General features: G+C 51.5%; 253 protein-coding genes, 4 tRNA genes and 1 pseudogene (1 of these 258 only partly in view). 125 read left to right on the top strand and 133 right to left on the bottom strand.

The features are described 5' to 3' along the window. Window positions 1-703, bottom strand: partial view of an iron ABC transporter permease gene (locus tag E3E29_RS06365; RefSeq protein ID WP_167910141.1) — the 5' portion only. 317 nt of this gene lie to the left of the window's left edge; the window shows 703 of its 1020 coding nt (coding positions 1-703); the start codon lies at window positions 701-703; its stop codon lies beyond the left edge, outside the window. 78 nt (window positions 704-781) lie between these two features. On the opposite strand from E3E29_RS06365, the gene rimI reads away from it, so the two are divergent. Next, window positions 782-1282 carry a ribosomal protein S18-alanine N-acetyltransferase gene (rimI, locus tag E3E29_RS06360; protein ID WP_167910140.1) on the top strand — a complete coding sequence of 167 codons (501 nt, stop codon included), beginning with the start codon at window positions 782-784 and terminating at the stop codon, window positions 1280-1282. An 11-nt stretch (window positions 1283-1293) separates the two neighbouring features. After that, entirely contained in the window at window positions 1294-1803 is a 510-nt protein-coding gene (endA, locus tag E3E29_RS06355; RefSeq protein WP_167910139.1) for a tRNA-intron lyase, read from the top strand. A 15-nt stretch (window positions 1804-1818) separates the two neighbouring features. On the opposite strand, the gene E3E29_RS06350 is transcribed toward endA, so the two are convergent. The 5 genes from E3E29_RS06350 to E3E29_RS06330 all read right to left on the bottom strand — a co-directional run bounded on the left by E3E29_RS06350 (window position 1819) and on the right by E3E29_RS06330 (window position 6119). Then, window positions 1819-2469 (bottom strand): DUF835 domain-containing protein, encoded by a 651-nt coding sequence (locus tag E3E29_RS06350; RefSeq protein WP_342764690.1) that lies wholly within the window; start codon window positions 2467-2469, stop codon window positions 1819-1821. Then, on the bottom strand, window positions 2450-2632 hold the full coding sequence (locus E3E29_RS06345; RefSeq protein WP_167910137.1) for a hypothetical protein: 183 nt from the start codon (window positions 2630-2632) through the stop codon (window positions 2450-2452). The genes E3E29_RS06350 and E3E29_RS06345 overlap by 20 nt, the downstream gene beginning before the upstream one ends. 129 nt (window positions 2633-2761) lie before the next feature. Next, window positions 2762-3949 carry a glycine C-acetyltransferase gene (locus E3E29_RS06340; RefSeq protein WP_167910301.1) on the bottom strand — a complete coding sequence of 396 codons (1188 nt, stop codon included), beginning with the start codon at window positions 3947-3949 and terminating at the stop codon, window positions 2762-2764. A gap of 48 nt (window positions 3950-3997) precedes the next feature. Then, the gene (locus E3E29_RS06335) at window positions 3998-4465 is read right to left on the bottom strand and encodes a metal-dependent hydrolase (protein WP_167910136.1); all 468 of its coding nucleotides are present in this window, start codon (window positions 4463-4465) and stop codon (window positions 3998-4000) included. A gap of 31 nt (window positions 4466-4496) precedes the next feature. After that, entirely contained in the window at window positions 4497-6119 is a 1623-nt protein-coding gene (locus E3E29_RS06330; protein WP_167910135.1) for a hypothetical protein, read from the bottom strand. 121 nt (window positions 6120-6240) lie between these two features. Here E3E29_RS06330 and E3E29_RS06325 point away from each other — a divergent pair, with 121 nt between their 5' ends. Then, window positions 6241-7221: a replication factor C small subunit gene (locus E3E29_RS06325; protein WP_167910134.1), complete on the top strand. Its 981-nt coding sequence runs from the start codon at window positions 6241-6243 to the stop codon at window positions 7219-7221. 5 nt (window positions 7222-7226) lie between these two features. After that, the gene (locus E3E29_RS06320; protein ID WP_167910133.1) at window positions 7227-8738 is read left to right on the top strand and encodes a replication factor C large subunit; all 1512 of its coding nucleotides are present in this window, start codon (window positions 7227-7229) and stop codon (window positions 8736-8738) included. 43 nt (window positions 8739-8781) lie between these two features. Here the strand turns inward: E3E29_RS06320 and E3E29_RS06315 are convergent. The 4 genes and pseudogenes from E3E29_RS06315 to moaA all read right to left on the bottom strand — a co-directional run bounded on the left by E3E29_RS06315 (window position 8782) and on the right by moaA (window position 11452). Beyond that, window positions 8782-9035: pseudogene (locus E3E29_RS06315) on the bottom strand (DUF86 domain-containing protein). A gap of 71 nt (window positions 9036-9106) precedes the next feature. Continuing rightward, window positions 9107-9397 (bottom strand): nucleotidyltransferase family protein, encoded by a 291-nt coding sequence (locus tag E3E29_RS06310; RefSeq protein ID WP_167910132.1) that lies wholly within the window; start codon window positions 9395-9397, stop codon window positions 9107-9109. 78 nt (window positions 9398-9475) lie between these two features. Then, window positions 9476-10489 carry a class I SAM-dependent methyltransferase family protein gene (locus tag E3E29_RS06305; RefSeq protein ID WP_167910131.1) on the bottom strand — a complete coding sequence of 338 codons (1014 nt, stop codon included), beginning with the start codon at window positions 10487-10489 and terminating at the stop codon, window positions 9476-9478. 36 nt (window positions 10490-10525) lie between these two features. Continuing rightward, the gene (gene moaA / locus E3E29_RS06300) at window positions 10526-11452 is read right to left on the bottom strand and encodes a GTP 3',8-cyclase MoaA (RefSeq protein WP_167910300.1); all 927 of its coding nucleotides are present in this window, start codon (window positions 11450-11452) and stop codon (window positions 10526-10528) included. A 151-nt stretch (window positions 11453-11603) separates the two neighbouring features. On the opposite strand from moaA, the gene E3E29_RS06295 reads away from it, so the two are divergent. Both E3E29_RS06295 and E3E29_RS06290 read left to right on the top strand, forming a co-directional pair. Further along, window positions 11604-12362 (top strand): hypothetical protein, encoded by a 759-nt coding sequence (locus tag E3E29_RS06295; protein ID WP_167910130.1) that lies wholly within the window; start codon window positions 11604-11606, stop codon window positions 12360-12362. Continuing rightward, entirely contained in the window at window positions 12328-13743 is a 1416-nt protein-coding gene (locus tag E3E29_RS06290; protein ID WP_167910129.1) for a DUF402 domain-containing protein, read from the top strand. Before E3E29_RS06295 ends, E3E29_RS06290 begins: the two co-directional genes overlap by 35 nt. A 76-nt stretch (window positions 13744-13819) precedes the next feature. On the opposite strand, the gene radB is transcribed toward E3E29_RS06290, so the two are convergent. After that, window positions 13820-14482 carry a DNA repair and recombination protein RadB gene (radB, locus tag E3E29_RS06285; RefSeq protein ID WP_167910128.1) on the bottom strand — a complete coding sequence of 221 codons (663 nt, stop codon included), beginning with the start codon at window positions 14480-14482 and terminating at the stop codon, window positions 13820-13822. A gap of 10 nt (window positions 14483-14492) precedes the next feature. Beyond that, window positions 14493-15128 carry an MBL fold metallo-hydrolase gene (locus E3E29_RS06280; RefSeq protein WP_167910127.1) on the bottom strand — a complete coding sequence of 212 codons (636 nt, stop codon included), beginning with the start codon at window positions 15126-15128 and terminating at the stop codon, window positions 14493-14495. Window positions 15129-15202: 74 nt separating this feature from the next. Here E3E29_RS06280 and E3E29_RS06275 point away from each other — a divergent pair, with 74 nt between their 5' ends. From E3E29_RS06275 to E3E29_RS06260, 4 genes are all read left to right on the top strand, one after another. Beyond that, window positions 15203-16387: a DUF4157 domain-containing protein gene (locus tag E3E29_RS06275; RefSeq protein WP_167910299.1), complete on the top strand. Its 1185-nt coding sequence runs from the start codon at window positions 15203-15205 to the stop codon at window positions 16385-16387. Then, window positions 16338-17498, top strand: coding sequence for a threonine synthase (gene thrC / locus E3E29_RS06270; RefSeq protein WP_167910126.1), 1161 nt, complete (start codon window positions 16338-16340; stop codon window positions 17496-17498). Before E3E29_RS06275 ends, thrC begins: the two co-directional genes overlap by 50 nt. Before the next feature lies 1 nt (window position 17499). Further along, on the top strand, window positions 17500-17724 hold the full coding sequence (locus E3E29_RS06265) for a hypothetical protein (protein ID WP_167910125.1): 225 nt from the start codon (window positions 17500-17502) through the stop codon (window positions 17722-17724). A gap of 147 nt (window positions 17725-17871) precedes the next feature. After that, entirely contained in the window at window positions 17872-18660 is a 789-nt protein-coding gene (locus E3E29_RS06260; RefSeq protein ID WP_167910124.1) for an extradiol dioxygenase, read from the top strand. A gap of 1 nt (window position 18661) precedes the next feature. Here the strand turns inward: E3E29_RS06260 and E3E29_RS06255 are convergent, their stop codons facing one another. Then, window positions 18662-19117 carry an alanyl-tRNA editing protein gene (locus E3E29_RS06255; protein ID WP_342764685.1) on the bottom strand — a complete coding sequence of 152 codons (456 nt, stop codon included), beginning with the start codon at window positions 19115-19117 and terminating at the stop codon, window positions 18662-18664. A gap of 84 nt (window positions 19118-19201) precedes the next feature. Between E3E29_RS06255 and E3E29_RS06250 the strand changes: the two genes are divergently transcribed. The 3 genes from E3E29_RS06250 to E3E29_RS06240 all read left to right on the top strand — a co-directional run bounded on the left by E3E29_RS06250 (window position 19202) and on the right by E3E29_RS06240 (window position 21498). Continuing rightward, window positions 19202-19636, top strand: a complete 435-nt coding sequence (locus E3E29_RS06250) for a YbaK/EbsC family protein (RefSeq protein ID WP_167910298.1) — start codon at window positions 19202-19204, stop codon at window positions 19634-19636. 152 nt (window positions 19637-19788) lie between these two features. Next, window positions 19789-21135: a cyclic 2,3-diphosphoglycerate synthase gene (locus E3E29_RS06245; RefSeq protein ID WP_167910122.1), complete on the top strand. Its 1347-nt coding sequence runs from the start codon at window positions 19789-19791 to the stop codon at window positions 21133-21135. A 93-nt stretch (window positions 21136-21228) separates the two neighbouring features. Beyond that, window positions 21229-21498, top strand: coding sequence for a PLDc N-terminal domain-containing protein (locus tag E3E29_RS06240; protein WP_240922810.1), 270 nt, complete (start codon window positions 21229-21231; stop codon window positions 21496-21498). Window positions 21499-21716: 218 nt separating this feature from the next. Here E3E29_RS06240 and E3E29_RS06235 read toward each other — a convergent pair whose 3' ends face one another. Genes E3E29_RS06235 through E3E29_RS06225 form a run of 3 tightly spaced genes read right to left on the bottom strand, consistent with a single transcriptional unit; the run spans window position 21717 to window position 23308 of the window. Continuing rightward, the gene (locus E3E29_RS06235) at window positions 21717-22130 is read right to left on the bottom strand and encodes a secondary thiamine-phosphate synthase enzyme YjbQ (protein WP_167910121.1); all 414 of its coding nucleotides are present in this window, start codon (window positions 22128-22130) and stop codon (window positions 21717-21719) included. Beyond that, window positions 22081-22422, bottom strand: a complete 342-nt coding sequence (locus E3E29_RS06230) for a VanZ family protein (protein WP_167910120.1) — start codon at window positions 22420-22422, stop codon at window positions 22081-22083. Before E3E29_RS06230 ends, E3E29_RS06235 begins: the two co-directional genes overlap by 50 nt. Beyond that, a complete protein-coding gene (locus E3E29_RS06225) occupies window positions 22400-23308 on the bottom strand; it encodes a thiamine-phosphate synthase family protein (protein WP_167910119.1) in 909 nt (302 codons plus the stop codon). Before E3E29_RS06225 ends, E3E29_RS06230 begins: the two co-directional genes overlap by 23 nt. A gap of 130 nt (window positions 23309-23438) precedes the next feature. On the opposite strand from E3E29_RS06225, the gene pyrB reads away from it, so the two are divergent. The 8 genes from pyrB (at window position 23439) to E3E29_RS11820 (ending at window position 28230) form a co-directional block, all read left to right on the top strand. Further along, complete coding sequence (gene pyrB, locus E3E29_RS06220; protein WP_167910118.1) at window positions 23439-24365, top strand: aspartate carbamoyltransferase; 927 nt, start codon at window positions 23439-23441, stop codon at window positions 24363-24365. After that, window positions 24366-24497, top strand: a complete 132-nt coding sequence (locus tag E3E29_RS11970) for a hypothetical protein (protein WP_277346693.1) — start codon at window positions 24366-24368, stop codon at window positions 24495-24497. It begins immediately after the preceding gene. 3 nt (window positions 24498-24500) lie between these two features. Continuing rightward, a complete protein-coding gene (gene pyrI / locus E3E29_RS06215; protein ID WP_167910117.1) occupies window positions 24501-24959 on the top strand; it encodes an aspartate carbamoyltransferase regulatory subunit in 459 nt (152 codons plus the stop codon). Between the two features lie 35 nt (window positions 24960-24994). After that, window positions 24995-25807 carry a hypothetical protein gene (locus tag E3E29_RS06210; RefSeq protein WP_167910116.1) on the top strand — a complete coding sequence of 271 codons (813 nt, stop codon included), beginning with the start codon at window positions 24995-24997 and terminating at the stop codon, window positions 25805-25807. Further along, window positions 25804-26379, top strand: coding sequence for an AAA family ATPase (locus E3E29_RS06205; RefSeq protein ID WP_167910296.1), 576 nt, complete (start codon window positions 25804-25806; stop codon window positions 26377-26379). The genes E3E29_RS06210 and E3E29_RS06205 overlap by 4 nt, the downstream gene beginning before the upstream one ends. A 147-nt stretch (window positions 26380-26526) precedes the next feature. Then, window positions 26527-27120 carry a hypothetical protein gene (locus tag E3E29_RS06200; protein ID WP_167910115.1) on the top strand — a complete coding sequence of 198 codons (594 nt, stop codon included), beginning with the start codon at window positions 26527-26529 and terminating at the stop codon, window positions 27118-27120. 241 nt (window positions 27121-27361) lie between these two features. Further along, window positions 27362-28060 (top strand): DUF835 domain-containing protein, encoded by a 699-nt coding sequence (locus E3E29_RS06195; protein ID WP_240922795.1) that lies wholly within the window; start codon window positions 27362-27364, stop codon window positions 28058-28060. Beyond that, window positions 28051-28230: a DUF835 domain-containing protein gene (locus E3E29_RS11820; protein ID WP_342764684.1), complete on the top strand. Its 180-nt coding sequence runs from the start codon at window positions 28051-28053 to the stop codon at window positions 28228-28230. Before E3E29_RS06195 ends, E3E29_RS11820 begins: the two co-directional genes overlap by 10 nt. 19 nt (window positions 28231-28249) lie before the next feature. On the opposite strand, the gene E3E29_RS06190 is transcribed toward E3E29_RS11820, so the two are convergent. From E3E29_RS06190 to E3E29_RS06145, 10 genes are all read right to left on the bottom strand, one after another. After that, window positions 28250-28672, bottom strand: a complete 423-nt coding sequence (locus tag E3E29_RS06190; RefSeq protein ID WP_206205818.1) for an EamA family transporter — start codon at window positions 28670-28672, stop codon at window positions 28250-28252. Window positions 28673-28674: 2 nt separating this feature from the next. Next, on the bottom strand, window positions 28675-30024 hold the full coding sequence (gene glmM, locus E3E29_RS06185; protein ID WP_167910114.1) for a phosphoglucosamine mutase: 1350 nt from the start codon (window positions 30022-30024) through the stop codon (window positions 28675-28677). Between the two features lie 132 nt (window positions 30025-30156). Beyond that, window positions 30157-30873, bottom strand: coding sequence for a hypothetical protein (locus E3E29_RS06180; RefSeq protein WP_167910113.1), 717 nt, complete (start codon window positions 30871-30873; stop codon window positions 30157-30159). A 9-nt stretch (window positions 30874-30882) separates the two neighbouring features. Beyond that, window positions 30883-31266 carry a hypothetical protein gene (locus E3E29_RS06175; RefSeq protein ID WP_167910112.1) on the bottom strand — a complete coding sequence of 128 codons (384 nt, stop codon included), beginning with the start codon at window positions 31264-31266 and terminating at the stop codon, window positions 30883-30885. A gap of 20 nt (window positions 31267-31286) precedes the next feature. Continuing rightward, window positions 31287-31736 carry a hypothetical protein gene (locus tag E3E29_RS06170; RefSeq protein ID WP_167910111.1) on the bottom strand — a complete coding sequence of 150 codons (450 nt, stop codon included), beginning with the start codon at window positions 31734-31736 and terminating at the stop codon, window positions 31287-31289. Between the two features lie 38 nt (window positions 31737-31774). Next, window positions 31775-32518: a hypothetical protein gene (locus tag E3E29_RS06165; protein ID WP_167910110.1), complete on the bottom strand. Its 744-nt coding sequence runs from the start codon at window positions 32516-32518 to the stop codon at window positions 31775-31777. Next, window positions 32515-33927 carry a hypothetical protein gene (locus E3E29_RS06160; RefSeq protein ID WP_167910109.1) on the bottom strand — a complete coding sequence of 471 codons (1413 nt, stop codon included), beginning with the start codon at window positions 33925-33927 and terminating at the stop codon, window positions 32515-32517. Before E3E29_RS06160 ends, E3E29_RS06165 begins: the two co-directional genes overlap by 4 nt. A gap of 126 nt (window positions 33928-34053) precedes the next feature. Further along, window positions 34054-35298 carry a calcium-binding protein gene (locus E3E29_RS06155; protein WP_167910108.1) on the bottom strand — a complete coding sequence of 415 codons (1245 nt, stop codon included), beginning with the start codon at window positions 35296-35298 and terminating at the stop codon, window positions 34054-34056. Further along, window positions 35291-37414: a hypothetical protein gene (locus tag E3E29_RS11815; RefSeq protein WP_342764683.1), complete on the bottom strand. Its 2124-nt coding sequence runs from the start codon at window positions 37412-37414 to the stop codon at window positions 35291-35293. The genes E3E29_RS06155 and E3E29_RS11815 overlap by 8 nt, the downstream gene beginning before the upstream one ends. A 260-nt stretch (window positions 37415-37674) precedes the next feature. Beyond that, window positions 37675-38457 carry a BtpA/SgcQ family protein gene (locus tag E3E29_RS06145; protein WP_167910107.1) on the bottom strand — a complete coding sequence of 261 codons (783 nt, stop codon included), beginning with the start codon at window positions 38455-38457 and terminating at the stop codon, window positions 37675-37677. A 92-nt stretch (window positions 38458-38549) separates the two neighbouring features. Between E3E29_RS06145 and E3E29_RS06140 the strand changes: the two genes are divergently transcribed. Beyond that, complete coding sequence (locus E3E29_RS06140; RefSeq protein ID WP_167910106.1) at window positions 38550-39137, top strand: PH domain-containing protein; 588 nt, start codon at window positions 38550-38552, stop codon at window positions 39135-39137. Here E3E29_RS06140 and E3E29_RS06135 read toward each other — a convergent pair. Next, window positions 39134-40972, bottom strand: coding sequence for a S16 family serine protease (locus tag E3E29_RS06135; protein ID WP_240922807.1), 1839 nt, complete (start codon window positions 40970-40972; stop codon window positions 39134-39136). The two genes, E3E29_RS06140 and E3E29_RS06135, sit on opposite strands and share 4 nt — an antisense overlap. 287 nt (window positions 40973-41259) lie before the next feature. On the opposite strand from E3E29_RS06135, the gene E3E29_RS06130 reads away from it, so the two are divergent. Genes E3E29_RS06130 through E3E29_RS06120 form a run of 3 tightly spaced genes read left to right on the top strand, consistent with a single transcriptional unit; the run spans window position 41260 to window position 43560 of the window. Next, window positions 41260-41805 (top strand): universal stress protein, encoded by a 546-nt coding sequence (locus E3E29_RS06130; protein WP_167910104.1) that lies wholly within the window; start codon window positions 41260-41262, stop codon window positions 41803-41805. A gap of 9 nt (window positions 41806-41814) precedes the next feature. Beyond that, complete coding sequence (locus E3E29_RS06125; RefSeq protein ID WP_394352980.1) at window positions 41815-43101, top strand: SLC13 family permease; 1287 nt, start codon at window positions 41815-41817, stop codon at window positions 43099-43101. Between the two features lie 9 nt (window positions 43102-43110). Then, on the top strand, window positions 43111-43560 hold the full coding sequence (locus E3E29_RS06120; RefSeq protein ID WP_167910103.1) for a universal stress protein: 450 nt from the start codon (window positions 43111-43113) through the stop codon (window positions 43558-43560). Window positions 43561-43563: 3 nt separating this feature from the next. Here the strand turns inward: E3E29_RS06120 and E3E29_RS06115 are convergent, their stop codons facing one another. From E3E29_RS06115 to E3E29_RS06105, 3 genes are all read right to left on the bottom strand, one after another. Next, window positions 43564-44856 carry a TldD/PmbA family protein gene (locus E3E29_RS06115; protein WP_167910102.1) on the bottom strand — a complete coding sequence of 431 codons (1293 nt, stop codon included), beginning with the start codon at window positions 44854-44856 and terminating at the stop codon, window positions 43564-43566. Window positions 44857-44887: 31 nt separating this feature from the next. After that, window positions 44888-45397, bottom strand: a complete 510-nt coding sequence (locus tag E3E29_RS06110) for a ferritin family protein (RefSeq protein WP_167910101.1) — start codon at window positions 45395-45397, stop codon at window positions 44888-44890. Window positions 45398-45505: 108 nt separating this feature from the next. Next, a complete protein-coding gene (locus E3E29_RS06105) occupies window positions 45506-46876 on the bottom strand; it encodes a TldD/PmbA family protein (RefSeq protein WP_167910100.1) in 1371 nt (456 codons plus the stop codon). 80 nt (window positions 46877-46956) lie between these two features. Between E3E29_RS06105 and E3E29_RS06100 the strand changes: the two genes are divergently transcribed. Genes E3E29_RS06100 through E3E29_RS06090 form a run of 3 tightly spaced genes read left to right on the top strand, consistent with a single transcriptional unit; the run spans window position 46957 to window position 50580 of the window. Then, window positions 46957-47622, top strand: coding sequence for a DUF257 family protein (locus E3E29_RS06100; RefSeq protein WP_240922794.1), 666 nt, complete (start codon window positions 46957-46959; stop codon window positions 47620-47622). 40 nt (window positions 47623-47662) lie between these two features. Then, window positions 47663-49906 (top strand): alpha-amylase family glycosyl hydrolase, encoded by a 2244-nt coding sequence (locus tag E3E29_RS06095; RefSeq protein WP_167910099.1) that lies wholly within the window; start codon window positions 47663-47665, stop codon window positions 49904-49906. A 38-nt stretch (window positions 49907-49944) separates the two neighbouring features. Continuing rightward, entirely contained in the window at window positions 49945-50580 is a 636-nt protein-coding gene (locus tag E3E29_RS06090; protein ID WP_167910292.1) for a hypothetical protein, read from the top strand. On the opposite strand, the gene E3E29_RS06085 is transcribed toward E3E29_RS06090, so the two are convergent. After that, entirely contained in the window at window positions 50581-50877 is a 297-nt protein-coding gene (locus E3E29_RS06085) for a DUF2103 domain-containing protein (RefSeq protein ID WP_167910098.1), read from the bottom strand. A gap of 80 nt (window positions 50878-50957) precedes the next feature. Between E3E29_RS06085 and E3E29_RS06080 the strand changes: the two genes are divergently transcribed. Next, entirely contained in the window at window positions 50958-51224 is a 267-nt protein-coding gene (locus E3E29_RS06080) for a UPF0175 family protein (protein WP_167910097.1), read from the top strand. Window positions 51225-51275: 51 nt separating this feature from the next. On the opposite strand, the gene arcS is transcribed toward E3E29_RS06080, so the two are convergent. The 4 genes from arcS to E3E29_RS11805 all read right to left on the bottom strand — a co-directional run bounded on the left by arcS (window position 51276) and on the right by E3E29_RS11805 (window position 54643). After that, complete coding sequence (arcS, locus tag E3E29_RS06075; protein ID WP_167910096.1) at window positions 51276-52982, bottom strand: archaeosine synthase subunit alpha; 1707 nt, start codon at window positions 52980-52982, stop codon at window positions 51276-51278. A gap of 9 nt (window positions 52983-52991) precedes the next feature. Further along, on the bottom strand, window positions 52992-53897 hold the full coding sequence (locus tag E3E29_RS06070; protein WP_167910095.1) for a coiled-coil protein: 906 nt from the start codon (window positions 53895-53897) through the stop codon (window positions 52992-52994). Between the two features lie 120 nt (window positions 53898-54017). Beyond that, a complete protein-coding gene (locus tag E3E29_RS11810; RefSeq protein WP_240922793.1) occupies window positions 54018-54311 on the bottom strand; it encodes a hypothetical protein in 294 nt (97 codons plus the stop codon). Window positions 54312-54343: 32 nt separating this feature from the next. After that, window positions 54344-54643: a metallophosphoesterase gene (locus tag E3E29_RS11805; protein WP_342764682.1), complete on the bottom strand. Its 300-nt coding sequence runs from the start codon at window positions 54641-54643 to the stop codon at window positions 54344-54346. A 239-nt stretch (window positions 54644-54882) separates the two neighbouring features. On the opposite strand from E3E29_RS11805, the gene E3E29_RS06060 reads away from it, so the two are divergent. Further along, the gene (locus E3E29_RS06060) at window positions 54883-55239 is read left to right on the top strand and encodes a cupin domain-containing protein (protein WP_167910094.1); all 357 of its coding nucleotides are present in this window, start codon (window positions 54883-54885) and stop codon (window positions 55237-55239) included. A 21-nt stretch (window positions 55240-55260) separates the two neighbouring features. Here E3E29_RS06060 and E3E29_RS06055 read toward each other — a convergent pair whose 3' ends face one another. Both E3E29_RS06055 and E3E29_RS06050 read right to left on the bottom strand, forming a co-directional pair. Beyond that, window positions 55261-56529, bottom strand: coding sequence for a tRNA (N(6)-L-threonylcarbamoyladenosine(37)-C(2))-methylthiotransferase (locus tag E3E29_RS06055; RefSeq protein ID WP_167910093.1), 1269 nt, complete (start codon window positions 56527-56529; stop codon window positions 55261-55263). Window positions 56530-56580: 51 nt separating this feature from the next. Next, complete coding sequence (locus E3E29_RS06050) at window positions 56581-57096, bottom strand: CDP-2,3-bis-(O-geranylgeranyl)-sn-glycerol synthase (RefSeq protein WP_167910291.1); 516 nt, start codon at window positions 57094-57096, stop codon at window positions 56581-56583. A 99-nt stretch (window positions 57097-57195) separates the two neighbouring features. Between E3E29_RS06050 and E3E29_RS06045 the strand changes: the two genes are divergently transcribed. Together E3E29_RS06045 and E3E29_RS06040 are read left to right on the top strand one after the other, a co-directional pair. Next, complete coding sequence (locus tag E3E29_RS06045; RefSeq protein WP_167910290.1) at window positions 57196-58122, top strand: TIGR00269 family protein; 927 nt, start codon at window positions 57196-57198, stop codon at window positions 58120-58122. A gap of 151 nt (window positions 58123-58273) precedes the next feature. Beyond that, the gene (locus tag E3E29_RS06040) at window positions 58274-58933 is read left to right on the top strand and encodes a DUF257 family protein (RefSeq protein WP_167910092.1); all 660 of its coding nucleotides are present in this window, start codon (window positions 58274-58276) and stop codon (window positions 58931-58933) included. 73 nt (window positions 58934-59006) lie between these two features. On the opposite strand, the gene E3E29_RS06035 is transcribed toward E3E29_RS06040, so the two are convergent. The 4 genes from E3E29_RS06035 to E3E29_RS06020 form a co-directional block, all read right to left on the bottom strand. Further along, window positions 59007-61001: an alpha-amylase/4-alpha-glucanotransferase domain-containing protein gene (locus E3E29_RS06035; RefSeq protein ID WP_342764689.1), complete on the bottom strand. Its 1995-nt coding sequence runs from the start codon at window positions 60999-61001 to the stop codon at window positions 59007-59009. A gap of 100 nt (window positions 61002-61101) precedes the next feature. After that, window positions 61102-61920 (bottom strand): dihydropteroate synthase, encoded by an 819-nt coding sequence (folP, locus tag E3E29_RS06030; protein ID WP_167910090.1) that lies wholly within the window; start codon window positions 61918-61920, stop codon window positions 61102-61104. Window positions 61921-61963: 43 nt separating this feature from the next. Continuing rightward, the gene (locus tag E3E29_RS06025; RefSeq protein WP_167910089.1) at window positions 61964-62590 is read right to left on the bottom strand and encodes a diacylglycerol/polyprenol kinase family protein; all 627 of its coding nucleotides are present in this window, start codon (window positions 62588-62590) and stop codon (window positions 61964-61966) included. Beyond that, window positions 62556-63248 carry an HAD family hydrolase gene (locus tag E3E29_RS06020; protein WP_342764688.1) on the bottom strand — a complete coding sequence of 231 codons (693 nt, stop codon included), beginning with the start codon at window positions 63246-63248 and terminating at the stop codon, window positions 62556-62558. Before E3E29_RS06020 ends, E3E29_RS06025 begins: the two co-directional genes overlap by 35 nt. A 121-nt stretch (window positions 63249-63369) precedes the next feature. Between E3E29_RS06020 and E3E29_RS06015 the strand changes: the two genes are divergently transcribed. Genes E3E29_RS06015 through mfnA form a run of 3 tightly spaced genes read left to right on the top strand, consistent with a single transcriptional unit; the run spans window position 63370 to window position 66001 of the window. After that, window positions 63370-63615 carry a DUF131 domain-containing protein gene (locus E3E29_RS06015; protein WP_167910087.1) on the top strand — a complete coding sequence of 82 codons (246 nt, stop codon included), beginning with the start codon at window positions 63370-63372 and terminating at the stop codon, window positions 63613-63615. 1 nt (window position 63616) lies between these two features. Beyond that, a complete protein-coding gene (locus E3E29_RS06010; protein ID WP_167910086.1) occupies window positions 63617-64804 on the top strand; it encodes a cation:proton antiporter in 1188 nt (395 codons plus the stop codon). Window positions 64805-64840: 36 nt separating this feature from the next. Continuing rightward, the gene (mfnA, locus tag E3E29_RS06005) at window positions 64841-66001 is read left to right on the top strand and encodes a tyrosine decarboxylase MfnA (RefSeq protein ID WP_167910085.1); all 1161 of its coding nucleotides are present in this window, start codon (window positions 64841-64843) and stop codon (window positions 65999-66001) included. Between the two features lie 287 nt (window positions 66002-66288). On the opposite strand, the gene E3E29_RS06000 is transcribed toward mfnA, so the two are convergent. Beyond that, complete coding sequence (locus E3E29_RS06000; RefSeq protein ID WP_167910084.1) at window positions 66289-66885, bottom strand: TasA family protein; 597 nt, start codon at window positions 66883-66885, stop codon at window positions 66289-66291. Between the two features lie 159 nt (window positions 66886-67044). Next, entirely contained in the window at window positions 67045-67998 is a 954-nt protein-coding gene (locus E3E29_RS05995) for an NAD-dependent epimerase/dehydratase family protein (protein WP_167910083.1), read from the bottom strand. Between the two features lie 113 nt (window positions 67999-68111). Here E3E29_RS05995 and E3E29_RS05990 point away from each other — a divergent pair, with 113 nt between their 5' ends. Continuing rightward, a complete protein-coding gene (locus E3E29_RS05990) occupies window positions 68112-69107 on the top strand; it encodes a sugar phosphate nucleotidyltransferase (RefSeq protein ID WP_167910289.1) in 996 nt (331 codons plus the stop codon). A 33-nt stretch (window positions 69108-69140) separates the two neighbouring features. Next, a complete protein-coding gene (locus E3E29_RS05985) occupies window positions 69141-70373 on the top strand; it encodes a flippase (protein ID WP_167910082.1) in 1233 nt (410 codons plus the stop codon). Between the two features lie 48 nt (window positions 70374-70421). Here the strand turns inward: E3E29_RS05985 and E3E29_RS05980 are convergent, their stop codons facing one another. Genes E3E29_RS05980 through E3E29_RS05965 form a run of 4 tightly spaced genes read right to left on the bottom strand, consistent with a single transcriptional unit; the run spans window position 70422 to window position 74809 of the window. Then, window positions 70422-71468, bottom strand: coding sequence for a hypothetical protein (locus tag E3E29_RS05980; RefSeq protein ID WP_167910081.1), 1047 nt, complete (start codon window positions 71466-71468; stop codon window positions 70422-70424). A gap of 48 nt (window positions 71469-71516) precedes the next feature. Beyond that, a complete protein-coding gene (locus E3E29_RS05975; protein WP_167910080.1) occupies window positions 71517-72731 on the bottom strand; it encodes a glycosyltransferase family 4 protein in 1215 nt (404 codons plus the stop codon). Continuing rightward, the gene (locus E3E29_RS05970; protein WP_167910079.1) at window positions 72659-73816 is read right to left on the bottom strand and encodes a glycosyltransferase family 4 protein; all 1158 of its coding nucleotides are present in this window, start codon (window positions 73814-73816) and stop codon (window positions 72659-72661) included. Before E3E29_RS05970 ends, E3E29_RS05975 begins: the two co-directional genes overlap by 73 nt. A gap of 6 nt (window positions 73817-73822) precedes the next feature. After that, the gene (locus E3E29_RS05965; RefSeq protein ID WP_206205816.1) at window positions 73823-74809 is read right to left on the bottom strand and encodes a glycosyltransferase family 2 protein; all 987 of its coding nucleotides are present in this window, start codon (window positions 74807-74809) and stop codon (window positions 73823-73825) included. A gap of 58 nt (window positions 74810-74867) precedes the next feature. Between E3E29_RS05965 and E3E29_RS05960 the strand changes: the two genes are divergently transcribed. From E3E29_RS05960 to E3E29_RS05925, 8 genes are read left to right on the top strand one after another with little or no spacing between them, the layout of a single operon-like run. Next, complete coding sequence (locus tag E3E29_RS05960; protein WP_167910288.1) at window positions 74868-75482, top strand: acyltransferase; 615 nt, start codon at window positions 74868-74870, stop codon at window positions 75480-75482. A gap of 46 nt (window positions 75483-75528) precedes the next feature. Continuing rightward, complete coding sequence (locus E3E29_RS05955) at window positions 75529-75810, top strand: hypothetical protein (protein ID WP_167910077.1); 282 nt, start codon at window positions 75529-75531, stop codon at window positions 75808-75810. After that, window positions 75774-76112, top strand: coding sequence for a PIN domain-containing protein (locus E3E29_RS05950; protein WP_167910076.1), 339 nt, complete (start codon window positions 75774-75776; stop codon window positions 76110-76112). Before E3E29_RS05955 ends, E3E29_RS05950 begins: the two co-directional genes overlap by 37 nt. Beyond that, the gene (locus E3E29_RS05945) at window positions 76112-77218 is read left to right on the top strand and encodes a DegT/DnrJ/EryC1/StrS aminotransferase family protein (RefSeq protein WP_167910075.1); all 1107 of its coding nucleotides are present in this window, start codon (window positions 76112-76114) and stop codon (window positions 77216-77218) included. Before E3E29_RS05950 ends, E3E29_RS05945 begins: the two co-directional genes overlap by 1 nt. Further along, complete coding sequence (locus tag E3E29_RS05940) at window positions 77211-77405, top strand: antitoxin family protein (RefSeq protein WP_342764681.1); 195 nt, start codon at window positions 77211-77213, stop codon at window positions 77403-77405. Before E3E29_RS05945 ends, E3E29_RS05940 begins: the two co-directional genes overlap by 8 nt. Next, the gene (locus E3E29_RS05935; RefSeq protein ID WP_167910074.1) at window positions 77402-77839 is read left to right on the top strand and encodes a type II toxin-antitoxin system VapC family toxin; all 438 of its coding nucleotides are present in this window, start codon (window positions 77402-77404) and stop codon (window positions 77837-77839) included. The genes E3E29_RS05940 and E3E29_RS05935 overlap by 4 nt, the downstream gene beginning before the upstream one ends. 4 nt (window positions 77840-77843) lie before the next feature. Then, on the top strand, window positions 77844-78794 hold the full coding sequence (locus tag E3E29_RS05930; RefSeq protein WP_167910073.1) for a UDP-N-acetylglucosamine 3-dehydrogenase: 951 nt from the start codon (window positions 77844-77846) through the stop codon (window positions 78792-78794). Beyond that, on the top strand, window positions 78791-80134 hold the full coding sequence (locus E3E29_RS05925) for a nucleotide sugar dehydrogenase (RefSeq protein WP_167910072.1): 1344 nt from the start codon (window positions 78791-78793) through the stop codon (window positions 80132-80134). Before E3E29_RS05930 ends, E3E29_RS05925 begins: the two co-directional genes overlap by 4 nt. 211 nt (window positions 80135-80345) lie before the next feature. On the opposite strand, the gene E3E29_RS05920 is transcribed toward E3E29_RS05925, so the two are convergent. Further along, a complete protein-coding gene (locus E3E29_RS05920) occupies window positions 80346-80888 on the bottom strand; it encodes a hypothetical protein (protein WP_167910071.1) in 543 nt (180 codons plus the stop codon). 127 nt (window positions 80889-81015) lie between these two features. Between E3E29_RS05920 and E3E29_RS05915 the strand changes: the two genes are divergently transcribed. The 5 genes from E3E29_RS05915 to E3E29_RS11800 all read left to right on the top strand — a co-directional run bounded on the left by E3E29_RS05915 (window position 81016) and on the right by E3E29_RS11800 (window position 83741). Continuing rightward, the gene (locus E3E29_RS05915; protein WP_167910070.1) at window positions 81016-81516 is read left to right on the top strand and encodes a hypothetical protein; all 501 of its coding nucleotides are present in this window, start codon (window positions 81016-81018) and stop codon (window positions 81514-81516) included. A gap of 50 nt (window positions 81517-81566) precedes the next feature. Then, window positions 81567-81944, top strand: coding sequence for a hypothetical protein (locus E3E29_RS05910; protein WP_167910069.1), 378 nt, complete (start codon window positions 81567-81569; stop codon window positions 81942-81944). Beyond that, entirely contained in the window at window positions 81941-82798 is an 858-nt protein-coding gene (locus E3E29_RS05905; protein ID WP_167910068.1) for a hypothetical protein, read from the top strand. Before E3E29_RS05910 ends, E3E29_RS05905 begins: the two co-directional genes overlap by 4 nt. A gap of 154 nt (window positions 82799-82952) precedes the next feature. Next, window positions 82953-83492: a type IV toxin-antitoxin system AbiEi family antitoxin domain-containing protein gene (locus tag E3E29_RS05900; protein WP_240922792.1), complete on the top strand. Its 540-nt coding sequence runs from the start codon at window positions 82953-82955 to the stop codon at window positions 83490-83492. A 54-nt stretch (window positions 83493-83546) separates the two neighbouring features. Continuing rightward, window positions 83547-83741, top strand: coding sequence for a hypothetical protein (locus tag E3E29_RS11800; RefSeq protein ID WP_240922791.1), 195 nt, complete (start codon window positions 83547-83549; stop codon window positions 83739-83741). 208 nt (window positions 83742-83949) lie between these two features. Here the strand turns inward: E3E29_RS11800 and E3E29_RS05895 are convergent, their stop codons facing one another. Next, window positions 83950-84366 carry a type II toxin-antitoxin system VapC family toxin gene (locus tag E3E29_RS05895; RefSeq protein ID WP_167910067.1) on the bottom strand — a complete coding sequence of 139 codons (417 nt, stop codon included), beginning with the start codon at window positions 84364-84366 and terminating at the stop codon, window positions 83950-83952. Further along, window positions 84353-84583, bottom strand: a complete 231-nt coding sequence (locus E3E29_RS05890) for a hypothetical protein (protein ID WP_167910286.1) — start codon at window positions 84581-84583, stop codon at window positions 84353-84355. The genes E3E29_RS05895 and E3E29_RS05890 overlap by 14 nt, the downstream gene beginning before the upstream one ends. A gap of 107 nt (window positions 84584-84690) precedes the next feature. Here E3E29_RS05890 and E3E29_RS05885 point away from each other — a divergent pair, with 107 nt between their 5' ends. After that, window positions 84691-84867 (top strand): hypothetical protein, encoded by a 177-nt coding sequence (locus E3E29_RS05885; protein WP_167910066.1) that lies wholly within the window; start codon window positions 84691-84693, stop codon window positions 84865-84867. Window positions 84868-85111: 244 nt separating this feature from the next. On the opposite strand, the gene E3E29_RS05880 is transcribed toward E3E29_RS05885, so the two are convergent. After that, window positions 85112-86170 carry an ATP-binding protein gene (locus E3E29_RS05880; RefSeq protein ID WP_167910065.1) on the bottom strand — a complete coding sequence of 353 codons (1059 nt, stop codon included), beginning with the start codon at window positions 86168-86170 and terminating at the stop codon, window positions 85112-85114. Window positions 86171-86485: 315 nt separating this feature from the next. Here E3E29_RS05880 and E3E29_RS05875 point away from each other — a divergent pair, with 315 nt between their 5' ends. The 4 genes from E3E29_RS05875 to E3E29_RS05860 all read left to right on the top strand — a co-directional run bounded on the left by E3E29_RS05875 (window position 86486) and on the right by E3E29_RS05860 (window position 89383). Further along, window positions 86486-87430 (top strand): helix-turn-helix domain-containing protein, encoded by a 945-nt coding sequence (locus E3E29_RS05875; protein WP_167910064.1) that lies wholly within the window; start codon window positions 86486-86488, stop codon window positions 87428-87430. Then, complete coding sequence (locus E3E29_RS05870; protein ID WP_167910063.1) at window positions 87418-88104, top strand: hypothetical protein; 687 nt, start codon at window positions 87418-87420, stop codon at window positions 88102-88104. The genes E3E29_RS05875 and E3E29_RS05870 overlap by 13 nt, the downstream gene beginning before the upstream one ends. A gap of 131 nt (window positions 88105-88235) precedes the next feature. Continuing rightward, window positions 88236-88985 (top strand): type IV toxin-antitoxin system AbiEi family antitoxin domain-containing protein, encoded by a 750-nt coding sequence (locus tag E3E29_RS05865; RefSeq protein ID WP_167910062.1) that lies wholly within the window; start codon window positions 88236-88238, stop codon window positions 88983-88985. Next, window positions 88982-89383, top strand: coding sequence for a nucleotidyl transferase AbiEii/AbiGii toxin family protein (locus E3E29_RS05860; protein WP_167910061.1), 402 nt, complete (start codon window positions 88982-88984; stop codon window positions 89381-89383). Before E3E29_RS05865 ends, E3E29_RS05860 begins: the two co-directional genes overlap by 4 nt. A gap of 315 nt (window positions 89384-89698) precedes the next feature. Here E3E29_RS05860 and E3E29_RS05855 read toward each other — a convergent pair whose 3' ends face one another. Together E3E29_RS05855 and E3E29_RS05850 are read right to left on the bottom strand one after the other, a co-directional pair. Beyond that, the gene (locus tag E3E29_RS05855) at window positions 89699-90406 is read right to left on the bottom strand and encodes a hypothetical protein (protein ID WP_167910060.1); all 708 of its coding nucleotides are present in this window, start codon (window positions 90404-90406) and stop codon (window positions 89699-89701) included. Between the two features lie 234 nt (window positions 90407-90640). After that, a complete protein-coding gene (locus E3E29_RS05850; RefSeq protein ID WP_167910059.1) occupies window positions 90641-90934 on the bottom strand; it encodes an AbrB/MazE/SpoVT family DNA-binding domain-containing protein in 294 nt (97 codons plus the stop codon). A 110-nt stretch (window positions 90935-91044) separates the two neighbouring features. Between E3E29_RS05850 and E3E29_RS05845 the strand changes: the two genes are divergently transcribed. The 8 genes from E3E29_RS05845 to E3E29_RS05810 all read left to right on the top strand — a co-directional run bounded on the left by E3E29_RS05845 (window position 91045) and on the right by E3E29_RS05810 (window position 96983). Next, window positions 91045-91362, top strand: a complete 318-nt coding sequence (locus tag E3E29_RS05845) for a hypothetical protein (RefSeq protein WP_167910058.1) — start codon at window positions 91045-91047, stop codon at window positions 91360-91362. A gap of 99 nt (window positions 91363-91461) precedes the next feature. Continuing rightward, entirely contained in the window at window positions 91462-92520 is a 1059-nt protein-coding gene (locus tag E3E29_RS05840) for a glucose-1-phosphate thymidylyltransferase (protein WP_167910057.1), read from the top strand. 9 nt (window positions 92521-92529) lie between these two features. Continuing rightward, window positions 92530-93531: a dTDP-glucose 4,6-dehydratase gene (gene rfbB / locus E3E29_RS05835; protein ID WP_167910056.1), complete on the top strand. Its 1002-nt coding sequence runs from the start codon at window positions 92530-92532 to the stop codon at window positions 93529-93531. 12 nt (window positions 93532-93543) lie between these two features. Beyond that, window positions 93544-94101, top strand: a complete 558-nt coding sequence (rfbC, locus tag E3E29_RS05830) for a dTDP-4-dehydrorhamnose 3,5-epimerase (protein WP_167910055.1) — start codon at window positions 93544-93546, stop codon at window positions 94099-94101. Between the two features lie 52 nt (window positions 94102-94153). Then, window positions 94154-94342 (top strand): hypothetical protein, encoded by a 189-nt coding sequence (locus E3E29_RS05825; RefSeq protein ID WP_167910054.1) that lies wholly within the window; start codon window positions 94154-94156, stop codon window positions 94340-94342. Then, on the top strand, window positions 94330-94800 hold the full coding sequence (locus E3E29_RS05820; protein WP_167910053.1) for a type II toxin-antitoxin system VapC family toxin: 471 nt from the start codon (window positions 94330-94332) through the stop codon (window positions 94798-94800). Before E3E29_RS05825 ends, E3E29_RS05820 begins: the two co-directional genes overlap by 13 nt. After that, window positions 94797-95666: a dTDP-4-dehydrorhamnose reductase gene (gene rfbD / locus E3E29_RS05815; protein ID WP_167910052.1), complete on the top strand. Its 870-nt coding sequence runs from the start codon at window positions 94797-94799 to the stop codon at window positions 95664-95666. The genes E3E29_RS05820 and rfbD overlap by 4 nt, the downstream gene beginning before the upstream one ends. Before the next feature lie 99 nt (window positions 95667-95765). Next, a complete protein-coding gene (locus E3E29_RS05810) occupies window positions 95766-96983 on the top strand; it encodes a lipopolysaccharide biosynthesis protein (RefSeq protein ID WP_167910051.1) in 1218 nt (405 codons plus the stop codon). Here E3E29_RS05810 and E3E29_RS05805 read toward each other — a convergent pair. The 14 genes from E3E29_RS05805 to E3E29_RS05740 all read right to left on the bottom strand — a co-directional run bounded on the left by E3E29_RS05805 (window position 96945) and on the right by E3E29_RS05740 (window position 108799). Continuing rightward, window positions 96945-98066 carry a glycosyltransferase family 4 protein gene (locus tag E3E29_RS05805; RefSeq protein ID WP_167910050.1) on the bottom strand — a complete coding sequence of 374 codons (1122 nt, stop codon included), beginning with the start codon at window positions 98064-98066 and terminating at the stop codon, window positions 96945-96947. The genes E3E29_RS05810 and E3E29_RS05805 overlap by 39 nt on opposite strands. Beyond that, a complete protein-coding gene (locus tag E3E29_RS05800) occupies window positions 98063-99658 on the bottom strand; it encodes a hypothetical protein (RefSeq protein WP_167910049.1) in 1596 nt (531 codons plus the stop codon). The genes E3E29_RS05805 and E3E29_RS05800 overlap by 4 nt, the downstream gene beginning before the upstream one ends. 9 nt (window positions 99659-99667) lie before the next feature. Then, a complete protein-coding gene (locus E3E29_RS05795) occupies window positions 99668-100804 on the bottom strand; it encodes a glycosyltransferase family 1 protein (RefSeq protein ID WP_167910048.1) in 1137 nt (378 codons plus the stop codon). After that, a complete protein-coding gene (locus E3E29_RS05790; RefSeq protein ID WP_167910047.1) occupies window positions 100797-101945 on the bottom strand; it encodes a glycosyltransferase family 4 protein in 1149 nt (382 codons plus the stop codon). Before E3E29_RS05790 ends, E3E29_RS05795 begins: the two co-directional genes overlap by 8 nt. Then, on the bottom strand, window positions 101936-103012 hold the full coding sequence (locus E3E29_RS05785; RefSeq protein ID WP_167910046.1) for a hypothetical protein: 1077 nt from the start codon (window positions 103010-103012) through the stop codon (window positions 101936-101938). Before E3E29_RS05785 ends, E3E29_RS05790 begins: the two co-directional genes overlap by 10 nt. Then, a complete protein-coding gene (locus E3E29_RS05780) occupies window positions 103009-104091 on the bottom strand; it encodes a hypothetical protein (RefSeq protein WP_167910045.1) in 1083 nt (360 codons plus the stop codon). Before E3E29_RS05780 ends, E3E29_RS05785 begins: the two co-directional genes overlap by 4 nt. Then, complete coding sequence (gene pssE, locus E3E29_RS05775) at window positions 104088-104570, bottom strand: PssE/Cps14G family polysaccharide biosynthesis glycosyltransferase (RefSeq protein WP_167910044.1); 483 nt, start codon at window positions 104568-104570, stop codon at window positions 104088-104090. The genes E3E29_RS05780 and pssE overlap by 4 nt, the downstream gene beginning before the upstream one ends. Next, complete coding sequence (pssD, locus tag E3E29_RS05770) at window positions 104567-105010, bottom strand: PssD/Cps14F family polysaccharide biosynthesis glycosyltransferase (RefSeq protein WP_167910043.1); 444 nt, start codon at window positions 105008-105010, stop codon at window positions 104567-104569. Before pssD ends, pssE begins: the two co-directional genes overlap by 4 nt. Then, on the bottom strand, window positions 105007-106002 hold the full coding sequence (locus E3E29_RS05765; RefSeq protein ID WP_167910042.1) for a glycosyltransferase family 2 protein: 996 nt from the start codon (window positions 106000-106002) through the stop codon (window positions 105007-105009). The genes pssD and E3E29_RS05765 overlap by 4 nt, the downstream gene beginning before the upstream one ends. A gap of 3 nt (window positions 106003-106005) precedes the next feature. Continuing rightward, window positions 106006-106881, bottom strand: a complete 876-nt coding sequence (locus tag E3E29_RS05760; protein ID WP_167910041.1) for a glycosyltransferase family 2 protein — start codon at window positions 106879-106881, stop codon at window positions 106006-106008. Window positions 106882-106958: 77 nt separating this feature from the next. Beyond that, window positions 106959-107231, bottom strand: a complete 273-nt coding sequence (locus E3E29_RS05755; protein ID WP_167910040.1) for a type II toxin-antitoxin system RelE/ParE family toxin — start codon at window positions 107229-107231, stop codon at window positions 106959-106961. A 9-nt stretch (window positions 107232-107240) separates the two neighbouring features. After that, window positions 107241-107447 (bottom strand): DUF5646 family protein, encoded by a 207-nt coding sequence (locus tag E3E29_RS05750; RefSeq protein ID WP_167910039.1) that lies wholly within the window; start codon window positions 107445-107447, stop codon window positions 107241-107243. A gap of 420 nt (window positions 107448-107867) precedes the next feature. After that, entirely contained in the window at window positions 107868-108110 is a 243-nt protein-coding gene (locus E3E29_RS05745; RefSeq protein WP_167910038.1) for a hypothetical protein, read from the bottom strand. Then, the gene (locus tag E3E29_RS05740) at window positions 108101-108799 is read right to left on the bottom strand and encodes a hypothetical protein (RefSeq protein ID WP_240922789.1); all 699 of its coding nucleotides are present in this window, start codon (window positions 108797-108799) and stop codon (window positions 108101-108103) included. Before E3E29_RS05740 ends, E3E29_RS05745 begins: the two co-directional genes overlap by 10 nt. Window positions 108800-108865: 66 nt before the next feature. Here E3E29_RS05740 and E3E29_RS05735 point away from each other — a divergent pair, with 66 nt between their 5' ends. Genes E3E29_RS05735 through E3E29_RS05710 form a run of 6 tightly spaced genes read left to right on the top strand, consistent with a single transcriptional unit; the run spans window position 108866 to window position 115415 of the window. Next, on the top strand, window positions 108866-110689 hold the full coding sequence (locus tag E3E29_RS05735; protein WP_167910037.1) for a DUF4129 domain-containing protein: 1824 nt from the start codon (window positions 108866-108868) through the stop codon (window positions 110687-110689). After that, entirely contained in the window at window positions 110686-111681 is a 996-nt protein-coding gene (locus E3E29_RS05730; RefSeq protein ID WP_167910036.1) for a DUF4350 domain-containing protein, read from the top strand. Before E3E29_RS05735 ends, E3E29_RS05730 begins: the two co-directional genes overlap by 4 nt. After that, window positions 111678-112598 (top strand): MoxR family ATPase, encoded by a 921-nt coding sequence (locus tag E3E29_RS05725; protein WP_167910035.1) that lies wholly within the window; start codon window positions 111678-111680, stop codon window positions 112596-112598. The genes E3E29_RS05730 and E3E29_RS05725 overlap by 4 nt, the downstream gene beginning before the upstream one ends. Next, window positions 112595-113875 carry a DUF58 domain-containing protein gene (locus E3E29_RS05720; protein ID WP_167910034.1) on the top strand — a complete coding sequence of 427 codons (1281 nt, stop codon included), beginning with the start codon at window positions 112595-112597 and terminating at the stop codon, window positions 113873-113875. Before E3E29_RS05725 ends, E3E29_RS05720 begins: the two co-directional genes overlap by 4 nt. After that, window positions 113872-114420, top strand: a complete 549-nt coding sequence (locus E3E29_RS05715; RefSeq protein WP_167910033.1) for a hypothetical protein — start codon at window positions 113872-113874, stop codon at window positions 114418-114420. Before E3E29_RS05720 ends, E3E29_RS05715 begins: the two co-directional genes overlap by 4 nt. 5 nt (window positions 114421-114425) lie before the next feature. Then, window positions 114426-115415, top strand: coding sequence for a DUF1616 domain-containing protein (locus E3E29_RS05710; protein ID WP_167910284.1), 990 nt, complete (start codon window positions 114426-114428; stop codon window positions 115413-115415). Here the strand turns inward: E3E29_RS05710 and E3E29_RS05705 are convergent. Further along, entirely contained in the window at window positions 115393-116520 is a 1128-nt protein-coding gene (locus tag E3E29_RS05705; protein ID WP_167910032.1) for a glycosyltransferase family 4 protein, read from the bottom strand. The genes E3E29_RS05710 and E3E29_RS05705 overlap by 23 nt on opposite strands. 168 nt (window positions 116521-116688) lie before the next feature. On the opposite strand from E3E29_RS05705, the gene E3E29_RS05700 reads away from it, so the two are divergent. Then, entirely contained in the window at window positions 116689-117855 is a 1167-nt protein-coding gene (locus E3E29_RS05700) for a site-2 protease family protein (protein WP_167910031.1), read from the top strand. Here the strand turns inward: E3E29_RS05700 and E3E29_RS05695 are convergent, their stop codons facing one another. Then, window positions 117856-118608: a hypothetical protein gene (locus E3E29_RS05695; RefSeq protein ID WP_167910030.1), complete on the bottom strand. Its 753-nt coding sequence runs from the start codon at window positions 118606-118608 to the stop codon at window positions 117856-117858. It lies immediately after the preceding gene. Window positions 118609-118672: 64 nt separating this feature from the next. On the opposite strand from E3E29_RS05695, the gene E3E29_RS05690 reads away from it, so the two are divergent. The 6 genes from E3E29_RS05690 (at window position 118673) to E3E29_RS05665 (ending at window position 121406) form a co-directional block, all read left to right on the top strand. Next, complete coding sequence (locus E3E29_RS05690; protein WP_167910283.1) at window positions 118673-119644, top strand: TIGR00269 family protein; 972 nt, start codon at window positions 118673-118675, stop codon at window positions 119642-119644. Window positions 119645-119722: 78 nt separating this feature from the next. Beyond that, on the top strand, window positions 119723-120058 hold the full coding sequence (locus E3E29_RS05685; RefSeq protein ID WP_240922788.1) for an AAA family ATPase: 336 nt from the start codon (window positions 119723-119725) through the stop codon (window positions 120056-120058). Further along, window positions 120055-120231 carry a hypothetical protein gene (locus E3E29_RS05680; protein ID WP_167910029.1) on the top strand — a complete coding sequence of 59 codons (177 nt, stop codon included), beginning with the start codon at window positions 120055-120057 and terminating at the stop codon, window positions 120229-120231. Before E3E29_RS05685 ends, E3E29_RS05680 begins: the two co-directional genes overlap by 4 nt. Beyond that, on the top strand, window positions 120215-120415 hold the full coding sequence (locus E3E29_RS05675) for a TIGR04140 family protein (RefSeq protein WP_167910028.1): 201 nt from the start codon (window positions 120215-120217) through the stop codon (window positions 120413-120415). The genes E3E29_RS05680 and E3E29_RS05675 overlap by 17 nt, the downstream gene beginning before the upstream one ends. 60 nt (window positions 120416-120475) lie before the next feature. Then, window positions 120476-121087 carry a hypothetical protein gene (locus E3E29_RS05670; RefSeq protein ID WP_342764680.1) on the top strand — a complete coding sequence of 204 codons (612 nt, stop codon included), beginning with the start codon at window positions 120476-120478 and terminating at the stop codon, window positions 121085-121087. Between the two features lie 4 nt (window positions 121088-121091). Continuing rightward, a complete protein-coding gene (locus E3E29_RS05665; RefSeq protein ID WP_167910027.1) occupies window positions 121092-121406 on the top strand; it encodes a transcriptional regulator in 315 nt (104 codons plus the stop codon). Here E3E29_RS05665 and E3E29_RS05660 read toward each other — a convergent pair. Further along, window positions 121403-123364 (bottom strand): DUF460 domain-containing protein, encoded by a 1962-nt coding sequence (locus tag E3E29_RS05660; RefSeq protein WP_342764679.1) that lies wholly within the window; start codon window positions 123362-123364, stop codon window positions 121403-121405. The two genes, E3E29_RS05665 and E3E29_RS05660, sit on opposite strands and share 4 nt — an antisense overlap. Window positions 123365-123535: 171 nt before the next feature. On the opposite strand from E3E29_RS05660, the gene E3E29_RS05655 reads away from it, so the two are divergent. Further along, window positions 123536-123856, top strand: a complete 321-nt coding sequence (locus E3E29_RS05655) for a hypothetical protein (protein WP_206205825.1) — start codon at window positions 123536-123538, stop codon at window positions 123854-123856. Here E3E29_RS05655 and pcp read toward each other — a convergent pair. Continuing rightward, window positions 123853-124473 (bottom strand): pyroglutamyl-peptidase I, encoded by a 621-nt coding sequence (gene pcp, locus E3E29_RS05650; RefSeq protein WP_167910025.1) that lies wholly within the window; start codon window positions 124471-124473, stop codon window positions 123853-123855. The two genes, E3E29_RS05655 and pcp, sit on opposite strands and share 4 nt — an antisense overlap. A gap of 61 nt (window positions 124474-124534) precedes the next feature. On the opposite strand from pcp, the gene E3E29_RS05645 reads away from it, so the two are divergent. From E3E29_RS05645 to E3E29_RS05630, 4 genes are read left to right on the top strand one after another with little or no spacing between them, the layout of a single operon-like run. Further along, on the top strand, window positions 124535-125647 hold the full coding sequence (locus E3E29_RS05645) for an NAD(P)/FAD-dependent oxidoreductase (protein ID WP_167910024.1): 1113 nt from the start codon (window positions 124535-124537) through the stop codon (window positions 125645-125647). An 11-nt stretch (window positions 125648-125658) separates the two neighbouring features. Then, the gene (locus tag E3E29_RS05640) at window positions 125659-126006 is read left to right on the top strand and encodes an ASCH domain-containing protein (protein WP_167910023.1); all 348 of its coding nucleotides are present in this window, start codon (window positions 125659-125661) and stop codon (window positions 126004-126006) included. Window positions 126007-126009: 3 nt separating this feature from the next. After that, window positions 126010-126489, top strand: coding sequence for a ferritin family protein (locus E3E29_RS05635; protein ID WP_167910022.1), 480 nt, complete (start codon window positions 126010-126012; stop codon window positions 126487-126489). Window position 126490: 1 nt separating this feature from the next. After that, a complete protein-coding gene (locus E3E29_RS05630) occupies window positions 126491-126976 on the top strand; it encodes a ferritin family protein (RefSeq protein WP_167910021.1) in 486 nt (161 codons plus the stop codon). 7 nt (window positions 126977-126983) lie between these two features. Here the strand turns inward: E3E29_RS05630 and E3E29_RS05625 are convergent, their stop codons facing one another. From E3E29_RS05625 to E3E29_RS05555, 15 genes are all read right to left on the bottom strand, one after another. Beyond that, window positions 126984-127418, bottom strand: coding sequence for a 4Fe-4S binding protein (locus E3E29_RS05625; RefSeq protein ID WP_167910020.1), 435 nt, complete (start codon window positions 127416-127418; stop codon window positions 126984-126986). After that, on the bottom strand, window positions 127415-128407 hold the full coding sequence (locus E3E29_RS05620; RefSeq protein ID WP_167910019.1) for a respiratory chain complex I subunit 1 family protein: 993 nt from the start codon (window positions 128405-128407) through the stop codon (window positions 127415-127417). Before E3E29_RS05620 ends, E3E29_RS05625 begins: the two co-directional genes overlap by 4 nt. Before the next feature lie 4 nt (window positions 128408-128411). Continuing rightward, a complete protein-coding gene (locus E3E29_RS05615; RefSeq protein ID WP_167910018.1) occupies window positions 128412-129692 on the bottom strand; it encodes a nickel-dependent hydrogenase large subunit in 1281 nt (426 codons plus the stop codon). Between the two features lie 169 nt (window positions 129693-129861). Then, window positions 129862-130422 carry an NADH-quinone oxidoreductase subunit C gene (locus E3E29_RS05610; protein ID WP_167910017.1) on the bottom strand — a complete coding sequence of 187 codons (561 nt, stop codon included), beginning with the start codon at window positions 130420-130422 and terminating at the stop codon, window positions 129862-129864. A 4-nt stretch (window positions 130423-130426) separates the two neighbouring features. After that, window positions 130427-130597 carry a hypothetical protein gene (locus E3E29_RS05605; protein ID WP_167910016.1) on the bottom strand — a complete coding sequence of 57 codons (171 nt, stop codon included), beginning with the start codon at window positions 130595-130597 and terminating at the stop codon, window positions 130427-130429. Next, window positions 130594-131124: an NADH-quinone oxidoreductase subunit B family protein gene (locus tag E3E29_RS05600; protein WP_167910015.1), complete on the bottom strand. Its 531-nt coding sequence runs from the start codon at window positions 131122-131124 to the stop codon at window positions 130594-130596. Before E3E29_RS05600 ends, E3E29_RS05605 begins: the two co-directional genes overlap by 4 nt. 227 nt (window positions 131125-131351) lie before the next feature. After that, on the bottom strand, window positions 131352-131699 hold the full coding sequence (locus E3E29_RS05595) for a hydrogenase (RefSeq protein ID WP_167910014.1): 348 nt from the start codon (window positions 131697-131699) through the stop codon (window positions 131352-131354). Between the two features lies 1 nt (window position 131700). Then, on the bottom strand, window positions 131701-133245 hold the full coding sequence (locus E3E29_RS05590) for a proton-conducting transporter membrane subunit (protein ID WP_167910013.1): 1545 nt from the start codon (window positions 133243-133245) through the stop codon (window positions 131701-131703). Continuing rightward, window positions 133242-133601, bottom strand: a complete 360-nt coding sequence (locus tag E3E29_RS05585) for an NADH-quinone oxidoreductase subunit K (RefSeq protein WP_167910012.1) — start codon at window positions 133599-133601, stop codon at window positions 133242-133244. Before E3E29_RS05585 ends, E3E29_RS05590 begins: the two co-directional genes overlap by 4 nt. Further along, window positions 133598-134062 (bottom strand): Na(+)/H(+) antiporter subunit B, encoded by a 465-nt coding sequence (locus E3E29_RS05580; RefSeq protein ID WP_240922787.1) that lies wholly within the window; start codon window positions 134060-134062, stop codon window positions 133598-133600. Before E3E29_RS05580 ends, E3E29_RS05585 begins: the two co-directional genes overlap by 4 nt. Further along, the gene (gene mbhE, locus E3E29_RS05575) at window positions 134059-134355 is read right to left on the bottom strand and encodes a hydrogen gas-evolving membrane-bound hydrogenase subunit E (protein WP_167910011.1); all 297 of its coding nucleotides are present in this window, start codon (window positions 134353-134355) and stop codon (window positions 134059-134061) included. Before mbhE ends, E3E29_RS05580 begins: the two co-directional genes overlap by 4 nt. Further along, window positions 134352-134615 (bottom strand): DUF4040 domain-containing protein, encoded by a 264-nt coding sequence (locus E3E29_RS05570; protein ID WP_167910010.1) that lies wholly within the window; start codon window positions 134613-134615, stop codon window positions 134352-134354. Before E3E29_RS05570 ends, mbhE begins: the two co-directional genes overlap by 4 nt. Then, window positions 134612-134983: a monovalent cation/H(+) antiporter subunit G gene (gene mnhG / locus E3E29_RS05565; RefSeq protein WP_167910009.1), complete on the bottom strand. Its 372-nt coding sequence runs from the start codon at window positions 134981-134983 to the stop codon at window positions 134612-134614. The genes E3E29_RS05570 and mnhG overlap by 4 nt, the downstream gene beginning before the upstream one ends. Continuing rightward, window positions 134980-135237: a cation:proton antiporter gene (locus E3E29_RS05560; RefSeq protein WP_167910008.1), complete on the bottom strand. Its 258-nt coding sequence runs from the start codon at window positions 135235-135237 to the stop codon at window positions 134980-134982. Before E3E29_RS05560 ends, mnhG begins: the two co-directional genes overlap by 4 nt. Next, window positions 135234-135737 (bottom strand): monovalent cation/H+ antiporter subunit E, encoded by a 504-nt coding sequence (locus E3E29_RS05555; protein WP_167910279.1) that lies wholly within the window; start codon window positions 135735-135737, stop codon window positions 135234-135236. Before E3E29_RS05555 ends, E3E29_RS05560 begins: the two co-directional genes overlap by 4 nt. A 307-nt stretch (window positions 135738-136044) precedes the next feature. On the opposite strand from E3E29_RS05555, the gene hydB reads away from it, so the two are divergent. From hydB to E3E29_RS05520, 7 genes are all read left to right on the top strand, one after another. Continuing rightward, entirely contained in the window at window positions 136045-137148 is a 1104-nt protein-coding gene (hydB, locus tag E3E29_RS05550; protein ID WP_167910278.1) for an NADPH-dependent hydrogenase/sulfhydrogenase 1 subunit beta, read from the top strand. Window positions 137149-137153: 5 nt separating this feature from the next. Next, the gene (locus E3E29_RS05545) at window positions 137154-138032 is read left to right on the top strand and encodes a hydrogenase subunit gamma (protein WP_167910277.1); all 879 of its coding nucleotides are present in this window, start codon (window positions 137154-137156) and stop codon (window positions 138030-138032) included. A 10-nt stretch (window positions 138033-138042) separates the two neighbouring features. Continuing rightward, entirely contained in the window at window positions 138043-138840 is a 798-nt protein-coding gene (gene hydD, locus E3E29_RS05540; protein ID WP_167910007.1) for an NADPH-dependent hydrogenase/sulfhydrogenase 1 subunit delta, read from the top strand. A gap of 2 nt (window positions 138841-138842) precedes the next feature. Beyond that, window positions 138843-140129 carry an NADPH-dependent hydrogenase/sulfhydrogenase 1 subunit alpha gene (gene hydA / locus E3E29_RS05535; protein WP_167910276.1) on the top strand — a complete coding sequence of 429 codons (1287 nt, stop codon included), beginning with the start codon at window positions 138843-138845 and terminating at the stop codon, window positions 140127-140129. A 145-nt stretch (window positions 140130-140274) separates the two neighbouring features. Further along, on the top strand, window positions 140275-140721 hold the full coding sequence (locus E3E29_RS05530; protein ID WP_167910006.1) for a hydrogenase maturation protease: 447 nt from the start codon (window positions 140275-140277) through the stop codon (window positions 140719-140721). Window positions 140722-140816: 95 nt separating this feature from the next. Next, the gene (locus tag E3E29_RS05525; RefSeq protein ID WP_167910005.1) at window positions 140817-141032 is read left to right on the top strand and encodes a TRAM domain-containing protein; all 216 of its coding nucleotides are present in this window, start codon (window positions 140817-140819) and stop codon (window positions 141030-141032) included. Window positions 141033-141131: 99 nt separating this feature from the next. After that, window positions 141132-141398: a ubiquitin-like small modifier protein 1 gene (locus E3E29_RS05520; RefSeq protein WP_167910275.1), complete on the top strand. Its 267-nt coding sequence runs from the start codon at window positions 141132-141134 to the stop codon at window positions 141396-141398. Window positions 141399-141409: 11 nt separating this feature from the next. Here E3E29_RS05520 and E3E29_RS05515 read toward each other — a convergent pair whose 3' ends face one another. Then, window positions 141410-142687, bottom strand: a complete 1278-nt coding sequence (locus tag E3E29_RS05515; RefSeq protein WP_394352979.1) for a CGP-CTERM-anchored Cys-rich protein — start codon at window positions 142685-142687, stop codon at window positions 141410-141412. Window positions 142688-142798: 111 nt separating this feature from the next. Here E3E29_RS05515 and eno point away from each other — a divergent pair, with 111 nt between their 5' ends. Continuing rightward, window positions 142799-144091 carry a phosphopyruvate hydratase gene (gene eno, locus E3E29_RS05510; protein WP_167910003.1) on the top strand — a complete coding sequence of 431 codons (1293 nt, stop codon included), beginning with the start codon at window positions 142799-142801 and terminating at the stop codon, window positions 144089-144091. Here the strand turns inward: eno and E3E29_RS05505 are convergent. After that, window positions 144072-144590: a PadR family transcriptional regulator gene (locus E3E29_RS05505; protein ID WP_167910002.1), complete on the bottom strand. Its 519-nt coding sequence runs from the start codon at window positions 144588-144590 to the stop codon at window positions 144072-144074. The two genes, eno and E3E29_RS05505, sit on opposite strands and share 20 nt — an antisense overlap. Before the next feature lie 112 nt (window positions 144591-144702). Here E3E29_RS05505 and E3E29_RS05500 point away from each other — a divergent pair, with 112 nt between their 5' ends. Then, window positions 144703-148830 (top strand): MMPL family transporter, encoded by a 4128-nt coding sequence (locus E3E29_RS05500; RefSeq protein ID WP_167910274.1) that lies wholly within the window; start codon window positions 144703-144705, stop codon window positions 148828-148830. 70 nt (window positions 148831-148900) lie between these two features. Next, the gene (locus tag E3E29_RS05495) at window positions 148901-149734 is read left to right on the top strand and encodes a radical SAM protein (RefSeq protein WP_167910001.1); all 834 of its coding nucleotides are present in this window, start codon (window positions 148901-148903) and stop codon (window positions 149732-149734) included. Between the two features lie 100 nt (window positions 149735-149834). Here E3E29_RS05495 and E3E29_RS05490 read toward each other — a convergent pair whose 3' ends face one another. From E3E29_RS05490 to E3E29_RS05480, 3 genes are all read right to left on the bottom strand, one after another. After that, window positions 149835-150971 (bottom strand): M20/M25/M40 family metallo-hydrolase, encoded by a 1137-nt coding sequence (locus tag E3E29_RS05490; protein ID WP_167910273.1) that lies wholly within the window; start codon window positions 150969-150971, stop codon window positions 149835-149837. 195 nt (window positions 150972-151166) lie between these two features. Next, on the bottom strand, window positions 151167-152228 hold the full coding sequence (locus E3E29_RS05485; RefSeq protein WP_167910000.1) for a transglutaminase-like domain-containing protein: 1062 nt from the start codon (window positions 152226-152228) through the stop codon (window positions 151167-151169). Window positions 152229-152253: 25 nt separating this feature from the next. After that, a tRNA-Tyr gene (locus E3E29_RS05480) sits at window positions 152254-152331 on the bottom strand. A gap of 72 nt (window positions 152332-152403) precedes the next feature. Here E3E29_RS05480 and E3E29_RS05475 point away from each other — a divergent pair. The 3 genes from E3E29_RS05475 to E3E29_RS05465 are packed head-to-tail and all read left to right on the top strand — an operon-like array spanning window position 152404 to window position 153873. Next, window positions 152404-152994, top strand: a complete 591-nt coding sequence (locus E3E29_RS05475; protein WP_167909999.1) for a hypothetical protein — start codon at window positions 152404-152406, stop codon at window positions 152992-152994. Window positions 152995-153028: 34 nt separating this feature from the next. Further along, the gene (locus E3E29_RS05470) at window positions 153029-153253 is read left to right on the top strand and encodes a type II toxin-antitoxin system HicB family antitoxin (RefSeq protein ID WP_167909998.1); all 225 of its coding nucleotides are present in this window, start codon (window positions 153029-153031) and stop codon (window positions 153251-153253) included. A 47-nt stretch (window positions 153254-153300) separates the two neighbouring features. Beyond that, window positions 153301-153873: an aldolase gene (locus E3E29_RS05465; RefSeq protein WP_167909997.1), complete on the top strand. Its 573-nt coding sequence runs from the start codon at window positions 153301-153303 to the stop codon at window positions 153871-153873. 18 nt (window positions 153874-153891) lie between these two features. On the opposite strand, the gene E3E29_RS05460 is transcribed toward E3E29_RS05465, so the two are convergent. Beyond that, window positions 153892-154143, bottom strand: coding sequence for a UPF0147 family protein (locus E3E29_RS05460; RefSeq protein ID WP_167909996.1), 252 nt, complete (start codon window positions 154141-154143; stop codon window positions 153892-153894). A 309-nt stretch (window positions 154144-154452) separates the two neighbouring features. On the opposite strand from E3E29_RS05460, the gene E3E29_RS05455 reads away from it, so the two are divergent. Then, the gene (locus E3E29_RS05455; RefSeq protein ID WP_167909995.1) at window positions 154453-155163 is read left to right on the top strand and encodes a DUF835 domain-containing protein; all 711 of its coding nucleotides are present in this window, start codon (window positions 154453-154455) and stop codon (window positions 155161-155163) included. A 116-nt stretch (window positions 155164-155279) separates the two neighbouring features. On the opposite strand, the gene E3E29_RS05450 is transcribed toward E3E29_RS05455, so the two are convergent. Beyond that, window positions 155280-155355 (bottom strand) — tRNA-Gln (locus tag E3E29_RS05450). Window positions 155356-155431: 76 nt separating this feature from the next. After that, window positions 155432-155571, bottom strand: a tRNA-Trp gene (locus E3E29_RS05445). A gap of 188 nt (window positions 155572-155759) precedes the next feature. On the opposite strand from E3E29_RS05445, the gene fbp reads away from it, so the two are divergent. Together fbp and gor are read left to right on the top strand one after the other, a co-directional pair. Next, entirely contained in the window at window positions 155760-156887 is a 1128-nt protein-coding gene (fbp, locus tag E3E29_RS05440) for a fructose-1,6-bisphosphate aldolase/phosphatase (RefSeq protein WP_167910272.1), read from the top strand. A gap of 153 nt (window positions 156888-157040) precedes the next feature. Beyond that, the gene (gor, locus tag E3E29_RS05435) at window positions 157041-158999 is read left to right on the top strand and encodes a glyceraldehyde-3-phosphate:ferredoxin oxidoreductase (protein ID WP_167909994.1); all 1959 of its coding nucleotides are present in this window, start codon (window positions 157041-157043) and stop codon (window positions 158997-158999) included. A gap of 99 nt (window positions 159000-159098) precedes the next feature. On the opposite strand, the gene E3E29_RS05430 is transcribed toward gor, so the two are convergent. From E3E29_RS05430 to E3E29_RS05415, 4 genes are all read right to left on the bottom strand, one after another. Then, the gene (locus E3E29_RS05430; protein ID WP_167909993.1) at window positions 159099-159482 is read right to left on the bottom strand and encodes a hypothetical protein; all 384 of its coding nucleotides are present in this window, start codon (window positions 159480-159482) and stop codon (window positions 159099-159101) included. Beyond that, window positions 159458-159775 (bottom strand): hypothetical protein, encoded by a 318-nt coding sequence (locus tag E3E29_RS05425; protein WP_167909992.1) that lies wholly within the window; start codon window positions 159773-159775, stop codon window positions 159458-159460. The genes E3E29_RS05430 and E3E29_RS05425 overlap by 25 nt, the downstream gene beginning before the upstream one ends. Window positions 159776-160298: 523 nt before the next feature. Next, a complete protein-coding gene (locus E3E29_RS05420) occupies window positions 160299-160826 on the bottom strand; it encodes a hypothetical protein (RefSeq protein WP_167909991.1) in 528 nt (175 codons plus the stop codon). A gap of 49 nt (window positions 160827-160875) precedes the next feature. Further along, the gene (locus E3E29_RS05415) at window positions 160876-161820 is read right to left on the bottom strand and encodes a hypothetical protein (RefSeq protein ID WP_167909990.1); all 945 of its coding nucleotides are present in this window, start codon (window positions 161818-161820) and stop codon (window positions 160876-160878) included. 232 nt (window positions 161821-162052) lie between these two features. Between E3E29_RS05415 and E3E29_RS05410 the strand changes: the two genes are divergently transcribed. The 4 genes from E3E29_RS05410 to E3E29_RS05395 all read left to right on the top strand — a co-directional run bounded on the left by E3E29_RS05410 (window position 162053) and on the right by E3E29_RS05395 (window position 166374). Continuing rightward, window positions 162053-163315, top strand: coding sequence for an NAD(P)/FAD-dependent oxidoreductase (locus E3E29_RS05410; protein ID WP_167909989.1), 1263 nt, complete (start codon window positions 162053-162055; stop codon window positions 163313-163315). A gap of 122 nt (window positions 163316-163437) precedes the next feature. Then, on the top strand, window positions 163438-164382 hold the full coding sequence (arcC, locus tag E3E29_RS05405; protein WP_167909988.1) for a carbamate kinase: 945 nt from the start codon (window positions 163438-163440) through the stop codon (window positions 164380-164382). A gap of 101 nt (window positions 164383-164483) precedes the next feature. Beyond that, the gene (locus E3E29_RS05400) at window positions 164484-165695 is read left to right on the top strand and encodes an inorganic phosphate transporter (RefSeq protein WP_167910271.1); all 1212 of its coding nucleotides are present in this window, start codon (window positions 164484-164486) and stop codon (window positions 165693-165695) included. A gap of 4 nt (window positions 165696-165699) precedes the next feature. Beyond that, window positions 165700-166374: a TIGR00153 family protein gene (locus E3E29_RS05395; protein WP_167909987.1), complete on the top strand. Its 675-nt coding sequence runs from the start codon at window positions 165700-165702 to the stop codon at window positions 166372-166374. Window positions 166375-166439: 65 nt separating this feature from the next. On the opposite strand, the gene E3E29_RS05390 is transcribed toward E3E29_RS05395, so the two are convergent. Beyond that, window positions 166440-166667: an Lrp/AsnC family transcriptional regulator gene (locus E3E29_RS05390; protein WP_167910270.1), complete on the bottom strand. Its 228-nt coding sequence runs from the start codon at window positions 166665-166667 to the stop codon at window positions 166440-166442. A 53-nt stretch (window positions 166668-166720) separates the two neighbouring features. Here E3E29_RS05390 and E3E29_RS05385 point away from each other — a divergent pair, with 53 nt between their 5' ends. Beyond that, the gene (locus tag E3E29_RS05385; protein ID WP_167909986.1) at window positions 166721-167368 is read left to right on the top strand and encodes a serine/threonine protein kinase; all 648 of its coding nucleotides are present in this window, start codon (window positions 166721-166723) and stop codon (window positions 167366-167368) included. Here the strand turns inward: E3E29_RS05385 and E3E29_RS05380 are convergent. Beyond that, a complete protein-coding gene (locus E3E29_RS05380; RefSeq protein ID WP_167909985.1) occupies window positions 167336-167662 on the bottom strand; it encodes a hypothetical protein in 327 nt (108 codons plus the stop codon). The genes E3E29_RS05385 and E3E29_RS05380 overlap by 33 nt on opposite strands. Window positions 167663-167728: 66 nt before the next feature. Here E3E29_RS05380 and E3E29_RS05375 point away from each other — a divergent pair, with 66 nt between their 5' ends. Further along, window positions 167729-169600, top strand: coding sequence for a S9 family peptidase (locus tag E3E29_RS05375; RefSeq protein WP_167909984.1), 1872 nt, complete (start codon window positions 167729-167731; stop codon window positions 169598-169600). A 5-nt stretch (window positions 169601-169605) separates the two neighbouring features. On the opposite strand, the gene E3E29_RS05370 is transcribed toward E3E29_RS05375, so the two are convergent. Next, window positions 169606-170040: an OB-fold nucleic acid binding domain-containing protein gene (locus tag E3E29_RS05370; RefSeq protein WP_206205835.1), complete on the bottom strand. Its 435-nt coding sequence runs from the start codon at window positions 170038-170040 to the stop codon at window positions 169606-169608. A gap of 89 nt (window positions 170041-170129) precedes the next feature. On the opposite strand from E3E29_RS05370, the gene E3E29_RS11795 reads away from it, so the two are divergent. Then, window positions 170130-170282: a hypothetical protein gene (locus E3E29_RS11795; protein ID WP_240922786.1), complete on the top strand. Its 153-nt coding sequence runs from the start codon at window positions 170130-170132 to the stop codon at window positions 170280-170282. Window positions 170283-170305: 23 nt separating this feature from the next. On the opposite strand, the gene E3E29_RS05360 is transcribed toward E3E29_RS11795, so the two are convergent. Genes E3E29_RS05360 through E3E29_RS05350 form a run of 3 tightly spaced genes read right to left on the bottom strand, consistent with a single transcriptional unit; the run spans window position 170306 to window position 172477 of the window. Next, window positions 170306-171163, bottom strand: coding sequence for a methyltransferase domain-containing protein (locus E3E29_RS05360; protein WP_167909983.1), 858 nt, complete (start codon window positions 171161-171163; stop codon window positions 170306-170308). 35 nt (window positions 171164-171198) lie between these two features. Further along, window positions 171199-171816: a DUF257 family protein gene (locus E3E29_RS05355; protein ID WP_167909982.1), complete on the bottom strand. Its 618-nt coding sequence runs from the start codon at window positions 171814-171816 to the stop codon at window positions 171199-171201. Continuing rightward, window positions 171803-172477, bottom strand: a complete 675-nt coding sequence (locus tag E3E29_RS05350) for a DUF257 family protein (protein ID WP_167909981.1) — start codon at window positions 172475-172477, stop codon at window positions 171803-171805. The genes E3E29_RS05355 and E3E29_RS05350 overlap by 14 nt, the downstream gene beginning before the upstream one ends. A gap of 77 nt (window positions 172478-172554) precedes the next feature. Here E3E29_RS05350 and E3E29_RS05345 point away from each other — a divergent pair, with 77 nt between their 5' ends. Beyond that, window positions 172555-173277 (top strand): RAD55 family ATPase, encoded by a 723-nt coding sequence (locus tag E3E29_RS05345; RefSeq protein ID WP_167909980.1) that lies wholly within the window; start codon window positions 172555-172557, stop codon window positions 173275-173277. A 104-nt stretch (window positions 173278-173381) separates the two neighbouring features. Here the strand turns inward: E3E29_RS05345 and E3E29_RS05340 are convergent, their stop codons facing one another. Together E3E29_RS05340 and E3E29_RS05335 are read right to left on the bottom strand one after the other, a co-directional pair. Then, the gene (locus tag E3E29_RS05340) at window positions 173382-174323 is read right to left on the bottom strand and encodes a dipeptidase (protein ID WP_167909979.1); all 942 of its coding nucleotides are present in this window, start codon (window positions 174321-174323) and stop codon (window positions 173382-173384) included. Window positions 174324-174333: 10 nt separating this feature from the next. Beyond that, window positions 174334-175422, bottom strand: coding sequence for a tetratricopeptide repeat protein (locus E3E29_RS05335; RefSeq protein WP_167909978.1), 1089 nt, complete (start codon window positions 175420-175422; stop codon window positions 174334-174336). Window positions 175423-175493: 71 nt separating this feature from the next. On the opposite strand from E3E29_RS05335, the gene E3E29_RS05330 reads away from it, so the two are divergent. The 3 genes from E3E29_RS05330 (at window position 175494) to E3E29_RS05320 (ending at window position 177484) form a co-directional block, all read left to right on the top strand. After that, window positions 175494-176057 carry a DUF531 domain-containing protein gene (locus E3E29_RS05330; RefSeq protein WP_167910269.1) on the top strand — a complete coding sequence of 188 codons (564 nt, stop codon included), beginning with the start codon at window positions 175494-175496 and terminating at the stop codon, window positions 176055-176057. Further along, window positions 176018-176488: a signal peptidase I gene (locus E3E29_RS05325; protein ID WP_167909977.1), complete on the top strand. Its 471-nt coding sequence runs from the start codon at window positions 176018-176020 to the stop codon at window positions 176486-176488. Before E3E29_RS05330 ends, E3E29_RS05325 begins: the two co-directional genes overlap by 40 nt. A gap of 246 nt (window positions 176489-176734) precedes the next feature. Further along, complete coding sequence (locus tag E3E29_RS05320; protein WP_167910268.1) at window positions 176735-177484, top strand: biotin/lipoate A/B protein ligase family protein; 750 nt, start codon at window positions 176735-176737, stop codon at window positions 177482-177484. Between the two features lie 69 nt (window positions 177485-177553). Here E3E29_RS05320 and E3E29_RS05315 read toward each other — a convergent pair whose 3' ends face one another. Then, a complete protein-coding gene (locus E3E29_RS05315) occupies window positions 177554-178147 on the bottom strand; it encodes a DUF3800 domain-containing protein (RefSeq protein ID WP_167909976.1) in 594 nt (197 codons plus the stop codon). Between the two features lie 4 nt (window positions 178148-178151). Next, complete coding sequence (locus E3E29_RS05310; protein WP_167909975.1) at window positions 178152-178778, bottom strand: hypothetical protein; 627 nt, start codon at window positions 178776-178778, stop codon at window positions 178152-178154. A gap of 139 nt (window positions 178779-178917) precedes the next feature. Here E3E29_RS05310 and E3E29_RS05305 point away from each other — a divergent pair. Next, window positions 178918-178994, top strand: a tRNA-His gene (locus tag E3E29_RS05305). Window positions 178995-179447: 453 nt separating this feature from the next. On the opposite strand, the gene E3E29_RS05300 is transcribed toward E3E29_RS05305, so the two are convergent. The 6 genes from E3E29_RS05300 to E3E29_RS05275 all read right to left on the bottom strand — a co-directional run bounded on the left by E3E29_RS05300 (window position 179448) and on the right by E3E29_RS05275 (window position 189257). Beyond that, window positions 179448-179702, bottom strand: coding sequence for a hypothetical protein (locus E3E29_RS05300; protein ID WP_167909974.1), 255 nt, complete (start codon window positions 179700-179702; stop codon window positions 179448-179450). Next, window positions 179699-180673: a hypothetical protein gene (locus E3E29_RS05295; protein WP_167909973.1), complete on the bottom strand. Its 975-nt coding sequence runs from the start codon at window positions 180671-180673 to the stop codon at window positions 179699-179701. Before E3E29_RS05295 ends, E3E29_RS05300 begins: the two co-directional genes overlap by 4 nt. A gap of 50 nt (window positions 180674-180723) precedes the next feature. Further along, window positions 180724-181410, bottom strand: a complete 687-nt coding sequence (locus tag E3E29_RS05290) for a hypothetical protein (protein WP_167909972.1) — start codon at window positions 181408-181410, stop codon at window positions 180724-180726. A 75-nt stretch (window positions 181411-181485) separates the two neighbouring features. After that, window positions 181486-185916 carry a DNA-directed DNA polymerase II large subunit gene (locus tag E3E29_RS05285; RefSeq protein ID WP_167909971.1) on the bottom strand — a complete coding sequence of 1477 codons (4431 nt, stop codon included), beginning with the start codon at window positions 185914-185916 and terminating at the stop codon, window positions 181486-181488. Further along, window positions 185917-188013 (bottom strand): DNA-directed DNA polymerase II small subunit, encoded by a 2097-nt coding sequence (locus E3E29_RS05280; RefSeq protein WP_167910267.1) that lies wholly within the window; start codon window positions 188011-188013, stop codon window positions 185917-185919. Beyond that, a complete protein-coding gene (locus E3E29_RS05275; protein ID WP_167910266.1) occupies window positions 188013-189257 on the bottom strand; it encodes an ORC1-type DNA replication protein in 1245 nt (414 codons plus the stop codon). The genes E3E29_RS05280 and E3E29_RS05275 overlap by 1 nt, the downstream gene beginning before the upstream one ends. Before the next feature lie 1096 nt (window positions 189258-190353). Between E3E29_RS05275 and radA the strand changes: the two genes are divergently transcribed. Beyond that, window positions 190354-191415: a DNA repair and recombination protein RadA gene (gene radA / locus E3E29_RS05270; protein ID WP_167909970.1), complete on the top strand. Its 1062-nt coding sequence runs from the start codon at window positions 190354-190356 to the stop codon at window positions 191413-191415. Between the two features lie 35 nt (window positions 191416-191450). Next, window positions 191451-192209 carry an endonuclease NucS gene (nucS, locus tag E3E29_RS05265; RefSeq protein WP_167909969.1) on the top strand — a complete coding sequence of 253 codons (759 nt, stop codon included), beginning with the start codon at window positions 191451-191453 and terminating at the stop codon, window positions 192207-192209. On the opposite strand, the gene E3E29_RS05260 is transcribed toward nucS, so the two are convergent. After that, window positions 192206-192589 carry a DUF473 domain-containing protein gene (locus tag E3E29_RS05260; protein WP_167909968.1) on the bottom strand — a complete coding sequence of 128 codons (384 nt, stop codon included), beginning with the start codon at window positions 192587-192589 and terminating at the stop codon, window positions 192206-192208. The genes nucS and E3E29_RS05260 overlap by 4 nt on opposite strands. A gap of 9 nt (window positions 192590-192598) precedes the next feature. Then, complete coding sequence (locus E3E29_RS05255; protein WP_167909967.1) at window positions 192599-193324, bottom strand: proteasome assembly chaperone family protein; 726 nt, start codon at window positions 193322-193324, stop codon at window positions 192599-192601. Window positions 193325-193440: 116 nt separating this feature from the next. Here E3E29_RS05255 and E3E29_RS05250 point away from each other — a divergent pair, with 116 nt between their 5' ends. After that, the gene (locus E3E29_RS05250; protein WP_167910265.1) at window positions 193441-194214 is read left to right on the top strand and encodes an S-methyl-5'-thioadenosine phosphorylase; all 774 of its coding nucleotides are present in this window, start codon (window positions 193441-193443) and stop codon (window positions 194212-194214) included. Window positions 194215-194614: 400 nt separating this feature from the next. Here E3E29_RS05250 and E3E29_RS12040 read toward each other — a convergent pair whose 3' ends face one another. After that, window positions 194615-196369 (bottom strand): transglutaminase-like domain-containing protein, encoded by a 1755-nt coding sequence (locus E3E29_RS12040; protein ID WP_167909966.1) that lies wholly within the window; start codon window positions 196367-196369, stop codon window positions 194615-194617. Continuing rightward, on the bottom strand, window positions 196369-197016 hold the full coding sequence (locus E3E29_RS05235; protein WP_167909965.1) for a hypothetical protein: 648 nt from the start codon (window positions 197014-197016) through the stop codon (window positions 196369-196371). The genes E3E29_RS12040 and E3E29_RS05235 overlap by 1 nt, the downstream gene beginning before the upstream one ends. Window positions 197017-197255: 239 nt before the next feature. Between E3E29_RS05235 and E3E29_RS05230 the strand changes: the two genes are divergently transcribed. Then, window positions 197256-198530 (top strand): amidohydrolase family protein, encoded by a 1275-nt coding sequence (locus tag E3E29_RS05230; protein ID WP_167909964.1) that lies wholly within the window; start codon window positions 197256-197258, stop codon window positions 198528-198530. On the opposite strand, the gene E3E29_RS05225 is transcribed toward E3E29_RS05230, so the two are convergent. Together E3E29_RS05225 and E3E29_RS05220 are read right to left on the bottom strand one after the other, a co-directional pair. Beyond that, window positions 198531-198818, bottom strand: coding sequence for a hypothetical protein (locus tag E3E29_RS05225; protein ID WP_167910264.1), 288 nt, complete (start codon window positions 198816-198818; stop codon window positions 198531-198533). It abuts the gene before it with no gap. 160 nt (window positions 198819-198978) lie between these two features. Further along, the gene (locus tag E3E29_RS05220; protein ID WP_167909963.1) at window positions 198979-199869 is read right to left on the bottom strand and encodes an ADP-dependent ribose-1-phosphate kinase; all 891 of its coding nucleotides are present in this window, start codon (window positions 199867-199869) and stop codon (window positions 198979-198981) included. Window positions 199870-200042: 173 nt separating this feature from the next. Between E3E29_RS05220 and E3E29_RS05215 the strand changes: the two genes are divergently transcribed. From E3E29_RS05215 to E3E29_RS05170, 10 genes are read left to right on the top strand one after another with little or no spacing between them, the layout of a single operon-like run. Further along, complete coding sequence (locus tag E3E29_RS05215; RefSeq protein WP_167909962.1) at window positions 200043-200354, top strand: V-type ATP synthase subunit H; 312 nt, start codon at window positions 200043-200045, stop codon at window positions 200352-200354. 2 nt (window positions 200355-200356) lie between these two features. Beyond that, a complete protein-coding gene (locus tag E3E29_RS05210; protein WP_167909961.1) occupies window positions 200357-202369 on the top strand; it encodes a V-type ATP synthase subunit I in 2013 nt (670 codons plus the stop codon). Window positions 202370-202397: 28 nt separating this feature from the next. Further along, entirely contained in the window at window positions 202398-202889 is a 492-nt protein-coding gene (locus E3E29_RS05205; RefSeq protein ID WP_167909960.1) for a V-type ATP synthase subunit K, read from the top strand. A gap of 39 nt (window positions 202890-202928) precedes the next feature. Continuing rightward, the gene (locus E3E29_RS05200; RefSeq protein WP_167909959.1) at window positions 202929-203522 is read left to right on the top strand and encodes a V-type ATP synthase subunit E; all 594 of its coding nucleotides are present in this window, start codon (window positions 202929-202931) and stop codon (window positions 203520-203522) included. 5 nt (window positions 203523-203527) lie between these two features. Then, window positions 203528-204634, top strand: coding sequence for a V-type ATP synthase subunit C (locus E3E29_RS05195; protein ID WP_167909958.1), 1107 nt, complete (start codon window positions 203528-203530; stop codon window positions 204632-204634). Continuing rightward, complete coding sequence (locus E3E29_RS05190; RefSeq protein WP_167909957.1) at window positions 204631-204939, top strand: V-type ATP synthase subunit F; 309 nt, start codon at window positions 204631-204633, stop codon at window positions 204937-204939. The genes E3E29_RS05195 and E3E29_RS05190 overlap by 4 nt, the downstream gene beginning before the upstream one ends. Window positions 204940-204945: 6 nt before the next feature. Next, window positions 204946-206703: an ATP synthase subunit A gene (locus E3E29_RS05185; protein WP_167909956.1), complete on the top strand. Its 1758-nt coding sequence runs from the start codon at window positions 204946-204948 to the stop codon at window positions 206701-206703. A gap of 5 nt (window positions 206704-206708) precedes the next feature. Then, a complete protein-coding gene (locus E3E29_RS05180) occupies window positions 206709-208100 on the top strand; it encodes an ATP synthase subunit B (protein ID WP_167910263.1) in 1392 nt (463 codons plus the stop codon). Between the two features lie 29 nt (window positions 208101-208129). Continuing rightward, window positions 208130-208783: a V-type ATP synthase subunit D gene (locus E3E29_RS05175; protein ID WP_167909955.1), complete on the top strand. Its 654-nt coding sequence runs from the start codon at window positions 208130-208132 to the stop codon at window positions 208781-208783. Between the two features lie 51 nt (window positions 208784-208834). After that, complete coding sequence (locus tag E3E29_RS05170; RefSeq protein ID WP_167909954.1) at window positions 208835-210064, top strand: alanine--tRNA ligase-related protein; 1230 nt, start codon at window positions 208835-208837, stop codon at window positions 210062-210064. Here the strand turns inward: E3E29_RS05170 and E3E29_RS05165 are convergent. The 5 genes from E3E29_RS05165 to E3E29_RS05145 all read right to left on the bottom strand — a co-directional run bounded on the left by E3E29_RS05165 (window position 210018) and on the right by E3E29_RS05145 (window position 215130). Next, on the bottom strand, window positions 210018-210908 hold the full coding sequence (locus tag E3E29_RS05165) for a 7-cyano-7-deazaguanine synthase (protein WP_167909953.1): 891 nt from the start codon (window positions 210906-210908) through the stop codon (window positions 210018-210020). The genes E3E29_RS05170 and E3E29_RS05165 overlap by 47 nt on opposite strands. A gap of 4 nt (window positions 210909-210912) precedes the next feature. Next, the gene (locus E3E29_RS05160) at window positions 210913-211581 is read right to left on the bottom strand and encodes a hypothetical protein (protein WP_167909952.1); all 669 of its coding nucleotides are present in this window, start codon (window positions 211579-211581) and stop codon (window positions 210913-210915) included. Between the two features lie 45 nt (window positions 211582-211626). Then, window positions 211627-212919: an ABC transporter permease gene (locus E3E29_RS05155; RefSeq protein ID WP_167909951.1), complete on the bottom strand. Its 1293-nt coding sequence runs from the start codon at window positions 212917-212919 to the stop codon at window positions 211627-211629. Next, entirely contained in the window at window positions 212903-213994 is a 1092-nt protein-coding gene (locus E3E29_RS05150) for an ABC transporter permease (protein ID WP_342764678.1), read from the bottom strand. The genes E3E29_RS05155 and E3E29_RS05150 overlap by 17 nt, the downstream gene beginning before the upstream one ends. A 224-nt stretch (window positions 213995-214218) precedes the next feature. Then, window positions 214219-215130: a radical SAM protein gene (locus E3E29_RS05145; RefSeq protein WP_167909950.1), complete on the bottom strand. Its 912-nt coding sequence runs from the start codon at window positions 215128-215130 to the stop codon at window positions 214219-214221. A gap of 131 nt (window positions 215131-215261) precedes the next feature. On the opposite strand from E3E29_RS05145, the gene E3E29_RS05140 reads away from it, so the two are divergent. Both E3E29_RS05140 and E3E29_RS05135 read left to right on the top strand, forming a co-directional pair. Further along, window positions 215262-215450, top strand: a complete 189-nt coding sequence (locus tag E3E29_RS05140; protein ID WP_167909949.1) for a hypothetical protein — start codon at window positions 215262-215264, stop codon at window positions 215448-215450. Window positions 215451-215523: 73 nt separating this feature from the next. Beyond that, the gene (locus tag E3E29_RS05135) at window positions 215524-216120 is read left to right on the top strand and encodes a hypothetical protein (RefSeq protein ID WP_167909948.1); all 597 of its coding nucleotides are present in this window, start codon (window positions 215524-215526) and stop codon (window positions 216118-216120) included. On the opposite strand, the gene E3E29_RS05130 is transcribed toward E3E29_RS05135, so the two are convergent. The 8 genes from E3E29_RS05130 to E3E29_RS05100 all read right to left on the bottom strand — a co-directional run. Then, window positions 216106-216537, bottom strand: a complete 432-nt coding sequence (locus tag E3E29_RS05130; protein ID WP_167909947.1) for a type II toxin-antitoxin system VapC family toxin — start codon at window positions 216535-216537, stop codon at window positions 216106-216108. The genes E3E29_RS05135 and E3E29_RS05130 overlap by 15 nt on opposite strands. Then, window positions 216534-216737, bottom strand: a complete 204-nt coding sequence (locus tag E3E29_RS05125) for an antitoxin family protein (protein WP_206205813.1) — start codon at window positions 216735-216737, stop codon at window positions 216534-216536. The genes E3E29_RS05130 and E3E29_RS05125 overlap by 4 nt, the downstream gene beginning before the upstream one ends. Window positions 216738-216800: 63 nt before the next feature. Next, on the bottom strand, window positions 216801-217058 hold the full coding sequence (locus tag E3E29_RS11785) for a hypothetical protein (protein ID WP_240922785.1): 258 nt from the start codon (window positions 217056-217058) through the stop codon (window positions 216801-216803). A 21-nt stretch (window positions 217059-217079) separates the two neighbouring features. Further along, window positions 217080-217481, bottom strand: a complete 402-nt coding sequence (locus tag E3E29_RS11780) for a hypothetical protein (RefSeq protein ID WP_240922784.1) — start codon at window positions 217479-217481, stop codon at window positions 217080-217082. Next, window positions 217465-218346 carry an ABC transporter ATP-binding protein gene (locus E3E29_RS05115; protein WP_167909946.1) on the bottom strand — a complete coding sequence of 294 codons (882 nt, stop codon included), beginning with the start codon at window positions 218344-218346 and terminating at the stop codon, window positions 217465-217467. The genes E3E29_RS11780 and E3E29_RS05115 overlap by 17 nt, the downstream gene beginning before the upstream one ends. Window positions 218347-218397: 51 nt before the next feature. Further along, complete coding sequence (locus tag E3E29_RS05110; protein ID WP_167909945.1) at window positions 218398-218973, bottom strand: hypothetical protein; 576 nt, start codon at window positions 218971-218973, stop codon at window positions 218398-218400. 73 nt (window positions 218974-219046) lie between these two features. Beyond that, window positions 219047-219583: a hypothetical protein gene (locus E3E29_RS05105; protein ID WP_167909944.1), complete on the bottom strand. Its 537-nt coding sequence runs from the start codon at window positions 219581-219583 to the stop codon at window positions 219047-219049. 210 nt (window positions 219584-219793) lie between these two features. Further along, window positions 219794-220401, bottom strand: a 608-nt coding sequence (locus tag E3E29_RS05100) for a TCP-1/cpn60 chaperonin family protein (RefSeq protein WP_277346692.1), incomplete at its 5' end; no start/stop codon positions are given.

The raw sequence follows: 220401 nt of genomic DNA, 5'->3' as shown, positions 1-220401 counted from the left end.
CGAGGCCAATGGCAACGCTCTCCTCCTCCCCAAGGAGCATCAGGTTGAGCTCCCGCCACTTCCACAGGAGAAATGCGAGAGAGGGAATGCCAACAAGGAGCATCTCCCCTACCTTCCGCCAGTTGGACCCATTGAAGCTGCCGAAGAGCCACATGAAAGTCAGATCCGCCCGTTGACCCAGCGTCCAGACCATGTAGGTGGTGACCGCGCTCGCTATGAAGCCAAAGGCCACCCCAGCCAAGAGGAGCGTGTCAACTGGGATTCTGCCGTCCACTTTGGCCACACGGTAGACGATGTAAACGGAGGCAAGGGCAGATATGAAAGCCAGCTCAGGGATACGGGATGGGAAGTAAACGAACCCAATGGCTGCTCCCATGGAGGCACCAGCGCTGACGCCTATTATGTACGGGTCCGCCATTGGGTTTTTGAAGAGGGCCTGTGATGCAACGCCGGCCGAGGCCAGTGAGAGACCCACCATATATGCGAGAAGAACCCTCGGCAACCGGAACTCGCAGATTATGAGGAATGGAATCCTTTTGGGAGGGTTCCCTGTCGATAGACCTAAGGATGATTTGATGCCGTAAGTAAGGATACCCGTTATCTCACCCGGCGAATAGCTCACGGAGCCAATGTAGAGCCCCAGAAAGAGGGAGCCCACTGATAATACGGCGAGGGTCACGATTACCAGCCGGTGGTTCTTCATGGAGATGGATTAAATGTCCGGGTGTTTAAACGTTTTCGGTTCCTCAACGCTTAAAAATTGGGGAGAGTATGTTATACCATGAGTACATCCGTCAGGGAAGTTAGGGAAAGAATCCCCCTTGCAATGGTCACCATAAGGCCGGCGAGGATCTTCGACATAAACGAGGTTATGATGATAGAGCGGGCCTCCTTCCAAGAGCAGTACCCCCAGAGCCTGTTCATGATGTTCCTTGAAAACAACCCCAACACTTTTCTCGTGGCGGAATACGGGAGGAAGGTAATCGGCTACGTCATGGGCTACCTCCGCCCGGACATGGAGGGACATATAATGAGCATAGCCGTGGATCCGGCTTATCGGGGCAACGGCATAGGCTCGACCCTGCTCACGGAGGCAATAGAGAGGCTCATCCGAGAAGGGGCGAGGTACATAGGCCTTGAGGTGAGGGTGAGCAACATCGGGGCCATAAAGCTCTACGAGCGCTTCGGCTTCAGACGGGTGAAGAGGATAATAGGCTACTACTCCGACGGCGAGGACGCCTACTACATGCTCCTGCCAGCAGACGAATGGCGCGGAAACTGAGGTGTTGTAAAATGGCGATGAAGTTCCTCCTGAGCGGCGACAGGGTCTTCTCCAGCGACCAGAACGCCATAAATGGGCTGTACAACAAGAGATATTACGGAAAGGTCGTGGAGGGGAAGCTGTACCTTTCCCTCATTGAAGCAGCATACCTGGCGGAACGTGGAAGGATAGAAGTCTTCGACGGAAAGAAGAGGCTCTCCTTCGAGGGACTCCTCGCTATGGGAAGGGAAAGGGACGAACTCTTCGACGCCAAATACCTCGTTTACCGGGACCTGCGTGACAGGGGATACACGGTGAAGTCCGGCCTCAAGTTCGGCTCCCACTTCAGGGTTTACAGGCGCGGAATGGAGGAGCACTCCCAGTGGCTGGTATGGGTCGTTCCAGAGAACTCCCGCCTGAGCCCGAACGACATAACCGCCCGCGTCAGGGTGGCCCACGGCGTGAGGAAGAACATGGTCATGGCCGTCGTTGACGAGGACAACGACGTGGTTTATTACAAGATCGAGTGGGTGAAGTTTTGACGGGAGATTAACTCATCACAAGTCCTTGAGACAACCCAGCTCTCTCCTCAGCAGGTTCCACTCCTTCTCTTCGAAGGAGGACTTCTCGACGGGAACGAGCACCACGGTGTTGTTTAAGGCTGCATGGTCCTTTAGGGTGGAGAGAAACCTGTAGACGGGCACGAAGCCGTTTTCTATCATCAGATACTCAATTCCATCAAGGTAAACTAACTTGGGCGACTCATCCCGCCGCATAAAGGTGACGAGGGTATGGAGCAGATACTCAAGCCTGTGGGGATCCACACAGCCATCGCCGCACTCGGCCGTTGTAAGCCACAAAACAGGGATCTCCTTGAGATTAAGTGCCCTCCTCACGCTTTTTGGGGCCGCGCGGGTTATTATGACGGGGGCACGGCCCTTAATGAGCCTTGACAGGAGGGCGAGGCCAGAACCGGAGGGGGTAATGTAAACCCCTGGGGGCACCTCCTCAACTTCCCCACTTATCTCCACAACGGGAACGAGCTCGTACCGCTTTGTTATGGATGATATCATACTCACCCAGCCAAAGATCAGAAGAAGGAGGCCTGTGAAAAGGAGGATGTTCCCAATAGCACCTAATAGACTCTCCCTGCTCCGCTCTAAGCGAATAAATTCCGCATCATTAAAATCAAGTGGAAGAAAGAGCACCTTTGCCAAAGAAAAGACCGAAGGTTATTAAATTGTACTGGTGAGAGAACTGTGGATAGTGTGAGATGAAGGGGCGTCTGTAGTACACGCTGAGCGCGGTTATGGCGAGCAGCGCAGCGAGGGCAATCCCTGCAATAACAATGTGTATGATGTTCGTTACCACGTCCTCCCCCCAAATACGTAATACGTAACGGAAGTTTATAACTTTATTCCCCATCAGTCCCCCATTAAGATCCCGCCATTGATCATAAAAGCAAAATCAAAATGGGATAAAAGGTTCAAAGTGAGAACTTCACTTCAAAAATCCCGTCTTCTTCCCGAGGTCCTCGAAGGCATCGATAACGTACTGGAGGTCCTCCTTGCTGTGGCCGGCTGAAGGCTCGAGCCTTATCCTTGCGGTTCCGAGCGGGACGGTCGGATAGACTATGGCCTGCGCGAAGATGTTGTACTCCTCGTATAAGCGCCTTGAGAACTCCTGGGCGCGCTTCTCGTCGTAGAGCATGACCGGCGTAATCGGGTGTTTGGTTCCTCCGAGGTCGTAGCCGAGGTTCCTGAGCCCGTTCTGGAGGAAGTGGGTGTTGTCCCAAAGCTTCCTGACGAGCTCGTCGCTCCTCTGGAGTATGTCCACGGCGGCTATTGCGGCGGCGACGTCGGGCGGGTTGGGCGCGCTTGAGAAGAGGAACGGCCTGGCCCTCTGGCGGAGGTAGTCGATGGCCTCTTCCGGACCGGCAACGTAGCCGCCTATGACACCGAAGGCCTTGCTTAGGGTCCCCATCTCGAAGTCGACCCTGTCGTGGAGCTTGAAGTGGTCAACGATGCCTCTTCCGCCTTCTCCAAGGACACCCTCACCGTGGGCGTCGTCGATGTAAACTATCGCATCATACTGCTCGGCCAATTCAGCCATCTCTGGAACCTTGGCGAGGTCACCGTCCATCGAGAAAACACCGTCACTGACGATGATTTTCTTCTTCTTGTCCCTGTTCTCCTTGAGCCTCTTCTCGAGGTCCTCCATGTCAAGGTGCTTGTAGATGACCTTTGGGGCGCCGCTCAGCCTCATACTGTCTATGATGCTCGCATGGTTGAGCTCCTCGCTGATGAACACACCGTCTTCACCCTTTTTGAGGAGCGCGCTGAGGGCTCCAAGGTTGGCATTGTAGCCGCTCTGGAGGAGTATTGCCGCTTCCCTCTTCTTGAACTTGGCCAGCTTCTCCTCAAGCTCCTGGTGGAGCTCCATTGTTCCGGCTATGGTTCTAACCGCTCCTGCACCAACACCGTAGTCGAGAATAGCCCTTATAGCCGCGTACCGTATCTCGGGGTGTGCGGCTAGGCCGAGATAGTTGTTCGAGCACATGTTGAGAACTTTCTTGCCGTCAACGACCACCCACGGGCCCTGGGCGCTTTCGAGCTTTCTAATGGTCACGTAGAGCCCCTTATCCTTAAGCTCCTGGAGCTCTTCCCTAATCCAGTCCAGTTTCGTCATGAGAACCACCGCATCCCTTTGGGCATCAAGGTATAAAAGTTTTTCACTTCACAGGTTGGTGCATCGGGCTATGAGGACGAAAAGGGCAATGAGGAACATTGCAAACCCCCCTCCAACATCCAGCCGATACTCCCTGCGCGGCTCAGGGTAGCGTTCTATGACTTCAACCCCGAAGTGCACGCTGCTCACACCTCCCCAAAGCCTCAAAGACAGCCCCCACCCGCGCCTGCTCAACGGATAAATCGGCGGAATAACCCCAGTAAAGAAGTCCAGGAAGAGGTGGCTGGCCCAGCCAAGGACGAAGAGAAGAGGGTATCCCCCAACAATCCAGCCGAGGAGCATAAACGGGGCGAAAACCAGCAACGAGTGGAGGTAGGAGCGGTGTTCCTTGGCGAGGGCATCTAAATCCGGAAAAACGGCCCCTATCATCAGGATAAGCGCGCTAATCAGGTTAGGGGAATGAGCCAGCGCAAGGTAAGCAAGGGTCGGTATCGAGGCGTGTTCAAAGGGATTCATCAAAAACAAAAATGTAAAAATACTTAAAAACTCACCTCTCGGTGGAATTCCCCCTCACAGGATAGAATCTATGATGCGGGTCAACTGGAAAAGTAGTAGTTCCAGGGCTTTCATGTACTTCAAAGTAAGTAACCGGGACAATGTAGCTTCTGTTATCCCTCATATAAAGGAACATGCCCTTCATTTTGTAAACTGTGATATCAAATCTCCTGTGAACAGGGTAAGAGTGGGTGAAGTGAACCCCAACTTTGAATACATTGGAATCGTTTTCGGACATTCCAATAGCGAATCCTGCAACTGGGAGTGCTCCAAGGTCATCAACTGAAACTCCTACAGAGAATAAAGGGCTATACTGGGAGCTAGTGTGTATTCCCCAGTTTGTCAAGTGGAAATTCCCTGTAAACACATAGTGTTTGTATTCATCGAGATTTGATGTCTCCTCACCAAACTTTTTGAGGAGCTCAGATCCGTTATCCTCATTGAAGATACCACTCCATCCCTTTAGTTCTGCTCCACCATAAGTTTTCTCAAAAGTTGGAACGACTATCGTAAAGAAAGCCCTAGTATCTGTTGGCATTAGCCAGCGATGCCCCTCATCATCTTTACCATCTTTGATAAGCCTAAACCTGATCACCGCGTAATGTCCCACTATCCCCCCCATCACATAGCAACCATCTGAAGATAAATTTCCCGCACCAAAATCTGGATATCGCTCAATCCACTCCCTTTCACCTTTCAATGCAAAGATTGAACCTGCAGATACCTGCGTCACAGAAGTCCCAGTATTCTCAACACCCAATGTGGAGAAGGATATTGAAACTCCTGACTCACTATGAGTCACCATAAAAAGTTCGAGATGGCCAGATTCATATCCGCTCTTTTCTCCCCAGAAGTGCATGACAACAATGGGAATACTAGCGTTTATACCATAGGAACCCGGTAAAATCCCCTCTGGCTTCCAGTACATACATAGCAAACCATTCCCATAGCACTGCTCATTAAAGCGGTTTGGAACCAAGCTCATTATGAACCTCTCATCTTTTTCAGTCTGCTCATTCTCGTACTCATAAAAATCATCATCCCAAATCGAATCTGCACTTACAGTTCCATTACCTTTCTGGGGCTTTGATAGATTTAGATATGAATCCGGAAGCTTCATCATCAAAGGTGAGGCTTCAACCTTGGTGCTGTATCCCTCCAAAATCCTGTCCACGCGGATGGGGACTGAAAAGGCAGTTGAATACAGATGATTGTCCTTTTGGACTGTTCCAAGAAAGAGTATCCCTGGATTAACAGATTCTGGGTCAATACCCATCCTAACCATGTAATCATTCCATATCTTAGAATATTTGAGGAGGGCCTTAAAGTTCATTCTGAACATTCCATTCCCGCCATAAAACCCAAGAAAGACCGGCGTACCATTCGGCAGCATTCCGACAGTGGTGAAAGTACCATAGCCCTTTCCGAAGTGCACGGCGAATCTCTCGGCCTTGTTCACAATAAAGCCCGAGAGGGGAGATTTGCTGTATGTCACAGTGACCTCATTGAAATTGTCGGCTGCAACTTTTGTAAAGAAATAGTTAACTGAAATACCAAATAAAAACAGCACCAACAGAGCGGCTCCAATCTTTTTGAGAGACATCATTCGCATCACCACCATATGAAAAAAAAATAATTTAAAAACTTTTCGTTGTATCGAATAATAGAAGTCCTCAGAGCGAAAGCAATGTAAAAGGTTAAGAAGAAAACAGACCCAAATATCAGAGGGGATAACCATGCCAGAGGAAGTTAAGGAAGTTAAGATTCTTGAAAAGCCCTGGGTTGAGAAGTACCGCCCGGAGCGGCTCGATGATATAGTCGGTCAGGCTCACATAGTCAGAAGGCTCAAATACTACGCCAAAACCGGTTCAATGCCCCATCTGCTCTTCGCAGGGCCGCCTGGCACAGGCAAAACGACTTCTGCGCTGGCTTTAGCCAGAGAGCTCTTCGGAGAGGGCTGGAGGCACAACTTCCTGGAGCTTAACGCGTCGGATGAACGTGGGATAAACGTCATCAGGGAGAAGGTGAAGGAGTTCGCCAGGACGAAGCCGGTGGCAGGAGCTAGCTTCAAGATAATCTTCCTGGATGAGGCAGATGCACTGACACAGGACGCACAGCAGGCCTTAAGAAGGACTATGGAGATGTTCTCGAACAACGTGAGGTTTATCCTGAGCTGTAATTATTCGTCCAAGATCATCGAACCCATACAGAGCCGCTGTGCCATCTTCCGCTTCAGGCCGCTCAACGATGAGGCAATAGCCGAGCGCATCAAGTACATCGCCGAGAACGAGGGGCTTGAGCTCACAGAGGAGGGACTTCAGGCGCTTCTCTACGTCGCAGAGGGCGACATGAGGAGGGCAATCAACGTCCTCCAGGCCGCCGCTGCCCTCGACACGAAGATAACCGACGAGAACGTCTTTCTCGTCGCCAGCAGGGCTAGACCTGAGGACGTGCGCGGCATGATGGAGCTCGCCCTTGAGGGCAACTTCCTGAAGGCCAGGGACAAACTGAGGGATATCATCCTCAAGCAGGGCCTCAGCGGCGAGGATGTGCTCATCCAAATGCACAGAGAGGTCTTCAACCTCCCGATTCCCGAGGACAGGAAAGTGGCCCTGGCGGATAAGATAGGCGAGTACAACTTCCGCCTCGTTGAAGGGGCCAACGAGATGATACAGCTCGAGGCGCTCCTGGCTCAGTTTACCATAATGGGCAAGTGATAGCTATGCCGAGGGAAGTGCCCTGGGTCGAGAAATACCGGCCAAGGAAACTGAGTGAGATAGTGAACCAGAACAAGGCCATAGAGCAGGTCAGGGCCTGGGTTGAGGCCTGGCTCTCTGGCAAGCCGCCCAAGAAGAAGGCCCTCCTCCTGGCTGGTCCCCCCGGAAGTGGAAAGACGACCACTGTCTACGCTTTAGCTCACGAGTACGGCTTCGAGGTCATCGAACTGAACGCGAGCGACGAGAGAACCTACGAGAAGATAGAGCGCTACGTTCAGGCCGCCTATACGATGGACATCCTTGGAAAGCACAGAAAGCTGATATTTTTGGACGAGGCGGACAACATAGAACCGAGCGGCGGAAAGGAGATAGCCAAGCTCATCGAGAGAGCGAGAAACCCGATAATAATGGCCGCCAACCACTACTGGGAGGTTCCGAGGGAGATACGGAGCAAGGCCCAGATCGTTGAATACAAACGCCTAACGCAGAGGGACATAATCAAGGCCCTCGTGAGAATCCTCCACATGGAGAAGAAGACCATCCCCAAGGAGGTTCTCTACGACATCGCCAAGCACGCCAACGGTGACCTCAGGGCAGCCGTTAACGACCTCCAGACGGTAGTTACGGGCGGAGCCGAGGACGCCCATGAAATCCTGGCCTACCGCGACACCGAGAAGAGCGTCTTCCAGGCTTTAGCTCAGGTTTTTGCCACGGACAACGTAAAGAAGGCCAAGATGGCCACTCTCGGCGTCGACATGTTCCCCCACGAGCTCCTCCAGTGGATAGATGAGAACGTCCCCTACGTCTACTACAGACCAGAGGACATAGCGAGGGCCTACGAGGCCATCAGCAGGGCCGACATCTACCTCGGGAGAGCTCAGAGAACCGGAGCTTATTCCCTATGGAAGTACGCGACCGACATGATGACGGCTGGAGTGGCGGTTGCCGGCGTTAAGAAGAAGGGCTTCGTCAAAATCTACCCGCCGAAGACGATAAAGCTCCTCACCGAGAGCAAGACCGAAAGGGGACTCCGTGACTCTATTGCCAAAAAGATAATGAAAGAGATGCACATGGCGAAGCTCGAAGCGCTGGAGACCCTCAACTACTTCAAGGCCATCTTCGAGTACAATCCCGACATGGCCGCCCACTTCGTCGTCTACCTCGACCTTGACCTCAAGGAGGTCGAGTTCATAGCGGGGGACTCAGAGAAGGCGAAGACGATCTGGGCCAAGAGTATGAACATCGAGAAGAAGCTCAAGCGAGAGGGAGAGCTTGAGGCGAGGGCCAGAGCGGCCCAAGCAAGAGTAGAAGAAGTCCATGAAGAACTCGAAGAGATTGGGGAAGAAGAGACCACAGAAGTTGAGGAAGCTGAAGAAGAAAGTGAAGAATTAACAGAAGAAGAGCTCGAAAAGGCCGAGGAGGAGATGGAGTCCGTCGGGGAGGACGAGGAGAAGATAGACAAATCTAAGAAGAAAGGCAAGCAGGCGACGCTGTTCGACTTCTTGGGAAAGAAGTGAGGTATATTGCGAAAATTTTCTTTCTTTTGGCTCCTCGAATGGATCATAGGTCATTGGAGAGCATTTCCTTGAGGAGAGAGACATCCCCTTTTATTGTCTCCCAGACAACGCGGAGGTCAACGCCGAAATACGCGTGGATGAGCTTGTTCCCCATTCGAGCCATTTCCCTCCAGGGTATCTGCGGATGAGACCTCTTGAGTCGTCGGGAATGACTTTAGCGGCCTCGCCAATGACCTCAAGCGCCCGGACTACCGCGAACTGGGTCTTCCTGTCGCTCAGGAACTCTTCAAAGGTCATTCCCTCCGTGAACTCTTCTATTAATGAGATTGCTTCGAGTATGTCGTTGAGGTAGTCCTCGTGGGTTCGCTTCATACGTAGATGACCTCCCTCTTCACGTGCTCGGCTATCTTTGGCTTCAGCGCGGACTTCATGACGAGGTCAACCCTAACGCCGAGGAGGTCTCCAAGGTACTCCTCAAGCCGAATGAATTCGAGAAGGGAGGGGACTCTGTAGAAGTCCACCAGAATACCAACATCGCTCGTCTCTTTAGCCTCGCCCCTGACGTAGGAACCAAAGAGCCAGAGTTCCCTAACCCCAAACCGTTTTATCTCGTCCCGATGCTTTCTGAGAACCTCAACTATCCCCTCTGCGCTCATCATACGCAAGTTATTATTCCGCCCAGCTAATAAAACTTTCACCTCAACTATGTCCACGTGAATAATCCACAGAAGAATAATTCACTCCAGAATCTTAACATCGGCACAAACCTTGAACACGTGCGGCTTGAAGTCGCTGACCTTCTTTATCCTCACATTACACTCCTTTCCCTGCCTCCTGCACTCGTCAAGGATTCTCTCCCTGAACTCCCCTATCTTCTCCTCGTGAACGAAGTCGTAGTAGTGGAGCCACTTCCTAGCTTTGCTCAGCGTTAGAGCCAAAGCATCCACACCGCGGGGGGTGGGGCTTATCACCCTGTCAAAGGTCGGAAGTTCCTGCAGAACCTCGAAAGCGTCCCCGTGGATGGACTCTATCTCTCCCTTGAGCCTCTTCCGGTTCAGTTCAATGTTCTCCAGCCCGATCTTGTACGCCTCTTCGTTCAGCTCAACGGCGGTTATCTTGACGTTCTTATACCTAGCTATCACGAGGACATATGGGATAACTCCAGCAAATGGAATCAGAACTCTTTCGCCGTCTTTTACGAGCTGGGCCAAACGGTAGCGCTCACCCTTCATCCTCGGGTTAAAGAAGGCCCTGCTCAAGTCCACTTTTATCTCGACGCCGTTCTCCTTGTGAACTGTCGTGAGCCTCTTCTCGCCCCAGATTATCGAGTAGTCCCGTATCCTGAAGGCTCCCTCGTGGAAGCCCTTCTTTGCCACAACTTTGATGAACGGGTGGACCTTCCTCAGGCCCCAGACGATGTCATCTACCCTGTGTTCCAGCTCCGGAGGGATTTGGATGACCGCGATGTCCCCTATCACATCGTAGCGCCTCAGATACTTCAGCTCCTCCGGCGTCAGTCTCTCGGCCAGAACGCTCTCAAGGTTCTTGTATATCTGTCTCTCAGGTCTCAGCGGGAGCTCAATTGATAAAACCTCGTAGCCCAACCCATAAACACCGGGATCATCCAAAACTGGGAGCAGAACGAAATCACCCTCTCTCTTAGGTCTTCTCTTTCCGCCGTAGAGGTTCAACTTCTTGAGCTTCCGTTTTACAGGTTCGGCTTCGGTTCTGGGAACTTTCAGGGCAGGCATCGTCCTCAAGAGAAGTACTGAAGAGGGTTTAAAAACTCACTTCCAGTAGGGCTCTCTCATGAGAACCGCCTTTTTCAAAATCTCTACTATTTCTTCATCATCGGCTCCGTCTCTCATAGCTGAAACGAAGTCTATTAGGTCGTCGTTCCGGAGCAGGCAGGTCTTGAACTTTCCATCCGAGGTTACCCTCAGCCTCGTGCAGTTGGCGCAGAAGACCGTGTTGTGCATTGACCTTACCACCTCGACTTCGGCCGTGCCGTAGTCCGTTGGAATGAAGTATTTCTTCCTCCGATGCATTCTCCTCTCGCGCGTCTCAACCGCGAGCTTTTCCAGCTTCTCTTCGACGGGTTTTAATGGATAGAAGTACTTTCTGAAGAAGGCCGTCTCCGTCATCTCCTTCGGGGCCTCAAGCTCTATAAGCTGGAGGATGGTTCCAGTCTTGGCTGCGAAGTCCACCATGTCCCAGATTTCACCCTCGTTAAGTCCCTTCATAACGGTCATGTTGAGCTTCACCGGGGAGAGATATTTAACCGCCTCCTCAATCCCTTCGAGAACAATGTCGAGGCCGTCAACACCGGTTATCTGCCTGTAAACCTCCGGCTTGAGGCTGTGGAGTGAGACGTTCACCCTGTCGAGGCCGGCTTCAGCTAACGGCTTCGCCAGCTCTTTCAGTTTGCTCCCGTTTGTCGTCATGCTGAGGTCAATGACGTATGGCTTTATCCGCCTAACGATTTCGATTATATCCTCCCTGACCGTCGGCTCCCCGCCCGTCAGCTTGACCTTCCTTATTCCAAGCCTCGAAGCGATTCTAACGATCCTCTCTAGCTCCTCGGGGGTTAGCTCGTTCTTTGCCAGGAATCTCTGTCCTTCCCTGTGGCAGAAGAAGCAGTGGTAGTTGCACTCCTGCGTGAGCGAGATCCTGAGGTTCGTCACTGGTCTGCCAAAGCGGTCTATCAAAACCATTCCGCGCACCTGAGGAGGATAACCCCAGAGCTTAAAAAAACGTTTTGGGTAAACAATAATGTTTTCACACCCTTCAAAACTCAATAGGTAACAATGGAAAACTAAAAGTAGGGGAACACCGTAGTCGATGGCAGGAGGGGAGGGATTAGGAATGAAAACGGAGAAGGTTAAAAACGCCCTTGAGAGGCTCGAATCACTCCACAGGGAGTTTGAATCGAAGTTTCCGGAGCTATACACCGAGAAGAGCGTGGAAGGGCTTCATGAGCTGGTCAAGGGGCTTTACAGCATAGCCGGGGAGAAGATGGACATCGCAGGGGAACTCTACAGGGAGCTGGCTCCCGTGAGCAGGGACGCGGAGGGCGTTATTAAGGAGCTCCAGAAGAACGAGCACCAGATGAAGTTCAGACTTGAGGAGCTCATGAACCTCCTGGCCGGGCCGCTGGACTACGATGAGAGGACGAGACTCAAGGCCGCCCTCGACCGACTCGTGCAGTTCCACAGGATATACGACTACACTATGAGGAGGGCCATCCAGGTAGTCGGAAAGGAAGTCGAGAGCATCGAGTTCATGGAGAGAATGGGGTTGGAAAGCGAAAACCAAAAAAAGGTACCGGCCGGTATAATGGAGAGGCTGAAGGGAATCGAAGAGGTTGAGAGGAAACTCGACGCCCTCGTGACGTTCACCGGGAGGCTCTACTCTCACCCTGGGGACGTTTACAAGGTCGAGGAGGCTTTAATTGAGTGGCACAGGATGGGCCTGCTCTGGGTCGAGGCGAGAAACGTGGAGAAGCTGAGCGGCGTGAGGGACGCGGAGGAAATCCTGGAAGGGCTGACTCTCATTGGAGTAACGGAAAGGAAGAAACGGGGGGGTGAAAGTGTCTACAGACACAGGAGTTTCAGTTCGGGTTAGGGGGATATACAGCACTGCCCTGACGAAGCTCTTCCTGGACAGGGGTTTCAGGATAGCGCAACCGAGCCCCAAGGTCGCCGAAAGGCTTGGCATAGAGCGGACGTACGGTGAGTTCGACGTTGACGTGTACGACAAGAGGGACCACCACGGGGTAATCCTGACAGGAAACGCCGTTGAGAAGGTAAAGGCCGTGTTCGAGGATGAGTTTATCGACGTCCTTTTCAGGAGGCTCCCCTACCAGCTCTACGGGATATACAAGGGGCTCGTGGTCAAGAGGGACGAGAGGTACGTTTACGTGGACATAGGGAGCGCCATCGGGACCGTCCCGGTTGAGGAAGGGGAAGACCTCCACGAGGGGGATGAGGTTCTCGTCCAGGTGAAGAAGCACGGGGTTCTGCCCCAGCTGAGTACCACACTGACAATACCGGGGGACTACGCGGTCCTTATACCAAAGCCCGTCGGAGCCCAGAGGCACGTCAAGATATCCAGAAAGATAAGGGAGAACTCCGAGAGGGAGAGGTTGAGGATACTCGGCCTGAGCGTTGACCTCGGCGACTGGGGAATCCTCTGGAGAACTGCAGCGGCATATCAGGACTGGAACGTGCTGAAGGACGAGATAATCCGGCTGTCAAAGCTCGCGGACAGGCTCAGGAAGACAGACCGCTACTCGGCCCCGGAGGAGATAATAGAGGGACGGAACATATACGAGGTCGAGTTCGGAGGCGGGGCCAAGAGAAAGCTCGATGAGATAAGGAACAGGGCGGTTCCCACTATAGACGGCCACCACCAGCTCAAGGCCTACGACGTGGAGTTCAGCTTCGCCGTGGAGGTCGCGGAGGGGATACTCTCCCAGGTACCCGGACAGAGGCCGAAGGTCAACAAGGGGTTCTGGAAGACTCTGATAGAGCATAAAGGGCCGAAGAAAGGCTGGCTATTCTCCCTTGAGCACAACAAACCCGACGGACAGAGGTTCAAGCTTGGACCCGGGGAGATTATGGAGGTCTCGGAAGACCCGCTCAGGATAACATTCAAGAGGCACCTCAAGGCTGGAAAGTTCTATGACGGCCTGGAGATTCCGATCGAGCCAGGGGACTACGCGATAACCGAGATAGAGGTCGGAAAGTGGTGGTTCGTGCACAGGTATTACGACAGGTCTGGAAACCTCAAGGGCGAGTACTACAACATCAACACGCCCGTCGAGATTTACCCGGATAGGGCGCGCTACATCGACCTCGAAGTGGACATCGTCAAGTGGCCCGACGGGAAGAAGGAGATAATCGACAAGGACAAGCTAAAGGAGCACTACGAGGACGGAATCATTGGAGAGAAGCTCTATCGCGCCATCCTCAGGATAACGCAGGAGGTCTTTGAGAGGGTTTAATGCGTCCCAGCTCTTGTTTTTTCCTATGTTTTCCCCTTTGTTCTAGTCCTATAAAATTATCCCAAACCCAGACTTTTCACTCGGCTTCTTCTATCCCCCTCTCCGTTATCCTAAAGTAGGCCATGAGACCCTCAGGCCTGAAGCGGTGCCTTTCAAGAACTGCAACCCTCAGGCCCGGCTTCGGGAGTTTGTCAAGCCTCAGGATGTCCTTGCAGCGGTATCCAAGGGTCTGCTCAGCGACCGGCCGCGTTCTCTCGGCCCTGCTGTCAAAGTGGACCTGGTTGACAACTATTACAGGTATCGAGTTCTTCCGCGCCAGCCAGAGGAGGACCTGAAGCTGCCTACCGAGCTCGACGTTAAGGGACCACCAATCATCCTCTGCACGGTAATGGGCGGTGATGGAGTCAACTACAACCAGACCAAAGTCGCGCGTGACCGCCTTCTTGAGCGAACCTATAACCCGCCTCTGCTCCTTAAAATCGGAGGGGGTGAAGAGGACGAACCTCTGAAGGGCCTCATCCGGATCAAGGCCACGAGATTCGGCAATCTGGGCCAGCCTTTCAGGGGAAAACCCACCCTCAGTGTCAACGTACGCAACCTTTTTTCCGCTGAGGATTCCAGCCTGAGCTGCCAGAGTCGTCTTACCTGTGGCGTAGGCACCGTAAATCTGGGTCAGCACGCCCTCACCGAAGCCGCCGCCGAGGAGGTCGTCTATCGATTTAACCCCCGTGGAGAGCATGCGACACACCCTAGAACTCCACCTCTTCACCGGGTTTCAGAACCCGAACGATGGCAAAGACCCTGTTCCTCATGAGCTCCTCCCTGAGCTTTTCGGGAGAGCCCTCCCCGTAGACCCCGTAGTGCATGGGGATGACGATTCTGGGTCTTATGTCCTCGACTATCTGCGCCGCCTCCCTCTCGTTCGCGGTTGAGCGCCCGCTTATCGGCACGAGGAGTATGTCGACCTTCCCGCGAAGGTTCTGGAGGGCGGGAAAAGCATAGGTGTCCCCGGTGTGGAAGAGCCTCTTGTCCCCCTCTACGAGGTAGCCGAGGGGGTACTGGCTCGACGGATGCTCCATGAAGAAGGCGGTCACCTTAACACCGTTCTCAAGTTCTATGGTCTCCCCGGCCTCTATCTCCCTGACCTTCGTCACCCCATCAGACACAGCCATCAAATAAACGGTCTTCGGCCCGATAACTGTGGCATCGCGAAGTCGGGACAGGAGCTCCACCTTGCCATAATGATCCACGTGCTCATGGGTTATCAGGATGTAGTCCACATCGCCTATCAGGTCGTCTTCAACCTCGGGGTAGGGATCGATCAGTATTCTCACGCCATTCGTCTCGATCCAAAAGCATGAGTGACCGTACCATATAATCTTCATGACGTCTCACCGAAATTAATGGGGGGAGGTGAACTTAAATATTTCCCCGACGAAGTTTTGGGGTGGTGAGGAGGATGAAGCCAAAAACATTTCAGAGGCTCTCGGCCTTGGCACTGGTCATCGTAATGGCCGCCTCGCTCCTCGCCGCGGCACAGATGAATTCAAACGAGGGGAAGCTCCGCTCCGAGATAAACTCCATTCTCCAGTCGGTAGAGAGAATAAGGGGCCTCCAGTTCAAGGAGCCGCCCCAAATAATCATACTAACGAAGGCCCAGGCGAGGGAGGAGTTCAAACCGGGAAAACCGGACATCCAGAGAATGAGACTGGAAGAGGACGTCTACAAGATGAGTCTTCTCCTTCCACCGGATTACCCCTACGTCCACGCGGAAGTTGAGCAGAGCCTCGGCTGGATAGCGATGACGATGGGGGACAAGATATACATCCTGAAGGAAAACTTCGAGGCCGACCCTGACACCGCGAGGCGCGTCATAGCTCACGAGAGTGTCCACGTTCTGCAGAAGCAGTGGTTCAACGCCCCCTACGGCGGGCCAACCCTCGACACAACGAAGGCAATACAAGCTGCAATAGAGGGGGACGCCGACTTAGTGGCCGACCTGTACTGCAACGAGACCGGAATTCCAATCCACAAGATAACCGACCTCTACACCCGCGACCCCGTTACGAGCCTTGGAATATTCCCGTACGTCTTCGGGGACAGGTTCGTGGCATACCTCTACAGGAAAGGTGGCTGGAAGCTCGTAAACGGTATGTACTACAACTTGCCCAACACGACGAAGGTCGTTATGTTCCCGGAGCTCTACCTTCAGAACTGGACGCCGGTTGACGTGAGGGCCAATCTCTCATCATACCTCCCGAAGAGCAACTTCACCGTCAGGTATTCAGGCAGGATGGGAGCCTACTATGTCTTCCTCATATACTGGGGGCACGATGCGGAGAAGGAGAAGGCCATGGAGATGGCAAGGTCGTGGGAAGGGGACTGGCTGGTGATGGGAGACATCAATGAGAGCGGGAAAATCGAGAGGGTTCTGTTCTGGGAGGTTCTGTTCAGCGATGATGAGCATGCGAAGGACTTCGGAGAGTTCCTAAAGGGAATCGCCAAGAACGACAACTACGCAAACTTCTCGGTGGAGGTTAAAGGGAGGGAAGTCCTCTTAACTGCAAGGAAAGAACTGGTGGAGGTACCGGAAAATGCGAACATGGAGATTAATATGCCCAGTCTGTGGGAAAACCTACGATAAACTGGTTCAACGCTGTTCCTGCGGCGAACCAGTTGAGTTTGAACACTTTAAGGGCGAGCCATACATAGCTAAAACCATCTGGGAGCGCTTCTGGGACTTCTGGCCCGTGGAGCCAGAGATGGAGCTTTCTCTCGGTGAAGGTGATACTCCGCTCGTGAAGTCCAAACTTGGGAAGGAGCTCGGCGTGAAGCTCTACCTGAAGAACGAGACCGTAAATCCAACCTGGAGCTTCAAGGACAGAGGAACGTTTTTGTCGGTAAGCTACGCGGTCAAAGCTGGCCATAAAACTGTTGGGACAGTCTCAACCGGTAACATGGCGGCGAGCGTGGCTGCTTACGCCGCGAGGGCAGGTTTAAATGCCAAAATTCTCGTTTCTGAGAGCGCGAGCGATGAGAAGCTCAAAGCGGTGAGCGTTTACGGAGCGGACGTGATAAAGGTCAGAGGGGACTACGGAAGGCTCTACTTCGAGAGCCTGAAGCTTGGGGAGAAGCTCGGGATTTACTTCATCAACTCTGACAATCCCTTCCGCGTCGAGGGTTACAAGGGGATAGCCTTTGAGATAGCGGAGGAGCTAACACCGGAGTACGTCTTAATCCCAACGAGCTCCGGCGGCCTCTTCAGGGGGATAGCCAAGGGTTTCATAGAGCTTAAGGAGAGCGGACTTATCGAGGAGCTCCCAACGCTAATAGCGGTTCAGGCGGAGGGCTGTTCGCCGATATGCAGGGCGTTCAAGGAAGGGAAAGCGAGGATAGAGCGCTTTGAAAACCCAAAGACGGTAGCTAAGGCCATAGCCAACCCCTACCCGCCGAGCGGGAACGCGGTTCTAAAGCTCCTCCACGAGTTCGACTGGAAGTGTACCACTGTGGACGATGATGAGATCATCGAAGACCAGAGAGAGCTTGCGGAGGAGGGCCTCTTCGTTCAGCCGGCAAGTGCAACGGGAATAGCCGCCCTCAAGAAGCTCGCAAAAAGTGGAGAAATTGAGGAGGGGGCGAAGGTCGTGTCTATCCTCACGGGCTCGGGATTAAAAGTGCTCTCACATATGCCCGCAGGCAGAATATCGAATTGCCTGCTGGAAGAACTGGAGAACTGCATCAGAAGCGGTTCGTGAAGTGAAGGAACCGCCTTCCTATCTCCTTATTTTCCTCATTCATATCGAATATCAAATCCGGATTTTCCCCAAACAGGAAGTCATAAGGCGCTTTAATAATGCCATACTCCCGATATACCCGGATATTATAAACGTGGCGCCATTGGTTAACCGGCTCCAGAAGAGGATAACTCCTGTGATGAACCCTGCAGCAAAAACAACCATCAACCTAAGAAGGATTTCATAGCCGTATTTCTCCATGAAAGAGCAAAGTCCACATCACTCACCAAACATTTACAGTGGTGTAAATGTTTGGGATCGAATAGGGCAAACCCTTTTGGAAGTGGAGTAAAAAGTATAAAGGCTATAACACAAAACCCGATACGGTGGTATCATGCTCGTTGGAATAGGCCTCATGCCGCACGGGAACCCAGTTTTAGACCCACCCGACGAGGAAACAAAGCGCCTTGCTGGAGTTTTAAAGGAAATCGGAAGGGAGTTCAGCGGTGTCGATGCACACGTCCTCATAAGCCCCCACAACGTCAGAATGAGTGACCATCTCGGCGTTATCATGGCCCAGCACCTCATTTCCTGGCTCGGTTTTGAGGGCGTTGAACTGCCGGGGGAGTGGGAGACAGATAGGGAACTAGCGGAGGAAGTCTACAACGCCTGGAAGGGAGCCGAAATCCCGGTCGTGGGCCTCCACTTCGCCAGCAGAAGCGGGGAATATTCCCGCTGGCCCCTCACGTGGGGTGAGCTCATCCCCCTCCAGTTCCTTGAGAAGAAGCCGCTCGTTCTGCTCACTCCGGCGAGGGGGCTAAGCAGGGAGACGCTCATCAAGGCAGGAGAAGTCCTCGGCGAAGTCATTGAGAGGAGCGAGAAGAGGATCGCCCTCATTGTCAGTGCAGACCAAGGGCATGCGCACGACGAGAACGGTCCCTATGGATACAGAAAGGAGAGCGAGGAGTACGATAAACTGATTATGGAACTGATAAAAGAGAACCGCCTTGAGGAACTTCCTTCGGTTCCTGACGGGCTGATAGAGAAGGCTCTCCCCGACAGCTACTGGCAGATGCTGATAATGCTTGGGGCGATGAGGAGAGCAGACTTTGATCTCAAAGCAAGCGCCTACGCCTGCCCGACTTACTTCGGTATGGCAGGAGCGCTGTGGGTGAGAAAATAAATCAAAGAACATCAAAGCTGATCTCCAGCAATCCCTTGCTCTTCCTGAACCGGACTTTTCTGATTTTTATTTTCCCTACTTCCCCAGTCGTCCTTGTGTGTTCCTTGTTGCAAGCATTGACGTTCCAGCCTTCTATGACCACGACCTTTAGGGTTCTGACCTCAGGGGGTATCGGAAAGAGGTCGTACATCTCCTCACCAAAGCGACTCTCAGCTTCCTCCCTCGGCAGTTCGTAGACCTCTATCGGAACGTTCTCCTTCACCTTCTCGTTGGCGAGGCGCTCTATTTCTGAGATTTCTTCGGGTGTCGGCTTCCTGTTGAACTTCACGGTCAGTCTGCCGTGGTTCTCATTAACGTAAACACTGGCCGTCCACTTTGCCTCCTCTCCGAGAACCTTAACCACAGCGCCTTTGACAACATGAAGGGCAGTATGAGTCCTAACTTCAATGGAGAACACATTAACCACCATTTCAAGTCATTCAAAGGCCTTATTAACAGTTGCGCCTTAAAATGAGAGGGATTATCATGGAGAAGAGAGGAAATAGCGGAGAAACTGGGTGCAGAAATTCTCGATATAGGACGACCTGTTAAGACTGTAGAGCAGGGAGTTCAGGAGACGGGAGCATCCCCAAGGCAGGTCATAAAGTCTCCCGTGATAATAAGCGAGAAGGGGCCACTCCTAGTCATCGTTGACGGTGAGTCAAAGGTAAGCATGGAAAAGCTTGGGAAGCTCTTTGGAAAATGCCGCTTTGCGAAACCGAAAGAGGTCAAGGAGCTCACTGGATATGAAGCTGGAGGAGTTCCACCCGTTGGGATTCCACTCAGGACAATAGTAGATTCAAAGGTTCTCGAAAATGAGTATGTCGTCGGTGGAGGCGGGGCCATAGACCGGTTACTCAAAATAAGGCCTCAGAAGATCGTTGAGTACCAAAAGGCTGAGGTTCTTGATGTGCGGGACTGTTCTCGCCAAAGATAGCACTGGAGTTGTTCAGCTCTTTTTTGAATGTTTTTCAGTTCTATCTCCCAATCTCCGAATAAACCACGCCAGAGAGTTGCTTTATTAAACGAAAACCGTTATAAACGCCAAAACATATACACGAACGAACAAAGAGTTTGAGGTGAACTAAGATGGCCGAGAAGAGGAGAAAGAGGGTTGTTATCCTTGGGGCCGCCGGAAGAGACTTCCACAACTTCAACACGTTCTTCAGGGACAACCCAGACTACGAGGTCGTTGCCTTCACCGCGACCCAGATTCCAGACATCGAGGGAAGAATCTATCCGCCCGAGCTCGCAGGAGAGCTCTACCCCAACGGGATACCAATTCTGAGCGAGGACGACCTTGAGAAGATCATCAAGGAGAAGGACGTTGACATAGTTGTCTTCGCTTACTCCGACGTTCCGCACGAGCACGTCATGCACCTCGCCAGCAGGGCCCACAGCGCTGGAGCAGACTTCTGGCTCCTCGGCCCGAAGAGCACAATGATAAAGAGCACCAAGCCTGTTGTAGCGGTCACCGCCGTTAGAACCGGCTGTGGAAAGAGCCAGACTTCCAGAAAGGTCGCCCAGCTCCTTCAGGAAATGGGCTACAAGGTCGTTGCCATAAGGCACCCGATGCCCTACGGCGACCTCAGGAAGCAGATGGTTCAGCGCTTCGCCACCTACGAGGACCTAGACAAATACGAGTGCACCATCGAGGAGCGCGAGGAGTACGAGCCCTACATAGACAGGGGCATGGTCGTCTATGCTGGAGTGGACTACGAGAAGATCCTCCGCGAGGCTGAGAAGGAGGCTGACATCATCCTCTGGGACGGCGGGAACAACGACTTCCCGTTCTATGTGCCAGACCTCTGGATAGTGGTTACCGACCCGCACAGGCCTGGCCATGAGCTCAAGTACCACCCAGGTGAGACCAACTTCAGGAGCGCTGACGTCATAATCATAAACAAGATCGACACCGCCAACAGGGACGACATCCAGAAGGTCCGCGAAGACATTGAAAAGATCAACCCGAACGCAATAGTCATCGATGGAGCATCGCCACTCTACGTCGACAAGCCGGAGCTCATCAAGGGCAAGCGCGTTCTCGTCGTTGAGGACGGGCCAACTCTGACGCACGGCGGCATGAAGTACGGTGCAGGCTACATCGCTGCCAAGAAGTACGGAGCGGCTGAAATAATCGACCCGAGGCCCTATGCCGTCGGTTCCATCATCGACACCTACAAGAAGTACAGCCACCTCGACGTCATTCTCCCTGCCATGGGCTACGGCGAGCACCAGATCAAGGAGCTTGAGGAGACCATTAACAGGGCGGATGCTGACGTCGTCGTCATCGGAACCCCCATTGATCTCAGACGCGTCGTAAAGCTCAACAAGCCGGCTGTTCGCGTCCGCTACGAGCTCGAGGAAATAGGCGAGCCCAAGCTCAAGGACGTCCTCAAGGACTGGGTTGAGAAGTGCGAGAAGCTTAAGAAGTGAGCTTTCAAATTCTTGTTTCTTGTTTTCTTCTTCATACTTCTTGTCAATGGTAATCTTTTTATGGAGAATACCCTACAATAATCGGTGAACACTATGATGGGTGAAGGGATAGTCTTCGCCATATGGGGCCTGGGGGTGATCCTCTGGATCATCGGCTTGGCCGCGATAATCTGGGTTATCTACGATGTCGTTACCAAACAGAAGACCATGCCAGACGGTGAAAAGGTCATTTGGATAATAGTGGCCCTCTTCCTCAACATAATCGGCGCAATAATTTACTATATCATCGTCAAAGCCAGCCACAAGTACGAAGGGGAACCCGAAGAGAACAATGAGAATCCGGACGAGCCCATAGTTTTCTAAGCGGAAGCTTTTTAGGGATGAGCCACTACCATCTCTGCCCGGGGAGTGCCGCCGAAGGCGGAGCCGATGAACTTGGGCGGGTTAGTACCCCCTTTATTCTGACATCAAATGAAGAGCGCAAAAGAAATTTCTAGAAATTGTTCACAAAGTGAGGACTCGGACTTCTCAGGATTTATAAATAGGTGAGAACAGAAAGTTCTCAAGATTTAAAAGAGAGCTCACTCCCCAGTAACCTGCACCACAACGCGCCTGTGCCTCGGCCTGACATCGAGCTCAACGAAGAATATCTGCTGCCAAGTTCCCCTCACCAGTCTCCCATCGACAACCGGAAAGCACTCGCTCGCTCCAAGGAGGGTTGCCCTCAGGTGGCTGTGGGCGTTGTCGTCTATCCTGTCGTGAAGGTAGCCCGCACCCTTCGGTATCAGTTCCTTCAAAGCCCTCTTGAAGTCCTCCAGAAGGCCGCTCTCATGTTCTATCGTTACTATAGCCCCAGTAGCGCCGGGCACGAAGACGAGAACCTGACCGTTCCTTATTCCAGACTCCTCAACGACCCTCTCCACTTCGTGGGTTATGTCCACGAGATCAATCTCCCCCTCTGTTGAGAAGCGGAGTTTTTCTGTGTGAACCTTCATGCCACCACCCGAGTAGAACTCCGGATGTGAAGCCTATTAGGTTTGCGGCGAAGTCGAGGAGCGAGAAAGTCCTCTCCGGGACGAGAATCTGGAGGAACTCCACGAACGGCAGCGGAAGGAGGTAGACCCATCTGGCAGAGCCTATCAGTCCGAGCAGAAGGAACATTAAGAAGTGGGCTATTTTATCACCGTTATCCACTGGAGACCGGGGAATCCATGGGGAGAGATTGAGGAGGAGCAAGAGGAGAAGATATGCGACCAGTAGGACATCATTCCGCCTTTTCGTTCTCAAGGGCTTCCACCAGCTTTCTGAGCTTATCAACTACGTCAAAGGGACCCTCTCCGAAGAGGTAGACCATGGGCTCGACCCCGTGGCCGCCCTCATCCACGACGGCATCGTGGGGGGCATCCCTGAAGACCTCCGCTATCCTTCTAATGGCCTCCTCTTCGGGCAATCCCCCAGTCTTAACCCTGACGGCCTTCATCCCGGCCCTCTTAAGGGCCGCCTCGACGTCACCCCCAGCCCGGATATTTAACACGCTCCTGACCTCTGGCCTGATCTTCCCAATCTCAACGAGGAGCCCCGCGGTGAAGTTGCTCACTCCGAACTCCGGGGGCAGTGCGAAGGGCTTTCCTTTGACCACGGTTATTCTCCCCGGAACCGCCGCGACGTCTCCATTGGAAGAAGGCGTGTTAAGGGCATAGGCAAAGTTGCTTCTGACCTCCGGGATCAACTTCCCAAAACCCCCAATCTCCAGGAGTCTGCGAAGGGCAAGCGCCAGCTCCTCAAGCACCTCCCCCCTGTGCCGCTGGACGGAGTAAATCGATCTGCATGCCTCCTCGCTTATCCCAGCGTACTCCGCATAATATTTGCAGAGAAAGCCGCTCTGGAGGAGCTCCACCAGGCGCCTTGATATGAGAACGATCGCATCTTCCTTGCTCCCACCATAGAGGATGAAGCGGGCTCCCTCCTCGGCGATTGCAATCAGCCTCTCCGCCACAGGTCCGGGCGGACTCCTGTACTTCCCGGCAAGGTATTTGCTCACCATGGCCTGAGTCAAACCTAGGTATTCCCCAATCTCTGCTTGGGTCATCCCGCCAGAATAGAGGAACTCCGCCAGTTTGGCCCTCAGGAAAGGCATAAGCTCCTCTGCAATATACAGGGCCGGCGTTTTCATGACATTTCACCTTCAAAACTCAGTTGTTGGATTTTATCTCCCGAGTTTAAAAGTTTAAACGTTTGTCTTCAACATTTTTAAGTTAAAAAAGCTTTAAAAACCCACCGATTTTTACATCAGAAGGGCACTTATGGACTGGAAAGGTCGAGACGTGATAAGTGTTAGGGACTTCTCGAAGGAAGACATCGAGTTTGTTTTGAAGACCGCAGAGAGGCTTGAGGAGGAGCTGAAGGGGAAGGATTCCCTCGACTATGCCCGCGGGAAGATTCTCGCGACGCTCTTCTTCGAGCCTTCGACGAGGACGAGGCTGAGCTTCGAATCAGCCATGCACCGCCTCGGAGGCTCGGTGATAGGGTTCTCCTCGGCCTCGAGCACAAGCGTCAAGAAGGGGGAAAGCTTAGCCGACACGATAAAGACGGTGGAGCAGTACAGTGACGTCATCGTGATAAGGCATTCAATGGAGGGCGCAGCAAGACTCGCCGCAGAGGTGGCCGAAATCCCGGTCATCAACGCCGGAGATGGAAGCAATCAGCACCCTACCCAGACGCTTCTCGATCTCTACACCATCAAGAGGGCCTTTGGAAAGATCGACGGCCTTACGATAGGCCTCCTCGGAGACCTGAAGTACGGGAGGACGGTCCACAGTCTCGCTGAAGCTCTAGCCTTCTACGATGTCGAACTCTACCTGATTTCGCCCGAACTCCTTAGGATGCCCAAGCACATCGTTGAGGAGCTCCGCGAGAAGGGCGTTAAGATCCACGAGACGACTGACCTTGAGGGCGCAATTCCTGAGCTGGACGTCCTCTACGTCACGAGGATACAGCGGGAGCGCTTCCCGGACGAGGAGGAGTACCTGAAGGTGAAGGGAAGCTACCAGGTGAACTGCTCCCTGCTGAAGAACGCCAGGGAAACGCTCAAGGTAATGCACCCGCTCCCGAGGGTAGACGAGATCCACCCCGAGGTGGACAAGAGCGAGCACGCACTCTACTTCCGCCAAGTGTTCTCCGGAGTTCCCGTGAGGATGGCCCTTCTAGGGCTGACGTTGGGGGTGTTATGAATGCACGCAGACTCAAGGGGGCATCCCACCCAGGAGATTTTATGGGATGCAATAAGAGTTAAGGACTTCAATGAGGCCCCAAAACTTCCGCCAGCGCTTTCGCAAGAAAGGGTTGATTATCTGGAGGTGTGAAAAATGTCCGAGAGCCTCAAAATTGAGGTAATCCCAGAGGGAACGGTCATAGACCACATCCCCGCGGGCAAGTGGCTCAAGGTCATTGAGATTCTCGGTCTGACAAGACCAAACGGCGGAACCCTGTTGATAGCATCGAACGTTCCCAGTAAGAAGCTCGGAAGGAAGGACATCGTCAAAATAGAAGGCAGGTATCTAAGCGAGGAGGAGGTAAACAAGATAGCCCTCATAGCACCGATGGCGACGGTGAACATCGTGAAGGACTACAAGATAATCGAGAAGTTCAACGTCGAGATACCTGACGAGATAACGGGGATTCTCAAATGTCCCAACCCCAACTGCGTCAGCAACCACGAGTACGTGAGGTCGAGGTTCCACGTGGAGAGCAGGGAGCCTCTCAAGCTCCGCTGCCACTACTGCGAGAGGACAATTGAAGGGGAAGAGATAGCAGGCAACCTCTGAGGAAGACTTTTAACCTTCCTTTCAACTTTTCTCCGATGGCGGAAATAACCTCGGAACTCATCGAGAACCTCGTGAGGGAGATACGAAGGGACAACGGCTTTCCGGACAGTCCATTCAGGATAGACGAGATCCGCTACGACGAGGGGAACAACAAGCTCTTCATAATAGCCCACGACAGGACGGACAAGAGCGTGCTCATTGGGAACAGCTTCGTCATCGGAAAGCTGAGAGGGCAACTCGGGATCAGGCAGGTGACGGTCTATTCAAACCTCGACCTCGAGATAAAGAGGAGAAAGCTGGAGGAGGCCAAAGAGGCCGTTAAGGGGACGAAGCTCGAATTCCTCCTCCCCATTATCGAGGCCGAGAAAAGATTTCCTCCAAGGGAGTGGCCCGATGTAAAGGGGGACCTAAAAACGCTTATATTCCTGAGCTTCAACGCGAGGGCTTTAGTGGGCTTTGCCGAGAGGCTTAAGCTTCCCTACAAGGCTGTGGGGCTGAGGTACGCCTTCCCCAAGCTCAACTACGAGCCGGTCGAAGGAGAGCCAAAGGAGCTGTTCTTCCCAGATGAGGAGAAGCTTATTAGAATTGCCGAGGAGGAAAGAGCTGAGCTGATCCTCGCCGATTTTCCGTTTGGCCTAAGATGGAAGGGAAATACCGCCCTCCTGAACCTATTCCGCTTTCTCCACATCGGGTTCTTCGAGCTGAAGTACCTCTTCGGCTTCGACTGGCCAACGGTCATCGATAAAAACGCCCTCGTCGAGTTCGTTGTTGATCTGACGTACGAGGGCCTTATGGAGTCAACGGACGGGGCAAACCTGATATGGCGCGCCTGGAGGCGGAGGAGATGATAATAGGCGTCGTTGGGAAGATAGCAGCCGGAAAGACGACGGTGGCAAAGTTCTTCGAGGAGAGGGGCTTCTGCAGGGTCTCCTGCAGCGACCCACTGATAGACCTGCTCACCCACAACGTCTCCGACTACTCCTGGATTCCAGAGCTGCCCGAGAAAAGTGAGCCAACGAGGGATAGGTTGATAGAGTTTGGAAAGTACCTGAAGGATAAGTACGGTGGAGACGTCCTCATTCGCCTGGCGGTGGACAAGAAGAGGTACTGCGAGAACATAGTCATTGACGGCGTCCGCTCGCGGGAGGAGGTCGAGGCCATTAAGGGCCTCGGTGGGGAGGTTATCTACGTTGAAGCGGACCCGGAGACGAGGTTCAGGAGGCTCGTTGAGAGAAAAGCGAGCAAGGACAAGGTAATCCGGAACTTTAGGGACTTTCTCAGGATGGACGAAGAGGAAGAGAGGCTCTACCACACGACGGAGCTAAGGAAGATCGCCGACTATCTTATAGTCAATGAGGGCACGCTCGACGAACTGAGGGAAAAAGTTGAGGGAATAATAGAAGACCTCATCCCCTCCTGACCCAGAGGGCGAGGGAGAGAGAAGCAACAAGCACTCCAAGCATTTTTCTCATTACCACCACCATGAGAATTCAACAGACAGTAACTTAAAAGTATTTCGAAACGCCAGGGCTTTAAGGGGAAGGGCCAACTCCAATCGGGTGAAAGCATGAAGCTCCTCATCATAGCCCCCTGCCTTCTGAGCCCCTTCTACGTATACCACGGACCGAAGGAGAAGGAGTACGAGACGGCGAAAGCGCTCAGGAAACTCATAGGGAAGCTCGGCGATGAGTGGCAGGTCCTGGCATATCCCTGCCCGGAGTACGAGCTGATAGGCTGGCCAAGGGCACCCGCGAGCCGAGAAGTTTATGAAAGGCTGGGGATGCGGGAGAGGGCGAAGATCATAGCGGATTTCATCGGCAGGGTCCTGACGGAGGAAAAGCCAGAGAAGGTAGTTTTCGTCGGCGTTAAGGGCTCTCCTACCTGCGGAGTCTTCCACACAAGCTCCAGCAACCCTGATGAGTATCCATACAGCGCCATGCAGGAGTTCTTCTACCTGAGCAAGGAAGAGAGGATAGAGCGCTCGAAGGAGCTCGGGAGGGAGCAGAACTTCAAGCTGAAGCTCCTGCCGGGAATACTCTTCGAAATACTGATGGCTAGGTTTCCGGAGGCGGTTTACATAGAGTTCGACAAGGAGGGGGTCAAGGAAAGCCTCAACAGGCTGGCAAACATCCTTGGAGCTCATGACCTCCAATTGTCATAACTGCACAAAGCTTATTAGTTCGTGTTTCCCATAACTACAGATGGGAGTCCAGTGAACACAACTACTACTCCACACCGGGCAGGCCCTAAGCCTCGGCGCAAAGCTCTTTGCCGCGGTCTACCTGTGGTATTCTTACAGGCGATCGCTTAGAAAGTCGGCCCTCATCTTCTCCCTCGCGCTCTTCATGGCATCTCTGCAGGTTTTCGGAGACTTCATCGGCAACGAACCCTTCACCGCGGTTATGGAAGCCCTAGCCGCCTCTCTCCTCTTCTACGCAAGCCTCAAACTCCTCGACGAGGAGGGGCTCTCCCTCGCGGTCAGCAAGGGGTGGTACGTCTCCACGACCCCCCTCATCCTCACCGTCTACATGCTCGCCGCGGAGCGTTTAAGCTATCCCAATTGGCTCGCCACGATTGGTGTCGCATACGCAGTTTCTGGTCTCTTCATCCTCCTTTCAGGTATCCTGCTTGTTGGTTTGGGAAACCTCTATGGGAACTACCCGGAGTATCTCGGAATTCTGCTGATTGTATACGGGGCACATGAGATGGACTACCCCCTGCTCCGGCCAGTTGAATGGTTCGCGCCGATAGGCTTTTCCCTGAGCGCCGCGCTGACCCTTCTCATTGCGTACTTCTTCGTGCGGTTCTCCGGCCACGAGAATTTCATAAAACCCCCAGCGGAGCCTCTGAAGCCGCTTGAGGGAGTACCACCGGGAATCACCGTGCTGTCCCCAAAGGAATACCTGAGCCTCCTTCCCAGGCTCCAGGATCGCCCTCTCCTGGCGTTCATTAGAAACTCCAACGGGATATCCGACAAATGGACGGCCTACATGATAAGCCAGATAGAGAGGGAACACATGGTGTCCCCAACGAACATCCCACGCATAACCGAGACCATAGTCCGCTACCTCCAGACGGCTGGGAGGGGGGCGTGGTTCTGATCGACGGCATCGAGTACCTGAACATGTACAACGGGTTCGAAGCCATAGCCAAGTTCCTCAGTACGATAAGGGACGTTGCGTACATCAACGAGGGGAGCATTATAGTGGTGACGGAAGAGAACACGTGGAGCGAAAGGGAGTGGAAGCTCCTCATGAGGCTTGTGAATTAGCTTGAATCCAAAACACTCCTCATAGGGAGACCAGCAGCGCCCCCAAAACTATAAGCACCGCCCCCACTGCAGTCTTGAAGTCCATCTTGTCCCCGAGGATAATCCACGCAAGGACTATCGCAAGGGCAACGCTCATCTTGTCTATCGCTATCACCGCAGTTGTCCTTCCATTCTTTATGGCCATAAAGTAGAATAGCCACGAGAGCGCTCCAGCTAGACCTGAGAGGGCCACCAAGAGCAGGGCGCGGTGGTCGAAGCCCGTCGTGTCAGTTTTACCCATGGCAAGGGCGACGAGCAGGAGGAAAATGAACATTATAAAGGCCCGGATTACGGTAGCCACCGTTGAATCAACGTCCCTCAGGCCGAGCTTTCCAAAGATGGGAACGAGAGCGGCGAAGAACGCCGCGAGGAGGGCGTAGATGATGTAGAGGGGAATTTTCATATTCAGGCCTCCGAGATGGCTTTCTTTACGAGTTTTTCAGCCTTTTCCATCAGCTCCTTCGCCTTCTCCTCCGTGTGGGCCTCCAAAGTTATGCGCATTATAGGCTCCGTCCCGCTCGGTCTGAAGAGTATCCACCAGTCGGAGTTCTCTATCCTGACTCCATCGATGCCAATAAGCTTATCGTAGTCGAAGGTCTTTAGGGCCTCGTGCGCTATTATCTCCATGGCTCTGGCCTTCTTCTCGTTCGGACAGGGTATTTTGGCGCGGAGGGTTACGTAGCGCGGGACTTCCTTTGCCAGCTCGCTGAGCGGGCCGAGTTTGTCAATCATCTCCAGAACCAAAGCCCCGGCAAAGATTCCGTCAGGGGTTAGGTTCCACTGGGGGATTATCCAGGTTCCGCTCGGTTCGCCTCCGAAAACACCGCCGTATCTGGCGAGTTCCTCAGCAACGGCCACATCTCCAACGCGCGTCCTTACCACTTCCCCGCCAAGGGACCTAACGTAGTCGTCGAGGGCAAAGCCGGCATCGACCGTAGTAATTACCCTTCCCTTCCCGAACTTCCTGAGCATGTAGCCCGCTATGAGCGAGAGCATGACCTCGTATTCAACGAATTTTCCTTCGTCGTCAACGACACCAATTCTGTCAGCGTCGCCGTCGTGGGCTATCCCGACGTCCGCTTTCATCACTTTGACGGTCTTCGCTAAGGTGGAAAGGCTCTTCGCGTTCGGCTCAAGCTCCCTGACGAAGAAGCCGCTCGGGTGGGAGTTGAGCGATATGACTTTGTTCCCAAGCTCCCGCTGAAGGTAGGGGGAAACTATCGAGCCGGCGCCGTTTCCGGCATCGAGAACGACGGTGTAGGAGTTTTTGAGCTCGACGAATTTTAAAGCCTCTTTTATATAATCCCCGCGCGGGTCTTCAGCCCTGAGCGTTCCAATCTCGTTCCAGGGAGCTTTTTTGAAGTTTCCCGAGTCCATTATGGACTCAAGTTCACGCTCCATCTCAGGGGTGTAGGCCATGCCGTTGGCCTGCCACACCTTTATGCCATTGTACTGTGGTGGGTTGTGGGAGGCGGTGATTGTAATTCCCGCGTCCACTCCGTAGAGCTTTATGGCAAAGCCGGTGAGTGGAGTAGGGGCCAAGCCAATGTCAATGACATCAACCCCCGTTGAGAGAAGACCGCTTATAACTGCGGATTTGATGACGTCGCCGCTCGTCCTCGTGTCCTTGCCTATGACGACGGTTCCACCGTTGAGGTAAGTCCCAACAGCCTTTCCAACCCTGAGCGCCAGCTCCGGCGTCAGCTTCTCGTTGAAGACCTCCCTGATTCCGCTCGTCCCGAAGTACTTCCCCATGATGACCACCTGTGAGAGTTATGGTTGTGAGTATGAAGTGGGCAATATAACCTTTCCGCCGGAATCATGAAAGGAAAGGTCAAACTTTTCAGGAAAAAACGAAGAAAACGAAAGAAATGAAAGGGTCAGAGCTCACGGGCCAAAGGTCGTCAGCTCGTTGCCGTCCGGGTCAAGCACGTGGAGAACCACGTTCCCGTTCAGCCTCTCCTCAAGGCCCGAGACAAGCTCCATGTACGTGTCCTTCGCGGAGTTCGCCTCGTCAGCCGTCGTGAAGGAGCTCATTGCCTTAACATAGTATGTGGAACCGCTCTTCTCAAGGATTATGTCCCAGGGGCCCTGCCCCGCGAAGCTCACGAGGTAGTCCAGAACCTTTTGGGCCTCCTCCTGGCTCACGCCGGAGTACCACACGTATATCTTACTGTTCTCAAGGTAGCGGTACTTGCTCTCGGCAGAGAGGAGGACGTTCTTGTCCGATGATAGGTACTGGAGCGTAACGGGCTTGCCGTTGAAGACGTCCTGGGAAAGGCGAGAGGCGGCGAGCGTTATTGCAAACCTCGTCTGCCCTCTTATATCACCGGTGCTCTTGTACGGGGTGACCATTTTCACGGTATAACTGCCGCCTCTTCCTTCTACGTAGACGTCGGTCTTTCCCGTTACGTCGAAGAAGTTGTAGATGAAGTTGATAACGGCTTTAGCCTGGCTCATCGAAACGTCACCGGAGTAGTGGACGGTGACGTCGTTTATCGTGAGCGTCTTCTCGGTCTTGACGTTCGTCTTAGGGCTTCCACAGCCGCTCGCGAGCACAACAGCCACGAGCAGCAGGGCCGAAAGCACGTAGAGCTTCCTCATCTTCCCACCTCACTTCTTCACGAGCTTGTATATCCCAACTTTCACGGTGTAGGAATCAACGTTAGCAGGGCTCTTGTAGTCAACCCTAACCTGGAAAGCCTTGCTTGAGCCGTATATCATGCTGCCAGCCTCGGACTCGGTCAGAATGTTTCCGTTCTCGTCGAGGATGGTTATCTTCTCCACGGTTCCGGTGCTGCTCGCGTTTATGTAGTACTTTCCCGCCGGAAGAACGTGCGAGAGGTAGAAGACGTCCCCGCTCACTGTCTGGGTTTTGACCTCAACAGGAACCTTCTCGTAGAAGGTGTTGTAGTAGTACTGCATGCCGAAGATCCCCGCAACGCCGAGGATTAAGAGCACGAGGAAACCAACGAAGAGCTTCTTAAGAAGTCCCATCTTTCTCACCTCCTTTACCTCTAAAACCCGAATAGGCCCCCTCCCTTGACCTTAACGCCGAGGTCGGAGAGCCTCTTCTTTATCTCCCGCTGGTTCATGTCGCCGGAGAACTTGCTCTTCTCCTTCCACTTTATCTCCATCTCATCCTTTTTGCCCTCGTCCACGTTGCCGCTCTTGAGCTTGACTTCATTTATCTCACGGAGAGGAATCGAAAAGTTCTCAGGAGCCTCTTTGAGAACATCCTCCGGGGACATGTCATAATAGCGCTCGTGCATCGTCCAGCCAGATGCGAGCCTCTTGAAGAAGCCGTCACCCCTCGCCTTTGCCTCTTCCCTTGCCTCCTGAATCAGCTCCTTCTTCACGTGGGCGACGATTATCCTCTGGTTGGTCAGGACCAGGTTCACAAGGGCGCTCTTGAGGAAGCCCTTATGGTAGTTCAGGTTGGGTATCACGTAAAGGACGTTTTCCATCTCAAACACCATCCGCCGAGTTTGTTGATTTCATCGCGCTAACTCCCGAGTTCTACAACGCTTACAGCGTTCGCGAACTCCTCCGGCGTCATATTTCCCGCAACTGCCCTCAGAAGGTCGTCGCTCGCTATCGAGACGCTCACGTTCCTCTCGCCGAGGTAGACTATCTCAACCCTCTGAACCCAGGGAGCATCTTGAAGAACGGCCAGACTCATCCTCGCGTAGTCCCGCCAGAACGAGTCCTCCCCGGCCAGGTATTCCAGGGAAACGGAAGCGCTCTCGTTGGTTACCGTAACGTTCTCAACGAGGACGTCGAAGAGGCCGAGGTCTGTCTCTATCCTGAACTCGGGTCTTCTTATGTCCATGAAGCTCGCGTTCTCAAAGTCACCGTTCTCCACAACTACGGCCAGCAGGGGTTCCTCCCCGAAGTACGCCTCCACCTTGATGTGTTTTGAGCCGTTCTCAGCGTAGGTCTTCTTGGCTAGATCGTAGGCGAGGGCAGGGACGTTCTCATCCACCATCGGAACCTCGAACCGAACAATGGTCTCGTTGTCCTTAACGATCACCGTGGCGTTGTCCTCCGGCGAGTAGGAGGAGCCCCCGGAGATGGGAGACGTGGTTGAGGTGGCGGGAGCGGTCGAGGTTTCCGTTCCGTGGTTTATTGCTCCCTTTGTCTTGTTGACGAGGTCGTTCGGGTTCAGGTTATCCGGAACGTGGTAGCCGCTGAGGTAGAGGTAAGCCCCGATGAGCAGAAGAACCAGCAAAATCGCCTTTCCCTTCATATCTTACCCTCCTGGAAGAGCTCGTTGATGTAGAGCCTCACCCTCGCCTCCTGGTCGCGGTAGTCGCCCCCGGAGTAGCGGTTGAGCATATTGACTCTGTTCATTCCCTGCGTTGTGTCCTCCATCTCGTTCACCGTTTCCCTGATTATGTCGCGGTACTTCAGGCCGGCCTTCTTGTAGCGGAGCGCTATCTCGGCCGTTTTCCTGTACTCCCACTCGTAGTTCTCCGCCTGGGTCTTCTTTATCGCGACCCCCATGGACTTGAAGACGACTTCGATGGGCTTGGCGAGGGGCGGAACGTCCACGGCGTTGGAGACTTTGGAAACCTCCAGCTCCCGCTTTTCTATCCCGGACATCCTGTTGTAGAGGAAGGCGCTCTTACCGTCAACGTGAAGGTCCTGAGCGGTCTTCCTCACCGCTTCATCGTCCGAGAAGACGTTAACGTCCTTATCAGCCTTGAACCAGTCCTTGAAGATTCCGATGGGCTTGGGGAGATAGCTTGAGGCCTTGTCTATGAAGGAATCCAGGGCCTTGTTCCCGTAGTACTTGAACTTCCAGCTCAGGGCCGAGCTCTTCCCGGTGTAGCCGTACCCCTCGTTTTTGAACTTGATGAGGGTCCCGCCGGGAGTTTTAACGGTTATTACCCCTCCCCACGAGAGGCCCCGGTTCCTGAGCTTTTCGTTGGTCGTTTCCATTCTCTCCCTAGCTTGAGGGCTCAATGACCCGCCAGAACTTCCAGTGGAGCCCCCCGTTCCTCCCGTCGGGGTTCCCGCCGGAAGGGTCGAGGGGAAGCGAACTGTGTTGTTGGGTATCTTGCTCAGCATTGTGTTTACCAGGGCCAGAAGTGCCGAATCGAGGTTGCAATCCGCGTAGCCCTTCTGAACCTCGGCCTCGAGTGAGACGTAGTAATGGTAATTGACGAGGGCCGCATAGCGGTACTTGAGGTACGTCTCGGTCTCGCGGCCGTCGTAGAAGTCCCTGACCATGACCTCCTTGTAGCCCACGTAGCCGTCTCCGCTGACCAGCTTGTAGTAGTGGTGCTCGACGCCGTAAACCGAGCCATCCCATATGCTGGTCATCTCGGTGTCGTGGTCTGTGAGGTTTAGGTAGGCTTTCTTGACGCCCTCAAACAGCTTTACCGCCTCGTCGTTATCGTAGTGGGTCAGCATGAGGGTTATCTCCTGCGGGTGCTCGTCATCGTAGCCGGGGCACCTAAACCACTGGTAGGTGTTCTCCCAGTTGCCGTTGCCGCCCCCTCCGCCGCCGATAAGCTTCAGACCGAGGCTCTCTGCCTCATCCTTTGTTATATGGGCATCGTAGATTGTCCAGGACTCGTTAGAAGCGGTGGCAAAGCCCGTTGAAATCACCAAAAACGCCGCCAGAACGGCGGTTATCCACCTTCCCTTCATCACGCAAACCTCCTGATTATTCTAACAGTGAATTTCACGAGGAGAAACACAACCAAACCCGCCAACAAGAGCAGGAAAAGGCCGAGGAGGGGGCCGTAGACGTGGAGTCCAGTGAGCGGTTCCGTTTCAGCCCCCTCCGAGGTTTGCATACCTTATCGTTATCTGATGGGAGCAGTCACCGGTCTTCTCGTGGGAGACGAGCTCGAAGGCTGTTAGGCTTCCATCGGAGTTCCTGTTAACGTAAACGTAGCCCGCTTTTATCTCCCCGCTCACCTCGTTTGTTGGGTAGCCAGAGGTCGGTATCTCGCTTGGGTCTAATTCATCGAGGCTCCCCTCGCCGAGGTCTATCCAGTGGCCGAGCAGGGCCGGGTAATCGACGCACCAGGGTTCTGCCATGATATCAACGTCCTCCCATGTCAGGGTTTGGTCGGAGCCCTTCAGCTCGCCCGTGGAGAACTTTATCGCCATTGCTCCTTCGGTGTCGAGGGTGACGGTCTTGATCTCTCCAAACCCTCCACTGGAAGTGGCGGTTGTTGTGTTGGTGGAAAAAGACTCATAGCACTCCCTGGCCGAGTAGTATTCATCGTAGGCCTCATCCAGCTCCTCCTGGCTTGCATTGGCGTTAATCAGCTGGACGAGGTTGTCGTATGCGTTCATGTATAGGCGGTAAGCTTCGTCAGCACTGGAGGGGCAGGTGAAGGTTCCGGAGGTCTCGCTCCCGTTGCCTTGCTGGTGGGAAGTTACGTTGCCCTCAAACTCATCAAAAACGCCATCGAAGTCGTAGTCGTGCAGATCAGGGGTACCATCATAGTCAACGTCGCGCTCGTCTATGACGCCGTCGGAGTTGAGATCCCAGGCATCTATCCTCCCATCCCCGTTGGAGTCGTACACGTCCGGGATACCGTCTCCCGTTATGTCCCATGCGTAGCTCTTCACCCCGTTGAAGGTCGTTCTCCACGTGTCCGTTTTCCCGTTGTAGTCCTCGTCGAGGTAGGCGGTGTCGTAGTTTCCGTCGCCGGTGGTGTCAAGGTAGATGGCATCTATCTTCCCGTCCTTGTTCCTGTCCTTGAGCAGGATGTAGCTTAGATTAGTAGGAACGACCGCGAAGCCCTCCCCAATGTAAACCTCGGGAGAACCGGAGCTTCCGTTGCTGACCCACCCGGAGCCCTTAAAGCCTCCGGAGGTACTGGTCCCGCCACCGCCGGTTCCCGGGCCCGGGGAACTGGAGTGGGTGTTCCCGTAGTTGTTTCCGCTGTTCCCAAAGTTATCGGGCCCCCTCGTAAGGTCGTCGATTATGTGCGGGTTCGTGTGGTAAACGTAAAGCGCACCGAGCAGGATGAGTATGAGAAGCAATGTGGTGAACTTACCCATTCTCCTTCACCTCTATGAAGGTTGGGTTGCTGAACCATCCCCCTGAAACGCGCTTGAACTTCCTGCCCGTCTCGTAGTCCTCGTAGATGCCGGGCTTTGCCGTCTCGTGGAGTACGTAGCCGTTCCACGTGAACCAGCCCTGGTTCCTCTCCTCTATCTTCTTGCGGAGGTCCACGAGGGAGCCTATCGTTGCATCCGCCATGTTCCCAAAGTAGCCTGTCGGATCGAGGAGCTTCCCTATCTTAGTCGCCCCGTCGAGAACTATTATTGAAACCCTCGTGTTCTCAGGCAGGTTCATCTTCTTGAGCTCCTCCGCCTGCTTCATCAAAGCCCTCGCGTCCTGTGCAACGAGGTATACGTTAACGGGCGTCCTGAGTATCTTCACCGTCCCCGTTCCCTTGAGCTTAATCGTGTCACCGACCTTCTCGAAGTTGCTCGCCACGAAGTTTGCCCAGTCCAGCGCGCCTCCGGAACCGTACTGGCCGCCGACGAGCCACTTAGGGGGCTCAAGGATTCCCGTGAGGATAGCGTTCATCGTCGCTTCCCTCTCAGCCTCGCTCTCCGAGTTCTCGTAGATGAAGCGCTTCATCTTTATCCTTCTCATTATCGGGTCGTAGCGGTACTTCTCGGCTATCTGCCTGAGCTGGTAGCGCTTCTCAGGGTCGTCCTTGAAGATTGAGAGGTAGCCGTTGACCTCCCGGTTCCTGTAGACCTTCTCCTCCATGTAGGCGTTCATCTCCTTGACCATCCCCTCCGGGTCGTCCTTGTACTGATCATGTATCTCGTGGAGGTGGTCAATGTAGAGGGTGTAGACGCTCTTCATGCTCGGATCATGCTCTATCATCCTGTTGATGTAGTCAATGTGCCTCTCCATCAGTGACTCCGCCCATTCGAGCTTCTTCTGGAGGACACAGGCGTCACAGGTGGCTATGTCCGGGTCGTCGCAGTCAACGAGGCCGTCGCCGTCGTTGTCTATGTTATCCCCAGGAACCTCCTCCGAGACGAAGCTGACCCCCACAGAATCCGAGGCGAGAAGGGTGGTGGTTCCGTTAACCTTACCGTAGAGGTCAACCCTCACCGTTCCCCCTGTGGATGGGGGATTGCTAATGTCCAGAATGTCCATTACCGTCCCCTTTATTACGCTCTCCCGCTTCTCAGAGCCATCTGGAAGCGTGACAACCGCGTAGAGGTTGCTGGCACCCGCGCCGTCTACGAGGGCCCTGAGGGAGAGCGTGAAGTAACCGTCGAAGAGCTGATCCAAGGCAGCACCATCCCGTGGGGAGATTATCTCAACCTTCGGTGAGTTCTTTGGAGTGCTCCCCGGTGGGGCTGCCGCGTTGAGGAGGAGGGAGATTATCCTACTTGTAATGGCGTTCCCCATCTGAACGGAGAAGGAGCGTGTCATTCCGTACACCCCCTCAACGTTGGAGATATAGGATGAGTAGGCTTTTCCGTCAACGGTTAGGTGCAACGTGACGTTGTCTGAATACGAGGTGGGAGTCTGGTTGAGGTAGACTAAAAGAACAGTGAGACTGACCGATGATGCCGTGACCCAATACGTGCGGTTGCCCAGGTACTGAATCATGGGAGAGGCATTCTTTCTAATGTAATTGCCTTTGTAATAGCCATCGTAGTACAGATAGTGGCCAAAGCCATCGTCGTACTCATTGCCATCGACCCCAATCGAGATGAGGTACTGCCCGTAGACCTCCTGTTTAAGGTACTTGAAGTGCTTGTTAACCCTGTAGCTGGTTAAGTTCTCGGGGCTAGTGAAGGCGAAGAGGTCGGTGTAAAAGGTATAGCAGTAGGTTTTTCCGTCCCCCTCGCGATGCATAACCGACGTATCGGTGATTGGGATGTTAATCCCAGGGCTGCAAGAGAGCCTGATGTTTGAAAGGGCATTCCGGGCACTGCTCTCGTTTCCGTAATCGGTAACGGTTATGTCGATGAGGGCAGTGAGATTTTCGTTGATGCGGTATGTTCCTGAAATGTCCATCTGCATGTTGCCGAACCAGCTCAACCAGAGCTTCGATATGGATGAGCTCTTTACGGTGACTCCAAGCGATGAGAGCTCTGAGATGGTATCGTTAAGAATCTGGGGAAGGACGCTCGTCACGTTTTGAGATTCATTAGATGAGAGGGATATCCCCGCCGTAGTCGCGCTAACCCCCGAGATGTTACCCCCAAATGGGGCGGCATAAGTTAAAATAAGCAGATAACCAAAAAGGAGGCATCCCAACAGTTTCCCCATTTTTCTCACACTCCAAAGCAAAACCGCCGCAGAAAAGCAAAGCGGTAAGAGGTTTTGCTTTATACAAGTTACACACTACTGGGTAATAAACATTTCGCAAAATAAAATTCGATAAAAGGGAAAAATTACGGGGAATTTATAAGGGCCTTCGCAAGCTCAACCAACCTCCTCGCCCTCTCCAAGGAGACTTCATTTTCCACCTTCCCACTCCGTTTAATCCACGTGCCCACAATAAAGCCGTCGGCGTGGGGCCAGAGGAGTGGGAGATTATCGTAGCTCGTCCCGGAGCCAACTATCACCGGCACGGGTGAGATTTTCTTCGCAAGCGCGAGCTTTTCCACATCAACCGGCTTTCCCGTCGCCTTCCCGCTGACCACAACGGCATCCGCTAAACCCCTCTCCACGGTGTCGAGAAGGGCGTCCTCGAAGTCAGAGAAGTGAACGGCGTGCTTGACGTGGACGTCGGCGAAGACCTTTATCTTCGAGGGTAACCTTTTTCTCAGCATCGCCAGCTCGTGGGCAATGCCCTCAATTACCCCCTGGTCTGTGTAGGCAACGCCGCTGAGGACGTTCACCCTGATAAAGTCTGCTTTTACGGCATAGGCCACCGAGTAAGCGGCTATACCGTCGTTGCGGAGAACGTTTATCCCAAGCGGGAGGGAAACTTTGTCCTTGATGCTCTTCGCTACAACTGCAAGAGAAGCGACGGTAGTTTTGTCGGCGTACTTGGGGAAGGGAACGTCTCCAAAGTTCTCCACCATTATAGCGTCGAAGCCTGCTTCCTCCAACGTTCTAGCGTCCCTCAGCGCACGCTCAATGACTGAATCAAAGTCCCCGTCGTAGAGGTATGAACCGGGGAGAGGCTTGAGGTGAACCATCCCGATGAGGGGCTTTCTCTCAAAATCCATATATCTCCACCAAAGGAGGTTCATCTCAAAGTTAATAAGAATATGGAAAAGGTGATATAGATGTTTCGCGTTAAGAGTATAGAGGTGAGATAATGGGAGCCGAAGAAAATCCCCAGTTGCCGAAATCTGTTCTGAGACACATTGAACCGAACGAGAGGGTTCTGTTTTCCATCAAGAAGAAAATAAGCCTCGAAAAGCCAAAGTGGCTCCTCGTGACGGACAGGAGAATAATATACCTGGACGAGAAGGTTTTCGGGAGGTACGACCTGAAGGCTTTGCCTTACCAGAAGCTGGAGCAGGTAACGGTGAAGCTGGGCATAATGAGCTCAGAGTTCATCATTGAAGGGGAAGAGAATATAACACTCAAGCTTGGCTGGATGAACAAGGAGGAGGCAAGAAAAGCCATAAACGCCATAAAAGACGCATTAAATGCCATAGCGGTTGAACCCGTTTCTATAGGGGTCAACAAGGGACTGACGAGCGAGACCTGGGTTCTGAAGAAGCCGAAAGAGTTCATAACGAGGACGATGCCGGCTTACCAGCCCGCTCAGACTCCAGCCAATGAGGAAAAGGAAGACCCAATGGAGAAGCTGAAGAAGCTCAAGGAGCTCTTGGACATGGGGGTCATAAGCCAGGGGGAGTACGAGGAAAAGAGAAAGAAGCTGCTGGAGGAGATTTAACGCCTCCTCCTGAAGAGGAGCGGCAGTACTGCCAGCCCAACTATGAAAGCCGGGCCGCAGATGCTTTTTATTCCCTCCGAAGGGCTGGAAGAAGAGGAGCTCACCGATGAAGAGGTAGTGTTCACCGTCGACGTTGTTGATGTAGTTGAAGTCGGAACCTCAAACGGGTTAGTCCAGCTCTCCGTGGTGCTGACGGTATTGTGGAGCGTTATCAGAAAAACCCCCGCGCTCTCCCTGGCGTACTGGTAGAATATCATAGCGTTGATCAGTGAATCCGTCGTGTTCCCTTTCTCGTAGCTCTCAGCGAACTCGTAGTACGCCATCGAGAGGAGGGGGCGAATACCATTCTCCTGGGCGATGCCAATAGCCGTTCTGGCGGCGTTCTTCATTTCGTCGAGCTTTTGTCGAAGTATGGTCATGTTGTCAATACCGAGAGTATCGAGGAAGACCTCACCGCGAACCCTCGCCTCCATCGCCGTGAATATCGCCGCGGAGTACTTGCCGTCGTCGTAGTACTCCTCAGCCTTCTGTATGGTTGAAGTGAGACCATTTCCGAGGACATTTCCATACATTGACTCGATGTAGGTGATTATAAGGTCGGATTCATCGATGTAGTTTCTGGCGGTGTCCTTCAGGGACGCCCTGTCAATTACCTTCCCACCCGCGAAGCGCTCGCCAAGCTCAGCCCAGAAGCGGGCAGTCAGCGCCCTCTCGTAGGCGTAGGCGGCATCGTCAATGGCGTCCCAGTAGTCGGAGTTGTAGAAGTACTTCCATGCTTCCTGAAGGCTGCTCTTGGCCTCCTCAACCCTCTCTTCCGCGGCCGCCACCGCCTGAAGCATCGTGTAACCCTTTATCGTGAGGTTTGAGACAAAGGCCTCGATTGAGTTTATATCACTCTGGACGTGGTTGAGGAGGGCCGCGATGTCCTGGGAGTCGTTGGCCTCTATGTACCACTGCACGTCCCTTATGACTATCCTCGCCTGGAAGTCCTTGCTGAGGGCGGTATAGTACATTCCGGAGTCGATGTCGCTCTTGGCCTCATCTATTAACCCTTTAGCCTGGTCGAGGGCCTGCATAAGGACGGAGTAGGTAGAGTAGTCCACGTTGCTGTTCTTGAGCTCGTTCAGAACTTTGTTGTAGTACTCTGTAGTGTTCTGATAGTCACTCTGAGCGTCGCCCTTGAGGAATGAGGTGTCGATTGTTATTGTGGGTGGAACCTGGGGCTTCGGGAGCCTGTGACCGGTGAAGTAGTAGACTGCATCGTATATGTCGGCAACCTCCTTGACTTCCAGGCCCCAGCGCTCCTTTGCGTACTGGACAACGTCAACCTTCTTGCTCGTGGTGGTTATCTGGATTATCCCCCCAATGCTCCTCTTCTTGGTCTCCTGGACCACCTGTATCCTCTGGCCCTGGGGGATGAGGAAGAGCTTCATACCAGCGGAAGCTGCCGCCGAGGCCTTCTCAAGGATTCCACCGACGGGACCGATTGTACCGTCGGGGTTTATCATGCCCGTCATCATGACGTCCTTCCTGACGCTCCAGCCCTCAAGGGCCGCGATTATACCGACGGTCATCGTACCACCGGCAGATGGACCGCCGATAATGGGCGTATCAGCCTTAACCTGAATGAAGACGTCATATTTGCTCATGTCCTTGCCGGTTACCTTACCCGCTATTTGGGCGGCGAGCCTTGCGCTGGCCTGCATATCCACCTGGGCAAGAGGCCAAGTCTCAAGGTAGACGTGTCCGCTACCGGGAGCCACAGTTATCACAAAGGTCGTTACAACGCCGACAAGGTTCCCCTCGGGGGTCTTTGAAACTGCAGGGGCCTTCATAACGACGGTGTGTCCCTCACACGGGCACTGTGCCGCCACTGGTGCTGCTGCCTCAAAGACTGCAGTAATGACCAAGAGAGACAGGATAAAGCCGAATAGCAGTCTTTTGGGGTTCACCTTAATCACCTCCGGCGTTAGTGCTCGTTCAATGCTTAAAGTTTTTTCGTTAGCTTTTCTCATTTCACAAAAACAAGCTCAAAACTGAAAGCTTTCCATTCAACTCAATTCCAAATGAACGATAGCTTTTAAAGCCGAATGCACTGACGCGTGCACCGGGGCGATGGGACATGGGATTGTTCAGCGAGCTCATAGACAGAAAGTTTCGAAACATCGCCGAGAGGCGTTATGAGGGCATACTCGAAAAATACAGGGAGTTTTTTCTCACGGAAGAGGAGATGATCATACCCGAGATAAACTCCATCCTCCTGGTGTTCGACCGATACTCAGAAAAGCCCACTAAGGAGGTCTACGATGCGATATCAGCGTACCCGGAGGCAGAGGTCTGCCTGCTTTACACCGTGGATGAGAACGTCGCAATGCTCATAGCCGCCACCCTTGGAGAGGAGGAAGCCAAAAAGTTTAGAGAGGCTGAAACAAGCTACGGGGAAACTTTCCTCGATGAAGTCAATGGAAAGCTGAAGGAACTGGGATTTGAAACAAGGTCGAGGCTCATCTTCGGCAACAAGAGTGAAGAGGCTATACTCCGGGAAGAAAAGTACGACCTATTCGTTATCTCCAGAAAATACGGGACGGAAACCTCCAAGACCTCCCCCGTGAGCCCGTTGGTCATCAAGATAGTCCAACACATAGAGCAGCCGGTGATGGTGTACTGAGGTGGGAGCATGGCCATGAGCGGGCAGGAGATTTTCGCACTCTCAGTCTTCATCGGAGTGTACGCGGCAATGATGTCAGAGAAAATCCACAGAACAGTGGCGGCGATGGTTGGGGCGTCTCTGATTCTAATCGTGAACATAGTCCCCTGGGAGAAGCTCCCGGAGTACCTCGACCTGGGTACTATCCTTCTCCTGGCAGGGATGATGGTAGTCATTAACATAGCCAGGGAAAGCGGTCTCTTCGAGTACGTAGCTATAAAAACGGCAAAGCTCTCGAAGGGAGACCCAATGAAGGTTCTCCTCCTCTTCGCGGTTGTCACGGCGGTAGTCAGCGCCTTCCTAGACAACGTGACGACGGTTCTTCTCCTGACCCCAATGCTGCTCTACATCACCCGGCAGATGGAGGTAAGCCCCGTGCCTTTCCTGCTGGCGGAGGTCTTCGCGTCCAACATAGGAGGGACGGCCACGCTCATCGGAGACCCACCCAACATAATGATAGGCTCCGCCGCTGGTTTGAGCTTCAATGAATTCATACTCAACATGGCCCCAATAGCGTTCATTGATCTCTTCGTTACAGTGGGAATAGTCTACCTCGCATACAGGGGAGCGGTGAATGCCCACAAAGACCGCACGGAGAAGATAAAGCTCAGCATAATGAGCCTCAACGAGGACGAGGCAATACGTGACAGAACGCTCTTCAACAAGTCCCTGGCGATAATAGGCCTCGTAATAGTTGGGTTCTTCTTCCACGACAGGTTGGGCGTTGAACCGGTGGTAATAGCGCTCACCGGAGCCTCGATACTGCTACTGTGGAGCGGAGCATCGCCGGAGGAAGCACTGGAGAAGGTAGAATGGGCAACTCTGTTCTTCTTCGGTGGTCTCTTCATCATAGTAGGCTCCCTCGTAGAGACTGGTGCAATAGCTCAGGTAGCCAACTGGATGATGGGATACATACATGGAGAGGGCGAGGCAATAGCGATAATAACGTGGTTCTCAGCATTCTCAAGCGCGATAGTGGACAACATACCCTTCACTGCGACCATGATACCAATGATAAAAGCCATGGGAGGGACGCTGAACACGTACCCCCTCTGGTGGGCCCTCTCGCTGGGAGCATGCATGGGAGGAAACGGAACGGCCATCGGCGCCAGCGCCAACGTTGTCGTCGTCGGAATGGCCCATAGGGAAGGAATAAAGATAACCTTTGGGGACTTCCTAAAGGTCGGTATGACCATCATGATGGCCACCGTCGGGGTTGGGATGGGGATAATCTGGCTGAGGTACGTTGGACTGTGAGGTGAGAACATGAGAATACTCGTGCTTATAGACGGCTCGAAGTGGAGCCAGAAGGCCGCCCTCCAGGCGTTCTCCATAGCGAAGAGGAAGAACGCAAAGGTCATCCTCTACTCCGTCCTGGACAGGAGAGAAGCGAGGGCCATCGCATTCCAGCTCAGCATGAGGAGGGGAAACATGGAGGAGCTCCAGAAGTTTGAGGAAACCGCATGGAAGGAAATGAAGAAGAGCATCCACGAGATCATGACGGCCCTCCTCAACGTGGCTCAGGACGAGGGCGTAAACTGCTCAATAAAGGTCAGGGAAGGCAGGGCAAAGGACGAGATACTGAATGAGGCCAACAGCGGCAACTACAGCCTGGTCGTCATGGGAGCCTTCGGGAAGAGCGGAAAGACAAGGATTGGTTCCCTGTTGGAGGAGGTCGTGGGGCTCATAAAGCCGCCCACGATAGTGGTACGCTGAGCCTCACACTATCTTCCCCCCCGACACGATCCGCGGGGCGTAGAAGCTGCCCCTGCGCTCCACTTTTTTATCAATGGCCGAGACATTATTCAGGAGGTCGAAAACGTTTCCAGTGAACATAACACCTTTAATAGGGGTTCTCTCGCCGTTTCTTACAATGTAACCCATGTCCACGGTGAGGGAGAAGTCACCCGAAACAGGATTGGCGGTGTGCTCCCCGAAAACCCTGGAGACAACGAAGCCATCAAAGCCCTCAAGGTCGTCCTCACCAGCTTCCACTACAACGTTGCTGGAGCCGATGTGGGGCATCGTTCTGAAGTCCCTCACAGCGTTCCCGGTGCTCTCCATTCCAAGGAACGAGGCGTACGTATGGTCGAGGAGGAAGCTGCGCACAACCCCGCCCTCCACGAGAACCGTTCTTCTCCCCGGTATCCCCTCCCCGTCGAAGGGATAACTCCCCACTCCGCCTGGAATAGTCGAGTCATCGATTATTGTGATGCCCTCCGGCCCAACTTCCTCGCCCGGCTTCCTGAACCTCGAACGCCCGTAGTAGACGGCATCGCCGTACAGGTTCTCAAGGAAAAGAGAGACCAGCGCCTGAACGACGTCAACATCGAGCATAAGCTCCCCCTCATACTTTACGCCACTGATTGCAAGGTAGCTCTCATCCGCGAGGGACAGGGCCCTCTTTATTGTACCTTCAGCCTCCCCCCATCCGTCGAGACTCCGATACGACTGGGCCCAGTACCCATCCCCACTCTTTCCATCCTTTCGAACAGCGTAAGCGGAAAGCGAGAGGGCCGTACCCTCGTCCTCAAGGGAGATGCCGTTTGAGTTCATAAGGCCGTACTTAACGTAGGCCAATCCCATCGAGCCGGAAAGCGTGTATTCGTGGGATGGCTTCAACTCGACCATCATGCCCGCGTACTCCCCGGCCAGGGAATGGGCCTCCTCAAAGGGAATCTCCTCTATCCTCCTGTCGTACAGGCCATCGACTTTTTTCACTCCATCAGGTTCGGGTAGCCCCCTGAACGGGACGTTTCCCACCTTTGCAAGCTTGATGGTTCTCTCCACGAACTTCCTCAGGGTTTCCTCAGAATGGCTTAGGCCGGTTATGTAAGAGAAGCCCGCCCTTCCGTCAACGCCGACCCTCAGTCCCACGCCGGAGAAGAACTTTCTCTGGGAGCGCTCAAGGGTTTCACGCTCTATTCTGAACGAACCGCTCCGTCCGCTCTCCCAGTAGAGCTCCCACTCGACGTTCTTCCCTTCGAGGATCCTCACTAGTTTTTCGAGCATTCACTCACCCAGTGGCCCTTCGGGAGGACCCTTAAAAGGGCTTCGAACCGCCGGTGAGGGAATCATATATCCCCAGCAGGTGCCTGTAGGTTCCCTCTTTTATATCCGCAAGCTCCTCAAAGAGCTTCATGACCTCCTCATCCCCAGCCATCTTGGCCAGCTTGCGGTAGATGTCCCTTCCTATGGCCTCGGAGAGAAGGGCGAGGGCAAGGGCCTCCTCCGCGTCCTCAGACTTCATCATCTCGCTGCACACGGGGAGGGCATCGAGGGGCGGCGCGTTGAACTCAAGGGGCTTCATCTTGGGGTAAAGCCTGGAGAAAAGCTCCCTCATCGCAGAGGCGTGCTTCCTCTTCTCGGCGGCCAGCCTGCGGAACTCCTCTGAGGTGTCCCCCTCAAGGCGCTCGGCTAGCCACTCGTACGTCTCGGCAGCACAGTCCTCGTTGCATATCGCGTAGCTCAAGAGCTCGTACCCGTTGAGGTTCCGAAGCATTGTCTCAACATCATGAATAACATCCACGTCTATACCCATGTTCCCACCCATGTAATGGTATGGATTTTGACATATATACGCTTTACCTTGATGTTTAGCCACAGTTAACTTAGAAAATAGCAAAAAACATAAATGCCAAAAAGAGAGGAGAACGAGAAATCACCTCAAACCTCCCACCACTGCCCGCGTGAGGACGTGGGGACCGCCATCATCGACCGGAACCCACTGTCCCTTTCCGCAGTAGCCGGGGAAGCTGACCTGAAGGTCCCTCCCAATTGCCTTAATGTTCCTCAACACGTCCAAAATCCTGCCCGAGAGGGCGACGTCCCTAACGTGCTCCTTTATCTCGCCGTTCTCGATGACGTAGCCCTCCCTGGCGCCGAAGGTGAAAGTCCCGCTGGCGACGTCGACCTCTCCACCCTTGTCCCCTATCATGTAGAGGCCGCTCTTCACTTCCTCAACCATTTCCTGGGCCTCCCAAGTCCCGGGCTCGACATAAGTATTGCTCATCCTCACGAGTGGCTGGTGGGCGTAGCTCTGGGCCCTTCCGTGCCCGTTTGGTTCGAGGCCCAGGACTGCGGCGGTTTCCCTGTCGGTTAGGTACTCGTTGAGAACGCCTTTCTTTATTATCTCAACTCTCCTTGCACGTATTCCCTCGTCATCGTAGATGTAGGAGCCGAACTTTCCAGGCAGGGTGGGGTCGTCCACGACGGTGAGTTCATCTACTCCTATTTTCTCACCGAGCTTTCCAGTCAGTATGCTCTCCCCGTTCTTAACCGAGTCTGCCTCCGCCGCGTGCCCAAGAGCCTCATGGATGAAAACGCCCGTGAGCTCGGGGTCCATGATAACGTCAAACTCCCCGGATGGAGGAGAAGAGGCCTTCAACAGTTCCCTCGCCTTGCCGGAGACTACCGAACCCCACTCGTTCAGGTCAACCCGCTCCACAAGCTCAAAGCCCCCAGTCCCACCGAAGACCTTCCAGTACTGCTGCATCTCACCGGAAGAGGCAGCAGTCGCTGAAATCATCAGCCTGACCCTTGGAACGACCGTCCGTATCCTGCTCCCGAGGGAGTTCATGTAAAGCTGCTCCTTAACGCCGTCCCCGTAGAAGGCCTTCCTGTTGCGTATCCCCTCGCCATCAAGGGCGGAATCGGCTTCCCTCAGAAGGGCCAGCTTTTCGGAGATGTCAACGTTCTCAAAGGGCTTCTCCCCCCTGATGACGGCATCGTCAACGACGGGGTCTCCCAGATAAACGGACGACGATGCCTTCGAGAGCCGGGCTATCTTCATGGCGGTTTCGATTACCTTCTCCGCTCGCCTTAGATCGTTGGCGGAGGAGAAGCCCCAGCCCCCTTTGAACGCCCTCACACCTATGCCTTCCTCCATGTTGGATGAAAGCTCCTCAAGCTGGCCGTTCTGTATTGACAGCGACGTCGCGTTGACCTTTGAAATCCTGATTTCAAAGTACTTCACGCCGTACTTCTCCGCCAGTCTCTCGGCGGTTTGAAAAATGCCCTCTTCCACCCTCATCACCTGCGGAAATTTGAGGGAGAGTTTATAAAGCCGACTCCACCAGGAAACATTAATAAGCCCTCTCGTGGATTATATAGATGGTGGTACACATGGCTGGTAGCCCCAGTGATTTCTTCTCATCCCTCAAATTCGGCGAGACCGTTATAATAGAGCACCCATCAGCGGCGATGCCTGAAATCATTTTCCACCTGCTGGTAGAGTTCTGCTCCGAGAAGGGGCTTCCAATACTGATAGACGACATACTCGACACGTATCCGCAGTTCGTATCCAGGATGGAGGTACTTGGACTTCCCCATCCGGAAGCAAAGGTAATCAAGATTGGAGGGGGCAAACTGGAAGCTGGAGAGATAGTTGGGCGGATAGAGGTTGACAAGTACTCAGTTCCCCTCGGGCACTACGGCTCGATGCGCGATAAGGTGATTAAAAGAGAGAAACATGTAAACCCCGTCCTCGGCCTCCACAAGCTGGCCCAAATCTTCAACAGGAGAGAAACCCTCTCCCTTCTAACGACCATCTCCTCGTTCGTCGGAGACGAAAGCAGGATAGCGGTTTACCTCATCAACAGGGACTCAGCGGATGCAGCCGAACCGGGCTTCGTTCCTTCCTTTGAGGAAACCGCCACCACAGTGGCCGAGTGGTACATGGACGGAGAGGACTTCGTTCTCGACGTCATAAAGGCGGCCAACCCAAAGCTCATGGGCGTGGAGTACCGCATACCAGTGTCCGAAGTACTGAAGGGTTAATTTTTTAAGACCCCTATTTCACCACCACCGGTGAATAATAGTGAGAAAGCTGCCGGTGGTTCTCTTCTTACTGCTCCTGCTGCTCCCCCACGCGGGAGCGACCACGTTTCAAGTTCCAGAAAAGGGTGTAATCTACCAGGTAATGGTCGATAGGTTCTACGACGGCAACACGAGCAACGACGCACCGTTTTACGACTCAAGCCACACTGACTACCGCATGTACTGGGGAGGCGACCTTCAGGGTCTTATAGATAAGCTCGACTACATCAAGAGCCTCGGTGTGACGGAGATATGGGTATCCCCGCTGAACGACAACATAAACACAATGGCGTATTCCTCCGCGCCCTACCACGGCTACTGGCCCCATGACTTCAAGAGGATAGAGGAGCACTTCGGAACCTGGAAAACGTTCAGAGAACTCGTGAAGGAAGCCCAAAAGATGGGAATTTGCATCATCATCGACTACGTCCCAAACCACTCAAACCCCTCAAACGCTGGTGAATACGGTAAACTCTATGACAACGGGACGCTTGTGGCAGACTACCTCCACGACGCGCAGAAGTCCAGGATAAACCCATACACGGGGAGCAAGGAGTACATCTACCACCACAATGGGGACATAAGCCAGTGGTTCGGCTTCCAGCTCAAGTACGCGAACCTCTACGGCCTGGCCGACTTTAACCAGCACAACCCCTGGGTCGACACCTACCTCAAACAGGGGGCGGAGCTCTTCCTCAAGGCCGGCGCCTGCGGCTTCAGGATAGACGCTGTAAAGCACATGAACCTCGGCTGGCTTGAAACCCTCTACCTCGACCTCTACTCCAAATCAAACCTTCCCCTCTTCATCTACGGAGAATACTACAACACACAGCCAGCAAGAACCGACGACCTCTACTTCTTCTACCAGTACTCCAACGTCACCTCCCTCCTCAGCATTCCAATAAGGGAGGAGCTGGCGGACACCTTCGCATACGGAGGAAGCCTTGAGAAGCTGGCAAATGACCTCCAAGAGTATTACTCAACCTTCGTTTATCCGAACAAGGCGGTGAACTTCCTCGACAGCCACGACCTCGTGAGGTTCCTCAACATGAACCCCAGCAAGAACCGCTTCCACATGGCGCTTGCCCTCACCATGACGCTCCCCGGAATACCAGTCATCTACTACGGCGACGAGAGCTATCTCGTCAGCCACGACGGGAAGGGCGACCCGTACAACAGGCCCATGATGGTATTCAACAATACGACCGAGGCGGCGAGGATAATAAGAACCCTTGCCGAGCTCAGAAAGACGAACGATGCCCTCGCCTACGGCGACTTCAAGACGATTCACGTAGAATACGCCCTCTGGGCTTTCAGAAGGGACTTTGGAAACCACAGCATCCTTGTCATCGTCAACAAGAGATCGGACAAAGAGCTAACCCTTCCCCTCGACTGGCCGGACGGAACCTACACCGACGTCATCAACGGCATGACCATGAACGTGAGCGGGGGGAAAGCCACCGTATTCCCCCCCGGAAACAGCATCCTGGTGTTCCACAGAGAAGGAGAGCAGAAAAAGCCGCTGATAGGGTCGGTGACTCCGTATTCCGCCCAGCCGGGAGATGTGGTGGCGCTGGCAGGGGCTGCCTTCGGTGGCTCCGGGGATGTAATCGTCGGAGGAGAGAAGGCCCGGATCATCAACTGGAGCAGCAACCTCGTCCTCTTCAGGGTTCCGAAGCTGAAGACGAGCTCCGCCTGGGTGGACGTTTACATCCAGGGAGAAAACGGGGAGAGCAACCACGTGAAGCTCCGCTATTATAGGGGAGATGAGATACCCGCGCTGGTAGCGATTAAAGCCGACGGCCTGAACGGTTATCTTTGGATTAAAGGCAACGTTCCAGAGCTTGCAGAACCGAGACCACTCATAAAGTCCTCAACCGGATACTACTTCACGGTTGCTCCACTTCCAAACGGTACCCCCTTCCAGGTGAAGGTTCTCAACGGACTCCCATGGGAAGAACTCGAACCGACCGGGAAGGTCTACCACGGCGTCGCAAACTGGACGGTGGTTCTAGAACCCGGACCGCTTCCGGAGCAGACTGAAACGAGCACTACAACTACCGTCACATCCACGACGACAACCATCACAAGCACTCCTGAGAAGACCACGACTACAAAGACTACCACAACAACCGCAACAAGCCACCCAGGGAGTTCCCCCACCTCCAGCAACAAAAAGAGCATCTGCGGGCCGGCGCTGGTTCTCGTCCTCGCCCTGCTTCCTCTCCTAAGAAAGAGGAGTTAGTCTTTTAATCTCCCCTCCAACTTTTTTCGGTGAGAGAGATGCCGTACCTGATAATCGAGCATCTTGAGGATATAAGCGAGTGGCTCTGGCTGGAGTACTCCCACGTTGCCCAGTGGTGGGGGAATAAACTCATCTTCACAAACGTCCGCAGGGGTGAGACGGAGAGACTGGCGAAGCTTGGGAGCGTCATCACAGAGAGCGTAACCAAATTCCCCTTCGACCGCTCGAAGCTAATAATTCTTGATCTCCAGGCTGAGGAGGAGCTGAAGCCAGAGGAGGTTGAAGAGGACACCATGATAGTCGTCGGTGGAATCCTCGGAGATGCGGTTCCGCGCGGTAGAACAAGGGAGTTCATAACTTCGAAGATGGAGGGGGTAAAGGTCAGGCACATCGGAAAGCCCCAGTATTCAATAGACGGTGCCTCAATAGTGGCCAAACTGATAGCCGATGGAAAAAGGCTCAAGGATATCGAGTACGAGGAGAACCCGACGATAAGGCTCGACGAGTTCAGCGAGATAACGCTCCACTACGCGGTTCCGAAGCTGGACGAAAAGCCCCTCCTGACGCCGGGCCTCATAAACCTCCAGAAGAGGGAGCTTGGATATACCGAAGCCGACGAGGAAATAAGCGACGAGGAACTTATTGAGTTCTTTGAAGGGAAGAGGGAGCTTTGATTACTTCTCCCATTCCTCAGATAGGGCTTCTATCTCCCTTCTAACTCTCTCCCTGTCCGCTTTATCCACAACCAGGAAGACCTCCTGAACGCTTCCATCGCTCTTGGCCACGAGCTTCAATCCGGTCTGGGTTTCCCGCGTGACCTTTATCTCGAACCCGCGGGAGTCACTGGCGTATATCCTGCCCGGGATAACCTTCCTAACGCCCGGAATCTCCGCTATCCCTTCCAGGGGTTTCCCAAGGCCCTTGAGGAAATGATGCTCCCTCTTGACTCCGCGCTTGAAGTGCTTGGGCATGTTGGAAGACACGTAGGTATGGCTTTTAGATATTACGCAACGCTTAGGTTCCTCTACTCCCACATAGACTGGGGAGGCGTATGGAAGAGGTCTGGATGCTGAGGGAGTTCGAGAAGGTGGCCCAACTTATGCCGGAGAGGGCACTATCATTGATAAAAGAAGATAAAGAGCTCTTCATGGAAATCGTCATCTCCGCATATCTTGATGGACTAATAAGCCTTGGCAAAGCTGCGGAAGTCCTTGGGGTTACCAGAGAAGAGGTTATTGAAGAGTTCAAGCACAGGGGAATCCCCATAAGAACGCCGGACAGGGACGACGTTGCTTCCGAGGTGGATATGGTATTTTGAACGAAATGATCAAAAAGGGCGTTTACTCCTCAATAAAAAGGCTTGAAGAGGTCATGCCCTCTTTCTCACCTTAACGGCGACGCCCTTCTTCGCCCTGACCATTTCCTCTCCGCCCAGGACGGCCTTTCCGACGCCAACGACATTTCCATCGCGGACTATTCCAACGATGTCGTCGGGCCTGATTATCGGGTCAGCCTCGTCAACGCCAACGGCGAAGACGTCGCCGCGAAGCTCGAAGTCCACCTTCACCCAGTAGGATTTAAGCGCGTCGTATATGCGCCCCATTCCGAAGGGCGTAACGCTTATCACGCCGTCCTTGAAGGTTCCAGTCTGCTGGCCGCCGACAAATAGGCGGAGCATCTTCGAGCCCTTAACCTGGCCGTTATCGGGCAGAACGGCCTCTCCAGCACCTGCGCCAAAGTAGAAGTCGAAGACCTTCCTTACCTTCTCAAAGTAGCGGTAAGTTCTGTCCTCTTTCGTTCCCTCAAGCTGGAACTCTCTCAGCGTCTCTGTGAGCGAGGATAAACTCTCGTTGCTCGTCGTCCCGTTTTTGACGTCCGTGAAGATTATTTCCCTTCCGGAAAGCTCAGAGGCGAGCTTCGCTATCTCGACGTAGGCCCCATCGAGGTGGGCAACTATTGGCACGTTCTTCGGGTACTTCTCAAGCGTCTTGGCAAGGAGTTCTGCCGCCGGCTTTATCTCCTCCTCGCCCCAGTGGCCGGTGACCACTATGTCGTACTTAGCTAACCACTCCCACTCGCGCGGGACGACGCCGAAGGGCGAGGTTAGAACCAGCTCGTGGACTTTGAATATCCCGGGACCCAGGGCCTCCTTGACGGCCTTCCGATATAGTGCGTGGGAGCGGGAGAAAGAGTAGGGCTTCCTGGCGGAGCACGGGAAGAGAAGAACCAGCTCGGTGTTCTCGGGCGGGGCGAACCTCTCGGCAACGCGCTCGTGCCACCTCTTCACTTCCGGCCTCCTTATGGAGGCGTCACTGATGAAGTAGACGGTCTCCTTCTGAATGGGCGTGTACTTCTCAAGGTAATCCCCATGTTCAAGGTCTGCTATCCTGAGAATCCCAGCGTTGTACTGGGTCGGGAAGAAGTCCTCCACCAGATAGCGGAGCTTGCCCTCTTCGAGGGCTTTTCTGACCTCGGAAATCGTTTTCTTTGCGAAATCGAGGGAGTTCGGCTCGTCGCTCCAGATGAAGGGGCTGAACTGAGTAAAGCCCTTGCCCTCGAAGTCGTAGAGCTTGAGAGAGCGCGTGTCGAAGGCGTCAACGCCGAGGTAAACAGTAAGGGGGTAGAAGAAGGGTTCCAAATCGGTTATGATCATGACGTTTGGGAACCTCTCGCGCAGCTCCCGGAGGATTCTCACGAAGTAGCGGTACTCCTTAACGAGGATTTTGGAGTTGCCGAGGTAGACGGCATCGAAGTTGTAGCGCTCGATGATCTTGAAGAACTCGTCGAGGTACTCAACCCTCCTCAGGGCCGGGAGGTAGAAGGCGTTGAAGCCCTCGTAGTCCACGCTCCAGAGCCTTCCGAGGGCCTTCTGGATGACATCTTCAGGTGTATAGAAGCTGAGGGGGATCGAAGGTGCCAGGTTGAAGTCGTAATCACCCGGATCTGAGGGATGAAAGAAGGAGTTGAAGGGGGACAGAGTAAAGTCTACCCCTGAGAGGGCAGGAGTTCTAAACGAGCGCTCTCCAAGCCTCACGAGGCCCAGCCTTCCGGGCCCCTCGTGCCTGAGGACTTCCATTGTTATTCCTCAGACGAGGTTGTACCTCTGAAGGAGCAGCAGCTCGTCAAGTGAGAGCTTCTCTCCCTTCTTGAACTTCTCAAGGGCCTCGACAGCCTTCTCAAAGCTGGTGTCCTTCTTGGCGTGCATCCTGGCAACTATGCGGTAGGCTATGAGCTCCTTGTGCTTCTCATCGTACTCGCGTATCTTCTTCTCAAGCTCCCTGAGCTGCTTCCTGACTTCCCTGACCTTGTCGCGGAGCTCGACGACCTTGGCATGGTACTCGTCGGCCTCCTTCTTGACCTCGTCTGCCTTGTTGAACGCGGCTATCATCTGCTCGTGGAACTGCTGGCTCTGGTTGGCGAGCTTCTGTATCTCAAGGCTTATTCCCCTCCGGGCCTTCTTGAGCTGGTCGACTTTCTTCCTGGACTCAACGAGCTTCTTGTGGAACCTCTCCGCCTGCTGGATGATCTCAAGCTCGGTCGCGAGAACCTGTATCTGGTCGACGATCTGCTTCTCCCTGTCTGGGGTTATCTTGGGATTGGTCTGGAGCTCCCACTCAAGCTTCTCTATCTTCTCCTGGATCTTATCCGAGGGGAGCTTCATCCTGCGGAGCTGGTTGTACTCGTCCCTCTTGGTTCGGTACTCTAGGATCTCCTGATAGAGGAGGTCAAGCTTCGCGTTTATCTCCTCACGGTTCTTCTTAAGCTCCTGAATCTGGGCGTTGATTTCATCCCTCTTGGCCTTGTACTCTCTGCCCTTCTGGCGAAGTTGCTGGACCTCCTTGTTCTTCTCGTCCCTCTTTTGAATCCAGCTCTGGAGCTCCTTCTCGAGCTCGTCGAGCTTGGCCCGGACTTCGTTTCTCTCCTTCTCCAGGGCCTCAATTTCCTTCTTGATCCTCTTTATTTCCTCTGGATCCACTTTGACCATTGGCATCGCTCTTACCCCTCTCCTCTTTTTAGAACAGCTCTCAATCAGGCTTTTCTGGAGGGGATGGAAAAAGTGAATATAAAAACTTTTTGGCCCGCAAAAAGGTGGAGGGGATGATTATCCCCCTCATCCCACCCTGACGAAATGGACGTCGATACTTCCGTCCTTCCCCATTCCAAGCACGGCGTAGCCGTAGAATCCACCCTCATCCGGGTCAGTGACGTACAGCGGGGCCCCTGCACCGCCGGTTATGATCATTGGTACACCCTCATACTCACCGTACCAGTTCATGTGGATATGGCCAAAGACTCCAAAGGAGTGGTACTGCTTCATCAGGGATAGGAGCTTCTCGGCTGAGTTGCGGTTCATTGTGTGATGTCCGTTCAGCCTCGGGTCGTAGAGTGGAGCGTGGGCCACCACGACAACTCTCCCCCCGGCCTTGTTGGCTTCATTCAGCTTCTCCTCAAGGAAGGCCCACTGCGCGGGGGCAGGGTGTAACCCCTATCAACGTCGTCCAGGAAGACGTAGGTGAAGTTTCCAAGGGAGAACGCGAAGTCCTCGGAGGGGCCGAAGAGGTAGTGGTAGATGTTCTTGCCCTCACCCTGGTACTCGTGGTTGCCGGGGCTCACGAAGAGGGGAACTTTCCAGTGCCAGACCCCCATGAGGTCAACCCACTCGTTTATCCTCCCTGAGTAAACGAGGTCGCCGTTGTCGATAGCGAAGACGGGAGAGGCGTTGTTCACTTCTTTCACTATCTTGACAAAGACCTCCGGAACCGGGTCGTTCCTGTGGGCTGGCCTGTGGTCGCCGAATGCGATGATGGTGTAGTTTGAGACCTCCTTAGGAGTTATAGAGAAGCCGGAGGAGCTAGTAAGGGTTATTGTGGTGTTGAGACTACCGCATTCTCAGGGTAGTTGAGGTAGGAGGGTTAAATCCCTTTGGGTTCGATTGGTTTAAATACCAGGCGAACGGAGTTTGAATGGGTGGTGTTATGTTCGTGAAGCACTACACCGAGGTGCCCGAGAAGGACACCGGTTTTGAGGGTGTAACCATAAGGTGGCTGGTATCCCCCAAACTCGGCGCGAAGAACTACGCCATGCGCTACTTCAAGATGGAGAAGAGCTCCGAGATCCCCATCCACCAGCACGACTGGGAGCACGAGATATTCATCGTGAGGGGCGAGGGGATAATAACCAACGGGAAGGAAGAGCACCACGTTAAGGCCGGCGACTTCCTATACGTCCCGCCCAACGAGCCCCACGGCTACAAGGCGACCGGAGAAACGCTGGAGTTCCTCTGCATAATCCCCGCGAAGAAGGAAGCCATCCCAGAGGATGAATGGGCATGAAGACCGTTTATTCATTCTTTTCTATTTTCCCCTCAGGTACGTTGAGCCAGCCCAATCAACCCTAACAGTAGCTATTTCGCCGGGAGAGCCACCATCCAGTATTATCTCCTTGTAGTTGAAAGTCCTGCCCTCAACCCCACCCTTCTCACCAGGGCCATGGATGAGGACTTCAACGTTCTTTCCGATGTAGGCTTGGTTTATCTCATATGCAACCTGGAGGCGGAGCCTGTGCAGAACCCGGGAGCGCTCCTTGACCTTCCAGCCGGGCAGCTGCTTCCACTTCGCCGCAATCGTCCCCGGCCTCTGGGAGTAGCGGGAGACGTTTATCTTGTCCGGTCTGACTCTTTTTACCAGCTCAACGGTGTTCTGGAAGGCCTCATCGCTCTCACCGGGGAAGCCAACTATTATGTCCGTGTTGAGGTTCAAACCAGGGATTTTCTTCCGGAACTCCCTCACGATCTCCTCGAACTCCTCAACGGTGTAGTTCCTCCCCATCCTCCGAAGAACCTCGTTGTCACCGCTCTGAACAGGCAGATGGAGGAATTTGTAGATCTTCGGGTCTTGGTAAGCCTCTATCAGTTCATCGAGGAACTTTAGGACGTGATTTGGGTTCATCATGCCGACCCTGATGCGAAAGTCGCCCTCGATGGAAGTTACCTCGTCGAGGAGCTTTGCCAAATTCGTGCCGATGTCGAAGCCGTAGCAGCCGGTGTCCTCGCTTGAGAGCTGTATCTCCTTATAACCCCTCGCTATGGCCTCTTTGATCCATTTAACCACGAGTTCAGGCTTGTAGCTCTTGAGAACCCCCCTGGCAAAGCGGGTGGCGCAGTAGGTGCAGGCGTTGAGGCAGCCCTCACTTATCGGGACGACGAAGACGACGCCGGACTTCCAGAGCCTAGGGAGTTCGAGTTTGTCTACCTTCCTCTCTTTCCAGCTCTCAACTGAAACCAGCTTTCCGCCACGTTCTGCAACGTCTATTGCCTCGGCTATCCGGTCTATGCTCCTAACTCCGAGCATCCCGGAGACGCGTTTGTCGATTACATCGGGATTGACGTGGACGAGACATCCGGTTGCGATGACCTTCTTTCCAGAATCAATTAGCTCGCGAATCCTCCTCGCCATCTTGTGCTCGGTGGGGTCTTTAACGGCGCAGGTGTTGACGACGACGTAATCCGCGCTATCCGGACTCTCAGCTAACTCGTAGCCGGCTTTGAGAAGAATTGCTTCCATTATCTCGCCGTCCGCTTTGTTCCTCGTACAACCATAGCTCTCGACGTAAACCCTTACCATCGGCGGGGCCTCGATGAGAAGCTTAAAAATTTAAGGGGGCAGGAGTGGCCATCACCAGGGGACGCTCTTCCAGCCCATTTTGTAGGCGAAGTAGTTCGCAGACCAGTGAACTAGCGGGGTGAAGATGAGGAGGAAGAGCATCTGGCCGGAGGAAATTGTCTTCACGGGATATGCAAAGGCCATCGCGCTTATCAGGAAGCCGAGCTGGTCGAGGCCAACTGCAGGGTATCCCCGCGGAAGGTCGAGGCGGCGCTTTATGAAGCTCCCCACGAGGTCACCGATGAGGGCACCGAAGGAGAGGAGGAAAGCCAGCAGGAGAGTATTTTGAAGGGAGCCGTAGAAACCGGGAGTTATGAAGTACTGAAGAGCACCAACGAGGGTTCCGATGGAGACGCCACCGATGAAGCCCCTCCAAGTTTTTCCGTCGCCAAGGATTCTCTTCCCATCCCGCCAGTTCCTGCCGCCGTCTATTGGTCTCCCGCCTCCGACGAGAACAGGGGAAGCGTTGGCAAAGTAAGCTGGAAGGATGTACCAGAGAGCCCAGAGGAGTGATGAAAGCCATCCCATTGATTCCACCGCCGGGAGTTGGAGGGCACTTTAAAAAGTCTTCCGGTGAAAGGGTTTTTAAAACGGCCCCAGAAATCGGTTGGGGGTGAGGAAATGACGATGAAATGCAAGTTCTGTGAGAGACCGGCGTTCATCAAGCTTCATTACCCTAAAATGTACCTCTGCAAGGAGCATTTTATAGAATACTTCGAGAGGAAGGTGAAGAGGACGATAAAGCGCTATAAAATGTTAAAGCCAGACGAGAGGGTTCTGGTCGTCGTCTCGGGCGGCAAAGACTCGGCCGTTACCGCCTACGTCCTCAAAAAGCTTGGATACAACATTGAGTGCCTCCACATAAACCTCGGCATCGGCGAGTACTCAGAAAAGGGAGAGCGCTACGCGAAGACCCAGTGCGAGAAGATAGGCGCTCCCTTGCATATCGTCAGAATAAAAGAGCTGCTCGGTTACGGAATAGGCGAGGTTAGGACGAGAAGACCGACATGCTCTTACTGTGGCTTAACCAAGCGCTACATCTTCAACAAGTTCGCCTACGACAACGGCTTCGACGCGGTAGCCACCGGCCACAACCTGGACGACGAGGCGAGCTTCATCTTCAACAACATAATGAACTGGAACACGCAGTATTTAGCAAAGCAGGGACCGGTTACGCCGTCCGGATTCAAAGGGAAGCTCGTTAAGAAGGTAAAGCCCCTCTACGAGCTCACGGAGAGGGAGGTAGTTGCCTACGCTCTTGCGAATGGCATAGAGTACGAGATAGACGAGTGCCCGCACGCGAGGGGGGCGACGACCCTCGAATGGAAGGCCATCCTCAACGAGATGGAGGAGAAGAGGCCCGGAACGAAGATAAACTTCGTCAAGGGTTATCTGAGGAAGAAGGGTCTCTTTGAGGCAGAACTGGAGGAAAGGGAGCTCAGGGAGTGCAAGGTATGTGGGATGCCTTCGAGCGGGGAAGTGTGCTCTTTCTGCCGGTTCTGGGGGCTGGAGGAGCCGATTGACTTCAGATTGGAAAAAGAGGATGAGGAATAACCCGTTATCTTCTCATCTTCTATTGAATATTCCTTAACACATTTCAGTTCTAGTTGCAGACCATCCTCCCTAACATGCCCTCCATGGGAACCAGTGGAACAACGCATTTAAACAATGGGAATTACTATAACATCATCGAGAGGTGGATGACATGAGTCTTAGGGATAGCATAATGGTCGAGATATGGGAGGGTGTCAAACCCGGGGAAACGGTGCTCTTTGAGAGGAGCGGAGAGGGCAGCATAGGGATTGGAGTGTACCATACTACACTGTGGGCGCAGGAGAGGGGAATGAAAATCATCGTAGTGGACATCCTGGACGCGTATTCAACCCTGATCTCGAAGATGAAACTGATGGGGATGGAAATCGGCACCCTGGACAACGTGGATGTGATAAAACTCGGCGGGGCCAACAGAGGGGGAAACGTGAGGGTTAAGATAGATGATATCTCCGAGCCAGTGATACTGTCGAAGAAGTTCAACGAGACTTACCGGATGGTTCTTTCTGATACGGAGGGGCCGGTTTTAACCCTCACCTTTGGACTTGAGAAGCTGTTCACAGCCCTGAACCTCTCGGAACATGCGATCCAACTCATAATCAACCAGCTTGCCAAGTACATAGGGGACGAAAGGAGAATCACGATACTCCTCATAAACAACAATGCCCTCCCGGAGGAGCGCAAATTTGTGGTGAAGCTGCTTGAAGACATGGCAACCACAGTCATACGAACCTCTAGGGTGGGCAGAATGACGGAGTTTCACATCGTAAAGTCCCTAAACAGGGACCTAGAGGGGGTCATGCTGAGGATTTAATCAATAGGAAGAGGTAAACCTGACCTCCCCGCCCCGAAGGGTGAAGCTTTCAAAGGAAAGTGTAAAAGAAAAATCAAAGCTCCTTAAAGCGGAGCCTGAACCTCAGCTCGCTCTCAACCGGGAACAGAACGGTGTAGCTGACGCCCTGCTGGATGAAGTCCCAGCCAGCCTCGCTCTGGCTGAGGGTCTTTATCGGGTACTTCCATACCTTCCCCTTTCTGTCAAGCTCTATCTCAACCTTTCCGATGCCATAGGGATCGTTCACCTCGAATTTCTCGGCCTCGAACTCGGCCGGCTCCTCCATGACGCTGTGGACCGCCAGGTTGAGCTCGACGCCGAAGAGGGCCTTGGCATCGCTCTTCACGGTGTAGTCAACGATGAAGCCGTCCTCTGTGAGCCTCACTAACTTCTCGACGCGAGCTGGCTTTTTTGCAACGCTCCCGTCGCGCTCAAGGTTTATTCCGTTCTCAATGAGGCCGAAGTCGTAGGTACCTGTGAGGAAGTCCCCCAGCTCAACGTAGCGGTTCAGCCTGTACTCGTCGAGGCTGGTCTCAGGCTCAAGGAAGTGGTCCTGAAGGATTGCCCTTAAGCTGCTGTCGTAGGCGAGCTCGCGCCTTATCTCGTCGGGTATCCTCTTACCGAGCTCGTGGATGCTGGCAACACCCTCCCCGTCTTCTTCCTCTGGAGTAGCCGCCTCTGGAACCTCGTGGTAGTGCTCCCACCTTCTCGCGATCACGTCGTTGTAGTTCACAGCCTTCTTCTTAGAGCTCAGCTCGAAGAGGGCCCCACCGTAGGTGGGCTTGAAGACTGCGTAGAAGTTCTCGTTCTCGATGAATACCTCTTCCCGGCCGTCGAAGTCGATATCTTTAACGAAGTTTCCAGCCTTGACGTAGCTGTTGGCCTTTATGATGCTCTCCCAAATAGCTCTGCGGAGGTGCGGGAGGTAGACGCCGCCGAAGACGCCGTGCCAGTAGGCATCGTTGCACTGGGCCCTGAGGATGAACTCCCTCGCCTCAGGGTTGTCCCTGACGGCTTTGCTCACCATCAGCATGCGCTTGTGCATGTAGTTGCTCTCAGGGTACTTGAAGAAGAAGTTCTTCCAGATTCCGCCGCGGACGAAGACGCGGTACCTGTCGAACTTGTTCTCTTTCTTAAGCTCCTCGACGAACTCAACGAAGAGCTTTGCCTGCTTCGCCGGAAGGCTCCACTCGCTCATCTCGAAGTAGGAAGCTATCGGAAGGTAGACCAGGCCCTTTGGCCTGAAGCGAGCAAGATACTCGGAGTAGAGGGTGAGGTTTATATTCTCGTCACTGGAAACCTTGTCAAAGAACTCCCTGAGCCAGCCCTTCTCGTAGACCCACTCGTAGGTTCCGGGCCAGACACCAAACTTCTCACCGTCGTCGTGGAAAACTGCCACCTTGCTCTCATCGCCGTCGTCGAGGGAGTGAAGGTATTCAACCGTCTTTTCAACCGGGCGGAACGGGATTAAATACCTGAGCTTCTCGTCTATCGGGAAGACGGATATAACCTCACCGCCGTCCTCGGTGTAGTAGGGCCAGAACAGCTCCTCCTTGGCCAAACCTGCGCTCATAAAGTGGTAGTCGTCAACGATGACGTAGTCTATTCCAGCCGCGCGGAGGCTCTTGACGAGTTCCGGCTGCCAGACACGCTCAGTGAGCCAGACGCCCTTTGCTTCATATCCGAGCTCCCTGGCGAACTCCTTGAGTTTCTCAATCTGGACTATCCTATCTTCCTTCGGAATCGAGGCAAGCACAGGCTCATAGAAGCCGGCAACGACTATCTCAAGCTGACCCTTCTTGACGAGCGAACGGAGGAGGTCGAGGTGTTCCGGCTTGTTGTCGCGTATCCACTCGAGGAGCGGGCCGGAGTAGTGGGCCGCGACCTTCATGCTTGAGTACTCCTCAAGGGTCTCCATAAAGGGTCTGTAAGACCTCTCGTAGGCGCTCTCCATCACCCAGCCGAAGTTTCCGAGGGGCTGATGGCTGTGTATTCCGAATATGAAATTCACCATTGGCAACCACCCTGCATCGTTATCACTACTGGTGATACAGAATTGAAGTATAAATACTTTACCTTTCTATGCTCCAGAGTATGCAGGGAAAAGGGGCAAAGAAAAGGCATGAAAAGAGGATAAACCAAACAGCACGCTACGGAGAGAAGCGAGCAATAAACGACACCATCCTAACTGCATCCACCGTCTCCCTCACATCGTGGGTCCTTATTATGTTCGCACCGTTCCAGACGGCAATGGCCGTTGCGGCGAGACTGCCGGGGAGCCTCTCGGAGGGGTCTTTCCTCCCTGTTATCGCGCCGATGAATGACTTTCTTGAGACGCCAACGAGTATTGGCCTTCCAAAGACCTTGAGCAGGTTTAGATTGGCCAGCACATTTGAATCCCATTCATACCATGGGGGCCAATCCGGGCGGAGAAAGCCTATCGCCGGGTCAATCGCTATATCTTCAACCCCATGCTTCTCCGCTATAACCAGGCTCTCCTGAAGAAGGTCGATGACGGTGTGAACAGGGTCGCTCAGGTTTCCGACTTCACCACTGGCGCAGACAACAACAGGGGCACCGTGTTCAGCCGCGACCTTTGCCATCTCCGGGTCGCCTTTCAGGCCGGTAACGTCGTTTATCACATCAGCTCCTGCATTTATGGCCTCCTCCGCAACTCTGGCACTGGTTGTGTCGATGCTTATTGGAACATCGACGTGGTCTCTGATAGCCTTTACCGCCCAGACGGCCCTTCTTATCTCCTCTTCCAGAGAAATCTGGGTTTCAAGGTAGGGGGCCGTTGACTTGGCCCCGATATCGATGAACGAAGCTCCCTCCTCCACCATACGAACGGCAGTCTCAATCAGCTTCTCCTCGTCGTTCCTGATGCTCCCCTTGTAGAAGCTCTCTGGGGAGACGTTTATGACCCCCATAACCTCCGGTTCGTCCAGTTCAACGCCCGCGAACCTCATGTTCCCACCGTCCGTATCTGCGAAAAACCGGTTAAAAACCTGCTCACAGGAGTGAGGAGAGGTAGAGGGCGAGGGCAACGCACACCTGGTTGGAGAAGTTGTCGTCGGGAGGTAATTCGTAGAACTCCGTTAGTGCCCCAGTCAAAGCGCCAATGAGCGCCATTACAGGCCCAAGGAGGGGATAGATAACAAAGAAAGCAGTTATGAAATAGGCAAGGCTGCCTTCAAGGCTCTTCCCGTTTTTAAAGCGATGCCTTCCAAAGCGAACCCCTATTATTGCTGCCATCGCGTCCCCCAGCGTCGCAACGGTTATCGCCGCAACAGCGATGTTCCTGTCGAAGAAGTAGATAACAATCAAGGACGCAAGGGCGAAGTAGATATGGGCCGCGACGCCCTCCCTCTCGTGGGAGCGCTCTATCGTATGGACCTGTCTCTCAAGCATCTCCACACCCGCCACCATGTCGGGGTTGATGAGGCGGAGCCTGAGCTTGATTTTATCGCGGAACCCTTCGATTATCCTGAAGGGCTCAAGGACTACGAAGAGAGAGAAGGAAATGGCCACGAAGGTGAGAGTGAACTCCCCGCCAAAGGCAATGTAGAACGCGGGGATGGTAAGTCCGGTAAGGTGGAGGGCCTTACGGCGTAGCTCCCGCTTTAAGCTCGTGCTCACGCGTTATCACCTCCAGAGCACCCATAAGATCATCGACAACGTAGTCCGCATTCTTCGCCTTTCTGTTGCGAAAATAACCGCGTCTCACCAGGATTCCAATCCCACCGACTGCCTTCGCCCCGGCCATGTCGGTCTCGTCCCTATCACCGACGACGTAGATTTCACGCTCCCTGAAGCGAGAGGCAGCGAGACGGAAGTTGTATGGGCCGAGCTTGGAGTGTCCGGTTTCCCCGCTTATGATGATATCATCGAGGAACTCCCCAATCCTAAGGTATTCCACCTTTTTCCTCTGCCATCTCGAGGAGGAGTCTGTAACGAGAACCACTTTGGCTCCGAGGTCCTTCAGGCCCCTGAGAAAGGGGAGTGCATCCGGATAGAGCCTGAGGCGGGAGAAGAACTCTTCCTCCACCAGTTTCAGGACGTCGTCAATGTCCTTCTGACTGACCTTTGAGTAGACCCTACCAAAAACGGCCTCGATTAAGTCTCCGAGATCCATCCGGTGGTAGACTTCGGACCGCTCAAGCTCCCGGTAACCCCCGGTGAGAAGGTAGTACACCATACGGAACTTGCCCTTTCCGAAGAGGTGGAGCACCACCCTGAACATTGTACCTTTCCCAGCATCCCAAGTGTTGCATAGGGTATCGTCAAGGTCCACCATCACCAGCAACGTTTCACCCGGAGTTTGTACTCCCGCAGTATTAAAAGCGTGACGGAGAACTAAATTCCATGCCCACCCGGGGGATGTAAAGTTTAAAAGGGCACGGAAGTACTGATGAAAGATGAAGGGCGAAATCCTCATAGGTTCCGGCATCATCCTGATACTCATCGGTTTTCTCCTCGTCTTCGTGGGGAGCCTTATCGCCGCCTCCGGGGGAGAAGGAGAGGTTGAAGGCGGCGGCGTGATAATGATAGGCCCGATACCCATAATATTCGGAACTGGGAGGGGAGCAACCCTCGCCGCGGTTCTAGCTATCATTCTGATGGTTCTATGGATTGTTGGAGCGCTACTCCTCAGGAGGGGATGAGGTGGACTTCTTAGCTGCCCTGGCGGTTCTCCTTGTCGTCGCCAAAAGCCTGGAGTGGCTTCTGGAAAAAGCCGAGATACACCCCATAATAGCCCACGTTAGCACCGGCGTGCTCCTGGGGCCGTTCATTCTCAACGTAATCCATCCTGGCGAGCAGCTTGATGTTCTGGCCCAGTTCGGCCTCATAATGATGATGTTATATATGGGGCTCACGAGCAACTTCTCGGCGATAGCGCAGAACACCAAGAAGGCAACCGTCGTGGCGGCCTTAGGAGTCCTGTTTTCGTTCACCTTCGGGTTCGCCACAATGGAGTTTTTCGGCAAAGGAGCTACTGCTGCAATATTCGTCGGCGTTGTCCTTGGCAACACAGCCATCGAGGTGACCAGCGGGATACTAGTAAAGGAGAGGGTAAAACGAGAGGTCTCCTCTATACTCATGGGGGCGGCCTTCGCAGACGACATAATGGCCGTCTATCTGATCGGCATAGTCACAGAGATGACCAGGGGAAGCCTCAACGGCACGGCTCTCGGTGTACTGACGGTTAAAATCTTCGCATTCATCACAATAATCCTTCTCATATCGGAGCACGTCTTCAAACGAGCCCACTGGTTCAAGAACGTCGTCCGCGACCTCAACGTGTTCTTCACATTCACCCTAATCCTGACCTTCACCCTCGCCATAATAGCCGAGTGGGTGGGGCTCAATCAGATAATAGGGGCATACCTGGCCGGGCTCACAATAAGCAGGCTGCGCGAGAGGAAGGACCCGATGATAGTCACCCGCATAAAGCTCAACGAACTCATAGGAGACCTTCAAGTCGTTCTCACGGAGTTCTTCATACCCCTGTTCTTTATCTACGTCGGCCTCATGTTCAATCCACCCATTCGGGAGGTCAGCTTAGGACTCATCTTTGCTCTATATCTATCGGCCATCCTCGGAAAGTTCCTCGGCTGTGGCCTGGGCTCAAGGCTTTTTGGCCTTAGCTGGGAGGATTCAGCCCTCATAGGAATTGGAATGGGTGGAAGGGGAAGCCTCGAACTCGCAGTCCTCACCTTCGGCCTCAACGCCGGCTTAATAGATCAGGGGATATTCGCGAGCGTCATAACTGTCTCGATGCTGACCGCGCTCACGACCCCGGTGTTCTTTAAGCTCTACCTCAGAATGCTGAAATCGGGGGCAAAAGCTTAAATTCGAGCTTTGATAGTTGGTTCGGACGGTGAGAAAATGTTCCCATTGAAAGGAGCGATCGAAGAGGATGTTCTCAGGGAGCTTGATAAAAAAACGGCGGACGACCTGACGTTTGACTCTGGGAAGATCCTCGGCTCTATGTGCACTTACCCGCACCCCTTTGCGATTAGAGTCATTACGAGGTACATCGACAGGAACCTCGGCGATCCGGGACTTCACGTCGGGAGCCAGAAGATCGAGAGAGAGGCCGTCAACATGCTGGCCAACCTCCTTGGACTGGAGAAGGGCTACGGCCACATCGTCTCCGGCGGAACCGAGGCCAACATCCTGGCCGTTAGAGCTATGAGGAACCTCGCCGAAGTAGAAAAGCCCGAGCTGATTCTCCCTGAGAGCGCCCACTTCTCATTTATCAAGGCCGCTGAAATGCTTGGAGTAAAACTCGTCTGGGCGGAGCTTAATGGTGACTACACCGTTAACGTGAAGGACGTGGAGAATAAGATAACCGACAACACAATTGGCATCGTCGGAATAGCGGGAACCACCGGGCTGGGTGTTGTCGACGACATCCCTGCCCTGAGTGACCTTGCCCTCAATTACGGCCTTCCACTTCACGTCGATGCTGCCTTCGGGGGCTTTGTGATACCCTTCGCCAAGGCCCTCGGCTATGCCCTCCCCGACTTCGACTTCCGGCTTAAGGGGGTGAAGAGCATAACGATAGACCCCCACAAGATGGGGATGGTGCCGATTCCAGCCGGAGGAATAATCTTCCGCGAGAAGAAGTTTTTGGAGAGCATAAGCATCCTTGCCCCTTATCTAGCCGGTGGAAAGATCTGGCAGGCAACGATAACGGGGACAAGACCGGGAGCAAACGCTTTGGCCGTGTGGGCAATGATAAAGCATCTCGGCTTTGAGGGGTACAAAAAAATCGTGAGAGAGAAGATGGAGCTTGCGAGGTGGTTCGCTTCCGAGCTGAAGAAGATTTCCGGGGTTTACCTCATCAGGGAGCCGGTTCTGAACATCGTCTCCTTCGGGTCAGAGAAGCTTGAGGAGCTTGAAGGAGAGCTTAAAGAGAGAGGATGGGGAATAAGCGCCCACCGCGGTTACATTAGAATCGTCGTCATGCCGCACGTCAAAAGGGAGCATCTAGAGGAGTTTTTGGAAGATTTAAAAGAGATCATGGGAACTCTCACTCAGTAACGCCCTTTATATCCACGTGGACAAAGGTCCTCCCCACTTGGGGCGTTTCTTCAATCCTCTTCTTAACCGCCTGTAAGGCTTAATATAAACAGCAAGAGTTACAATGCGGTCAGACCGTCACTCCCTCGTCACAGCTCGGACAAGGCTGAACTCATCATCCCAGAAAAAGTAGAGGATGGGACTTAAAAGAGTTTGCTCAGGGATCACCTTTCCTTCCTCACCGGTCGGTTCGCCCATCACTCATCATCGCAGGGAAAAATTGGAGAGGGGGTTTAAGTGGCTTCCGCTCACTGGGAGGCTGTGATGAGCATGGATACCTTTGATGTATCCGTCTGGCAGTCGTTTCCGGCGTCGGGGGAGAGCTTAGTAGTCATCGTTACCTCGATGGCTTCATTCCTTGGGAGCTTCCCGCTGAAGAGGAGGATTTGAGTGTTGTTGAGTTCCTTAAGGGATTTTCCCCTGTACTCCCCGAGGCTAATGGTAGTGCCGTTGAAGGTAACGTTGATGTCTTTGATAATCAAGTACTTGCTGAGCTCTCCAACGTCCGGTGTGTCGTCAACGAGGGCTTCTGCCTTGGAAAGGGAGCCGTCTTCCAGGTCGCTCACGTTCAGAACCATTGAAACCACCGAGACTGGATAATCACCGCGGTTCTTGACGTAGAAGTGAGCTGTCCTTTCTTCCCCCGGAAGGAGGTCTCCAAACTCAAAGATCTTGTAGTCGTCGTAGTATCTGCCCCCATCCCTGCTTATCCCAATGTCAAACTGACCAGTGGACAGCGAGTTGTTCTCTGACTTCGCCACGTCGCTGAAATAGGAAACCCCAAACCTAACGCCGGCCAAAAAGACCAGCACGGCCATCAATCCAACAACCAATACACGTTTCATCCATACCACCATAGATAGTTTTCACTAGAATGGACAATGAAGTTGTATATAAAGTTTTCGGTTTTTTAGTTGTATAAAATGGGGGGCGTAATACGTTCTACTCCAAAACAGCGATTGTTTCAATAAGGAAGAAAACTGAGGAGAGACAAAAATACAAGGTCATTCTGTTCCCAGCAGCTCCCTGACGGTTCTTCTCACTGCCTCGTAGCCCTTCATTTTCGGCCCCCAGCCCGTAGATTTGGCTTTGGTTATGTCAAGGAGCATAAACTTCACGTCGCCCTTCCAGCCCCTTCCGCCGTCCACTCCCCCGGTGAAGCGGAACTCCGGATTGAGGTTCATCTCCTCGCTCACTATCTCCGCTATCTCCTTCACAGTTACCCAGTCGTCGTTGCCAAGGTTGTAGACGTCGTAGGTCTCGCCGCTTTTCCTGAAGTGATCGAAGATGTGGAGCATTCCCTCAACAGTATCGCTTACGTGGAGGTAGCTCTTTCTTTGGGTACCATCCCCAAGGATTTCAAGCTCGTCAGGGTTCTTCCGCAGTTTGTTTATGAAGTCGTATATGACACCGTGGTTTGAGCGCTTCCCGATGATGTTTGCCAGGCGGAAACTCAGAGCCCTAAAGCCAAATATATGTGCGTAGCCGCTTATTATGGCTTCAGCAGCGAGCTTTGCCCCACCGTAGACGCTTATTGGCTTAAGCGGACCATAGGTCTCGGGAGTGGGGATAGCAGTTGCCTCTCCGTAAACAGTTGAAGAACTCGTGAAGACGAGGTATTCAACGTCGGAATTCCTCATGGCCTCCAGAAGGTTGTAGGTTATCGTGACGTTGCTTTCATAGAGCTTCTCCGGACTCTGAGCACTTATTCTAACCTCCGGGTTGGCCGCAAGGTGAAAGACAACATCAACTCCTTCAAGGGCCTGTTTCACAGTTTCCCTATCACGCATGTCCCCTTTAATGAATTCAAAGTGCTCGTTCCTCATCCAGTGCCTTATGTTGTCAATGCTTCCAGCGCTCAGGTTGTCCAAGACTCTAACTTCGTAGCCGCTCTCCATCAGCATGTCCACCAAGTGGGAGCCAATGAAGCCGGCGCCGCCTGTAACTAGAACTTTCATTTTATGTCACCCCGATAAGGTAAAGGGAAGAACTTAAATAAGTTTTCAGCGCATTTTAGAGAGCATCGTGAGGATTTAAAACAAGACATAATGCTGGCATTTAGGTGAGAACAATGAAGGCTGTCATAATGGCGGGTGGCTACGCCACGAGACTCTGGCCGATCACGAAGGACGTCCCCAAGGCCCTCCTGCCGGTGGGGGACAAAACCATACTAGACCACATAATGGAGAAGGTTATGGAAACCGGCCTTGAGACCTACATATCCACCAACCGGTTCTTTGAGAGCAGGTTCAGGTCGTTCGCCGAAAAGTGGGGTGTCAAACTCATAGTTGAGGATACGCTCCACGAGGAGGAGAAGCTTGGAACCATAGGCGCGCTTAAGAAGATAATCGATGAGATTGGCTTGGATGATTACCTGATAATCGCCGGCGACAACCTCTTCTCGTTCTCGCTCCAAGACTTCCTTCAGAGGTATGAGGGGAAGCCACTGATAGCGGTCTACGATGTCGGCGACCCTGAGCTCGCCAAGAGGTACGGTGTCGTCCTTCTTGAAGGGGATAAGGTTATCGACTTCGAGGAGAAGCCAGCGGTTCCAAAGTCCACTCTGATAAGCACCGGCGTCTACGCCCTTCCGAAAGATGTGATAGCACTCATTGACGAGTATCTCTCAAACGGCCACCGGGACGCGCCAGGGTATTTCCTAGGCTGGCTCCTGAAGAGGGGAGTCGAGATAAGGGCTTACCGCTTTTCAGAGTTCTGGTACGATATTGGCTCGGCCGACAGTTACCTGGAGGCACTTAAAACCCTGCTCAAGGAAAGCTACATTGAGGAGATTCAGATAAGCCCGTACTCCAAGATAATCCCGCCGGTGGTCATAAAGAGGGGAACGAAAATACTCGGCCGCTCAATAATCGGGCCTTACGCGTACATCGGGGAGGACTGCGTCATAGAAAACTCCGATGTGAGCGACTCAATAGTCTTTAAGGGGACTGTGCTCAAGAACGCAACGATATGGCGTTCCATAATCGATGAGAAGTGCGAGATAAGAAACCTCGAGCTGAAGAAGAGCCTGGTTGGGGGGCACGCAAAGATACAGAGGGGGGACTAAGTTTTTTAATTCTTCCTTCCATTGGAAGCTGCCATGGCAGAGAGTCTAAAACTGAAGCTGATAAAAAACGCGGGCTGGCTGTTCGGTGCCGAGGTCATTTCGAAGCTTTTAGCCTATGGAATCATTGTTATTCTAAGCCGTACGCTGGGGCCAACAGGGCTTGGCCAGTACTCGTTCATCTTCTACTATGTTGGGCTTTTGGGCATTTTTTCGGATTTGGGAGTAGGCTATTACTTCATGCGTGAGGTTGCCAGGGATAAACACAGATTAGAAGAGCTCCTCCCAGATGTACTTGGTTTTAAAATCGTTCTTGCCTTCTTGAACTTTGCGATAATCGTGATTCTGACGGTTCCCCTTCCGAAACCCGAGTGGATGAAGCTCTTGATAATCCTTGCCGGAGCAGAGGCAATGCTGGGATGGATGGCATACGTGTTCATAAACATCATGTACGCCCATGAAGTGACAAAATATGAGGCTCTAGCAAGGGTGATAGAGAGAACATGGGCGTTTTTTGTAGGAGGAACCGTTCTTTACGTTTATAAATCTCTCTCACCTTTTATAATCACGCTTCTCATTGGATACAGTATAAGAGAGCTTCTAAGGATAAAGTGGGGTTCTAAGTTTATAAGAAAGATTGAGATGCGTTTTAAACCAAATGTGTGGCTCCCCCTCCTGAGAAAGTCCTACCCCTTCTGGCTCATTGGTCTCTTCACCCTTATCTACTACCGCACCGATATGGTGATGCTGAGTTTAATGAGGGGGGATTACGAAACTGGGATATACAGGGCAGCTTATACCCTGATTGAGGTGGCCCTGTTCGTCCCGAACATCGTCGTTTCAACCACAATGCCCTCAATGGCAAGGCTCTGGAAGGAAGACAGAAAAACACTGGGAATCCTGCTGAAGAAGAGTTTTCAGGTCCTAGTTGGTTTAGGTGTCTCCGGAACTGCAGGCTATTACATCTTTGCAAAGTGGGGGATCATTATCGTGTTCGGGGAAAAGTTCCTTCCGAGTGTTCCGGTGCTCAGGATTCTGGCCTTCGCAGTTCCTTTCATGTTTTTAAACTCCCTCTTCGGGAGCTTTTTGAATGCAACGGGGAGGGAACTGACTTTCACAAAGATAACGGGGTTCACTGCATTGCTAAACGTCCTGCTGAACTACTTCCTAATACCAAACTATGGAGCAAGCGGGGCGGCGGTGGCAACTGTAGTGAGCCAGGGAGTAGCGTGGAGCTTGGGGGGAATTAAAATTCAACGTAGCAGATGATTTTCAAGGAGGAGCCATCTATTAGTTATAGCCTAAAACATCACAGGCTTAGGGAACATCCTTCTCTTCTCCCATAGCAATTCTCAGCGCCCTCTTAAAGAAATATCCATCCCTAATCCTCATTCCAAGGGAGAGAGCATTTTCCCTCAACTTGAGATAGTCCCCATCTGAAACATTCTTCGCCTTGAAAAGTAATTTCTCCAGGTTTTTGTCGGTAATTCCCACTTCATATTTCCTGACAAGCTCGGATACGTAAATCGCATGGCTATCAACTAAAACAGGCAACCCTGCAACTAGATAACTGGAAAATTTGGAGGAGCTGCTTAATTTGAAATACTCCGATAATTCCAGAGTATACCAAACCAACCCGAAATCACCTGTTGAGAGTGCAGAATAAAATTCATAACTGCTTTTAAAAACACCAAGATAACGAACTGAAGGCTCTTTTAAAAAAGTTTGTATCCAGTTCCCATTGGGGCCAACGAACCAAAACTCTAATGTAGGGGGTATCTTTGTTAAGTACCATTCGAGACCCCGTAACCTATCCTGACTAAGATTACCCGTGTAGATGATTCTTTTCGGTTTACGACTTGGATCTTTTACAGCAGGCGGAATGAAATCTGCACCGAGATCAAGTATTTCATAGTACACAAATTTTTCTTTAGGAATATTGTATCTCTTCTGAAGAGACTCTGCCATTGTCCAGTTGAACACGAGAATCTTATCGGCAGCATCAAAGAGGGTTTCCTCCAAGTAGAACATTTCACTGTCTATCAACGAAGCCCAGTTAGAGCTTTTTGTGGATATTACCTGCTCGAATGGAAGATCATAAACGTAAACAATCAAAGATGAACTTTTGGATAGAAGTTTAAGGGTTTTAACATCCAGTGTCCTGAGTTTTGTTGTTTTGACAGGATTACCAACCGCAGGGTACGGAATAAGAATAAACTCAGATTTAAGGGCTGAGAGCATCTTCCAGTAATAAGAAACAGGAGAGAGAACAGTACGCCGAGGTGGCAGGTAAATCGGAGAAAAACCAAGCTCAGAAGAGAATTTAACTATATCCCCCATTGTTTGGGCTGTTGCCAAACTCATATTACCACCGGAAGGGACAAGAACTACGTTTTTACGACTCATAGCTCCTCACACCATCGAGGTATAAACCTTCACAATTTGCTTTACAATATTATTCCACATAAACTGTCTGGCATACTCTCTTATTTTCCCTTTATCCCACTCTTTTTCAAGAGCTATTAAAACTTTCTCCGCAAGACACTCTGGATCTTTCGGTGGACACAGGAATCCGTAATTCTCAGATGTTATTATCTCCTCACTTCCACCATTAATCGTTGCAACAACGGGAGTACCAACAGCAAGGGCCTCAAGAACAACCACCCCAAAACTTTCCCTCAAACTCGGCAAGACAAAGAGGTCGGCGGCATTCATCCACAGCGGTATTTCTTCATGAGGTCTACTCCCAGCGAAGTAAACGTTCTCAGAAATTCCAAGTTTCTTTGCAAGCTCTTCAACCTTCTTCCGGAGCGGCCCATCCCCAACAATAACAAAGAAAGTGTTAGGCTCTCGTTCGAGAACCATCTTAACCGCCTCTAAAAGATACTCGTGTCCCTTCACAGGAACTAGATTGCCAACAGTTAGAACGATCTTTTTTTCCAGGGGGAGACCAAGGGATCTTCTACATTCAATCTTGTCCATCGGTCTGAATTTCCTCCCATTAAAGCCGTTTGGGATTAACGAGATTTTTTCAGCGGGAATTCCAAGCCTCTCGGTCAAAACGAGGAAGTTTGAACGGCTTACGGTAATAATTTGATCGGCACTCTCCAGGGCCTTAAGGACTTTCCTCAGGTAAACTTCCCCCCTGAAGGGGAGGTCATAGACATCAAACCCATGGGCAGTTACTATCAATGGCACACCAAATTTCTCCTTTAAAAGTGCCCCAGCGTACCCACTCGGCCAAGTGAAGTGAGCATGAATGAGATCAAACTCAAGTCCTTTTCTGTTTATAATCCTTAAGGCAGCCCGGTAAAAGTTATCCCCCAACCTCTTCCTAAAAAACCCAATTGGGAGATGGAAGAAACGGGGATAATAAACGTGAACGTTGTCATATGAGTAATCCCTCAAAAATCTGCTTGTTCCCAAGGGGTGAGGGGAGATTACATAGATCTCATTAAAATACCTCCTAAGCTCGTCAACCTGCCCCTTAACGAAGCTCCCACCGTAGCTTTTACCTTCTGGGTCTGGGTAGGAGTTAGTGATTATTAAAAGACTCATCTCCAAGTATTTCCTGTTACCCACACGTAAACCCTCCTCAATTTCTCCGCTTCTCTTTCCCAGTTCCATTTATCCCTGATCATTACCTTAAAAGACTTAAGGGATTTTTTCAATTTTGGAATATCGTTGAGCGTATTTATTATCTTATCTATTTGCAATTCTTTTAACGGGATACCACATCTATACTCCCTAACGAAGTCCTCCATAAGTGTATCGCCGTTTACAATGACAGGAACGCCAAGAGAGCAGGCCTCAAATACTTTAACCGCAATAGCCCGCTTTACATTTTCCCTTGGAGGGTACCAAGCAAATACCACGTCACACAGTTTGTAGTAATTGGGAGTTAATCTATACTCAACATTCCCAACAAATTCAATATCAAGCTCTGCATAACGAGTTTTCACGAGCTCCTGCAGTTTACTCACGTTCTTTCCCCCACCAACAAAAAGAATCCTGTATCTATTTGGTTCCTTAGAAAGAGCCTCAAACAGGGGAATAAAGTTCGATATGGTACGTATTGATCCTATAAATCCGATAGTTAGCTTATTGGACCATTTAAGGCCGAGATCTAGATAATTTGAAAAGGTCACTATTTCGGGAGTGTTCCAAATGGTAGTTATGCTATCTGGAAGGACACTATTAATGATATAATACTCCCTAAGACCCTCGTGTTTTCCTCCAATTGACTGGGTAGCTACTATTACGTGAGTAGAGTTTTTTGCAAAGAGCAAATCCAAAGTCTCAACGATTTTTCCTAAGAACATTTCTTTATCTGTTTCCATAGAGAAGAATGTAAAGTAAAGATCATGGATATCATAGACCCACTTTGTCCTCTTGATGAGCTTCAGGAGAAACCCCAAAACGGCAGTGTCAAAATCATGGGTGTGAATAACGTCCGGTTTCAAGTGTAAAACAGCCCTCAGAGCATTCAAATAAAACAGTGGAAGGCCAAAAATCATCCTATATCCATATCCAGATCTAGGACCAAGACGAAGAACATGTACCCCCTCAATAGTTTCCCTTTTCGGATACTTGCCCTCCCTGTCCCAGGCTATAACGTACACCTCATGACCCGCTTTGACTAGACTTTTGGCTTCCTTGTAAACCCTGGGATCCGGGTTAAATGGGTTGCTCACTGTCATTACAATTCTCATTATCTCTCACCTGAAAGCCCTCTTATGGAACAACAAACCGGCTATAAATCCCAAGCTTATAAGGTTGTGGAACAGGAACATAACCGGAGGGAGAAAGACTCCATCGCTGTTTTTTGTTTTATAAGCTAATCTAAGTCCCTCACCAAAGAGCGCCAGCCAGTAGAGGGCAAATAACCAGAGGAACTGTGGAATTACCGGCAAAAGAACCTCAAACCCAAGGAAACCAAGTGGGAACAGCCAGAGAGGGGAGAAGTACCCCTTACGTATGGCAACACCTTTAACCGCGCCATAATTAAACGTCTGCTTCAAAAATCCCCTCCAGCTGGAGCGGGCGTAATAGTAGCTTTTGATCTCCGGGTTGAAGAACAGCCTATAACCATTTTTATTTATCCTGAGGTTGAACTCGAAGTCATTGCCTGTGAGCATGTCCTCATCAAAACCTCCAATCTCTTGGGTTATAGCCTTATCGTAGAGGGCAAAGGCAACGGTTCTGGCAAAATGAGGCCTCTCCTCATACCAGAAGGTGCTCGCCCCGCTTAGAGGTGAGGAGTACACGAGGGCAACGAACTTTGCCAGGCGGTTCTCAAAGAGCTTGATGATCTTCCCACCTACTCCAGCGAGCTTCGGTTCCTTCTCTTTGATCTCAAGAAACGTCTCCACGCTCTTCCTTAAAAAATCCCTCTCAGGATAGGCATGTGCTCCAAAGATGATGAAGAACTCTCCTCTCGAATCTTTGATGCCCATGTTAAAGGCGTAGACCTGGTTTTTCTTCGGGTTTTTCCTGTAGGACACAAGGCCAGGGTATTTCATCTCAAACTCCTTAACTATCTCCGGTGTTCTATCCGTGCTCATGCCATCGTAAACCAGGATTTCATATCTCTCCTTTGGATAGTCCTGATTGACCCATTCCGTGAGGCATTTTCTGATATAGCGCTCCTCATTGTACGCAGGGATTATAACTGAAACGAATGGCGCCTTTTCGTTTTCAACCATGAGTTCCACCGGGGCAAGGCTTATATTACTCCAGGAGTTTTTAACCCTGGTGTTTCCAATGTCCGAGGAGGCTAAAAAATATTTCGCCCATCCCCTCGCCGTTGTGGAGGAGGGGGCAGAGATAGGAGAAGGAACCAGAATCTGGCACTTTGCCCACATAAGGAAAGGCTCCAAGATAGGCAAGAACTGCAACATAGGGAAGGACGTTTACGTTGATGCCGACGTTGAAATCGGAAACAACGTGAAAATCCAGAACGGAGTGAGCGTCTATCACGGCGTTAAAGTCGAGGACGACGTTTTTCTCGGCCCGCACATGACGTTCACGAACGACATGTACCCAAGGGCATTCAACCAGGACTGGGAGGTTGTTCCGACCCTCGTCAAGAAGGGGGCAAGTATAGGGGCCCACGCCACAATCGTCTGCGGAACCACGATAGGGGAGTACGCAATGGTGGGAGCCGGTTCAGTTGTCACCAAGGACGTTCCACCCTTTGGCTTGGTCTATGGAAACCCTGCCCGCCTGAGGGGCTTCGTCTGCTATTGCGGAAGACCCCTAAAGGAGAAGATCGGAGAGGACGAAGAGGGAATTATCTTCAAGTGCTCCCACTGCGGGAGAGAAGTCAAGATAAAGAAGGAAGACTACGAGCGCTACCTTAGGGAGAAGAATCTCTAAAGGAACACTTAAATATGTGAAATCACATAATACCTCTGGTGGTTCCATGCCGAACATAACGCTCTCAGTGCCTCCGGATGTTTACAAAAAGATGAAGGAGCACAGCGAGATAAGATGGAGCGAGGTGGCTAGAAAGGCCATAGTGGGGTACCTCGAAAGACTGGAGAAGGGCAACCTCGAACTCCCGGCAAAGGACATCCTTAAGATGCTGGGGAAGGACTTCGAAAAGAAGGTAACAGAAACACCGCTGGAAACCTACGAGAGATTCCACAAAAAAGCGAGGGAAGCGGAATGGACGAGGACAAGAAGCTTTACGACACGAACGTGATTATCGAGGCGGTAAAATCCGGGGAAAAGCTTAGGGGATACACCACAATACTCAACGTGATAGAGTTCCCCAAAGTCACAACGCTCGACCTGACAGTGATCACCCCCTCGCTCGATGACTATCTCCTCTCAACAGAGATATCCCAGGCAATGGTGGAGAAAGGAACGCCCGTTCCCGCAGTTGACATGGTTGTAGCTGCGGTGGCGCTAAACAGGGGGCTCACCCTCGTAAGCCAAGATAAGCGTTTTCTTTTCATTCGGGAAGTTTATCAGGATTTAAAGCTACAGCTGGAGGGTTTATAATGAGGAACATGCCCATAGCAAAGCCCCAGATAGGGGATGAAGAAATAGATGCCGTTGTGAACGTTCTCAAGAGTGGAATGCTCGCCCACGGAAAGGAAGTCGAGGCCTTTGAGAGGGAGTTCGCCGATTATCTTGGAGCAAAACACGGGATAGCCGTTGCCAACGGAACCGCCGCACTCGACGTTGCCCTTAAGGCCCTCGGGATAAAGGATGGCGACGAGGTCATTACCACGCCATTCACCTTCATAGCAACCGCCAGCTCCATTCTCTTCCAGAGGGCGAAGCCGGTTTTCGCAGATATAGACGAGAAAACCTTCAACCTTGACCCGGACGACGTTCTGAAGAGGATAACAGACAAGACGAAGGCGATCCTAGTCGTCCACCTCTACGGCCAGCCGGCAGATATGAAGGCATTCAAGGAGATAGCGGAAGACCACAACCTCTACCTCATCGAGGACTGCGCCCAGGCCCACGGGGCAGAATTTGAGGGCCAGAAAGTTGGAACGTTTGGAGACATCGCTGCCTTCAGCTTTTACCCGACGAAGAACATGACGACCGGAGAGGGCGGAATGGTTGTAACCAACAGCGACGAACTGGCCGAGAGGGCGAGGCTCATAAGGAGTCACGGACAGGTGCAGAGGTACTATCACGTGGAGCTCGGCTACAACCTCAGGATGACGAACATAGCCGGTGCATTGGGGAGAGTCCAGCTAAGGAAACTCAAGGAATGGAACGAGAGGAGAAGGGAGAACGCGGAAAAGCTCACCGAGGGAATCTCAAAGATCGATGGCCTAATCCCACCATACGTTGATCCGAGGGTGAAGCACGTCTACCACCAGTACACGATAAGGGTAACCGACGAGTTCCCGCTGAACAGGGACGAGCTCGTTGAGAAGCTCCGCGAGAAGGGAATAGGAACTGGAATATACTACCCGCTGCCGCTCCACCACCAGCCGCTCTTCCAGAAACTCGGATACGAGGAAAACTGCTGCCCGAACTCAGTAGAGGCCAGCGAAGAGGTGGTCAGTCTGCCGGTCCACCCAGCGGTGAGCGATGAGGACATAGATTATATAGTCAGAACACTCAGAGAGATAAACGGTGAGTGAGTTGGAGGAAATCGAGGTAGTCTACGAGGACGGGGTCTTCAAACCCCTGAAGAAGACAAAAGTCAAAGAAGGGACTTTAGGAAAAGTTACCCTCATAAAACCCTCTGGACTGCTTGAGATGGCAAGAAAACACCGCAAAAAAGTAAAGGAAGACCCCCTGCAGGAATTCCTGGAGGAAAGGCGATGATAGTCGTTGACACCTCCGTTTTTATTGATTTATTTTTTGAGTTCGACCCAGAGAGAACTAAGAAAGTTGAAAGGCTTTTTGAGATCATTGAACGGAACGGTATCTCAATAGTGGAACCAGCCCTTTTCAAGGTGGAACTTGCCTCCCAGCTCAGCAGGAGAATGAAGAAATCCGAGGCGTCAATTGTTTTGGATGAAACAATGAGGAGAGTTGAACTGATATCCACGGAAGATCTCATGGAGACTGCATTCATTGTGGCCTTCGAGACCGGGGCAAGGGCCGCAGATTCATTCTACATTGCAACTGCAAAAAAGAATGATGCTGTTTTAATTTCGAACGATAAAAAGCAAGTTGAATCCGCAAAGAGTTTTGATACACGAGCCTTTTACCTGCTCGACGAAATTGAAGAGGCCATTAAAACCGTTGGAGGCTGAGAAGATGCTGCGCGTTGGAGTAGTCGGAGTCGGGATGATGGGACAGCACCACGTTCGCGTTTACTCCGAACTGGCCAAAGAGGGGAAGGTTGAGCTCGTTGGAATAGCGGATGCCAACTTTGAGAGGGCCAAGGAGCTCGCCAAGAAGTACGGGACAACACCTTACGCGGACTACCGCGAGCTGGTTAAGGAGAAACTCGATGCGGTGAGCATAGCCGTGCCCACTTCCCTCCACAGGGAAGTCGCCCTCGAGTTCATAAAAGCGGGAACGAGCGTCCTCGTTGAGAAACCAATAGCGGACACTATTGAGAACGGACAAACTATAATCAAGGCCGCGGAAGAGGCCGGGGTTACACTGGCGGTGGGGCACATTGAGAGGTTCAACCCAGCGGTCCTCAGGCTCAAAGAGCTCATAGACCGGGGAGAGCTCGGAAAGATAGTGACGATAACGGCAAAGCGCGTCGGCCCGATGGCGGCCCGGATCAGGGACGTCGGGATAATAATCGACCTCGGCGTCCACGACATCGACGTCATAAGCTACCTCTTCGGGGAGAGGGTCAAAACGGTCTACTCAAGGGCAGGAAACGTCCTCCACCCGGCCGGCGTCGAAGACCACGCCCTCATAACCATCGGCTTTGAGGATGGGAGCGGCATAGTGGAGACGAACTGGCTGACCCCCCACAAGACCAGAACCCTCAACGTCGTCGGAACCGGGGGAATAGCCTACCTCGACTACATTGAACAGAGCCTCAAGCTCTACAACCACGAGTGGATAAAGGAGGCGAAGATACAGAAGAGAGAGCCGCTGAGGAACGAGCTTGAGCACTTCATTGAGTGCGTTGAGACCGGGAAGAGACCTATTGTAGATGGCGAAGCCGGCCTTCATGCCCTCAAAGTCGCCCTCCTGGCCCAGGAGAGCGCGAGAACCGGAAAAGTTCTGGAGGTGGGAGAATGAAGCTTATCGGGTTGAGCAAGGAGGAAGTTAAAGAGGCCTTCAGAAAGGGAGAGTTTACCATAGCAGTTTATGGAATGGGAAAGATGGGCCTTCCTCTGGCGGCCGTCTTCGCAGACCACGGGGCAAACGTCATAGGCGTTGACATAAACGAGAGAGTCGTCGAGATGATAAACCGCGGTGAGAACCACATAAAGGAAGAGCCGGGCCTGGATGAACTTGTGAGGAAGAACGTTGAAGCCGGGAGACTGAGGGCCACAACCGACGGTGTTGGGGCGGCGAAACAAGCTGATGTGATGGTCATTCTAGTTCCAACACTCACGGACGAGAGGGGCAACATGAAGCTCGGCCCGGTTTATGATGTCGCTGAAAAGATCTCTCAGGGGCTTGAGAAGGGCGACATCGTTATCACAGAGGCGACCATGCCGCCGGGAACTACTGAGAGCTTAGTTTCCATCCTCGAGAAGAGCGGGCTCAAGCTTGGGGAATTCGGCCTTGCCCACGCTCCGGAGAGGACGATGACGGGGACTGCCATAAGGGACATCACCGGCCAGTACCCAAAGATAGTTGGGGCAAACGATGGGAGGACGCTTGAAGCGGTGATGGGCATCTACGAGACGATAAACAGGAAGGGCGTCATTCCAATGAGCTCAATCAAGGCCGCCGAGGCGGTAAAGGTCTTCGAGGGTGTGTATAGGGACGTTAACATAGGTCTCGCGAACGAGCTCGCCCTGTGGTGTGAGGAGCACGGCCTTGATGCCCTCGAAGTATTCCAGGCGGCGAACACACAACCCTACTGCCACCTCCACATGCCCGGAGCCGGGGTAGGGGGCCATTGCATCCCAGTATACCCCTGGTTCGTCATTAACCTCGCCAGAAAGACGAATCCGAGGCTTACCAAGACTGCAAGAGAAATTAACGACTCGATGCCTCATCACGTTGTTGAGCTTACCATTAAAGCGCTCAACGGAGCTGGAAAGCCGCTGAAGGGAAGCAACGTTCTCATACTGGGACTAACATTCAGGGGCGGCGTCAGGGAGTTCATGAAGGCGGCCGCAAAGCCAATCATTGAAGAGCTCAAGAAGTGGGGGGCCAACGTTTACGCCTACGACCCGCTGTGCACCAGGGAGGACGCGGAGCGCTTTGGCACCGAGTGGAAGGAGGACTTCAAGGACGTTGATGCGATAGTCATAACCGCTGACCACAGGGAGTTCAAGGAGCTGGATCTTGGAAAGATAGCTGGAGAAGTTAGGACTAAGATAATAGTGGATGGCAGGAACGTTATTGATCCGGAGAAGGCAGAAAAGGCAGGTTTCATCTACATGAGGGTTGGAAGAGTCTGAGTTTTCTCATCTTACACTTTATTTCTTTTGAAAATTCTTTTGTAATACTCTCACTCAATATTCAAACCTCACACTCTTTAATCCTTCAGGGGCCAATTCTGCAGGAGGATAGAGGGCGTGGCATTCAATAAACCCCCAGACCCTAAATCAAAATAAAAACAAAAGAAATAGAAAAACAGCCGTCAAACGTTCTTAGCCAGAACACATCTTTTCATCGAGCACGCTCAGAACGCTGTATTTCCTGCTCTAAAGGAATCCATTTTACCTTACCGCCATCCTGGACTCTCATAACCCTCTTGGTAAGCTTCAGGTAGGTGAGCACCGCATAGAGAACCTCCCACGGAACCCCCACTGCTTTCTTGAGCTCAAAGGGCCTGTTGAACCCCCGGCGGATATAATGTTCAACGAGGGACGCGAGCTCCCCCAATGTTACGTTGGCTTTGTTCGGATCCCCTGAGGATAGGAACTCAACAAACCTGGCCTTGTCCCTCAGAGTTGAGACCTCGGACTTCAATGCGAGTAGCTCTTCCCCAAAAGTATTAGCCATTTCACTGAGCTCATAGCAGAGCTTGCTGTCGGCTTTGCTGTCAACTTTACTCAGGATAGTTTTTATCTCTTCATCCTGCCTCGCCATCTTATCTTCCAGCCTCTCAAGTCTAGATGACAGCTCGGTGACCCTGTGGTTTAGGGCATCAACGCTGGCCTCGATATCGGGGAACAGCAGGGACGCGAGATAACGCCTGGGGTTAATCAACGTACATCCCCCCAGTTAAATATGAAAAAGTGCTCAATATTAAATGTTGTCCCTCCCCCACATTGGAGCGACTCAACAGCTACATTTATTCTTTGAAATAACCTGATGATTACTGGGGGGTTTGCGCGTGGTTGCCAAGACCGTTCAGATCACACGAAGGGGTCCAGGACGCCCCAAAACGCGGGATACAGAACTCATAACGCTCAACTTAGACAGAAAAGCACTCACAATCCTCAGAGAACTGTCCCAAAAACATGGAATGCCAATGAACCAGACATTGAAAACCCTCCTCTTCTCAGCGGCCAACGACGACTACCCCCTAAAACTGTCCCAGGACAACAATCACCTGAGAGAGCAATTGAGAACATGCGAGAACAGAGTGAGGGAGCTTGAATCCGAACTGGAGAAAATAAGGTCAAGACATGACTTGAAGGATCGTGAGCTGAAGGAGTTGATGGAGTTGAAGGTTAAGATCGGCAGGATCCTTGAGAGGCATGGGGAGCTGAAGCTGTTTGAGCTCGTGGGACTAGTCTCTCTTCTTCTAACGAAATTCCTCCGATTTTTTCTTTTAAACAAACCTCCCTTAGTGATGTTAGCTTTCATTCAACATGATCTAATCCTTAATTAACACATATCAGCTAGATTTAATATTAACCAATTCTCTCCATTGATTAGGGGGTGAAGACAATGATAAATGATTGTTTGGAGTATTTCGACTGCTTCGAGTACCGGCTCCGCAGCAAGGAGCTTAGCGTCTCCACCAAGGAGGGCCACGAACTTGAAAAGACGCTGGCAAGGCGGAAGCTGAAGCCAGTACTGGACCAATGCGCCCGCAGGGAGATCATTCAGTTTATCAATGGGGAGCTCATCCGCAGGGGCAGGACCGGGGAAGCGAGTTTGATCCGCGCCGTTGAAGAAGACGGACACGATGAGAACATCAGGGTATACACAAACTCAGTGTCTCTTTTAGTGGCTGTTAGAACCTTTTCCACGGTCTCCTGTCTTGTTCAAAAACTCACGGAAATGGGGTTGATGCAGGAGGGGGGTTGGCGATGAATGGTGAATTGCAGGCATTTTTCATCAGGAACCAGCTGAGCAGGTTGAGGTGCACCCTAAAAGGACATACTGGAGCCGTGCCCCTGGAGGTACTGAAGGCCTACGGGCGGATTTCAGAGCATGCGAAGGTGGAGTTCATAACCGCAATGGCCGATAAGCACGGGTTCTTCGAAATAGATCCATACATCAACGGCACGCTTCACCTCATAACAACTGTTAGGTCCTATAAATCTATTGCCAACTACCACGGACTGGAACTCAACGTGGAGTTCAACAGAACCACCGGAGGAGGGGAGCTCTTCTACAGGGTAAGGACTTACTCGTCAAGGGATGCAATGATGAACAACGTGAGGTTAGAGCTCCCAGAAGGAAACTACGGCCTGACAAAGCTGCGGGGCGCTTGGTTAATTCGGGCGGGAGTCAAGTTAGATGAACCTAGGGCCAGAAACGAGAGCTTCGTGATAATCCAGCGTGTCCCCGCTAGAGTTAGATCCATCGGAGAAGCCCACGAGTACCTGATACCAAACGCAGTGATCAAAGCCCTCAAGCAGGGCAAGAGAGTCTTTGAGGCGGGCGGTCTGTACTTTATTGAGTCCAACAAGAACGAATTCGGAGTTCTGAGGAGGTTAAGCACTGAGGATACCGGCTACACCGTACATGAAAGATCGGGTTACACTGAGATCTATTACTATGAAAACGGACGCAAAGCACTGCTGGCCAAATTCCCGAGCGATGAGAGGTACAGAATCGTGAGGAGCAAAGCCCTTGAACAGCACATCCACATCTCCAAGAAGAAGCTCAGGCGGGGGAGTTCAGTGAAAGTGCCCCGGGAAGAAATTGTCGTTGCCATGTGAGCCTTTCTTTTTTCCTTTTTGTTTAATCGAAGAAAGACGCTTTTTGATTCTTCAAATTTTCCCACTTTGCTTCTATTAACTAAGCGAGTCAGCTTTATTAGGGTCGCGGAGTTGCCGAAAAATTTATCAAGTTAGTGACCAAAATGGTTACCATATGATGAAAAATTACTACCTCTCACGGACGGAGCAAGAGCTTATCAGTGTCCTTAAGGCTACTGACATAATATCGGCTCAGGAAATAAAAGAGCTATTTCCTGGGTTAAGTGAAAACATGATCAAAAAAGTGCTTTTAAGTCTTGTGAGGAAAGGTTACCTGTACAGACTTAAGAGGGGCCTGTACCTTGTTAACGAGGAACCAGGAAAACCTTTAATAAAAAATCCATATTGGATAGCACTGGCCCTGTTTACAGGATACGTTGCGTTCTCCTCAGCACTGAGGCTCTACGGATTTATTGAGTACGAACCGTTCACGATATTCGTGGCAACGCCAAGAAAGTCAGGTAAAAGAGAAATTGGGGAGTACACTATAAAGGCTATCGCCCTGGGCGAGAAAGCAACGGGGATGACCCTCAAAAATGGAGTTTACACTTCCACCCTGGCCAAAACCTTCTTTGACTGCTTTTACAAACCGACCTACTGTGGAGGCTATTCAGAAGTAACGAAAGCACTGTATGAGGCGAAGGAAATAGACTAGGGCGAGTTCTTGGGTTACTTTAAACGCTTTGCGAGCAATTCCCTCTGTCAGAGAATGGGCTATATCCTGGAGCTCGTAAAGGGGTTAGGTGTCGATGTTCCGGGGGACCTCACTGACTACCTGCGGAGCAGGGTTAAAACATGGACAAAGCTGGTTCCAACGCTTCCCTCTAGGGGTAGGGGCATTAGGGAGTGGAAGCTGATCGACAACCTTGGAAAGGAGAGGATTCTGGGGTGGGCCTATGGATGAGAGGATGCTGAAATACGTTGCTGCAAGGACGGGGTTGGGCCTAAACTACGTGGACAAGGAGGAGAGGGGAGCTCATTGGGAGCCTGAACTTTAGGGTGGAAGAGTTTTTAATGGGGTTTTAGCATCTGAGTGAAGCCAGAAAAACCCCTAAAGGAAGTTCAGAAGGAGGCATAGCCCGTGATAATCACCCACGGCCATCATTCAAAACTCAGTCTATGTACACTGCTTCCAGCCCCATTTTTCTCGCTATTTCTCCTTGTCTTTCATCGCTCGTGATTAATTCGGCCCTCAGACTCTTAGCCTGCGCTAGGAACAGGCCCTCGTAAATCGGAGTGTCATGAATCATAGCAATTTCTAAGGCTTCCCTCAAATATTTCTCACTTGGTTCTAGGATTATTACTTCCTCCCTCACGAGCTTCACCATTCCATCGTAAAGCCCCAAGGCCTGTTCTTTTGTTATTAACTGATACTTTCTCATATACTTCCATATCACGTTCGCCGCCTCAAGGAGTAGCATGTCGACTGCGTAAGGCTCCAAGTCTGGCTCTAAGTAGGGGATTACTTTCTCCCAGCCTTTTTCCTTCATTAAAAACTTTGAGAAGGCCGAAGAGTCAATGACTATCACGGTCCTCCCTCACGAGCTTTTGTGCCGTTCCCTTTGGAGCCTCCGGGAGGGTTTGGATGTAGGAGATAACTTCCTGAAGGGCTTCCCTCTTCTTGTACTCTTTGATCTTCTTTTTTATAAACTCCCTGATTTCCGCGCTCCAGTTAACTTCGCCCTTTAACTCATCCATCTCATGCTTGATCTCCGGTGGGACACGAATACTAACGACGCTCCCCATGCAATTCACCTAGGAACATGTTTGTAATACAAATATATAAGTGTTTTGTATACACAGAAAGCCGATTTAAAGGAGGGAGGGATAAAAGCCGTGCCCCATAAGACGGGATGGAGGGATTGTCAATAAGGATTGTATTATCAAGAATTGTTTTGAGGGTATTAGAGGTCACTGCTACAAGGGATTTAAAAGAACTGGTTAAAAGAGAGATATTTGAAAAAATTGGAGTTACTAGGAAGGGTACATTACGTATTAAAGCCCTCAAACTGGCCTCCTCCCCGCCGTGAACGGCGAGGCTTTCAGAAGAAAAAAGTAAAGGAGAATGAAGGGGTTTAGCTCTCCGATGATATAACCCTCAAGGTTTATGATTTGAGGAGCTACAACAATGAAGTCATTAGAGAGTCAATAAACGCAATGTTCAGAATTGCCGGGGAGTTAAAAGGAAGGTTCTCCTTGTTGGCGGCTGGAGTGTGTATTACATTTTTCTTTTGGCAAGCCTCCCCTTTAGGGAGGGAAGGAGGTCGTAGGAGTTCACCGCGTATGCCTCAGTGCTCGCTCAATGACGGGATCAATGATGTAGTGTCCATCATCACGTTTTTCGATGTAGCCATACCTGATGAGGTTCCGAATGGCAGTGTACAAAGTTTTCTTGTCTATTCTTTTTCCTTCAGACCTCTCAACGTATGCTTTTATTGCGGACCATGAATGATAACCTTCAGAGATCGCCATCATTATGGTGAGGTACCTTGGTGAATAGCCTGATAGCTCGTCTATTATATCGCTCTTCGCTTTCTGGAACACTTCATCAATAGCCTCACTGTGCGTTCTACCACGGTAACGTAGCCACCCGTACTCCCTGAGCCAACCGACGATGCCATCGAGCACTTCAACGGCATTCTCTATTTCTCTATCCCCCACGCTCAAGTCAACTTCTTTAAAACCTTCTTTTAGATACATTGCACTCTCATCTCTGCTGAAGCGATCCAGGTGCACTATTTCGTGCTCCCTCTTGTATAAAGGAGAGTGCTTGTCGTTAAAGCCGAGAAATTCCTCAAGAATCTGTATTTCCGACCCGGTGAGAATCAGAGTAATGTTCTCGTAATTGTCATTCAAAGAGGCAAATAGAGCGGTGTAATCATAGTTTGAGTAGCGGAGGTATTGGGCTTCATCGAAGACTATAACTGTCCTCTCCCCGTTGTTTTCAATGTCGTCGAGGACATCTATGAGGTCAGTTTTTTCATCTTTGAATTCCACGCCTGATCCTGCAATCGCCACGCTCTTCAACGACCGCAGAAGTCTCATGACAGGCGCATAGCTTTTCCTTGCATCGAGGGATTTTACTATCTCCTTCTTTATGACCTTTGGCGAAATGTTTGCATGGATGCTCCAGAGCTTTCTTGCGTCTATGTAAATACCAGGCGTGTCTATTTCATTGAGTAGAACTTTTACGAGAGTCGTTTTGCCCACACGGCGGATGCCTGTAACCACTATTAGCGGCACTCCATCGGTTATGGCTGAGATAATTTTGTTAAACTCATACTCACGGTCGAACATTTCATCCCTTGACTTCTTCACCCTGCTGAACAGCATTGTAGGGCCACCCCCTACTAGTAGGTAGAGACCCTTTAATATTTAAACATTATCGTCCGTGGCCACCCAGCATAAAGGGCGAGGTTTCCAAGAGAAAAATATAACGACTACGAGAGACTTAAGCGAGCCTTTTAAGATGGGGTTTTTGGTGAGGTTGGAAGGCGAAAGGGGAATAAAATATGTGATTCAAATGGTGCAAAAATGAAGCAATAACGATGCAAAAGATACAAAGAAATGTGAACCTCATGGGCAAAGCCAGCAAAATCTATCCAAAAAACCAAAAGTGTTATATATAATACTTTCTAATTTTTGGACATGAATGGCCTGTCAAAAATTGAAGTTAGGGCACTTTTGAAACTCAAAGAGGAGAAAACCATAACTGAGTTAGCTAACAAATTGGGCTTATCCATTTACCGAACCTCTGTTCTCGTTGCATCTCTTGAAAGAAAAGGCCTGGTGAAGACGGAAAAAAGAGGAAAATACAAGATAGCCTCGCTGAGTGAGGCAAAGCCCGCGGAGCTTTTTAGAAAATTGGCCTCCAGGTTTGGCCACATGCCTCTCGATGAGATTCTGAGCGGAAGGAATCTTGCCCTTCTCGCGGTTCTCAAGCACACTCCGTTAAGTGCTCATGAGCTCTGTATAAAGGGCAATCTTTCAAGGAGTACCCTCTATTATGCAATTGATAAGCTTTCGGATTATGGGCTTATCGGGAAAAAAGATGGAGGGTACTTCCTGATGGAGAGATATGAACTGCTCCACGGCTTTGCCGTGGAATTCTACGAGTTACAAAACTCCATCAAAGCGAGAGAGTTCTCTGAGGATTCTGCCCTGATATGGAGTGGAGTTGGGGAATTTATTCTGTCGATGGGGGAGTACAGGGGAAAAGATGTTGGAAACTTCCACCTAACCGGGCTTGAACGGTTCAGCGATTTTGGAGTGGATATTATTGGAACCGGGCGGCATCACTATTATTATTCTGAAAAAGCAAAGAGACTTTCCTTGGAAGATGTTATTGTGCATGCGCTGCTTATTGATTTCGGGCCGAGGACGATACTGTATTCAATCGTCCTGCTACTAGCGTGTAAAGGTAGAATAAATCAAAAGAAGCTTTTTAGACTTGGTAGAAAATATGACGTTAGCGTGAGCGAACTGCTGGGATATCTTGAGGGTAAAGAGGTTAAAAGATACCCCTATCCTCCTATGGAGGAAGTGAGGGAAATCTTCAAAATGTACTTCGGTGAGGGGAAGTGGGTGAGGTAACCAGAGAAAAGATAATATCCGAATTTCATCTGCTGGAGGAGAAGGCAAAGCTGCTTAACCTTGAACCTGTGGGAGTTTACTTAATTGGCGGCGGGAATTTGGCTCTCAGAGGACTCAAGAGTGCGACGAAGGACATTGACATTATAGTGTTAGGAAGGGAACAGTTCTCTCTTATGCAGAACCTTTTAGAAACTCCATTACCAAAACTGCCCGTTTACCTGGGGCAGTACAGGTCACAATGGGATTATGATCTGGGTATGAGTGCTAGGTATGTGCATCCCTTGCATGGGTTTAGTCTCGATGTTTTTGTGAAGAGAGTTCTCAACAAGCTGTACCTGTCTGAGAGTATGGTTTCGAGGGCTGAAGTTCCTGGAGAGTTTTCCTCACACGAGCTTTTCAGGATACACCTAGTTTCAAAAGAGGACATCTTCTTGTTTAAAAGCGTAACTTCAATGGAAAGGGTGAGAGACCTTGAGGATCTGATTGCACTTGTTGAAACCGGGCTGGATTATGAGATAATCATTAATGAGCTTGAAAACCAGCTCTCTAAGGATGAATCACTTAGGAGCTTAGTTCCGAGGATAATACATCGTACTGATCTTTTAACAAAACAGATCGGAACTGTAAGAGGACTTATCCACCTCATGGAATATTTAAAAGAAATAAGCGGGTGAACCCCATGAGCGAGGTTAATGTGCCGAGTGTTCAGGAGACAGAGAAAAGCACCCAACCCAAAGATTTAAGTGGGATGCATCTTAAAAATATACACCAAAGTTATCAAAACTGTTAACTATGGTGGATAATTATGAGAATTGAACTGCTCAGCAAACTCGCAAGAAAGAGGGTCTTCACCATAGGGGAGGCGGCCAAGATAACAGGCCTCGACAGAAACACCCTGAAAGTTCTCCTCAGCAGGCTTGAGAAAAGAGGCTGGGTTGAAAGAATTGAAAAAGGAAAATACATCATCATTCCTCTGGGGGCAGAAAAAGGAGAATACACGCTTCACGAGTTCATAATAGGCTCACTTCTTGTAAAACCCTCAGCCATAGCTTACTGGTCAGCCCTCAACTATCACGGTTTTACCGAGCAGATCCCCAGCACTGTATTTGTCCAGACGACTGCAAGAAAGAAAAAGCAGGATATCAGGGTTTTTGGGGTTAGATATAAAATCGTCAGAATAAAGCCCGAAAAATACTTTGGTGTTGAAAAAACCTGGATTGAGGAGTTTCAAGTTCCCATAACAGACAGGGAGAAGACTGTGGTGGACTGCCTGGACAAGCCGAGATATTGCGGAGGAATAATCGAGGTTGCCAAAGCTTTCATGGAGGAACTCAACGCCGAAACGCTCAGAGGGTATGCATTGAGAATGAACAACTCCGCAGTCATAAGAAGACTCGGCTACCTCTGCGACTATTTTGGAGTAGATATTGACCTACCAAAGCCGAAGCCGAAAACGAGGAATTACGTTCTCCTTGACCCAACGATGCCCAGAGAAGGGCATGTTGACAGTAAATGGAGGGTCATAGCCAACGTTGAACTGGAGGGCTTGGAATGATTCCGGTATTTGAGCTCAAGGCAATTGCCAGAAAGAGGGGAGTTCCTGAGAGTACTGTGGAAAGAGATTACGCCCAGAACTGGCTTTTGTTTGGACTTTCAAAGACATCCCTTAAAATGGCATTAAAGGGAGGGACGGGGATAAGAAAGGTCTACATTGGGAATTACAGGTTTTCCGATGATTTGGATTTTACCCTCATGGAGGGATACGATAGTAAAACAATACGAAGAGAACTTGTGAATGCCCTCAAGATTGCCAGAAAGGAAAGTGGAGTTAATTTTGAGGAGAATATTGCCCTCAAAGATACCGTAAATGGTTATGAGGCTGCGGCCTATTTCAAAATAATAAGATCCACGGGGCCACCTCTGAAAATCAAAAAGCCCTCAAAGCCATCATAAAGTGCTCATAAAGGTATCATAATACAAGTGAAACCCATGATCAAAGTGATCCAGGCTTTGCAGAAGATTTGCAAGGGGGACTAGGATAGTTTTTTTATACCTTTCAGGTCTTGAGCAGAATCACGACGAAAAGCTTATTAACAAGACAAGACCCCCCGAACCGGTTCGGGGAGTCTCTACATGGGGTACAAGCCGAGGAGGAGTGTATCATTTTTTTGACCAGCGACCGAGGAAGGACAAAAACTGACTGTTTGGGAGATCCGAAGAGCTAAACAAACTGGTAAAGCTGCAACTCTGTCCAAAAAGCCGGAGACACTAAGGTTGCAAGTAGTATGGTAAATTTAACGCTCCCAGTCTGTTTTTCTGTTCCCTGCACCGCTTCAGCTCTTCCATTAAGAGGGATATCCTTAAATCTCTCTGTTTAATCTGGTTTTCGAGTTCACTGATAACACTATAATGGTATGCTAGCAAGGTAGTCCATTGTTTAAACAGATGCTCTTGCATCTGGAACCTCCTGAATCCTCGGGAAGAGAAAATTCTGTTGATGTCGTCGGTGATAAGATTGACCAAGACAAACAACTTTCCAATATCATCCCTTTCAAGGAGTTCTATGAGAGTGGCTTTTTTAGCGATAACTGGAACACCAGAGTATATTTCAATGATGTCTTTCAGCGTGAAGAACAGGGGGCGCTCCCTCAGGTGTTTGAGATAACGCCATCCTTGGGCAGTTATCTCGTACATGTACTTGTATCCACAGTTGTACTTCTTCCCCTTCTTGTTCTTGCATCTCCTCGGCACTTTCCTGCGCCTGAGGAACCCCATCTGGTAGAGCCTTCTAAGATCGTTTGAGATCAGTTTAGGTGTCGCCCTTCCAAGGATGCGGGAGTCTTTTTCTTTTAAATAAAGGTACTCTGCAACGGCTTTCGCCGCGGTTTTACTGTCGAACTCACTCATGCCGAACAGCGTGGCCAGGGTTTGCAGCAACTTCTGAAAATCAAGGATAAAGGAGGGCATAGTCATCATCTAATTAGATGATGAAGTTTCCAAGATTTAAGGGTTTCCCACTTCAGGGGGGTTTGCAGGGAGAAGACGCGTGAGAAACTCACGCGGCTCAAAAATGGTTTGAAAAATAAACCGACGGAACATTTTTCACTACAACTCATAATCGCCGAGTCGCAAATCGGGGGACAGATACGTATTTCCTTAACTGCGGGCACTAGACACTCAAAAGTCAAAGTTTGTGACAGAAATAAAGGACTATCCCCTCTGAGCCCCCCCATCTTTGTAATGGGCTAACAAGAGCACTTCTATGATATCACCTGGCTTTATGTTCATGACTTTTCTCAAATGTTTAGGGATGAATATAGAACCATGCTCACCAACTTTAGCTGTGAAAGTACCCTCCTTTGGTTTTTTGCCATCGTTATATTTCTTTATTGTGACTTCAACGACATCTCCTTGGTTTATATTGTAGAACTTTCTCGTGCCTATGGGGATCACAATCCTACCAACCTTGTGAACAATCACATGAAATTTGGCCAATGCATCCATAATATACCCCCCGGTATCCTTACCAAGCTCACGTTCCCATTTCACGAAAACTTTAAATACTCTTGTGATAAATATTATCGCAAAAAGATAATAATTATTGGTGACCAAAAATGCTGAGCCTAGACGAAGTTGAGGAGGTACTGGAAAAGACGAAGCTCAAGCTCCTAATACAAGAGAACGCAAGGTTTGCCGATGCCAAAGTATTCGACCTTACCATCCTCGCCAAGGACGGCCACATAGCGGCTTTCTTTATTGCAGATAAGAAACCAAAGAGAGCTCAACTTCCGAACCTTTCCAAGCTTGGCTTAAGGTCGTACGTTCTCTGGAAAGAGAAGGACAAAATTTATGCTCAGGAAATTGGAGATAACGACGTGATACCCCTTGAGATCTATGAGCTGGATGCATTCATTGACTTGGTTCTGATGTAACTTGTTGTATATTTGTTGTTTTTAAATGTCCTCCCCTAGGTATCACCAAACAACAATAAACTTTTATATCCCGTCAAAGTGATAACTACGGGGGATAATATGAAAGCTCTAATTTTATCAGGAGGTCACGGCACCCGGCTAAGACCGCTCACATATTCCCAGCAGAAACAGCTAATTCCAGTGGCAAACAAGCCAGTGTTGTTCTACGCTATTGAAGACGTCATCGAGGCAGGCGTTCACGAAATAGGAATAATAGTCGGCCCCAACGCAGATCAGGTTAAGAAGACGGTCCAGAGCAGGGAATGGGACGCCAACATTGAGTTCATCTACCAGGGCGAACCTAAAGGATTAGCCCACGCTATTCTCGTTGCGAGAGATTTCTTGAATGATGAAGACTTCGTAATGTACCTTGGGGACAACATTCTCCGCGAGGGGATAGTGGAACACAAGAAGTACTTCGAGGAGAACGATTTTGACGCTAGTATACTCCTCCAAGAGGTTCCGAACCCTCAGCAGTTTGGCGTTGCAGAGCTGAGCGAAGATGGCAAGACTATCAAGCGCCTCATTGAAAAGCCCAAAGTTCCGCCGAGCAACCTTGCACTGGTCGGCATATACTTCTTCAAACCTATCATACATGAGGCCGTAAGGAATATAAAGCCGTCCTGGAGGAACGAGCTTGAGATTACGGATGCAATCCAGTGGCTCATCGACCACGGCTACCCAGTGGGCTGGACAAAAGTAACTGGCTGGTGGAAGGATACTGGAAAGCCAGAAGACATTTTAGACGCAAACAGGCTCATTCTTGATGACATAGAGACCGAGATTAGGGTTAACACAAAGGCTAGAATCCACGGGAGGGTTGTAATCGAGAAAGGAACCGAGATAGATGAGAATACCGTTATCAAGGGGCCGGTGGTTATCGGGAAGAACTGCATCATAAGAAACTCCTACATCGGGCCATACACCAGCATCGGCGACAATGTCGTCATTGAGAACACTGAAATCGAGGATTCAATAGTACTTGAGGGCAGTGAGATAAGGAACGCCGGTAGAATAGTGGAGAGCCTGATGGGGCGGGGCGTAAAAATAATCAACGGGACCAGCCATCCACTCGGCAGAAAACTTGTTATTGGTGACAATTCCAGGCTGATACTGTGAGGTGGAACCATGAGACTACTCGTGACAGGTGGAATGGGGTTCATTGGTAGTAACTTCATTCACTATATCTTAGAAAGACACAGTGATTGGGAAATAATAAACCTCGACAAGCTCGGCTATGGCTCCAACCCTGCGAACCTAAAAGGCCTGGAAGACGATCCAAGGTACACTTTTGTCAAGGGAGACATAACGAACCCTGAACTCGTGAGAAAGCTCGTCACGAAGGTTGATGGAATTGTGCACTTCGCCGCGGAAAGCCACGTGGACAGGAGCATTTCAAGCCCGGAACACTTTTTGAAGAGCAACGTCATTGGAACATATACCATTTTAGAGGCGATAAGAAGAGAAAACCGTGAGGTTCGACTGATTCATGTGAGCACTGACGAGGTTTATGGGGATACCCTTGAGGGTTCTTTCACCGAGAACGACCGCCTTATGCCTTCCTCACCATATTCGGCTACAAAAGCCGCCAGCGATATGCTTGTCCTTGGATGGGCAAGAACTTACAACCTAAACGCTTCCATAACGAGGTGCACCAACAACTACGGCCCATACCAGTTCCCGGAGAAGCTCATTCCAAAGACGATAATCCGCGCCAGCATGGGGCTGAAAATCCCTGTCTACGGCACTGGCCAGAACGTTAGGGACTGGCTCTACGTGGAGGATCACGTGAGGGCCATCGAAGCTGTTTTGCTCAAAGGCGAGCCTAGAGAGATATACAACATCTCAGCCGGTGAGGAGAGGACAAACCTTGATGTTGTCAAAACCATTCTAAACCTCATGAGCAAAGACCAGGATCTAATCGAATTCGTCGAGGATAGACCGGGCCACGACCTTCGCTATTCCCTCGATTCCTGGAAGATAACCCGCGACCTCCGGTGGAGGCCGAAATACAGCTTTGAAGAGGGGATCAAGAAGACAGTCGAATGGTATCTTGAAAACGAGGCATGGTGGAGGCCGCTGGTCGATGAAAAAGTTCTCCATCCAACGCCGTGGAAGTTAGGATGGTGAAAGGTGATAAAAATGCCGTTTGAGTTTAAACGGTTGGAGATTCCAGATGTTATCCTGATAAAGCCCAAGGTATTTGATGATGAGAGGGGCTTCTTCATGGAGACCTACAAGAAGTCTGACTTCGAGAAGGCCGGCATTAAGGGCGAGTTCGTGCAGGACAACCACTCCCTCTCAAAGTACGGTGTTCTTAGGGGCCTGCACTTCCAGAGGAAGCCTTACGCCCAGGCGAAGATCGTGAGGTGCGTAAGGGGAGTTATCTACGATATTGCAGTAGATTTGAGAAAAGACTCCTTGACCTTTGGAAAATACGTTGGTGTCATTTTGTCGGAATTCAACAAGTATCAGCTCTACATTCCAAGGGGCTTCGCCCACGGGTTTGTTGTTTTGAGTGATGTCGCAGAGGTTGTCTACAAGGTTGATAACATCTACGCTCCTGACCATGAAGGCGGCCTAATATGGAACGACCCGGATGTTGGAATTAAATGGCCGGTTGAAGATCCAATAATCTCGCTTAAGGACCAGAAGTGGCCGACGTTGAGGGAGCTGATTGAAAGGGGATGGGTGTTCTAGGGAAGCGAAGTATTTTATATCTCCAAGGCAGAATAGTTGAACGGGTGAGGAAATGGGAAAGATAGCCATAGAGCTCAACGTCCCAGATGAGATTTTGAAAACACTGGATATCAACAGGCTCAAAAGAATAATCGAAAGGGAAATCATCATAGAGCACAGTGTGAAGAAACTTCACGGAAGGTTCAGGGGAGTGGACCTCAAAAGACTCTTGGAAGAGGTCGAAGAGGAATGGACGGTTTAGCAGCTTTCGTGGATACCAACGTAATAATCAAACATCTGGAAGGCAATATAGACCTGCTGGACTTAAAAGAGGGATTCGATATTTTATATTCAAATGGAATAGTGTTCAGTGAAGCCCTTATGGTTTACATCAGAGCGTTAACTGGAGAACGCCCTTACACGTTGAAACACAACCCAGAAATGATCAAGAACTTAAAAGAGGACTTGAGGGATTTTGTTAGGCTCTTCGAGCTCTTTTTTGATCTGGAAATTAACAGGACCATCGAAACTCTTGCGATTGAGTATATGATGAAATATGGTCTGCTACCCAATGATGCACTAATTCTAGCCACATGCAAGTTCTATGATGTTAAATACCTGATATCTTTCGACAATGATTTTGCTGATGCGTGTGAAGGGGAAGGGATAACCCTTCTTGATAACCCTGAAAAATTAAGCAGACTTGGTGGTGCTCTATGAAGGTTGCAATAATTGGAGCAAACGGTCAGCTCGGGACAGACTTGGTAGAGGTTTTCAGTAATGATTCCGAGTTTGAGGTTGTTCCTCTCACTCACAAAGACCTCGATGTAACCGTTCCAGAGACCCTTGAAATCCTCAAGCGATTGAAGCCAGATGTGATCATCAACACGGCCGCATACGTTAGGGTTGATGACGCCGAAGTGTACCCGGAAAAAGCGTTTGCTGTCAACTCAATAGGGGCGCTGAACGTTGCGAGGGTTGCCTCCAAAATCGGTGCTGTCAACGTTTACATCAGCACTGATTATGTTTTTGACGGAGAAAAAGGAGAACCCTATAATGAGGACGACATGCCCAACCCGATAAACGTCTATGGGACAAGTAAGTACGCCGGCGAGATTTTCACTCGGAACTACTCTCCAAAGCACTACATCATTCGTGTTGCCAGCCTATACGGGCTGGCTGGTGCTAGCGGTAAAGGAGGCAATTTCATTGAGTGGATTATTGAAAAGGCAAAACGTGGGGAGCAGCTTAGAATTGTAGATGACCAGTTCATGAGTCCCACTTATACAAAGGACGTCGCCGGGACTTTGAAGGAGTTTTTAAAGTTGAAACCAGAGTTTGGGATCTATCATATGGTAAATGAAGGCGTTTGTTCATGGTACGAGTTTGCCAAAGCAGTATTTGAAATCCTAGAGTTGGATGTTCAGATAAAACCTATAAAGTCAAATGAGCTAAACAGACTAGCGAGGAGGCCGAAGTTTTCGGCGCTTGAAAACAAAAAGCTGAAAGAGCTCGGTCTCAAGATGCCAGACTGGATGGAAGGACTAAGGGAGTATCTGGGGAAGTTACCATATTATAGAGATTGATCTAATTCAACACTAGGTTAACTTTCCTGTATTCACTCTTTTTAGATGAACCCGAAAAATTAATAATTTTCTCGGGCATAGCCTCTGAGAGGGAAGAAGATGATAGAGATTATAAAACAGGAGATCCAGAACCTCAGAAGCCCCCTTTACCTGAACTCAATTTACATTTCGTTATCCTCGATGGTAACGGCAGTTGCTAGTTTTGTATTTTGGAGTATTGCTACTCACCTTTATTCTCCCTCTGATGTTGGTGTTGCTTCTGCTCTCATCTCAGCACTCAACTTAGTGTTTTCAATTTCTCTCCTTGGGCTTAACGTCTCTATAATTAGATTTTATCCTAAATACGGGGAGAGAGTTGTTGGGAGCGCACTCATATTAACCCTTATCGCGTCCTCATTAGCTTCTATAGGTTATGCCCTTATTATAAGTCGATCTGAGTCTTTCAGCGAAGTATCCTCTGTCAAGTTCTTAGTAATGTTTGTGCTCTTCTCAGCGGTCGGAGCTACCTATAACCTACTCTCAACATATATGATAGCCAAGAGGAAAGCAGAGCACAGTTTTGTCCAAAGTATCCTTTTTTCTTTGAGGTTTCTCTTTCTGTTTGTCCTTGTCTCATTTGGAGCCTTGGGAATCGTAAGCTCGTTCGGACTTGGCTTGGCTTTGGGAGTGCTTTATGGTTTCATCGTTATAGATAGCATCAAGCTTAAGCTTGATCGGGAGTTCCTGAGGGATTCGTTCAAATTCTCCCTTGGGAACTATGTTGCAAGTATGTTTAATGTTGCCCCCAACTACCTAATGCCAACCATCGTCTTGAGCACACTCGAAAAGAGCGAAGCAGCTTACTTCTACATAGCTTTCTCCATTGGAAGCCTGATTCTTATTGTTCCAAACGCGATAAATACTTCCTTCTTCGTCGAGGGAAGTCATGGGATCAAAGACTTGAAGCAGAGTCTAAAGAAGGCTTTGGTTTTCAGTTACATCTACTTGACTTTTGCAACTGTGTTTGTTTGGTTCTTTGGAGGATTTCTCTTGAGATCCTTCGGAGAGGAATACGTTAAAGGGCTTGGACTGTTAAAGCTTATGATACTAGGTTCCTTTTTTGGGGTTTTTGTGAACTTCTTGATAATGCTACTCAATATCCAGAAGAGGGTGAGAGAAGTCGTCATTGCCAATGCCTTAAAGGCTGTGCTGTTTTTAGGGTTTAGCTATTTGTTAATTTCAAGGTTCGGAGTTGACGGAGTCGGATGGGCGTGGATTGTGACGTATGCAGGGATGGCATTATTTTTGGGTTTTAACATTGCTAACGATGTTGAATAACTTTTTATATCTGTGAATTGCTGCTTCAACCCGAAATTCTGAAAATACTTTTTTATATCCATTATATCGCATTTTTAATAATGATTTTGGATCTGTAGATATAGCATCAAGTATGGTGTGACATAGTGTTTTCTCATCTAAGTTCATAACTATATACCCATTTACTTGATCTTCAAGTATTTCCACAATACCCCCCACAGCCGTTGCTATTGGGACTACACAACTGGCCATACCTTCTAAAACTATATTTGGGATTCCCTCCCCTCTAGAGGGTAAAATAATAAAACCAAGGGTTTCAAAGACTCGTGGAAGAACACTATGAGGTATCCACTTTTCAGTAGATATCACTATCTTATATTGCTCGGCGTATTTTTTAATTTCCTCTTTATATTCTCCATCACCATAGAATATAAACTTAAATCCCATTTTTTTTAATTTTGGTACTAAACAACCAAATGCATTTATTAATATGTCAACTCCCTTTATATATGTAAAACTACCGATATATGCCAATGTTTTTGACTTTTTAAATATTTTATTAAAGAATACATCCTCAACATATTGTGATAAAACTATTACTTTATCCCTATAGCCCTCTAATTTCTGGAATTCAATCGATGCATTGCTTTCAACGACTATCACATTGGCCAGTTCTAATAAACATTTTTCAACAAATATGTAATATAATCTTTTTTTGAGTCTGCTCTGTAACGCTAAATATGGTGAGCCACCACGATAAAGAATTATAGGCTTTTTCATAATCTTGAACAAGCCTGCAATTAGTATAGCATTCCCTAGAACTATCACAATATCTATTTTTTTAAATTCTTTAAGGTTCTTCAAAATGTAAATTAGTGTTACAATTTGAGATACTACAAAATGGTAAATATCAAATTTTGAAAATCTCTTATAAGGGCAGAGTTGGTGAACATTTGACGTTTGTTGTACATAATCCCCTCCTATGATATATAACTCATGAGCAAATTGGTGCACTAATCCAGAAAATTTCTGTAGGAACACTTGGGAACTGGGGTGAGAGTGCAAATTTCCAATGATTAATATATTATATCTCTGGTCTGTCATCTCGAATCACCTACTGGCATCCAGACTATTGTTCCCTTGTTAGAATATATTTTGTTAACTTTGTAATTGCATGAGATTTGTGACATATATCTATTCAACGGTTGAAGGTAAAGCCAATTTGACACAGTACTCCCTGCAATATGGTAGTTACCGATCTCTACATTGTGAACAAAAATCCCTTTTTTATTTCCTATCCCATCAATTAGGAACGCATAATCATTTGGACCTATTAGAAACATCTCTGAATATAGTTTAAGTTCTTCCCCTCGTTCCATGCCAACGAGTTTGAATCTCCCTAGGGTAAAATGGTCTGAGATTATGTCAACTCTCTTTTCATAATTTAAATTAGATAACACAAATGAAGCAGTATTGTCAGCATAAGCCCATTGAGAGGAACTTTTAATTACTGTAAAACTCGATACAGATGCAAGAAACAGTGCTATTGCTAGCCCTAATATAATTAGGGGGTATATCTTCCGTATAACTCCTAGGTTATGTACATATTTGATCTGACTAATGTAATTAATATAAAATTGTGCAAGTACAGGAGACACGAATAGATAATATCTAAACAATATTGCCATTAAAGTTGCCCCTTTGGACACATAAAATATGATATCTGGAATAGATATTAATAGTAAAGCAATAGCGTATATATGCGTTTCAACATTTTTTACTAAGCGTATGTTTTTTAATGTATACATTAAGCCTACCAAGATACTAACTCCTGTCATTATTAGAATCGGTAACCTAATACATCTTAGTTCCATCAGAGTAGCCTTTTCTTGAGGTGTAGGAACATAAATGTACGGAATAATCTCTGGAGCAGTTTTTCCTGATAGCATCCCAAAAGAATATCTTATTATTTCCCATATCTGCCCCGTTTTTAGGTTATAAGTTACTCCAGGTAAATATTGATCCCATATAATATTATTGAAATATATAAAACCGACAGTTAGTGTAGTAGCCAGACCTAATACTAAGCTCAAATCATGCCTCACTCCGTGATGTAAAATTTTTTGAAATATCTTATTGACAATAACAGCAAAGATTAAAAATGAAATTATCCACATTTCAGAAGTATAGGAAATCGAATTTACAGATACTCCAATTAAACCGAGCAAAATCAATAAAGAAGCGCTTGATATTTTTTGCATTTTACCAATAGATATTGAGACAAATATCAAGAACAGAACAAACCCAAATGCATGTGGCCAGACACTGTAATTATTGGGAGATACATATAACCAGATAACAGTCAGTGCTGGAAGTGTAAAATCTAAACTATCATTACCATTATTTAATATTGCCTTGGAAAATAGTGGCAAAGACATCATGAACAGAATTCCAGCAAGGGGAGACAGAAGGAACTCTCGAACTTTTATTCCAGAGGATAACGAAAGAACCGAAAGGAAAGCAACATAACCAGGCTGGTGCTCTGCAGCTTCTATGTGACCAGTGAAGATAGTTTTCAAGACATCTGCTATTCTAAAGTTTAAAAATGAATCTATAATTCCATACCTTGAGGAGATTAAATAAGGGATCATTGCACCCCATATATAAAACAAAACAATTAGCGTTCTTTTTTTCATGATCCCACCCTAGTAGCTATTTACAGCGAGATTATATCCTTCTAAATAGTTTTTTAATATTTCGCTTACTGAAAACATTTTGGCTCTATTAATGCCCCTTGAGGATAGTTTTTTTGAATATGCTTCCGAGAGTAAAATTCTCACTATTTTATCTGCAACAGTATGTTGATTCGTAGGATCTACTATAACTCCAGCGCGAGATACTATCTCTGGAAGAGAAGTTTTATTTGAGACTACTACTGGCGTCCCACATGCCATGGCCTCAACTACCGGCATGCCAAATCCCTCTGCAAGAGATAATGTAATAAAAACGTTTGAAATGTTGTATAATTTCATCAAATCGCTATCGATAACGTTATTTATCCAAATAATGTTTTTACTTATATTTAGCTCATGTGCATACTTAATGAGATGATCACGTCTTCCCGGTTTACCAACTTTTATTAAATACACATTTTCGAGACTTTCTTTTGATATTGATAATACCTTGAATAACCCTTCTATATTTTTCGAAGGCTTTTCGGTTCCAACATACAACAATAGATAAGAGTCTTTTGGAAGATTATGCTGTCTCAAAAAGTTCTCTCTAAGCGTTGTTTTAAGCTCTGCGGGAAGAGGCTTAAATATTGGGTCGACAGGATTGTATGTAACATGGATTGGAGCATTTATACTAAAGCGCATTTTTAATGTCTCCGCGGTATATTTTGAAGGTACAAAAATTACATCAACGTCTCTAATCTTGTTATATATTGAGTTATCAACGTTCCCAGATCTGTCGAATATATCATGGACAGTAAAAACAATATGTATATCTTTGTTAAGTTTGTTATTTAATATCCTAATCATTTTAATTATTCGATAGTAATAGGAGACTTGGTAGAGGACATGCACAATCAGAGTGTCAGGAAAACTTTCTAATTTCTTAAGATTCTTCAGTAACAGATATTCGAGATAGGAATACCCGAATAAAGGAATTCTATTTGTATATATGTTAAATAAATAGTCATTGTGTTGAAGTAAGTATATTGGATATCCATTATTTTGTAACTCCCGATATACTGAGATAAACCATTTTGCATATCCTGAGTATGCATACCATCTAGGAATACCAAAGTATAGCACCCCAAATTGAGAGATATCATTCATGAGTCTTCACACCTCCCAATCTGGCGTAGACTTTTAATATTTGTTTCGTTATATTCTCCCACGTAAACTGCTCTGCATACTTCCTTATTTTTTCCCGATCCCATTCTTTATCCAATGCAATTAAAATTTTCTCCGCTAGATCTTTGGGATCCGCAGGCTCAACGAGTAAGCCATATTCATTCGAAATTATTACTTCAGGGATACCACCAACTTTAGTCCCAATGAAAGGTACACCAGAGGCTAAAGCCTCAAACATTACTAATGGAACACCTTCTCCAAGGCTAGGCAAAACAAAAATATCAGCAGCACTCATCCATATTGGCAACAAATCATCAGGAACATATCCTATGAGCTTGACATATTTCTCCAAACCTATAGCATTTATCATTTTTTGCAAGTTATTTCTATCAGGCCCGCTACCTCCAATAAAGCAAATAAAATCTCTTCTGTATTTAACTAATTCGTTTAAGGCCTTGATAAGATATCTAAAGCCTTTTCTTTCAATTAAGTTTCCCAAAGAAAATATTATCTTTTTATTAGAGGGTAATTCTAACTTTCTTCTACAATCTTCGTGGTTATGCATCTTAAATTTATCAATGTCCACTCCATTTGGCACAATAACTAATTTATGCTCTGGGATGCCAAGTTCTTTACTAAATAGCTTCTTCCAGTACTTAGAGAGCACAATAACAACGTCACTTTTTTCAAAAATTTTTCTTATTAACTTCTTTTTTACTTGATTAGTACTTGTGAGGTACGCATACCCATATTCTGATGTATGCATGTGTAGCACAACTGGTATTTTAAATGCTTTAAGAATAATAATATAAATAGAATTCTCCCAAAAAGACCAGCCCCCAGCAGTATGAACATGTGCAATAAAGCTCTGCTTAGTAGATGCTAGTTTTATAATGTTACCTATATTGGAAATCAAGACTATCAATTTGATAAAGCTATTTTTAATAAAATCAATACGTAAGATCGCCCGTGCATTCATTTCTGTCGGATAAAAAACATAAGGACTTATCAATATAACCTTAAGGCCTTCTTTTTGTAAGTATTTTTTGAGAGTTTTTACATATGTTGTTACCCCGCCCTCTGGGAATTGAGGTCCGATAATTATAACTCCTTCTAAGGCCATTTCAATCCCCTCACAAACGTTAAAACTTCCCGAAATACAGTTTGAGTATATTTTTCTGGAATTTTGATTTCATAAATTGGTATATCTTTTTTTAATATTGCACCTAACTCTTTTTTCAAGTTATCCCAATATTTACCTACACGACTCTTAGGGAATACATATGAATATGCTTGCATATAGGTATAGTATGGATTTAGGAAGAATCCAGGGATGCTATCTGAGATAGCTTTCATCTCCATCTTGCTACTATTAATTAATTTTGTAATTGCCTCCTGTGTTTCTAACTTGGTGAATTTTACCTCTCGAGTATTTTTCTTGACAACAAAAAATACTGCTCTGAGTTTTGAACTGTCTTCTATAGGGAGAACATTCTTATTAATATAATTAATATATTTGTCATGATTAAATATAAACTTTAATTTATCAAAATAACTTATAAACTCATCATCTCGTTTTTGGTATGTGTATTGAAAACTGTAGAAATGTGCAGGGAAGCTTAAAACTCTATCTTGATATAAGATGACTCTATCATCCCCCAGATATTTAAAATTTGCCCGCTTTATAAAACCCATAGTTAGGGATGTCTTAAAAGCCCCGCCGCGACCGGGAAAGATATACGCTTCTCCCTCTTTACTGACTCCAGCACTGTGAATCATGACATAACCTTTCTCTAGCAATTTATAATACATCAACGGTCTCAATAAGAATGTTTCTACAGAAAGTCTTGAAACAAGAGCCTTAGGTTTTACTATTTTGTAATTAAAATTGACAATTGCAGGTCCTTTTTCAAATCCCCAAATTTCTACTTCCCACTTGATGTTTCCTCCGGAATCTTTACAGTAAAAATAGTTGTCTTTAACGTAATATTTGTGATCTATAACAAAACAATCATTATTAGATGGTGTGAATTTACCTACATTAAGTATTATATCGGGATTACCAATGTCTCTAAAAACTCTAAATGGAGATAGCTCAAGGTCAAATCCCCTCATGAGGTCAAACTTTTTCTCTCTATTTATTTGAATTTTTAAAACATTATGAATATTATAATTTCTAGTTTCTTTCATTCTATCACCCCCAATATCTTTCTAAAAACTTCCTCATTGTATCGCAATGGAACTTCTAGCTTATATATTGAGATTCCATTTTTCAGATTGTGCCGAAGATTTTCTAGGTATTTCTCCCAATGATTTGCTAAGTTACTTTTCGGAAAGGTATATGCATATGCTGTGACGTATTCATCAAAATATGGAAACTCTAGCAGTTGATTATAGAGAATATGTTTAACTAATTCTTCTTTGGATATCTCCTCCATTGCAGGACTTTTTATATTATGATTAGGAATTATCAAAAATATCATATCAACATAAATATCGCTATTTTCTATTTTATTTTTGAATATTTTTAGAGGATTTACTTGTGTGAACATCTTTATGTATCTTCCAGTTGTAAGGTATAATATATGTTTCAATTTTAATTCTATTTTTTGGTAAATATTAAAATGCCTCCACACATCCTCACTTAGATTATAAGTGAATATATTTAATGGTTCAACGAATCCTTTTACTTTGCTATTGGAAAGCAGTATAGTAAAATTATCACTAACAAACCTAAAGCCACTCCTAAGAAGATTCAGCGAGAGAGTTGTCTTTCCCCCACCGCCCCGGGCTATGAACGCAATTCCTCTGTCATCTTTAGCTACACATGAAGCATGTAATAGGTTATATCCTTTTTCAGTTAATACATAATGGATAAATGCATCCACAATAAACCCCTCAAGTAAAGTATAAGACATGTTGAACAATCTAAGAATAGAGGGGGAGATAGTTAGGTTAACTTCTATTGGTTTATCATTCATTTTTTCAAAATTTTTTATTTCAATTGCCCATTTTAGTAGTTTATACTTACTAATAGTGTAAAAATACCCCTCTCTAACATAGTAAACATCATCCAAGATGTAACAATCAGTACATACATTATTTCTGTCAACATTCTTTTTGATGTTAACTATGAAATCTACATCTGCACGCCCATTATGTGTATTCATCTGATAGTTCATATATCTCTTAGAGTTTGCAAATCCTTTTGGGCCTTTTAAAACGAACCGTACAAGATTGTTGATGTTGTAGTATCTTTCATATTTCATTTCTCGAGCCTCCTAAGCGTACTTTTCAAAAATAATATAAGCTTTTTGTTTCTCTGAATTGGTCTATATTTTAACAATAATTTTGCTTTCTTTATTGCATCCTCTAATTTTTCAATATCATAAACTGCTATAGCCTTATTCATATTTTCTAACGCTTCAGCCAATTCTAACTGTTGATCATCGACATGCTCCCCAAACTTTTTCAATCTTGGAACGACGACTATTGGTTTTCCAAAAGACAAAGCTGTTAATAATGTTCCCGCTCCCGCATGAGCTACAATAACATCAGCTTTCTTATATAACTCTAAAATGTCCTCTTCTCTCTCCAAGAACCTGAACCATTTGGCGTTCTTCGGCTCATAGGTGGTGTATCCTATCTGCATTATTACCTCATCATCTATCCTGCCAGCTATCTTATCCATTTTCCTTATCAATCTCTCAAACCCCTGATAGTGAGTACCAACGGTGACAAAGATCATACAACAGCACCCATGTACTTTGCTCTACTACCATAAAGCTTCAGTAACTGGGGCCATTGAACCAAAAATAGGTCTGAGAGGTAGTAAACTATTTTTCCAGTTCCTGACTTTGTCTTTATCCTGCACCAGCTCTCAATAAAGACTGTCTTAATACCCAAAAATTTGGCTATAATAAACGTAGGAATTGCTATTTCAGAGCCAGTACTTATTATGACCTTTGGTTTTTCCTTAGCCAGTATGATCCCAATTTGGAAAAACGCTTTTAACATTTTTATTGGACTTGTTCCAATATTCTCCAGAAGATATTTTTCGTATGATAGCTCCCGGGTTCTAAAGTTATCGTAGGTTATGAAGAAAACATCATGATCCTTAAATGCATCCATCAAGTATAGTATTTCCGTTAGATGCCCTCCATGAGAACAAACTAAAGCTATCTTCATCTCGCAATCACCCTGTAGTTCCACTCATAAATTTTGTTGGCGATTTTTTTGATGCTCCGGTCAAATTGTGTGTACGACAGCTGATCCTCCGGAATTCTGAACTCCAGCTCTTTTAATATTTCCCCGTTAATCCCAACCCCACTGGTCTTGACTTTCAACCCGTCAACAATCCCCCTGAGCTTGAATTTTACGCCCGATGCCCCGTTGAGTACCGCATATCCCCAGGTTAGTATCTCGGTCATGGTCAACGAAGGCATGAGCGCGAGCCTCTGGCGCGCTGTTAAATATTTCCTTAAAATAATGTACCTCCCCTTCTCCAAGTGGTATATCTTCTGCGGGGGTACTTTAAGCTGATAGTCATGGTAGACTATCGATGTGGGCACGTACAGGATTTTGAATCCTCTGGCATGGGCTCTCCAGGAGAACTCTCCATCCTCATTGTATGCAAAGAAGTTCTCGTCGAAGCCGCCCAGCTCTAAGTACTCTCCCTTTCTCATCGCGAAGCATGCCCCGGAGATGCCGCTTAGGTATTCCTGCTTGTCATATCTCTCAGGAGGCTCCAGATAGCCCCGTGTGAATGTGAGTCCGGTAAAATGAACGATATTCCCGATAGTGTTTATAGCCGAGCCATCGTAGAGGAGTATCTTCGGGGTCGTTATTAAGCGCTGACTTTTGGCTAAGGGCTTAACCAACTCCTCAAGCCATCCCTCTTCGACTTTTGTGTCGGGATTGAGGATTACCACGTACTCCCCCCTAGCATGCCTCACACCAAGGTTGTTTCCACCACCGTAACCTAGGTTCCTTGGGCTTCTTATGACCTGAACTTCCGGAAAATTCTCCTCAACAAACTCGGAAGTTCCATCAGTGGAGCCGTTATCAACAACAATGACCTCTAAGGGATCGTTAGCCAGAACGGAATCTAGACAGGCCCCCACGTATTTTCGATGATTGTAAGTGACTATTATAACACTGGCTTTATTCGATAGTACCATGTCTCAATCCCTCACCATCTTTGCCAGCACGTTCAGCGTCAATCCAGCAACGAACAACTGAATCCCAATTATTATGAATATCCCCGCTCCTATCGCCTGGGTTACGTAGACATTCCTCCCGTGATAATACGGCTGAACTGCCCAGTACGCCAGTATTCCAGCTACCAAAAAGGATGCCAAGCTCGAAATTCCAAACATCAGGAGGGGTCTTTTATATCCAATCAATCCTATAATCTTCGCTAGGACGCTGATCCCGTGTGAAAATGGGTTCTTCTTGTGATTGTTTGGGGTGTCATATTTAACGTGTATCGGGACTTCTTTAATCCTCAATCCCTTATCCGCTAGCTGGGTTATCATCTCACTTTCAACGTTGTACCCATCAGAATTCAGCTCCAAACTTTCTAGGGCCCTTCTGTTCAATGCTCTAAACCCACTCTGAGAATCAGTTATCTTAACGTTAGATGCAACGTTTGTCGTCATGGTCAAAACCCACAGTCCAATCCTTCTATAGAGAGGGATAGTCTTGTGAGCCCCGTTCAAATACCTTGAACCGATAACTAAATCAGCCTCTCCTTTAACTATCGGCTTCAATAAGAGGGGAATCTCATCGGGGTTGTGCTGACCGTCGGCATCTATGCAAACAGCAGCATCATAATCATTGGCCAGAGCATAATCAAAGCCCGTCTTTAATGCCTGCCCTTTTCCCCTGTTAACCTCATGCCTTATAACAACCGCCCCGGAACTTTCAGCAATCTCGGAAGTTCTGTCCTCAGAACCGTCATCAACAACGAGAACATCACCGTGCTTTTTGGATAAAGCGACGACTGAGCCGATGGTTAGCTCTTCGTTATACGCGGGGATTATTACAAGGGTTTTCATGCTATTCACCGGCTTTTTCTTTATCTCCTCGAGTTCTTCTCTAATGGGTCAGTTATCCAAACCCACTGAACCTATTTTTACTTGTAGGCTTCCCCCCTGGGTTTGAGTTTTAGGATCTTGATGACTCTTTCATCCCAGTTTACTGAATAAATTACCCTGTAATCACCTAGACGAACACGGTATAGCTCCAGATCTCCGCCTCCCTTCAATTTGATTATGTCAAAGTCCTGTCTTGGGACAGGCTCATACTTCAGAATATCTCTAAACTCCAGGAATCTTTGATAATGAGCCTTGGGCAAACCCAGGAGCGCCTTTTCCACCTGCCGGTGAACCTTGACCCGGTAGATCATTTGAACACCTCACCCCTTGGGCTCGGGAAGTTTCTCTGCATCAATCCACTCATCGGGATTCTCATCCCTGGCCAGCTCAAGTAATTCTTCAAGTTCTTCCTCGGTAATATCCTCATCTCTCAGAACCGGCATGAGCATTGCTTCTAAACGCTGTATCTCGACCTTAAGCCTCTCCAGTTCCTTTAAGACATACTCAACATTTTCTGTTCTTTCCATAATCACACCACCCAACGTTTGATTTCTACTGATATACACTCTATTCTATTTGATATATACTTTCCTTCCGCTGGTGAGCCCTACACAAAGTTTCAACGATTTTCCCTCGTACTCAAGACCCAATGGGGCCTCTCGTTGTACGCCGGAACTACCACGCCAATTTTATTGTCCCGGTACATCGGTTTCACCTTAGCCAGATCATTGCCAACAGCGACCCAATCATCAGCTCTTCAGCATATGCAGGGATTATTACAAGTGTTCTCATGAGTGTTGCCCCACGGACATTGTAAGCGATTATTCCTGCAGTGAGGGTTTAGAGCATAACATCCTTTTAAGTTTTTCTCTGTATTACGGAAACCATTTTACATTGAGATGGCAAGCAGAGTAACATCCCATAACATCACCACAACGAAAAATTTCCTAAGTTGTTATGACCTCGTACACCTTCTTCGCCACAATAAAGGCAAACACGATGAGAAGGAAATACGCCGAATACTTCAGCCCCTCCTTCGTCTCTCCGGAGAGGTAAAACTCCCCGACCTCAAGGACTATCAGGATTCCAATGAGAACCACCGTGAGGAAGACCTCTGTGGAAGATGCCAGGATGGCGGACAGAACAACCCAGACGGCGAGAAAAATGATTAGATAATCACTCACAGCCATTTTTCAACACCACCGGCCTTTCTGAGGACGAGCTTCAGATAGCCCTTAACTGTCCCGGTATCCTCCACAACGAGCACCTCACCGGCTCCCGCCGCGAGGGCAACGAGGAGAGCAGAAACAACCGGGTCGGCGTAGGGAAAGTCCGGGCACTCAGTCTCAACGTAGGCCTCAATATTCTCGCCATCTTCGAAAACCTTCACTTCAGGGAGGCCGAGCCTGCCGAGGACTCCGGAAAAAGCGGAGGCGGCGTAGCCAATCCCGGCACCGGAAACATCCTCCATCTCATCCAGAATACCCTGACCGGGAACCGGTGAGAGGAGAAGTCCAGGTTCAGGCTCAGAAAAGACCACCCTGCCCTCGAAGAGCCTGCCCAGGTTCGGCCTCCCGTTCTTTGAGACCGGAATAAAGATACCTCCCCGGGGAAGGTTCTCGTAGGGGGGAATCGCGAATGCCTTTCCAGAAAGCTCCAGGTCCTCCGCGAGGTTTTTAAAAAGGCCGCAGGTTCCGGAGGTTAGTACATTCCCTGCTTCGGCGGGCATGCACCTCCATCCCGGCAGGGAGAAGGCCACTATGCCGAGGATTATAGCCCCTATCCCGAGGTTTACCATAGTCTGGCTCCCTGAGGAGCCGCCGTAGTACCAGAGGGCTATTCCAAGTGCTGTGAGGATTCCACCTGATAACCTTCCCATTTCAACCGGACTCTAAAGGCGGGGAAAACTTAAAAGGGTTTTCATGGCTCATAATGTGGAGTTAACATGAAGTCAGGAAAATCAATGAAACTTCTAACGGTTGTCATCATGCTGCTCCTTCTTCTCCCCCCTGCGGGAGCACGGGGAGTCGAGAAGCCGGTTCCCCACGACACGTTCCTTTACACATACTTCTCCCACACCCTCGAAAAGTTCGCCTACTCCCTCAAATACGCCTACGAGGGGAACGACTACAGCCTAACCCTGGCAAACAGCACTAGGAACGAGCTCCTCCAAATTCTCAGGGATTCTAAACCCTACCAGGAGAGGGGGATACATGTCAAAGTCCTTGAGGTTCTCCCGCCCTTCTACAACTTCTCCGTTGACTTGGTAACCCTCGACGAGCTCGTTCTGCAGTACTACTCCACGAACGAGAGCCCTGCCATAGCGGTCGGCATCGTCGGAACGGCGGGGAGGATGGGAAAATATCTCGATGAAATAGACTCAATCAAGCTCTACAACGACACGAAGATCCTGAAGTTCGATACGAGCGATGTGGAAGAGTATTTGAACAAAATCTACGATATGGCCCAGGCAAAGCTTAATCAGACTATATGGAAGCCCCAAACCAACACCAACCAGACTAAAAACGTAACCCGCGAAATTCCCCTAACCCTCTACGTCACGAACCCCTCCCCCATCATCAACCAGACGGTAACTTTCTTCGGCACGGCGCCCGAGAACGGAAGCATCACGATACTGATAAACGGAACCAACTGGAGCACAGAAGTGAACGTATCCGTCTCGTCCCACTTCTTCACGCTCCCCTACCGGTTCGAGAAACCAGGAAAATACTTTGCGAAGGCTATACAGGGAAACCTGAGCACGAAGGCCATTGAGATCAACGTCAGAAAGATACCGACATCTTTCGTCGTTGTCTCCGAAACCTCCGCGGTTGTAAACACCACCCTGACCTTCAAGGCAGTCCTCATCGACTACTACTCCCGTCCACTGCCTGGCAGGAACATCACTGTCAACGGCTCACCATTTGTAACTGGCCCCGACGGAAGCGTCTCTTTAAACCTCACAAGCCCTAAAGAGACGAGCTTCCCCCTGACACTCTACTTCAAGGGGGATGAGTTCCACACAGGGGCCTCCCTGGCAGTCACGATACGATTCACCAGAATACCAACGAGCCTGAGCATAACCGCCCCCGGAACCGTCCTGATAAACGAGCCCCTGAGGATAGAGGGCTCGATAACTCCACCGATAAACGGGACAATCCAGATCTACGTGGACAACAACCTCACATCGGTGGTCAACGCCGTAAACGGAACCTTCAACCTGACGCTAACACCTGAAAAAGCCGGTACTCTCCAGGTCTACGCCCTCTTCAACGGTACCGGCCTCTACCTTCCCTCCCGCTCGAACATGGTCTTCGTCTCGGTCATGCCAAAGGAAAGCAACACGTGGAGGTACCTGACGGTCGTCCTCATACTCCTCGGGCTGGCCCTCTACACCCAGAGGGACAGGATTAAGATAGGAAGGGGATGGAGAGGAAAAGAGCGGGGAGTCTTGGGGGAGCCCATCCAGCCTTCCTCAGAAACGGCCCGCCCCGGAGAGCCTCCGGAGGTTGATGTGCCGGAAGACGTTGGTGAGGCCTACGGTATGGTAAGGAAGGTATTATCCGAAAGGATGGGGATTCCCAACCACCTCACGCCAAGGGAAGCCCTGGAGAGGCTTAAGGACTGGGAGGGCTACGAAAACCTGAAAACTGCAACCCTAATCCACGAGAAGGCCGTCTATGGGAAGATAGAGCCCACAGGGGAGGAGCTGAGGGAATTTAGGGAAGCGATAAGGAACATAATAATCATAGCCGGTGGGGAAGAATGAGAAGAACGGTCAAGTACGCACTCCTCGTAACAGGAATCTTCATCCTCTTCACGATGCCGCTCACGGTGCCACACTTCGAGAGCTCAGCTCCATACAGTATGTTCAACGACAGCTGGGACGGTCTCTCAAGGTTCACCAAACTCCTCTACGATGAAGGAAAAACGCCCGTTCCACTCCTGGGCCCGATAGACAGCTACGACCTCTCCGGTGGAACGCTCCTCATAGTCGGCCCCAACGTCGATTACTCCCCCGATGAAATAAAGGCAATAAAGGAGTTCGTGAGGAGGGGAAACACACTGGTTATCGCGGACGACTTCGGTACTGGAAACGAGATTCTCAGGGGGCTCGGCCTCCCGATGAGACTCTCCAACTACCCTCTCCGGGACTTCTTCTACAGGATAGACGACCGCTTTGTGATAGCCATCAAGATAACCGACCCAGTCCTCGGGAGGAACGTCACCGAGGTGGTCACGAGCGACCCATCGGCCATAATCGTGACGAGGAAGGGCGAAGTCTACACGAGCGGTACCGCCATGATAAACTTCCACAGGAGGGCGTACCCACTACTGGCCATCACGAAATATGGAGATGGAAGGGTCATTGTCCTGGCCGACCCGGACATACTGAGGAACAACCTCTTCAAGCAGAACTACAACTTTTTGAGGAACCTGGCTGAGTACATCCCAGGCCCGGTCTACGTGGACGAGGCCCACCACAGGAACTTCAACCTCTACAGCCAGGGGACGATAACGATAAGAAGGGTCCTCCCAAGGGAGAGGGCCGAAGAGATACTGCTGATAACCGGAATCATTGCCGTTCTATACGAGTTCGGCCTCTTCGGCTACATGCTCCGGCCTTTCAGATGGACACTAATGAGGCTCTTCGGGGGAGAAAAGTCCCTGGAAGACCTCGCAGTTGAACTGGCGAGGGAGAGGGGATGGGATGAGAGGGAAGTACTCGAAATGCTGAAGGGTATGGGTGATGGAGAATGATAATCGAGGAAATAAGGGAAGAGGTTGGAAAGGCAATCGTTGGGATGGACGACGTAGTTGAGCTCATGACGGTAGCAGTACTCTCCAATGGGCACGTACTGCTGGAAGGCGTTCCAGGGTTAGCTAAGACGACCCTGAGCAAGAACTTCGCGAGGAGTCTTGGATTAAGGTTTATGAGGATCCAGATGACTCCCGACCTTCTACCAGCAGATATAATCGGCCACAGCTTCTACGACATGAGAACAGGGGAGTTCAGGATAAGGAAGGGACCCATATTCACGAACGTCCTCCTCGTGGACGAGATAAACAGGGCATCGCCCAAGACCCAGTCGGCCCTCCTCGAGGCCATGGAGGAGAGGCAGGTCACGATAGAGGGCCAGACCTTCAAACTGCCGGAGCCTTTCCTCGTGATAGCGACGAGAAACCCGGTTGAGGTAGAGGGCGTTTACGAGCTCCCAACTGCCCAGGCGGACAGGTTCATGATGGAGGTAAGGGTCAGCTACCTGGAGGAGAAGCACGAGAAGGAGATGCTCATGAGGAAGAACCTCGGCCTCTTCGATGAGGCCGAACCCACCCTGAGCCAGGGGGACGTGGAGGCCGCCATGAGGGAAGTCAGAAAAGTGCGCGTAAGCGAGGCTGTAATAGACTACATCTACTCCATCCTGAAGGAGACGAGGAGTGACGAGAGAGTCCTACTCGGTGCGTCGCCCAGGGCGGGGGAACACCTCCTCATTGCCTCGAAGGCAAGAGCGTACCTTGAGAACAGAGAGTACGTCATACCCGACGACGTTAAAGCCCTGGCAATTCCGGTGCTCTCCCACAGGATACTCATCAAGCCCGAGTACGAGATGGAAGGAATATCCGGGGAGGAGGTAGTTAGGGAAGTCCTCGAAAGGGTAGAGGTGCCAACGGAATGAGAACAGCTGACGTCCTGCTCGGTCTCTCGGGAATCCTGATAGCGGGGGGGATTTTCCTTGGAAGCCCCGCCATAACAGGGGTAGGGGCTGTTATCTCCGTATATTACGGCTCGGTAAGGCTCTCCTTCGGTGGGGATGGAAACGTATCTCTAAGCCTCCCGGAGAGGATCACCGAGCTCGAATGGGTCGAGATTCCCTTGAAGGTTGAGGGCCTGTTCAAAGTACCTGGAAAGGTAACTCTCAGAGTAGAAAGTCCGGAAGTGGAATCAGAGACCCCCCTACTCACAATCCTTCCCGGCGAGGAAAAGGCTTCATTCTTGAGGATAAAGCCCCTGAAGAAGGGAACGCTCGAACTCAGGGTCAAAGCTATCTTCACCGACATGGCCGGCCTCTTCGCGAAGGAGCTCGAAGTTTCCGGGTTAATGCCAGTGGCAGTGCTCCCCTCCCCCAGGAAAGTTGCGGAGGCGAGGAGGATAAGAAAGGAACCCAATGCCTTCGCCGAACTCCTCCACGCCCTCGGAATCGGGAGCGAGAGCCTTGAGTTCGAGGAGCTCAGGGAGTTCCTTCCGGGAGACGACGTCAAGAGGATCGACTGGAAGGCCACTTCCAGGGTTCTGAAGCCGATAGTCAGGGTCTTTAAGAGGGAGACCCTTGCCGATATCTACGTCCTCGTCAACGTGGACGAGTCCTTCAGGAGGGAGTTCAGGAACAGGAAGACCGACTACCTCACCCTGATCCTCGCCCAGCTCATAGCCTACTTCGCGCGCCACGGCCACAGGGTTGGCATTGTAGCCTACAACGACCACAGGGTAGTAAAGACCCTGAGAAGAGTCAACGAGCCGAGGAGTGCCCTATCGGAGCTCGACCTGAGGCCACGCCCGGGAAAACCCCAGCTCAGGCCCTCCTCCCTCAGGATAGGAAAAACCGTGAGGAGAATCCTCCGCCTCAAGAGGAGAACACCGCTATCGGGACTTGAGAATGCTGCTGGATCACTACCGGAGGGTTCGTACGTTGTCATCATCGACGACATAGGCCTCCACCCATGGGCAGTCCTCAGCTCGCTGTCTGCCCTTGAACGGAAGGGCTCAAAGGCAGTTATTCTCTACCCAAACCCGATAAGGTTCATGTCAAAAAGGGAGCTCAGACCGGAGGAGATTGAAACGGTTTACACCGCTTACAGGGAGAGGAAAGACCTCCTGAGGAAGATTAGGAGCAGGACGAACGTTGTTGAGCTCTCGCCGAAGGATCTCCTTCCAGTGGTGGTGAGGAAGCTATGATAGGGCTCGTTGGGGCAATAGTAGCATCGGTTATCCTCGGCTCATGGATTCCCCTCCTGGCGGTGATCCCTTACGTATCAGCTTTAAAAGGGAGGAAGGCGGCCCTTTTCGGCTTCTCGCTTTACATCCTAGCCCTCCTCACCTCACCCGGCTTCGACTCGGTGTACACACTGGAAGGGCAGAGGGAGCTCTTTCTCCTCGGAATGCCGGCGCTCCTTGTCCTCGACGACGTTCTGAGGGGCTCACTGGTGCCAAAAGGAAAGACGGACGCGGCATTGATTGGCCTGCTCGCTCTCTCGGCCCTTAACGACTACTCCTTCTTCGCGGCACTGCTAATGATAGCGGCCTACAGGCTGTACCAGGGATTCGGAAAGGCGGGCGCTTACTTCCTTCTTTGGGCAGGGAGCACATGGGTGATACTAATCCTACTTAGAGGAAAGCTACCAGGAGTTGCGGGTGAGGCCTTTGTCATAGGTGCCCTAGGTCTTACAGCGATAGCATTGGGAGGATTGAAGGACGCCGAGCATGCGGGGGTGGAAATGTGAGCTCAATGGAGTGGAAGAAGTACTGGGATTTAATCATTCTCATTTTCCTCTCACTCCTCCTCGACCTTCTCATATTCTACTTCCCAGATACCCTAATGCGGAAAGCGCTCGGCTTGGCATTCGTCCTCTTCTTCCCGGGGTACACCTTCATCACGGCCCTCTTTCCTGAGAAGAAAGAGCTGGACAACTTGGAGAGGTTAGCGCTCAGCTTCGGTCTGAGCATAGCCATCGTCCCCCTCATTGGACTCGGCCTTAACTACACGCCCTGGGGGATAAGGCTAAACCCCATCCTGGCAAGCTTAACGGTATTCAACGTCGCCTTCGCCCTCATAGCAATCTACCGGAGGGATAGGGCGGTAGAGCCCTGGATACCTTGGATAACGATGGATAGGCTCAAGGAGGAGCTTGAGTGGGAAGGTTCAAGCAAACTCGACAAGGCCCTAACGGTTATCCTGATAATAGCGATAATCACCTCGATCGGCGTTCTGACCTACGTCATAAGCCATCCAAAGCCGGGAGAAGCATTCACGGAGTTCTACATCCTTGGGCCAGGAGGCAAAGCGGCCAATTATCCGACCCAGCTTCGCGTCGGCCAGAACGGGACGGTAATAATCGGGATAGCCAACCACGAGCACAGGAACGTGACTTACTACGTCCAGGTCTGGCTGGTGAACCTAACCTGGGACAGCAGTACCAACACGACGGTAATCCACGGGATGTACCCGATGCCGGGCTGGTTCAACGTTACCCTGCCTCCTGTTCCGGTCAACATCGAGGGCAACTGGACGCCCCAGTTCCAGACCAACTACACCTTCAGCATAAACAAACCCGGAAAATGGCAGGTCTGGTTCCTTCTCTTCAAGGATAGCGAGCCAAAACTCCCACCGGCACCCCCAGACGGGAACTACGCGGAAACAGACGCGAAGAACCTCATCCTCCAGGCAGTAAACGGGACGATACAGAGCCTCAAACTCAACGTGGAAGTGAGGAAGTGAACTCCAAGTAAATCCCAGCTAACGTCCCCACTATCTTCCCCCAATCAAACATTTCAGCTTTCTTTCTCGCGTTCCTCCCCAGCTTTTTCCCCAGGTTATTCTCAGAGAGAAGGAGCCTCAACCCATCGGCAAATCTATCCCCACTTAAAACCAAGCCACTCTTCTCATTAACCAAAAACCTCGCGGCATTCATCGGCGAATCCAGAACAACCGGAGGAACTCCCGCCGCCATTGCCTCGAGAACGGCCATCCCAAAGCCCTCCCTACGGGAGGGGAAGGCGAAGACCTTCGAGGCCTTCAGGAGGGAAATTACATCCTCCCAGCTCTCCAGCCTCCCAAGGAAATCTACGTTTTTCCGAATGCCCAACTTCATGGCAAGGTTCTCAAGATTCTTCCTCTCAGGCCCATCACCGATTATGGAGAACCTCACATGGGGAAAGTCATCCACAAGCCCGGCAACGGCTCTGATGGCCAGCTCAAGGTTCTTGTCCTTCACCAGTCTGCCAACGAAGACAAGGTCGCTCTCGCACTCGGAGGGTTTTACCCGGTCGGTTCTTTCCAAGTCAACCCCATTCGGAACTACCCGCGAAGGAACGCCAACCTGGAGGAGGTCGAGCTGGGTCTTGCGAGAAACGGCCAAGTGGAGTCTGTAATCAGATAGGAGCCTCTCAACAGCCCATCCCGGGATTCCTGCCGGGCCGAAGTAACTGAACCAGTAGTTACCCCAGGACTCGTGCCACGTTAAGAGGGCGTTTGGCAGCGCTCTTAAGACGAAGGCGCCCGGATAGAAGAGGTTCTGGACGTCAACAACATCGTATTTTCTCAGTTCTGGAAGGCGCTTTCTCAGGTTAGAGGCCAAGCGAAGCATCGGTAGAGGGTTTCTCTTTCCGGCGAGATATATGCTTCCCGGAGAGACTATACCATGGTAGATGACGCCGTTTCTCTCGATTTCAGGAGCTCCATCCCAGTGTTTATAACCGTAAACGTGAACCTCGTGTTTCCTCGCAAGCCTAACCGCGAGCTCATGAATCCTTCTCTCAACGCCCCCCTTGACCCATGGGTATATGACATCGTAAACGAAGGCTATTCTAAGCGTCTCCCCCATACCACCACCGGACGGGAAAAGTTGTCGCCCAACCTTAAAAGCCTCCCGTAGGAGAAAGGTTCAAAAGACGCTAGAATAAAAGATTATCGGAAGAAGTGATACTGACGGCAGGTTTATAAATTACCTCCCTTAAGCAAAGAGAGGAAAAAGAGAGAAGAGGAGATGTGTATGGTGTCGATGCTCATAACGGCCCTGGTAGTCATAACGGTTCTCTGGCTCGTTGTATCCGCGGTATTCAGGAGGGAGGGGGAACCAATAGACGAAGCGAGCGAGGAAACTGCAGAGAAGGAAGAGGGACTCTCAGTCGACCTGTTCGTGGCGATGTGGAGGACCAAACACCTGCTGGGCTTCATCGACAGGACTGCATCCCGGGCCAAGAGGTTCTGGAGGGCCTACGGCGACGCTGGTATAGTAATCGGCTTTGCGGGCATGGCCTACGTGTTCTATGTGCTCTTTAAAATGGCGATAAAGGCTGTTGAAGCCGGCGGAAAACAGGCCGGGGTTCAGCTCGTGATTCCAGGCATCACTATACCCCTATGGTACGGAATAATCGGGCTTATAGTGGTTATGGTCGTCCACGAGCTCAGCCACGGCGTCGTTGCTAGGGCCGACAACCTTCCCCTCAAGTCGGTCGGTCTTGTCCTCTTCTACATCATCCCAGGAGCTTTCGTGGAGCCAGATGAGGAGGCCCTGAAGAAGGCCCCGCTACGCTCAAGGCTCAGGGTCTACGGGGCCGGCTCCCTAGCGAACATAGTAACCGCTCTGATAGCGGTGCTTCTCATAAACTTCGCGGTAACGCCCCTACTCCAGCCTGCGGGAATTGAAGTCGGGGGAGTCGTCGACAATGGGCCGGCCCATGGACTGCTGATGAAGGGGGATATAATAACCGCGATAAACGGGCATAGCGTAACCACGATGAACGAGTTCATCAAGATAATGAACGCAACACATCCCGGCGAAGTAATAACCCTAACAGTTCTGAGAAACGGTGAGGAGAAAACCGTTAAAGTAACTTTAGGAAAGTATCCCAACGATCCGAAAAAAGGCTTCATAGGCATCTACCCCATACCCCACTATGTCTCCAAGGTCGGATACGATAGCGTACTCTTTCCGACGTTCTTCAGCCTTTACTGGATATACGTCCTCAACCTCGGAATAGGGCTCATGAACCTCTTCCCGCTCATCCCCCTCGACGGCGGGAGGATGCTGGACGACGTCCTCAAGGAGTACCTCCCCAAGGGTATTGTGAACCCCGTAAGGTACACAGCAATAGGCGTTGGATTAACCCTCCTGGCACTCAACCTCTGGCCGGCGATAATGAACCTCGCAGGGTAGTCATCCCGGGAAGATCCCTATCCTCCCTTTTTTAAACCTGAACTCTGCCGTTCTAGGGACGAAATCTGGGAGCAGGGACTTTCTAACAGCCATTCTCTCAACACCGGGGCTCGATGACGCCGTGAATTCAACTATATGTTCCGAATACTCGCCCACCCATGAGATGAATCTCTCGGAGACCCTGTCCTTGTTGAGTAAGAAAATGTTTATAGGGCGCTTTCTGTCCTCCGACATCCTGGCGGCCTCTTTCATTGCCAGATTCCGTTTCAAGACCCGTATCGTGCTTTCCTCCCCAAAGAGGCCCGCCAGGCCGTCCAGGGTAACGCTTATCCCTATGGGTTTTCTACCCCCAAGGTGGTCTTCTATGGCCCCTCTGTAAGCCCCCACCATCTCGGCCAAGTAGTTTTCAGGACCCAGTTTGCCAGTGTAGTAAACAAAGGGAAGATCCGAACGGATATCGTAGGTGGACCCAAAAACGTCTATTATCACCAGATCCCCCTTCTCACCGCTCTCTATGAAGTCGTAACCCATAGCCCCCGCGTACTTCACAAGGAGGCTTATAGGGAAAGAGTAGTTGCTCACAACCCCAAATCCACCAGAATCAACGAGCTTTCTGAAGATCTGAACCCCCAGGGCCCAGCCGAATGAGTACGTATTGTAGACTATCAGAAGGGTGCTGTCGTCGAGGAGACCCCCACCCAACATCTCATCGAGTACTTTGATGCCGGTTCTCACAGTCTTGATTTCCCCCATGCACTCACCGATCCTAAGTCTCGGCCAATCACTTTTTAAATGCATCCACGATTCTGGGTTCATGATGAAGTGTTCGAAGTGCGGAAGGCCGGCAGTCTATCACGCAAGGTACAGCGGACTCTACTACTGCCACAAACACTTCAACGAGATGGTGGAAAAGAAGTTCAAGGAGACAGTGAAGAAGTACCGCCTCATAGAGAGGGGGGAGAGGGTAGCCGTCGGTGTCTCGGGAGGAAAGGACAGCGTCGTCCTCATGCACCTTTTGGCCAAGCTCCGCGAGAAGTTCCCCTTCGAGCTGGTGGCCATTACGATAGACGAGGGGATTTCCGGCTACAGGCCGAAGAGCATTGAGGTTGCCAAAAGAAACGCGGAGAAGCTCGGGATAGAGCACCGCATCTATTCGTTCAAAGAATACATCGGCTTCACGCTGGATGAAACCGTCGAGATAATGGGGAGCTTTGAGAAAGGCGAGCGCGTTGGGGCCTGCTCCTACTGCGGCGTGTGGAGGCGCTGGCTCCTCAACTACGCGGCAAAGGACGTTGGAGCTGACAAATTAGCGGTCGGCCACAACCTTGACGATGAGGTTCAGATGTTCGTGATGAACATCCTGAGGGGAGACATAGCGCGCCTCGGAAGGACGGGACCGTACTATGAAGAGATACACCCTGAGCTCGTCCCTAGGATAAAGCCCCTCCGCGAGATTCCGGAGAAGGAGATAGTCCTCTACGCAGTTCTGAACAACATAGAGGTCGATTTAAGCGAGTGTCCTTATGCTGTCGAGGCCTTTAGGGCAGAGATAAGGGACTGGCTCAACGAGATGGAGGAGAGGCACCCCGGAACGAAGTACCAGATACTGAGGAGTTACGACAAGCTCTTCCCGCTGATAGCGAAGACCTACACTAAAAAGACCAGCGAGCTGAACCGCTGTAAAATATGTGGGCAACCCACCACCGGCGAGATATGTAAGGCCTGCCAGTTCAGGCTCCAGGTTGAGAAGAAGGCCAGAGAAAAGGGTCTAACTTTTAGGGTCGAATGAGTTTGATAAACAGGACTTTATAAATAAATGTAAAGTATACTTAGCAGGATTTATAAACAAAACTACAAAAATAAGACCATGAACGAGAGCCTCGCGAGAGTCATAACAGAATGGCAGGAGACCTGGACACCGAAACTCATTGAAAGAGATTCCGACTTCTCGTTAATCTCTGAGAAGCCAAGAAAAGTTGTCACCTTCGCCGGCTGTCGAAGGACTGGGAAGACGTACCTAATGTTCCAGTTGATCAACGAGCTGTCCATGAAAATCCCCAGGGACAGAATCTTCTATATCAATTTCGAGGACGAGAGGCTCGAAAAGAAGGTCTCGACGCTTACTGATCTAATACCAACCATCGAAGAGCTCTTTGGGTCCTCTGGAGAGCTTTACCTGAAGAGGAGACACTCATTCAGGTGAGCTACGACTTGAGCGACCCGGAAACCCTTAGGAGAGAACTGCGGGCAATAAAGAGCTCAATACAGACGACAGGATGGAAGAAAGCCTACGTTATAAACTGGGACATTGAGAAAGAGGTAGATGGAATAAAGCTGATTCCCCTGTGGAGGTTTCTGCTTGAAGAGGATCATTGAAACCCCTGTTTCACTCGAAGAGCTCGAAGAAATCCGCCGGCAGAGCAGGGCAGAAGTGAGCCTAGAGCTTCTTGAAGTTGTTATGCAGAACAAGATTCCACTCAATAGGATAGTCATGGAAGGCGAAGGAGGGGAGATAAAGAAGTTCATGGAGTTTCTAATGAGGACGAGGGCAGGGGGCTAATTCTGAAATCCAGAGAAACTCCACGCTATAAATAGGGCGAGCATCTACTCTAAACTGGTGATGGGAATGGAAGAAGTTAAGGAACTCAAGAGTGTGCTTGAGAAAGTCGAGGGGAAGCTGATAGCCGCTGGGAAGATGTATGCCGCCATGAACTTCGCGGGTTTTCTGGCAGTGATGACCCTGTTCTACGTTATACTCCGGTTCTTCAATGGCGGATCTGCTTTCAGCATCGCATACTGGACGACTGCAACGGTTATTGTAATTGCCCTCACCTCAAAGGTTTGGAGGAGAATAGCGGCCATCTCTGGAATCAGAAGGGACTCCGGAAAAAAGATTGGCTGGGAGATAGCGGGGGCGTGGATAACCGGTGCGATTCTGGGATGGATTCTACTCCCCTCACTGAACCCAGGGATAAACGAGGAGGCGAGCCTGGCCGTGGGCTTCCTGAGCTTTATCAGCGCCTCGCTCCTCGGCCAGTGGATAATTTTAAAAAGCTGCTGTGGGGCCGAGAACGAGATGGTTCCGGCATTCCTGATTCCAGCGCTGGCCATACCGCTGGCGTGGAGGATGGAGAGTGGAGCGATGGTATGGGCCGGCTTCGTGGTCTCACTCGGCTTTGCTACAACGATACTACTCTACCTCCACTCCGCCTTCAGAGCCATTGAACGGTGATAGGATGAAAGCACTAAAGGAGCTGAGCGGCAACCACATACTCGGAAACCCACTCCGGCTCGGCATCATGCTCTACCTCCTGCCAAGGGAGAGGGCCCTATTCAGAGACCTCCAGAAGGTTCTCGATGTGACGCCGGGAAACCTCGACTCCCATCTCAAGGTCCTTGAAAGAGAAGGCTACGTGAAGGTTTACAAGGTCATAGCGGACAGGCCAAGGACGGCCGTGAAGATAACGGAGAAAGGGGCAAGGGAGACGGGGGACCACCTTCAAAAACTAAGGAGCCTTCTCGCGGATGCCGTTGGAGAGCAGCGAGGCTAAAGGTCCGACCCCTTTCTTCGCTTCTCTTCCTCAATCTCTTCCCTGGCCTTTCTCTCCAGCTCCTTAACCCTCTCAATCCTGTACTCCTCGAGAAGCCTGACGAACTTCTCGGCCTCCCTCTCGCGGTCTTCCTTCTCCCACTTATCCAGCAGTTCCTCAATGGCCCTCTCCAGGGTTTCCCTCTCCACAACCGCGAACTCGTCTACCCTCTTGACATCGAGCTTCTCACTCGTGAAGAAGGGAACGTGAGCCTCGCGGAAGACTCTGGCGACCGCCTCAGGCAGCGGCTTCTCCGTTATTATCGCCCTTACCCCCTTCTCAACGAGCTCTTCCGCTATCGCCTTTCCCGCACCGGCGGGGTTGGCCACGAAGAGTACATCGCCCCGTCTCAGGCCAACTTCGCGCTCTATCCTCTCCAGCTCGCGCCAGCTGAGAACCCTGAGGACTTTGAGGGGAACGGCAGAGCCGCGTATCTCGACCACGTTCATGCGCTTGACCTGAACCAAGTCCCTGCCCAGCCGTTCAATAACCGCTTTGGCCTCCCTCAGCTGTTTCTCAAGGACTTCTATCCTCCTCACCTTGGCCTCCAGCTCGCGCTCGCGGAGAACCTTCCTTCTGACCTCGTCATCGTAGTCCGCTATCTTCCGCTCAAGCTTTCCTATGGTCTTCCGCTGCTCCTTTATGATCCCCCTGAGCTCCTCGTTCTCCCTCTCAAGGAACTCTATCCTCCTCTCAAGCTCGCGTATCCTCTTGAGGTACGGGCCAGCGTCGAAGCTCCTCTCCATTTCTTGCTCCTCTTCTTCCTCCGTTCTCCTCTCACGCAGGGTGACCCTCTGCATGGCCTCCCCGAGGTTGTATCCTTGGATGACGAGGGCCTTTACCTCCTCGGACTTTCTGCTTAAACCCGCCTCCCGCAGACGGGAGTCTATGTGCTCGAGCTTCGGTTTCAGCCGGAGGTAGGCCTTGTACGCGGCGGCCAGAGCGTCCCTCTGGTGGTCGTCGTCAACGGTTATCCCCAGGTCGCGGAGGAACTCGTTCTTTTCATCTATCCGGAGGCTCTCCCGGGGAACGAAGAGGGAAGCTTTAAAGGAGCGGGCTATCTTCTCCACGAAGCCAGGGGCTGGAGAGACATCTGTTGCAACTACAACCGGATGTCCAATATCGCTGATGAAGCGGAACACCTCTCCGACGGGCATGTTCCTCTCGCTGTGAAGAGCTATGATCCTGCCGTCGAGGTCGATCACCGCTATTCCGACGGTTATTCCAGGGTCTATGCCCACGATGAGGCTCTTCCTTTCCTTTATTGCCTCCTCCTTCTTCAGCGGGGCGAAACCGAGTTCAGACCTTTCAACCGGCTGAATCCTAACCTCGACGTCTCCTCCCCTCATCGACCGTATTAAGCCGGCGAGCTCCTCCCTACTGGCGTAGACCCTAAACTCTCCCCTAGCCAGCCCGTAGTCCTTCTCCTCAGTCTCAAGGTCAAAGGGAAGGTCAGCCCTCCTAAGCCTCTCCTCTATCTCCCTCACCTTGTCGCGGACAAGGTTGTGAACCCTCTTTCTGTATCTGTCCTGGCTCCAGCCACCCTTTCCGTGGCTCCTGCCACGGGTTACCTTGACTATCACTTCATCCTCGAAGGCAAGAACCTCGTAGCCGACCCCCTTACTTGCCAAAAGGGCTGCCAGCTTGGCCTCCTCGTAGGGGTCAAAGCGGTCGCCCGTCCTTATGTCGTGCTCTTTGGCAAGGCTCTGCAGGGTCCTCTGCTCTCCGGGCTTTCCGGTGACCTGAACAAGCTTTGTTCCCGGCGGAAGGGAGCGCAAGAACTTCCTAAGGTCATCGCCGAGCTCTGTAACGCTGTCGATGGCCACTATATCCGGCCTCTTCGCCTGGATGAAGCGTATTAGACGGTATAGCGTGAACTCACCCTTCCTCTCCAGTCTCCCGTTGAACCAGCCCACCACCGCGAACCTCTTAGGGTTCTCGCCAACGACGTCAAGACCCAGTACGAGAATAATCCCTCACCCTCAAATGGAGGATTCTACGGGTGCTTTAAAAGATTAGAGGGTTCGAAGTCTGAACCGGTAGGGTATTTAAGGGGAAGACTCCAAGAACGTAAGGGTGATTCCGTGAAGATGAGAATAGTCTTCGACAAGGAGTATGACATCCCAAATGGCCTCTACCAGGTCAAGGTCAGGGAGCTGGAGTTCGACGAGGAGCTCCAGAACGTCCTGAACGGCATAGACCCCGCCGTTAAGATAGAAGAAAATGACGTCCCCCTATCGGAGCTGAAGGAGAGGGTCTTCGAACTCCAGAGCAGGGACGAGGCTGAAAAGTTGATGGGAGAAATAAGAGGGGCCCTCGTCGAGGCCCTGAGCGGAATAATAGCGAGGTTCAAGGAAGCCCAGAGCTTCAACGGTTCGGTTTCATATGAGATAGACTTCAACGAGCTTTAGATGCGCTCCCTGTTCAAATCATCAATAAGGGTTCTAATCGAGATTTCTAAAGCCTTCTCGATGGTTTCAAGCGCCATCGAAGGCCTCGGCTTGTCAAGGGCTTGCTCGTGGCTGAAGGGGACGTGTATGAAGCCCGCTTTTGCATCCATCCCAGAAACGGCTATCGTGTGAAGGGCCGTGAACATAGCCGCGTTGCACACGTAGGTTCCTGCAGTGTTCGAGATCGAGGCGGGTATCTTCGCCTTCCTCAGGGCCCTCACGATGACCTTTATCGGAAGCGTGGCGAAGTAGGCAGTGAGAGCCCCCTCAAAGACAGGCTCATCTTCCGGCTTGTATCCCTCGTTGTCGGGCATCGTTGAGTCCATGACGTTTATCGCGACCCTTTCGACGGTTATGTTCGGCCTACCACCCGCCTGTCCTGTCAGGACAACGGCATCTGGATGCTCTTTGACTATCATCCTAGGGAGTGTCTCCCTGACTCCGTTGAAAGTGACTGGGAGCTGGAATTTAATTACTTCAACACCCTCAACTTCATCCGGAAGCCTTCTAACGGCCGCCCATGAGGGGTTGATCTTCTCGCCGCCAAACGGCTCAAAGCCCGTAACGAGAACCTTCATCCGAATCACCAAAAAGGTTAGGTTTTTAGGCTTTAAAAACCACTTCATCCGAGGGGTGAGGATGAGGTACGATGTTTTGATAATCGGCGGCGGTCCGGTCGGCAACTACCTGGCGTCTCTTCTCGCGGGAAAGCTTGATATAGCCCTAGTTGAGAGAAAGCAATCCTTCGGGGGAAAGGCCTGCACCGGGATAATCGGGGCTGAGAGCTACGAGAGGCTCGACTTCCCGAAGAAGGCGGTGGTGAACTCCCTTAGAGGAGCCGTCTTCCACTCGAGCATCCAGAGCTTTGAGATAGGGAGAAAGAGTCCCCAGGCCTATGTTGTGGACAGAAAAGTTCTCGAGCGGGAGCTCGCCAAGAGGGCGATAAAGAGGGGAGCACACTATTTTGTAGGAACAAGCTTCATGGGATTCAAAAACGGAAAAGCAAGGCTCCAGCATCTGAAGGAGACTTTCGAGGTGGAGGCGAGGTACTACGTGGGAGCGGACGGAATCCCCAGTGCCGTCGCGAGGGAGATAGGGGCCAAGAGCAACGCCGAGTTCCTGAAGGGATACGAGCTCGAAGTTATTGGGGAGTTCAGAAAGGACTTCACGGAGGTCTGGGTGAACAAGGAAGTAAATCCAGACTTCTTCTTCTGGGTGACGCCGGTGGAGGAAGACCTCGCAAGGGTTGGAACCTTCGGGGAGCTCTCAAGCCTGGAGCGCTTCCTCAGGATAAGGAACCTCAAGCCAACATCGATGGTGGAGTTCAAGGCCGGTTCGGTAGGCTTTGGCTGGAGGATGCCTTGGGTGAGGAACAACGTTGCCCTCGTTGGAGATGCGGCCCTTCAGATAAAGCCCACGACTGCCGGAGGGATAGTTTTCGGCTCAATATGTGCACATAACCTCGCGAGAGCAATTCTCAACTACAACCTTGAACTCTACCCCAAATCCTGCGCAGAGGTCATGAAGCAGGTATCCTTCGGGCTGAAAGTCAGGAAAATCTTCAAAGGACTCAATCAGGACGGGATAGAGAAAATCTTCCAGATACTTGGGAGCGATGATGCAATTGAGGTCATCGAGGAGTACGCGGACTTTGACAACCACCTGAGGACGTTTAAGGCCCTCGCAAAGAAGCCGAGGCTCCTGACGAGGCTCCTCATGATAAGTCCCAGCCTGATAAGAGCACTAATTTGAGGTGATCCGCCGTGGCAACGTGGAAGATGGGGCTCCAAGAGGAATACCTCAAGGCAATAACCGAGGGGAGGAAGAGAATCGAGGGGAGGCTTTACGACGAGAAAAGGCAAAAGATAAAGCCCGGGGACACGATAATCTTCGAGAACAGGCTCATGTGCGTCGTGAAGGACATCAGAGTCTACTCCTCCTTCAGGGAGATGCTCGAATCGGAGGGCATCGAGAACGTCCTCCCCGGGGTTGGGGATATTGAGGAAGGGATAAGGGTGTACCGGAAGTTTTATTCGGAGGAGAAGGAGAAGAAATACGGGGTAGCTGCAATTGAAGTAGAACCCGTTGGTCGGATAGGAGAGGAGGAGTGAGTTATGATGGACGTTGATGAGGTCATTGGGATGCTCTCGAAGCTGAGCTATGAGGAGACCTTAGCCTACTGGATAAGCGGAGAGAAGGAGGAAGCAGAGCTCTACAAAGAGCTCGCGGAGAGGACAAAGGCGCTCGGCCTTGAGGAGAGCATCGTTAAAGTTTTTGAGAAGCTTTCAAAAGACTCCCAGAGACACGCCGATGAGCTGGGGAGGGTTTTCAGGGAGAGCTTTTTGATAGAGCCGAAAACAAATATTCCGCCTGTGGAAGTTCTATCTGTTCTGAACAAGTTCGAGAGGGCTGACCAGATAAAGGAAGTCCTCGAGGCGGCGATGGAGAGCGAGCTGACCGCCCACAAGGTCTACAAGCTCCTGACGGAGAAAGCGGAAGACGAGAGGCTGAAGGAGCTCTACCTGAAGCTTGCAGAGGTTGAGAAAACTCATTACGAGGCCCTAAAGACTGAATATGAAAAGCTGGGTGGTTGAAATGGTCGTGGAAATCCTGAACGAGATAAGGAAGCTGAACGAGAGGGAGCTCCTCTCCTACTGGGTAAAGGGGGAATACGAGGAAGCCGAAACCTACTGGAAACTAGCTGAGAGAGCCAGGGAGATTGGTCTCCCAGAGGAAGTTGTGAACACCTTCAAGCGACTTGGGGACGAGTCAAAGGGGCACGGCGACGAGCTCTACAAGATCTACCGTGAGAACTACGGGGAAGAGTTGGTGGAGGTGGATATCCCGAACGTAGAATCGCTAAACGTCCTTGGCAAGTTCTGGAAGGTTGAGGATTTGGAAGACGTCCTCCAGGTAGCGATGGAGAGCGAGAAGCTGGCAGAGACCATCTACTGCAAGCTCGCGGAGGAAACCAAGAACCAGCGACTCAGGGAAGTCTACCTCACACTGGCGGACGTTGAAAGGGGTCACTATGAATCCCTGAAAAAGCTGGCAATTAAGATGGGGGTCAATGAAGGATAAAGAAAAATCAGACATTTTTCCCTTCCTTCTCCTTCTTCGCGGCCTCTTTGACCTTCTTCTGCTCTTCCAGCTTTCTCTTTATTTCCTCGACCTTCTCTGGCTCCAGCGGGATGAAACGGTCGCTTTTGTTGTCGTAGCTGGCCAGGAGGAAGTCCCTGCTGAGCTGAAGCGCTCCGGTCGGGCATACGTCGACACACTGGCCGCAGTAGATACATCTTGCCGTCCAGAGGGCCACCTTCCGTATCTCAGGGAGGTAAACAAAAACCCCTGCCGGGCAGACGTTGACGCACATCCTGCACCCGACGCATTTGTCCACGTTGTAACTTATCATACCCCTGAAGTCCTCAGGAATCGGCACCGGCTCCATCTGAGGGAAGCGGTTAGTTGCTGGTCTCTTGAACAGGTTCCTGAGCACCACTGGGACGAGGATTGGAGCCTTCACATTATCACCTCCATTGCAATAAGGAGCGAACCGACCAGTGAGGCCAGGAAGACGTTCTTCCATAGAAAGTCAACGGCCTGCGTTATCTTCAGTCTTCCCGTTACTGCTCTAAAGACACTCTGGACGACGAAGAGGAGTATGAACACCTTCAAAGTGTGGAAGAGCAGATCCCCTACGTTTGCTGAAATGCCCGTCAGCCCGAAGTAGCCGGAAATTCCCCATGGGAAGAATATTGCAACCACAAGAGAGGCTGAGATGAAAGCTTTCATTGAGTGAGTCAGCTTGAGCAAAGCCAGGTACCTCCCGCTGTACTCGACGAGGAGTCCCTCCGCTATCTCCTCTTCCGCATCCGGAATGTTGAAGAACCCGACCTCTATCTCGCTTGCCAGCCAGACCGCGAAGACGTAGAGGAGTATAACCGCCCCAACAAAGCTCATTGGGGTCCCTATCTCCCAGATGTTGTGCTGATAAAAGGTCCCCATGCTGAAGGGCTTGTCTACGCCAAGTTTTCCAATGCGCCACATTATTGTGAATATCGCCAGCATCATCGCAGGTTCCCTTGAGACCATTATCGTGGCCTCCCTGGCAGCCCCTATCTTGGCGTAGGGATTCCCTGAGCTTATGGCACCGAGAATTTTGAAGAAGCTGATGAGGGTCAGGAGGTAAATGAAGACGATGACGTCCCCCTTGCTCGCCAAAATCGGCGTGAAGCCCATTGGTGTGTAGACTAAAAGAGCTATAACCGTCGCCAAGGCAAGAACCGGCGCTGCTTTAAACATGTAGCTGGCGGTGTTAGGTATGATCGTCTCCTTGCTCGCTAGTTTGAGGAAGTCGTAAACAGGCTGAAGTATCGGCGGACCAATCCTCCTCTGCATTCTGGCCACTAACTTCCTGTCTATTCCCTCCCAGACGAGCGAGGCAAGTGAGACGAAAGCGTAGAGGCCGAGCAGGCCCGCGACCGGGTAAACTACGTTGCTCACCACGTCCATGCTATCACCTCACACAGCCCACACCAAGCGGGCTCGGGTCTCCCTTGATCTCCGGGTTGATCTCGCGCGTCTTCTTTATCGACTCCCTCAGGAGATCCTTCTCAGTCAGGATTTTCTTCTTGCCGTCCTGTATCACGGCGACCCTGTCGGTACAGCTCAGGCACGGGTCTATTGAGGCAACGGCTACTACGAAGTCTGCCACCTGGTCGCCGATGACTCCCCTGGCAACCGCGAAGAGGTTCGGGAACGTCGGCTCCCTCGCCTTCCAGCGGAGCGGCTTATCGGAGCCCTTCTTTCCGCGGACGTAGTGTACTAATTCTCCCCTTGGAGCTTCATATCTGCCTATCCCCTCTCCGTCAACCATCAGTCTAAGCTTGGCATAGAGGACGTTGTCCTTAGGGAAAGCCTTTACCGGCCCGTCGGGCATGGCATCGAGGGCGCCCTCTATGAGTTCAAGGCTCTGGTAAAGCTCGCCTATTCTCACGGCCATTCTGTCGAAGACGTCCCCTCTCGGCCTCTCCCCTGTCACGTCCTGGGGCATTACGGGCTTTATTCCGAGGTCGGGGTAGACTCCAAGTCCTTCGCTCCAGCGAGCGTCGTCCCTGATTCCACTTCCCCTTCCAGTTGGCCCTACTGCACCCTGCTCCAGGGCAATGCGCTTACTTATCACCGCCGCATCCCTGAAACGGGCCTCTATCGTCGGGTCGTGGAGGAAGGCCTCCTCTATCTGCGGAAAGACCTCCCTGTAGTACTTTATCATCTCCTCGATGACCCTTCTCTTCTTCTCGTCGATGTCCCTTCTCACTCCCCCAATGGTGGTCATTGAGTAGTTCACACGGTTTCCAGAGACAGCCTCAAGGGTATCCATGACTTTCTCACGGGCTAGCCATGTGAGATGGAACAGTGTGTCGTAGCCTATGTCGTGGAACAGAACGCCGATGTTCAACAGGTGGGAGTGGATTCTCTCAAGCTCGCCGATGATGACGCGAATGTATTCGGCCCTCTCCGGCACCTCTATGCCCGCCGCTTCCTCAACGGCCCTCGTGTAGGTGTGGTTGTGGGAGAAAGAGCAGATTCCGCATATCCTCTCTACAAGGTACATCATCTGGATGTAGTTCCTCCTAAGGGCTATCCACTGGATTCCGCGCAGGTTGTAGCCGAGTTTTACATCCACATCCACTATCCTCTCGCCGTCGAGTGTGAGTATGAACTTCTCAGGCTCCTCCAAACCTGGGTGAATGGGTCCAAAGGGTATCTTAACCCAGTATTCGACCTTTTCGGTCATTTCTTCCCACCTCCCACAGCCCTTTGCTCCGCAAAGCGCTGGCGGAATTTCTTCACTGCTTTACTTCCTCCTCCCATAGTGGGTGCCTTATTACTGCCTTCTTTGGGTTTGTTCGCTCTATTAATGCGTCCTTCGGGCGCGGAATGATCGTGAACCTCATTAGTTGGCATCATTTCTTCCCACCCCCCAACAGGTACGGGTGACCTGCGTTGTGCGCCATCTCATCAGAAATCCCCTTATCATCGAGGCGGAGTGGGTAAATACCCTCCGGGAAGTCGTCCGGGAGAAAGAGCCGCCTCTTGTCAGGGGCACCCTCGAAGTCCAGCCCAACCATCTCCGCACATTCCCTCTCAAACTGGAGTGCTATTGGAAAGACATCGCTGATATCCGGAAGAACCGGGTTGTCTTTGGGAGCGTGGACGTCCACGATGAGAGAAACCGCCGGAGCGTCCCTATAGTGAACCACAAGGTGACTCACGAAGCCGAGCTCATCGCTCAAATCCTGCTCTACTCCTATCGAGTAGTGGGCCTCCGGATCAAGCTCCTCGATGAACCTCATCAGGGCCTTGTAATCCTCCCTTGGAACCCTAACCCAGACCCTCCTCCTTCCCCACTTGTTGATTTTCACCTCAACGTTCACGTTCGGGAAGCGCTCGGCTATTCTCTTTGCTACGTTCTCATCTTTTGTAGGTTCATTAACTTCGGTGATAACAGGATTAGCTTCACTCATTCTTTCACCTCCTCCTGAGAGTCCTTTGCTCCACAAAGCACTCGCGGAATTGATAGTCTTTCAAAATGGGCTTTCCTTTAGGTGGGGACTCCTTAACAGGTAGTTTTCCACTGTTTACACCTTTTTGGCGCCCTCCGGGCGCGGAATGATCGTGAACCTCATTAACTGGCATCATTCTTCCACCTCCTCAGAGATCTCACCCTTAATCATCTTGGCAAGTTTCTCCAGGGCCAAAACGACTCCCTGGAGTATAGCCTCCGGCCTCGGCGGGCAACCTGGAACGTAGACATCAACTGGAATGACGTTGCTCAGCGGTGCGTTTGTGAAGGGGCTCTCGTAGAAGACGCCTCCTCCCGTCGGACACGCTCCAACGGCCATGACTATCTTTGGGTCTGGGGTCTGTTCGTAGACGAGCTTTACCCTCTCAAGGCTCTGGTTGGTAATCGAACCTGTGACCACCAATATGTCGGCATGCCTGGGACTGCCGACGAGCTTGACTCCAAAGCGCTCCGCGTCGTAGCGCGGCGTTAGGGCCGCTATGATTTCAATATCACAGCCGTTGCACGAGCCACCGTTAACGTGAAAGACCCAGGGTGACCTCCCGATAAACCTGCAGAGATGGGCTACCCTCCTCTCAAGCCTTTTGCGCTCCGAGGGGTCTGATTTTTGGTCATTTTGGTTAGCGGGAACGGTTATCGCCATCTTCTCTCACCCCATAAGAGCCCTTTGCTTCGCATGTTGGGGCAAAGTCCCAACACCCCCAGAAGCTTCGCTTCCGATGTAAGCGCTGGCGGAAAATCTTTCACTCTCAAAACCACATTCTTTCCAGCGGGGGGTATCATGCTGGCATTATTTTCACTGTTCGCACGTTTGGTCCGTCCTTCGGACGGGAAGTGAATGCGAACATCATCAAGTTGCCTCATCTCCATTCACCCCCAGATTAACAAAACACCGAGCACGAAGGCCGCCGTTATCACGAGGTAGCTCACGTAGTCGGTTAGCAGTCCGGTGTGCTCTCTTCTGAGCACGGTGAAGAAGTTCTTGAGGGCGTAGGTCAGGCCCCACATGACGTTCCTTCCGGTGTAGTTGCCCTCTAAGTGTTCGAAGCCGGGAATTGTCCTGTCCGGGTCTTCGCCGCTGATGAATATCTTCGTCCCGTTCCCGACTTCCCTAGTCCCCATTCCGCTCTTCTTGGCCCACTGGTCAAGTAGGTAAGCCAGGATGAGGCCGATGATGAAAACGAAGACGAAGTATAACGCGTCCCAGTAGCCGAACATTTCAGGCACCCCCCATGAGGGTTGCTATGTATCCAAGCTGGTTTTCGAGTGCCTTCGCCGCTGGGATCATGACTTTGTCGCTTATCTGCCACGGGAAGAGTCCCATGACGATTATAGCTAAAACGAGGATTGTCATGGGCCAGAGCATACTCGCCTCTGGGTCTTTTGCCGTCATTACCCTTTCACTCGGCCTTCCGAAGAAGGTGTAGATGACCCTCACGTAGGCCGCTGTACAGAAGGCAGTCCCGATTATCGCTATCGCGCCCAAAACCGGGTTAAAGATAGCCGAGCTCTCGTAGATGAGCCACTTACTCGCGAAGCCGTTAAGCGGGGGCATTCCTATTATTGCCGCCGCGCCGATGAGAAAGGCGAAGGTCGTCTTCGGCATGGTCTTGGCAAGGCCGCTCAGCTCGTTGAGGTTCCTCGTCCCGAGTTCGTGAATGACAGCTCCAGCTATGAGGAAGAGGAGCGCCTTCATGAGGGCATGGTTGAAGGTGTGGTATACCGCTCCAGCGAGGGCAATATCCCCAGTTCTGCTTCCATAGGCAGCTAAACCTATTCCGAGGCCGAGGAGGATGTATCCGATCTGTCCGACGGAGGAGTAAGCTAAAAGTCTCTTCATGTCCGTCTGTATCACCGCCATCGCGTTGCCGACGATGAGGGTTATGCAGGCAAAGAGGATAATTATCCAGCCGACGGTCTTCATGCCCACGCTTGCCCCGTAGATGCTGAAGAGAATCCTGGCGAGGGCGTAGACACCGCCTATCTTGATGACCAGGCCGGAAAGCATGGCTGAAATCGAGCTTGGTGCCGCAGGGTGGGCATCGGCGAGCCACATGTGTACCGGCGATGCACCGCTCTTGAAGAGCAGTCCTGCGATGAAGAACGCAAGGGCGACCTTAGCGACAACCGTCGGATTCTGGGCGAGTTTAACCGCGAGGTAGCCCATCGTGAGGGTTCCGTATTCGCCGTAGAGGAGGGCTATTCCGAGGAGGACGAGCGAGCTCGCTATCGAGCCGGTGAACATGTACTTTATGCCCGCCTCGATGCCCTCCCATGTGTCGTTTCTGAAGGCGACGAGGGCGTAGCTCGCTATACTCATTATCTCGAGGAATACGTAGAAGTTGAAGAGGTCGCCGGTTATCGCTATGCCGAGCATTCCAAGTTCGAGAACCAGGATGAGGGTGTAGTACTTGTCAAGGCCGGTATCGTGCTTCATGTAGCCGAGCGAATAGACCACCGCCAGGAAGGCCACGAGGGTCACCATGAGCACCATTAAGGCCGAGAGCAGGTCAACCTCCCAGACGATTCTTACGGGAAAGCTCACCCCCTGTCCGAGTGGGCTCTTTGCACCGAGGGTGTAAAGTATCGGGCCGTTTTCGTAGACTGCATAGAAGACCGCGGAGCCTATCAGGAGAGTTATTCCGGAGATAATGACTGCCCAGGCCTCCCTGGCTTTCCTTCCGGCCAGGTTGATTATCGGCATTGAGAACGCCCCGAAGAGCGGGACAATGATTAGGTAAGGTAAGATAGCCTCGCAGTTCATCCCCTCAACCTCCTCAGGGCTCTCACATCCAGGGTTCCGTAGTGGCGGTAGGCGTTTATCGTCAGGGCAACCGCCAGCGAGAGGACACAGACGCCGATGACTATGCTCGTGAGGACGAGCGCCTGCGGCAGCGGGCCGACCATCGGGCTTTTGAGGGTCTCGTAGCCGGTGTAGATTGGTGCCGTTGGGAGTTCGTTGAGCTCCATCCTGTAACCCAGGCTGATGAGGAGCAGGTGAATCCCCGAGTCTATGATGTCCAACGCCAGGATCAGCTTGAGCAGGTTTCTCTTTGCCAGAAAGGCATAAATTCCAAGGGCTATGAGCAGGAAGGCCGTGATGAACTGAAACTGGATCACCCCTTCCACCTCCTCCAAAGGGCTATTGCTGTTAAAGCACTCACCAGGCCAGTGAAGACCTTCAGTCCAACTGCGAGGTTCATTATCGGCAGAAATCCGGCGGAGAGCAGTGTCCCAGGTTTGCCGTTGAGAACTGGCCCGTTGTGCCAGAGCGTGTTGTAGAAGAAGGCAACACTCATCCCCAGCATAGCCACACCGAGGAAGGCAAGCCCGCCGAGGCCTTCAAGGGCCGAATAAAGGTTCTTGTTATAGCGCTTTTTCATCTCGCCGAGTCCGAATGCGATGAGGAAGAGTATGCCCGCTCCGGCTATCGTTGCTCCTCCCTGGAAGCCACCACCGGGCGTTAGGTGCCCGTGCATGACGATATAGGAGCCGAATATACCGATGAGAGGTATTGTCACCCTCGCGGTTGTCTTAACGATGAGTCCCATATCCCCATCTTCACCTGGCCTGCAGCTCATTCCCCATCCCCCCTCCAGGGTCTGAGAAGGGCGACTGCACCTGCTATTGCAGTGAAGAGGACGGTGGCCTCTCCGATGGTATCGTAGCCACGGTAGTCGAACACGATGTCGGTGACGATGTTCATTCCACCGACTTCCTCAACGCCGTGCTCGATGTAGTAGTTGTCAGTGTAACGATACTTCAGCCAGTTATTTCCACCCAGTCCGAACTTCAGACCGTAGTTCGGGTTTGCTATGTAGAGGAGCGCGCCGAGTATGAACAGTAGCGACAGATAGGCAATGGTTCTCTTCATGCTCTTCCCTCCCATCTCTCTGTCTTCGCGATGCCGTAAACAACCACGGCAGTAACAATTCCAGCACCAACGGCAGCCTCAGCTATGGCAACGTCCGGCGCGTGGAGGGTGTAGAACTCCAGGCTGAGAAGTAGGCTCATGGCAGCTGAAGCCAAGGCCGCCGATAGAAGGTCGCGGTAGCGTATTGTGAGGTAGGCAGTGATGAGCACTCCGGTGAGGATTATCGCCTGGATCATCATGTCTAAGCTCACGGCGTTCATTCACTATCACCCCTAAGCTTCTCTTCATAGGCATCTACGACGGCCCTAACAGGCTTCACGCCACTGAGGTGTGCCGCTTTGGCTATCGCATGCGCTCCGGTTGGGTTCGTTAGGAGAAGAGCTATGAGAGCGATAAAACTGTGAAGAGCCATTTGGAGGTACTTGGAGTCCCCTGTCTTGTGGAGCTGGTAGAGGGCGTGGGTAACGACGGCGAAGACCGCGAAAATTGTCCCGAAGGTGGTGCACTTAGTGGCACCGTGAAGCCTCGTGTAGACATCTGGGAAACGCATGAGCGCGAAGCTTCCGAGGAGGTTGAAGGTAACGCTTATCCCGAGAAAGACGTAGACTAGTGCCGCAACGTAGTTCATGCCAGTCCCCCCTGGAGGTACTTCGCTATTACAAGCGTGCCTATGTAGCTCAGAAGGGCGTAGACTATCGCGATGTCGATGTATATCGCCCTGTCGTAGGCCGCTCCGAGGAGTATCATGCCCGCGACAACGAGGGTGTTGAGAGTATCAACGCCGACGACCCTGTCCGGAACCGTTGGCCCGAGTATGAGCCTCAGCACTGAGATGAGACCCGCTATTCCAACCAGGACCACGGCATAGAAGAAGGCAATCATCTTCCCAGCCTCCTCGCCCACTTTTCAAAGGGACCCGCAAGGGGCTCGGAGCTTTCCGGCCTCTCAAGGCCCTTTGGCACATTGATCCAGTGGACATAGAGAGCTTTTTCATCGGGACAGGCATCTATCGTGAGGGTTCCGGGGGTAAGGGTTATTGAGTTGCTCATTACGGTGTACTGGGCGTCGTTTTCGAGGTCAACCGGGACGCGGACTATTCCAGGCCGTATCTTGCCAGTTATGACACGGTAAGCGACATCGAAGTTCGCCTTCACCATGCCCCAGAAGAGAACCGGGGCATAGGCTATGAAGCCAAACCACTTCACCGGGTTCAGGAAGCGCGTTGAGTTTTCCCTTATCACATCCTTTGTGGCATAGCCGACTATCGCCGCGAATACAAGCCCTACTATGAGCTCCTCAGTGCTCCACAGGAGGCCCTTGCTCCCCGCCGTTAGGAGGAGCCACACGATGTACGCAAAGAGGAACGCCACTATGAATGGCAAACTATCACCTCCAAACGGAACGTTTTCAGCACCTCTCACTTCTGATTTCTCATCATGCTTAAAACGCTTTTCCTAAGCTTTTGTTTGGCAAGAGAAGGTATTAAACGGCTCGTTTTAAACCAAAGGTTTGCAACCTATTGGGTATAGCAAAAAAGGCAATAAAAGTTTGGTCGGCCTAAAAAGGACTATTACACCTTTGGTTCAGAATTTTCGGGTTAGAAAACGCTTTTTTAGTCCTTAAGCTTAGCTACCCTTGAGAGAACGAAAATGGACACGCGTATGTTCATGTTCATTGGAGGTGGTGATGTTGAGATACGTTAAGCTCCCGAAGGAGAACACGTACACATTCCTTGAGCGCCTGAAGGATTGGGGCAAGCTCTACGCCCCCGTCAAGATTTCGGAGAAGTTCTACGACTTCAGAGAGATAGGTGACGTTAGAAATGTCGAGTTCAACTACAACAGGACGATAATGCCGCCGAAAAAGTTCTTCTTTCTTCCAAGGGAGAAGCTCTTCGAGTTCAACATCAAGAACGCGGAGTACAAGGAGGTCATCGAAGACGTCGAGCCCTTCGTTATCTTTGGCGTCCACTCTTGCGACATCTTCGGCCTTAAAATCCTTGACACGGTATACCTCGACGAGTTTCCGGACAAGTACTACAAGGCGAGAAGGGAGAAGGGAATAATCATCGGAATAAGCTGCATGCCGGATGAATACTGCTTCTGCAACCTGAGGGATACGGACTTCGCAGATGATGGCTTCGATCTCTTCCTCCACGAGCTTCCAGACGGCTGGCTCGTGAGGGTCGGTTCACCAACCGGCCACAGGATAGTGGACAAGAACATCAAACTCTTCAAGGAGGTAACAACCGAGGACATATGCAACTTCAGGGAATTTGAAAACAGGCGCGCCCAGGCCTTCAAGTACCACGAGGACTGGGGCGACCTGCGCTACCTCCTCGAGCTGGAGATGGAGCACCCGATGTGGGAAAAGGAGAGCGAGAAGTGCCTCGCCTGCGGAATCTGCAACACAGTCTGTCCGACGTGCCGTTGCTACGAGGTTCAGGATGTTGTCAACCTCGACGGAGAGAGAGGCTACCGCGAGAGGCGCTGGGACTCATGCCAGTTCAGGAGCCACGGACTGGTGGCTGGCGGCCACAACTTCAGAGCAACGAAGAAGGACCGGTTCAGAAACCGCTACCTCTGTAAGAACTCCTACAACGAGAAGCTTGGCCTGAGCTACTGCGTAGGCTGCGGAAGGTGCACGTATTTCTGTCCGGCGGGAATAAGCTTCATCAGGAACCTGAGAACCATCATGGGTCTTGAGGAGAAGACCTGTCCGCCCGAGATAACCGAGGAGATACCGAAGAGGGGATTTGCGTACGCATCTTCTATAAGGGGTGATGAGCTGTGAGTGAGCTGGTTCTTCCCAAGGAGATAACCATGCCCGATGACAACCCCTACGCCCTTCATAGGGTGAAGGTGCTCAAGGTCTACCCGCTCACGGAGAAGGAGAAGCTGTTCCTGTTCCGCTTTGAGGATGCAGAACTCGCAGAAAAGTGGACGTTCAGGCCGGGGCAGTTCGTTCAGCTTACCATCCCCGGAGTCGGTGAGGTTCCGATAAGCATCTGCTCTTCGGCCATGAGAAAGGGCTTCTTCGAGCTCTGCATCAGGAAGGCGGGAAGGGTTACAACCGTAATTCACCGCCTCAAGCCCGGAGATACAGTCCTCGTTCGCGGCCCCTACGGAAACGGCTTCCCCGTTGACGAGTGGAAAGGAATGGACCTCCTCCTGATTGCGGCGGGACTTGGAACGGCCCCGCTCAGGAGCGTCTTCCTCTACGCCATGGACAACCGCTGGAAGTACGGCAAGGTAACCTTCATCAACACGGCCAGGTATGGAAAGGACCTGCTCTTCTACAGGGAGCTCGAGGCCATGAAAGACCTCGCCGAGGCGGAGAACGTCAAGATAATCCAGAGCGTGACGAGAGACCCGGACTGGCCAGGCCTCCACGGAAGGCCCCAGAATTTCATCCCGGAGGCCAATACGAATCCGAAGAAGGCCGCCGTGGCGGTCTGCGGCCCGCCCAGGATGTACAAGGCAGTCTTCGAGGCCCTCATCAACTACGGTTACAGGCCGGAGAACATCTACGTGACCCTTGAGCGGAAGATGAAGTGCGGAATCGGCAAGTGCGGTCACTGTGTGGTTGGGACGAGCACGAGCCTCAAATACGTCTGCAAAGACGGGCCCGTCTTCGGCTACTTCGACATAGTATCAACGCCGGGACTCTTGGACTGAGGTGGTGGCGATGGGTCAGAACAAAAGGATCAAAGTTGGGTTTTACGCCCTCACCTCGTGCTACGGCTGTCAGCTCCAGTTCGCGATGATGGACGAGCTTTTGAACGCCCTGGGACGCCTCGAGGTGAAGTGCTGGTACATGCTCGATAGGAATAGCGTCGAGGACGAGCCCGTTGATATAGCCCTCATCGAAGGGAGCGTCTCGACCGAGGAAGAGGTCGAGCTCGTTAAGAAAATCCGCGAGAACGCGAAGATAGTGGTTGCCGTCGGTGCCTGTGCCGTCCAGGGCGGTGTTCAGAGCTGGGAGAAGGACAAGTCGTTAGAGGAGCTCTGGAAGAAGGTTTACGGAGACACCAAGGTCAAGTTCCAGCCTAAGATGGCGGAACCGGTCTCCAAATACATCAAGGTTGACTACAATATCTATGGCTGCCCCCCGGAGAAGAAGGACTTCATCTACACCCTCGGGACGCTCCTCATATGTTCGTGGCCCGAGGACATAGACTACCCGGTCTGCCTCGAGTGCAGGCTTAGAGGGAACACCTGCGTTCTCCTTGAGAAAGGTGAGCCATGTCTCGGCCCGCTCACGAGGGCAGGTTGCGACGCCCGCTGCCCCACCCATGGGATACCGTGTATCGGCTGCCGCGGCGCGATAGGCTATGATGTGGCGTGGTTCGACTCATTGGCAAGAGTTTTCAAGGAGAAGGGGCTCACCAGGGAGGAGATCATCGAGCGCATGAAGATCTTCAACGCCCACAACCCGAAGCTCGAAGAAATGGTTGAGAAGGTCTTTCAGGAGGTGAAAGAATGAGCATGAAGAACCTTTACCTCCCAATCACCGTTGACCACATAGCCCGCGTTGAGGGCAAGGGCGGCGTGGAGATCGCGGTCGATGATGGGGGTGTCAAGGAGGTCAGGCTCAACATCATAGAGGGGCCGAGGTTTTTCGAGGCCATAACCCTCGGCAAGAAGCTCGAAGAGGCCCTATCGGTCTATCCAAGGATATGCTCCTTCTGTTCCGCTGCCCACAAGCTGACGGCGGTTGAAGCGGCAGAGAAGGCGGCAGGATTCACTCCGCGCGAGGAAATCCAGGCCCTCAGGGAAGTCCTCTATATCGGCGACATGATAGAGAGCCACGCCCTACACCTCTACCTCCTCGTCCTTCCGGATTACATGGGCTACTCCGGGCCGCTCCACATGGTAGATGAGTACAAAAAGGAGATAGGCATAGCCCTCGACCTAAAGAACCTCGGGAGCTGGATTATGGACGAGCTTGGTTCAAGGGCGATCCACCAGGAGAACGCCGTTCTTGGCGGCTTTGGGAAGCTCCCGGACAAGAGCGTGCTTGAGAAGATGAAGGCGAGGCTCAAAGAGGCTCTACCAAAGGCGGAGTACACCTTCGAGCTCTTCACGAAGCTTGAGCAGTACGAAGAAGTCGAAGGCCCAGTAACCCACGTCGCGGTTAAGCCAATGGGGGATGTCTATGGAATCTACGGCGACTACCTTAAGGCCTCCGATGGTGTAGAGTTCCCGAGTGAAGAGTACAAAGAGCACATAAAGGAGTTCGTCGTCGAGCACAGCTTCGCCAAGCACAGCCACTACCACGGGAAGCCCTTTATGGTCGGGGCGATATCGCGCGTCGTCAACAACGCTGAAACGCTTTATGGAAGGGCAAAGGAGCTCTATGAGGGCCACAAGGACCTCCTGAGAGAGACCAACCCCTTTGCCAACAACCTAGCCCAGGCCCTTGAGCTCGTTTACTTCACCGAGAGGGCTATCGATCTCATAGACGAGACCCTGGCGAAGTGGCCGGTGAAGCCGAGGGACAAGGTGGAGATAAGGGACGGATTCGGAGTCAGCACGACCGAGGCACCTCGTGGAGTGCTCGTTTACGCTCTCAATGTCGAGAACGGAAGGGTCAGCTATGCCAACATAATCACGCCGACGGCCTTCAACCTCGCCATGATGGAGGAGCACGTCAGGATGATGGCGGAGAAACACTACAGCGACGACCCCGAGAGGCTCAAACTCCTCACCGAGATGGTCGTGAGGGCCTACGACCCGTGCATCTCCTGTTCAGTGCACGTGGTGAGGCTTTAGCCTCTCAACTTTTTTAAGGTTTTAGGCTTACTTTCCAGTGGTGGGGGCATGGAGAGAGTTGTGATTGAGGTTGAGGTTCCAGAGGAATACGCGGAGGAGTTCAGCCGGATGAGAAGGAAAAGATTGAAATCATAGGTGTCTAACCATGAGAACCCTCATCCTAGCCCTCGGCAACGAACTGATGAAGGATGACGGAGCCGGGCTGAAAGCGGGAAGAATTCTTGCGGAGAGAGGGTACAACGTCATTGAAGTTGGGACGGACATTTTCCAGCTGGCCAACCATTACGGCGGCGAGGATAGGATAATAATCATTGACGCCATACTGAGCGATAAGCTGAAGCCAGGCGAGGTGGTTCACTTCAAAGGGGAAGAAGTCTTTGAGAAGCTGAAGGCTGAAATCAGAAGCGCCCACTTCATGGGTGCTATTGACGGATTAAAACTCCTCATGAAGCTCGACGAGAGACTGAAAAAGGCAGAGATCCACTTTATTGGGATAGTCGCGAAGGAGATAGACCTGGGCATGGAGATGAGCGAGGAGGTAAAAGCTGGAGTTCAAAAGGCGATTGAGCTGGCCGAAAAACTGGCGAAGTGACCCAAAGCTTTATATACTCTCCCGCCAACTTCCGTTGGGACTCTTCTGGAGTCTTTCCTGGAGAGCCCTGAAAGTTGAAAGAGTTGGTGTTGGATATGTATGGAGACAGATTTGGTGGATATGGACAGGAAGCCCCAGTTAAAGTTGGGGAGAGATACAGGGTTAAGATCGAGAGCCTCGGAAAGGGCGGTGACGGCATCGCCAAGGTAAAGGGGTTCGTTATCTTCGTCCCGAACACCCAGGTTGGAGACGAGGTTGAGATCGTTATCAACTCCGTCAAGAGGAAGTTCGCCTTCGGCGAAGTCATCTGAACGGGTTAGATTTCAACTCACGAATTCACGGCTTTACGCCCTTTTTCTTCTTATCAGAACTTTTTTTAAAGAACTTACAAAATCATGACGGTGGTTTTCATGAGGGTCACGGTAAGGTATTTTGCGCGCTACCGCTCCCTTGTTGGGAAGGGCGAGGAAGAGCTTGAAATTCCCGATGGGGCAACTGTTATAGATCTGATAGAAAAGCTGAAGGAGATACATCCCGTTCTTCAGAAGGAAGTGTTCGCCGAGGACGATGACTTAGCGGACGTCAACGTGTCGAGAAACGGCAGGTACGTGCGCTTCGACGAAATACTAAAAGATGGCGACATCGTTGCCCTCTTTCCCCCCGTCAGTGGGGGATAAAAAGAAAAAGGTCATTTTTTCTTCTTTCTTGCAAGGAGGGGCAGGGCAGTTAGGACGAGCAGCGATGCAGGCCCACATACCGCAGAGCCCTCTTCATTCTTAGTAGTTGAGGCCATCTCGTTCTGAGGAGGATTGACGGCGGGGTTTGGTGTGGTATGGTTTCCGAAACCTCCCGTAACGTTCGGACCGCTTCCGGGGTCGAGGTGGCCCGTTCCTACGGTGCCGTTGCCTTCACTTGACGAGGCATTTCCATAAGTGGGTGGACCCGCCCAGCCGCACCTCACGAGGGTTGCGTTGGGGCTCTCGTCGTAGGGAATCCATGCATAGCTGCCGTTCTCGGTCTCGTACCATCCTATCTTTCCGTTGTAGCCTGCCCCTCCCCACTTCGCAACTTCAACTATCTGCCCAACGTCCTCTTTGGTTAGACCAGTAACGGCCCCGGTTTCCATTAGGTACTCAAGAGCCCTGCTCAGGACTTTTCCAGCGTCGACTTCACCTGGGTTATAGGCGGGCTTCTCCTCAGAGCCCGAGATTAAGTTGAACTTCGTGCAGTTTGCTCCGGTAGCATTGAAGAACTCCTTCAGGGCATCGGTGAGCTCCTCAGGATTCGGTCCCGTTGCTGTAACTTCGGAAACACCGGCCCTTATCACCCTAGACGGGTCAACGCCGTGCTCCCTCAGGCACTTTTTAAAGGCCTCGTTCGGCTTCCAGGAGCAGGTGCCGTTCACGCAGCCGCAGCTCGTGAGCTTGAAACACTCGTACCAAGGGGCATAGATGCAGACGCTGGCAACATGTGATACTATATAATTTGGAAGGCAGAGCTCCCCGGAACAGCCGCCGGTGGCACAGTCAGAGTCGGAGGTGCATTCACCCTGGGGCTTCGTTATCTTTATCGTGACGTTCCCCTTTTGAAGGACGTCGATGCTCGACCCGTTCCGGGTTATGGAGGTGGCGATCCAGCCGCGGCCGAGGAGCTTCTGAATGGTTCCGTTTGTTATCACGACCGGGCCTGTGTAGCCCCAGTAGGCCCCCCTCTGCCTGGTTAGGGGTATCTCGACCCTCACGTGGGGCCCGTCCTTGGCCTCCCAGACTCTGAGGATAAAACTCATGTTATCGACTTTGAGGATGGATGGAACACTAATCGAAGAGTTGTAGCCGACTCCAGGTTTGTTAAGCAGGACTTCAACGGAATACTGATCGTACGGGCTCATGCAGGCCTGGACTAAAGGTACGGCGAGCATGATTATCACGATGGGAATGGCCAGGTAAGCCTTCATTCTCCTCACCATCCAAAAGTACACACTCGAAGTATATAACCCGTTCCAAGGCTTCAAATGGGATTGAAGCTAGACCATCAGGATTATAAGAGGAGATGAAAAATATCACCCGAGGTGATTAGCATGGAGAACCCGTTTGAGATAACAGGGGTTTACGCAAGGGAAATCCTGGACAGCAGGGGGAACCCGACAGTTGAGGTCGAGGTTTACACGCCGGTGAGCATGGGGCGCGCAAAGGTTCCGAGCGGAGCAAGCACCGGAACCCACGAGGCCCTTGAGCTCAGGGACGGGGGCAGCAGGTTCCACGGTAAGGGCGTCAGAAGGGCCGTCGAGAACGTGAACAAGATTATAGCTCCGGAAATCGTTGGGATGGATGTCACCTGGCAGAGGGACATCGACACCATCATGCTCGAGCTCGACGGTACCGAGAACAAGAGCAACCTCGGTGCCAACGCCATACTCGGCGTTTCACTCGCCGTGGCAAGGGCCGCTTCCGAGGCCCTCGGGATGCCCCTCTACCAGTACATAGGTGGAACCAACGCCTATGTCATGCCGGTTCCGATGAGCAACGTCATCAACGGAGGAGTGCATGCTGGCAACGAGCTCGACTTCCAGGAGTTCATGATAATGCCGGTTGGAGCGGACTCCTTCAGAGAGGGAATAAGGTGGGTCAGCGAAACTTACCACATCCTCAAGGGCGTCATTGCCGAGAAGTACGGCAAGGATGCGGTCAACATTGGAGATGAAGGCGGATTCGCTCCCCCGCTGAAAGAGCCGCACGAGCCGTTCGAACTCCTCATAGAGGCCATCGAGGAGGCTGGATACAAGCCAGGCGATGAGATAGCCTTCGCCATGGACCCAGCCTCAAGCGAGTTCTTCCACCCCGACATCGGGAAATACGTCGTCAACGACAAAGAATACGATGGGGGAGAGCTTCTTGAGCTTTATAAGGATCTCATCAGTAAGTACCCAATAGTCTCACTCGAGGACCCGTTCCACGAGGAGGACTGGGAGAACTTCGCCCTCATAACGAAGGAACTCGGGGACAAGATACAGATCGTCGGCGATGACATCTTCGTCACCAACCCAAAGAGAATAAGGAAGGGTATCAACATGAGGGCTGCGAACGCGCTCCTCCTCAAGGTTAACCAGATCGGAACGCTCAGTGAGGCCATAGATGCCGCCTACACCGCTTACAGGGCTGGCTGGGGAATAGTTGTATCACACCGCTCCGGAGAGACCGACGATCCGTTCATAGCTGACCTCGCGGTTGCCCTCAACACAGGCCAGATAAAGACCGGCGCCCCAGCGAGAATGGACAGGAACTCCAAGTACAACCAGCTCATAAGAATAGAGGAGGAGCTTGAGGGGATAGCGGTCTACCCAGGCAGGAAGTTCAGGAACCCGTTCCTGTGACGGGTTCCCCCCTTTCTTTCTCTTTCCCGGCTTTTTCCTTCAGCTCCATCAGGCTTTTCTTCTTCTCCTCAAGGATTGAAATTATCCTGTCGAGGAGTTCGACGTAGCCATCTATTGCTTCCACCGTTATCTCCTTTCCGTAACCCATCTCCTTCAGCTTCTCCCTCAGCATTTCATGGTACTGGACGGCGATGTAGAGCGACTGGAGCGCGAGTTCGTTCGCTTCCTTCATGTAGTTCCAGCCCTTTTCGGTGAGAGTGTACTTCACCAGCTTCCGTTTTCCGTGGTACTCCTCCCTCGGCTCTATTAAGCCCTCTTCAACCATTTTGTTAAGCATAATATACAGGTTGCCGTGGCTCGGCTTCCATGTCCCCCTGCTTACCTTCTCTATCTCCTTCAGGATTTCATAGCCGTGGCTCTCGCCCTTGAGACCGATTATGAGGAGTATCAGGTTTCTCATGGGGACGGTGAACATGTTCCTCACGACTGAGTCCGACATCCTATCACCCCGAAAGATTTATAAGACATGTCTAAACTAGACATATTTGATTCACACATGTTTCCTTTGTGGGTATTATGCTCACCTCCTTAAAAGGTTTGAGGTGGTGGTAATGGCGTGGAACGACTGGATAGCAAAGCACCCCAAGAAGGTGCTCTTAGCGTGGCTGATTGTTATCGTGCTCATGGCACCATTAGCCGGGAAGCTGAGCGAGGTCACCAACTACAGCGAGGAACAGATGGTCTCCCACCACATTGAGTCCATCAAAGTGCAGGATATAATGAACAAAGAGTTCACAAGGGCTCAGAACGAGAACATGACCTATCTCATCCTCACAAACATCAGCGTGAACGACGAGAATGCGAGGAAGGCATACCTAGAGTTTAAGAAGCGCGTTGAGGGGAGGTACGCCGAGAACGTGAGCTCCTACTACGATGCCGTGGATAGACTCTGGGACATGGACTACAACCTCACGCTGAACATAACGAGGATGGCCGCCAACATGACCGGAACCCTCTATTCCACCGCAATCCAGACTCAGGAGGGCTTTGGGCAGGTTCTCAACATGACATACTACCTGAAGAACAGCACCGAGATGACAAAGAACAGCCTCGTCAGCGCAGCCCGGGGATACCTCGCGCTTAAGAAGAACCTCACCAGCCTATGGAACCAGACAGTTCTCCTCAGGGATGGCCTGAACCAGACCGACATGGCTTACGTTGCCCTCCATAGAAACCTAACCTCGACAAGCGAGAGCCTAAGGGCGCTCAATTCAACGCTGGCGGAAATGAACGCGGGGCTCTACGCCCTCAACTCAAGCTATGGAATGACCTACGTTGGAGTTGTTGAGGTCCACAAGACCCTCCTCTCCACGGGGGCATACGATAGGGGCAACTTGACTCCAGAGGAGGCCCAGCTCATAGCCAACCAGACTAGGACGAGGCCGGAGTTCGTCTACGCAGTGTTTAACGCCCTCTACCCTGTTTACGCGCAAGCTGGAAGCGCCGCGATAACCGATACCCTCCTCGCGAACGTCACGAAGGAGATGGTCCTCGCCGGAACCAAGGATAAGAGCCAGAAGCCCCTTATCAAGGCGTATGGGGCGGCGTTCTACGCTGGAGTCAAGACCTTTGACGCCGGTGCTGGAAGCCCCTACGCCCTCCAGAACATGAACGTCACCCAACTCACTGGAGCAGTCTCGGAAATAGCCTCAGGGGCCCTCCAGAGCATTCCTCAAGCCATAGCACAGAGCAACCAGACGGTGGAGGTTCAGGGGTTCGGCCTTCTCGACTCGAAGACATTCTCCTCAATAGTTGGAGCGGCGCTTTCCCTCGGCCCGAACCCGGCACCAGCGGCAGTTGAAAACGCCACGGTGCAGATTGGGCTTCAGCTGATGTCGAGAATGCCTGGCAGCCCGCTGACAGGCATGCAAAACCCGGAGGATATCCTTAGGGCCCTTCTCACAACGGGCCCAACAAAGGAGCTCGAAAAGAGCCTCCTGCTGGCGGGAATGAGCGGAATGGCAAACGGGACAGCGAGTCAGTTCGCCCCGGTTATCGTCGATACGGTTCTCTCATACGACCCGAACGCGGAGGGGGTTCTCTCCACCAACGAGGGGCTCCTCGAAAACGCCACACTATCGGTTATTAAAGGTATGGTAAGCCAGATGGGTCTCCAGATGGACGAGAGCGTTCTTAAAACGATTTACGATAGCAACGGGGACGAGAAGGTCCTTGAAGGACTGGCGAAGAACCTGCTGGCAGAGGGAATGATCAAACAGCTCTCCTCTAGGGGCGTACCCAACGCAGAGAAAATAGCTGAGGCGATCGTTGAGATAGTCTCAAAGGACCCGCAGGGGATAATAAGCGGTGAGATGCTCGAGGGGGCCACCGTTGAGGTAATGGCCGCGATGAGCGAGGGGCAGGCACAGGAAGGCGAGAACTTCAACGTTTCTGAAGTTGTGAAGGCCCTCTACGAGGGAGCTGATCCAAAGGCCCTAGCAGAGAAGCTCTTCCTCAAGGGAGCCAAAGAAAAGATGGCCCAGATGAACAACACGGCCATTCCGGAGGAGTTCAAGGATGTCTTCATGAACCTCACGGAGACAATAGTGAAGAACTATCCGATGAGCGAGACCGAGCTGGGGAAGCTGGTGAAAAACACAGTCCTCTCAATGGTATCGAGCTACGCAAAGAGCAACCCATATGGAATGCAGATAACCTTCAACGGGTCAAAGCTCGTGGATATAGCCTTCCAGTTCAAGAATGATCCCAACACAATAACCAGGGAAGACGTTAAGCCCCTCGCCGAGGAGCTTTGGCCAGTTGTGGTGGAGAAGGCGGGCACATATCTGAGTATGCTCAAGAGCGACGACAACACCACGATGCTGATAACCTTCGTGCCCTACGGGAAGCCCGGTCCAAGCGACGATCTTTATAAGTACAGGGCGGAGAACGCAACCAAGGTCAAGGAGATAGCCCTAGAGGAGTTTGGGAAGTACTTCCCCAACGTTGTGGGTGCCCTCGGTGGAACCCCCGTGGAAAACCACGAAATGGCGGAGTACGGCCGGAGGGACAACCAGACCACAACGCAGGCGAGCGTCATAATGGCACTGATTGTGCTCTTTCTGCTCATGGGAATGGCAGTCTTGGCAACTTTCCTGCCGTTCACAGGTGTTGCAACCTCTGCTCTTACCGCCCTTGGAATAGCCTACCTGCTCGCCAGGGGTGGAATCCTAAATATCGGAAGCTGGGCCCAGATGCTGACCATAACTACTGCCCTCGGTCTCGGTATCGACTACTCGACCTACTACGTTCACCGCTTCAGGGAATACATCGCAGAAGGTTACGAGCACACAAAAGCTGTTGCGGAAGCACTAAGAAGGGCCAAGGACGCAGTCCTTGCGAGTGCCTCAACCGACATCATAGCCTTCGCTAGCTTCATCCTCGCCTGGGAGTTCCCGATATTCCAGCAGATGGGCATCATAGCTCCTCTCGCCGTAATTACGGTTCTCATAGCTAGTTTAACCTTCATCCCCGCAATAACCGCACTGATAGGTGACAAAAGCTGGTTCTGGTGGCCAAGGAACACTAAGCACATCAAAACCATGGACGTGGAGGAAAGGAGCAGGATAGCGGAATGGGTCATCAAGCATTCAAAGGCCGTACTGATTATAGCCCTCCTCATAGCCGCACCCGCCACGTATGCATTTGTAACTTTCAGAGGAACTCAGGATATGAGTCTTTTCCTCCCACAAGGAAGTGACACACTCAAGTTCATGAAGCTGAGCGAGGAGAAGCTCGGTGCAGCGGTGATGTCCCCCAACTACGTGATCCTTGAGTTTAATGGAAACGTTACTGAAGAGGACCTCAGACTGATAGACCAGGTAACTGCCCATATAGCCTCCCTCAACGGTGTAAAGGCAGTCTATTCACCAACCAGACCCTATGGTGAACCAGTCAGCAACCTGACGCTTTCGGCAATTAAAGCGCTCGGAGGAGATAGGTTCATCTCAAGCAAAGGGGATAAAGTGCTTATCCAGGTCGAGACAGTGTACAAACCAACCAGCGAAGGGGCCAAGGAGATCGTCAAAGAACTCAGAGCTTATGTAAGGGGAATCGCCAGGGAGAACCCGCGCGTGAAGGCCGGACTCGTCGGGGGAGGAGCAGCACTCTCAATGGATCTAAACAACAGAATCAACGACATCTTCTGGCACAGGATAATCCCAGTAGCGCTAATCCTGATGTTCCTGTCCCTCATACCGACACTCAAGGGGCTACCTGCAGTGGCTTCGACAATGACCACTATATTCCTTGGAGTTATGACGAGCATCTGGATTTCAACGTGGCTCTTCAAAAGGATTTTCGAACAGCAGGTCATGTGGTTCCTGCCGCTGATGGTCTTCGTCGTGCTCATGGGAGTTGGCATTGATTACAACAGCTTCTACCTCGTGAAGGCGAGGGACGAGTTCGAGCGCAGGAAGCCCGAGGAGGCGCTGATAGTTGCGGCGGGAACGATGGACACCCTGGTCATAGGCCTCGCGGTAGTCCTGGCCAGCACCTACGGAGCTCTGATGCTCAGCTCAACGTGGGGAACGAGGGAGATAGGCTTTGCACTCGCTGCTGGAATCCTCCTGACTGCGACGATGGCGGTCTACTTCATTGGACCAGCGTTCATGAGCCTCTTCGGCGAGAAGGCCTGGTGGCCTCTGTTCAGGAACCAGAAGGATGCCGAAAAGAAGTGATTTCCCTTTTCCCATTTTTGTCCCAAAAGGGTTATATTTCAGGAGTACTGCTCTTCTGTGGAGGAGGAGAATGGAAAGGAAAAAGCTCAAGATTTACATCCCCGGAATTAAATTTCCATCGATCTCGCTCACCGGGAACGCCTGCGCCCTGAACTGTGCCCACTGTGGGAGGCACTACCTCCAGGGTATGAGGAAGCCTCAAAGAGGAGAACTACTGAACTACTGTCTCAAGCTCGCTGAAGAGGGCTACAACGGCTGTCTCTTAAGCGGCGGCATGGACGGACGGCTTAAGGTTCCTCTTGATTTCTACGCCGATGAGATAAGAGAAATTAAAAAGAGAACGAACCTGAAGCTCAACGCCCACGCCGGCTTCATCGACGAAAGCGATCTTGAGTGGATAAAGTATGTCGATGCAGTTTCCCTCGACTTCGTTGGCGATGATGACGTGATAAGACGCGTTTACAAGATAGACAAGACCGTTGAGGACTACTTAAGAATTATCAACCTGCTCACCAAAGCCGACGTCAGGATTGCACCGCACATAACCATCGGCCTCGACTTTGGAAAGATATGGTGGGAGTACAAAGCCATAGACACTCTCGTGGAATACCCAATAGACGTTCTCGTTCTCGACGTTCTCATTCCAACGAAGGGGACCGAGATGGAGAACGTCCCAAAGCCGAGCGTGGAGGAGAGCCTAGAAGTCGTGCGGTATGCACGTGAGAAGTTTGGTGGAGAGCTGAGCATTGGATGTATGAGGCCTCTCGGAAAGTGGAGGTTGGATTTTGATAGAGGAGCTGTTTTAGCCGGCGTTGATAGACTGACGAACCCCCCGAGGAAGGTCATGAAGTGGGCAAAAACGGTGAGGGACGTTGAGATAATCTACGAGTGCTGCGTGATGTGAAGACACTTTTAGAGTACCCTCGTAATAGACTCTTCATCAAATAAGCTGAGACATGGCAACCCAGAAGAGGAACCACAGGTAATTCTAGCTTTTTCCAAAGTTACCGCCTGAGCCTGGAATTTACTTTACTGGTTCCAAGAGCCTTGAAAAATTCGACATAGGTCTGCTTTACTTTCCTGACCGACGAAATGCTAACCCATTCGTCCGCGGAGTGCCAGTTGGCCCCCTTTGGTCCAAAGACTATCGTTGGAACACCAAGGTAGGCCCCGAAGTAGTTGAAGTCACCGACGCTCTGGCCGTAGGTTATCTCAGGTTCCTGTCCCCATAGGGACTCATAAACCCGCTTAAACGCGGAGACAAAACTGTTGTTCTCCCGAACCAGGTACGGGGGCATCTCCGGCGTCGGCCTCTCGAACTTCCCTATCTCAAGCTCCCCCCTAACACCCAGCTTAGAAGCGGCGTTTCTGAGCTCGGAGGCAACCCTTTCCCAGTCCTCCCCGATTACCACATGTCTGTCAAGGATTGCCTCCGCCTCATCCGGGACGCTGAGGCCGTCCGCTTCCCCGTGGAAATAGAGGGTACAGTACGAGCCGGTTCCCAGGCGCCTGTGCTTCCTCTTCCTGATGCGCGGAAGGTAGGATAGTACCTTGGAAAGCCCCTCAATGGCGTTGATGCCGTTCTCAGGACGGGCCGCGTGGGCCTTCTTTCCCCTGAGCTTAAGTTTGACAACAAAGCGACCCCTGGCGCCAAGCATCATGGTCTCGTTTGTGGGTTCCGCCACGAAGACTGCATCGGCCCCTCTCAGCTCTCCGCTCTCGATAAGTTTCCACGCACCCCTAGAGTAACCCTCCTCATCGACGACAGCGGTGAAAATCACGTTCGGCCTCTTCTTCCTCGGAAGCTGAGAGAGCTCAACGAAAGCTGCCATTAAAGCAGCTAATCCGCCCTTCATGTCGGCGCTCCCAAGGCCGTAGAACCTGTCGCCGTCCAGTTCTCCCCAGGGGTTCCTGCTCCAGCCGCTGGAGAGACCAACGGTGTCCATGTGACCGTTCAAAACGATGGTCAACTTCTTTCCTGGAAGGCGGGAAATTATGTTGCTGCCAAACCCCTCAACTTCCTGGTAATGAACGGGGAGACCATGCTCCTCAAGGTACGAACCTATGAACTCCGATACCTGCGACTCGCTCCCAAAATGTGATGGAATTGAAACCAGCTTTTTTAAAAGTTCTACCTCCACGTCTCTCACCAATGAGATATTTAGAACTTAAAGTTTAAATAGTTTTCTAAGAAAGAGGGCGAAATCTTTGGAAAATATCGAACCTAATTGGGGAGAATGCATAAACTCTCCAACATGGATAATCAGATTTTGTAAACTCTACATTGAAACACGGGGCAAATGATAAAAAAACCGAAAAGCTGGAGGATATCCAGCTCATCTCCCTAAGTATAGGGTGATCTTTATGTCGTTTCCATCGATGGAAACGGAGAGCCAGATGCCAGTGGAGTGCTGAAGGGCCTCCTCCAGCTTCCCGTTATCCTGAACGCTGCGAAGGACTTCGTCCACCAACTCCCGTTCGGTTTCTGGAAGGTAGTAATCCGCGTAACCTGGGAGTTTGAGGACGAATATCCCCACCGCACTGTAAGGGAGGCCATCGCGCTCCCCGGCGCCTTCAAGCCTTCCATCAACGGGAATAACGTATTCACTGGAGAAAGCATGGAGTAAATCGCTGGAGAACCTTTGAATGTCGACCTGGGTCATGTTGTAGTCCTCAGAAAGGAAGTCCTCAACGGAGAGGCTTCTGATCTCTTCCACCTTCACGGAGTTGCCCTCCCGGAAAACTTTGTAGAGAACCGCCTTCTGGATATGCTGGGGACTCTCATTGGAGTATTCTACCCTGTAAATCGCCCAGTGGCGGTAGTAGGAAGCTAAGTCCATGAGGGGAGGGTGCTGGTCGACCACGTAGAACTTTCCATCATGCTCGACGACCGCCGTGAGATGGCCGGTATCGGAGTCGTTGAAAGTTATGGCTAGGACATAGAGGGGAGAGTAGTTCATTTCAAGGAGAAGGGCGAGGGTAAGGAGGGTGTAGTCCCCGCAGATGCCCTTACCGTCCTTCAGGATTTGGGGAATTGATTTCATCAGAGGATCAATCCGAGTTCCATCGTAGGTCATGTGCTCATCCTCCCAGGAGACGACGTTCCAGGCAGATTCAAGTATGTTCTCCCCCTTAAGCTGAGCCGCGAGAGGGGCAACGGCGGAGAGCTCCTCCTTGCTGTTTAGGTGCTTCTCCAGCTCGTCCCTTATTGGATCCACTCCAACCAGCTTCCACAGCTTCTCCCCCACTTTCTCTCCAACACCCTCAAAACGCTCCAGAAAGGGGTGGGGAAGGCATTTATGGGAGAATTCGCCGTTGTTAAAGGCAACATCGAGGGTAACCGAGACCAGAAAGGCGGCCAGGATGAGGGATGTCAGCTTTATTAAACGGGAAGCCATTAGAAACCACCAAGAAGAATTATGGTGGTCCCGCGGCCCGGATTTGAACCGGGGACCTGCGGATCTACAGTCCGCCGCCACTCCCAGGCTAGGCTACCGCGGGACCCGGTGCCCGTTCCATACTCACCGGGGCAGGTTTATAAATTTTTCTCTCAAACTCGCATGGGGATAGTTCATGACGAAAAGAGCCGTAAGCTACGAACCCGTTAACGTTGCCCTGCCGCTGGCCAAAAAGCTGGAAGAGTCGATAAAGGGAAACGGGGAGCTTCCAAACGGTGCAGAGCTCAGAAGAATCGTGAAAGAGATAGGTGGGGAGGAACTCTACCTGGGCCGCGGAGTTTCAGCATTCAGGGCCGGCGAAGTGGTTGGAGTGATTCTCCCAGGGAGGGATAGAATAACGATAGAACTCCTCCCATCGGAAGGAGGGATAAGTGAAGCCCTCGAAGTGGTGGCGTATATGGATAGAGACCTGGGGGCATTCGTTGTGGAAATACTGCCCGCCAACGACATCGAATACGAGGGGAACATCGGGCTCGAACCGGTTATAATTGACGCCGGGAGCCTTGAGCTCAAGAGCACACCGGTGCTGGGAGAATTTGAAGAGGAAGAGGAGGGCGTCTTCCTGGTCATAGACCTGGAAACTTACGGTCGGTGGAAGGAGAGCGGGAAGTTGGGCGTTTGCCCGATCTGCGGAGGGAAACTCGTCTGGGAAGGAGAGAAAACCCACTGCGCGGACTGTGGGTACGGGGTTAAAGTAAAGAATTAAGTATTCATGCAAAGATTATTACGCTGGTGAGGGGATGATAGTGAAGTTTGATGTATACTTCGACGGCGAATACTGGTGCGCGAGGGGAATAGACGAGGACATTTTCACACAGGGAAAGACCTTGGATGAACTTATGAAGAACCTCCGCGAGGCCGTTGAGCTTCATTTTGAGGAGGAAATCGAAAGGGGAGAAGAGAGAGTGGTTATGACGCTCTCACAGTTCGAGGTGTCCCGGGTTGAGCAGACTGCCAGTAGTTAGCGGCGAAAAGCCGGATCAAACTTCTTAAAAAGGTGTGAGGTGATTTTATGAGCCGATTAATCAAATCTCAGCTTGTGAAGTACTCAAGGAAGGCCCACGAGAGAGGTCTTACCGCAGCATTCGGCGGAAACCTGAGCATCAGGGAGGGGGATTTGGTCTTCATAAAGGCTACTGGAGCGGTCATGGACGATATGGGCACCGGACAGGTGGCAGTCATTGACATGAACGGGAGGCAGATTTCTGGAGTGAGACCTTCGAGCGAGTACCGCCTTCACCTCGCGATATACCGCGAAAGGCCGGACGTTAGGGCGATAGCACATCTCCACCCGCCGTACTCGATAACAGCCGCCACCGTTCTGAAGGGGGAACTCCCGATAATAACACCAGAGGCGGCCCTCTACCTCGGCAGAATACCAATAGCCCCGTTCAGGGAGGCCGGAACGGAGGAGCTGGCGGAAGTGGTTGCGGAGGCAATCCGTGAGAGCGACGCGGCCTTAATGGAAAGACACGGCATCGTCACCGTCGGAAGAAGCCTGAGGGAAGCCTTCTACAAAGCGGAACTGGTGGAAGAGAGTGCGAAACTGTGGTACATGGCAAAAGCCGAGAAACGCAGGGAATGAGCGGAAAAAGCAAAACGCTCACTTAACCTGCTCAAGGGCCCCAAGGACCTCCCATATGATGGTCCTCGTGTGCATGGGCATGTTGGGGTCCTCACTTATCTCCTCAAGGATGGCTATCGCATCGGCGGCCCTTACGGTCGGCTCCTTACTGCTGTCGAGGAGCACCTCTATTGCCTGCTCGGCCGCCCGCCTTATGTTCCTGGGCACGACTGTGTCCTGAACCACCTGATCCTTAAGAACCTGCACAATCTGCTCTATGAGCTCGCTCATGGCCCCCACCTCCTTTTCCTAAAGAAGGGTTACTAAAACCTTCCCGGAGTATCATAATGGTGCACGGCTAAAAAGCTTTTCGGTCAATCGTCGAAGTGGCCTCTTTCAAACTTCAAGGGAATACCAGGAGCAGGGAATTACAAAAACAAAATGATTTAAAAGACTAAAACGAAGGGGTGTTGATGTTCCGGATACTCTCAATCGGTTACTTCATCAGGGACTTAATCGTTCTTCCGATATCCTAGCCATAATTGGGGTTCTCACCTCCGCAAACAGAAGGATAACAAAGAACTCGGCTTTCCGTACTTCGTGACCGCCTTCTACTCAATGATAGTGGCGTTCATCCTGGTGGCCGTGGCCGAATTCATGGGCGTACTCCTGAGGACGTCACTGGAGTACGGCAATACAATCCTTCTCGACGTGAGGTCCGTCATTCTAACGCTCGGGGCGCTCTTCCTCCTCGCGTCCTCTGTGGCCTTCTACATACCCTTCGTCAGGGACAGGTACATGATAATAAAGGTTGCCGCCGAACCGCGAGGAATGCGCAGGTACGGGGCATATTGGGGAGGCAGGAAGGAAGTCTACGCCAAATTCCAGGAGCCCACAAAGAAGGAAGGCATCCCCAGCCTGGCGGTAACCAGAGACTCACCTGCGATGTTCCGTGAAAAGCTGGGCCTCACCGTGACTCCTGTCATATGGGTTTCAAAGGTCCCCAACGAAGATGCCGTGGAGCCCACGAGACTCCCGTACTTCCTTGAAAAGCTCAAGGCGTTCCTTCAGAGCGCCGACATCGACAAGGTAATCCTCCTAGACTGCGTGGAGTACCTTATGATAGAGAACGGCAACCAAGCTGTTTTCAAGTTCCTGACAAACCTGAAAGACCTGGCCCTTCTAAACAGGGAAATCCTTCTGGTCCCTGTGGACAAGAACGCCCTCGATGAGAAGACGCTGGGTCTCTTAACATCAGCGCTTTCCCCCATATCGCTCCTAGAGCAACGAGAGAGGAAGACAAAAGAGTAAATGGCCCTTTGAAAAGCTATTTTCTGGACATTTCACTAAAGTCATAATTAGAATTTTATTAGAATTTTTGAAATTTAGAGGCCATTAAGCGGAAACAACATCAACAAACGAAAACATGGTAGCCCGGCGGGGATTCGAACCCCGGTCCCCGGATCCAAAGTCCGGGATGATTGTCCGCTACACCACCGGGCTGCCCGTGAGAAGAGTGTTTTGGCACCTTATAAAATTTGAGGATGCCAGGAACAGCTCAAGAAGGAAGTTTGCAGAATGGTGGGGGCACGGGGATTTGAACCCCGGTCCGCGGGTTTCTCCGGGTCAGAGCTCCAAAGGCTCATCCCCAATCAGCAAACCCGCAAGTCCTCATACCTCTGGAGCCCGCGATGATGGACCAGGCTACACCATGCCCCCATCCAGCTAACCATACCAACGGCGGGTTTATAAGTTTTGTGCCCGCGAACCCCAACGGGAAAGGCGTGCAATATGTATCACTCAACGTGATTACTATCCAGAGTTTTTTGACTTACCCCTGTGTATCATCGACGGTGATATTAACGTTTTATAAACATAAAAGTGGTTAAGGGTAACGGTGATTGCCAATGGCAACTGGAGAAAAAATCACGTTGAGCGTTATTAAAGCCGACATCGGCGGATGGCCCGGCCATTCAAGGGTCCACCCGCAGCTCGTAGAGACGGCAGAGGAAATCCTCTCAAAGGCCGTTGAGGATGGAACCATTATAGACTTCTACGTCGCCACCTGCGGCGATGATTTACAGTTCATCATGACCCATAGGAAGGGCGTTGACAGTGAAGAGGTTCATGGTTTAGCATGGAAGGCCTTCGAGGAGGCCACCAAGGTTGCCAAAGAGCTCGGTCTCTACGGGGCCGGCCAAGACCTCCTCAAAGACGCCTTCAGCGGTAACGTCCGCGGAATGGGGCCAGGAGTGGCGGAGATGGAGATAACCCTAAGGAAGAGCGAGCCTGTCGTTACCTTCCACATGGACAAGACGGAACCCGGAGCCTTCAACCTTCCGATATTCAGGATGTTCGCGGACCCATTCAACACCGCGGGCCTTGTCATTGACCCGAACATGCACATGGGCTTCCGCTTCGAGGTCTGGGACATAAAGGAGCACAAGCGCGTTATCCTCAACACACCAGAGGAGCTCTACGATCTCCTAGCCCTCATCGGCGCCAAGAGCCGCTACGTGATCAAGAGGGTCTTCCCAAAGGAAGGCCACAAGATAGACAAGGATGAGCCCGTGGCCGTTATCAGCACGGAGAAACTCTACCAGATAGCGGGAGAGTACGTCGGAAAGGACGACCCCGTTGCCATCGTCAGGGCCCAGAGCGGCCTTCCAGCGCTCGGCGAAGTCCTTGAGCCATTCTCATTCCCGCACCTCGTCAGCGGCTGGATGCGCGGTTCCCACAACGGCCCAATAATGCCCGCCCCGATGCACCAGGCCAACCCGACCAGGTTCGACGGTCCCCCGAGGGTTGTCGCCCTCGGCTGGCAGATAAGTCCAAAAGGAAAGCTCGTCGGCCCAGTTGACCTCTTTGACGACCCGGCGTTCGACGGTGCGAGGCAGAAGGCAATAGAAATAGCGGATTACATGCGCAGGCACGGACCCTTCGAGCCGCACAGGCTCCCGATGGAGGACATGGAGTACACCACCCTGCCAGGTGTCCTCAAGAGGCTTGAGGAGAGGTTCGAGAAAATCGAGTGATTTCCCTCCCCTTTTCTGTTCATTTAAGCGGTGTACTGCCCTAATCACCAACGTTTTTATAATCCAAGGCTTATTCAATCGAAGGCCATCGGAAGGCTTAAATACACTTCATCAAAAAACTAACACTCGGAGTGATACAAAGGTGGTGAGAGCATGAAGTTCACGGTGCTTCATCTGAACCTCAATGAGGGAAAGGTCAAGAGCGAGGAGTTCGAGAAGAAGGACGTTTACGGCATCATAGACTACGGCATCGAGCTCCACGAGAAGCTCGGCACCCACGCCAAGGACCCCTACGACCCAGGCAACGTGGTGGTAATGGGAAGGGGACCGTTCGCGGGCTCTATCCTTCCGGGAGCGCACAGGTTAATGTTCTTCTTCCGCTCGCCGCTCTACGGAACGCTCTTCCCGTCGGCGATGGGCGGTGCCGCCTACGCCTTCAAGAACGTCGGCGTTGACTTCGTCACATTTGAAGGGAAGGCGGAGAAACCGGTTGTGGTCATTCTCTATAACGACGGCTCGAACGTCAACGTCGAGCTCCACGAGATTGAGCTGGACAGGCTTATCGAGATATGGCACGGTTACAAAGGGGAAGAAGGAGTCTACGCCCTTACCCAGTACCTCATAGACACCTTCGGCGAGAAGTTCGACTTCGAGTACCGCATTGCCGTCGTCGGTCCTTCCGCGCTGAACACCAACTACGGCGGAATATTCTCCCAGACCCTCAGGAAGGGCAAACGCGTTGAAGGAAGCGAGGACTGGGCAGCTCGTGGCGGCTCCGGAAGCGTTCTCATGAGGGCGCACAACGTCGTCGGCGTAATCTTCGGCGGAAAACCGAGGAAAAGGAAATTCCCAGGGGAGGACATCTCCTCCTTCAGAACCGCCAAGGGCATCGTTGAGGGCGTTCACAAGAAGCCATACAACGACATCATAAGCGAGAAGACCGTCAAGTACAAGTATAACCCGAAGCTCAAAACCGGCGGAACCTTCGGCGGGAACTACCCTGCCGAGGGCGACTTCGTCCCAATCCTCAACTGGGGGATGCCCTACATTGAGAAGGAAGAGAGGATTAAGATCCACGAGGCCATAATGAAGCACTACTGGGAGCCCTTCAACAAAGAAGCGATAGAGACCAAGAACTGGACGAACTGCGGTGAGCCCTGTCCGGTCGTGTGCAAGAAGTATGCCAACGGCCACCACATCGAGTACGAGCCGAGGGAAGCCAACGGCCCGCTCAGCGGCGTCATAACCCTCCGCGCCAGCGACATAAGTGTCCCGACCGTTGATGCTATGGGCTTCGACGCCATAGAGTTCGGAGGAACCGCGGCGTGGGTTCTCGAGCTCGTCCACCGCGGAATACTCAAGCCGGAGGAAGTCGGTCTCAGCGATGTCCCTGACTTCACTAAGGAGGCGCTCCTTGAGAGGCCCGCCGAGGCCAGCAAGAAGAACGCTAAGCTCGTTGCTGAACTTGCCCACAGAGTGGCTTTCGCCGAGAACGAGATAGCCAAGATCATCGGTCTCGGGAAGAGAAAGGCGAGCGTCATCCTCGACGAGAAGTTCAAGGACAGACTCAAATATGGCGAGAGCTTCAAGGACTACGCCGTCTACACGCCTCTCGGCGAGGACGGTGAGATGACGCCGACAATGTACTGGGCCATTGGAAACTACATCCCGCTCCCGATTCAGGGCCGCTACTGGACGTTCTACCAGTTCGGCGTCTTCCTCGAGCCGGAGGAGCTGGCCCAGAAGATTATCGCGAGCGCCCTCTGGGAGTTCTGGTACGACAACGTCGGCTGGTGCCGCTTCCACCGCGGCTGGATGAAGCCGGTCCTTAAGGCCCTCTTCATGGAGGCCTACGGGGAGAACGTAGACATGGAAGAGCACTCAAAGCGGCAACTCAAGCGCATGATAGACTACGCGAAGAAAACCGGTCACGGTCCGGTGTTCTGGGACAGCATGCGCGTTATCGACCTCGTTGCCAAGGGAAGCGAAGAGTTCGGCAATGAGAAGTGGGCAGGGAAGTTCAGGATCGACAAGGTCGGAACGGCCAGGGAGTACCTTGAAAAGGTGCTCGATACGTACAGCGAGATTCTTGGGGTTGAGTGGAGGCTCTGAGCCTCTTTTATGCCCTGCTTCTATTTTTCTCATAACTGTTGTCAACTTCACAGAAAGTCAAAGGTCCTCAACGATCACAAAAACAAGAAAAAAGACACTTCAATAAATAAGATGAAAAACGTGAGCTTCAACGTGGTCAACATAGAGGGCCGCTATCATCACTAGGAAAAGTAGAACGCTGGTAAGCATGGCATTCCTTGGAGTTATCCTGCCTTCGACTTTTGCCAGATAGGTTCCAGCCTCTTCAAGGATTGTCATCACAACTGCAAAGACCGCTAACAGATGGTGGTCAATAAAATAGGCCTGGTCATAGAGGGAGATCCCCATGAATAGCGCTGTAAGGGCAAACCCAACCCACTGGATAACTGGTACCAACCTCATAGCAATCACCTCTTTTGTGTCACTCCTCTTATCTTCGATAACCTCCTGCCCAACTGCATCATCTCCGCCGCAACTATCTATGTTATACTCACGGCTAACCACACCTCCATTGTTCTCATCGCGGAATGGCGTGGATAAAACGTGTAGTCTACGTAGAGGGCAAAACCCAATGCTATGAATATCATGGCGGCACCCATCAAGACGTCCGTCCGCGATACGTGCATTCTTACAAGAAAAAGCTCCGTGCCCAGAAGGAGGAATATGATAACCCCCATGACGGACAGCAGGTGATGGGTGGTAAAGTAACTGGCATCCAGAGCTAAGACGGCGGCAAAGATTGCCAGCACTGTTATGGCGGCATAGACTATCAACTGCTCTCTCCTCATGCAAATCACGTTCATATTGACATTTCCTCTTTAAAAGTTTTTTCTTTTACCAATAATTCTAGCCTTCCATTTTTTATGAGTATAAATCTGTTAAAGTCACATTTTGCACTTAGAATTAGTCAAAAGAAAGCTTAAGGAAAAGGGGTTAAATTCAGAGTCTTAGCGTGTATAGTGAGCATAGAAGCCTGTGCAAAGAAGAGGAACGAGAGAGTTTGATAGATTTGGCGGGTTTCATCTTTCATCACCTCAAAGTGGGATTGGAATGATCACCCAAAACGCTAATGTTGCCAAAATGAGCATAGTGATGTATGCAATCAATTTTCTGTTCATTACCCAAATTTTTGGAATGATATCCAACTTAAAAAAATAAAAAATTGATAAGTTTTCACTTCTGCCATCTACTGAACACTGTAAATCTGACAGAGGATCATGCATCAGTATCCATTATTGCTAAATGCACTTGAATTTTTAATAATGAAAAACTCGAACACACTCCTTAAAATTCACAACGTGATCCAATTAACATACATCCTCAAACTCCGTCAGAATGGCCATCCGTCGATCTATAGATTCTCCGCCAGAGCACTTTTGAAACCCAGAACACATTCTTGAGGTTGGCGAATGGGAGGTAGGCCTGTGTGAAGATCCTCGCGTGTACGTAACCCCAAAAGGCCGAGTTCAGGACGACGAGCGCAACTGCAAGCGGAACGTTTGGGTAAACCCCAGAGTACAGGACTGCCCCGGCAGCAGTCGCCAGCGGAAGCAGGATCGCCCACTCAAGGGCAAACCTCTTAGCAGCCCGCTCGGCCTTCCTTTTTGCTTGCGAGAAGGACTCTCCACTATCTATCAGCCACTTCAGTGCAGGGTTGTAAATCCTGAAGTATGCGAGGGGAGATGTTATAATCCAGAGGGCGAGGTTGAACTTTGCAGTAGCCCAAAGAGACTTGGAGACCGCGTAGATGATGATTCCGAAGAACGAACCCAGCAGGCCGAAACTTAGAAATCCTCTTACGAATGTGTCAACAAATGTTAGCTTCTCCGGTGGTGTTTCCCTATTCACTTCCCACACCCCATAGTTTGATAGAATAAAAGCAAAAAAGTTTTTCATACTAACCCCTTCCATTGTTCGGGTTGATACTGTTTGATGGGTTAAGGTACATTGCGCATCTTCCGTTGAAACAGGGAGAAGGGGATGGGCCTCCGTGCACTAAGTATTCATCATAGTCGAGTTTGACGTTGAATATCTTTCCAATGGTCCATGACTCCTTAGGTAAATGACCAGCAAGTTCATCTGCCGTAAAAGAAGTCAAGGCACTAAACGCTATTTTTGCTAACATGCCTGCTTCGGGTCCAAAAGCCACTGATACAAAACCCTCCGCTACAACGGCAGTAATTACTGTCACAAAACGGCTCCAGTCCCATGTGTGAGTGTACCCCATGACTATTGGTAGGGTTGTATTTATGAATTCAGGACGGGGTGTCATTCCAATGTAAACCTCTGCGGAGGTAACGTCGTTTTCGGGAGCAGAAACTTGAACACGCTTTAACCTGAACTCGACGTTTCCAATCTTTTTCTCTATGGGGTGAATCCCGTCGTGATCTTCTATTGTTATCTTGATTGTGCTGTTATCCCCAATGTAAACTTTGACGTAGACATCAGGGTCATCCTCCTCAAAGAGTGGAACCCATCCAGAGGGTGTTTTTACCTCCCACGGAATCAGTAGGGAAACTCTATCAGGACTTCCTGCGTTGAGGACATAAATAATGTCCAGACCCCAGTGGAATGCAAGGTATATCCTGCCCCCATACTGAATATACGAGTCATACTTTGAGAATTCCAAATCAACCTGATCCTTGTCCAAGAACACTTTCGGTTTTGGGGGTAGTGGGTGAAATTGATACGGGTTAGTTGTTGAGAGTGAAATAATCTTGGTATGACTATCAACGTTGGAGATTTGGAGATTGGTGGGGGATACTTGAGCACTAACACTTCCAGCCGTCACTCCAACCATCAGCAGTCCCAACAGGACTGCAAATAAGGGCTTCCACTTCACGAAGTTCACCTCCTTATGGGTATTTGCAACACACTCTAATCACTTTGTTCTTATAAATTTTTCCTTTTATTTAACGTAAGGATTCTTCCTTTTTTTTTCGAGTATAAATTTATTTCAAGTTAAGTTTTCCTCTTAGGATAAATCAAAAGAAGCCTGAGTAAAAGAGTCGCGCATCTATGCAACGGCCAAACCCTTATATTTCTCCTTCACCTTTGGCCTTTCAGGTGGTAGAATGAGGGCAGTCGTAATAGGCTCTGGAATCGGCGGGCTTTTAACGGCTGGGTTCTTAACCAAGAACGGCTACGATGTCACGGTTCTTGAGAAGGCACCCTACACCGGCGGTCGCTTTACGAACCTGAACTACAAGGGCTTCGGCCTCTCAACGGGGGCCTTTCACATGCTCCCGCACGGCGAAGACGGCCCACTGGCACATCTCCTTAAGCTCCTCGGTGCGAACGTCACAATAGTGAACTCCAATCCAAAGGGCATGATATTCTACGAGGGCAAAACCTTCCACTACCGCGACGGCTGGAAGTACTTGGGCTGGAAGGAGAGGGCCAAGGCAACCAAACTCCTTCTGGACATAAAGAGGAACAAGCTCCCGAATGGAGAAGAGGCCGAGATGAGCGGAAGGGAGTGGATAAGGGAGAGGATAGGCGACAACGAGTTCACCGACCTCTTCATCAAGAGCTTCCTGGGCTGGGCAGACAGCGTCCTCGACGTTCCAGCTGGAGAGCTGGCGAGGGAGATAAAGGCGGCTTTGAAGTGGGGCGGTCCCGGTCTCGTCAAGGGGGGCTGTAAGGCCCTAACTGACGAGCTTGCGAGAATCGTTGGGGAGAACGGCGGAAAGATTCTGACGCGGAAGAAGGCCGTTGAAGTCAATACCGAGGCCAAGAAGGTCGTGACGGCCGACAACGAGGAGTTCTCCTACGATGTGCTGGTTTCAAACATCGGCATCAAAGAGACTGTGGAGCTCCTTGGAAGGGATAACTTCGACAGAGACTACCTCAAAAAGGTGGATTCCCTGAAGCCGAGCGAGGGCATAAAGTACAATGTCGCCCTTAAAGGAGAACCGAGGATTGGAAACACCGTCGTCTTCACGCTCGATACGGAGAGGATAAACGGCTACAATGAGCCGACCGCTATAAGCGCGGAGCTCGCTCCCGAAGGCTACACCCTCATAATGCTCCACCACGCGCTCCAGAGCAGGGGCATCAAGGCAGAACAGAATAAGGGCATCGAGGACATCTACAGAATTTTCCCGAACCTCGATGAGGAAGGGGAGATTCTGCTCATCCAGACATATCTCGACGGAAATCCCGTGAACAGGGTCGCCAGCGGGCAGGCTGTCGAGGAGTTTCCAACTGAGGACATCTACATCGTCGGGGACGCCTACAAGCTTCCAGGCGGCATAGAAGTTGAGGGGATAGCGCTGGGAGTCATGAGAACGCTTGAGAGGCTCGGCCTGGGAAGGTTCTCGGAGTGGTACCTCTGAGCTAAACTTTACTTTTATCAACTTCCACGAAGTTTTCTCGAACCTTTTTCCAGTGAACTTGAAGATACCCTAACGAACGTTTTTATGCCCGTGCGCGTACTCATCCATCCGGAGGTGAGGGTATGAAGAGGGTCGTGATAGCGCTCGGCGGGAACGCCATTCTCCAGCGGGGGCAGAAGGGAACATACGAGGAGCAGATGGAGAACGTGAGGAGGACCGCAAAGCAGATAGCGGATATAATCCTCAATGGCAAATATGAGGTGGTTATCACTCACGGAAACGGGCCGCAGGTTGGGGCGCTTCTCCTTCACATGGACGCCGGCCAGCAGGTTCACGGCATTCCAGCCCAGCCGATGGACGTTGCTGGGGCAATGACCCAGGGACAGATAGGCTACATGATAGGGCAGGCTCTCATAAACGAGCTGAGGCAGAGGGGGGTTGAGAAGCCCGTTGCTACGATAGTAACCCAGAGCATCGTTGACAAGAACGACCCAGCATTCCAGAACCCCAGTAAACCGGTTGGGCCCTTCTACAACGAGGAAACAGCAAAGAGGCTCGCGAAGGAGAAGGGATGGATGGTTATAGAGGACGCCGGAAGGGGGTGGAGGCGCGTTGTGCCCAGTCCAGACCCCAAGGGCCACGTCGAGGCGCCGGTTATCGTTGAACTCGTGGAGAAGGGATTCATCACCATAGCGAGCGGCGGCGGTGGAGTCCCGGTTATCGAGGAGAACGGCCAGCTCAAGGGGGTTGAGGCAGTCATAGACAAGGATTTGGCTGGCGAGAGACTGGCGGAGGAGGTAAAGGCGGACATCTTCATGATCCTTACAGATGTGAATGGAGCGGCAATAAACTACGGAAAACCCGATGAGAAGTGGCTTGGTGAGGTAACCGTTGAAGAGCTGAGGCGCTATTATGAGGAAGGACACTTCAGGAAGGGCAGCATGGGGCCAAAGGTTCTCGCCGCCATAAGGTTCGTAGAGTGGGGCGGCGAGAGGGCGGTTATAGCCTCCCTGGATAAGGCGGTTGAGGCCCTCGAAGGCAGGACCGGCACACAGGTTATCCCGTGAGGTATGTTGTCTATATAGCTCTATCCTTTCTATTTGCTTCCATATATTCTACTGCGGCAAGATATTTATATTGCCCAATTTAGTCCCCTCCGGTGGGCACGATGGATCCATGGCTAATCGGTACCATAATCCTAGGTTTCTGGATGGCATGGAACATAGGCGCTAACGATGTCGCCAACTCGATGGGGACTGCGGTCGGTGCGAGGGCAGTAACACCCAAGCAAGCGGCGGTAATAGCGGGAGTAATGAACTTTACAGGTGCGTATTTCTTTGGAAAGAGCGTTACGGAGACCATCAGAAAGGGAATCGTCAACCCAAGTGCTATCCATGATCCATGGGTTTTGGTTTACGGTTCTTTGGCCGCCCTTCTCGCGGCGAGTATATGGCTCATATTTGCGACGTACAATGGTCTGCCCGTATCGACAACACATTCCATAGTCGGTGGAGTCATAGGATATGGAATAGTCTACGGTGGGGTCTCAATAGTGGATTGGGGCAAAGTTACACAGGTCGTCCTGAGCTGGATTCTCTCACCTATATTCGGCGCAATAGTCGCGTTCTTTGTTTTTAAAGCCGTGAGAAGGAGCATACTGGCAAGTAAAGACCCAGTGAGAAGCGCCCGTCGGTGGGCACCTTTTTGGGTAGGGATGACGTTTGTCATCATCGGAACCATGTTCTACCTTAAGGTAATCCACGGGGGGAACCTCCTCTATGGGGTTCTCATCTACGGAGTCCCAAGTGGAATAGCTGTCTTCATCCCAAGTTACCTCCTTATAAGGCTCCGCTTTAGGCCGGATGACCCGTACATTGGGGTAGAGAGCATCTTCAAGAAGGTACAAATCGTGACGTCTTCCTACGTTGCCCTCGCCCACGGCTCAAACGACGTTGCCAATGCCGTCGGTCCAATTGCGGCTGCGTACGCCGTTATAACAATGGGAATGAGCGGCGTTAAAGTCCCCGTTCCAAGATGGATACTGGCAATGGGTGGTCTTGGAATAGCCATTGGAATATTCATGTACGGGTACAAGGTTATGGAAACAGTTGGAAAGAAGATAACGGAGCTGACCAACACACGCGGTTTCTCCACGGAGTTCTCTGCAGCGACAGTTATACTGATGGCCAGCTGGCTTGGGATGCCAATCTCAACAACCCACGTCGTAGTCGGTGCTGTGATTGGTGTGGGCCTAGCGAGGGGTATAAACGCAATAAACAAAAACGTGATTTGGGATATAATAATATCGTGGTTCGTTACCGTCCCCGTGGCGGCGGTGATAAGTGCCTTCCTGTTCAAAGTCCTGATGATGGTGGGGTGATAGCATGCAGGTCTGGACGAAACTCTTCGCAAAGAGCCCGTTTAAGCCCCTCATAAAGCACGCCGAGGTGGCCCTCCAAGCGGTCGAGACCCTTGAGAAGGCCCTCCAGGCGTGGCGCGAGGGAAACTACAAGGAGATGGAGAAGCTCGCCCTTGAAGTCGACAACCTTGAGGACGTCGCCGACAGGATAAAGGAGGAGATAAGGGACTCCCTGAGCTCAAAGCTCATGATGGCTGTGGCGAGGGAAGACGTCCTCATATACCTCCACATGCAGGACAAGGTAGCCGATGCAGCCGAGGACACCGCCAAATGGCTGCTCGTCAAAAGGCAGGTCAGTATACCGGAGGACATCAAAGATGTAATCCTCAGGATGGGCACGGAGAGCATAAAATCGGCGAAGCTCGTTTACAAGGCGATAGTGCAGATGGACCGCGTTGTTGAGAGCGGATTCTCCGAATCCGAGATAAAGAGGGAGTACGAGATAATCCACGAGATAGAGAGCGTCGAGAGCAGGATAGACGGCCTGGACACCGAACTGATGCAGCTCGTCTTCAAGAATGCGGACAAGATGAACTGGAGCGAGGGTTTCTACATTCTCAACATTGCCAGAACCCTCAGCAACATCTCGGACAAGGCGAAGGATGCCGCGGAGAGAATAAGGCTCATGATGAACAAGTGAGCCTTTTTGAACTTTTCAAGTTATGTTTTGCCCTCAACAATAATCAAAGGAGAAGAACGAGAGGTTCAGATGGCGATCATCGTCGACGTCATCTGGATCTCCGACATGCGCCTTATCTTCTCTGTTATGAACTGGTCGAGGTCTTTGAGCGTGTCCGTCTCGACCTTCACAACGAGGTCGTATTCGCCGTAGACCACGTAGGCCTCCTTAACCTCCGGCATGGCCAGAAGCTTCTCCATGACTTCCCTCTCTTTTCCAGCGGCCGTAACCATCAAAATAAAAGCCGTCACCATAGCTATCACCAAAAGTATTTTATTTGAGGTGGTATTTAAGGTTATCGAGGGACATGTTTGAGCATCTAATTCCATGGAAAGCCATAGAGGGGTTTAAAGCGGAGCTGGAAAGGTTTGGAATCCAGAAAGTTTCTCCATACTCAAAAGGGACTACAAGCATCGTTTTTAAGGGAGAACTGGAAAATAGGGAAGTTTTAATCAAGCTCCAGCGCCCGGACTCACCGCGCTCAAACCTTCTCAGGGAGGCAGACATAGTGAAGGTTCTGGAGCCCTACGATGTTACCCCTCCCCTCATCACGAGCGGGAGCTTCAAAGGGCTGGAGTATATAGTGAGGGGCTTTGCAGAGGGCGAACCAGTTATGTACGCGGAAGTTAAAAAGGGCCACATCCTGGAAATAATTCAAAAGACCGCCCTCCTTGACAGGCTCGGCCTCGACCACGGCCAGATACAGGGGGGAAAGCACATAATCATAGGGGATAGAGTGTGGCTGATAGACTTTGAAAAAGCCGGCTGGAGGAAACCTAAGAACCTTACCTCCGCGCTGGCCATGCTCTTCATCGGGAACAACGCCACTTCGAGGAGGATAAGGGAGAAGTTCGGGGTAGATGAAAGATTCCTAGGGGAACTCCTCAAAGAAACGGCGGAATACAAGAGAAAAGGAAGGCTCTCAGGCCTTTTGCGCCTCATTTCTGGACTTTAAGCGGTCGGCGTATAGGGCAAGGATAGGGACTATGATGGCAAGGGATATCAGCCCCAGCCTGGGGTCCCAGAGGTAGTCAAAACCCAGTATGACCGCCACCGCGATGATTATCATCACAAAGAGGTCCCTGTCGTAGAGCCTCGACTTTGCTAGTATGTTCTGTTCTCTGGCTACGTAGGTCAGGTAAACGGGGATACCAAGGGCCGAAAACACAATTCCCCAGTAAGTCCTGAATGCAAGTGCAAACACCACGCCCGCGGTGAATATCACTGCCACGGCGGTCGTCTCCTTCATGCTCTCACCCCCGCGGGGTTAGCCTTAAATACTTTTAAGCATCTCTATGAACTGGGTGATATCGTTATGAGCAATATCGAATGGAACGATAAGACCTTTTCTAGGTTCGCCTACCTCGGCGACCCGAGGGTAAGGGGGAGCAAAGTTGCCTACGTCCTCACGAAGGTTAACATGAAGGACAATAAATACGAGAGCACCGTTGTGGTTGAGGACATCGAGACCGGCGCCAGGAGATTCGTTGAAAACGCCTCGATGCCCAGGATTTCCCCGGATGGGAAAAAGCTCGCTTTCATGCGCTCCAACGAGGAGAAGAAGGAGAGCGAGATATGGGTCGCGGACATGGAGACCCTCAGTGCGAAGAAAGTCCTCTCTGCCAAAAACATTAGATCAGTCCAGTGGAACAACGACTCAAGGAGACTCCTCGTTGTGGGCTTCAAGAGGAGGGACGACGAGGAATTCATCTTCGACGACGATGTTCCCGTCTGGTTCGACAACATGGGCTTCCTCGACGGCGAGAAGACGACCTTCTGGATACTCGACACGGAGAGCGAGGAAATCCTTGAGGAGTTCGAGAAGCCGCGCTTTTCCAGCGGCATATGGCACGGAGATGAGATAGTCATCAACGTCCCACACAGGGAAGGGAGCAAACCGGCGCTCTTCAAGTTCTACGACATCTACCTCTGGAAGGACGGCGAGGAGGAAAAGCTCTTCGAGAGGGCCTCATTCGAGGCCGTTGATTCCGACGGAAAGGCCATCCTCCTCCACGGAAAGCGGGAGAAGAAGTTCATGAGCGAGCACGACTGGCTCTACCTCTGGGACGGCGAACTTAAGCCTGTCTACGAGGGCCCGCTCAACACTGGAACTGCGAAGCTCGACAATGGCAAGGTCTACTTCACGGTTCCAGACGCTGGCAGGGTGAACCTCTACCTCTGGGATGGCGAGGTTAAACCCATCATAGTGGGCGACCACTGGGTTTACGGCTTCGACGTGCACGACGAAAAGGTTGCCCTCCTCATCGAGACGGCAACCAGGCTGAGGGAGCTATACCTCTACGATGGCGAGTTGAGGCAGCTAACCGATTACAATGGGCCGATATTCGCGAAGCTGAAAACCTTTGAACCGAGGCACTTCCGCTTCAAGAGCAAAGACCTCGAGATAGACGGCTGGTACATCAAGCCCGAGCTCAAGGAGGATGAGAAGGCTCCGGTGATAGTCTTCGTCCACGGCGGACCTAAGGGGATGTACGGCCACTACTTTAAGTACGAGATGCAGCTGATGGCGAGCAAAGGTTACTACGTCGTCTTCGTGAACCCGCGCGGGAGCGACGGTTACGACGAGGACTTTGCCCTCGGAGTTCTTGAGAGAACAGGCTTGGAGGACTTCGAGGACATAATGGGGGGAATAGAGGAGTTCCTCAAGCTTGAGCCCCAGGCCGACCGCGAGAGGGTTGGAATAACTGGCATAAGCTACGGCGGTTACATGACCAACTGGGCGGTAACACAGTCGGACTTATTCAAGGCCGGTATAAGCGAGAACGGGATAAGCTACTGGCTGACGAGCCACGCGTTCTCGGACATAGGCCTCTGGTACGACGTCGAGGTGATAGGCCCGAACCCGCTCGAAAACGAGAACTACAGGAAGCTCAGCCCTCTGTTCTATGCAGACAGGGTGAAGGTGCCGCTCCTGCTGATCCACAGCCTCGAGGACTACCGCTGCCCGCTCGACCAGAGCCTCATGTTCTATAACGTGCTCAAGGACATGGGCAAGGAAGCGTATATAGCGATATTCAGGCGCGGAGCGCACGGCCACAGCATCCGCGGAAGCCCGAAGCACAGGGCGAAGAGATACAAGCTCTTCATAGAATTCTTTGAGAGGAAGCTGAAGAAGTACGAGGAAGGCTTTGACGTGGAGAAAATACTGAAAGGGGAGAAGGAGTGAGGGCATCAGCCCTCCACTATTATTCCCTCTGCAACGTACGGGAGCACCTCTATCGTACCCTTGTACTCAGTCACGTAACCTCCAATTTTGACCTGGGTGCCGTCGGTCAGGGCAGACTTGACGTCGGATGGAAGATCCGCGGTAACTGAGGACGGGACGAAGACGGTGACGTTGCCGCTGCCGTCCACAACCAGGAACTTGAAGTTGTTGCCTATCGTCTTGAAGCTCTCCACCTGGCCCTCTATGACCACCGCCTTGCCCATGAGCTCCTCGGTGATGTTGGCGGTCTCCATCAGCGGCGAGGGGGCGGGGTTGGTCACGGTCACGTTGATGGCCGTCATGCTGGATGGATCGACGACGAGGTAGAGCTCACTGCCAGTTCCAGCCTCTATATGGGGTTCGGCAGGAGTTCTCTCTGAACGCTTATGGTGGACTAACAAACTTCTCAACGGCCTGGCTCATGATAGCGCTGATGATATGAAACTTCAACCGCTTCACAAACCCAAGGCCCATCCTGATAAGCGACGCAGTGCTGCTCCTCTACCTCATATGGCCCTCAATAATCGGCTTTGGAATAGCGATAGCCAAGAGCTTCAAGATGAGGAGGGAAATCAACGAGCTCATGGACTACTACACGAACTTAGAGGCCTTCGAGGAAATGGAGGAAGTCGGTGAAATTTGAAGCCCGCTAGAGTTTTACCCATTCTACAATTTCTCCCCTTTCGGTTTTCTCGCCACGACCCCAAGCGCTTCTTCGACCCGTTTAACTCCGATAAAGCCCGCCCTTCTGAGACGCTCCATAACGCCCCTCTGAAGGTCTTTACGCCGGTGCTTCTTTCCTGGGTTGCCCACGTAGTGGAAGAGCCTTCCACCGGGCTTGAGAATTCTGAAGAGCTCATGGTAGAACTCCTCCGAGTATAGCTGCCCTGCGAGTGAGAAGCGCGGCGGGTCGTGGATAACAACGTCGAAACTCTCTGGTTTGAACTTCCTAACGACTTCAAAGGAATCCCCCTGGATGACCTGAACCTTCCCGCCCGTGAAGAGCTCCCTGCTCCAAGGGTTTATGCGGGCAAGTTCGAGGACGTTGGGGTCTTTCTCGACGGTTATGACGTAAGATCCCCTCCTAGAGGCCTCTATCGCAGTGTACCCCAACCCCATGCATGTGTCCAGAACCGTCTCACCCTCCCCCGGTTTCACGGTGTTGACCTTGTTCCTCGTGTCCTGGAGGGGGTTTATTTCTTTGGTGCGGTGCATCCTGATGCCGTTTATTTCTATGGTGGGCGGTATCGTCGGGACGAGCTTGTAGAAACCCGATTCGCTTGATATCGCGGCCTTGTAAACCTCTCCATTGGAAACAAAATAGACGGTTCCATTGTCCCTGGCGATTTTTTCAAGGATTTCCCTCTCAAGGAGAGCGCCATCTGGAAAAACTGCCACCTCATCAGTTATTTCCACTTCCCAGGTCCTGTTGGTCTTCCGGAGGTCGAGGTTGAGCTTAACCTTCCCCCTTGAAACGAGAAGCATTCTGGCCTCCCTGAAGGTGATGTAGTAGAGCTCCTCCATATGCGGGGGTTTGAAAGGGGGTTAAAAAGGCTTCGCTACCACGGCTCAAGGAGGGTTCCATCCTCCTCGGGATCAATGGACTTCATGAGGGTTAGCTTGCCGCCTTCCTCTATCCGAAACACCCTCGTTGCGATTTCCTTAAGGAGCGCTAGGTAACCACTGTGGGCGAGCTCAAAGTTGGAGAAGTCAAAGAGAACGCGCGAGGGATTGCCAAGGAGTTCGGAGCGGATCAATGAGACATAGAGCACAAAGGAGGCCCTGTTCTCATGCAAAGGCACAAGTCTCTCGGGATTGACGATTATGGTCGTCACGTTCTTGTGCGTCTTGTAGTAATCCACGAGAACTTTGAGGAACCTGTTCATGAATATTCCCGGGTCTTTGTGAGGATCGACCTCGGCGATTTTGTTGCCCCATTCGGAGGTCCCCCCTGCCTTTATCCTGTCAAGCTTATCAAGGGAGACGTCAAGCCCCGCGAATTTCAACCAGCGGAGGATTGGGAGTGCCGAATCCAGAAGGTCAATGATGAGGAGATTTTCCCAGCCCCTACTGCGCCCTATCTCATAGAAAAGGAGCGGATAGGGAGAGGTGGACGTGTGCTCTACCAGGATGCTCTCACCGGCGTTTATGCCTCCAATATAATCACGGAACTTCAATGATATCGCCCCCTGGGACTTTAACCCGCTTTAGAACGCCGTTCTCAACCCCCAGTACATACTCGCAATCCTGTTCCAGACTTTTTATGAAGTATGGACTCGCCATCGAAACGTTAAGAAACAGGATGTGAATCCCGTTGTTGAACTTTAGATGGCTCCGGGTTATCCTCTCAAAGTACCTCTCAAGCTTCGGAGGGTTGTCCATAAATGTAAAAGAGAACTTCTCAATGCCGAGTACTACCGTATGTTCCCCACTCTCCTCTGGCACTTTTTTAGTTATCAGCGCATATTTTGCCATGTGGTAATCAAAGTCGTTCACTTCGGATATCTCCCCAATCACGTTGCCCACTCTGGCCTTTCCAAGCTCCTTTATTACGGGGACGTCGTCCACATCAAGCTCAATGCCCTTAAACCTGAGATGCTGGATGAAAATGTGAAGTGTATTACCAATATCAACGATCAGCGGATTTATGCCTTTCTCCCTCCAGAGGTTGAGAATATCGGCAAACACGAGTTCAGGATGATCAAGAGAGGAGTACTCTAACAAAACTATGCCCTGTTTGTGTGTTTCCAGACTTTCAAAGATGCGTCCCAACATCATTGACCCCCTATAACTTAGTAGAAACACAAGTTTTAATACTTTTTCCACCTTAGAACCCACCAAGAGATCAAGAAACGGTTCGAAGCAAAAAGTTTATTATTTCCAAAAGAGAGAATAACAACAGGGAGGGTTACACCGTGAACACGCCGAATATTGGCGAGAGGATATCCACCGGGGTTCCCGGCCTCGACGATATGATAGAGGGGGGTCTCATTCCTGGTAAGGTTTACCTGATAACCGGCCCGCCGGGAAGTGGAAAGACGACCCTTGGTATGCACTTCCTCATCGAGGGTGCGAAGAAAGGAGAAAAAGTCGCCTACGCCTCCCTAGTTCAGAACCCCGAAGAGGCCGTTAAGGACATGATGCGCTTTGACCCTTCTGTAAAGGTGTATTCTGCCTCAAAGCAGCTCCTTCTCTTCGACCTCGGCCCCATGCTCTGGAGAGAATCGTCACATGTCCCCACATGGAAGAGCGTCCTCTTCAGGCTCAGGGAGATCGCGGAGGATGAGAAGATAAGCAGACTGGTCATTGACCCCGTCACGGCGATAGAGTTCTCGATGGAGCACCCAGCGGAGAAGAGGGCCGAGCTGGCGCGCTTCATACGCGGCCTTGAAGACCTCAACGTCACGGCGTACCTGATAGCGGAGATGACAGACCTGGACCACTACACCGAGGAGCACTACCTCGTGAGCGGCGTCATGATGCTACACTACTTCCTACACGAGGGTCAGATGGTCAGGGCGATTCAGATACTCAAGATGAGGAGAACAAACCACAAGACCTGCCTCTACCTCATAGAGTTCACGAACAAAGGGCTCGAAGTCAAGGGTGGAAGCCCGTTCAGAAACGTTAGACTTTGATTCCCTTTTTACCAAATATTCACTCAAAACTCAAATGAATGGAAGGATAAGCCTCCCCAGCCAAAGAGTATCGCACCCTTTTTTGACCCTCTGTTCGCGGTGGATCATCCAACAACATGCCCAAAGAGCCGCCTGAGGTTCTCAAAGGTTATAGCCCTGACTTCTTTTTCACCGAAGCGCTCCTCCAGCTTCTCGATTAGAGAGGGAATCCGCGATTCATTCTCAAAGCCCTCAACGCCCTTCCCGCCCCATTCGCGGAGGTAGTAAACGAAGTCGAAGCCGAGACCAACGTGCCTGTATCCAATGAGGTCAACCATGTATGCAATGTGCTCAACGTATTTATCGAGGGTAGGCCTTTCTTTGTCAACAAACGAGGGGATTGCAACTGCACCAACTACGCCGTCCCTCTCGGCTATTGCCTTCAGCTGTTCATCCGTCAGGTTCCGGGGGTGGTCGCAGAGGGCCCTGGCGTTGGAGTGGGATGCCATGACCGGAAAGGACGTTACGTCCAGGGCGTCCCAGAAGCCCGCCTCGTTTATGTGACTCAAATCGATGACTATCCCAAGTTCCTCAGCCTTTCCGACCACTTCCACGCCGAAGTTGGTGAGACCGCCGTTTGTCCTCTCAAAGACCCCGTCACCGATCTGGTTCCTGAGGCTCCAAGTCAGCGTGAGAACCCTCAAACCGAGCTCGTGAAACGTCTCAAGAACATCAAGGCTCTCTATGGGTTCTCCACCCTCAAGACCCAGCCAGAGTGCCACGCGGTTCTCTTTGACTGCCTCGTCCATCTCAGAAACAGCCGTCACGAGCTCAAACCTCCCCCCCTCATGAACATCTGATTTAAACCTCCTGAAAGCCTCAAGGGCATAGCGGAGGGCATACACTCTTTTCTCGGGCGGTGTCCATACAGAGGCAACCCTAGCCCGCACGTAGTCCCCAAAGAACTTCTCAAAGTTCCTCTCAAGTACAGGGCTTTCACCCTTTCCGCGCTCTTCCCATACCAGAGTGGGAAGGTCGGAGTGGGCATCAAAAACGACGTAATCCATCTCCAACACCTCAGAACTCCATCTTGTACTGATCCTCAAGCTTTCCTACCTCCTCGGTGAGCTTGGCCTTGAGCATGGGGTTCGATACGGACTTCACGACTTCCCTGGCATCGGCGAACTCCTTCTTCTCGGCCAGCTTTATGGCGATGGCTGCGAGGGCATCGTCGCGCTTCTCCGGGTCTTTAATCTCAAGGGCGAACTTCAGGGCCTTCTCAAGCTCCCCCATATCCGTGAGAATTGCAGCGGAGCGCTGGACGTTCGCTTCTGTAAGCCCAATCGACCCCAACAGTCTGAACGCCGCTTCGAGGACGTCGAGGTACTCGGCAGCCCCAACGTGCTTCATCCAGTGGGCAACCTCTAGGAGGGCCATGAAGAGGTTCTGGGGATCCTTGAGCCTCTTCTGAAGCAAACTAATCGCAAAATGATATCGCCCCTCAAGCAGGGCCCCTCTGACGTCTGGGTCTCCGTAGTACAGCATGATCCTGGCCGCTTCAAGCTTTTTCTCAACCTCAGCAGCCCTCTGGTTTATGTAGAGCTTATCGAAGATGTCGTAGGCTACCTCATAGAACCTGATGGCATCGCGGGAGTGCAACACGTCACCGGCGTTCTCCATCATGCCCGCGACCTCTGTTATAACGTCGAGCTTCCGCCTGTAGTCCATGGAAGCTGAGATAAGCATGCCAAATGCCTCGTTGAACGAGGAGACGGCCTCGTGCGTGAATCCCGCCAGTGCTAGATAGTATGCTAGCACGGAGAGGGCCAGGGCCTTGTCACCCTCGGACTTTATCCGTGTCACCTCATCCGCAGCCCGGTCGAAGAACTCGGAGGCGTTCTCGTGGTCCCCAATCACCGAGTAAACATAGGCAAGCCTGGAATAAGCGTAAGCCCTGTCGTAGGGATTTTTAATTTTCTTGAGGGCCTTGAGCGCGTCGTTGAACAGAGAAGGAAGGAGATCGTTCCTCTTGCCGTGGGCCTGGAGTATTATGTCCGTCAGTGCGTTCAGCCTCTCAGTTGGATCCTCAAGCTCCAGAGCGGCATCGATGGCCTCCTCAAGAAGACCCTTGGAGGCAAGGAGGGTTATCTCATCCGCCGTACTCATGGTGTCTCGCCATTCCTTTAATAGGCCCAACCGTTTATAAGGGTTCCCGGATAGTCCCGTTGGTGGTATCATTGCTCACGCTGGCCCTTTACAATACCTACGACACCAGGAGGCTCCACGAGGCACACCTGAGGGCAATCGCCAGGGCCGGACCCATAACCTACGCCTACGGCTTTCATTTGGCCCTCATCGGCTTTCCCCTCAGCGGCGGGCCCATCGACGTCGCGGAGGAGATAAGCAGCCACACGACGATAGGGGAGGGCGGGAATTACCTCATAGAGCTCGCGGAGAGGAACAGGTTCCATCTCCTGGACTTCCCGAGGAAAGGGTTTCCAGCCCAGTTCGGGAACGTCGTGGCGACCACGAGAAAACCGGAGGAAGAGAAAGAGATACCATCCCTGGAGCTCGCCGAAAGGGCCCTCAGCGGGGAGAGCTTCATGCTGCTGGTGGGCCTGGGGAGGCACGGACTCCCGGGGGAAAGCTTTAAGATTGCGCGGTACCACCTTGACATAACCGGAAAGAAGGTTAGTCTGGAAACGTGCACCGCGATAGGTGCCATTCCAACAAGGATAGCGACCCTGATGGAGGCCCTAAAATGGGAGAGGAATGGAAAAAAGAGGCGGCCTGGATACTGATATCCCTGCTCGTGGTCGTGGGGATAAACTACGGCCTGAAGTTCGCGATGGCCACAAATTCCCCGCTCGTTATAGTCATAAGCGGATCCATGGAGCCCGTATTCTACAGGGGGGACGTCGTGCTGCTCAAGGGGGTTAATCCCAACGATATCCATACCGGGGACGTGATAGTCTACAACGCTCCGATGTACGCGTACCCAATAATCCACCGCGTCAGGGGAGTGAAGACCGTCGAGCTGGGCGGAAAAACGGAGAAGTGCTTCGTAACATGGGGGGACAACAACCCCATACCCGACTGGGGCGAGTACCGCCTCTACCCAACTCCCTACGGCGGCGTCCCCTGCGTGCCGGCATACGCGGTCGACGCGAAGGCGGTTATGGTGTTTCCAAGGATAGGCCTAATTCCGCTGTGGATACGGGAGCACCTCTAACCTAATCTCCCTAATTCCCTAAATTTTCTCTGATTTTTCTGAAGGATATTTTTCACAACGTCACCCTGCAACAGCAGAATAAAGGATTCTCAGGGCAAAAAAGTGGCCAAGAGAGCCTTTAGAAAAAACAAAAGGAACCAGCGCGCTCAGTGGTGACCGCCTTCATCACCCCCGCAGGAGGGCTTGGGCGTCATCATCGCTGGACTTAAAAGCCCTCCAGAGTTTTTAACGGTGGTGGTCAAGGTGATGCGCTTCATTCCGCTCATAGTCGCGAGGCCAGAGGTCCAGATGGCAATAGACGAGGCTACAATGAGGGCGAGGATTGAGGGAAAAGTCCCCGATACGGTAAGACTGTACGCTTTCTCCCCCAGTTCCGTAACAATCGGCAGGTTCCAGAGCGTCGTTCACGACGTCAACCTCGACGAGGCAAGGAGGCTCGGAATTCCGGTCATCAGGAGAATAACCGGCGGCGGGAGCGTCTTCCACGACGAGTTCGGAGAGATAACCTATTCCGTCGTTGTGGGTGAAGACCTCCACCCCGCCTTGAGGAACGTGGAGGAGAGCTACCGCTACCTTGCCGGCCCCCTTGTGGATGCACTTGAGGAGCTCGGCCTCGACGCGGGGTTCTCCGGTTTAAACGACATCGTTGCCAACGGGAAGAAGATAAGCGGCTCTGCGCAGACGAGGAGGAAGGGGGTAATCCTCCAGCACGGCACCTTTATGTACGCGACGAGGGTTGAGGTTCTCGGAAGGGTTCTCCGCGTCTCGAAGGAGAAGCTGAAGGACAAGGGCGTTTCAAGCATCTGGGAGAGGGTTACAACCCTGGAACGCGAGGGGATAAAGCTAACCCGCGGAGAGGCCTACGAGCTTCTGAAGGGGAGCTTTGAGAACGCCTTTGGGCTGAAAGAGGGCGAGCTGACGGATTATGAGCTCGAACTCGCTGAAAAGCTGGTGGATGAGAAGTACGGAAATAGGGAATGGAACGAGATGCGTTAGGGAAAGGTTAATAAACGCTCAAGTTAAACCAAAGAATAGAGAATTAGGGCGGGGGTCGCCCCTGGGGGACTAGCCACCCGACTTAAGCTTCCTTCTCAGAATCTCTTTTTCGGTTACAAACCTCTCTGCCAGGATTTTGTCCCGGATGACCTCAAACAGCTCCTCGTTTTTGTGCTGATAGTGAAGATAACCGACGTTCGCGATGGCGTCGGCGAGCTGAAGGCCCGGCCGGAGATAAGAGTCCTCAGCGGAAATTTCAACACCAAATCTGGAAAGACACCTTGAGATATCCCCCGAATAGTGGCTCCTGTCCACAATGGCCTCTGAAAAACCCGTTATCCTGAACAGTTCTGAGTACAGGACTCTCGCCGCGATGCTCTTGTTTCCTCCCGACCTGTCAAGCCAAGCCCTGAGTGCATCGCTGTTTTTCGAGAGAACAACGTAGACAACCTCAAAATCAAGGGACGAGAGCCGGCGAAGCACTTTCAGCTCACCGGAGTATGGAAACCTGCTAAATTTTAACTCAGGCACGTTCCTTTCCCGGATAATGGACTGTATGGCAGGGGCTATATCTTTCTCTTCACACAGTACTCCAGCCAGCACAAAATACCTCCCTCTGCTCCGAGAGCCACCGAGATCACCACTCTCATCAACAAACAGCATTGAATCACCTTATTTTAACACCGTAGTCACCTGCAAGCTCGTAGAACAGCTCATCCTCGCCAAGCTCTTCCCTGAGCTTCTCAAAGTTCCTTTCCAGGCGCGGGAGCCTTCCCTTGCTCCTTTTCAGCATGTCGTTGCCCAGCTCAACCGCGAAACGGAGGTATTCATCATCCACAAGGATTTTTCCGTCCTTCCCCAATGGGGCCGTGAGATACTCAGTGCCGTTTATCTCGACGAGGTAGCGCTTTGAGATGACTTTGAATGTCGTGTACTTAAAACCAGAGGAGAGACCAAGTTCGTGGAGCTTTTTGGCCCTTTCGAGGTCTTCAGCGACGATGTGAAAGATCGGCGGCTGGCTCTTGAGGAAGATGAGGCCCTCTTTAGCGTTTTGCAGGGCTTCCCTGGCCTCTTCGAACTCGATGAGCCTGTGAACCTTTATCAGCCACCGGGAGAGGGGCTTTGCGCCGAGGGCTGGCTCCTCGATGATGCCTATCCTCCCAGAGCAGGAGGAGGTAGTGTAGATACCCTTGATTGAGTTGATTAGCAGGAGGAGCTCTATTATGTCCCCGTCAACTTTTCCCTCCCTCATTGCCGTGAAGAGACTTACCAACGCCTCGCGCTTGGCTTTCATCTCGAAACCTCCGGACGGTTTTCAATTGCTTTGAAATTGCCCCCAGAGCCGGGTTGTGGTAAGTAAAAGGCATTTCCTCTCTCTTTTAGCCCGTTGTGTCGAAAACTTTATAAAGCTAACCCAAAAGGTTTTAGCGATGGCCGGGGTGGTGTAGCCTGGTCAGCACAGGGGACTGTGGATCCCCTAGCCCGGGTTCAAATCCCGGCCCCGGCCCCATAAGAAACTTTGCCTGGCAAAGTTTCATCAAAGGTCGTACGTGCTTTTCTAGTGCAGTAATTCTTGAGGCTTTCCTTCGCGAGCAGGCTTTTCAAGATGGGGTTTACTTTTAACAGCGCCCGAAGGGCGCAGGAGAGAGTAAACCCATCTGTTAAAATGCCACTTTTGACTTGAAAAGCCCTAAAAATTGACTTAGTAAACAGCACGTACGAACTCTCTTCGGCTCATTCTCAAGAGTAATTACTTTTTGGTTAAGCTTTGCGCAGGCAAAGGTTGCCGGGGGGCTAACGCCCCCACACCCCCAGAAACTTGCCTATGAAAAGTTTCATCAAAGAGCGTAGCTCCTTTTAGAAGCTCACTCCTAGAGTGTGATTGTCGCTAAATTCAACCTTTGAGGTTTGGGAAGGTACTAGAGAGTGTCTTTTGGTAGGGGACTAAGGTTTGTAACTGCCCTCAGCTTTTGATGCTTTTGATATAGAACAGTTTGCCCTCGTATATTCTATGCTTTACCTCAACGCTGGTGACTTCTCTAAAATGTGTATCCAGTACCCGCTTGTTGTTTTTGATAAAGTCTCTAAATGCTCCCCCCTCATCAATCCCGTCTCCAAAACCCAAAACCTGAAAATTGTCTGTATCAGGGCCTATCTCATCAGCTGAAGAATATGTAAGGCCATCTGAGGTCACAAACATGAATAATCGCTTTTTCATCTCACCACCTCCAGCTTCAGCATATTCAAAAGGTCATCATAACTGTATTCTCCAGAAGGATCTAAGCCCTCAAAATAATATCTAACGGGAATTATCCTATCGTCTTCAAAGGCAAATCTCGAGAACTCTTTGGCTATCAACAGGCCGCCGGTCGCTTCATCCCCATACTCGCTTAGATAATTCCTTAGTTGTTCCACGTCTTTTCTCTGGGCTTTTCCAGTCTTAACTTCTGCAAGAATGTACCTATTGGTGGCGGAGGGATGCTTCAGCTTTATGAAAATGTCCACATAACCCTCTGAGAGGGCTTTTTCACCAAGCGCCTCAAACTCCTCTGGAGAATTATCCATCTCAAATATTTCTAGAACATCACGAAGAACAGTAGCCCCGAGTTTCTTTCTCACAAGTGACTGGAGGATAAGTTCCTTGAAATAGAACTTTTCGGGAATTTCCTGATTCATCTTGTCGAACACAATCTTTGGCTCAAACGTTTCCGCGTTCAGCTCAAGGTACTCTGGCTCTCCGGCAAAGGGACTTCCCATCTCAGAAACCTTGTAAAATGTAATTGTATCAGCCTGGAAGTGAGTTTTCCTATATCCTCCCCTTAAAAGTAGATTCTCGGCGACGTAAGAGAACTCCTGACGAACCATAGGTTCGTTAAATTCCCGTTCTTGCTTCAAAAACAGCCTAAATGGGAAATAATACGTCTTTTGCGACCTAAACGTTATCGGTGACCAGGGGGGAAGATTCTCTGCGTTTTTGTAGGCTACCTTCTTGACGACCCGGTACAAGTTTCTGACTCTTGCCCCGTAGAGAAACGAAACGTAGTCACCCACGTTTATGTCAGAAAACGTCCAGAGACCATTTATACTGTTTGTAAAACCCGCGAGATTGTATCTCATGCAGAGTTCTAGGTTCTCCCGATTTGAAAGGGACACCAAAAAGTAATCTGGCACTTTGATCACCCTTATCATGATCCCTTGAAATTATTTAATCCTTTCTCGACCATCAATAAGGGAAACATTCAAAACGCAAACTCCTCCACAGTAAACTCATCCATGACCCTCTCGAAGTCGCTCTCCGGTGCGTAGGTGAAGCCGCACTTGGGGCACTTCAAAACGCCGTTCTCCCCTTGAAGGGGCGAGAAGCAGACCGGACAGCGGTACTCCTCGCGGCGGAGTTTGTCGTAGATTTCATCGCGCATTACAACCAGATTGAGCTCGCTCTCCCAGTCCTCGTGGAGCATGCCCCAGTAGGGGGTCTCAACTGGATAGAAGTCCTCAAGGACGAGGGCGTTTATTCCGATTCCCCTAACCCCTGGCGGGAGCTTCCCGGTAGGTTCAACCGAGACGACGTACTGGTCGTAGAACTCGATGTGCTCCGCCCTGACCGTTAGCCCCCTAGAGAGCTTCGAGCGGAGAGGAATGAGCTGGAGAAAGAGGTTCTCCCTCTCAACGTCCCAGCTGGCGCTTATCGATGTGCTCCCCCGCGTGAAGAACTGGGTGATGAAGCCCTCGTCCCTCTCCTCTCCTGCCAGGTGAAAACCCAGCTTGCCCATGGCGCGGGAGATGAAGTTGGGCCGGGGGAGCCGCTGGTAGCTTATCATATACTCTCCTATCCAGCCGGCTAAAGGCATGGAATAACCGATGAAGGCCTGCCTCTGGACACGCAGGTAGGCGACGCTGGGGAGGAGCTTAAACTGGTCGGGCATCGATGAGAAAACGACGTCATGGTATATATGCTTAACGGAATTCGAACCAAAAAGAAAGAAGGTTAACCCGGGATTTCACGGACCGAAGAAATCGTCCAGGCTGATGCCCTTGCCCTTCTTCTTTTTGGGCTTTTCTTCTGCTTTCTTATTGGACTCCTTCACAGGACCCTTAACATTGGAGGTCTTCTCCCCTTTCGTTTCTCCAGAGTTTCCAGCGGAAGAGCTCTTTTTCTTTGGACCAGCCTTTTTGGTCGCTGAAGCGTCCGATTTTCCCGTATTCCTGTTCCCGTTTTTGCCGTTGAAGTCATCGAGGTAGCCGTTCTTTCCATTGGAGTGACCGGTTCTCTCCTTCACCATCTTCTCGCAGACGTCGGCGGAGAAGCCCATGAGGGTACGCTGTCTCTCCGGAAAGACGTTCTCAAAGAGCGTCTTGATGTCCTTTTCGGTTAAGCAGATCCTCTGCCTCGTGTAGTCCTTGACCTTGTACTTCGATACCAGCATCTTGGCGGTGGACATGTACTTCTCAACGGCGCCCTTGCTGACGGTCAGGACTATCTTGCCCCCGCACTTGGGGCACTTTCCTGTGAGCGGGGGCGTGCGGTACTTGGTGTTGCACTTCACGCACCGGAACTCCTGCCTCGTGAAGCTCCTCAGGTTGCCACGGAGGTCGGGGATAATGTGAGAGTTGAGGATAGTTTCGGCAACGTGGTGCTCGTCCACGGCCCTTATGCGCTCGGCCAGAGCGAGCTGTCTGGCGACCTTCTCCTCCATGTCGCCGAGCTGTTTGTACAGGCTCATCTTCGGCCCCAAGCCGATGTCGTCGGTATCGTGGGTGAACTTTATCCCCTCATACATCTCAGGCTTCCCGAGCCTGTCCTCGACGCGCTCGATGAACTTTATCGATTTCGGTGATTTGAGCTCGTAGGTCGCTTTGTAGAACTCAACGGGATAATAGCGGACAACGTCCATGTTGTGGACCTCGCTGTCAACCTCCCTTGGATCCAAGCGAGTGGTAACGACCAGCGGAGCGTCCATCTTGCCGCCGCGCTTTTCTGGGAGATAGTACTTGCTGAAGTTGAGGAGGGCGTCGAGGAGGAGCATTACGGCGTCTTCATCTCCGTCGCATTGATGTGTTACAATATTTTTATTAATTATAATATTATGATATCTTTTAGCATTTAAAGAGAACACAAAGTCCTCTCTTAGAGTAATGTATTCAATGCGCCCTACAGGAGAAGCTACGAAAGTGTCACCCTCGATGACTGCCATTTGCTCGCCTTCCCTGACTTCAAAGGCCCTCTTTTCAATGAACTCGCCATTTTCATAGACGAGCACTGGATGATCAGGGGTCGTTTCAAAGCCCCTACCCAGCTCAAGCTCGAACTTTATCAGGTGGTCGGTTGATGGAGCCTTTATGACGTCCTCGATGTCTGTAAGGACCACCTTTCCGCTCTCTGTGTTAAAGGAATAGACCTTAACATCCACCTTTGGCTTCTTTCTCACGTAGACCATGTTTTCATACCGCTCGTCCTCAAAGAGGTCATAGAGCTCCCGAAGGGCTATTCTCTGGGGAACGCCGTTGATCTGGACGAGTATTCTCGTATCGCCTGGGAAGCAGTTCCTTCTCTTCGCTGCATGGAAGTACGGGTGGGCGTAGCCAACGAGAACGTCGGAGAAGCCGATTATCCTCCCCACCGTCCCGGCGGAGGTGTGCGGGGCGAGGCCGATTACGAGGTGGCCAACCAAATCCTCCATCTTCTCGGCGTTGTAGAAGCGAGGCAATCCGTAGAACTTCTCAAGGAGGTCGTCTATGAAGCGCGCCACCTTAAGGAGGTACTCACCTGCGGCCTTGGGCAGGATGACGTCCTGGACGCGGAGTTCGAGTATCTGGTCGTCCCGTTCAAGGGGCTTGCCCTCGAAGTCGTGGGTGTATCCAAGCTCCTTGAGCTTCTCAACGCTCGTACCAATCTCCTTTGGCTTGAAGTGGGTTATCGGGGCGTCGGTTGCATCGAAACGGATGGTTCCATCTTTGAAGACGTAGACGTCGTTTTTAACACGGAGGAGGCCCTTCTCCAGCGGTTCTGCCATCTTGTGGCTGGAGGTCATTCCCATGACTCCCTTGAGCCTGTCGATGCCGTAAACCTTCACGTTGTCCATAGCCTGGTGGAGGAGTTCGGAAGGCTTTATAGTCCTCCTCGCGTAGGGGCTAAGCTCGGCATTACACTTAGGGCACTTAAAGCCGAACTCCTTTGCCCGGCTCTCAGGATAATCGGCGTTGCACTTGGGGCAGTGCCAGAGGAGTTCCTTTCTCGCTCCACAGACTGGACAGAGGTGCTCCGGCCCGACGTGGCCGCAGTTCGGGCACTTGAAGAACGCAATCTCCACGCTGGTTACCTTACCCTCTTCAGCGGCCTTCTTGATGTCCCTGCTTGAACCGCCGGCTAGACCTATTGGGAAGAGAACCTGAACAGGGGGCTTCATTTTCCTCTCCTTGGCCTTCTCAGGCCTTCCCATCCTCGCCCCAATCCAGCTTATACCCCTATCGCGGAGCGTTATCCGGTTGTTCTCGTTGATGATATCGATAACGGTGTAGAACGGCTTTGCCTTAAACTCCCACTCAAGGTTGCCGAGCGGAACGAGGAGTGCGGCGCTCCACGGGTAGTCGACCACTATAACCTTTCTCCGATCCTCAGCTCTCCCAAGCCGGTGGGGTAACCCAAGGAGCTCAAGGTAGCGTTTAATCTTTTTATCGTTCTCAAGGACGACCTTCCTCGCGAAGCGGTTCCTTCTGAACTCTCCCCACTCGATTTGAGCGTTGAGTAAGGCCCTCTGGAGTTCCTCAACCTCCTCCGGCCGAAGGGTGTTCCAGTAGAGGGTGTAATATGGATGGAAGGGAATATCAAGAACCTTAGAGAGGTGAATAGTAATCTCGACATTGGGCTTAACCCTCAGCGGGTCTCGAAGGAGGTTCCACAGGAAATCAGGGTCCACCTCCAGATACTCCGCGGCCTCCTCGACGGCCTCGCGGGGGTTCTCGGAGAAGGGCTCAAGCTCAACCTCGTAGAGGTCCCTAACGGCCCCAACCAGCTCCTGAACCCACCATTCCTCAACGTAGTTGGCCGGAAGAAGCGTCTGGTTGTTCTCAACGAAGTCCCCGAAGTTAACGAGGGCATCACCAACGTAGAGGATCTCGTCTATCTCGTTCCGCACTTTCAGGGCAGTCTCGTAGTCGTCCACCTTTATTACGCTCCCGTTCTTGAGCCTAACGATGGGGCCCTCAACGGTCGTAACGGGGGTTGTTATGCAGCCCTTTCCAGGCCTCTCCGTCTTCATCTGCGTTCCAATCGCTATGAACTCGTCCAGAATGAGCATCGTCGCGGGGTTGACGCTCCAGGTGGCGAAGCCGGAGACGCGGGAGCGGCCGTAACGGAGGCGGAAACCGCCGTTGGTGGAGGGCTCTGCAAAGAGGGGCCTTCCCCCGATAATCTCCTTGGTGTACTTCTTGTTCGGGGCGATGTTAGCCCTGAACTTCTCGTAGAGGGAGTAGTAGAAGCCCATCTCGACCCCTTCTTTCTTCTCGGCAACGTTTTCACTGGCCCCCTCGGCGCTGGAATCGCCCTTCTTCTCCTCGCCAGCCGACTTGCCCTTCTCCTTCGCATCCACGAACTCCTTTATCCAGTCCCAGCCGTCTATTCCCATCTTGTCGATGTACTTTATGAGCTTCTTGGCCTTCTGGAGGACGCCCTCAGCCATAACGAGAACGGCACCGCCGCGAATGTGGTTGGTCTCGATGCCGGGGATGTTCCTGTGGGAGACCTCGACCTTATCAGTTTCTTCGCCGGTTATCTCGATCGGGATGTTCCTCATGGCAAGCTTTACCTCGTCCGCTTCTGGATGATACTGAAGGCGGGAGACGGCGCGATGGTAGAGGTCAACCTCCTCGACCATCCTCTCAATGTGCTCCTCGCTCGGTTTGAACCTGTCGAGGCCGAGCTTCTTCCTCACGTAATCGCCAACGAGAACGCTCAAAGCCTGAGCAGTTCCACCGGAGCTCCTTATCGGCCCGGCATAGTAGAGGGCGAGGTACTCAGAGTTATCGGCCCAGGAGTTGCGCTTTATCTTGACGTCGGCTATTCCCTCAAGCGGGGCCGAGACGATACCCTCCGTGAGTATAGCCAAGGCCGTTCTAACCGACTGCTCCGCGTACTTCTCCTTACTTCCTAGGTCACCGAATTTTCCATCGATTATCTCATCTACGATCTTGAGCGAGGCCAGCTCCTTTCCGTACTCCTTCACGAGGGCCCTGATTCTGGGGGCGACGCCCTTGGGGCCGACGAGGCTCTCAACACGGCCGGCCATGTCAGTTGCCTGGGGAACCTCTATCTCAAGGGTGGGGTCCTTACCCTGGGCGCGGGCCTTTCTCGCTATCTCATAGGCCATGTCTATCTCGCGCTGAAGCGATTCGAAGTAAGCCTTCATCTCCGGTGAGTATATCTCCCCGCTCATTCAAACCCCCTCACAGAACTGGTCAAAGCTCACAACCGCCCTGAGGCGAGCGGTTTCAACGTCGATTATCGGAACCCTCGCGGGAGTCGGAACGATGTTCACCATCTTCTGGAACTCCGTCTGGGCCTGCCACGTGCCGCTGTTAATCAGGAAAACGCCGTTGTACATCTTGTACTCCATCACATGGACATGCCCCATCTGAAAGAGGTCGGGGACGGACTCTATTACGAGCAAATCCTCTGGATCGGGAGCTATTGGAACCTTTCCCCCAAAGGTGGGCGCAAGGTGGCGGAGCTTGAGAAGTTCCAGCATGGCCTCGGCAGGGCGGTGGTGGCTCCTGTTTGGAATCTCGTTGACAACGTCCTCGATTCCCCTCCCGTGGGCAATGAGGAAGTCCCTGCCGTGGAGCCGTATCACAGCGGGGTTGCTTATTACCGTGGCGTTCTTGAGCTTGTACAGCGGGCGCGCGTACTCCTCGTAAAAGCCAGGCTGAGGAAGGGCAGTTCTTGCCGCATCGTGGTTTCCAGGCCCGATGAACATGTGGATGTGCCTTGGAACGTTCTTGAGGAGGTTTGCAAAGGCCTCGTACTGGTCGAAGATGTCGGGGATGGCGAGCTCGTCGTACTGGCCGGGGTAGATACCAACCCCATCCACGACGTCGCCGCCGAATATTATGTACTTGATTCTGCTAACCAGCTCCGCCTGGGCCTCATTTTCAACCTCCCCGTTAAGCCAGTCAAGGAACTTGAAGAAAGCCTCCTCGCAGAACTTCCTGGAACCAACGTGGATGTCGCTCAGGAGAATTGCGTAGACCTTCTCCTTGAGGGGAGGTTTGTTCCTCTTGAAGCGTGGGACATCCGGAATGAATATCCTGTCCGCGAACACCATTCCCCTGCCGGAGTAGCGGCCGCGAACCGCGATCACCGCGTTGTGCATCAGGTTCATCACAAGCTTTGAATCCTCACGCTCGCGGTTTATGAAGACCTTAACGCGCCCCGTGGTGTCCTCAAGCTCCAGGACGTAGCCCTTGGCGGTTTCCCTCTTGTCGTTGACCATACCAACTATGGTCACATCCCCCTCCGAGCGGACGTAGCTGAGCTTTCCAATGTCGATTATTCCCCCGATTTCGGGATTTTCACGGAGAATGGAACGCATCTTGCGCAGGCGGGAGCGGAAGAGGGAGCGATAGGAGGAAACCAGAAACTCACCTTCCTTCCCGGCGGCGTTCTTGGCCTTGGGAGGGTTAAACTTAACGTTCTTCACATCAAAAACGACTTCTGCTTCTTCCGGAATCTCCGCGGCCCGGTATCTGAAGCCCTCTTTTGGGGTAATGGTTATGTCGTCGTAGACGCTGTAGGTCTTTCCGTTCTCTTCAGGTACCTCCTCCTCGACGTACGTTATAGGGATGCCGTAGTCACCGTATACCAAGGGCCGAGTGTCACCGTTACCGTTCTCGTATTCGGAGTACCCATTGTACCCGTTCTCATCCACTGGAACAGCCGAAGCAGTCTCGACTACATCATCAGGAGTATCACTGATATCTTCATCAGGAAGCTCCGTTTCCACTGGAAGCTCTTCGGAGGATGCCAAAGAACCCTCAGAAACCTCCATCTCCGAAGAATTTTCAATGAAAACATCTCCAGTGGAAATAAAACTCCCCCCATCAGAAATATGGCTCTCAGAGGATTCTATTTCAGAAGAACCAGGAGATCCTTCCACTGTTTCGGGGGGAGTTCCAGTGGAAATATAACCCGCTTCATCGGGAAGTTGTTTGGGAGGGGATTCCAATTCATTCCCTTCTAAATCGGGAGTAAGGACTTCAGGCCTTTGTTCTTTGGCAGAATCTATCTCCGTATCACCAGATTCCAATTCAAGGGGCTCAGAGGGTTTAGTCTCCGAAGAGGTTCCAGTGGAAATCAAGCCCTTCTCCCTGAGGAATTCCTCTACAATGGAAGCGTCAACCACGAAAGTACCTTTGGACTTAACGAACTTTATTAGCTCGGCGAGGGTAAAGGACTCCCCATAATGCGGTTCAAGAAGGTAGTAAGCGGGGGGCGTTATGAGGTAGTTGTTCTTCAGGAGGTCTTCGACAAGCATCACACCAGCCTCCTCTGGCCAGAGAGGTTTAGGGTGAGGAGGGGCCTGAGCTGGTCATCGGCCCCGAATATCTTCTTCACCTTGTGAGGGGTAACGTTCAGCCTTATTTCCTTTGTCCTGCCGTAGCGGCCCTTGCTGACCACCTTAGCGTTGATGATTCCGAGCATGTCAAGCTCGTTTATCAGGTCGCTGACGCGCCGCTGGGTCAGGGGCTCGATGTCAAGGTAATCACATATTTTCTTATAAACAGAATACACATCGCCCGTGTTGGCCGGGAGCTCCCCGTTCTCATCAAGTAGAACAACGGAATAGAGGAGGATTTTGGAGTGGAGGGGGAGAGTTTTGATGACCTCTTCCATAGTGTCCTGCTCTATCTTATCCTGCGCGAGCCTCACGTGGTGCTCAGTCACCTTACTGGCGCCTTCGCGCTCGGCTATCTCGCCGGCGACGCGGAGGAGATCCAGAGCGCGCCTCGCATCACCGTGCTCCCTCGCCGCCAGAGCCGCACAGAGCGGAACCACCGCATCATCAAGAACCCCCTCGTTGAACGCATCCCTTGCACGCTGCATGAGGATATCTCTGAGCTGGTTGGCGTCGTAAGGTGGAAAGACAACCTCCTCCTCGCTAAGGCTTGAGAGGACGCGCGCATCGAGGTACTCTTTGAACTTGAGGTCGTTGGATATACCGATTATGCTGACCTTGGCCTTCCCCAGCTCGGTGTTTATTCTTGTAAGAGAATAGAGGATATCGTCGCCGCTCTTCTTGATGAGTTTGTCTATCTCGTCGAGGACTATGATGACGAAGCGCTCCCTCGCGTCGATGACCTCCCTAAGGCGGGCGTAAACCTCATCGGTAGGCCAGCCGACCAGGGGAACCTCGACACCGCTCTCTTCTTTGAAGTAATTAACTATATTGGCGAGAACGCGGTACTGGGTGTCAACAATCTCACAGTTGATGTAGATTACCTCAACTGGAACCTGGTACTTCTCGGAGATCCTCTTCAGTTCCTCAGTAACGAACTTTATGGTGACGGTCTTACCGGTTCCGGTCTTTCCATAGACAAAAACGTTGGACGGGGTCTCACCGCGGAGAACGGGAACGAGTATGTGGGCCAGCTCTTCAATCTGTTCCTTTCGGTGGGGAAGTTCCTTGGGGGTGTAGCTGTGGCGCAGAACCTCCTTGTTTTTGAATATCTTCTTGGCGTGAAGGTACCTCTCGAAGATTGAGCCCAGGTAGTCGTTCATGGTCATCACCGATTTCATCTCCAGTGGAAATGAAACTCCCCCCATCCTTATCAGTAATACTCACCGCAATATCTCAAACATATCGAGCTAAATTCACTAAGTATCCTACACATAGTCACGAGATTTGTTGGTTAGCATACCATTATGACGAGGATTTTCCAGAGGAACCACTTGACACAGTGGAAACCAAAGCTGAGTCGCGTCATGGGTTTATAGCTTTTGTTTGTCATAAAATTGTCCAACCTAAGATCATAGAAATCCAAAGTTACCACTGCACCATACTCCCCACAGGACATAAAATCCAGTTCCACAAGAAAACAGGGGGTAATCCTAGAGTATTCCAATGGAAACGGGACGGATCGAATGCATATTAATGTGCGTCATATTTTACATTAATAAACCAAATTTCTGGGGGCAAGGCATTTCCAGTGAAAGCAGAATGAACATAAATGTTCGCTAAAATAGATACATTTATGAACGCACATGTTCATTTTGGCTAAACAATATATTTTACAGAAACAGAGGAGTTAAACAAAAATGACCCCCCTGGGGCCTTTGTTTCCAGTGGAAGCGGCTTTTGGCTACACCCACTTCCCTTCTTGACTTTTGGTGAAAACACTCCCGTTTTATTATCAATGTACTATTTTAATATCTTTCTATGAACAATGTCTAAATAAAAGAGAGTTAACATCATAAAACAAATTCAATGTCTAAAAATCAGGCGGTTTTACTGAACTCATATCTGGTTTACGGAGGTAAAATCCTCTTAAATACCTCTTTACATTATTCTACGCTGTAAAACCCGCCCATTTCCGAATCTGGGTTCCAGTGGAAATGAAACTCTGGGGGGGTCTTTCGATTTTTATCGAAATGAAATGCTTTGAAGTAATATTCCCGAGATAACCCGAGTCTCCAAACTCATCCCCACGGGACTAAGGTGATAGTTATAAAACGTGTTCCTTCTCCTAAAGATTAATCATGGTTTTAATCTTTCCGATTTGCATTTATGGGGCTGTCTGGAATCTTTTTGTCTTTAACGGAAAAGTATTTAACCTCCGAATTTCTCACATTTTTAGAGCGAAAACGGGTGATACGTATGGCCAGGAAGAAATCTTCCGCAGATGAAATTAAAGAGCTTGAGGAGTTTGAGGAGCTTGATATAACCGAAGAGGAGCCTGCCCCGAAGACACGTTCATCCGAGAAAAAAGCCATGACCCTTGAGGACCTTCCAGGAGTGGGACCTGCAACTGCTGAGAAGCTTAGAGATGCTGGCTATGACACAGTGGAGGCTATAGCTGTTGCATCCCCCCTTGAGCTCAAGGAGATAGCGGGTATAAGCGAGGGCGCCGCGCTTAAGATAATTCAGGCCGCAAGGGAAGCGGCAAACATCGGCACCTTCATGCGTGCGGACGAGTACATGAAGAAGAGAACTTCCATAGGAAAGCTTTCCACTGGAAGCAAAAGTCTTGACAAGCTCCTTGGTGGTGGCATAGAGACCCAGGCCATAACGGAAGTATTTGGGGAATTTGGCTCGGGCAAGACTCAGCTCGCCCACACCCTCTCAGTAATGGTTCAGAAACCTCCTGAAGAGGGAGGATTGGGCGGTTCCGTTGTTTGGATCGACACGGAGAACACATTCAGGCCGGAGAGGATAAAACAGATCGCCGAGAACCGTGAGATGGATCCCGAAGAAGTTCTGAAGAACATCTACGTTGCCAGAGCGTTCAACAGCAACCACCAGATGCTCCTGGTTGAGAAGGCGGAGGAGATAATAAAGGAGCGGGTCGAGAGCGACAGGCCCGTTAAGCTCCTCATCGTCGACTCCCTCATGGCCCACTTCAGGAGCGAGTACGTTGGCAGGGGCACCCTGGCGGAGAGGCAGCAGAAGCTTGCCAAACACCTCTCAGACCTCCACCGCCTGGCGGACCTCTACGATATAGCGGTTTTCGTGACAAACCAGGTCCAGGCCAAGCCCGATGCCTTCTTCGGCGATCCAACCAGGCCCATCGGTGGAAACATCCTCGCCCACAGCGCCACTTTTAGGATATACCTGCGCAAGGGACGGCAGGGCAAGCGCGTGGCCCGTTTGATCGACAGCCCCTACCTGCCAGAGGGTGAGGCAATATTCAGAATCACGGAGAAGGGCGTTGAGGACTGAGCAACGTTTTTAACTTTTCTCCTTTACCCCCTTCCATGAGCCTGGATAAAGTTAAAGTGGCCGTTTCACCGTCCCTGGATGAACTCATAAAACTGGTTGATTCAGCCCTTCTTGAGGGCTCCATGCTGACTATCTTCGCACGCTGTAAGGTTCACTACGATGGCCGGGCCAAGAGCGAGCTCGGTTCTGGGGATAGGGTCATAATCGTCAAGTCTGATGGCGCTTTCTTAATCCACCAGAACAAGAAGAGGGAACCGGTCAACTGGCAGCCTCCGGGAAGCAGGGCTCGTCTTGAGCTGAGGGACAAACCGGTCCTAGTTTCGGTCAGACGGAAGCCCCGAGAAACGCTTGAGGTGGAGCTTGAGGAGGTTTACATGGTATCCACTTTTCGGGCGGAGGACTATGAGGAGCTTGCCCTCACCGGAAGCGAGGCGGAGATGGCCGAGATGATCTTCCAGAACCCTGAGATAATCGAGTCCGGCTTCAAGCCCCTCTTCCGTGAGAAACCGATAAAGCACGGCATAGTGGACATCCTGGGCCAGGATAGGAAAGGAAACATCGTTGTTCTTGAACTCAAAAGGAGAAAAGCCGAGCTCCACGCCGTCAGCCAGCTAAAGCGTTACGTTGAGGCCCTCCGCGAGGAGTACGGCGAGGGAGTTAGAGGAATCCTTGTTGCCCCGTCTTTAACATCCGGGGCTGAAAGACTGCTCCGCGATGAGGGCCTTGAGTTCAAGAAGGTTGAGCCCCCCAAGCGCAGGGGAGGAAAGAAGGGGAGACAGGCAACGCTCTTTTAACCCATTGCCATCTCGTGCGTCATCATCCTCCGGACCTTTGCCATCATCAGCGCGTTCCTCTCAGTGACTTCCACGATGCGGCCGAGGCCGAGGAGGTGAAGCTGAACCCTGCAGACCGTTACTTCCCTCTCGTCACTCTCCTCCCACGGAACGCGGGTCTCCATCACTTCCCTCTTTAGTAGTTCAGCTATCAGCCCCTCCGTTCCGCTCCTCACGTCGCTGAATGGCTCGTAAGCCAGGAACACCCATTTACCCTCCTTCTCTGCCCTCTCTACGGCGTAGATGTTCCTGGCGCTCCTGAGCTCCACGGTTCTGTAAGGGCTCTTGAGCAGGTCGTCGAGGACCCTCCTGGCGATTCCAGCTAGCACCACCGCCTCCATGCTCTCACCTCACAGGTAGATGTTCTCATACTGTTTCTGGGCCCTCTGCCTGGCCTGTTCCATCTGCTCGTGCATCCGCCTTAACTGTTCCTCTATCATCCGAGCCTCCTGCAGGAGGGGTTCCGTTGAGACCTCCAGTGGGATTATCCCCTTTATCGCCTCTATGACCCTGGCGGCGGCCTTAGGGTCAGGTCTGTCCCCGAATGTCTCACCCAAGAAGACGTAGGCGTCTAGTCCGGCTTTTCTGGCCTCCCACAGCAGTTGGCCGCTCATACCCATTATCGAGCCGTACTGAAGTATCTTCACCCCGGCGTTTTCCAACTCGCTGTTGAGCTCTTTTCTCGACCCAACACCCCAGACGTCCGGCTCTTCCTTGAACATGCCTATGCCGATTCCCCCGATTGAAATGACCTTCTTTGCCCCGTTTCTCTTGAGATATGCCGCCAGCTCCCTTGCAATCTCCGCCACCAGCGTTGGCGTGACGTAGATGTCCGCTACGGCCACGATGAGGTCGTCCTTCCCGTAGAACCGCAGTGGCGGTGCTGGCTCCCCTTCGAGCACCAGTGCCATCGGTGGTAAAAACGGGCTTTCCACGTGTCCTATGAGCTCCATGTTAAGTTCTTTCGCCAGAAAGTTGCCCGCTATGTGGCCCACGAGCCCTATGCCGGGGTAGCCCTCTATCAGAACGGGTTCACTAACATCAGGGAGCACGAGTTCCACGGGCTTGTTCTCCATCCGCTCACCTCCACCAAAACTTTAGTTTCCAAAGGTTATTAAACTTTCGGAGTTACATTTCCACTGGAGAAGCAACCCTTATATTGCCCAGGCTTCCAATTAACACGGTGATGACCATGCCTAAGATAGGGATAATAGGCGGTTCTGGAGTTTACGGGGTCTTCGAGCCAAAGGAGACGGTTAAGGTGCACACCCCCTACGGAAGGCCATCCGCTCCGGTGGAAATAGGAGAGATAGAGGGCGTTGAAGTGGCTTTCATCCCGCGCCACGGCAAGCACCACGAGTTTCCTCCCCATGAAGTTCCCTACAGAGCGAACATCTGGGCGCTCAAGGAACTCGGCGTCGAGAGGGTTATCGGCGTTACCGCCGTTGGCTCCCTACGTGAAGAGTACAAGCCGGGTGACATCGTCCTAACCGACCAGTTCATCGACTTCACGAAGAAGAGGGATTATACCTTCTACAACGGGCCGCGCGTTGCCCACGTCTCCATGGCCGACCCATTCTGCCCCGAGATGAGGAGGATATTCTACGAGACTGCCAAAGAGCTCGGCTTCCCGGTTCACGAGAAGGGCACCTACGTCTGCATTGAAGGCCCGCGCTTCTCAACCCGCGCCGAGAGCTTCATGTTCAGGCAGTACGCTCATATCATCGGAATGACCCTAGTCCCGGAGATAAACCTCGCGAGAGAACTTGGGATGTGCTACGCCAACATAGCGACAGTCACGGACTACGACGTCTGGGCAGAGAAGCCGGTGGATGCCCAGGAGGTCATCAAGGTTATGGCTGAGAATAATCAGAAGGTGCAGGAGCTCCTTCGGAAGGGCATTCCAAGGATTCCAGAGGAGAGACACTGCGGTTGTGCCGATGTGCTGAAGACGATGTTTGTCTGATCTTGACATTTTTTGTTCTGTCTATTTTTGGCATCATTATGCCCCTGAGATGGTGCGTACTAAACGTTAATGAATGGCTTGTCGAGAGCGGCTACGCCTTCATCTGGGACCACTATAATGAGTTCAATCCTTACTACTGAAACTTCCGGATGCAGGTCTGAACTTATTTTCTGTTTATGTGCTTCATATCATTTACACATTTTTAGACATTGCTTGAGGGCATAATAACACTGTGGAGCGTAAAGTTTAAATGAATTTGTTTTGCCAAATAGCGGTGATGCCTCTGGAGCCTTGCGGCTGCTAGTGGAATGCATTAGGGTCATATAACATTAGTTGAGCCTTCTACGTATTATACGCCTTTTTTTGTAATTAATTAGCATGGGCAGAAAATTGTCTCCACTCACTTTTTGGCCAAGTTTAATGTTACTTTTAGTGAGTCCCCTTCCTGTTCCAATTTGATCCAGAACCTGTTGAACCCCTTCAGGTCACGTTTGATGTTTTTATCATCCGTAAGTGCTGCGAACAGGTACTCCACAAATTGTTTGTGGAACAATGGGTTGTAAAAGTCCGCGTAGTGTGGGAAAGTCATCTTCCAAGTTGTTCCTCCGGAGTATCCTGAGGGCAAATAACTTCTCTCGTCGAGGTCAGCAATGTTGCTGTCGGAAATTAAATTGGGATACCCCTCTTCAATGGTCTTCTTTAAATCTGTGGATATTCTACTTAAATCTTCAGAGCTGAACGCGTGGTCGTTTCTCTTAAAGTCCTCAGCCGAGAGGATTCCAACTTTCTTGACTGTCGCTCCGTTTTTATCTTTGCTTATCTCGTAGATGGTGGCGTTTGAAATGAACAGTCTCTCTCCGAGGGTTTCTTGCCGATAGACAGACCAGTCTGTGTAGTACGTCCCCAGGTCCATCACTGGGGGGTTCTGATCTAGGATAAAGTACTCTCCGTTGAGCTTTATCGCCACGGCAGTGTGTCCTATCCGGGAGTTCTCAAACTCAATGCTGAACACGTAAATGGGGGAGTAGTTCATTTCAAGCAAGAGAGCGGCGGTTAAAATAGCATAATCCTTGCAGACTCCCGCACCCCGCTGAATGGTTTCGTAGGGGGTCTGGATTTCAACGCCTGGCGTTGCATCGATTCTGGTGATTTTTCCATTGGAAGTCCAGATAATCGGATCCGGTAGGGATGCTTTGGAATAGTTGTACTCTATGTTTTTGTGGAGCCACTCCAGAATATTCCAGGCGCTTTCCTGCAGACTCTTTCCCTTTTGCTGGCTGGCAAGATTGGTGACCTTTGAGAGTTTTTCTTCCGTCAGGGCGCATTTAAGGGCGTCTTCAAAAATATACCGCCAGTAGCCATCTGAACAGTGGGATTCGGAGGTTATTGATGATGCCTGAGTTGAAGTATACGTTGAAGTGCTCGTGGGGAGAGTTTGGGAGAGGACATTAGTTTTGCCCATTGTTTGGGTGTTGGTATAGCCTAGCATGTTGGTATTAGTTCCTCGCGAAGAATCGCTTGAATTTCTGAGGAGAGGTATCCCAATACTGTCGAAACTTCCTTGGGAGTACAAATAACCGATCAGAATTAGTATCAGGACTGCGATTCCGATGAGTGCATACCTTTTGCCGTGTTTTCTTCTCCCATGTTTTCCATCCAGGGTGTACGCCTTTGAGTAAACATTCTCGGGTATGATGACCCACCGTTTTCCATCTCTGATCTCGAATCTAATTGAGGACGACCGTGGAAGCACTTTTCTGATTTTTGTGGTCTCTATGCGGATCTCTCTGGGAGTCACGTAAACACTGCCCCGGTCTTTAAATCTGTTTTTGACGTTTATGATCACATTGTCGTATCGAGTGTAGTCTTTGGGCTTCCATGTTCCATAACTCGCTGAAACTTTAGGTCCCCTCTGAGGGCTACTTCCGAAGGATACGCTAACTGGCTCCACTTCGTAAGTGCTTCTTCTTCCACTCCCTCCTTGGATTTTTCTGGCACCATATGATCTTTTCCTTTTATTCTCATACTCTTCCCAGAATTTCCGCGTATATGGATAACACGGATGGCCATCTTTACGGTGCCATTCTTCTTCCAGAAACGCCCTCAACTCCGGGTGTTTCCTCCAGAGTTCTTGATATCTGTCGAATGTTAACACTAGGGCAGTTTAACGTGCTTTTCACAAAACCACTCACCACAGTATGGGCACTGGTAGAGCTTCTTCTCGCTTCTATCGCCGTCGTAAACAGCACATCTTGGGCAGACGCCAAAGTCTTTAATGGTATTCTTGGGGGAGTCATCGCCGCCATTTATCACAACATCCGCTGTTTTTACTCCCTTGGGATGGTTTCTGTCGTCAGATTCCTTCGGGACCTTTTTGGGCTGTTCTGTTTTTCCATTCTCAAAAGTGAAATCCGAGAACACCTTAACTTTTCCGGTTAGATACTCTTCGATCTTCTGTCCGAGTAGTATCATGTCAGCCTCGACTTTCTTGGCCGTTTCCCTGTCAGTGTGGTGTAGGCGGCGGTATACGTAGTTTATCGTTTCTATATAATCGTACAAGATGTCCTCTGAAACCTCCGTCAGGTTTTTTCCCGAGTACTTGTACCATAGCTCATCTCTCCAGTCCGCCAAGAACTTAGCCATTAGCTCTGGTGTAGAATACCCGGTAACATCGAGTGTTCCATCTCTGTAATATACAACAGAGCCGTTGTGTAATGTAGCGATTATGGAGTTTAGAATTGGGTTGATAGTGCGGGTGATGAGATAATGGAGATCCCCGAAAAATTGAGAGTTATCTTCCATTGATTCCCACCTCGGTTATTTCTGGTTTGTTATGTGATGTATATAAATTTTGGGAAAATTAGAACAATTTTGTTATGAGTTACAACGTAATCAAAAAAAGTGTTAATGTAAACGAGGTATTGACATTGAAGGGACACCTATAGGGGGATGTTAACTTTAACTGAACCCGAAGTATTCCCAACACCTTTTTAACTCTCTTTTCCGTTTCCTTCTCTAAAAATGAAGGGATGGTGATGACTATGAGCATTCTCATAAAGAACGGGCACGTTATCTACGGCGAGAACCTCGACGTTGTTTGCGCGGACGTCCTCATCGAAGGCAACAGGATAGTTAAGGTCGAGAAGAGCATAAATGAGACCGCTGATACCGTCATAGACGCCACTGGGAGGGTAGTTTCTCCGGGTTTCATCAATCTGCACACACACTCCCCGATGGGCCTCCTCCGGGGCCTCGCCGACGACCTGCCGCTGATGGACTGGCTCCAGAACCACATCTGGCCTAGGGAGGCAAAGCTCACCCCGGAGTACGTCAAAGTCGGGGCCTACCTCGGTACCCTTGAGATGATAAAGAGCGGGACGACGGCCTTCCTGGACATGTACTTTCACATGGACAAGGTGGCCGAGGCAGTCCTCGAGGCTGGATTGAGGGGCTACCTCTCCTACGGCATGATAGACCTCGGCGACCCCGACAAGACGGAGAAGGAGGTAAAGGATGCCCTCCGTGAGATGGAGGCGATAGAAAAGCTTAACTCCGACAGGGTTCACTTCGCCTTCGGGCCCCACGCGCCCTACACCTGCTCGATAGCCCTCCTGAAAGAGGTTAGAAAGTTAGCCAGCGAGCACAACAAGCTGATAACTATCCACGTGAGCGAGACGATGGCGGAGATAGGCCAGATAACCGAGCGCTACGGGAAGAGCCCGGTCGTCCTCTTAGATGACATCGGCTTTCTTGGAAACGACGTCATAATAGCCCACGGTGTCTGGCTGGACAGTAGGGACATCCAGATTCTGGCCAGGCACGGCGTTACCGTCGCTCACAACCCGGGGAGCAACATGAAACTCGCGAGCGGAGTCATGCCCATAGGAAAGCTCCTTAATGCAGGCGTTAACATCGGCCTCGGTACCGACGGAAGCGCGAGCAACAACAACCTTGATATGCTGGAGGAGATGAAGCTCGCTGCTCTACTCCACAAAGTTCACAACCTCGACCCTGTTATAGCGGACGCCAGGACCGTCTTCAAGATGGCCACGCAGAATGGTGCCAAAGCGCTCAGACTCAACGCGGGCGTCATTAAGGAGGGCTACCTAGCGGATATCGCGGTGATCAACTTCAACAGGCCGCATCTCAGGCCCATCAACGATGTGATAAGCCATCTGGTATACTCGGCCAACGGGAACGATGTGGAAACGACGATAGTGGACGGAAAAATCTTGATGCTCGACGGGGAAGTGCTGACCCTCAACGAGGAGAAAGTTATGAGGGAAGCTGAGGATGTTGTGGAGAAAATAAGGTGATTAGCCCCCGAAGTACTCCTCAACGAGCTCCTTTGCTGAGGGCTTATAAAGCTCTAGAACCTCTATCTCTTCTATCACGTTTCCTTCCCTGAGCTTGAGCTTGACCTTCCCTCCGTAGACCTGAAGGTCGTCCAGCATGCCGTATATCGCGTCCTCCGCCTCGAGGGGGGTCTTGAACTTCATTACGTACTCTTCCCCGTCCGGCAGAAACAGCTTTATCCAGTACTCGTTCTTCCTTTTAAACGGGCGGGTGATCTTGGGTTTGAAGTTATCGATGATGGTTTCCAACAGCTTCACCTCCGCGCCTAATGACTTTCAGTCCCTCGAATGTTTTTTTGCATTGAATTTTTAAGGATTCCCCTGAAAGTCTTTAATGCCATGTGTTTTCAGGGATACAAAGGGATATGAAGTTAAAGCCCACAAGTATGGGAAAATTGGTCTAAAAAGATTACCTCCTTCTACTGAATGGAAGTTCTAAACCGAGCCTCTTGCTCTCCTCGATGATCTTTTCCAGGGGTACTACTGCGCTCCTTGCACCTACTTTTTGGACCGTCAGATAAGCGAGGAGCATCCCCAGCTTTGCCGAATTTTCAAGGGACCAGCCGTTCAAGACTCCGTAGATTACCCCAGCGGCGAAGGAATCCCCTGCACCCGTTGAGTCCACCACTTCCGCACTCAGCCCCCTTATTTCCTCAGTATTTCCATTTTCGTCCCTTATGAGGGCCCCACCACCGTTCAGGGTTACTACAAGGTTTCTCGCAGTTGAGAGGCTTAAATCGAGCGAGCCGTACTTTCTCCTGTACTCGTCCTCGTTCATCATGAGGTAGTCTATCCGCGCCTCCACGTCCTTTGGGAGCTCGGCCTCTCCGATGTCCACTGAGACTATTACCCCCTTCTCCTTGGCTATCGAAACTGCTTCCCTTATTGTCTCCGTCGGGTTGGAGGAGAGGTGTATAAGCCTGGCCCTGCCCATGTAGTCCCTATCAAGAACCTTGAACCTGTTGGCACCTGGATACTTCACTATCCTCTTGTCCTCGCCGTGAATTATTGCAACGGCCACCCCAGAGGGTTCATCGACGACCCTTATGCCTGATGTGTCGACCCTTATCCTTTCAAAATATTTTACGTGAGCCTCCCCTATCTCGTCTCTCCCCACTGCCCCTATAAAGCCGGTTTTGAGCCCCATGTGGGCGAGCCAGGTGATAGTGTTTCCTGCGGCTCCACCTAGTCCGAAGACTGCCTTTTGAGCGTTTACCTTCTCGTGGAATTCTGGGAAGTGATCAACTAGCATTATTATATCGTAGTTGAGGTTTCCAATCCCTATGACGTCCAGTCTCATGTTCTCTCACCTCTCAGTGTTGGGGACGCTCGTTTATCTATTTTGCGATTTTCAAATGAGTCTTAGTTTTTTCCAAACATACTTCATGTGGTCCTTGGGCACCACAAATTATTTAAGGCTATTAGGTTAGCCAAAGTGGGTGAAGCTATTTTCAATGTCACGGGGGGCCGATCATGGAAGAGGTCATCAAGCGCATTGTCGATGCCGAAAAGGAGGCAGAGGCGCGTATTGAGAAAGCCAAGGAAGAGGCAAAGGTTATAGTTGAAGAGGCCAAATCCTCTGCCAAGGCCATTGAGGAAAGCATTCTTGAGGATGCCCGTAAGAGGGCTGAGGAGATCATTGGGAAGGCCAGAGCAGAGGGCGAGGCCGAGGCAAAGGTCATCCTCGAGAACGGTGAGAAGGAAATCGAGGACATGAAGGTTAAGGCCACTCAGAACTTTGAAAACGCCGTTTCGGTTGCTTTAGAGCTCGTGAGAGGGAGCTGACTATGTTCAAGCCTACTCCGATGCTTAAAGTCGAGGTAGTGAGCCTTGAGCGCTACAGGGACAGACTGCTGACTTATCTTCACGAGGCTGGGGTAGTCGAGGTAAGGGAGACGGACGTCAAGGACGTTCAGAGGGACGCTCCCAACGAGTTCTACCGCAAAACAGCCTCGTATAGCATAACCATCTCCAGAATGGCCGACTTTCTGCGCTCCCACCTGCCACAGAAGAAGGGGGGCATAATGGACTTCATATCCCCTCCGGAGCCCAAGAAGCGCGAGTACCGCTACGAGGGAATCGAGAAGCTTATCAACGACACCGAGGGGTTCCTTTCAGAGGTTGAGCCCCTCATCAGGGACGTTGAGGGTAGGATAAACTCGATAAATACTGAGATGGAGAAAATCAAGGCAGACATAAAAACCCTTGAGACTTTCTCTGACGTTAAGCTTGACGTTTCTTACCTCCGTCACGAGGGCCTCACGCAGGTCGTGGTTGGCACGGTCGAAAAAGCTCGCTTTGCAACTTTAAAGGAAGAGCTTGAGAAAGCGGTCGATGGGAGGATAGTCATCTCCAGCAGGGAGCGCGGAGATGGTGTTCTCCTCATACTGGCGTTCCTTTCAAAGGACTACGACAAGATAAACCCCATCCTCGCCAAGTACTCATTTGAGAAACTCGAAGTTCCGCCTGGGGAGGGTACCCCAGCCGAGGCAGTGAGGGACTACAAGGCAAGGCTTGGGAAGAAGGAGAGGGAGCTTGAGGAAGCCGGGAAAGACGCCGCCAGACTTGCGGAGAGATACTACGATGACGTGCTCTTTTATCTTGAGCTCATGGAGAACGAGAGAAACAAGGCCAACGCCCTCGGACTGCTCGCCAGGACCAACATGACTTTTGGTCTTACAGGGTGGGTTCCGAAGGATAATGCCGAGAAGATCAAAGAGGGCGTACTCCAGGTAACTGAGGGAAAGACTTACATCAACTTCAGGGAGCCATCCGAAGAAGAGCTCGACGAGATACCCATAAAGCTCAACAATCCAAGATGGGCCAGACCCTTTGAAATGCTGACGGAGATGTACGGCGTTCCAAAGTACAACGAGATAGACCCGACGCCGATAATAGCTTTCACGTACTCGTTCTTCTTTGGGTTCATGCTCACGGATTTCTTCTACGGTCTCATAGTGGGAATAATCGCGGCCTTACTCGTCAAGGGACATAAGAAGTTCGACGACGGTACCTACAAGTTCTCCTACACGCTCCTCTGGAGCTCGTTCTTCACAATGGGTATGGGTGCGCTCTTCGGCAGCTACTTCGGCAACGCCCTGGACGTCGTTGGTGCATACCTAACCGGGAACCCGAACTTCGCAATGTGGCGCATAACAGATACCCTCAGGGATCCAATGTTCGTCCTCATACTGGCACTTGCCATAGGCCTAGCCCACCTCTTCGTTGGGTACACTCTTGGCTTCATAGTCAAGTGGAAGAACGGTGATAAGAAGGGGGCACTCTTCGACCAGCTATCGTGGATGCTCGTAATCATAGCAATAACCCTGTTCGCAGTTGGGGGCAACGTTCCGGCTTTCAAGAGCTCGGCGGAGGCGCTGTTCGGCGTTGGTTTGGTGCTCTTCGCCATTGGGGAGGTAGTCAACAATGGCGGTCTTGCCGCACTCCTGATAATCTCGGACTTCTTCGGCTTCGTGGGAACCTGGCTCAGCTACGCAAGGCTTATGGCCCTTGCACTGGCAACCAGTGGAATAGCGATGGTAGTTAACGTCCTGGTTCAGATGATATGGGGAATCAAGTTCCTTTATATAGGTCCTATAGTTGGTGTTATTTTGTTCTTTGGCGGCCAGCTGTTTTCAACGGCCATAAACGCTCTTGGAGCGTTCGTTCACTCTCTCCGTCTTCAGTACGTTGAGTTCTTCGGCACCTTCTACTCCGGTGAGGGCAGGCCCTTCGAGCCCTTCAGGGCTAGGAGGGAAGTGTCGGAGGTTAAGGTTGAAGCTAAGTCTGAAAACGTATGAAAACATGAAAAATGGAGGTGTATGGAGAATGGATCCGATAGTTTACGTATCCCTTGGAGCGGCACTGGCCGCCGGTCTCGCAGGAGCGGCCTCGGCTTTCGGCGTTGGTGTAGCGGGTGCAGCGGCTGCAGGAGCGGTTGCAGAGGATGAGAAGAACTTCAAGAACGCCCTGATACTTGAGGGTCTCCCAATGACCCAGAGTATCTACGGCCTGATTACGCTGTTCCTCATCCTGCTCAGCGCTGGTATCATAGGCGGTGGCTTCAGGTTCACAGCCAATACACCAGACAATCTCGTCAAGAGCGCCATCCTCTTTGGTGCAGGCCTTACCGTTGGCCTTACTGGCTTCTCGGCAATCCCCCAGGGTATAATCGCTGGAGCCAGCATTGGTGCCGTTGCCAAGAACCCGAAGACCTTCACCCAGGGTATCATCTTCGCCGCTATGGCTGAGACAATGGCCATCTTTGGTCTCGTCGGTGCGCTCATCATGATAGCCACTGGAGTTGGCCTCGGCGGCTGAGCTCCCCACTTTTTACTTTACAGCCAAGGAGGATTGATAATGACGGGTGCAGAGGAGATCATCCAGGAGATATACAGGGAGGCCGAGCAGAAGGTTCAGTACATACTCAACGAGGCCAAGGAGGAAGCCGAGAAGATCAAGGACGAGGCTAGGAAGAGGGCCGAGTCCCAGGCCGACTGGATACTCCGAAAGGCCTCAACCCAGGCGGAGATAGAGAAGCAGAGGGTAATAGCCAACGCCCGGCTTGAGGTTAGGAAGAAGAAGCTCGAAGTCCAGGAGAGCCTTATAAAGGAGGTTCTCCAGGAACTGAGGGCCAGACTCTCAAGCCTTCCCGATGAGGACTACTTCGAAATCCTTGTGTCCCTCACCAAGGAGGCAGTGGAAGAGCTTGGCATGGATAAAGTAGTCGTCAGTTCTAACGAGAGGACTCTGAATCTTATCGGTTCACGGCTCGATGAGTTCTCCGATAAGGTGGGGGCGAAGGTTTCCATTGGAGAAACCATAGACACCATCGGTGGCGTTGTTGTGGGAGACCCTGATGGCACGGTTCGCGTTGACAACACGTTCGAGGCAAGGATTGGGAGAATGGAGAACGAGCTCAGGGCAGGGATAGCCAGAGCTCTCTTCGGGTGAGGCCAATGGGGATAACGGCAATAGAGGGAATCTTGGACACAACGCTCGGCCTGGTCTTCACCTGGCTCGGCTGGAAGACCTACAAGATACTATGGAAGTACACCCCCTACGCCTACCCGAACGCCCGACTTAACGCCATGGAGGCAAAGCTCCTCGGTGAACAGCGCTTCAACGAGCTGGCGGAGAGCAGGACCCTTCAGAACTTCATTGTTAACCTTGAGGACACCGACTACAAGACCCACCTCGCGTCCGTCCAGGCGGACGACCCCGTTGAGATAGAGAGGGCCTTTGAGAGGGCCCTGGCTTCGACCTACACTCTGCTCGAAGACATTCTCCCGGACAGGGTGGGAGGTTTCTTCAGGCTCATGCTGAAAGGATGGGACGTCAGGAACGTCGCCAACGTCGTCAAGGCCAAGATGCGCGGTGAGACCGCCGTTGACTACATCATGGACATAGGGACGATGGTTCCAAAGGTAAAGGCCATTGCAGACGCCAAGAGCCCCGAGGAGATACTGGTTATACTTGAGGGGACTCCCTACGAGGAGCCCTACCAACGCCTTCTCCTCGGCGAAATAAGCCTCAGCGAGTTTGAGACCGCCGTTTACAGGAACTATTACTCGGAGCTCCTTGAGTATGCCCAGTCCAGGAAGGACGAGGAGAAGGAGGTTCTCACTGAGTTTGTTAGGCTCCTGATAGACATGAGGAACATAGTGACCGTCCTCAGGGCCAAGAAGGCAGGGCTTCCTGCGGAAGAAGCTAGAAAGAACATCATTCCCGGTGGCAGCATAAAGCTCGACGCCATGCTCAACGTCGACGATATGGGAATGGCCCTAGCTGAGCTTGACTCCACCAAGTACGGGAGGATCATCAGGGACGTCAGGGACAAGATAGAGAGCGACCTGAGCGTTCTTGAGAGTGTCCTCCGGAAGCACGCCATCGACAGGATGAAGGAGCTCACAAGATTCTACCCACTCAGCGTTGCGACACCCTTAGCATACGTCCTGGAGAAGGAGCGCGAGGTTCAGAAGCTCAAGGCCCTAACGAAGATGATAGCGGATGGCGTTGAGCCCGAGAGGATCAAAGTCACACTCGGAGGGGAGGAGTTGGCATGAAGATAGCGGTCGTGGGTGATCCGGACACGGCCCTCGGCTTCAAACTCGCCGGGGCCCATGAGGTTTATTCCTTCAGGGCCACGCCCCTGGAGTATGAGAGGGCGAAGAACAAGCTCAGGGAGCTTATAGAGCGCGAGGATATAGGGATAATCCTGATAACGGAGGGGCTCGCCCAGAAGGTCGAGATTCCGGAGGTAAAGTTTCCGATCATCCTTCAGGTGCCGGACAAGTCCGGTTCGAAGTTTGGAGAGGCCCAGCTTAGGGAGATAGTCAGAAGGGCCATTGGTGTTGAGCTTAAGAGGTGAGGTAAGATGGGAAAGATAATCCGTGTTACGGGACCCCTCGTCGTTGCAGACGAGATGAAAGGTTCCAAGATGTACGAGGTCGTCCGTGTCGGAGAAATGGGACTCATAGGGGAAATCATTCGCCTTGAAGGGGACAGGGCAGTCATCCAGGTCTACGAGGAAACCGCGGGTATAAAGCCCGGAGAACCTGTCGTTGGAACGGGTGCATCGCTCAGCGTTGAGCTCGGTCCGGGGTTGCTAACGGCCATGTACGACGGTATTCAGAGGCCGCTCGAAACCCTCCGGAGCCTCAGCGGTGACTTCATAGCCAGGGGTCTTACGGCCCCGGCCCTTCCAAGGGACAAGAAGTGGCACTTCACTCCAAAGGTCAAGGTTGGCGACAAGGTCGTCGGTGGAGACATCCTGGGTGTCGTCCCAGAGACCAGCATCATTGAGCACAAGATCCTCGTTCCACCCTGGGTTGAGGGGGAGGTCATCGAGATCGCCGAGGAAGGGGATTACCCCATCGAGGAGGCCATAGCCAAGGTCAAGAAGCCGGACGGGAGTGTTGAAGAGCTTAAAATGTACCACCGCTGGCCCGTCCGTCTCAAGAGGCCCTACAAGCAGAAGCTCCCGCCGGAGGTCCCGCTCCTGACCGGTCAGAGAACTATAGACACCTTCTTCAGTCAGGCCAAGGGTGGAACCGCGGCCATTCCTGGGCCGTTCGGTTCGGGTAAGACCGTTACCCAGCACCAGCTCGCAAAGTGGAGCGACGCGCAGGTGGTCGTTTACATCGGTTGCGGTGAGCGCGGTAACGAGATGACCGATGTCCTTGAGGAGTTCCCGAAGCTCAAGGATCCGAAGACCGGAAAGCCGCTCATGGAGAGAACCGTTTTGATAGCCAACACCTCGAACATGCCCGTCGCTGCCCGTGAGGCCTCAATATACACCGGAATCACCATCGCCGAGTACTTCAGGGACATGGGCTACGACGTGGCCCTAATGGCTGACTCCACTTCGAGGTGGGCCGAGGCCCTCCGTGAGATCTCGGGCCGTCTTGAGGAGATGCCCGGTGAGGAAGGCTACCCGGCCTACCTCGCAAGCAAGATAGCCGAGTTCTACGAGCGTGCCGGCCGTGTTATTGCCCTCGGGGGCGAGGAGAGGGTCGGTAGTGTCTCGGTCATCGGTGCTGTTTCACCGCCCGGTGGTGACTTCAGCGAGCCGGTCGTCCAGAACACCCTCCGTGTCGTTAAGGTCTTCTGGGCACTGGATGCGGATCTTGCCAGGAGGAGGCACTTCCCGGCCATTAACTGGTTGAGGAGCTACTCGCTCTACGTTGACTCAATCCAGGACTGGTGGCACAAGAACGTTGACCCAGAGTGGAGGGAGATGCGCGACCAGGCAATGGCCCTCCTCCAGAAGGAGGCCGAGCTCCAGGAGATAGTCAGGATCGTCGGTCCGGACGCCCTCCCGGACAAGGAGAAGGCGGTGCTCATCGTCACCAGGATGCTTCGTGAGGACTACCTCCAGCAGGACGCGTTCGACGAGGTCGATACCTACTGCCCGCCGAAGAAGCAGGTTACCATGATGCGCGTTATACTCAACTTCTACAGCAGAACCATGGACGCGGTAGAGAGGGGAATACCAGTTGAGGAGATAGCGAAGCTCCCCGTGAGGGAGAAGATAGGCCGTATGAAGTTTGAGCCCGAACTTGAGAAGGTTAGGGCCCTCATCGACGAGACGAACCAGCAGTTTGATGAGCTCATCAAGAAGTATGGAGCGTGATTATCATGCCAGGAATGGAGTACTCAACCGTTAGCAAGATTTACGGGCCGCTCATGATCGTCCAGGGCGTTAAGGGAGTTGCCTACGGTGAGGTCGTTGAGATAGAAACCGGAAGCGGAGAGAAGAGGAAGGGGCAGGTTCTTGAGGCTAGGGAGGACATGGCTATCGTCCAGGTCTTTGAGGGCACCCGTGACTTGGACGTCAAGAGCACGAGCGTTCGCTTCACCGGCGAGACCCTCAAGGTCCCGGTTTCAATGGACATGCTCGGGAGGGTCTTCAACGGTATAGGTAAGCCGATCGATGGGGGCCCTGAGATCATCCCCGAGGACAGGAGAGACGTCCACGGTGCGCCGCTCAACCCTGTCGCCCGTGCTTATCCAAGGGACTTCATCCAGACGGGTGTCTCTGCAATAGACGGCATGAACACCCTTGTTAGGGGCCAGAAGCTCCCGATATTCAGCGGTTCTGGATTACCGCACAACATGCTCGCGGCCCAGATTGCAAGGCAGGCGAAGGTCCTCGGTGAGGAGGAGCAGTTCGCTGTCGTCTTCGCCGCTATGGGTATCACCTACGAAGAGGCCAACTTCTTCAAGAATAGCTTCGAGGAGACTGGTGCAATAGAGAGGGCCGTTCTGTTCCTCAATCTTGCCGACGACCCAGCCATCGAGCGTATCATTACCCCGCGTATGGCCCTCACAGTTGCGGAGTACCTCGCCTTCGACTACGACATGCAGGTTCTTGTCATCCTCACGGATATGACAAACTACTGTGAGGCTTTGAGGGAAATTTCAGCAGCAAGAGAAGAGGTTCCAGGAAGGCGCGGTTATCCAGGTTACCTCTACACTGATCTGGCTACAATTTACGAGCGTGCTGGTAGGGTTAGGGGCAGGAATGGTTCCATCACGCAGATGCCCATCCTCACGATGCCGGATGACGATATCACCCACCCGATTCCAGACCTTACCGGTTACATCACCGAGGGGCAGATAGTCCTCAGCAGGGAGCTCCACAGGAAGGGTATCTACCCGCCCATCGACGTTCTCCCGTCCCTTAGCCGTCTGATGAAGGACGGTATCGGTAAGGGCAGGACGAGGGACGACCACCCGCAGGTCAGCCAGCAGCTCTATGCCGCCTACGCAGAAGGAAGGTCGCTCAGGGACCTCGTCGCCGTTGTCGGTGAGGAGGCTTTGAGTGAGACTGACAGGAAGTACCTCAAGTTCGCCGACAGGTTCGAGAGGGAGTTCGTCGCCCAGAGGTATGACGAGGACAGGAGCATCGAAGAGACCCTCGACCTTGGCTGGGAGCTTCTCGCTGAGCTTCCGGAGAGCGAGCTCAAGCGTGTCAGGAAGGAGTACATCCTCAAGTACCACCCGAAGTATAGGAAGAGGGGCGGGTGAAGCTCCCCTCAAAATTTTAGGTGGTTGAGATGGCAGAGCTGCTCAACGTGAAGCCCACTAGGATGGAGCTCCTTAACCTTAAGAGACGCATCACGTTGGCCAAGAAGGGCCACAAGCTCCTTAAGGACAAGCAGGACGCCCTCGTCATGGAGTTCTTCACAATCTACGACGAGGCTCTCCAGCTTAGGGGGGAACTCAACAAAAAGATGGAGGCCGCCTTTGACGTCCTCCTCAAGGCCCAGCTTAAGACGGGAACCCTTCCCCTCAGGGAAGCCTCCATCGGTGTCAACCCCAATAATGAGGTCGAGATAAAGCAGAGGAACGTTATGGGCGTTCCGGTTCCGCTCATCGAGGCTGAGTCCTTCAAGAGGAGTGCCGGGGAGAGGGGCTACGCTCTGGTGTCCACCGGGCCTGAGGTCGACCTCGTGGCCGAGAAGTTCGAGGAAGTCCTTGATCTGGCCGTCCGCCTGGCGGAGGTGGAGGAGACCCTCAAGAGGCTCGCCAAAGAGATAGAGGTCACGAAGAGGCGCGTTAACGCACTGGAATACATCATCATCCCGCGTATGGAGGCAACTGTGAAGTTCATCAAGCAGAGACTCGATGAGATGGAGCGCGAGAACTTCTTCAGGCTCAAGAGGGTCAAGGCCCTCATTGAAGCAAGGGCACAGGCCGAGGAGGCATGACTCCATAGCAACCCTTTTATCTCTCCGGTCTTATTTTTACTCGGTGATTTTATGACTGGGAAGCTGTTCTATCAGGATCCTTACTTACAAGAGGCAACCGCAAAAATAGTCAGAGTAGTATCCCCGGACAAAGGAAAGTTGGCCCTTCTCCTCGACCGGACGATATTTTATCCAGAAGGGGGTGGCCAGCCTTCGGACAGGGGAATCATTGAGGGTGATGGCTTCAGGTTTCTCGTCGAAAAGGTCAATGGAAAAGACGAAATCTGGCACGAGGGGAAACTTGAAGGAAGAACTCCAGAGGTTGGAGAAGAAGTCAGGCTAATCCTCGACTGGGAGTGGAGATATGAGAACATGCGTCAGCACACCGGCCAGCACATCCTCTCCGCGATAATTAAAGGCCTTTATGGGGCTGAGACAACTGGCTTTCAGATTTTTGAGGATTACAACAAGATTGAGATAGATTATCCCGGCGAGCTGAGCTGGGAGATGATAAACGAGATAGAGCGGAAAACCAACGAGGTCATCTGGGGAGACCTGCCCGTGGAGATTGAGGTATATCATGAACTTTCGGATGAGCTGAAGGAAATCCTTAGGAAGAACGTCTCTGAAAAGGTAAAGCCCCCCATTAGGATCGTACGGATTGGAACTGTCGATGTAACCCCTTGCGGCGGAACTCACGTGAAGAGCACTCGCGAGATCGGCTTCCTCAAGATACTCAGGTTCTATCGGAAGAGCAGGAAGCTCTGGAGGATAGAGTTCGTCGCTGGAAACCGGGCGTTGAAAGCACTTAACGACCTCCTCTCCGACTACTGGGCTTCACTCGATGAGATGCCGAACAAGAACCCTCCGCTCGTTGAAAGGGTTAAAAAACTGCAAGACGTCATCAACCGGCTAGAAATGGAGAAAGACGAACTCAGAGAGACCCTCTGGGAATGGAAAGGCAGGTACCTCTGGGAGAAGGCGGAAGTAATAAACGGGCTCAGGGTTGTTACCCACGTCGAAGACTCCCCAATGAAGGACGCCTCTGCCTTCGCCATATACCTCGCCGACAAAAACCCTGATACGGTCGTCCTCCTAGCAGGAGAGAACTACGCCGTCTTCGCGAGGAACGAGGGGGTTAGGATATCGATGCGGGAGCTCATGAGGGGGGTTCTCGAAAAAACGGGTGGAGGTGGGGGAGGAAGCGACAACCTCGCCAAGGGGGGAGGGTTTAAGAAAAAACCGGAAGAAGTTCTTAGGGTTGCCCTTGTCGAGCTGAAGAAGGCGTTATCTGCGGACTGATACGGACTCTCCCCTTTTCAATTCTCACCCCTTCGAGTTTGAGTTTTCTCAGTACGAACTCCCACTGTTCCCCTGGAACCTCCGGTCTTTGGACTTCCCTCTCGGCCTTCTCTCTTTCCATCAGTCCGTACCTCACCAGTGCCGCTATCCGCCTGTGCTCGAAGCTGTGCCCGTGGACTTCCCAGTACCTCTGCAGGGCCGGCCCGAGGATGAGGCAGTTCGTGGTGTAGCCCGGAAGCTCCGGGAACTCGAAGGGGAGTTTTTTCAGGATTTCAAACCGCTCCTTCTCGGGCATCAGCGAGAGGAGCCTTATCTGCGTTATTCCACCTTTCATGAGCCTGTACGGATGGTGGCCGAATGGAAGCTCGTGTCCCGTGATTATGTACCTATAGCCGTTTCTTAGTGCGTACTTCCTCAGCTTCTCTATGGTTCTTCTGGAGCATGCCCTGCATGGGCTTTGGGCCTTTAGGAGGGCTTCTCTGAAGATGTCGGAGTAATCGTAACGGAGAACTTTGAACGGTACTCCCAGGTATTCTGCTATCCTCTCCGCGTTCTCTATGGCCTCTTCTGCCATGAGACCGTGGTCTATCATAACGGCCTCCAGTTCCGGAACCTTGTAGACCTCTTTTGCCAAATAAAGTGCCACCACGCTGTCTTTTCCTCCGGAGTATGCTAGAACTGCCCTGTCTACGTTTTCCATGAGTTCATCGAGTTCCCTTCTTATTTTCCCCCTATCGAAGGGGTGCTTCAGGTAGAGCTGGCACTCCCTGCATACTGGTTTTCCGTCTATGATGTCTATCTTAGCCGTTCTCTCGTCGTGAATACACAGTGAACACTTGAGCATGGAGTCACTTGGGAAGGCGCTTTAAAACGTTGTCTTTGAGCTTTTCAGATGCCGATGAGGTTTTTACCGAGACTTTCCTCATCGTGAAGAACGCCAGCGTGGAGAGGCTGTCCTTCAGGAGTATTCCGCGGTTGTTCCTTGCGATAAACAGGCCGAAGAGGGTCCCAAAGATAAATCCGCCAAGCCAAAGGAGTAAAAGGAACCGGCCGGCCGTTCCGCCGCCCTTCAAAGTCACAGATAGTGCCTTGTAGGAGAAGGCCAGCGCGGCCAGAAACAGGCTCTCAAGGAGGAGCGACAGTTTCGTGACGGTGGAGATCATTTCCAAAACCCTTCCGCTTCCTAGTCTTTCAACGAGTTTGGCATCGTGACGGGAGTAGATAACGAGTTTCCCCACGTTGGCCCCGCCCCGAAAGGCAAAGAACCCGAAGAACGCCCCTAGGATGGTCTTGTCTTTTAGTTCCCAGAGGGCCCAAAGTCCGATGACCAGCCACACGATGGTGTAAATGATTTCCCAGCTTTTCTTCTCGTTTTCGGGGATGTCTGCGGGGATGACCCTTCCCAGTACTGTCGTCATGCCTTTTCTGAAGAACCTAACCATCATAAGTCCAGTCTGTATCGAGATGAACGCTAACAGGAGGATGATTCCGATTATTTTGCTTAACATGGCTTTCATCAGAAAATTCTCGGACAATGGACTTAATTAGTTTTCGACTTTGTGCTATTTTCTCAGGAACTCGTATTCAATTTCCTTCGTGAGCCAGACGAAACCCAGGGCGATGAGGCCTATGGCAGTCCCAACGGGAACGACCTGCCACCATGCCATGGTGAACTTTCCGTAGGTTCTGAGGGTCTGGCTCATCAGGGCCCCCCAGTTGAGTCCAGGAACCACATTGAAGAATCCCATGAGCGTCATGAACGCTATCATCCCTGGCACCGCGAGTGAGAACTGATAAGCAGTGTAGGGCAGGAGAACCCTGGAGACGTGCTTTCTCAGAATCCAGAGGGAGTTCCCGCCCAGGGCTCTGGCAGACTCCACGTACTCTTTCCTGAGCTCTTCTTCGACTATTGAGCGTATGTTCCGCGATGTGTTCCCCATGAGGAGAATCCCCAGGATGAGCGCCATGTTCAGTGAGCTTATCCTCATGGTGTAGTTGGGGGTTATCCTTGAGGCTATTATGACCAAAGCAACGGCCGCCGGGAGGGTTGGCGTGACGGTTACCAGTTTTGAGATGAAATCGGCCAGATTCCCCATCCAGCCAGACATGGCGCTGCCAGCCCCTAGAAAGAGGCCCAGCATGGTCAATATCGCCGCCCCAAGGATTGCAGTGGCTATGGTGTCCCTCGCTCCCCACGCAAAGCCCGCCCAAACGTCCCTTCCCAGGGTGTCCGTCCCGAGGTTCCCGTACGTTCTCCCGATTACCCTTATTCTCACTCCATCCCGTTTGGTTAGGGGTGGGTTTCCGCTCACTGTTATCCTGTAGGTTCCCTTAAGGAAATCAGGGTGGTCGTAGCAATCCCCGTTTGGCTTTGAGAATATTATGTTGTAGGCGTTTCTGAAGAGGATGTCCCCTTCACTGACGGTTATTCCGCACTTTTCCTTTGCTATCCTTGAGAAAGTTTGAGGGAGCCTTGAGGGCCTGGCGATTCCATAAACCGGGCCGTTCCATACCGTGTATCTCCTTCCATCCGGGCCGATGATGTCAACCCTCAAACTCGACGTCGAGTTACTTAGAATGAGTATCTCCTGCGGTGACGCTGAATAGTGGAAGTCGTAGGTAAAAACGTAGCTGCCGTTTTCAAAGTCCCCCTTGAGCCATTCCGTGGGTGGGAGGTTCATAATCCAGCCGTACCAGTCGGGGGGAACGCCCCTTGGGTTTATCGACCAGTAAGTCTCGTTGTCCCAGTTCTTTATCTTCTCCTGATTCACTGTGTACGGCCCCACTATTGAGAACACCACGAATGCTAGGACTATGAGGATCGCCGCGGTTCTCCCTTTACCCCTCCCCAACATCGTGTCTCACCCTCGGATCGAGCCTCAGGTACAGAACCTCCATCAGGGCCGAGTTGAGGAAGTAGAACAACCCCATAACCAAGGCAACGAAGAAAAGCCCCTTTCCATTGAAGAATATATACCTGTGCATGGCCCCAGTTGGGGTGAAGAAGTACACCGTTTTCACTGATCTGGCGAAGACATAGCCTATACCCGGCACGCTGAAGAGGTACTCCACGGCCATGGCGTTTATCATGAGGCCGAGGAAGTTGTAGCTTGTGAACGTCAGGAACGAGGGGAGGACGGTTCTAAGCAGCTTTTTCATTATCCTCCTTTCGGGAAGACCCTTCAGGATGTCGACCAGGACGTGCTCCGAGCCGCTCTCCCTGACTATCAGGTTCCTGACGTTGAACGCGTAGACGACGATGTTTGAGAGCGTTAATGTTGCAACCGGGAGAAGGAGGGCGTTCAGATACGTTGTTATGCCCAGCCTCTTCATGCCCTGAGCGTGTTTTATGTAGTCGATGTAGTTTATGGTCGAAAGGTCGAGCCTCCACCAGAGCAGCCACATCAGAAGGATTGCCCAGAACCATCCGGGGATTCCAGAGAAGACGGGGGCCAGCGCTGACAGTATCCTGTCGCTCCACCCCCTCTTGTATCCTGCATGGACACCCCAGTAAAGTCCCGCCAGGAAAATCAGAACCATGCTGAGTGAGAGGACAGTGAATGTAAGCAGAATGGCGTGCTGGGGGGTCGTGCCGTACATGTGCATGAACTTCTCCCTGGGGGATGGTATGTAAAATCTGTATACTCCGTTCTCGGTTTTCTTCTCTATCTGTTTTCCTTTTTCGTTTTTGAAGACGGCAATTGAGTAGTTGAGGTAGTCCTCTAATGAGTGTAGGCTCTCCTTTAGCCCCAGGAAACTCGTCCGGCTTGAAGTTTCATTTCCCCGCTGGACGTTGTATTGCCCGTATAAACCCTCGGCACCATAAATTCGATGCTCTGCCTGGGCTATCAGCACTCCGGTTATCACCAGGGCGATGGTTACAACCGCCAACTCTTTCAGTATTCTCGTGGCGGCCCCCACAGGGAACACCAGAATGTATACTATCTGACTGCTTTTAAGTATTTCTATTTCATGTTTTAATTAGTGATATTGTGGTTGATTTTATCGTCAGTTAATCGTGAGTTTTATTAGCGATGCTTTTTCTGGAGGGGAGATACGAACATCAGAGAAATCAAAGACCATGGAAGTCTACAACTAACAGGGTTATCACGATTGGCGGGGAGGAGAGAAAAAACTGAATCAAAACGAGGTTTTTAGAGGTCCGTGGCTTCCCTTTTAACGACAGGTGCGACTTCCCTTGCAACCCTCTTCGCGCTGAAGAGAGTTATCGGATCCATCGTCCTGTAAACAGCCAGCTGGCAGCCGCTTATTCTCACGTCTATGTACCTTTTGGCCTCCATAGCTGCTTTTAGGAACTCCCTGATGCTCTCGGCTCTCTCAAAGTCGAGACCGGCTTTCTTCAGCCGCTCAACGTTCAGTTCGTGGATAGTCAGAGGCTGGAGCATCATCTCGTCTATCCCAATGGAGGCGGCAAGTTCTGCTATTTTTGGTATGTCTTCGTCGTTTATACCTGGCATGAAGATAGTCCTTACAACTGAGCGGACTGACTTGTCTCTCCCAACTATCCTGAGAGCGTTGATGACGTTTTCAAATGTGTCCGCTTTGGTGATTTTGAGGTGCTTCTCCCTGCTCGCGGCGTCGAGGCTTATCATCACGAGGTCAAAGTCGAGCTTCTCCCAGAGCTCCTTGGTCAGGAGGGAGCCGTTGGTCTGGAGGTCTAACCTCGCATTCGGAAACCTCTCGCGGAGCATTCTGTTAACCTCGACTATGCGCGGGCTTATCAGCGGCTCCCCGTACTGGGAGACGGTTATCGCGTAGGGGTTTTCCCAGCCGTAGTAGCCGGGCTTTGGCGCCTTCCCAAGCTTCACCGCTACATTGGAGTAGCAGAAGATGCAGTCGTGGTTGCAGGCTGGAGTTAGCTCGTAGCTCGGGTGGTGAACCGGATTTGGATTGCTCGGATCAAGTCCCTGGCAGCCCTGACAGTGAGTTGGAAACTTCAGCTCCATAACAAACTCCTTAAGGACTCTCGCCTCTTTGTTTTCCAGTATCTGGGGCTCAACCCCCATGCTCCTCGCGAAGTCTTCCCATCTCATCTTTATACCCATTTTCTCACCGTCCTCTCCTCCGAAAACCCTTTTAAAAGGTTGGCTGGACTCATTTGCCCATTGACTTTTCTGAGAATAGTGACGAAAAATGTTAAAATGAACTGAAAGCTATAATGTCACAGGGGATTATTATGGGGAAAGTGATCACAGTCTCTGTGCCCGATTGGGTCGATGAGAAGAAATTCCGGGAGGCTTTCCTGTGGGCACTCTTGGAAAGCTCACCTGAGAAGGTAAGTGTAGATGAGCTGAGGGAGCTCATTGGAATCTCTGAAACAGAGGAGAGCGTTGAAATACCTGCGGAAATCGAGAAGATCCTATAGCGATAGCGGAGGTCTCAAATCTGAAGCTCATTCTCTTAGAAAAGTAATGCTAAAAGCAGATGAGGTGAATTGGATGTTCCTCTACACTAAGAACTTCGACGAGGGGAAGGAGAAGGCTATGGGGGGCCTGAGGAAGGCGCTCGAAGAGGACAAGGTCGATCACGACATAATCCCGCTCCTGGAGAAGATAAACGCCCTCCCAAACTACTTCACGACCTCCTCCTGCTCGGGGAGGATTTCAGTCATGGAGATGCCCTATTTTGGCGACAAGGTGAATTCCCTCTGGCTCGGCAAGTGGCACAGGGAGGTTGACGTTGAGGAAATCCTTGAGGCGGTTGGAAAGCACCGCTCAGGCCAGCTCTGGTTCCTTGTCAGGAGTCCTATCCTCCACGTTGCCGCGAGGACGCTTGAAGATGCTATAAAGTTGCTAAACCTCACGATAGGTCTTGGATTTAAGTACTCCAACATAAAGAGCGTGAGCCACAAGAAGCTTCTCGTGGAGATACGCTCGACCGAGAGGATGGACGTTCCGCTCGGCGAGAGCGGGGAACTCTGGGTTGATGAAGCATACATTGAGAGGATCGTAAACTTGGCGAACGCACAGGTCAGAAGGTTCAAGGGGAAGCTGAAGAGGCTGGAAGAAGAGATTGAAAAGCTATCTATGGTTTAGAAATTGTTTCAGTTCTTCAACCTCCATAAGTAGATAGAAGGCATTGATGCCAGCTCTCCTACTGTTTTGAACCATGATCCTATCGTTTGACATAAGAATGCTACCTGTAAGTATGGCGGTCGCTATATAGTAGGCATCAACAGCCTTGGGATGTATGTTCTCCGCAACATAAACTGCCAGATTAAACAGTTCACCCTCGCTCTTGACGTTAAACTCCTCTATGAGCGGGAGCAGTGTTTGGTGATCAAGTTCGATGCCGAGTCGTCTTGCTATAGATAGAACCTCCACTATGAAAATCCTTGGAACATAGACGGGTTTTCCTTCAATAATGTTGAAAAATTCAATCGCCAAATTTCGGCGTTCTGGATTTCTCTCGAGTAGTGCATCTATTAGGACGTTTGCATCGATCACTATCATCGCCTGTCCTCCTCAAGGAGCTTTGAGGGATTTTGGACTTTTGGAAGAGTTTTGCTGAGTTTTTCGAGCCTCTTAATGAAGTCTTTTGTGATAACTTTCTCTTTAACTATTATGATGACTTTCTCTTTGTCCTTGAGTTGGGGCTTTTTGAGGGGCTTGAAAACCCCGTTCTCGTAAACTACCTCTATCTCCTCCACCATCCCACCCTTCCGAAGTTAGTTTTGGAACTTAAAAAGGTCGTGGAATGCCAGGGCTAAAGAGCTCTAATCTTCAAACCCCCTGAACTTCCAGAGGAGGAGAGCTCCAAAGACCAACCAGAAAAGCGAGATCAGGAACGCCTCTCCCCCTCCCTCAGTCATCAGCCTGGCCGCGCTCACCGTTGGGAGAAAGCCCATCACTGCAGCGAGCTTTTCCGGAAGAATGCTCCCAGGATAGTAAACCGGCGGGAAGACGGTTAGGGCCGTGACGGTTAGGTTGGAGAGCCCCATAACGGTTAGCGGTTCCTTTATCTTGACGCCCATGAGAAAGCCTACTCCGGCGCTCTAGAGCCAGAGCGAAACTATTCCAAACAGCATCCCAGGCACCGCTTTCAACCCGAGGCGCCATGAGAGGAGGAAGAAAAGGAGGAGGACGTAAGGAAAGGCCGGAATGCTCATGCCAATGGATATCCCAAGGGCCTTCCTCCAGTTTCCTCCTGGAAGGGCCATTGCTATGTCGTAGAACTTCGAGCGGGTCTTCATGCCCACAAGCTCGATGGAGAGGTCGGCTATCCCGACGCCGGCTATGAAGCTCACGATAGCCCCAGCGAGCGCCCTGTCGAGGAACCTCCCGCCGCTCACAACGTAGACGATGAAGATGAAGGAAACTGGCTGAACCGCGAAGCTCACCAGCGCGAACTTCCCCTTCGTGAGGGCCCTAGCGTAGTACTCAATCAGCGCTATCACCGATACCACCCACCAGGAAGACGTCCTCTATCGTTACCCCCTCTCTCCTGAAGGGAATACCGAGCTCCTCAAGCCTCTCAATTATTTCCCTCTCCTCCACTTTGGAGCGCGCGTAGATGTAGACATTCCTCCCGGCCCTTCTCAGGGCAAAGTCCCCAAGGGAGACCTCCCCGAAGGCGACGACCTTTGAGGTAAACCCACTGAGATATTCCCTCGCTATCTCCTCCGGTTTGCCGTCGGCGACTATTTTTCCCGCTTTGAGGAGGAGCACTCTATCACAGACGCTCGATATCTCGTTTATGTAGTGGCTCGTGAGGATTATGGTAGCTTTCTCAGCCCTCTCGCGAAGGGTTTCCCACAGCCTGAGCCTGTTCTGGACGTCGAGGCCAACCGTAGGCTCGTCGAGGAAGTACAGGGGAACCTTGGCGGAGAGAACCATAGCCAGAAGGGCCCTCCTAACCATCCCTCCGGAAAGGGTAGAAAAGAGCTCATCCGCGTAGTTTATCCCGAAGGTTTCCGTTGCTTCATCGGCCTTCTCCCTTGCCTCTTCCTTTGAGAGACCGCGCATCCTGAGGTAGTGGTAGACGTAATCCCTCGGCGTGAGCGTGTAGAAGTGGGCCCTAACATCTTGGGGCAGGAGAGCGAAGAACTCCCTGGCTTTCCCAGGTTCTCTCCCAAAGAGCTCAACCTTCCCATAGTCCGGCTTCAAAAGCCCCGTGAGGATTCTAATCAGGGTTGTCTTTCCAGCGCCGTTTGGGCCGATTATTCCCACTATCCCCGGCCCTTCTATGGAAAAGGAAACGTCATCGAGGGCGCGCTTTGGGCCGAAGGATTTTGAGAGGTTCTCCGCTTTGATCGGGAGCATACATGAGGTTTAGAGAATCAGGATAAAAAAGTTTTTGGAAAAGTGTGAAACTCAGTTGTGACTACATTCCCCAAAAGTCACGTTGGCTTCTGCCTCAAGCCGGCCCCTCCATACCGGCTTACTTGTCTCGGCCTTTACGTCTCTTGTGTCGTAGAGAACGAGGAGCGTGTACGTTCCGTTCTCCGTCGTCCAGAACTGGGTGTTCAGGGTGAATGTTTTCTCTAGGGAATCCCCTGCCTTTAGAACTGCCACATCTTGATCCTTCAGGGGGAGATAGGTCGGCGCTGGCCCCCGGTACTCCAGCTCACTTCCGTTTTCGTCGTAGAGCTTGAAATGGAGCGTAATCATGCTTATGGGCTTGAGGAGGAGGACGGTGTTGTTTCCGACGTTGGTCATTACAACGGTGACTTTGAACCACCCGAAAGCGCAGTCCGGGGCTTTGAGATCCAGTGAGAGGTTCCCGAAGGGTGAAGCGTCTTCCGGGAAAGTGATTCCTCCGCTTGAAGAGGTTGTCATGCTGCCGGTGCTTGTAGTACTCGACGTTGAGGGGGTAGTCTCTTTTTCTTCAATGCAACCCGAGGAAAGAACGACGAAAATGATGATAAAAGCCGCAAGGGTCTTCTTCAAAAAGATCCCTCCTACTCCAAATCTTCTGTTTTCAGGATTCGTGGGGTGTCTTTAGTTTCAGCAAAACTTTCCATCAATAAGTATAACTGAAGTTTTTGAATGTCTTATCCTTGGATGAATACCCAACCACGACCGGCTTTCCGTCGAGTTTCGTCTTCGTGGACCTCAGGTAGTACCACTCATTGGGCACCCATACTGTGACGAACACGGCTCTGTCGCTTATGGTAAGCGCGACCATGCTTTCGGGGATGCCTTTGACGCTCCCTCTGAATGAATGGATGGGTCTGTCCGTGGCTCCCGGGGCCAGGGTTCTGGTGTCTGGGCTTAAGACCAGGTCGAACTTTCTTCCCCTTATGTCAAGGGTTACAGATCCAGTCTTAGCTCTTGCGAGAAGATCATCTAAATCGACGACGTAGAGAGAATACCCCTTAAGTCCCTTTGTAGTTGCTTGAAAGCTCAGGTCAGATGCCAACCCGGGTATCTCTGAGGGGTTCACTGTAAGCGGATATATGCCGTTGTGCTGTTGAGGATTATCGGAGTTAATACCGAGAACTGCGGGGGCTATTAAAAGGGCTGTAAAGACCAAAACTATGGCCATCTTTTTTCGCATCTGTACATACCTCCTTGAGGAATAGCCACATGATTATTGTCATTATGATATATTAACTTGTCGATTCCTCATTGCTGAACTTAATCGTTACTTTATGTTATACCAAATGAGGGCATTGGTAGAAATCTAACGGAAATTGACTATCTAAACCTAAACTTGAGGCAAACTGTAGAAGAAAAGATTAAAAGGCTAAAAGATTAGGAAATGGCTTCAATCAAGGTCGCTTCCGAAGTCCTCACTGCCGCCCTTGCCGCCTTCCTTGTCCTTCTCGAGCTTGCTCGCTGCTATGACGTCGTCGATGCGGAGTATCATTATAGCCGCCTCGCTGGCGCTCTTGACGGCCTGCTTGGTGACCCTGACCGGGGCGATGACGCCGCGCTCCATCATGTCTGCCGGCTCGCCCTCGAAAACGTCGACACCGACAGTCGGTCCCTTCTCCTTGTGAGCGGCGATGACCTTCACGAGGGTCTCGATCGGGTCGAGGCCGGCGTTCTCTGCCAGTGTCCTCGGGATTATCTTGAGGGCTTCAGCGAAGTTCTCTATTGCCAGGGCCTCCTTGCCGCCGACCTCCTTGGCGTACTCATCTAGCTTGATGGCCAGCTCAATCTCCGGAGCACCACCTGCAGCGACAATCTTGCCGTCCTCGACGATGTCCTTGACGACCTTGACGGCATCCTCAAGGGCCCTCTCGACCTCGTCAACGACATGCTCGGTGCCGCCCCTGATGAGTATGGTCACGGCCTTCGGGTTCTTGCAGCCCTCAACGAAAATCATGTTCTCGCCGGCGACCTTCCTCTCCTCGACGAGCTCGGCCTCAC

Origin of the sequence: Thermococcus sp. Bubb.Bath, from assembly GCF_012027595.1 — an archaeon.
Classification (GTDB): Archaea; Methanobacteriota_B; Thermococci; order Thermococcales; family Thermococcaceae; genus Thermococcus.
The sequence above is the reverse complement of the archived record's forward strand: the minus strand, read 5'-3'. Positions and strand labels throughout refer to the sequence as shown.

What these genes read in the sequence shown, in the direction of transcription:
- E3E29_RS05750 (WP_167910039.1), bottom strand. Translation starts at nt 107,447, where the DNA reads ATGGAAAGAACAGAAAATGTTGAGTATGTCTTAAAGGAACTGGAGAGG.
- E3E29_RS05620 (WP_167910019.1), bottom strand. Translation starts at nt 128,407, where the DNA reads ATGGACGTGGTGAGCAACGTAGTTTACCCGGTCGCGGGCCTGCTCGGC.
- E3E29_RS05185 (WP_167909956.1), top strand. Translation starts at nt 204,946, where the DNA reads ATGGGAAAGATAATCCGTGTTACGGGACCCCTCGTCGTTGCAGACGAG.
- E3E29_RS06155 (WP_167910108.1), bottom strand. Translation starts at nt 35,298, where the DNA reads ATGGGTAAGTTCACCACATTGCTTCTCATACTCATCCTGCTCGGTGCG.
- E3E29_RS05385 (WP_167909986.1), top strand. Translation starts at nt 166,721, where the DNA reads ATGTTTGAGCATCTAATTCCATGGAAAGCCATAGAGGGGTTTAAAGCG.
- E3E29_RS05900 (WP_240922792.1), top strand. Translation starts at nt 82,953, where the DNA reads ATGATGAAAAATTACTACCTCTCACGGACGGAGCAAGAGCTTATCAGT.
- E3E29_RS05645 (WP_167910024.1), top strand. Translation starts at nt 124,535, where the DNA reads ATGAGGTACGATGTTTTGATAATCGGCGGCGGTCCGGTCGGCAACTAC.
- E3E29_RS06115 (WP_167910102.1), bottom strand. Translation starts at nt 44,856, where the DNA reads ATGCTCGAAAAACTAGTGAGGATCCTCGAAGGGAAGAACGTCGAGTGG.
- folP (WP_167910090.1), bottom strand. Translation starts at nt 61,920, where the DNA reads ATGAGGTTCGCGGGCGTTGAACTGGACGAACCGGAGGTTATGGGGGTC.
- E3E29_RS05275 (WP_167910266.1), bottom strand. Translation starts at nt 189,257, where the DNA reads ATGAACGACTACCTGGGCTCAATCTTCGAGAGGTACCTTCACGCCAAG.
- E3E29_RS05125 (WP_206205813.1), bottom strand. Translation starts at nt 216,737, where the DNA reads ATGGTGGAGGAGATAGAGGTAGTTTACGAGAACGGGGTTTTCAAGCCC.
- E3E29_RS06305 (WP_167910131.1), bottom strand. Translation starts at nt 10,489, where the DNA reads ATGCCTGCCCTGAAAGTTCCCAGAACCGAAGCCGAACCTGTAAAACGG.
- E3E29_RS06080 (WP_167910097.1), top strand. Translation starts at nt 50,958, where the DNA reads ATGGAAGAGGTCTGGATGCTGAGGGAGTTCGAGAAGGTGGCCCAACTT.
- E3E29_RS06000 (WP_167910084.1), bottom strand. Translation starts at nt 66,885, where the DNA reads ATGAAACGTGTATTGGTTGTTGGATTGATGGCCGTGCTGGTCTTTTTG.
- E3E29_RS05325 (WP_167909977.1), top strand. Translation starts at nt 176,018, where the DNA reads ATGGGAGAGGAATGGAAAAAAGAGGCGGCCTGGATACTGATATCCCTG.
- E3E29_RS05400 (WP_167910271.1), top strand. Translation starts at nt 164,484, where the DNA reads ATGGATCCATGGCTAATCGGTACCATAATCCTAGGTTTCTGGATGGCA.
- radA (WP_167909970.1), top strand. Translation starts at nt 190,354, where the DNA reads ATGGCCAGGAAGAAATCTTCCGCAGATGAAATTAAAGAGCTTGAGGAG.
- pyrI (WP_167910117.1), top strand. Translation starts at nt 24,501, where the DNA reads ATGTCCGAGAGCCTCAAAATTGAGGTAATCCCAGAGGGAACGGTCATA.
- E3E29_RS05470 (WP_167909998.1), top strand. Translation starts at nt 153,029, where the DNA reads ATGATAGTGAAGTTTGATGTATACTTCGACGGCGAATACTGGTGCGCG.
- E3E29_RS06130 (WP_167910104.1), top strand. Translation starts at nt 41,260, where the DNA reads ATGGGATTGTTCAGCGAGCTCATAGACAGAAAGTTTCGAAACATCGCC.
- E3E29_RS05840 (WP_167910057.1), top strand. Translation starts at nt 91,462, where the DNA reads ATGAAAGCTCTAATTTTATCAGGAGGTCACGGCACCCGGCTAAGACCG.
- E3E29_RS05360 (WP_167909983.1), bottom strand. Translation starts at nt 171,163, where the DNA reads ATGGAGGAGCTCTACTACATCACCTTCAGGGAGGCCAGAATGCTTCTC.
- arcS (WP_167910096.1), bottom strand. Translation starts at nt 52,982, where the DNA reads ATGGAAGTCCTCAGGCACGAGGGGCCCGGAAGGCTGGGCCTCGTGAGG.
- E3E29_RS06175 (WP_167910112.1), bottom strand. Translation starts at nt 31,266, where the DNA reads ATGGGACTTCTTAAGAAGCTCTTCGTTGGTTTCCTCGTGCTCTTAATC.
- E3E29_RS06125 (WP_394352980.1), top strand. Translation starts at nt 41,815, where the DNA reads ATGGCCATGAGCGGGCAGGAGATTTTCGCACTCTCAGTCTTCATCGGA.
- E3E29_RS06180 (WP_167910113.1), bottom strand. Translation starts at nt 30,873, where the DNA reads ATGAGGAAGCTCTACGTGCTTTCGGCCCTGCTGCTCGTGGCTGTTGTG.
- E3E29_RS05395 (WP_167909987.1), top strand. Translation starts at nt 165,700, where the DNA reads ATGCAGGTCTGGACGAAACTCTTCGCAAAGAGCCCGTTTAAGCCCCTC.
- E3E29_RS05500 (WP_167910274.1), top strand. Translation starts at nt 144,703, where the DNA reads ATGGCGTGGAACGACTGGATAGCAAAGCACCCCAAGAAGGTGCTCTTA.
- E3E29_RS06140 (WP_167910106.1), top strand. Translation starts at nt 38,550, where the DNA reads ATGGGAGCCGAAGAAAATCCCCAGTTGCCGAAATCTGTTCTGAGACAC.
- E3E29_RS05985 (WP_167910082.1), top strand. Translation starts at nt 69,141, where the DNA reads ATGGCAGAGAGTCTAAAACTGAAGCTGATAAAAAACGCGGGCTGGCTG.
- E3E29_RS05735 (WP_167910037.1), top strand. Translation starts at nt 108,866, where the DNA reads ATGAAGTCAGGAAAATCAATGAAACTTCTAACGGTTGTCATCATGCTG.
- E3E29_RS05520 (WP_167910275.1), top strand. Translation starts at nt 141,132, where the DNA reads ATGAGGGTCACGGTAAGGTATTTTGCGCGCTACCGCTCCCTTGTTGGG.
- E3E29_RS05700 (WP_167910031.1), top strand. Translation starts at nt 116,689, where the DNA reads ATGGTGTCGATGCTCATAACGGCCCTGGTAGTCATAACGGTTCTCTGG.
- E3E29_RS06190 (WP_206205818.1), bottom strand. Translation starts at nt 28,672, where the DNA reads ATGAAAATTCCCCTCTACATCATCTACGCCCTCCTCGCGGCGTTCTTC.
- rimI (WP_167910140.1), top strand. Translation starts at nt 782, where the DNA reads ATGAGTACATCCGTCAGGGAAGTTAGGGAAAGAATCCCCCTTGCAATG.
- E3E29_RS06020 (WP_342764688.1), bottom strand. Translation starts at nt 63,248, where the DNA reads ATGGTGGACCTTGACGATACCCTATGCAACACTTGGGATGCTGGGAAA.
- mfnA (WP_167910085.1), top strand. Translation starts at nt 64,841, where the DNA reads ATGTTCCCATTGAAAGGAGCGATCGAAGAGGATGTTCTCAGGGAGCTT.
- pssE (WP_167910044.1), bottom strand. Translation starts at nt 104,570, where the DNA reads ATGATCTTTGTCACCGTTGGTACTCACTATCAGGGGTTTGAGAGATTG.
- E3E29_RS05525 (WP_167910005.1), top strand. Translation starts at nt 140,817, where the DNA reads ATGTATGGAGACAGATTTGGTGGATATGGACAGGAAGCCCCAGTTAAA.
- E3E29_RS05145 (WP_167909950.1), bottom strand. Translation starts at nt 215,130, where the DNA reads ATGGGTATAAAGATGAGATGGGAAGACTTCGCGAGGAGCATGGGGGTT.
- E3E29_RS06160 (WP_167910109.1), bottom strand. Translation starts at nt 33,927, where the DNA reads ATGAAGGGAAGGTGGATAACCGCCGTTCTGGCGGCGTTTTTGGTGATT.
- E3E29_RS06105 (WP_167910100.1), bottom strand. Translation starts at nt 46,876, where the DNA reads ATGAGGGTGGAAGAGGGCATTTTTCAAACCGCCGAGAGACTGGCGGAG.
- E3E29_RS06100 (WP_240922794.1), top strand. Translation starts at nt 46,957, where the DNA reads ATGGTGGTACACATGGCTGGTAGCCCCAGTGATTTCTTCTCATCCCTC.
- E3E29_RS05590 (WP_167910013.1), bottom strand. Translation starts at nt 133,245, where the DNA reads ATGAACTGCGAGGCTATCTTACCTTACCTAATCATTGTCCCGCTCTTC.
- E3E29_RS06225 (WP_167910119.1), bottom strand. Translation starts at nt 23,308, where the DNA reads ATGAAAACGCCGGCCCTGTATATTGCAGAGGAGCTTATGCCTTTCCTG.
- E3E29_RS05570 (WP_167910010.1), bottom strand. Translation starts at nt 134,615, where the DNA reads ATGAACGCCGTGAGCTTAGACATGATGATCCAGGCGATAATCCTCACC.
- E3E29_RS05930 (WP_167910073.1), top strand. Translation starts at nt 77,844, where the DNA reads ATGCTGCGCGTTGGAGTAGTCGGAGTCGGGATGATGGGACAGCACCAC.
- E3E29_RS05505 (WP_167910002.1), bottom strand. Translation starts at nt 144,590, where the DNA reads ATGTCGGACTCAGTCGTGAGGAACATGTTCACCGTCCCCATGAGAAAC.
- E3E29_RS05460 (WP_167909996.1), bottom strand. Translation starts at nt 154,143, where the DNA reads ATGAGCGAGCTCATAGAGCAGATTGTGCAGGTTCTTAAGGATCAGGTG.
- E3E29_RS05790 (WP_167910047.1), bottom strand. Translation starts at nt 101,945, where the DNA reads ATGGCCTTAGAAGGAGTTATAATTATCGGACCTCAATTCCCAGAGGGC.
- E3E29_RS05745 (WP_167910038.1), bottom strand. Translation starts at nt 108,110, where the DNA reads ATGGCTGTGAGTGATTATCTAATCATTTTTCTCGCCGTCTGGGTTGTT.
- E3E29_RS05955 (WP_167910077.1), top strand. Translation starts at nt 75,529, where the DNA reads ATGCCGAACATAACGCTCTCAGTGCCTCCGGATGTTTACAAAAAGATG.
- E3E29_RS05160 (WP_167909952.1), bottom strand. Translation starts at nt 211,581, where the DNA reads ATGAAAGCCATGTTAAGCAAAATAATCGGAATCATCCTCCTGTTAGCG.
- E3E29_RS06145 (WP_167910107.1), bottom strand. Translation starts at nt 38,457, where the DNA reads ATGGATTTTGAGAGAAAGCCCCTCATCGGGATGGTTCACCTCAAGCCT.
- E3E29_RS06235 (WP_167910121.1), bottom strand. Translation starts at nt 22,130, where the DNA reads ATGAAGGTTCACACAGAAAAACTCCGCTTCTCAACAGAGGGGGAGATT.
- radB (WP_167910128.1), bottom strand. Translation starts at nt 14,482, where the DNA reads ATGCTCTCCACGGGGGTTAAATCGATAGACGACCTCCTCGGCGGCGGC.
- E3E29_RS05315 (WP_167909976.1), bottom strand. Translation starts at nt 178,147, where the DNA reads ATGCTGTTTGTTGATGAGAGTGGTGATCTCGGTGGCTCTCGGAGCAGA.
- E3E29_RS05290 (WP_167909972.1), bottom strand. Translation starts at nt 181,410, where the DNA reads ATGCCCGACCAGTTTAAGCTCCTCCCCAGCGTCGCCTACCTGCGTGTC.
- mnhG (WP_167910009.1), bottom strand. Translation starts at nt 134,983, where the DNA reads ATGAACTACGTTGCGGCACTAGTCTACGTCTTTCTCGGGATAAGCGTT.
- E3E29_RS06045 (WP_167910290.1), top strand. Translation starts at nt 57,196, where the DNA reads ATGAAATGCAAGTTCTGTGAGAGACCGGCGTTCATCAAGCTTCATTAC.
- E3E29_RS05785 (WP_167910046.1), bottom strand. Translation starts at nt 103,012, where the DNA reads ATGAAAGAAACTAGAAATTATAATATTCATAATGTTTTAAAAATTCAA.
- E3E29_RS05260 (WP_167909968.1), bottom strand. Translation starts at nt 192,589, where the DNA reads ATGGAGGCGGTGGTGCTAGCTGGAATCGCCAGGAGGGTCCTCGACGAC.
- E3E29_RS05130 (WP_167909947.1), bottom strand. Translation starts at nt 216,537, where the DNA reads ATGATAGTGATCGATGCAAACGTCCTAATAGATGCACTACTCGAGAGA.
- E3E29_RS05190 (WP_167909957.1), top strand. Translation starts at nt 204,631, where the DNA reads ATGAAGATAGCGGTCGTGGGTGATCCGGACACGGCCCTCGGCTTCAAA.
- E3E29_RS05600 (WP_167910015.1), bottom strand. Translation starts at nt 131,124, where the DNA reads ATGGCGATAACCGTTCCCGCTAACCAAAATGACCAAAAATCAGACCCC.
- E3E29_RS06310 (WP_167910132.1), bottom strand. Translation starts at nt 9,397, where the DNA reads ATGATGAGCGCAGAGGGGATAGTTGAGGTTCTCAGAAAGCATCGGGAC.
- E3E29_RS05690 (WP_167910283.1), top strand. Translation starts at nt 118,673, where the DNA reads ATGAAGTGTTCGAAGTGCGGAAGGCCGGCAGTCTATCACGCAAGGTAC.
- eno (WP_167910003.1), top strand. Translation starts at nt 142,799, where the DNA reads ATGGAGAACCCGTTTGAGATAACAGGGGTTTACGCAAGGGAAATCCTG.
- E3E29_RS05720 (WP_167910034.1), top strand. Translation starts at nt 112,595, where the DNA reads ATGAGAACAGCTGACGTCCTGCTCGGTCTCTCGGGAATCCTGATAGCG.
- E3E29_RS05335 (WP_167909978.1), bottom strand. Translation starts at nt 175,422, where the DNA reads ATGAGTACGGCGGATGAGATAACCCTCCTTGCCTCCAAGGGTCTTCTT.
- E3E29_RS05380 (WP_167909985.1), bottom strand. Translation starts at nt 167,662, where the DNA reads ATGAAGGAGACGACCGCCGTGGCAGTGATATTCACCGCGGGCGTGGTG.
- E3E29_RS06195 (WP_240922795.1), top strand. Translation starts at nt 27,362, where the DNA reads ATGGAAGCCCTAGCCGCCTCTCTCCTCTTCTACGCAAGCCTCAAACTC.
- fbp (WP_167910272.1), top strand. Translation starts at nt 155,760, where the DNA reads ATGGCAACTGGAGAAAAAATCACGTTGAGCGTTATTAAAGCCGACATC.
- E3E29_RS06260 (WP_167910124.1), top strand. Translation starts at nt 17,872, where the DNA reads ATGCTCGTTGGAATAGGCCTCATGCCGCACGGGAACCCAGTTTTAGAC.
- E3E29_RS06055 (WP_167910093.1), bottom strand. Translation starts at nt 56,529, where the DNA reads ATGGTAAGGGTTTACGTCGAGAGCTATGGTTGTACGAGGAACAAAGCG.
- E3E29_RS05760 (WP_167910041.1), bottom strand. Translation starts at nt 106,881, where the DNA reads ATGAAAACCCTTGTAATAATCCCCGCGTATAACGAAGAGCTAACCATC.
- E3E29_RS05975 (WP_167910080.1), bottom strand. Translation starts at nt 72,731, where the DNA reads ATGGAACTGGGAAAGAGAAGCGGAGAAATTGAGGAGGGTTTACGTGTG.
- E3E29_RS05495 (WP_167910001.1), top strand. Translation starts at nt 148,901, where the DNA reads ATGGAAAGGAAAAAGCTCAAGATTTACATCCCCGGAATTAAATTTCCA.
- E3E29_RS05635 (WP_167910022.1), top strand. Translation starts at nt 126,010, where the DNA reads ATGATGGACGTTGATGAGGTCATTGGGATGCTCTCGAAGCTGAGCTAT.
- E3E29_RS06090 (WP_167910292.1), top strand. Translation starts at nt 49,945, where the DNA reads ATGCCGTACCTGATAATCGAGCATCTTGAGGATATAAGCGAGTGGCTC.
- E3E29_RS05475 (WP_167909999.1), top strand. Translation starts at nt 152,404, where the DNA reads ATGACGAAAAGAGCCGTAAGCTACGAACCCGTTAACGTTGCCCTGCCG.
- E3E29_RS05135 (WP_167909948.1), top strand. Translation starts at nt 215,524, where the DNA reads ATGTTCCTCTACACTAAGAACTTCGACGAGGGGAAGGAGAAGGCTATG.
- E3E29_RS05610 (WP_167910017.1), bottom strand. Translation starts at nt 130,422, where the DNA reads ATGAGTGAAGCTAATCCTGTTATCACCGAAGTTAATGAACCTACAAAA.
- E3E29_RS05885 (WP_167910066.1), top strand. Translation starts at nt 84,691, where the DNA reads ATGGAGGGATTGTCAATAAGGATTGTATTATCAAGAATTGTTTTGAGG.
- E3E29_RS11800 (WP_240922791.1), top strand. Translation starts at nt 83,547, where the DNA reads ATGGGCTATATCCTGGAGCTCGTAAAGGGGTTAGGTGTCGATGTTCCG.
- E3E29_RS05180 (WP_167910263.1), top strand. Translation starts at nt 206,709, where the DNA reads ATGCCAGGAATGGAGTACTCAACCGTTAGCAAGATTTACGGGCCGCTC.
- E3E29_RS05685 (WP_240922788.1), top strand. Translation starts at nt 119,723, where the DNA reads ATGAACGAGAGCCTCGCGAGAGTCATAACAGAATGGCAGGAGACCTGG.
- E3E29_RS06245 (WP_167910122.1), top strand. Translation starts at nt 19,789, where the DNA reads ATGGCCGAGAAGAGGAGAAAGAGGGTTGTTATCCTTGGGGCCGCCGGA.
- E3E29_RS05845 (WP_167910058.1), top strand. Translation starts at nt 91,045, where the DNA reads ATGCTGAGCCTAGACGAAGTTGAGGAGGTACTGGAAAAGACGAAGCTC.
- hydD (WP_167910007.1), top strand. Translation starts at nt 138,043, where the DNA reads ATGGGTCAGAACAAAAGGATCAAAGTTGGGTTTTACGCCCTCACCTCG.
- arcC (WP_167909988.1), top strand. Translation starts at nt 163,438, where the DNA reads ATGAAGAGGGTCGTGATAGCGCTCGGCGGGAACGCCATTCTCCAGCGG.
- E3E29_RS05960 (WP_167910288.1), top strand. Translation starts at nt 74,868, where the DNA reads ATGTCCGAGGAGGCTAAAAAATATTTCGCCCATCCCCTCGCCGTTGTG.
- E3E29_RS05825 (WP_167910054.1), top strand. Translation starts at nt 94,154, where the DNA reads ATGGGAAAGATAGCCATAGAGCTCAACGTCCCAGATGAGATTTTGAAA.
- E3E29_RS05935 (WP_167910074.1), top strand. Translation starts at nt 77,402, where the DNA reads ATGATAGTCGTTGACACCTCCGTTTTTATTGATTTATTTTTTGAGTTC.
- E3E29_RS05605 (WP_167910016.1), bottom strand. Translation starts at nt 130,597, where the DNA reads ATGATGCCAGTTAATGAGGTTCACGATCATTCCGCGCCCGGAGGGCGC.
- E3E29_RS06015 (WP_167910087.1), top strand. Translation starts at nt 63,370, where the DNA reads ATGAAGGGCGAAATCCTCATAGGTTCCGGCATCATCCTGATACTCATC.
- E3E29_RS05755 (WP_167910040.1), bottom strand. Translation starts at nt 107,231, where the DNA reads ATGATCTACCGGGTCAAGGTTCACCGGCAGGTGGAAAAGGCGCTCCTG.
- E3E29_RS05615 (WP_167910018.1), bottom strand. Translation starts at nt 129,692, where the DNA reads ATGACCGAAAAGGTCGAATACTGGGTTAAGATACCCTTTGGACCCATT.
- E3E29_RS06335 (WP_167910136.1), bottom strand. Translation starts at nt 4,465, where the DNA reads ATGAATCCCTTTGAACACGCCTCGATACCGACCCTTGCTTACCTTGCG.
- E3E29_RS05115 (WP_167909946.1), bottom strand. Translation starts at nt 218,346, where the DNA reads ATGCTCCCGATCAAAGCGGAGAACCTCTCAAAATCCTTCGGCCCAAAG.
- E3E29_RS05860 (WP_167910061.1), top strand. Translation starts at nt 88,982, where the DNA reads ATGATTCCGGTATTTGAGCTCAAGGCAATTGCCAGAAAGAGGGGAGTT.
- E3E29_RS05485 (WP_167910000.1), bottom strand. Translation starts at nt 152,228, where the DNA reads ATGGCTTCCCGTTTAATAAAGCTGACATCCCTCATCCTGGCCGCCTTT.
- E3E29_RS05300 (WP_167909974.1), bottom strand. Translation starts at nt 179,702, where the DNA reads ATGAAAAAGCGATTATTCATGTTTGTGACCTCAGATGGCCTTACATAT.
- E3E29_RS05280 (WP_167910267.1), bottom strand. Translation starts at nt 188,013, where the DNA reads ATGCTTGTCGAAGACCTCCTGAAGAACAACTACCTCATAACGCCCCCC.
- E3E29_RS05230 (WP_167909964.1), top strand. Translation starts at nt 197,256, where the DNA reads ATGAGCATTCTCATAAAGAACGGGCACGTTATCTACGGCGAGAACCTC.
- E3E29_RS05865 (WP_167910062.1), top strand. Translation starts at nt 88,236, where the DNA reads ATGAGAATTGAACTGCTCAGCAAACTCGCAAGAAAGAGGGTCTTCACC.
- E3E29_RS05670 (WP_342764680.1), top strand. Translation starts at nt 120,476, where the DNA reads ATGGGAATGGAAGAAGTTAAGGAACTCAAGAGTGTGCTTGAGAAAGTC.
- thrC (WP_167910126.1), top strand. Translation starts at nt 16,338, where the DNA reads ATGCGAACATGGAGATTAATATGCCCAGTCTGTGGGAAAACCTACGAT.
- E3E29_RS05195 (WP_167909958.1), top strand. Translation starts at nt 203,528, where the DNA reads ATGGGGATAACGGCAATAGAGGGAATCTTGGACACAACGCTCGGCCTG.
- E3E29_RS06210 (WP_167910116.1), top strand. Translation starts at nt 24,995, where the DNA reads ATGGCGGAAATAACCTCGGAACTCATCGAGAACCTCGTGAGGGAGATA.
- E3E29_RS05715 (WP_167910033.1), top strand. Translation starts at nt 113,872, where the DNA reads ATGATAGGGCTCGTTGGGGCAATAGTAGCATCGGTTATCCTCGGCTCA.
- E3E29_RS06240 (WP_240922810.1), top strand. Translation starts at nt 21,229, where the DNA reads ATGATGGGTGAAGGGATAGTCTTCGCCATATGGGGCCTGGGGGTGATC.
- E3E29_RS05805 (WP_167910050.1), bottom strand. Translation starts at nt 98,066, where the DNA reads ATGACAGACCAGAGATATAATATATTAATCATTGGAAATTTGCACTCT.
- pyrB (WP_167910118.1), top strand. Translation starts at nt 23,439, where the DNA reads ATGGACTGGAAAGGTCGAGACGTGATAAGTGTTAGGGACTTCTCGAAG.
- E3E29_RS05465 (WP_167909997.1), top strand. Translation starts at nt 153,301, where the DNA reads ATGAGCCGATTAATCAAATCTCAGCTTGTGAAGTACTCAAGGAAGGCC.
- E3E29_RS05580 (WP_240922787.1), bottom strand. Translation starts at nt 134,062, where the DNA reads ATGAGCTGCAGGCCAGGTGAAGATGGGGATATGGGACTCATCGTTAAG.
- pcp (WP_167910025.1), bottom strand. Translation starts at nt 124,473, where the DNA reads ATGAAGGTTCTCGTTACGGGCTTTGAGCCGTTTGGCGGCGAGAAGATC.
- E3E29_RS05765 (WP_167910042.1), bottom strand. Translation starts at nt 106,002, where the DNA reads ATGGTACTATCGAATAAAGCCAGTGTTATAATAGTCACTTACAATCAT.
- E3E29_RS05155 (WP_167909951.1), bottom strand. Translation starts at nt 212,919, where the DNA reads ATGTTGGGGAGGGGTAAAGGGAGAACCGCGGCGATCCTCATAGTCCTA.
- E3E29_RS06320 (WP_167910133.1), top strand. Translation starts at nt 7,227, where the DNA reads ATGCCGAGGGAAGTGCCCTGGGTCGAGAAATACCGGCCAAGGAAACTG.
- E3E29_RS06120 (WP_167910103.1), top strand. Translation starts at nt 43,111, where the DNA reads ATGAGAATACTCGTGCTTATAGACGGCTCGAAGTGGAGCCAGAAGGCC.
- moaA (WP_167910300.1), bottom strand. Translation starts at nt 11,452, where the DNA reads ATGGTTTTGATAGACCGCTTTGGCAGACCAGTGACGAACCTCAGGATC.
- nucS (WP_167909969.1), top strand. Translation starts at nt 191,451, where the DNA reads ATGAGCCTGGATAAAGTTAAAGTGGCCGTTTCACCGTCCCTGGATGAA.
- E3E29_RS06135 (WP_240922807.1), bottom strand. Translation starts at nt 40,972, where the DNA reads ATGAAGGCCCCTGCAGTTTCAAAGACCCCCGAGGGGAACCTTGTCGGC.
- E3E29_RS05990 (WP_167910289.1), top strand. Translation starts at nt 68,112, where the DNA reads ATGAAGGCTGTCATAATGGCGGGTGGCTACGCCACGAGACTCTGGCCG.
- E3E29_RS05630 (WP_167910021.1), top strand. Translation starts at nt 126,491, where the DNA reads ATGGTCGTGGAAATCCTGAACGAGATAAGGAAGCTGAACGAGAGGGAG.
- E3E29_RS05965 (WP_206205816.1), bottom strand. Translation starts at nt 74,809, where the DNA reads ATGGTTGAAAACGAAAAGGCGCCATTCGTTTCAGTTATAATCCCTGCG.
- E3E29_RS05995 (WP_167910083.1), bottom strand. Translation starts at nt 67,998, where the DNA reads ATGAAAGTTCTAGTTACAGGCGGCGCCGGCTTCATTGGCTCCCACTTG.
- E3E29_RS05950 (WP_167910076.1), top strand. Translation starts at nt 75,774, where the DNA reads ATGGACGAGGACAAGAAGCTTTACGACACGAACGTGATTATCGAGGCG.
- E3E29_RS06060 (WP_167910094.1), top strand. Translation starts at nt 54,883, where the DNA reads ATGTTCGTGAAGCACTACACCGAGGTGCCCGAGAAGGACACCGGTTTT.
- E3E29_RS06340 (WP_167910301.1), bottom strand. Translation starts at nt 3,949, where the DNA reads ATGACGAAACTGGACTGGATTAGGGAAGAGCTCCAGGAGCTTAAGGAT.
- E3E29_RS05925 (WP_167910072.1), top strand. Translation starts at nt 78,791, where the DNA reads ATGAAGCTTATCGGGTTGAGCAAGGAGGAAGTTAAAGAGGCCTTCAGA.
- E3E29_RS06295 (WP_167910130.1), top strand. Translation starts at nt 11,604, where the DNA reads ATGAAAACGGAGAAGGTTAAAAACGCCCTTGAGAGGCTCGAATCACTC.
- endA (WP_167910139.1), top strand. Translation starts at nt 1,294, where the DNA reads ATGGCGATGAAGTTCCTCCTGAGCGGCGACAGGGTCTTCTCCAGCGAC.
- E3E29_RS05800 (WP_167910049.1), bottom strand. Translation starts at nt 99,658, where the DNA reads ATGAAAAAAAGAACGCTAATTGTTTTGTTTTATATATGGGGTGCAATG.
- E3E29_RS06205 (WP_167910296.1), top strand. Translation starts at nt 25,804, where the DNA reads ATGATAATAGGCGTCGTTGGGAAGATAGCAGCCGGAAAGACGACGGTG.
- E3E29_RS05340 (WP_167909979.1), bottom strand. Translation starts at nt 174,323, where the DNA reads ATGGATTACGTCGTTTTTGATGCCCACTCCGACCTTCCCACTCTGGTA.
- E3E29_RS05515 (WP_394352979.1), bottom strand. Translation starts at nt 142,687, where the DNA reads ATGGTGAGGAGAATGAAGGCTTACCTGGCCATTCCCATCGTGATAATC.
- E3E29_RS05205 (WP_167909960.1), top strand. Translation starts at nt 202,398, where the DNA reads ATGGATCCGATAGTTTACGTATCCCTTGGAGCGGCACTGGCCGCCGGT.
- E3E29_RS05140 (WP_167909949.1), top strand. Translation starts at nt 215,262, where the DNA reads ATGGGGAAAGTGATCACAGTCTCTGTGCCCGATTGGGTCGATGAGAAG.
- E3E29_RS06050 (WP_167910291.1), bottom strand. Translation starts at nt 57,096, where the DNA reads ATGGGATGGCTTTCATCACTCCTCTGGGCTCTCTGGTACATCCTTCCA.
- E3E29_RS05875 (WP_167910064.1), top strand. Translation starts at nt 86,486, where the DNA reads ATGAATGGCCTGTCAAAAATTGAAGTTAGGGCACTTTTGAAACTCAAA.
- E3E29_RS05170 (WP_167909954.1), top strand. Translation starts at nt 208,835, where the DNA reads ATGACTGGGAAGCTGTTCTATCAGGATCCTTACTTACAAGAGGCAACC.
- E3E29_RS11970 (WP_277346693.1), top strand. Translation starts at nt 24,366, where the DNA reads ATGCACGCAGACTCAAGGGGGCATCCCACCCAGGAGATTTTATGGGAT.
- E3E29_RS05970 (WP_167910079.1), bottom strand. Translation starts at nt 73,816, where the DNA reads ATGAGAATTGTAATGACAGTGAGCAACCCATTTAACCCGGATCCCAGG.
- E3E29_RS05730 (WP_167910036.1), top strand. Translation starts at nt 110,686, where the DNA reads ATGAGAAGAACGGTCAAGTACGCACTCCTCGTAACAGGAATCTTCATC.
- E3E29_RS05105 (WP_167909944.1), bottom strand. Translation starts at nt 219,583, where the DNA reads ATGCGAAAAAAGATGGCCATAGTTTTGGTCTTTACAGCCCTTTTAATA.
- E3E29_RS05560 (WP_167910008.1), bottom strand. Translation starts at nt 135,237, where the DNA reads ATGATTGCCTTCTTCTATGCCGTGGTCCTGGTTGGAATAGCGGGTCTC.
- E3E29_RS05220 (WP_167909963.1), bottom strand. Translation starts at nt 199,869, where the DNA reads ATGAGACTGGACGTCATAGGGATTGGAAACCTCAACTACGATATAATA.
- hydA (WP_167910276.1), top strand. Translation starts at nt 138,843, where the DNA reads ATGAAGAACCTTTACCTCCCAATCACCGTTGACCACATAGCCCGCGTT.
- E3E29_RS06085 (WP_167910098.1), bottom strand. Translation starts at nt 50,877, where the DNA reads ATGCCCAAGCACTTCAAGCGCGGAGTCAAGAGGGAGCATCATTTCCTC.
- E3E29_RS05175 (WP_167909955.1), top strand. Translation starts at nt 208,130, where the DNA reads ATGGCAGAGCTGCTCAACGTGAAGCCCACTAGGATGGAGCTCCTTAAC.
- E3E29_RS05410 (WP_167909989.1), top strand. Translation starts at nt 162,053, where the DNA reads ATGAGGGCAGTCGTAATAGGCTCTGGAATCGGCGGGCTTTTAACGGCT.
- E3E29_RS06040 (WP_167910092.1), top strand. Translation starts at nt 58,274, where the DNA reads ATGAGTCTTAGGGATAGCATAATGGTCGAGATATGGGAGGGTGTCAAA.
- E3E29_RS05295 (WP_167909973.1), bottom strand. Translation starts at nt 180,673, where the DNA reads ATGATAAGGGTGATCAAAGTGCCAGATTACTTTTTGGTGTCCCTTTCA.
- E3E29_RS06165 (WP_167910110.1), bottom strand. Translation starts at nt 32,518, where the DNA reads ATGAAGGGAAAGGCGATTTTGCTGGTTCTTCTGCTCATCGGGGCTTAC.
- glmM (WP_167910114.1), bottom strand. Translation starts at nt 30,024, where the DNA reads ATGGGGAAGTACTTCGGGACGAGCGGAATCAGGGAGGTCTTCAACGAG.
- E3E29_RS05165 (WP_167909953.1), bottom strand. Translation starts at nt 210,908, where the DNA reads ATGCTCAAGTGTTCACTGTGTATTCACGACGAGAGAACGGCTAAGATA.
- E3E29_RS05880 (WP_167910065.1), bottom strand. Translation starts at nt 86,170, where the DNA reads ATGCTGTTCAGCAGGGTGAAGAAGTCAAGGGATGAAATGTTCGACCGT.
- E3E29_RS05255 (WP_167909967.1), bottom strand. Translation starts at nt 193,324, where the DNA reads ATGGAGAACAAGCCCGTGGAACTCGTGCTCCCTGATGTTAGTGAACCC.
- E3E29_RS06280 (WP_167910127.1), bottom strand. Translation starts at nt 15,128, where the DNA reads ATGAAGATTATATGGTACGGTCACTCATGCTTTTGGATCGAGACGAAT.
- E3E29_RS05310 (WP_167909975.1), bottom strand. Translation starts at nt 178,778, where the DNA reads ATGAAAGCCAAGCGCGAGGCGTTGGTAAGTCTCTTCACGGCAATGAGG.
- E3E29_RS05945 (WP_167910075.1), top strand. Translation starts at nt 76,112, where the DNA reads ATGAGGAACATGCCCATAGCAAAGCCCCAGATAGGGGATGAAGAAATA.
- E3E29_RS05390 (WP_167910270.1), bottom strand. Translation starts at nt 166,667, where the DNA reads ATGGTGACGGCTTTTATTTTGATGGTTACGGCCGCTGGAAAAGAGAGG.
- gor (WP_167909994.1), top strand. Translation starts at nt 157,041, where the DNA reads ATGAAGTTCACGGTGCTTCATCTGAACCTCAATGAGGGAAAGGTCAAG.
- E3E29_RS05655 (WP_206205825.1), top strand. Translation starts at nt 123,536, where the DNA reads ATGAGAATAGTCTTCGACAAGGAGTATGACATCCCAAATGGCCTCTAC.
- E3E29_RS05705 (WP_167910032.1), bottom strand. Translation starts at nt 116,520, where the DNA reads ATGGGGGAGACGCTTAGAATAGCCTTCGTTTACGATGTCATATACCCA.
- rfbC (WP_167910055.1), top strand. Translation starts at nt 93,544, where the DNA reads ATGCCGTTTGAGTTTAAACGGTTGGAGATTCCAGATGTTATCCTGATA.
- E3E29_RS06110 (WP_167910101.1), bottom strand. Translation starts at nt 45,397, where the DNA reads ATGGGTGGGAACATGGGTATAGACGTGGATGTTATTCATGATGTTGAG.
- E3E29_RS05320 (WP_167910268.1), top strand. Translation starts at nt 176,735, where the DNA reads ATGCGCTTCATTCCGCTCATAGTCGCGAGGCCAGAGGTCCAGATGGCA.
- E3E29_RS05695 (WP_167910030.1), bottom strand. Translation starts at nt 118,608, where the DNA reads ATGGGGGAAATCAAGACTGTGAGAACCGGCATCAAAGTACTCGATGAG.
- E3E29_RS05210 (WP_167909961.1), top strand. Translation starts at nt 200,357, where the DNA reads ATGTTCAAGCCTACTCCGATGCTTAAAGTCGAGGTAGTGAGCCTTGAG.
- E3E29_RS05530 (WP_167910006.1), top strand. Translation starts at nt 140,275, where the DNA reads ATGAGAACCCTCATCCTAGCCCTCGGCAACGAACTGATGAAGGATGAC.
- E3E29_RS05850 (WP_167910059.1), bottom strand. Translation starts at nt 90,934, where the DNA reads ATGGATGCATTGGCCAAATTTCATGTGATTGTTCACAAGGTTGGTAGG.
- E3E29_RS05665 (WP_167910027.1), top strand. Translation starts at nt 121,092, where the DNA reads ATGAAAGCACTAAAGGAGCTGAGCGGCAACCACATACTCGGAAACCCA.
- E3E29_RS05740 (WP_240922789.1), bottom strand. Translation starts at nt 108,799, where the DNA reads ATGGGAAGGTTATCAGGTGGAATCCTCACAGCACTTGGAATAGCCCTC.
- E3E29_RS05595 (WP_167910014.1), bottom strand. Translation starts at nt 131,699, where the DNA reads ATGTTCGGCTACTGGGACGCGTTATACTTCGTCTTCGTTTTCATCATC.
- E3E29_RS05375 (WP_167909984.1), top strand. Translation starts at nt 167,729, where the DNA reads ATGAGCAATATCGAATGGAACGATAAGACCTTTTCTAGGTTCGCCTAC.
- E3E29_RS05890 (WP_167910286.1), bottom strand. Translation starts at nt 84,583, where the DNA reads ATGGGGAGCGTCGTTAGTATTCGTGTCCCACCGGAGATCAAGCATGAG.
- E3E29_RS06170 (WP_167910111.1), bottom strand. Translation starts at nt 31,736, where the DNA reads ATGGAAAACGTCCTTTACGTGATACCCAACCTGAACTACCATAAGGGC.
- E3E29_RS05905 (WP_167910068.1), top strand. Translation starts at nt 81,941, where the DNA reads ATGAATGGTGAATTGCAGGCATTTTTCATCAGGAACCAGCTGAGCAGG.
- E3E29_RS05855 (WP_167910060.1), bottom strand. Translation starts at nt 90,406, where the DNA reads ATGATGACTATGCCCTCCTTTATCCTTGATTTTCAGAAGTTGCTGCAA.
- E3E29_RS05710 (WP_167910284.1), top strand. Translation starts at nt 114,426, where the DNA reads ATGGAGTGGAAGAAGTACTGGGATTTAATCATTCTCATTTTCCTCTCA.
- E3E29_RS05285 (WP_167909971.1), bottom strand. Translation starts at nt 185,916, where the DNA reads ATGAGCGGGGAGATATACTCACCGGAGATGAAGGCTTACTTCGAATCG.
- pssD (WP_167910043.1), bottom strand. Translation starts at nt 105,010, where the DNA reads ATGAAGATAGCTTTAGTTTGTTCTCATGGAGGGCATCTAACGGAAATA.
- E3E29_RS05200 (WP_167909959.1), top strand. Translation starts at nt 202,929, where the DNA reads ATGACGGGTGCAGAGGAGATCATCCAGGAGATATACAGGGAGGCCGAG.
- E3E29_RS05250 (WP_167910265.1), top strand. Translation starts at nt 193,441, where the DNA reads ATGCCTAAGATAGGGATAATAGGCGGTTCTGGAGTTTACGGGGTCTTC.
- rfbD (WP_167910052.1), top strand. Translation starts at nt 94,797, where the DNA reads ATGAAGGTTGCAATAATTGGAGCAAACGGTCAGCTCGGGACAGACTTG.
- mbhE (WP_167910011.1), bottom strand. Translation starts at nt 134,355, where the DNA reads ATGAAGAGAACCATTGCCTATCTGTCGCTACTGTTCATACTCGGCGCG.
- E3E29_RS06200 (WP_167910115.1), top strand. Translation starts at nt 26,527, where the DNA reads ATGAAGCTCCTCATCATAGCCCCCTGCCTTCTGAGCCCCTTCTACGTA.
- E3E29_RS05725 (WP_167910035.1), top strand. Translation starts at nt 111,678, where the DNA reads ATGATAATCGAGGAAATAAGGGAAGAGGTTGGAAAGGCAATCGTTGGG.
- E3E29_RS06325 (WP_167910134.1), top strand. Translation starts at nt 6,241, where the DNA reads ATGCCAGAGGAAGTTAAGGAAGTTAAGATTCTTGAAAAGCCCTGGGTT.
- E3E29_RS05820 (WP_167910053.1), top strand. Translation starts at nt 94,330, where the DNA reads ATGGACGGTTTAGCAGCTTTCGTGGATACCAACGTAATAATCAAACAT.
- E3E29_RS06275 (WP_167910299.1), top strand. Translation starts at nt 15,203, where the DNA reads ATGAAGCCAAAAACATTTCAGAGGCTCTCGGCCTTGGCACTGGTCATC.
- E3E29_RS05235 (WP_167909965.1), bottom strand. Translation starts at nt 197,016, where the DNA reads ATGGAAGATAACTCTCAATTTTTCGGGGATCTCCATTATCTCATCACC.
- E3E29_RS05780 (WP_167910045.1), bottom strand. Translation starts at nt 104,091, where the DNA reads ATGAAATATGAAAGATACTACAACATCAACAATCTTGTACGGTTCGTT.
- E3E29_RS05795 (WP_167910048.1), bottom strand. Translation starts at nt 100,804, where the DNA reads ATGAATGATATCTCTCAATTTGGGGTGCTATACTTTGGTATTCCTAGA.
- E3E29_RS06070 (WP_167910095.1), bottom strand. Translation starts at nt 53,897, where the DNA reads ATGCCAATGGTCAAAGTGGATCCAGAGGAAATAAAGAGGATCAAGAAG.
- E3E29_RS11785 (WP_240922785.1), bottom strand. Translation starts at nt 217,058, where the DNA reads ATGGGCGTCAAGATAAAGGAACCGCTAACCGTTATGGGGCTCTCCAAC.
- E3E29_RS05810 (WP_167910051.1), top strand. Translation starts at nt 95,766, where the DNA reads ATGATAGAGATTATAAAACAGGAGATCCAGAACCTCAGAAGCCCCCTT.
- E3E29_RS05980 (WP_167910081.1), bottom strand. Translation starts at nt 71,468, where the DNA reads ATGAGTTTGGCAACAGCCCAAACAATGGGGGATATAGTTAAATTCTCT.
- rfbB (WP_167910056.1), top strand. Translation starts at nt 92,530, where the DNA reads ATGAGACTACTCGTGACAGGTGGAATGGGGTTCATTGGTAGTAACTTC.
- E3E29_RS05215 (WP_167909962.1), top strand. Translation starts at nt 200,043, where the DNA reads ATGGAAGAGGTCATCAAGCGCATTGTCGATGCCGAAAAGGAGGCAGAG.